A 230,686-nucleotide genomic window follows, 5' to 3' on the forward strand; every position below is an offset into this window, starting at 1 on the left:
GGGCTCGGTGACATTCGGCGCCATCTACACTGACTTCCATAAGATTTTGGATAACACGGAGGTCAGAGAAGTTTCCCCATAGGGTGTTAGGAACTAAAGCACACACACGCTCGGGATTAGCAATATAGCCCGTTTTTTCCCACGTGAAAGTAGCATTTTGTTCATGAGCTCCCGACGATCCCTGAGCCCAGGAGACGGTCCAATTTCCCTGATAGCCATAGTGAGGAGTTTGGGTAGTGTTATTAGTAGTTGGTGCGCTGACTGTTTGGCTAGACCCACCTGTAATAACTACTCTAGATTGTGACTGATTTTTTCCAAAAATGGGATACTCATAGCCATTGCCATCGGCATCGACTAAAGACAAAGAAGTTACAGAAGGTTGGGTGCTTGAATTCGATGCGCTACTTGCTGTGATACTAGCTTTGGAGGCACCCCCCCCCCCCCCAATGAGGCAATATTGATAGCTAAGTTAGGAAGAGACAGAACAGAATTTGAAGAACCAGAATCTGTAGCAATTAGAGTCGTACCAAGATCCATGATGGTTGTCGAAGTATTATCTGATTGGGTGATGCTTTTAGCTTGTAGAGTAACTCCGTCTTTGAGAATTAGGGTGCCTTTACTTAAAGTAACTGCTTGTCCTAAAGAAGATTTTAGGTTGTCAGCGACTTTAGCTTCTTCTGCTGAAAGTTTTTCTCCTGAGAATACAACAGATCCAGTGTGGGATGCATCATTGATTGTTACAGTTCCTGTCCCTGTCCCACTAATAGGATCATAGAAGTAAATACCATAACCTTCTTTAGATTTTAGAGTTACTGCTCCATTAGAAGTACTCAGATCAATGGCGTTTCTTTTTTTAGATGAGCTCGATCCTGTTTTAACTAAAGTATTCGCGTCAAATATGATGTCACCAGCCTGAGCATGTAGGGTACAAGTTCCATTTGTTCCAGTGATCGCAATAGCTCCTCCCGAACCTTCTGTGGTGTTTATTACGGTATTTCCAGTGAATAAAGTAGGGCCGTCGGCAATCAAATTGAGGCTATCAGTAGCAATAGCTCCGCCCTTCTCTTTAGCTATATTATTTGCAAAGGTTAATCCAGAATTGCCTGAAAAATTAAGAGTTTTTGAGGAAGTTATGCAGGATATCGCTCCTCCTTTTCCTGAAGTACCTTGAGAAGCATCATTATCAGAGAAAATCACATTTCCATTATTAGAAATAGTGATAGAGTCTGACGAATTTATTGCCCCACCGTTTCCACTGGTTTTTGCTATGTTATTAGCAAAAAGTATACTGTTGTTGTTGGAAATAGTCATGGCAGCAGTTGAGCTGATGGCTCCCCCATCTTGTTCAGCTTTATTATTTGCAAATACAACAGAATCTGAAGTATTTTTTAAGGTTAGTCCTGCACAGCATATTGCTCCACCACATTGCGAAGACGTTAAGCAACAGTTGTTCTGGAATTTAATGGCAGTGTTATTATTGAAAGTAGCCTGCCCAGAAACTTTAACGGCTCCATAACATTTATTAGTTGCTGTAGTAGGACAATACATGCAGACGAAATTAGAGAAGCCCGATACGGATAGGGGTTGGTTTGACCCACCTACTTCAATAGCAGCTGGTTTAGATGTATCGGCATTAGTAATGTACTCGAAGCACAAACAGCCTCCATTGCCAGTTAAAGTAAGCCCTGAAGAGGTTGTAGTAGGGCAAAAACAACTATTATTTGAAGAAGTTAACGATAGATTCGAGAAATGTATATCTCCACTGCAGTTATATTCATTGGCATTTAATGTTGTAAATGAACTGCTTCCACTACAACCATTTGATGGTCCTATGTTTTGCGCTTGTGCAAAGCATAGTTGACTCGTGGTAATTAATGTCGATGACATTAACAACCAGAGATTTAAACGTTTCATATATAGCTCTTGGTAAATTGAGATATCCTTAATGGATCAAAAAAATAATTAAAAATCAAGAAATAGAGCTGTTAAGAAAGGAAGCAGAAGAGTTCTGTTGTCATTGCGTTATATTTCTCTATTTATATAGCATAGAGGGATAATTCTGAAAAATTTAATGTGTAAAATTCTGCTGCTAACTTTTAGAGCACTGGGCACGAAGCTGTGTTTTGGAAAGTTGCTTGAGGTTAAAAATCTATGATCACAAGAACTAAAATCATTTGTACTATAGGACCAGCAACCAATAGTTCTGAAATGCTAGAAAATCTTTTAGATGCAGGGATGAATGTTGCACGATTGAATTTTAGTCATGGTACACATGAAAGCCATGGAGAGACTATCAAGCTTCTTAAAGCATTAAGAGAAAAGAAGCAAGTTCCTTTAGCTATTATGTTGGATACTAAGGGCCCAGAGGTTCGTTTAGGAAATATTCCACAGCCTATTAAAGTCTCTCGGGGTCAAAAAATCACGCTTACGGGAAAAGAGATAGATGGATCATTAGAAAGGGGGGTAACTCTCCATCCTCAATGTATTTTTCCTTACGTACGCGAGGGTGTGGATGTCTTAATAGACGATGGTTATATCCAAGCTGTCATTACTGGCGTAGGTGAGCAAGAATTAGAGATAGAATTTCTGAATTCAGGGGAGCTTAAGTCTTACAAATCCTTGAGCATACGCGATATTGATTTAGCCCTTCCCTTTATGACTGATAAAGATATTGCTGATTTGAGATTCGGTGTGGAGCAGGGTATAGACGTCATAGCAGCATCATTTGTCCGATATCCTGAAGATGTAGAGACCATACGTAAATGTCTTGAAAGTTATGGGCGCCCTGATTTGCCTATTATTGCGAAAATCGAAAATCGTTTAGGGGTTGAAAACTTTGCACAAATTGCTAAGGTTTCTGACGGAATTATGATTGCGCGTGGCGATTTAGGTATTGAATTATCTGTTGTTGAGGTCCCTAATTTACAAAAGATGATGGCTCAAGTTTCTCGGGAGACTGGCCGTTTTTGTATTACTGCCACACAAATGTTGGAGTCTATGATTCGTAATATGTTGCCAACCAGAGCCGAAGTTTCCGACATAGCTAATGCTATTTATGATGGTACATCCGCTGTGATGTTGTCTGGAGAAACAGCATCAGGTAGTTATCCCACAGGTGCAGTAAAAATTATGCGTTCAGTAATTCAAGAAACTGAGAAGCATATTAATTACCATAATTTTTTAAATTTTGATGATAGTAGTAGTGAAGTAAAAGTGTCACCTTACTTACAAGCTATAGGATTATCTGGAATTCAAATTGCTGAAAAAGCAGATGCTAAAGCTATCATTGTTTATACAGAATCTGGAGGATCTCCGATCTTTCTATCTAAGTATCGTCCTAAGTTACCCATTATTGCTGTCACTCCTAAGTTAGACATTTACTATCGATTAGCTTTAGAGTGGGGAGTTTATCCTATGCTAACACAGGATCCTGATCGTGTAGTTTGGAGACACGAAGCTTGTATCTATGGTATAGAAAAAGGCATTTTATCAAATTATGATAGAATCCTAGTCCTTAGTCGTGGTATTGGTATGAAAGAAACTAATAACCTTACCTTAACTACCGTTAATGAAGTTATTGCGACTAAGCTAGGATCTTAGTTTGTTGCCTTTCACGGTTTAATTAGGCATAACGTTGTTCTATGTGGTTTATTTTCAGGTTTTTGTTGTTTTAAAAAATTTGATATAAACTTTTCTTCTTGTTATTGTAATTCCTCTATTACTTTCTGATTCTCAATGACTACGGCTCTTTGGGGCTGTAGTTATTTTTTTGTAATTTTCAAGTTAGGTGGTTTTGATGTCATTTCCTATTGGCAGTAGTGATAGTACTTCTCGGATTTGCTTGATCAGTGATAATGCGGGAGGTGAAGGAGATATCTCTACTGCATCTGGGGTTGACAATGTTGGATATCAGTGTTGTGATGATGAGGGTGCCGCCGGAGATTCTAGAGGAGCATCTTCTGTTGCATTATCAGTTTTAGGTATTGACAATCCCGCATCTAATGGTGTGTGCAATCCGTGTATCTTAAGGCGTACCTTATCCAACACAAGTGTTTGGAGTCAAATACAGGCAGTATCAACTTGCTATGACGATTTAAGCATATGTCAAAGTCCTTGGAAGAGAAATTATCCAGACCTTTTTCGTCTATTCAATACTATTTGGGCACCTTTGAGTTTGTGTATTTCTAATTCCCGTGCTTTTTATACAAGAGATTTCGTTGCAACTTTATTAGGATCTAAGTCTTCAGAAGAAGATGAGGGTTTATTACAGTTATTTTGTCTCGTACAGGGTGGTAGTAATTCTGGGAAAGGAGTTGATCTAGGAATGGCTCCTGGGGTCCTGTCTACTTTGATTTATAACGCTAAGTACTCTCAGCCTGAGGATAACTCAGAATGTTGTGGTGGATCAGAGTGCTGTCTAGGGTTATTGAATAGGATTGCTAGTATTTTTAAGAGAAACCAAATTACCGATAATAGCGAGGATAGATTAAACTTTGAAAGTAATATAAACGGTTTAGAAACTCAATGGGGTAACTTAATACTTCTATTAGCATTAGAAATACTAGGTGTGAATATCGATTCGTTGCTAGCAGCAGAAAAAGTGGCCATTCCTAGTATTTCGAATATACAATTCGCGTGCCAGGATGTATCTAGGCTTTTGAGCAAAATATGTGATCTCTGCACATTAGATGTTTTCTGTGCGGCAGCAACATCAAGTAGATTTGTAGCGACGCATACCTTATGGAGAGAGTGTTTGTTAGAAGGTCTATCAAGTGTCAATGTAGAGGTATCTCCTCAGATGTTGACAGAGAAAGTATTTATGCGTGGAATTCCTGGACGTCTCAGTGCTGCATTAAATATGGAGATGGTCGCTGCTATTTTAGTCAATCTTTCTACTTGCATAGAAGATAAAAGGGGTTGCGCAAATCCTTTGGGTGTATCTTTAGTTTCTAGAGTTCTTTATGATTTGGGTGCCGTTTTGACTAAAGCAGTAGAGAAGAACCAAGAGATAGTTGTAGATTTTCGTACCTTGTTGGAACTACTAGTAATCATTCTATTTTGGCATGGATGTGATGTGACTTCTATGCGTTGTTTTGGTACTTCAAGTTTAGAAGAAAGAGAGGATATTTCTTCATTGATGGCCTGTATTTCTACGCAATTGGATAGCAACTTACAGACAGAGGATTCCCGTAGCATAGGGCCAAATAATCCTTTTGCAGAGATCGCTATGTCATTAATGGGTAGTACCGGATCTCGTGATTAAAATCTTTGCATAAAAGGATGTGGGTAGTTATGGATGTAGGAAAAGTATTTTATTCATGGGAGGTATCATGAAACGCATTCTTTCTGCGTTGTTGTTTTCTTATGTTACTTTGTTTTTGCCTGGTTGTACATTAATTCCAAACGAACATGTAGTTGAACAGAGAGCTAGTTGTGATTCTAACTAGATAATCTGTGATGATCTGTTATAATTACGATGATGGTGTTGGAAAATTAAGATAGTCTGTCTTCGTGATTATAGTAATACAAAGTTACTGTTCTTTAGTTTGTAGTCTGCACTTGTTTTTATTTTTTTCTTTGTTATAACGTAGCTGCAACAGTGGGTTTGCATTCTATCTAGGGAATTGTTTCTTGAAAAGAATGCTAGGTTCCTGGATGGTAATCTCTCTATAGGTAGAGGAAAACTACATAATAAAAATATAAGGACAGCGGTTATGCGAAAGTTATTTTTGTTGGCTTCTTGTGGATTTGTGTCTTTAAGTGCGCTGGTTCTTCCTGGCTGTTCTTTCTGCCCTGGGGGGAGTTATCATCCTAAATTATACACCTCTGGTAGCAAAGCAAAAGGGGTAGTGGCTATGTTGCCAGTTTTCTACCGCTCCGGAAAGTCCTTGGATGTGTTGCCTTGGAATTTACAAACCGAATTTACCGAAGAAATTAGTAAAAGATTGTATGCTTCTGATAAGGTATTCCTTATCAAACATAATGCTAGTCCCCAGATTATTTCCCAGTTTTATGCTCCTTCCGTAACACAGTTTTCTCCAGAGTCCATAACGTCTTTCCTACCTGCAGAGTTTATAGTTGCTACAGAGATTCTTGAGCAAAAGTCTTCGGGGGATGTGTTTGGTCATGATTCTATAACTGCTTCTGTACGTGTACGTGTATTCGATATTCGTCATAATAGGGTTTCTTTAATTTATCAGGAAATTATTGAGTCTACTCAGCCAATAGCGGCTGCCGCGAGCGATTACTATCGTTATGGATGGCCCACAAAACATTTCGATGCAACGCCTATGGGCCTAATGCATAATCGACTGTTTCGTGATATTGTGGGAAGAGTTGAAGGTTACATTTGCGCTAACTACTCATAAGGTATGTTACATTCTTGGCTATTTTTTTTAATATTGATTGTTTTAGCTCTTTGCGCGTCTAGGCGTTTTTTTGTTTGGCCTTGTCCTAATGATAAGACTCCTATTGAGTTGGTGCATGTATTGGCTGGAGCCTCTCTGTTTTTGTTTGCCAGTTTGGGGCTGTCTTTCATGCCTGCATACTCAGATATTACCTTGTGCTCTCTCCATGGGATATTTTTAGCAACAGCTTTTCTTTTTTACTTATTAGGTCTACCTATTAGTGTTACCCGTGGTGTACTTTATTCAGGAGAAAAGACACCAACGACAATTGTTAGATGTCTGTTTCCTGCAGTGCGTATGTGGATTATCGTTGTTGCTTTGACACAGATATTCGGAGCTATTTTAAATAAACTTGTTGGCGCCTTTGTATCTTCAGATTTACTGGAGGCACAACATCTAACTCAAGAAGTACAACAGGACTTGCCTGCAGCGTATAATGTAGCGTTTATTTTCAGCGTAGGTTTATTAATTCCTTTTGCAGAAGAGGTGTTTTTTAGAGGTTTTCTACAAACTTTTTTAAAAAACAAAATGCGGAGGAAATATGCCCTTCTATATACATCCGTTATCTTTGCTCTTTCTCATGTCGAGCGTTCATTAGGGAGCCTGGTTTTTGTTCCCTTGCTATTTATCTTCTCTTTGTGTGCAGGATTTCTATATGAAAAAGAGCGTCACATTGCAGCGCCACTGATCTTACATACCCTCTTTAACATGACAAATATTGGAATGTTATCATTGCAGACAGCATAGAAAAGTAAGCCGGAGAAGCACCCTTAGCAAAAGAGAACCCTGCTTAGGGCTGCTACCTTCCAGTCCTGACCCGGTTCACAGGTGCCTTTTCTTAAGAGGTCCCCAGCTTACCCTTAACTTGATAACACAATTTAGGTTTTACGACAACTAATGCAAGCTAGCCCTTATGGCGACAAAGAAAGGGGGCTATAGTTCTAGGGTCCCCGGATAGTGAAGCAGAGACTTTAATAGGAGCTTCAGAAAAAGGGCATGCGAATTTTATCAAATGCGAGTGAAGAAGAGGACGGAAAATATTTTTAGGTTGTTGTTTAGGACCATAATCTATATCACCAACAATTGGACAACCAAGCGTCTGCATATGTAAACGAATTTGGTGAGTCCGTCCTGTAATGGGAAGACATTTCATTAAAGTGTAACCCCTATAGGTGTCCAACACCGACCACTTCGTGATAGCAATTTTCCCAAGTTCTCTAGTCGTATTACCGAAAAGTACTGCGCCGCAACGACGCGATTTAGGAGCGGTATATGAAGTGATTATTCCTGAAGATTTTTTTGGATGGCCAAAGACTAAAGCTGTATACTGCTTATGTATTTTTCGCTTTTTGAATAGATGCATGAGGAGATCAGCAGATTGCATAGTCTTTGCAAATAGAATGCAGCCAGTTGTATCTCTATCTAATCTATGAACAATGTGTAAACGTACCATCTTCGCAAGATCCTCTGTGGATAAGTGCGAAGGTTTATCATAAATACAAAACTGAGAGGATTCGTAGAGAATCTTTGGTTTTGACCCCGTATGCAAGGATAGCGTGATATGATCTCCTCGATTTACTTTGTAAGACTCGAATCTCTCTATCGAACCATTTACTCGACAACCATGATAACGAATAGACGCAGCAATAGCCTGCTTACTAAGATCAGGGAGATGGGAACGAAGAAAAGATGATAACCTCATCTCACAATCCGCAATCCATGTAAACTCTTGCATATACCCTAAACAATATAAATACTACCTGTCCATCGGTGGATCGGTAAATTTTACGAGAATCCCTATGATAAAGATAGCTTTTTCTGAAAGATTAAAGGATTTTCCTTTGGAAGATTTAAAAAAATGGTTTGTTGAAAACAAACGTAGTTTCCCTTGGCGCGATAATCCTTCCCCCTACTATGTGTGGGTTTCAGAAGTTATGCTTCAACAAACTCGAGCTGAGGTTGTTGTAAAATATTTTCTTAATTGGATGGATTTATTCCCTACAATTGAAGCTCTTGCTAAGGCAAAAGAAGAAGAAGTCATTAAGACTTGGGAAGGATTAGGTTACTATACGCGTGCTCGCAATCTTCTTGAGGGAGCACGTTTGGTTATGGAAAACTTTGGAGGTAATCTTCCTAGTGATCCTGTAGAGTTAAAGAAAATCAAAGGACTTGGCCCTTATACTATCCATGCTATCTTAGCTTTTGCTTTTAAACAAAGAACAGCAGCTGTAGATGGCAATGTCTTAAGAGTAATGAGCCGAGTTTTTTTAATAGAAGCTTCTATTGATTTAGAGTCTACAAAAACTTGGATTTCGCGTATTGTCCAGATTATTTTGCCTAAAAAAGATCCTCAATTAGTTGCCGAAGCTTTAATAGAATTAGGAGCCTGCATATGTAAACGTGCTCCACTATGTGAAAAATGTCCACTGCGTAGTATTTGTGGCGCTTATCAGAAGGGTGAGCAGAGATCTTTGCCTATACGTCATGAAAGGAAAAAAATTATTACATTGTTCCGATGGGTTGCCGTGATTATCTACGGAGATAGTATTGTTCTTGAGCAAAGAAAACCTGAAGAAATCATGGCGGGGCTCTATGAATTTCCTTATATTGAAGTAAATACTTCTCAAGATCTACTTGATACCGAAGCCTTAATAGGACAAATGGAAAACCTTACTGGTGCCAGCTTAACTTTGTGTGGTGATTTTGCTGAACAAAAGCAGTCGTTCACTCATTATAGAGTCCGACTTGTTCCTAAGATTTTGAAAGCGCTATCCCTACCGAAATTGTGCTCTTTATATCCTATCAGTTCTATAGATTCTCTACCGTTTTCTTCAGGGCACAGGAAAATAAAAAATTTGATATTAGAGAATCTTCATAATTATGAAAGCCTTTTGATTTCCGAGGTGTGTAGTCATGACGCATGATGCTTTTGCTCCTTTAATTAATGTTGTTGAAAATATGATTGTTAGACGTATCTGCCCCTGGGCAGATACTCAAGATTTTCATAGCATTACAGAATATATCGTCAACGAATGCCGTGAATTTATTGAAGCTATTAATGAGGGTCAATCTCCTTTAGATATAGCTTCGGAGGCTGGGGATGTGTTGACAACAACATTAATGTTATGTTTTTTACTCGAACGCGAGGGTCTGTGTTCCGTGTCAACAGTTATAGAAGAAACCATAGCTAAGCTAGAACGTCGATCTCCTCATGTTTTTGACCCTAATAATTCGATATCCTTAGAAGAGGCAGAAGCTAGTTGGAAACTTGCCAAACTGCAAGAAAAACAAAACCGTAAGTCAATATGAATTTGAGCGGCGTATGCCGCTAAAGTCGTATAACTACCAGAAGTTTAACAGAAATTTATTCTAAATAGGTTCTTGAGTTTGTTCAACGGGATCGAAATAAGAAAAACCTATAGGTACCGGAGAAGTTTTAGGATGTACGTATTTGTATACAACGATCACAGCGATAGCTAGAGGTACTAGCGCAGCTAATCCAATAGCAGCTAGAGCAGGTATGGAAAAGGCTACAGCAGCACCAGCAGAGGCAGCAATTGTGATTGCAGTTAAAGCAATAGCCACAATTATTAAGACGCGTGCTAAACGTAGTTTTTGATTGTACTCAGCGCCAATTGGGTACTCTTTAGGATAAACTAACGGTCTATTGGTACTGGAGGAACCTTCAGATTCAGGTAAGGTCATAATTTTTAATAGCCTTCTAGTTGCATAATAGTTTCATAGTTTATTTTAAACGATTTCGGTCTTTTATCGTATGAAATTCAATAGTAATTTTGTTGTAGTAAAAATAAATTATCAATCTTAGTGAGATATTAAATTTTTTAATAAAAGGATTTTCTTGCTTACTGTGTCTTTAGGATAAGGGAGATGTGTACGGATTCTCAGCAAATAATTTCTTTAAATATAACTATTTTGTTATATCACATTAAAAAACAGTGTTCTGTGATTAGTGTACGCCCATAGGTTTGCACAGCAATTCATTCCCAAAGTTGTTAATTTGATTTCTATGCAAAAAACTGTAGAGCTTGAGTATTTTGGTCTAAGTGATATTGGCATGGTTCGTACGCGAAATGAAGATTTTTGGCAGGTAAACCTAGATTCTCGCGTTGTAGCAATTGCTGATGGTATGGGAGGTCGTCTAGGTGGAGAAGTAGCCTCTTATGAAGCTGTAGTTAGATTAATCGAAATGATTAACGCGTATCACGAGAATTTAGAAGATCTCGAAGATGAAAAGTATAAAGAAGCTTTACAAATGATTTTATCAAAAGTTAATGGCTTGATTTATGAGCATAGTCTTGTAGAAGCTCATCTAAGAGGAATGGGCACCACATTAAGTTTTATGCATTTCCTTCAGAACAAGGCCTGGCTTTTCCATATAGGTGACAGTAGAATATACCGGTTACGTAATGGGGTTCTGTCCTGTTTGACAGAAGATCACTCCTTAGAGAATCGGTTGAAAAATCGTTATAAACTTCCTAAACAATCAGATAAGATGTATTCTTACCGTCATATTCTGACTAATGTTTTGGGAAGCCGTCCGTATATTGTTCCAGATATTCGTGAAATCACTTACGAAAAAGAAGATCTATATGTGCTTTGTTCTGACGGTCTAACCAACATGGTTTCTGATGCAGATATTAGAGAGATTTTAACTCAGCCCTCCACATTAGAAGAAAGTAGTAACATTCTCATTTCTTTAGCTAACAGTCGTGGGGGATCTGATAACGTCACTGTGGTATTAGTCCGAGTACAATAGTATTTCCTAAGGGACTTTGTCATGATTTATTTGGATAATAATGCCATGGCTCCTCTAGCGCCAGGTCTTCTAGAGTTCTTGCACCAGCTTTTTTCTGATAGGCAGGTATTTGCTAACCCCTCAAGTGTTCATAGTCCTGGGAAATATTCTCGGCAGATTATTCGTGAGACTACGGAATTGATTCAAGAAGTGTTAGGATTTTCAGGTCAGGTTCTCTATACTTCTGGAGCTACTGAAAGTCTAAATTTGGCTATTACCAGTTTAAAGCCGGGTAGTCATGTCATTACTTCAAGTATGGAGCACCCAGCTATTATAGAGACTCTGAAACACGCGAATCTTTCTGTGACCTATCTGGATCCCGAAATTGGTCAGTGTGCCCTTACTCCTAAACAAATAGAAGACAAGATTACACCACAAACTTCTGCCATTGTTCTGGGATGGGCAAATAGCGAAATTGGTGCAAAAACTGATATAACTGCTATTGGAGAAATCGCTTGTAAGCATAACTTATGTTTTATAGTAGATGCTACAGCTATTGTAGGAAGAGAAAAAATAGTAATTCCTAAGAGTGTTACTATGACTATCTTTAGCGGACATAAGTTTCACGCAATGTCCGGAATAGGAGTTCTACTTATTACACCTAAAAATAAAATCACACCTATGTTGTGGGGAGGAGGTCAACAAAATGGACTCCGTTCCGGCACTGAAAATCTTTGGGGGATAGCGTCTCTTCTATATGTTTTTAATGTTTTAAAAGAAAAACAGGAAGAAATAGCAGAAAAGATAGCCAGTTATCGTGATCACTTTGAAAAAAGTGTTAAATCTCAAATTCCAGAAGTAATTATCCATTGTGAGGACAAAGTAAGAGTCAATAATGTATCGGCAATAGCATTTCCTCCTTTAGAGGGAGAAGTAATGCAAATTGCTTTAGATGTTGCTGGAGTTGCTTGTGGTTACGGTTCAGCATGTTCTTCCGGAGCTACCACAGCTTTTAAATCGTTAGTGGCAATGCAAGTAGAGCCCAATATCTCTTTATCAACGTTGCGCTTTTCGTTTAGCTATCTTCTGACTTTCGATGATATTAATCGGGCTGTAGACATTATTGTTAGGGTGTCTGATCAGCTGAAACATGCATGGTTATGATAGCAAATTCTTAATAGAAATACTCTTGATTCCGTATAGGGATATTTCCTTGATTTCTAATAGTAGATTATCTGTAATCACAGATGTTCCTATTTCTGGTGGTGTATCGAGTAGCTGCAAAACGAGCTGAGCTAGAGTATTTACCCCATACTGAGAGAGATGAATGCCTAATTCTTTTTCTATTTCCTTGAGCGGGGTATTTCCGGAGAAAGTTCTTTCAATTAAAGAGATAGTTTTAGGCTTTAGTTGTGCAATATTTGAAGTATTAAATAAGATTTTGAAAATCGCGTTAAGGCTTAGAATTCCCATAGGTTCTCCAGAGGAATTTAAGACTACAGCTACGCTAGAGCAGTTATCTCGAAACTCCTTGAGAATACGGATAAGCTTAGACTTTGCAGTAATAAACCATGGGGAATGTAAGTGGTGAATTAGAGAATCATCTGGGTCTTTGTTTACGAAGTCTTTGGGAAGGGCGATACCAATGATATTTTTTCTCACTTTATGATAGACGGGGACAAACTCAATATCAGTGTTCCTAATAATCTCACATAAATCTCTTACGTTAGCTGACGATGGCAGCATCACTACCTGGTTTAATGTTTGACATACTTGTTCTGCAGAAGTTGCACTCAAAGAAAAAATATTTGTAGCAATGACATTGAAATCTTGTTCCTCATGATGAGTTTCCAAAGCTTTTTGAAATTCATCTCGACTTAATGTAGAGTTCAGTTTTTCTTTTTTGATTTTAAGTAGGTAATACACGCCTTGGGTGAGACTTCCAATGAACTGTATTAGCGGGTAGAACAAATAATGTGAATAATAGAGAATAGGCGCTCCCCAGAGAGCGAGTTTTTCAGGGATTTTGCGTGATATTGTGAGCGGCAAAAGCTCGGCAAAGATCACGACAAGGAAGATCTGGGTGAACGGAGCATAATCTGGAGAAATTCCTAAAGCCTTATAACAATGTCGCGAGGATTCTGAGCCTACTTGCAAGGCAATATTGACACCAAGCATAACTGTGCCAAATAGCCGATAAGGGCGACGTATTAGGAAGTTAATATAACGGGCTTTCTTATGATTTTTGGTTAGGTAGTATTGTAAGCGTACTCGATTAAAGGAAACACAAGCCATTTCCATCATTGAGTAAAAACCTTGTAAGATGACACAGATCACGTTGATGGCAAGCCAGAAGAAAGGAGAATTAATCATGCATCTTCCTTATATATACTCGGCGAACACGATTAGGAGCAGCATCTAATATTTGGAAAACTAGATTATTCCAAGAGAGCTTAGTTCCTGTTGAAGGGATAGAACCTACTTGTTCTGTTAACCACCCTCCTAAAGTTGCGCTATTATTATTTGTAGGTAAATTAATGTTGAAGATCTCACTAAGATCACTTAGTTCCAACGTGCCTGTTGCAATGATAACGTTTTTTCCTGACATCGTATAAAGAACTTTTTCTTTACGCTGATCAATAATCTCTCCAGAAACTATTTCAAATAGATCTTCTTGGGTAATCAAACCTTCTATAGAACCATACTCATCAATAATCATACCTAAAGTCTCGTCTTCTGCAGCAAGGTGACAAAGAGCGGTTTTTGCAGAGATAGTCTCCGGCATGTAATAGGGCTTTTTAAGTAAAGGTAGTAGTTCGTCAGAAGATTGTAAAGGTCGACCGTAAAGAAGCAAGGTTTTTGCAGTACATATACCTAAAAGATTTTGAAGATTATTATTACAGACGGGAACACGAGAGCAGTGTTTTTCAGAAAACAAATTGTAAAGGTTATCAATAGGCATTTGTATGTCGTAAAACAAGACATTTTGTCGCGGTTTCATTCTTTCTTTCACGCTACAATCGCTTAAGGATAAGTAGCCGTATAAAAGACGGCTTTCTTCTTGGTTAACAACTCCAAAATCTTTACAACTTTGTAAAACTTCTTTGAGCTCTTGAGGCTGAATGATGTCTACTTGCTGGTTAGCAAGAAGTTTCTGAACAATATAATTAATCCCGCTTATGGCCCAATCTAGTAGAGGACGTAAGATTTTTGTAAAAATGAGGATTACAGGAGCTACGGAACCAGAAATTTGTGCATTATAAGGTAATGCAACAGCTTTGGGAAGAATCTCGCATAAGATAAGAGTTAAGGCTAAGGGGAAACCAACAGTGAGTAACCAAGAAGCATTATCACCAACTAAAATAGCAACGCAATTTTGGATGCCAATATTTAAGCCAATATCACAAAAAATTAATGTAATTAACAAATGGTGTGGGTGGGATAGGAGAGAAGCAACCAATTGCTGTTTTTTATATTTTGAACGCTTGTAATGTGAAATTAACGAGGTCGGTAAAGAAAATAACGCGATTTGCGATAGAGAGATAAATCCTGAACAGAGGGTGAATAAAATAATCAAGAAAGTCAGAATAGTAGAGATCATCTATGTGCCTGGATTCGTATCCTCGGGGGAAAAAAAAGATACTTTAGTATACCCTTTGGGGACTAAACCTAACCTTTGAATTAACGCTGCTTCTATAACTAAAGGGTCATCCCAATGTTGAATGTGAAGACGCAATTCTTTTTGTTTCTCCTCAGCGCGAAGAATTTGCCCTTGAATGTACGTAACCCGACTTTTTAGGCGCTGCTCTTCCTGATGCAAATTCCCAATCGCGCGATCATACACAAATCTACCGATAAGTATGCAAAGAATCAACCACCAAGAATTAACAATGATCTCTTCAAAACATCTTAGCCATAGTATCTTTCGCATATTATGACTTTAAACAAAAGGCACTGTAATCCCTTGCTGCTTTTGGTATTTACCTTTTCTTTCGGCATAAGAGACCTCACAAATCTCGTCAGCCTCAAAGAATAAGACCTGAGCAATACCCTCATTAGCATAAATTTTTGCAGGTAACGGAGTCGTATTAGAAATTTCTATTGTTACGTATCCCTCCCATTCCGGCTCGAAAGGAGTAACGTTTACAATGAGTCCACAACGTGCATACGTAGATTTCCCAATACACATTGTAAGAACATTTCTCGGAATGCGGAAATATTCTACGCTATGCGCTAGGGCAAAGGAGTTAGGAGGTATGACGCAAACATCATCGGTGATTGAAATGAAGGTATCCTCAGTGAAGTGTTTAGGATCTACAATGGAGTTATAAACATTTGTAAACACTTTAAACTCTCGAGATAAACGCAAATCATAGCCATAGCTGGACAAACCATAGCTAATCAATTTCTCTCCAGTTGTTTCGTTGATATTTACCTGGCAGTCAACAAAGGGCTCAATCATCCCATGTGCTAAAGCCATCCTACGGATCCATTTATCTTCTTTAATACTCATTCAGAAACCTTATTCATTAGATTGAATGAACGTTTGTTATTTGAGTCTACCACTACTATACTTAATAGAGGAATCTATAAAAACGAACTGATAGGTTATGCTCAATTCGTATCTTTTTCAAGATTAAAGAAATCAATAGTGATAAGTACTTATCTTTTTCAAGACCTAAGTCTCGATTCTTTCTATCTAAAAAATTTTCTTCTTAACAAGAAATAAGGAAACAACTCAGTTATATGCCGTCACAAAAGAGGAACCCTCGAAGAGGATTATGTAATTAGATCATTGGCACTTGCGTGATAGTAACACGCCTGTAAGCGTAACCTTATGGCGATCTTAGATAATACTATAGGAAAAAGGCAAATCTTATTTTTTTATGTGAGTATTTTTCTCTAGTAGATTCAAGGGGACAAGTATATTTTTTGTTTATAGATGAAAAATATGAGACTATTTGGATGATTTCTATGAATTTAGTAGAAGTACATCAAGAACCCCTTGACTTTAGGATTGATGGTATGTCAGAAAGTCTTTTTTCTTTCTTAATAGGCTCATAATGACACATCAAGTTTCTGTGTTGCACAATGATAAGAAGTTCGATATATCTTTGCGTCCTAAAGGATTACAAGAATTCTGTGGTCAAAAGCAATTAACGGATCGTCTGGATCTTTTTCTTCAAGCAGCCTTACAAAGAGGGGAGGTCCCTGGTCATTGCTTGTTTTTTGGCCCCCCAGGATTGGGGAAAACTTCATTAGCTCATATCGTATCCTATACGGTAGGCAGAGGTTTAGTTATTGCTTCTGGGCCGCAGCTTATTAAACCATCAGATCTTTTGGGATTGTTAACCAGTTTGCAAGAAGGGGATGTATTTTTTATCGATGAAATTCATCGAATGGGTAAGGTAGCTGAAGAATATTTGTACTCTGCCATGGAGGATTTCAAAATTGATATTACCATAGATTCTGGTCCAGGAGCTCGATCGGTGCGTGTTGATCTCGCTCCTTTCACGTTGGTCGGAGCGACAACACGCTCTGGTATGCTGAGTGAACCTTTGCGTACACGTTTTTCTTTTTGTGGTAGGGTTTCTTATTATTCCGATGATGATTTAACAAGTATTTTAATTCGTTCTTCTGGTTTATTAGGTATAGAGGCTGAAATGTCAGCGCTGCATGAGATTGCTAAGAGATCCCGAGGAACACCAAGATTAGCTAATAATCTTTTGCGTTGGGTTCGAGATTTTGCCCAAATGCGTGAGGGTAATTGTATCAATAGTGACGTGGCAAAAAAAGCTTTGGCTATGCTATTAATAGATGATTGGGGGTTAAATGAGATTGATATTAAACTCCTCACTACAATAATAGATTATTATCAGGGCGGTCCCGTTGGAGTGAAGACTTTGTCCGTTGCTGTGGGCGAGGATGTGAAGACTTTGGAAGATGTTTATGAGCCATTCCTTATACTTAAGGGATTAATTAAGAAAACTTCCAGAGGTAGAATGGTTACTAAGTTAGCCTATGATCATTTAAATAGGGATTCGAGTAATTTACGTATTCCAGGAGAAGAATAGTGAAAATGTTGAAGCACATACTTTTAGGTTTTGCCTGTAGTATGAGCGTGGTAGGATACACAGAAGTTAAAGTATCCGACACTTTCATAGAACAAACAGTAGTTTGCGAACCTAAGGTTCGTGTTCTTCTTCTTAATGAGAGTACTACTGCGTTGATTGAATCTAAGGGTGCTTACCGAGTATATGTTGATAATGCTTTAGTGTATACTTCTGCTCAAGGTATACGATGTGCGGCTCATGCGTTATATGATGGTATTCGTTGGGGACAAAATTTCTCAAAAGCACATTGTTTGAAAATCGAACCTGTTGATAGTGGTGCTTTGCTTTTCGTGAATGGGATACAATATCAGGGTGCCCTGTATATTCATAAGACCGACAGGAACTGTATTATCGTTACAAATGAGTTAACTGTTGAGGATTACCTAAAGTCTGTTCTCTCAATAAAGTATTTGAGGGAATTAGATAAAGAAGCTTTGTCTGCTTGTGTTATTTTAGAACGTACTGCGCTGTATGAAAGATTATTGGCTAGAAGCTCGCAGAATTTCTGGCATGTCACTGCTGAGGAAGATCACTATGCTGGGTATGGAGCCACGAAGCAATTCTATGGTGTAGAGGAGGCTGTTGAGTGGACGTCGCGCTTGATAGTTGATAATCCCGATGGCTTAATCATAGATGCTGAAGGTTTGATTAAGGCTAATGTAGATCGGCTTGCTGTTGAAGGATATAATGCACGCCAGATTTTAGAAAGGTTCTATAAAGACGCAGACTTTGTTGTTATAGAATCCTGGGAAGAAGAAAGAAGCGATCTGAGTTAAGTTCTAATAGCATCACTAATAGCAACTAGGATAGTTCTTGCTTCTAATTGTGTCATTTCTTCTAGATTTTCTTCGATGAATCCCTTGGATGTATCTGCTACTTTCTTATAGTTAGTGAATCCTGCCCTCGGTTTCGGTAGTTTGATGGTTATTTCCTCTTCTTGTGTAGAGATAGCTATATATATGCTGTGCTGTTCGTCTTTCAGTTCATAGGCTAAGAATTTACTGGGTTGCCATGAAATAGGATTTGCTTCTGAATCTAACCAAGTAATTGTTTCCGTAGTTAAAAAGCCTTTATTGAAAATAGTTTGATGAGCTTTTCTAAAATTCAAAAGCTCTTTTACGAACGAGAATAACGAAGAGCGTTCTTTTAATTTATCCCATAGAAAATAGTTGGCCTGGTTATCTAAACTCCACCGGTTGTTGTTCCCTTGCCCAGTATGGCCATATTCATCCCCTGATTGAATCATAGGAATGCCTTGAGATAGTATTAGAATTAGAAAGAAGTTTTTTACCTGTTGTTCTCTTGCCTGCAGTATTTTTGGATCATTAGTGGGACCTTCTATTCCAAAGTTATAGCTAAAGTTCGCATTTGTTCCATCTGAGTTTTTTTCGCCATTTGCTTCATTATGTTTTTCATTATAAGAAACAGTATCATAAAGAGTGAATCCATCATGTGCGGAGATATAGTTAACAGAGTTGCAGGGAGATCCTTTAGGATAATTATCTTGAGATCCAGAGATCTTGGAAGCAAATAAACCTATTAAGTTGGGGGAGCCATTCAGGAATGCTTTGACTGTATCGCGGTAAGAGCCATTCCATTCGCTCCATCGTGGAGATATTGTAGGAAACATACCTAATTGATATAGGCCTGCTGCATCCCAGGGTTCAGCAATAAGTTTCGTATTTGCTAGCAATGGGTCATAGGCAATATCTTTGAGTACTGGTGCGATAGGTAGGGGAGATCCAAAAGGATCACGAGATAGTGCGGATGCTAAATCAAATCGAAAGCCGTCTACATGCATTTCTTCAACCCAGTAGCGTAGTATGTCTAGGATCCATTGTTTTGTCGGAGTGTGATTAGCATTGATAGTATTTCCACAACCTGAGTAGTTTACGTGTCTTCCTTCAGAATCTAACATATAGTATGAAGAGAGATCAATCCATGGTAAAGGACATTCTGTTCCCTCAAGTCCTGTATGGTTAAATACAACATCTAAGATAACTTCTATTCCTGCTTTGTGTAACTCTTTTACTAGCGTTTTGAATTCTCTTTGGGGAGCACACGGGTCAGATGCGTATGCATAACGTCGGCAAGGACAAAAAAAATTTACTGGGGCATATCCCCAATAATTATAAAGTGGCAGAGAGGAAGAACTTTTAAAAGGATGTGCAGTTTCATCGAATTCAAAAATCGGTAGTAATTCAATGGCTGTAATACCGAGTTGTTTTAGATAGTCAATTTTTTCAATTATTCCTAAAAACGTTCCTGGGTGATTAACTTTAGAAGACGCATCATAGGTAAACGATCGTACATGCATTTCATAAATAACTGATATTTCCCTAGGTATATTTAGTGGGGCGTCTCCATCCCAAGAAAATTCTTCATTTTTTAAATAACTAAAGGCATAGTCTCCCTGTGTTTTTGATGCGCCAAAGGTTTGAGGCGTGTGGAGGTTTTTGGCATAGGGGTCGGCAATATATTTTTCAAAATTGAAAGATGCTCCGATTTGTCCTGGGCCATTAATCCGAAAAGCGTAAGACCATGTGTCTGCAATGCCTGTAATTTCAATATGCCAGATATTGCCAGTACGGTTTTTATCTGCGGATAAAGGTAGCTCGTATATTTGGCCTTGTTGATCTGCAAGGACTAAAACTACCTCCGTTGCTTGTGAGGAGTAAAGGGAAAAGCGAAATCGTGATGGAGAAAGCTGAGTCGCTCCTAAAGGTGAAGGAATACCTGGATAGAAGTTAATTTTGGCCATTACCAAGCGAATAACACAAACTCAAGAGAAACACAAGAAAGTTTTTGGTTTTAAGTCTCTGAAATCGTTTACGAACAAATCTACTATGTGTTAACTTGAAAAAATAAGAAAAAGGTTAATTATTACAAGGAGATTCCCGCATGTCTAGGCAAAATGCTGAGGAAAATCTAAAAAATTTTGCTAAGGAATTGAAACTTCCTGATGTGGCTTTTGATCAGAACAATACGTGCATTTTGTTTGTTGATGGTGAGTTTTCCTTACACCTAACTTATGAAGAGCATTCTGATCGGCTGTATGTTTATGCTCCATTACTTGATGGTTTGCCTGACAATCCACAGAGAAAGTTAGCCCTATATGAGAAGTTGTTAGAAGGCTCCATGTTGGGGGGACAGATGGCTGGAGGTGGAGTGGGTGTTGCCACTAAAGAGCAGCTTATCCTCATGCACTGCGTTCTCGATATGAAGTACGCAGAGACTAATTTATTAAAAGCTTTTGCACAGCTTTTTATTGAAACTGTTGTTAAGTGGCGAACTGTTTGTGCAGATATTTGTGCAGGTAGAGAGCCTTCAGTCGATACAATGCCGCAAATGCCACAGTCTAGTGGCGGTGGTATGCAGCCTCCTCCTACAGGAATTCGCGCATAGCTTTTAGTCTAATTAAGGGTAAGGCGGGCTGATTGCCTTCTGTTGTTTCTTAGACTTAAGGTGGCCTGCTTTCTTTATTTCTTAACACGAAGAAAAAATGTGGTTAGTTGTTAAGTATCTTGCTCTACATTTTTTCTCCGTGTATCATGCCTTGGTAGTCGGTAGTTCTTACTTTTTCCTTGCATCTAGAAACGCGGGGGGCACCTTTTGTCCTCTTTATGCTTGGGTAGGTCGCTACTTCTAAATAATTCTTATTAGGTGTTCTCATTATGATGTTCGGTTATTTTGTTGGTTTCTTGGGAGCGGATCCCGAAGAAAGAATGACAGCTAAAGGTAAGCGTGTCGTTGTCTTGCGCTTAGGAGTTAAGTCTCGTGTTGGAAACAAAGATGAAACAGTTTGGTGTAAGTGTAATCTTTGGCATAACCGCTATGATAAAATGTTACCTTATCTTAAGAAAGGATCAGGAATTATTGTAGCAGGAGATATTTCGATAGAAAGTTATATGAGTAAGGACGGGAGCCCTCAATCTTCCCTAGTTATTAGTGTTGACACATTAAAATTTAGTCCTTTTATTAGAGGTGAAAATCGTTCTTCTACTGTAGATAGTCAAACTGAGTCTATATCCATAGGATTTGATGGCGAAGCTTTAGACTCTGCAATTGTAGCAGATAAGGACATGTACGCTGGTAGTGGACAGGATCAGCAATATGTTTGTGAAGATGTCCCTTTCTAAATGGAAAATGCAGAATAATATATAGAGGTGGCCGTGGTTTTATTTGATTCTCAAGCATCTTGGAGTAAGCGCGTTAAGTCGGACGTTGTGGTTATTCCTTTTTGGAACTTACGGGATAGGATGCAGTGTGCTGCTTCTATTCCTCAGGAATATGATGCGCTGTTTTCTGTAACATCAGATGTTTTTTCTGGGAAAAAAGGAGAAACCGAGCTTCTTTACAGTCACGGTCAAAGTAAAGAAAGGCGTATTTTACTTGTAGGACTGGGGAAAAATGAGGAATTAACAGCATCGGAGGTATTGGAAATATATGCCAAAGTTGCGCGTGTACTTCGTAAAGCGAAGTGTTCTACTGTAAATATTGTTCTTCCAACAGTTTCAGAATTACGCTTGCCTCTTGAAGACTTTTTAATGAATCTTTCTGCAGGTATTCTTTCTTTGAATTATCAGTACCCCAAGTATACGAAGAACGATTCCGCAGCTGATACTGTGCTTACTCGTGTCTCTGTTATTGGTATCGTTCCGAAGATTGCAGAACGTATTTTTCAGAGGGAGGAGAATATCTTTGAGGGAGTCTATCTGACCAGAGATCTCGTTAACCGAAATGCTGATGAAATCACTCCAGATAGGTTAGCATCTATTGCTTTGGGCTTATCCAAAGAGTTCCCTAGTATTCAAGCTAAAGTTTTGAAAAAAGATGCAATCCTTAAGGAAAAGATGGGTTTACTCGCAGCTGTTTCTAGAGGTGCTTCGGTAGATCCTAGGTTTATAGTTCTCAGTTATGAGGGGAAACCCAAATCCAAAGATCGTACTGTCCTTATTGGCAAAGGCGTAACATTTGATTCTGGTGGACTAGATTTGAAACCAGGTAAGTCTATGCTTACTATGAAGGAAGATATGGCGGGTGCCGCCACTGTTTTGGGTATTTTTTCAGCTCTTGCGGCTTTGGAACTTCCAGTGAACGTTACTGGGTTGATTCCTGCTACTGAGAATTCGATTGATGCGGCATCGTATAAAATGGGAGATGTATATGTAGGAATGTCTGGTTTGTCCGTAGAAATTGGTAGTACGGATGCAGAAGGACGTCTTATTCTTGCTGATGCCATTACCTATGCGCTAAAATACTGTAAACCAACGAGAATTATTGATTTTGCGACGCTGACAGGTGCTATGGTAGTTTCCTTAGGTGACGATGTTGCAGGATTCTTTTCTAACAATGATGTATTGGCACAGGATCTTTTAGATTCTTCATTGGAAACAAGTGAAGCTTTGTGGAGAATGCCTCTTGTTGAAAAGTACGATAAAGCTTTGTGTTCGGATATCGCCGATATGAAAAATATTGGAAATAACCGTGCAGGATCAATTACAGCCGCACTTTTTTTAAGACGTTTTCTTGAAAACAAACCTGTTGCCTGGGCTCATTTAGACATTGCAGGAACGGCATATCGTGAAAAGGAAGAAGAACCATTTCCAAAATATGCTTCTGGATTTGGAGTGCGTTGTATAATTCATTATATAGAACATTTCTTGTCTAAGTAATTGTTTTATAGATGTTTTCGAGTTAATAATAGATTGAATTTTTTAAATTATTAAAAATAAATCGATTATTTTGCTAAAGTTTTCTAATTCCCTGCCGATAGATTTGGTAAGTAATTACCTGTCTAATTAGGGGAATGAAAATGTTAGGAGTACAAAAAAAGAGTAGCAGCAAGAAAACAGCTACTAAAGCTGTTCGTAAGCCTGCTAGAAAAGCTGCTTCTACACGTACTGTAAAGAAAGCTACAGCTAGAAAGACAGTTCGCAAGACAGCAGCTAAGAAAACAGTAACAGCCAAGAAAGCTGTGAGAAAGCCTGCTGTTCGTAAAGCGGCTGCCAAGAAAACAGCTGTCAGAAAAACTACAGCTAAGAAGACAGTCGCTAGAAAAGCTGCTTCTACACGTACTGTAAAGAAAGCTACAGCTAGAAAGACAGTTCGCAAGACAGCAGTTAAGAAAACAGCTACAGCCAAGAAAGCTGTTCGTAAAGCGGTTGCCAAGAAAACAGCTGTCAGAAAGACACCGGCTAAGAAGCCTGCTGCTAAAAAAGTGGCTCGCAAGAGCATAACAAGAAAAGTAGCATCCTCTTCTGCTGCTATGGCTTGTTGTCAAAAGCATCATAAACATACAGCAGCTTGTAAGCGTGTATGTGCGTCTTCTGCAAAAAGAAGGAGTGGTTCCAAGGGTCGAGTACGCACAGCTCATGGCTGGCGTCAGCAGTTAATGAAGCTTGTTGCTCGATAGACTCGAGTTTCTCCTTGAGTTTTCTGTTTGTATGCAAACGGTAAAGGTATGTGTGCCTTTACCGTTTTTTATTGCTAGATAGTCGCAATAATTCTTCAGCCGACCTGTACTATATACCTAATAAGCTAGTATAGTAATCTATTAGTTCTAGTGGCCAAGGCATCAGGTTATGCAAGAATATCTTACATGTTTCCAAGAGTTTTCCCAAATATATTTGGATAAGTCTCCCCCTCTTGTTTTAGTTGGCTCAGGGACTGAGGAAGATAGGGAGGTTATTCCTGAGCTTCTTATCTCGCAAACATATGCTAAATTTGATGGATCTGTCTTAACGATTCATGATCTCGCATTAAAAACAGAAAATTATGGCATATTTGGTAATCGAGAATATGTGGTTATTTTTCAGGTAGACAAACTATCCTCTTCTGTTAAAGATTTTCTTATTAGTTACTCTAAAAATCCTCATCCTCATGTAAAGATTCTTTTGTTTACGACGAAGTCTTCAGTGTTCCAATCTCTCGCTAAGCAATTAATGCGTGTACTTGCTCTTTCTTTATACGGAGAATGGTCATCTGATAGAGAGAAGCGCCTCTCTACTTTATTGTCTAGAAAGGCAGAATCTTTAGGAGTATTTTGTCCTTTATCTTTAGGGGCTGTATTTTTAAAAAAATTCCCCCAAGCAGCTATTCACGATATTCTTGGAGAGTTTCATAAGTTATTATGTCATATAGGAGGGAAACAAACTCTAGAATATGCAGATATAGAAAAGTTTACAGAAAAGAGAGAGCAGGTATCTCTATGGAAATTTCGAGATGCGTTGCTTAGGCGTGATTTGCTTGAGAGCCGTGATTGTTTACATGCTTTGATCCATGAACAAGGAGAAGATCCTCTTTCTCTAATAGCTTTCCTAAGAAGCCAGTGTCTTTTTGGCCTGCGTAGTCTAGAAGAAGGGCAGGAAGATAGAAAGTTTCGGAATTTTATTTCTTACGGTTCTGATAGATTGCATCAGGCACTTAGTAACCTTTTTTATGCTGAAAGTATCATTAAGAATAATCAACAAGATCCTATAATAGCTGTCGAAACACTGATCATTAGGATGACGCGATCATGACGTTGTATATTTTCCCAAACACTTTAGGCAATAGGAAGGTAGATATTCTCCCATCAGCCATTGCTGATGTGATACCTAAGATTCAAGGATTGATTGTTGAGAGTGACCGGGGAGGTAGGGCTTTCCTTAGCTTATGGAAAGTTCCTGAACCCCATAGATTTCCTCTTGCTGTTCTTAGTAAGAATGACCGATCTACGAAGGCTTGGGACTTTTATCTAGAACCTATCGTAAAAAAACAAGAAAACTGGGGATTAATTTCTGATGCTGGGCTGCCTTGTATCGCTGATCCTGGTTCCAGTTTAGTCCGACGAGCGCGTGTGTTAGGCATTCCCGTAAAAGCTTTTTCAGGTCCCTGTTCTATAACCTTAGCGTTGATGTTGTCTGGACTTCCAGGCCAAGAGTTCTCATTTTTAGGCTATTTACCGCAAAATCCAAAGGATAGGTCCAAATGTATTCGCTCATGTGTTGGTAAACACACAACCCAAATTTGTATAGAAACTCCCTATAGAAATGTTCATACTTTTCAGGCTCTACTTGATACATTGCCTAGTTTTGCTGAATTGTGTGTTGGTATAGACCTTGATGGTGATCACGAATTTATCTCTACGAGATCGGTGGCTTCTTGGCAGCATTCCTCAGATCTCTCTGAAATCCATAAAAAACTTACTAAGGTTCCTACGATTTTCTTATTCTACATTCCTAAGTAAGATTATCTCACAGTTGGGCAGTTTATTCGCTGCCCGTGTTATACAAAACGATCTTTATTTCTAGATTTCTTCGTTTTTATTTTATTTAATAAGCTTTTTATTCTATTTATTTTTATTAATTGATAGATAAACGTTTATAAAGAATTAGAATGAAAAAATTAATAAAATTAAATAAAAATAAATCTGCAGGTTATAAATTTCTTTCTGGTTGGTTTTTCTGGGATAAAAAGAAAGAAGGAAGTACGGAAGAAGTTGTCTCTTCTGATAATACGCCTAGTACTGAGAATAGCATTACGCCTTCTTCTTCATCTACTGGTGAAAATAGTAACCAATCTAATAGTAGTGCGACCTTTTCTAATCCGTCACATACAAATAGTATTGATGTGGACTCTAGAGCATCTATTCCAGAGGGGATGAATACTACGCATTCTGAAAATCCTTTTGAGCACATTACATCTTCAGATTTTAGTGATAAATCTGAAAATCCTAATAAAAATAGTTCATCCGATCATAGCTATGAAGCATCAAATAGCAATGAAAATACTGGAAATACGTCTGTTGAAGGCTCTGAGGAAAATAAAGAGCCAAATCTTTCTGATAGTGGTGTTGCAGTATCAAATGGTGTGGGGACCTCTGGAACTGAAGCTGGAGCCGGTAGTGATGGTGCTACGTCAGAGAGTGGAAGTACAGATGTAAGCACTAGTAATCCTAACTCAGGTGCTTCTGGGAGTGGTGCAGGAGGAGTTACTCCACCATCCGCAGCCAATAATGAGCCAGAGGTTTCCTTAGGTGAGAATAGCAAGTTTACGACTACATGGGATGTATCAGGACAAAGACTTACCAATTTACCACAATCCTCTGCAGATGGAGATATTGTTACTAAAGGTGAGTTGGTAAATTATCTCCCAAAAGGTTCTAAATCTATATCAGGAAAGTTTCTTAAGACATCCGGTGGATTAATGGTTGGTAATATTGACATGAATAACAGCCATACTATTACTGGGTTGCCAGCATCTTTTAATAATGCGTTCATAGGTGGAACAGATGGAGCTTCTGTTGGTTTAGTCAATGAACAAGTAGGGGGGCTTATTGAAAACCTCAACCATGCTATAGACACAATTAATTCGTTTGATGAAGGAGGGAGTAACACGAGGATAAGTGCAATTAGTACAAAGTTGGGCACTCCACAGAAAAACGGTACTAATGATGTAACAATTACCAAACCTAGTGAAGCTCAATTTTTATTGCGTGATGGTACGAATGCAATGAAGGGGGATTTAAGTTTCCAGAAGAAAGAAGGGAATATTATTTCTCCAGATCCAACGGTTACCAATATTCTTATCAATAAGAGCGGGACATCAGGTAGTACTTATGTAGGAACAGATAGTAAACCCTCATCACAAGTAGTTGGAGCAATCACTACTAAAACACCAAACTCTCAATGGCAGCAAGGAGTTGCCGTACAAGACGTTTTACAGACTATAGCTGGTATTAACTCTACTACACAGAATAAATATCCCAATTGGGCGGGCATGACTGTACCTTTTCTTATTTACATGAAACAACCAGGGACAGCACCTAGTAATCCTGCAGCCAAGATAATAAATACAAATAATACTCTATACAAATCAGATGATGCCGATCAATATTTTAGGTTGTCAGATGCGAGTAGAGTACATGCTAATGTAGTTTCTGTTCTTCACAGAGGAATATACTTATTTTCTTATGCTTATAGGAGCGTCATAGATTGTTGGCATTTTGTAATTCAGACGCAAAGGAAAAATTCGTTCATTAAGACAATGTGTTGGGGATCTTATGATTTTGTAGGTAATATGTATATGTGGGCTGAGGGTGGGGGGGCAGCTGTCGATATCGAGATTTTTGTAGATATTGCTGAGCAAACCCCTTATGAAGGGCTATTTGCGATATCTTATCTAGGAGCAGGTTATTAAGAGGCTAAGAAATCTTAGCCTTAAGTTGTCTGAGGTTTTATAGAGATATCTTTTGGTTGTTCATTGTTCTGCCCCTTTAGTGTTTTTATATCTGATGTAGGTAAAAGGGTGATATTCCAAGTTGCAAAGGATAAAGAAGCAATGGGTGTATTCATATTTGTTGGATATGTAACATTATTTTCTAGTTTCGCTTTGTTAAATGTTAGTTGTATTTCAGAATTCGCTTTAATTATAGGGATCTGACAAACAACTGATTGCCCGGAATAGACACCATACAGTTTGAACATCGTATTTTCAGAAGGATTAGTTTGTTTGCTATGAGCAGGTATAGTAGTTGGTTCAGATACAATCACATCAATTTCAAAATCAGGATCGGGTCTTTCTTGTCGGCGCCCAGTATTTGATCCAGCTAAGAATTCAATTTCTGGTATATTATTGGTATTTTCGGAATCATTTTCTAATGCAGGAGCAGGGGTGGTCTGTGCCTCAGTTTTACAAAATGTTGCCATAAGGATTACAAGACCTGGGAAGAGTACTTTTAATTTAGTTTTTTCTCCATTCCCATTTATTTTAAAGCATTTGTCTGCAGCATCTGTTTTTTTAATATTGTCTTGTACAGTTGTGTTGCTATTTGAACCATTCGTTCCTCCGCTTGTTCCGTTATCAGTTCCAGGACCCACTGAACCATCTGCGGAACCTCTAGGAACTGACGAAAGCTCGTCTATTTCTTTAGAATCTTCGTTCTCTATAGCGTCTGTAAGTGTTTTAGGAGAAGTTTTCTTAGAGGCAGGGAAACTAGATTGCATCCAGGGAAACATGCCACTATTTAGTGTAATATTCCCAGACATGGTATTCCCTAACATGCCTAGAGTAGGTAAACTGGATTGTGATTTCACAAAATTGACAGTAGCAGCTTGTGTTATATCTGCGACATTGGGGTTTTTTACATGTGTAATTTTTTTATAACCCATGCTTAAAGCACCAGACATTGTATCTCCTATCTTAAGAACAAATTTTGCGGTGTTTTCTTGGGTAGAGGTATCTGTGTTATCTTGGTTATTATCCGGATGCTGAATTCCTACTGCTAACTCAAGAACTTCAAGTTGATCCGTGATACCTTTGACCTTGTTTAATGCTGTTGTTATATTTTCCTTGTTGATTGCTCCTGTGGATGCCTTGTCCACATACTCGACTGTGACAGCTTGTGTAGGGTCTAAAGTTTTGCTATTACCTTCAATCGGTGTGCTTAGTTGGGTAACTGAACGTCCTCCCATATCAATTTTCCCAGACATATCACCGCCTGATAATTTAAGGTAGCCACTATTTTCATCGTTGACTGATATGTAGTTACTATTTAAGTATCCCAGATTAACCGCTTCACCATCTTGTAAAGGATCTGGTAGACCGGTTACTTTCTGGTTTCCCATGTCAATATTTTTATTAGATGATATCTGTTTATTGCCGACAGTAAATACACTAGATAAATCAGTAGCGGCTGCTAAGCGCATTTTATAAATACGTTTTGCCGATTGTGTAGAGTTTATTTCTTTATTCATAATACTTTTGAATTTTCTTATTAATTGAATATAATCTAATTGGTTTATTTTGCGAATGCATAGTACATATTATGTGTGATAAGATTCTTTCAATTTATCAGTGCATCACTATATGTCGTTTGACTTATCTTCGTGGGCATCAATACGAGTTGCCAAATCCATTTCACTACATTGATATTTTCTACGTACTGAGCTTTTGTAGTGCTAGATCCTGATGATGGGTCTACACCATGATATTTAATTCTTAGTCCACAAGGTCCACTAATGGGAATTTGTACTGAAAGAGTTTGTTTTTTAGGCATGTTTTTGAAGTCATAGAGAACAGTTTCTTGTTCACTTGTAGCTAATGTAGATGGCCCAGTTGTACTAGTCACAGATACTACCTGAACGCCTATTGGGCCTTGGAGTTTGTTAGGTGCATCGCTAGCTTCTGTCCAGTCTACAAGGAAGGAAAGAAACATAATACCAGGTTTAAGCACTTGAAGTGTTTTTTCCTCAGAAGTTAAAGTAAAGCATGTATTAGATATTGGATTTTGTCTAACATCGTTGTTGTTTGACATCCAAACAAAATAGTTTTCTTTCTCTTTTTTCTTGCCATTTAGATTACTAGCGAACCCTACTTGTGGTGTTGTAATTTTAGCTTGGACATATTCTACGTTTGCTACTGTCTGTGATTCATCGTTAGTAGGCGTTTCTAGGTTCAGCATAGATTGGGTGCCACTTAGATCTAAGTTCCCCGTCATGGTATCTCCGGCTACCTTGACAAACACAGGTTCTGGAGCTTCTTGAGTTGATGGTGGAGGTTGTTGGTTTTCGCTTCCAGGAGGAGGAGGAGGGGCAATACCAACCATTTGTTCTAGAGCAGCTATTCTTCCGCTGATACTAGACATAGCGCTTATGGCTTCTGATATTTGTGAATTGTTTTGGATCTCTGTTGCCTTTTGAATTACATAATCAACTGTTGCTAAGCAGTTCGGATCTATAGTGGTAGTCGTCTCACCAGATCTAGCACCTCCTTCCGGAGTTGGTGATGTAGTAGTAGCTAAGGAAACGTTGGTAATTTTATTGTTATTCATAACAATATTACCGGACATGGTACCACCAGTGGTGGGTAGGAATCCTGTAGCTTTAGCGCTAATATTGACAGACACACAATTAGTATTGAGATACTTTTTATTTACAGCATCTTTAGGATCAGTGGGGTCTTTTATATTAGTGATTTTATTTTTATTCATATTTACAGGCTTCATAGATGTAATGCTTTGTTCAGAAACCGTAAATATGGCTTGATTCCCGTCATTTGTATAGGGAGCAGTTGTTCTTGGAAACATCCAAGATTTTGGATTATTTGATGGAATATCTTTGTTTTTATTAGATTTATCTTTCATTATTTAGACAACAATTAATTGTTTCATTTTATATTGTCTAATAACAAAAAGCCTACCTTTTATTTAAGTTAAAAAGAAAAAGACATGATTTCTTCTGCAATGGTGTCGTGAAATAACCGACCCTGCTTAGTTAGGAAAATAGAAACCTCATTGTGATCAATAAGGCCTTGAAGTTTTTGTGACGAGAGGAGAGAACTTGTCAGATTATTAGGGAAATCCTTCAAATAAGCTCCTTGAGTAAGACGTAATCTTAGGGCTAGGGCTTCTTTTATTTTTTCTTGAGGTGGGAGTGATTCTACGAATTCTATAGGGCGTAGATTTTTACGAATTGCTCGTAGATAGTGGGAAATCTTAGAGAGATTTTTAGATCGTATTCCATGAAGATATTGCGATGCCGATACCCCTAAGCCTAGGAAGGGAAGATCTGTCCAATAATAAAGGTTATGTTGTGACATACATAGGGGTTTGGCATAGGAGGCTAGCTCATATCTGGAGAATCCATGAGATTCTAATATATCTTCTGCCGACAGGCTCATATTAGCTAAGATATTATCATCGGCTATTGAGGGAAGAACGATTTTCCTATGCTTATAGAAGGAGGTATGAGGATCTACTGTAAGATTATAAAGAGAAATATGTGAAATAGGAAGAGATAAAGCTCTATAAATGTCAGACAAAAAATTTTCTAGAGATTGGTTAGGTAAGCCGTAGATTAAATCTAGGGAAATATTATGAAATCCGTGATAGTAACAACTTTGAACGGCTTCTATTGAGCGAGAAGAAGAGTGGATCCTACCTAAAAGTTTAAGAAGAGGATCATCAAAAGTTTGTATACCTATGCTAATTCTATTTACAGAGGTATGCGAAAGTTCTCGAATATAATCCGTGGTAAGATCTTCCGGATTAGATTCCAATGTGATTTCTCTAGCTTCGGGAGCGAGGGTTGTAATGAGATCTTGAATATAATGAGGAGGAAGTAATGAGGGAGTCCCTCCGCCAAAAAATAAAGTATCAATGAAATATTCGTCTTTGAGAGAAGCAAGCTTCTGTTTTCCTTCCTCAAGGATAGCATCGCAGTATAATGCCAAAGAACTTGAGGTATAAGGAATTGTATAGAAGCTACAGTAGCGACACTTTTTCGTGCAAAAGGGAATATGAATGTAAAGAGCTAGTGGAGACCTACCATTCATTTGCATCGGGATCTATAATTCCACCTCGTCTCCAGCGGTTTCGGTCGCTAAATGGATCTTCATCGTCTTCAGAAGAATAATCGATTTCTGCTCCACCCTCTTCACGATCCTCATCGCTAAGATCTAGTTCTACAGTCTCACCTGGATCAATATCCAACTCTGTTTCTGTAGGCTCTACAAATTCTATATCCGACATGCTAGGGCCATCGGGATATACTGTCTTGGCAGGACTACGACGGGGAGTGACATATTCCTCAATTTCGCCGTTTTCTTTCAGAAGTTGAAGACGTTCCTTCTCTTCATGAATTTTCATCTCCAAGGTTCGCATTTCTTCTTTATGTCTATCAACTTCATTCTTGGGAACTAAACCTAGCTGCATCCACTGGTTCAAATCATTTAATTCCGATTCCAGTTTTTTTAGACGTTCACTTTTCATCTAATGGTTACCATCCTATATTCTAGAGAGCAGATGTACTGTATCCAGTGCTTTTTTGCAATAATAGAAAAAAGACAAAGAATATTTTTTTGAAAAACAAAAATTTGCTATGAAACGAAATTCAGATCGCATCTATTGAGAACAATCATCATATGAATTCTGAGTTTGCTGGACAAGTCCATTCTTCTGATATGGATTGGATTGAGTCTATGTTTCAGAGGTTTCTGAATCACGAAGCTTTAGATCCTTCATGGAAATATTTTTTTGAAGGGTATCAATTAGGCCAAGAAGGAGCAGATACTTCATCTTCTAATCACGGAGAGGCTAAAGAAGAACTGCAGAAAAGGAAAGCTCAGTTTCTACGCATGATATATCGCAATTATGGGTATCTACAGAGCCAAATCTCTCCGCTTTCTTCGTCACAGGAATCCTCATTTATACAAGAAAAAATCCGCAATATCGATTTGAATGAAGAAGTTCCTTCCCTAGGATTATTGCCTAAATCTAAGGTGTCAGTACGGGATTTAATACAAAAATTAAAAGAGCAGTACTGTCAAAATATAGCAGTAGAAACTCTAACGTGTCCTCCGGATTTACAAGATTATGTCTGGGAGCTCATGGAAACCCAATACGATATTCTTACTTCGCAAGATCTAATAAATGCTTATAAGGGAGTATGCAAAGCAACATTCTTTGAAGAGTTTCTTCAAGTTAAATTTACAGGACAAAAGCGGTTTTCTTTAGAAGGCGCTGAGTCTTTAGTTCCTATGTTAAACTATATGGTTGACTATGGGAAACATCAGAAGATTCATAATTACATTTTAGGTATGGCACATCGGGGAAGACTCAATGTTCTTACTAACGTTTTAAAGAAGCCCTATAGCCATATTTTCATGGAGTTTGAAGATGATCCTATAAAACGTGGGGTAGACCATGTCGGCGATGTGAAATATCATAAAGGTTACGTTTACAGGGAACATAAGGATAATGATGAGCAGTACATGGTAGTTATGCTACCAAATCCTAGTCATCTTGAAGCTGTGGATCCTGTGATTGAAGGAGTAGTTGCCGCTCTGCAGCAGGATGGCAAATCTGGAGAGGAGAAATCTTCCCTGGCTATCTTAGTCCACGGAGATGCAGCATTTTCTGGGCAAGGTATTGTGTATGAAACATTACAACTAAGTCGAATACCTGGATATTCAACCGAAGGTACTCTACATATTGTCGTGAATAACCAAATTGGTTTTACAGCTCATCCTAGGGAGTCACGATCCACACCATACTGCACAGATATCGCAAAGATGTTAGGGATACCTGTATTTCGTGTGAATAGTGAGGACGTATCGGCTTGCTTGCGTGCTATTAATTATGCTGTACAGGTGCGTCAGAGATTTGGATGTGATGTAATTATTGATTTATGCTGTTACAGGAAATACGGACATAATGAAAGTGACGATCCTTCAGTTACGGCTCCTATTTTGTACAAGGAGATCAAAGAAAAGACTACGGTCAGAGAAATATTTAAAAGCTATCTTTTAAAAAAATCTTCTCGTGAAATTTCTGAACAGAATCTCGAACAGATTGAAAATAGTGTTTACGAAACGCTAAATCGGGAGTTTTACTCTCTAAAAGAGGATATCCTTTTACCTAAAGGTGATTGCCGTCATTGTGATCGTATGGATCTTGGTGAGCTCCTTATGCACGAGATAGATGTTTCTTTAGATCAGTCTACGGTGTTTCATATTACATCCAAGTTGTGTGGAGTTCCAGATAACTTCACCCTTCATCCTAAGGTTAAATCCCTTTTGGATAAGAGAATGAAAATGGCACATGGCGAAATAGGTTATGATTGGGCCATGGCAGAAGAACTTGCTTTTGCCTCTTTGCTAATTGAGCAATTTTCTTTGAGACTGTCGGGTCAGGATTCTATTCGTGGAACTTTTAGCCAGAGACATTTACTGTGGAGTGACATAAAAACAGGAGATACATATTCGCCTCTTTATCATCTAGCTCCGGATCAAGGAGCTGTGGGATTGTATAATTCTCCGTTATCTGAATATGCTGTTTTAGGATTTGAGTACGGGTATGCTCAGCAAGCTAAAAATGCATTAGTAATTTGGGAAGCTCAGTTTGGAGACTTTTCGAATGGTGGACAAATCATTTTTGATCAATATATTTCATCAGCAATACAGAAATGGGATTTACATTCTGATTTGGTAATTTTATTACCTCATGGATATGAAGGTCAAGGTCCAGAACATTCCTCCGGTCGTATTGAAAGATATTTACAACTAGCTGCCAACTGGAACTTCCAAGTTGCTATTCCTTCAACTCCTGTGCAGTATTTTCGTCTGCTTAGGGAACATGCTAGACGTGATCTTTCCTTACCTTTAATTGTATTTACTCCCAAAATGTTATTACGGCTTCCCGAATGTACCAGTAATATTAGTGAGTTTTCAATTCCTGGTGGGTTTCGACCTGTCCTTGAAGATAGTGAGCCAAACTATGATGCTACCACCCTAGTTCTATGTTGTGGCAAGGTATATTATGATTACCAAAATGCTTTAAAGAAGGAATCTATTAAAGCACAATTTGCCTGCTTACGTATTGAAAACTTATATCCTCTATATCTTGAAGATATTCTGACGTTGATTGGTAAATATCCTAAGGTGAAACAATATGTATGGCTGCAAGAAGAACCTAGAAATATGGGTGCTTTCGATTACATATTTATGGCGACACAGGATATCTTTCCAAAGAAACTTCATTGTGTTAGCCGACCTAGAAGTAGTTCAACAGCTACGGGATCTGCACGTCTAAGTCAAAAAGAATTATTAATATTAATGGAAACTCTGTTTTCTTTAGGTAATGTATGATTACGGAAGTTCGCATCCCGAATATCGCAGAATCTATTAGTGAGGTGACAATATCTTCTTTATTGGTGCCTTCTGAAGGAACTGTTCAGGAGAATCAAGGAATATTAGAAATAGAAAGTGATAAAGTCAATCAGTTGATTTATGCCCCGATTGGGGGTAGGATCGTTTGGGAGGTTTCTGAAGGAGACACGGTCCCTGTTGGTCATATTGTAGGCAAAATCTACGATACTAATGTAGAAGGTTCTGAAACTCTGTCAGTTGTAGAAAAGGAGGAAATGCCGAATATATGTACTGACGCTGAAATCATCTCATTCCCAGGCAATCTTCCCGGGCATACACCTCCTAATACTGGTAAAACTTTTGTTCCTTTAAAGGATAAGTTATCCGCAATACCTTCTATAGAAGGACGAAATGAAGTTAGAGAAAAAATGTCTTCTATACGTAAGACGATTTCTCGCAGGTTAGTTTCTGCTCTTCATGAATCTGCAATGCTCACCACCTTCAACGAGATTCATATGACTCCTTTAATTAATCTGAGAAAGGAGAAACAAAATGAATTTTCTCAGCGTCATGGTGTCAAGCTTGGATTTATGTCATTTTTTGTAAAAGCCGTTGTTGCTGCGCTTAAGGAATATCCACGAGTTAATGCATATATCGATGGTAGTGACATTGTTTATCGTGAGTACTATGACATTTGTATTGCCGTGGGCACTGAACGTGGCTTAGTAGTCCCTGTTATTAGGAATTGTAATACTCTTTCCAGTGGGGATATAGAAAAACAGCTAACAGATTTAGCTAGTCGTGCCAGAGAAGGAGCTATTACAATTCCAGAATTAGAAGGGGGGAGTTTTACAATTACTAATGGAGGAGTATACGGCTCATTGTTATCTACGCCTATTATTAATCCACCTCAAGTGGGGATTTTGGGAATGCACAAAATAGAAAAACGACCTGTCGTCGTTGATAACTCGATCATAGCCGCAGACATGATGTACGTCGCTTTTAGTTATGACCATCGTATTATTGATGGTAAGGAGGCAGTAGGTTTCTTGGTCAAAATCAAAGACATGATCGAGCAGCCTGGCAGCTTGCTTGATATCTAATCCCTAGGTAAAAGGAGAACAGCTGTGACGTTGTTCTTCTTTTTCTTTGTGTTTCCAGTAATGATTGGATCTCTATTATGGTTGCGGTATCTAGAAGAGAAGAAAATGTCATGCTCAGTATAAGTGCAACGATCAGAAATGGTGAGTTTATTTTTCTGGATCCCCAAATCCAATAGCTGCTTGCGAGCAATAGCTCGAAAATCTATATGGTTTTTTTTGGGCATGAATTGGAAAAAACTTGGTGGAAAGAGTGTTTGGTAATCAGGATAAATAGCATAGTCAGGGCCTATAGAAGGACCGATTACAACAGTAAGGTCTCTAGGTTTTGAATCGTATACTTTTTTCAGAGTGGCAACGGTAACAGCGTAAATGTTCCCCACCAATCCGCGCCACCCACAATGGACATTAGCTACAATATGTTTCTCGGGATCATAAAAGATAGCTGGTTGGCAGTCAGAATGGCGAATATGCAAAGAAATATCAGGAATTTCAGTGTACAAACCATCAGAAGGACATCCTGAAGCCGTTGTGATAGAGATATGCTTTAAACTTGTGCCATGAACTTGCTGTAAATCGCAAAATTTTTTCCCGCCCATTGCTATACGTACTTGTTCGTTAGTTGGAGGATGATCTACCCCGAAGGCGTCTACTTGTTTAGGAAAAAGGCCGTGGACAAGAAAGGGGAATTCTTCAAGTTCTGGGAAAGTCAGTTTATGTAAGATAGTTGTAGACATTAGCGATACAGGTAATCAGTTATTCCGGGTCTTTCCATACGCCATAATCTTGTAAAAGTCGAATCAATTCGTCCTCTGCATCATCCATAGGAATATGCGCTTTAACACAAGTATGTTTCACATAGAGGTCTATCATTCCTGATTTTGATCCTACAAATCCAAAGTCAGCGTCAGCCATCTCTCCTGGACCATTAACAATACAACCCATAACGGCAATCTTTAAACCAGAAAGATGTTTTGTTTTTTCTTGAATGCGTTTTGTCACTGTGGGGAGATCGAATAATGTGCGTCCACAACCAGGGCAAGAAATGAATTCTGTTTTAACAAGTCTCACGCTAGCGCTTTGTAGGGTGCCGAAAGCAATTTCACGTACAATGTGAAGAGGAATATTAGGGAGATCTAAAACAACAGCATCCCCTAGACCATCTAACAAGAGAGCTCCAAAATCTATTGATGTGGATATTATGGCTTCCTCAATATCGTGGGAATGATTAGAAAATACTAATTTTATGGGTTGTTCAGGATTTTTTTTCTTCTGAAAAAAATAGCGTGTTGAGTGAATAAAAGGAGGGGTGGCGTGACAATGTACGAAAGTTGCTTTGCTTACTTCTTCTGAATTCCAAATGTCTTCATTATAGTCATATAGACAAGGCATTTCGTGATGGTGGAACACAAGAAAATACTTACTTAAAGCATTCACTATTGGAGTATTTAATAATGATTTAGGGACCACTACTCCATCGGGAGCTGTAAAATCTTTGGCTCCTGAAGTCGTGTTAATTCCTAGAGATTGTAGAAGACTGTCTTCAGACACATTATCAAGATGCTTTTCGATTAACTTGATGAAAACCCCGTATACTCTTCCCCAAGGCGTATCTTTTGTTAGCTTGGTGGGTGATCGAACAAAATCTTCTGAATCTTCTATAGCAAAAGGGTTCTCTTGTTTGGAAAGTGATTGGTATGTAGATATGTGCTTGAGCAGTTGTTTGCACACCGGAATTTCTTGTGTAGGACAGCCAGTCAGGGAACAGCGGATAGTATCTCCTAATCCTTCGGTGAGCAGAGTGCCAATCCCTACAGATGATTTAATCATGCCATCTATTCCCAAACCTGCTTCTGTCACTCCCAAATGCAAAGGATAGTGCCAACCCCGAGCATCCAAATCTCTGGCTAATTGGCGGTAAGCAGCAACCATAACTTTGGGATTACTAGATTTCATGGAGAAAATAACGTCATGATAATCTAATTTCTCACATATTTCTATATATTCTAATGCCGATGCTACCATCCCCTCGATTGTATCACCATAGCGTTGCATAATACGTTCGGAAAGGGAACCATGGTTTACGCCTATACGCATAGCTTTACCTAGGCGTTTACATTTTTCTACTAGGGGAGAAAACTTATCTTCTATACGAGCTAAGCTAGATACATATTGCTCTTCTGAAAATGTTTTTCCTATGAACATGTTGCGCTTATCGACGAAGTTACCAGGGTTAATGCGCACCTTGTCTACGAAATCAGTAACATGCATAGCTGCCTGGGGAAAGAAATGAATGTCGGCAATGATAGGAATATCTACACCTATACTCAGTAAACGTTCTTTGATATGTTCACATGCTTGAGCTTCTTTGATACCTTGAACAGTGACGCGCACAATATCACAACCACATTCTGCTAGAGAGCAGATTTGTTGCGTAGTTGCTTCAACATCTGCAGTGGGAGTCGTTGTCATAGATTGTATCTTAATAGTGTGCTCACTACCTACATAAAGATTCCCAATTCTCACGGAATGGGTATTACGTCTGAGTAACTGATTTACAACATAGGGTGATCCCATAAAAACCTAAATGTACGTTTGAAAATTACAATTTGGGAAAGGAAGTGTTGAAGTGCCTGTCAAATAGGAAACAAAAGAGCAACAAATTTTACACTATTCTTGACTAATCATCAAAAAAATTATCACATTTTGTAGTGAAGACGCGAGCATACCTTGAAACTTATTTGAATGTAGAATTCTTATGCATTGAGTTAAGACATCTTTACAACTTGCTATATATATACGCGGTTCTTAGATTATTAAATCTACAGAATCGCGTGTTCCAGAATTTAAGGTATTGGTATTGTTTTAAGTATTTATAAAGAAACAATACCAATTGTAATATCACGCATCGCCTGCTCTACATGACCCCATGGGTAGGAAGAATATACGGCAAGCATATAGCAGAACAATGCGCACAAGATTTTGTAGTTTATAGAGGTAGGCTACCTATGTTTGTAACAATAACAACAAGAGGATATAGAGGGTTCTTTTGTGCAAATTCTTGTAGAGCATCAACAAGGGCGGATCTTATTCCATTAATCCATAACTCACGCTTATTACGTCCTTGGGCATCTTTTTCGTGGATGTCAGGAGCAAAAATGCTAGCAGAAAGTAACGGTAGCTGAATGAGTTCGGAGCCATTTTTCTTTCCTTCTTCTAGGCAGTTACGATAAGCCTGTTTTACCAAACGATAGCATTGATTACAATCTGACCCTAGTTGTTCAGCAGTTGGGCCTAGCAATTGGGCAAGAAATTTAGGTTCTCCAGGAACATAAACGTGTGGTTTATTCGCAGGAGGGATTTTTCCTTTTGTTGTTTTAGGTGGTTTTGCAGGGATCCATAATCCAGATGTGCACTCTGCTATTTCAAGTTTATCTTTCCCTCCACGAGAATTTTTCCATGATTGAAAATTCACTGCTTTAGACAAAGCTAAATTAGTTCCACTTTTGCCGGAACTCATCTCTGCATTAGCTGCATTCACAATCATCGCGTTTCTACATTGGCTAGCGAAACGTAAGGAGGCAATATCTCCAGTGGTGGAAATCAAAAGCGTCTTAGTATTAGGAAGATGCCAAAATGAAGCTGGTGCATTAGGATCTTTTTGAGCTAAATGTGCTTCAGGGAGAGCTTCGGAAGGAGACAATAATGATAGCCAATGTGATCGTAGTGTCGAGTTGTAATCTGAAAATCCTTCTGCGTCCGTATTTATAAAAGATATAGAGACTCCAGGGGAGGAGATTGGGCGAGAAGATTTGGTTGCAGGTTGTTCTACATCAAGAGAGGTCTGTGTTTGACTTTTAGTCTCCTTTTTAGAGGGAAGTTGAGATGCAATATTTTCAGGAGAAAATTCTGGAGATGTGTGTGCTGGAGGAAGGATAGGTAGAGAACTCATTTTCTCCGTTGTAGTAGCTGGAAGAGAATTGCGTTTCTTTAAACATGCCATAGAAATTAAACAGGCAAGGCCTATAATCGACGCTACTGCGGTAGCTATAAATAACAATGGCATACCCATAGTTATAGCGGCTATACAGGAGCCTGCGGCTACCAAATAACCTAAAGTAGCAATAACCCCTAATGTAATCCGCTTTGCAGATACTGAGGCGTTTACTTTATTAGAGGGTAAGCTCTGTGTTTTTGGTAAAAAAACAGCAGATTCCCTAGAGTTTATAAGGGGTGGGTTTGATTTACTGCTCATATAATTCATTCATTTTGATTGAGTTTGCGTCTGCTTATATTCTACCGCATTCTAGCTCTCAGGTATATTAGCTTTTTCTCTTAACCTAAAGAGACAGAACGAGTAAGAAGTAAGAAATTTCTTTCAATCCCAAAGTAAATAACGAATACTCAGAAACTTAAGGAAGCAAAAAAAACAAAAGAATGTTCAAAGCAGAAAGAAGAAAAAATCGGAAGAAAAGAACTTTTAGAAGGTAATTTTTACGCAGCCACCTTTGATGCAGCACTGACAAGCCAAACGCTCATTCGAATCCTCTGGGTCACCCAGAAAATCTCTCTCCTCATCCGAGAACTCAGAAAGATTTTCTTTGCCTTCAAGAACCTCAACCACACAAGTCCCACAAACACCCTCTGTACAAGCAAAAGGAACTCCAGCTGACTCACAAGACTCCGCGATACTCTCGCCATCTTTTAAATCAAACTCTTGTAACTCGTCTTCGGATGAAATAACTAGTTTGGCCATGGCCTTCTACCAAATATCAAATTAAACACTAAAAGTATAACCTCGGAGTAGAGGGATTCGAACCCCCGACCTATTGCTCCCAAAGCAACCGCGCTAACCAGGCTGCGCTATACTCCGTGAAAAACGGGTAGTCAAGAAAAAATACTAGCACAGAAGACAATAGTCGACAAGATAAAGATTAAGAAATTCTAGGTCTGAATTGTTCAGAGGAGTTTTTCTTGAAGATATATGATTTGTAACCGTATTGGTGAAGTGTCGGGTGGCTCTTCATGGAGGAATGGCTTCGTGGCAAGCAAACATCAGCATATGTGGAGAGCAACCCTACTTCCTTTAGGGTTTCTTTCATTTTTACTAATTCCAGTTCCTTCTGTGTTGTTAGACATAGGATTATGTGCCAATTTTACTTTATCTCTTACGCTTGTTTTCTGGGTGTTTTCTTTGAAAAACACATATGCAGCAAAATTATTTCCTTCTTTATTCCTATATCTTTGTCTTTTCCGTGTGGGTCTAAATTTAGCCTCTACTCGTTGGATAATTTCCTCTGGTTGGGCATCTCCTATGATTTTTTCTATGGGAAAATTTTTCTCTCTAGGTAACTTAAGTGCAGGATTGGCAGCTTGTAGTTTGCTGTTGCTTGTCAATTTTATTGTCATTGCTAAAGGAGCAGAACGTGTTGCAGAAGTTAGGGCCCGTTTTATTTTGGAGGCAATGCCAGGAAAACAAATGGCATTGGATGCAGATTTAGCATCAGGAAGAATTTCTAAATTTGAGGGAGATATAAAGAAAAAAGATTTGTTTGAAGAAAGTGATTTTTTCTCTTCTATGGAAGGCGTCTTTCGTTTTGTGAAAGGCGATAGCATAGTCAGCTGCTTTTTGTTAGTAGTTAATTCTATAGGCGTGTTTTTCTTGCCCCAAGGCAGTGAGTTAGCTTGTCAAGATTTTTGGAGTAGTGTAATAGGAGATGCTTTAGTAAGCCAAATTCCAGCTCTACTTAGTTCTTGTGCAGCTGCAACATTGATATCTAAAGTAGGCCGTGAGGAAAGCCTTATTGAACATTTATGGGAGTTTTATCAAGAAATACGAAATTACTTTCTTATTGTTGCGTCGTGTTTGTGCCCTCTACTTCTTGTCCCAGGGATTTCTAAAGGCCCTCTATTTGTGTTTATAACCTCTCTTGTTATAGGACATAGACGTCCTAAGCTCACTAATGATCAGTTCCCATTGTTCAAGGAAGAGAGAGAAATTTGTTGGTTGGCACCCCGATATTACCAATTGGAGCAGCTGCAGAATCTCTATGCTACTGCACAAAAGACGATATTTAACGAGTTAGCTATTAGTTTGCCTGATGCGAGTATTCTGCGGGGTACGAAAGAGTTTTTAGTATTAAGATTAGGTAAGGAGGATTTTATCATTAATGAGTTCTCTATCAGTTATGTGCTGTCACTTCTCAGGAGTTTCGTTTGTGAGTATATAGACGGCAACTTAATCCGAGAACTTTTGGGAGAAGCGCAGAAAAACTTTTCTATTGTCATAGATGATGTGATTCCTAAAAAGATCTCAGAAAATTCTTTGGTATTTCTGATTAGGTCTCTGGTAAAGGAAAGAATATCGTTACGATTATTCCCAAAAATCTTAGAGGCTATTTCTTTATACGGAGTTCCCGGTGAGGATCATGATGCTTTGTCTAAAAAAATTAGGAAGTATCTTGGCAAGTCTATAGGTAAGAATCTCTGGAATCAAGAGGAAACGCTTCAAGTCATCACAATAGATGGGCATGTTGAGAAAATGATAGGGAGCTCTTATACAAAATCTAACCCCGTTATGTGTGATAAAATGATCAGAGAGGTGAAAGAGATCTTACAAAACACCAGTTATGAAGATTTTCGAGCAATTGTAACAGGATGTGAGCTACGTTCCGAAGTTAGGAAAATAATTGAACCCCACTTTCCTGATCTTTTAGTTTTATCTCACAATGAGCTTCCAGAAGAAATTCCTGTGACACTTCTAGGATCAGTCTCGGATGATGTTTTAATAGTTTGATTATTCCGTTTTTTATTGATGCTGATCGAATTTAATTATTATTGTTTAAAAATTATTTTTTATTTAGTCTTATAGATAATTAATTAAAGAAAAAATCCGTGAAAACACAAAATACTCAAAATATTTCTGAAGTTTGGGATCTCTATTGGGATACGCAGTCGGTTGAACATAGGGATACCTTAATCCATTTTTATTTACATTTGGTCAAATGTGTTGTTCACCGATTAATCGTTGGTATGCCTGCGCATATTACAACTGAAGATCTCTATGCTTCTGGAATCGAAGGGTTAGTGCGTGCTGTAGAGCGTTTTGATCCAGAAAAAAGTCGTAAGTTTGAGGGTTATGCTTTATTTATCATAAAGGCATCTATCATTGATGATTTGCGAAAGCAAGACTGGATTCCTAGGAGTGTTTATCAAAAAGCAAGCAAACTTTCAGAAGCTATAGAGTCTTTACGTCAGTCTTTGGGAAGAGAACCGACGGATGGCGATTTATGTGAGTATCTTAACTTGTCGCAAACAGAGCTGTCTGGATGGTTTGTGTCCGCAAGACCTGCATTGCTTATCTCTTTAAACGAAGACAACTCTTATTATGGAGGAGATAGCGAGCACGGAGTGGCGCTGCACGAACGTATTGCAGATGAACGTGCGGAAACAGGGTATGATATTGTTGATAAACAAGAATTTACTTCTTTTTTAGCCAATGCAATTGCTGGGCTGGATGAGAAAGAAAGACAAGTCATGGCCTTATATTATTACGAAGATTTTGTTCTCAAAGAAATTGGGAAAATTTTGGGAGTAAGTGAATCCCGGGTCTCTCAAATTCATTCAAAAGCTTTAATTAAATTGCGCTCAGCCTTGTCAGTATTTCTATAGTGCGTGTTATAGTTCATTGTTGATATACTTAATATGAGTTAAAATACCAAATTGTTTGTCTTGCTGAGAGGCTACGAGCTTCCCTGATTTTGTTTTATCACGTTTATTAGACGTAAGCGATAAGCTAACCTTGCATATAAGATGGGGGATAGATAAGATGTTGTCCTATTTACCTCTACTAGATTGATTTGCTATGCAGGGTTTCATCAAGTATTTACAGGATAGAGAAATACTCGAAAATTTTTCTGAAGGATTGGATTCTTTATCAGGAACAGTTTCTGCTTATCTTGGGTTTGATCCGACTGCTCCATCTTTGCATATCGGTCACTGGATTGGTATTTGTTTCCTTCATAGGTTGGCCAGTTATGGAATTACTCCTATAGCACTCGTAGGTGGAGCTACAGGAATGATAGGCGATCCCTCAGGGAAAAGTACAGAACGTGTATTATTACAGCCTGATGAGATTGTCTCTAATACAGATAAGATTGCTAGGTTATTATCGAAATATCTCCCCGGCATTGAGATTGTTAATAACTTAGATTGGTTGAATGATTATACGGTTATTAATTTTCTTCGAGATGTTGGTAAGTATTTCAGGCTAGGATCAATGCTTGGGAAAGATACTATCAAGCAGCGAGTATACTCTCAGGAGGGTATCAGTTATACTGAGTTTAGTTATTTGCTACTACAGTCGTATGATTTCGCTTATCTATATAAGAATCGTGGTGTTTCTTTACAGTGTGGTGGTAGTGATCAGTGGGGGAACATTACTTCGGGTATAGATTTTATCCGTAAGCAAGGATTAGGCCACGCCCACGGTCTAACTTACCCTTTGCTTACTAACAGTCAAGGGAAAAAAATAGGTAAGACCGAGTCTGGGACGTTGTGGTTAGACTCAAATATGACTTCTCCTTATGAGTTGTACCAATATTTTCTACGGCTACCAGATCAAGAAATGCCAAAAATTGCTCGCACTCTAACATTATTGGATAATGAGGCCATATTCGAATTAGATCGTGAGTTGTTATCTGATCCAGTAAGTGCCAAGAAGAAAATAGCTTCTGAAATTATCGCCGCAGTTCACGGGAATCAAGGACTGGAAGACGCTGTTTCTGTTACTGAGAGCATGCATACGGGTAAGTTGTCAGTACTCTCCGAAGGGGATTTCCAAGAACTTATTGGGAGAGGACAAGGTATTACTTTGAACAAACAATCTGTAATTGGCAAGCGTTGGATTGATATTGTTGTAGAAACTGGATTTTGTAAATCAAAGGGAGAGGTGCGTAGGTTGTTAGAGCAGAAGGGACTGTATGTAAATACTGCACCTTTATCTGATCTTCAGAGTGTTTTAACGGAAACACAAATTAATTACGGACACTATGTTTTGTTGTCCCAAGGTAAAAAGAAAAAACTCATTTTACACCTAATTTAATCATTGAGGAGGATAGGTGGCACACCAATCAGATATTGGCTTAATCGGTTTGGCTGTAATGGGGAAGAATCTTGTGTTAAATATGATTGACCATGGTTTTTCTGTATCTGTTTATAACCGCTCTTCGGAAAAGACCCAGACCTTTCTTCAGGAGAATATACGGCATTCACAGTTACAAGGATTTGAGACTATAGAAGATTTTGTCGGGTCCTTGTGTCGGCCAAGAAAAATCATGCTAATGATTAAGGCTGGCCCTGCCGTAGACGAAACTATATCTTCTCTTCTTCCTTACCTAGAGCCTGGAGATATTATCATTGACGGGGGTAATAGCTATTTTCGGGATTCGGAAAGAAGATGCACTGAACTTAAGGAAAAAGGCATCCTTTTCGTCGGTATGGGTATTTCTGGAGGCGAAGAGGGTGCCAGAAAAGGTCCTTCTATCATGCCGGGAGGTAATGTTGAAGCTTGGGAGTCGATTGCCCCTATTTTTCAAAACATTGCAGCACAAGTAAATAATGTCCCGTGTTGTGCTTGGGTCGGTCCTGGAGGGGCTGGTCATTATGTCAAAGCGGTGCACAATGGTATAGAATATGGTGACATACAGCTAATTTGTGAGGCCTATGGTTTATTGCGTAGTCGTTTAGATTTATCTGCTGAGGCCGTATCAGTGATTTTTTCTGAATGGAATTCTCGGGAACTAGATAGCTATTTAATGAGGATAGCTTCTGAAGTCCTTGCTCTAAAAGATTCTGAAGGTACTCCCGTAATAGATACAATACTTGATGTAGCAGGACAAAAAGGAACAGGACAGTGGGTTGCGTTAGACGCGATCCAGTCAGGAGTTCCTCTCTCTTTGATTATAGAATCTGTTCTGGCTCGTTATCTTTCTGTCTGGAAAGACGTCCGTGTCAGAGCTGCGGACGAATTGCCTGGAGTGCCTATTGTATTTGAAAAACCCATAGATCCTATGCTGTTCATAGAGGATGTTTTCCGAGCTTTATATGCGTCTAAGATCATCAGCTATGCTCAAGGGTTTATGCTCTTGCAAGAAGCTTCTCAAAAATATCAATGGGACTTAAAACTGGGAGAGATAGCTTTACTATGGCGAGGAGGATGCATTATCCAAAGTGTGTTCTTGGATACTATTTATCAGGGATTTTTACAACAACCTGATTCTCCTTCATTGATTTTACAAAACTATTTCAAATCAGCTTTGCAAAATTCTGAGGCTGGCTGGCGTAGGACAGTAGCAAATGCTGTAGCTTGTGGATGTCCAGTACCTTGTTTAGCAGCCGCTTTGACCTTTTTCGATGGTTATCGCACGGGAGATTCTTCAATAGCTCTTGTGCAGGCATTGAGAGACTATTTTGGTGCACATACCTATGAACGCAGGGATAGGCCTCGAGGTGAGTACTATCATACAGATTGGATAGGGACAAAAACTACTTCAAAAGTGGGATAAAAAAACTCCTCGCTTTGTTAAAACATAAGTGAGGAGGACGTTTATTCTTAGGATTGTTAAGGATGCTAATCCAAAAATTTAATCAATTTTTAATACTTCGATAAATGCTGTATTTGGGATGGATACTTTCCCAAACTCCTTCATGCGTTTCTTCCCTTTCTTTTGTTTTTCCCATAGCTTACGTTTCCGTGTAATATCGCCCCCATAACATTTAGCTGTGACATTCTTAGAAAGAGCACGAATTGTTTCTCTAGCAATAATTTTTTTATTAATAGCAGCTTGAATGGGGATTTTAAATAATTGTTGAGGAATAACATCAACTAATTTTTCACAAATACTTCGGCCTTTTGCCTCCGCTTTGTCTTTGTGTACCAAACAAGAAAAAGCATCTACAGGTTCGTCGTTGATAAGAATTTCTAGTTTGATGATGTCGCCTTTCCTATAGTCTCCAAGGCGATAATCAAAAGAACCGTATCCTTTAGTAATAGATTTGAGTCTGTCATTAAAGTCGGACACGATTTCATTAAGAGGCAAATCATAAGACAGAACTAAACGATGCTGATCTAACATTTCTGTTTTTAAACACACACCACGTTTATCTAAACATAAGTTCATAATGTTGCTTAGATACTCTTGCGGTGAGATAATGTTGACATGTACCCAGGGCTCTTCTAAGTGCTCTATAATCGCCGGATCTGGATATTCCGTAGGGTTATCAATAAATAGCGTTTTCCCATTTTTAAGCACGACCTTATAAATGACACTTGGAGCTGTCGCGATAATATCAAGACCAAATTCACGAATAATTCTCTCGAAAATAATTTCTAAGTGAAGAAGACCTAGAAAACCGCAGCGAAAACCAAAGCCCAAGGAATGACTACTTTCTTGTTCAATAGTTAGTGCAGAATCATTCAACTGTAAACGGCTTAATGCATCTTTTAAGGAGTCGAAATCAGAAGAGTCAATAGGATAAATACCAGCAAAAACAACAGGATTTATTTCTTTAAATCCTTCCAAAGGTTCTTTCGCAGGATGTTTAACTGCAGTAACAGTATCACCAATCTTAACATCTTTGACTTTTTTCAAATTAGCAATGAAGTATCCTACTTGACCAGCTTTTAGAGAACCCTCAATAAGTGTGGCTTCAGGAAGAAATGCGCCTACACCTAAAACCTCAAAAACAGAGCCTTTGGTTGCCATGAATGTAATGCGATCACCCTTTTTAAGCTCACCACTCATTACACGAACATATACCATAATGCCAACATAGGGATCGTAGTGAGAATCAAAAATCAAAGCTTTTAATTCTTTTTCTTTAGGAGGTTTAGGAGGAGGGATTAAATCGATAATAGCTTCAAGGATTTCAGGAATGCCTTGGCCAGTTTTTGCTGAACATGCTATCGCATTAGTTGTATCGAGACCTATATATTCTTCTATCTGCCTTCGAATTCGTTCAGGTTCTGCAGCAGGTAAATCAATCTTGTTTAGTACAGGAATAATTTCTAGATCACGTTCTAAGGCTAAATAAACATTTGCCAAGCTTTGGGCTTGTACTCCTTGAGCAGCGTCTACAATAAGCAACGCACCCTCACATGCGGCTAATGAACGAGATACTTCATAAGAAAAATCGACGTGACCAGGTGTATCTATAAGATTTAGTTGATATGTCTCTCCGTTATGCACATAAGTCATCGTAACAGGATGAGCTTTGATTGTAATGCCCCTTTCCCTTTCTAAGTCCATAGAGTCTAGAAGCTGTTCACGCATTTCCCTCTGCTCTACAGTACTAGTGCTTTCAAGCAAACGGTCTGCTATCGTAGATTTGCCGTGGTCAATATGCGCAATAATAGAGAAGTTGCGAATGTTTTCTAACTTATAGTCTTTCAAATTACAACGTATCTTTTATCGGTTTCATGGAAGCCTATGTTAGATAGGCAAACGTTAGTTGTCAATCTTCTGCAGTTCGAGTTTAAATTACATGCGTTATAAGGGGTTATCGTTTTCATTTTATTAACTATATTCACCAATAATACATTAGGTTTGATTTAAATAAACAATATGATTTTGTTAATTCACAATTTATTGTGTTCTCTAAAAAGCTCTAAATAGAATAAACTGGTTCAAAGATTTTTAAAAATTGTTGATTCAGTATAAAAAATTATAATTATGGCAACGTTACCCAGTTCAAGTATCACTTGTGTGACACATCAGAAGTGTATAGGCTCCCAGTACATAAGTCCTGAAGGAATAGCACAATCTCGTGGTAGAGCGATAGAAATTGTGATGGTCATATCTATGATTTTTTTGATGGGAGTAATTGCTTTGCTAGGGGGAATCTGTTCTGCAAGTATTGAGACTGGAGTTCTTATAGCTTCTATTGGAGCTGTTTTATCGGTAATTTCTTTTTCGATTGCAAGGCTTGCAATCGAAAAATCTAAAGAAAAAAAATTACTAATACCAGAAAAATTTTCTAATATTTTACAGGTGCATTACCCTGAAGTTTTTTCAGAGGTCATTAAAAATAACAAAGTTACTATAAAGGAAGTACGTGAGATTTTATCCTATGTAGATTCTATAAAAAATCATGGCAATATTTCGGAAATTCACAATTCTTCTTTAAGAAAAAAATTTCGTGATCCTCTTCTGCTTTTAGATAGAGTAAGGTCGTATAATAATGCTCAACCTTATGTGCATATTGATAATGTTATTTTGCAAAATTGTCCCTTGTATTGGCTCAGTAAATTTATTTCTTTAGGACGTCAAGATAGTTTGACTAGTCATGGTATCGTTCCTACACCTAAGACGATGTTACTTTACTGGACCTCTACATTGGGACTACCTATAAGGTGCAATCGCGATTACTTTGTTAGAGAAACTATTTTTAACACAACTATTTATGAGGTAGTGAAGAAATTAACATATGAGCAATTCAATATTTTAGAAAATTTTGTTCATAGAAATGCATGGAATGATTGCAAGGTAAACAATATTATTAACTCTTTATTGGGTGATGGAGATCAAGTTGATCTTAATAATCAAACTTTAAATGACCTTCAGTCTAAAGTAACATCTATGAAAAATTACAAAAATATTCTTCTTCTGACTATACTCCACGGCTTTTCTTGGAATCAACTTCAGATGATCAAAGCTCTAGACGTTGATAAATGGGATTTTTGGTGCTGGTTAGATCGTTCAGCAGATTATCGTGGAGGAGTTCAAATTTTCGGAAGATACTTCCTCAATCATTTCATGAATGAAGACTCCCCGCATTATAACCCAGGGGTATCTCTTACTACTTATGAAGAGTTATTATTGATTACTCGACAATCTAGAGAGCAGAAGACAGATAATCTTAGAGGAGTAAGAGACGTGTGCGTGCACTTACAGAAAAAAATAGATACATCTATGCCTGTCGAATCTAATTATGCCTACACTTCTCTTTTAGAAAGTTCATCTTTTCCTAGATATGTTGTTGATTTGAATACCGGTGCCCGTAGTTATTTGTTAAAATGAGTGAGTGTATTCTATCTATAATCAGCTAGGACTCTTATTTATCTCAAAAGAGTGAGAAAATCATTCTTCTACTAGGAATTATGGAGAAATAATCTCCTATATCAGTTTCTCTAGAGAATAGAAATGAATCTACTATTTTTATTTTCTAGAAATTAACAAATGTTCTCCCTAAAGGTTTCTTCTCGTTATGATTGTTTCTTTTAAAGTTATTTATGAAACAACATCATCTTTTTCAAGAAAATAACATTGCAGAAAAAGGAAAATCCAACATAAACTACGCTTTCTCAATAAAAGAAGGTTTTTGTTTATTTTCTAATGAGTAAATTGAAAGTATGCCAAATTCTTTCTTATAAAATTTGTTAAAGTAAGTGTCGATTAATTCGAAGATTCAGCAAGTTAAAAGGTGGGTTTCATGGCCGTAGAACAATCGAATATAAACGAAGAAATAGAAAGACTGATCTTGAAAGCTATTAAAAAGGTCTGCGGAAATAAAGAAAATGATCTCTGTCGCTATCTTCCAGGTCCAAGCGGTGGCTATATGCACCACTTTACACTCAAAAAAATGAAGACTTCGGCTCCTGATCAACTTTCTAAAATGTTAAGAACGTTCATATTGGAGTCTGATTCTCCTCGGTCTATCCATCCTAAACCTCGAGCTCCTAGAGGGTCTAAAAAACGTAGGGACTTTATTAACTTTACTAAGACTGATATCGAACGTGTTTTAGAATTAGCAAGACAGGTAGGGGACAAGGATCTTTTAGCTCGTTTTAGTCCTAAGAAGCCTCTTCCCTCGCTCAAAAGGGAACTTATTCGTTCAATTCGTCAGGGGATTGTTAGCGTAGATCTATGGAACGCCTATGTCGAAGCTGTTAAGGCTAATTCATCTAATCTCGAACCTTCTCAATCATTCGTTTAAATGTAAAATAATAATTTTACTTCGCGGCTAGTCCGTTTTAGCCGCTTGTATTAGGTTTTTGAGATTTTCAGAGGACTGAGAATCTTGCCTCCTGCTTTTTCCTTGTCAACGGTCAAAAGAATTGGTATGATATAAGCCTAAAACTTAAATTAATTCATTAATTAACAGTTCATTAATAATATAAACTAAGCTATTTCAGAGGGTAAAATATGACACAAACAGCGGAAAAACCTTTTGGGAAATGGCGCTCTTTCCTGTGGCCAATACATGCACACGAATTGAAGAAAGTTCTGCCAATGTTCCTAATGTTCTTCTGTATTGCGTTTAACTATACCGTATTACGCGATACTAAAGACACTCTAATTGTAACGGCCCCCGGATCTGGTGCAGAGGCTATTCCTTTCATCAAACTTTGGCTCGTTGTTCCTTGCGCTGTCGTCTTCATGCTTATTTACGCTAAATTAAGTAACATTTTAAGTAAGCAAGCCCTATTTTACGCAGTAATCTCTCCGTTCCTAATTTTCTTTGCTCTGTTCCCTACAGTGATCTATCCATTTCGTCACTTGTTGCATCCAACAGACTTTGCGGAGCGGCTTCAGGACTTCCTCCCTCAGGGGTTGATGGGATGTGTAGCAATGTTAAGAAACTGGACGTTCGCTTTATTCTACGTGCTCTCTGAGCTTTGGGGCAGCGTTATGCTTTCTCTAATGTTCTGGGGATTTGCTAATGAAATCACTAAGATCAGCGAAGCAAAGCGTTTTTATGCTTTATTCGGAGTTGGTGCTAACGTAGCTTTGTTGGCTTCTGGGCGCTCTATTATTTGGGCTTCCAAACTTAGAGCTAGTGCTGTAGAGGGAACTGATCCTTGGGGATTATCTCTCTACTTATTGATGTCCATGGTGCTTTTATCTGGTGCTGTAATTATGCTTTGCTACTGGTGGATGAACAGGTATGTTCTGACAGATGCAAGGTTCTACAATCCTGAAGAACTGAATAAAGCTAAAAAATCTAAGCCAAAGATGAGTATGAAAGAGAGTTTCATCTATCTTGCTAAATCTCCTTATATGCTTCTTTTAGCTATGTTGGTGATTTGTTACGGTATTTGCATTAATTTAGTTGAAGTAACTTGGAAAAGCCAATTGAAGTTACAGTATCCTAATGCTAATGAGTATAGTCAGTTCATGGGTAACTTTTCCTTCTGGACCGGCGTTGTATCTGTATTCGTAATGCTGTTCATTGGTGGTAACGTTATCCGTAAGTTTGGTTGGTTAACTGGAGCTCTTGTAACACCAGTCATGGTTCTGTTAACTGGGGTTCTTTTCTTTGCTCTGGTCATTTTCAGAGATCAAGCTTCAGGTATTGTTGCTATGCTAGGTACAACTCCGTTGATGCTGGCTGTTGTAGTTGGTGCTATTCAAAACATTTTATCTAAGTCCACGAAGTATGCTCTTTTTGATGCTACTAAGGAAATGGCTTACATACCACTGGATCAAGAACAGAAAGTCAAAGGTAAGGCTGCTATTGACGTAGTTGCTGCTCGTTTTGGTAAGTCTGGTGGATCCTTGATTCAACAAGGTTTGTTAGTGATATGTGGTAGTATTGGTGCTATGACCCCTTATTTGGCAGTTACATTATTTGTGATTATTGGGGTATGGCTTGTTTCTGCGACTAAACTCAATAAACTTTTCTTGATTCAATCTGCTCTTAGAGAACAAGAGTCTTTGGGAGGAGTGCCAGGAGGAGCAACGGCAGATTCCTCTAGTTCTTCTATTAAAGGAACTCCTGTAGTTGAAAATGCTTCTTCTTAGATTTGAACTATAGAAGTTGTGAATTTCATGCAAATCCTTGCCTAGACAACTAGGTAAGGATTTTTTTTTGAATCTTTGTCGTTCAAAAAATTAAGAGATTTTGCCAATTCTTGAGGTGTTGTTCTAAAAAGCAAGGTTGTAGTAGCCTATCTTTTGATGGTAATTTTTCCTTTCCTTACTTTACCAAAGTGATAAGTATGTCTTTTTTTCGAAAAGTTAAAATTTTGTTTTTTAGTGCTTGTCTTTTGAGTCTATGTGTAAGTTGCTCTCGTTCTGTCGGTAACAACAATAGATCAGATGGGTTGTACGTGCTGTCGATGAACCGTATGATTCATGATTGTGTGGTTAGAATAGTCGGAGATAAAATCCATACTCTTGTCCTGATCGATGGCTCTATTGATCCTCATGCCTATGAGATGGTAAAGGGAGATGAGGACAAAATGGTAATTAGCCAATTAATTTTTTGTAATGGTTTAGGCTTGGAACATAGCGCAAGTCTACGTAGGCATTTGGAGAACAATGATAAGGTTATCAATATTGGAGAAAACTTAATCAATAATGGCGCGTTTTCTCCATTACAAGAAGATGGTTGTTATGATCCGCATATTTGGACAGATATATCCATCTGGAGAGAGGGTGTTAGAGAAATAGCGGACGCATTGATTAAAAAGTTCCCTGAATGGGAAGACGAATTTGTTAGGAATAGAGATACTTTGTTAGATGAAATGTACCGTCTGGATCTTTGGGCTAAAAAGTGTCTCTCTAGCATCCCTGCGGAGAATAAGTATCTGGTTTCTGGGCATAACGCTTTTGGTTATTTTACTCGACGCTATTTGGCTGCCGAAGAAGAGATTGCGGATAATAGTTGGAAAAAGCGTTGTATTTCACCAGAAGGACTATCTCCTGAAGCCCAGATAAGCATTCGTGATATTATGCTAGTTGTTGATTACATACATAAAAACAATGTTCAGGTGATATTCCCAGAAGATACTCTTAATCAAGATGCATTGAAAAAAATTGCTGCTTGTTTAAAAAAAGGTCATTCTGTTCGTTTGTCTAAAAATCCTCTTTACAGTGATAACGTGAAACAGGATTATTTCAATACGTTTAAACATAACGTATCAATTATTACTGAAGAGTTGGGGGGGACGCTTTTTGATTAACTGTAACGAAATGATTTGGTCGGTGCACGATCTCTGTATGAATTATGATCACACCGATGCGCTGTGTCATATTTCTTTTAGTTTGCCTAAGGGAGGGACGCTTACCGCAATTCTCGGGCCTAATGGTGCAGGGAAGAGTACTCTTTTAAAAGCTTCTTTGGGGTTAATAAGACCTTCTTCAGGTCATAGTTTATTTTTTGGTAAAAAATTCAAAAAAGTTCATCAACATGTAGCCTACATGCCTCAACGCGCTACTATTGATTGGGAGTTTCCTATGACTGTTCTTGACTTAGTTCTTATGGGCACATATGGATATAAAGGTATGTGGGGAAGGATATCCTCAGAAGATCGTCGAGAAGCTTTTGAGATACTAGAACGTGTTGGTTTAGTATCTGTTGCTAATAGGCAGATTGGCAAGCTTTCTGGAGGTCAGCAACAGCGTGCTTTTCTTGCCAGAGCTTTAATGCAAAAGGCTGACTTGTATCTCATGGATGAATTATTTTCAGCTATTGATATGGCATCATATAAGACAGTAGTGGAAGTTCTCAAAGATCTTAAAAATGAGGGAAAATCTATTGTTGTAGTTCACCATGACCTCAGTCATGTACGTCAGTTATTTGATCACGTGATTCTATTGAATAAGCATTTAGTATGTTTTGGTCCTACGGATGAAGTGTTGACTGGAGAATCAATATTTCGAGCTTACGGCTGTGAACTCGATCTTTTGGACCATTCTTTGAAGCTATCAATTAGTCGACAGAAGGGCGTATACTAGAATGCTAAATTGTGTCTTTGTGGATGCCATATTTTTGTCCAGCTTTCTAACGGTTGTTCTCATTTGTATGACAGCAGCTTTGTGGGGTACTCTGTTACTTGTTGGGAAGCAACCTCTGCTTAGTGAGAGCCTATCACATGCATGTTATCCGGGTCTATTATTAGGAGCGCTTGTTGGATGTAAGTGCAGTGTATTCTCTAATACCCTTTTCCCTACTATAATTTTAGGGGTAATCGCATCCATATCAGGTTACAAGGCGATTATATTTTTGGAACGCAAATTTGGAGTGCATAGAGATTCAGCTTTGTGCTTTATTCTTGTCTCTTTCTTTGCCTGCGGAGTTCTGTTAGCGAGTTATGTCAAGGATTGTTGTCCAACTCTCTATAATCGTATTAATGCTTATTTGTATGGACAAGCGGCTACTTTAGGATATTCTGAGGCAAAAGTCGCTGCAGGAGTATTTCTTATATCTATATTTGTTTTGTGGTTATTCTATCGTCAGCTTGTGGTCTCTATTTTTGATAGAGAATTTGCTTCCACTTGTGGACTAAGGATGTGTTTTGCTGAAAATATCCTTCTCATATTCACTTCTTTAGTTATTGTTGGGGGAGTGCGTTCTGTAGGTATTATTCTTATTGCTGCAATGTTTGTTGCTCCAGCTTTAGCTGCTAGACAAATGTCTAATCGTTTAGGTACCATACTATTGTTGGCTTCGTTATTTGGAGGATTGTCTGGGGCATTAGGCTGCTATATTTCCGTAACTTTAAGTTGTCAAGTAATGACAGCAGAACATATCTCTACTATTTCTCTACCTACAGGCCCTTTAGTTGTCGTTATTTCGGGCATGTTTACTTTTTTGTGTCTTCTATTTTCTCCTAAGTCAGGATGGGTTGTCCGATGGATCCGGAGAAGATATTTTTCTTTCACAAAGAAGCAAGAACATTTACTGAAAGTATTTTGGTATCTCCTGGAGGAACATATTACTGCAGTAAAAGAACATACTTTTGTACAATCTTATAAATATCATGAATATTTCGGCTCTAAGTCATTCCCGAGATTAAGAATTTTTTTCCTACAGTTACGCGGATTACTAAAACGGACCGAGTGTTATTGGTCTTTGACGGAGAAAGGACGAAATGAGGCCAAAAGATTAGTCCGTGCTCATAGGTTGTGGGAATCTTATCTTGTTGAGTCCTTGGATTTCAAAAAAGGAAATGTGCATCAGTTTGCAGAAGAAATAGAACATGTTTTCACGGATGAACTAGAAGAAGCTATTGTAGCAAGACTCCAGGATCCTGATTATGACCCCCACAATCGTCTAATACCTAAAAGAAAACATCATCAGGAGGAATAATGATAGGGGCATTTTCTCCATACCATGGAGTTTCTTTTATTAACTTTTTTATAGTGTTTTTTTCTAGATTATTATCGGGCAAACTATTTACTAGTCAGTTGTTTATTGATGATATCCAAATTATCGTATTTCTAATGTTGGCTATCTCTGGAGCTTGTGTCGGAACGTTTTTAGTTCTGAAGAAAATGGCTATGTATGCAAATGCCGTTTCTCACACCGTCTTATTTGGTCTCGTGTGTATTTGTTTATTCACTCAGCAAATCAGTAGTCTAAGTCTAAGAGATCTAACTTTAGCTTCTATTTGTACAGCTCTCTTAACTGGCTTTATGATTTATTTTATTAGAAATCTTTTCCAGGTATCAGAAGAAGCTAGTACGGCTTTAGTATTTTCTTTGTTATTTTCTTTGAGCTTAGTTTTATTAGTGTTTTTAACTCGTAACGCTCATATAGGGACAGAACTTGTCCTCGGTAATGCTGATTCATTGGCAGTAGGAGACATTTTCCCTATGTTTGTTATACTCATCTGTAATCTAGTGCTTTCCCTCATCACATTTCGTAGTTTTATATGTGTTTCCTTCGACTCTGTATTTTCATCTTCTATAGGCATACCAGTTAAACTTGTCGATTATCTCATGATTCTTCAGCTTTCTGCGAATCTAGTTTGTGCTTTCAAAGCAATTGGGGTGCTTATGGCATTGGCATTTCTTTTGATACCTGGGTTAACCTCTAAATTATTTGTTACTTCAGTCAGGGAAATGCTATTTTGGTCCCTAGTTTTTGGTTTAGTTGCTGCTCTTCTCGCCCCCGCATTGTCTCGTGCTTTTCTAACTTATTTTAACATAGGTTTGTCTACAGCGGGGCTTTCTGTATTTATTTTGGCATCAATTTACTGCTTGGTTGCTTTGTATAATCATAAAAAAAAATGTTATAATAGATCTTCTAGTAAAGCCTGATTACACAATTGACAACTCAGTAAGTGACGGAGTATGATTTTACTTTATATTTCGTAGGGTCACTATTTGAAACGTTTAGCTATTTTAGGATCTACCGGAAGTGTGGGCAGGCAGGCATTACAAATTGTAAGAAACTTGCCAGATTCGTTTAGTGTGGTTTCTCTTGCAGCTCATGGAAATAACTCTCAGTTGCTGTGTGAGCAAATTCTAGAATTTTCTCCTAGGTATGTTTCTGTTTTCAGTCAGGATGTATACCAAAAGCTACGTGATTTGTTCCCAAATATTGAAGTAGCTCTAGGAGATGATGGCCTTATAGGAGCCACTACACACGAAGATGTTGATACTATCATTGCGGCCTCCTCTGGGGTGGTAGCTCTTCCTGCTATTATTGAAGGGATCAGATCTAGAAAAAATTTAGCTTTAGCGAATAAAGAAGTTCTTGTTTCTGCTGGTGAGATCATACAAGATATGACAAGAACCTATGGTGTTAAAATTCTTCCAATTGATAGTGAGCATAATGCCTTGTATCAATGCTTAGAAGGGCGTAGAAGAGAAGATATCAAGAAACTTATTTTGACAGCTTCAGGTGGTCCTTTACTAAACAAGTCAAAAGAGGAATTGAATTTTGTAACTATCCAAGAAGTCTTACAGCATCCTACGTGGAATATGGGGACTAAGATTACTGTTGATTCTTCTACTTTGGTTAACAAGGGATTGGAAATTATAGAGGCTTACTGGTTATTCGGGCTCGAAAACGTGGAAATTGATGCTATTATGCACCCTCAGAGTTTAGTGCATGGCATGGTGGAATTTCAAGACGGGACTATTATTTCAGCTATGAATCCTCCCAGTATGCTATTCCCGATACAGTATGCGTTAACTGCTCCTTATCGTTATTCTGCTCCGGCTGAGGGTATGAGTTTTCATACTAAGCAAGTATTAGAATTTTTCCCAATAGATACAGAGCTTTTCCCAAGTATTCTCTTAGCTAAAGAGGTCTTAAAGAGTAAAGGGTCTGCTGGAAGTTTTTTCAATGCGGCTAATGAGACATTGGTAGCAAGATTTTTGAAAGAGGAAATTACTTGGAGAGGTATACTGGATAAGCTTGTGCAGCTCATGGGGAACCATAGAGTGCATCCCTGTAATTCACTGGATGATATTTTTGCAGTTGATAAAGAAGCTAGAGCTCTTGCTCAGGAGATATAGGCCGGTACATTATGACGATCATTTATTTTATTCTTTCTGCCCTTGCTTTGGGAGTTTTGGTATTAATCCATGAATTGGGTCATTTACTTGCGGCTAAGGCGGTAGGCATGTTTGTTGAGAGCTTTAGTATAGGTTTCGGACCGTCTTTATTCAAAAAGAAAATAGGCAATACCGAATATCGTATAGGAGTTATTCTTTTTGGAGGATATGTCCGTATTAAAGGGATGGAAAGGAATAAGAAAAAGGATTCTCAAATTAGTGAAGAATCTGTTTATGATATTCCTCAAGGGTTTTTTAGTAAGTCTCCTTGGAAGCGAATTATTGTTTTGGCAGCAGGACCTTTGGCTAATATACTACTTGCATTTGTAGCTTTTGGAGCTCTATATCTTTCTGGAGGCAGGAATAAACCATATTCTGAACATTCACAGATCGTCGGTTGGGCAAATCCTATCTTAAAAGAAAAGGGTATTAAACTAGGTGATAGGATCCATACTTGTAACGGTAAGCCCTATTTAGGAGATAAGGATGCGTTTACTTCTGCTTTGCTTGATGGTCATCTCGCGTTGAATGGCGTGCACCCTGGTTACTTATACGGTGCGCCTAGCGAGTTCTCCGTTGATGTTTCGTTTGATCCTGAACGCGAAGGAGTCCCTTGCTTAGGTGCTAGCTATCTTTTGTTTTATGATAAAGCTCCCCTTTCTTCTCAATCTCCAATGATTAATGCGGGGTTGACGAAGGATGACCGTTTAGTGTGGATGGATGGGGAACTATTATTTTCAACAGCACAAGTTTCTAAGATTCTAAACGAAGGTTATGCCCTTGTTAAAGTTTTGCGTAGGGGGCAGGAATTCTTGACACGTCAACCTCGAGTTTTAGCAGGCACTCTTGGTATGTCGGCTTACATTAGAAACGAACTTATTGATAATCAGTATGAGGCAGGGATCAAAGGAAAATGGACGTCATTGTATGTTTTGCCTTATGCTATTAATAGCTACGGTTATGTTGAAAGTGAATTGGCCCCTATCGATCCCGAATCTCCTTTCCCTTATATTGAGGATAGATTAGAGCTAGGTGATCGTATCATTGCAATTGATAGTATGCCGGTTAGCAGCAGTATAGATATTTTGCGCTTAGTTCAGAATCATAAAGTAACTATTATTGTTCAGAAAATGCAACCTGATCAACTTGTTGAAGTTGATACATCTGTAGCGGATACTCGTTTTATAGAGTCTTATGACTCTAGAGATCTTTTAAAAATTATTAATTCTCTTGGTTCTTCAGAAGAAGTAAAAACAGCGGGACAATATCGTCTTTTAGCCCCTATTCAGCCCAAACCCTGGATCTCCATTTATTCTGAGGAACGTTTGAATCCTCAGAGGGAATTAGCAAAGAAAATCAAAAATCAGGATAAGCAACGTTATTATCTAGAAAAAATAGAGGAAGAGAAGCACAAACTATCCTTAGGTATACCTCTCCAAGACGCTATTGTTAGGTATAATCCTTCTCCGACGTATTTGGTAGGTTATGTTATTCGTGAAAGTCTAAGAACGATGCGAGCTTTAGTTACTGGACAGATTAATCACCAATGGTTATCTGGGCCCGTTGGTATTGTAAAAATACTTCATACTGGATGGTCATTAGGTTTAGGCGAAGCACTGTTTTGGATAGGTTTAATTAGCGTAAATTTAGCTGTGCTAAATTTCTTGCCGATACCGGTTTTAGATGGCGGTTATATAGTACTTTGTCTTTGGGAAATAATTACTCGCCGTCGTTTAAATATGCGTGTTATCGAAAGGGTGCTCGTAGTTTTTCTTATACTTTTAATTATCTTCTTTATTTTTCTGACTTGCCAAGATCTCTTGAGATCTTTTGTTGGCTAGGCTTCCAGGTTTTTGGAAAACCATAAAGATTATAAGGATGAGAGCCAAAACAGTGGATTACGTAGATGTCCTTGTTTTGGCTTGGGTTTAATCTCGAGCTTTTCTGCTTATTTTCTTTCACCTTTTGTTCTAAATCTTCGGGGACTTGTTCAATTACAGGAGTTGTTTTTCCATGTTTTAAAAATTCTCTCATTAGAAAGAGAGACTTTCGATCTGTAATTATATAAGTATGATTCGTATTAATTACATATCCCTTATGGGGAGTATCTAACTGTGTTTCTACGGTGCAGACTTTACCGTCATTTTCTCCATTTAATCGGAACGGAATAAATCTACTTCTTTTGTTTCCACTGAGGATTAGTACATCTACTGTGGGCGGGATTTTTGCAATATTGAGCATTCTATTAGGGGAGTAGGTTAACAACTGTCTTCCCAATTTTCCTCCAAATATGAATTGTACAACTGCTAAGGATCGATATCGTCTTGCTAATGTAGAACCCGCATTAGGGGGAGCCATAAGAATAGCTCTTCCTTTTTTCGCCTCCTCCGGACAATCTGAGCGAGCTAGAGCTACACGTACAATCACTCCTCCAACTGAATGAGTAACAAAGTTAATCGGAACACCAGGCTTTAATTCAGCTATTCGTTTTAACAGTTTGTTTAGGTGTTCAGCATGCCTTTCTAAAGTAAATTTCCTAGTTTCATAGTTCCAGATAAACACATCATAATTGTCCTTTTCCAAAACATGACCTATAGGCTTAAGAGATCTGTAGGATCTCAAAAAAGCATGAACACATACAACAGATTCCTTTTGTTGCGAAGTTTCCTTCATCCCATCTATTCCAGAAGGAAGAGTTTGAATGATAGATGTTTCTGCAAGTAAAGGGGCTCCTATTATTAGGAGTAGTATTGTTAATAAAAAATTCTTCATTTTCCCACCGATATAATTATTTTAAAAAAGTTTTTAATAAAAAACGATTACGTTTAATTTGTTTGAACTTTTAAAAACAATTAAATGGCTTATTTATAAAAGAATAAATATTTCGGTTTATTTATTAGGAAACAACTTCTGACAATAAACTTGGTTGAGATTGATCGATTAAAAAAGACCTACTTTCCGTTGGAAGATAGGAAGGAGGATTCGTAGAAGTAATTATCGTTTGTTGCAGGAAGGGATAGAGGTTCAAAAGATTAGATACTCGTTGAGAATCTAATCCAGCGTGAATGTCATCCATACAAAATAGGGGACATATTGAATGAATCTCTTTGAGATAAAGGCACTCAGCAAGTCTTAAAAGTGCCAAAAGGCTATGTTTTTGTCCTTCACTGGAAAATTGTGAAACGGATAACTCATTGAGCATAAGAGAAAAGTCTTCGCGATGCGGACCGACAGTTGTATTGCCTAGATCTAAATCCCGCTGCAGAGAGGACTCGAGTTGTTTATGGAGTTCTTCTGCAACAGAAGATTCAGATAACGAGTTCTGTTTGATACAAGAGCTTTTAAATTTAATTAGGAGATTTTCTCCTAAAGAATTATTCCACAGACTTTTAAGTAGGAGGTTTATTTTCTGACAACAAATATAACGCTTAACTGTAAGAGTAGCTCCGAGAGTTGCTAATTGTTCATTCCAGACTGATAAAGTATCCAAATGCTTAGTTTTTAGTAAGGCGTTTCTCTGGTTTAAAGCACGCTGATAATATGTAAGTTTTTGAGAATACTCGTGATCAGATTGAGAGAGCAGCAAATTTAAAAATAACCTACGATCCGAAGGTGTTCCAGAGATTAGTAACTGATCCCGGGACGAGGATAACACGGTGGGAATAATCCCTAGAAGTTGCGAAAGAGTTTTAATAGGAATATCATCGTACAAAACTTTTTTTCCAATTTTGTCAACATATATTGACAAAGTGTGAGGGATAGATTCTCTCACAAAGTGCATTTTCAAAAAAAAATAGTCATGACCAAAAGCGATAGCTTCGCTCAAACGTTGTGTACGAAAAGACCGCCCTAGAGAAAGGACGTAGAGTGCCTCCAAGATATTCGTTTTACCTTGAGCATTATTCCCGAAAATATAATTCATCCTAGGAGCAAACCGAATCGTTGTATCTTTATGATTTCTAAAGTCTTTAAGATACAAAGAAACAATATTCATCACGTTATAAAAGAAGAACTACTAAGCGAATATTCCATTAATCATCGTGCAAGCGCATTGGCATTATTACAAATAAACTTCTTGTAGAATCAGTAATAATTCCAGGATTATAAGAATCTGAAATGCCCAAACTCACTAACTCATCCTTACTATGCTTCAAGATATCCAGGAAGAAGAAAGGATTAAAAGCAATCTCCAATAAATCTCCAGCGTAATTAACCGCCATACTTACTTTGCCTTCTCCTACCTTAGTGCAATTAGCTGTAAGGGTTAATTCTCCAGGAGTGAAAGTAAACTTAACTGAATGGGAAGACTCATTAGTAAATAAGGCAACTTGCTTGAGCAAAGTCATGAGTTCTTCTCTGTGCAGGTCTAATTTAACATTACTTTGTGTAGAGATAACTGGAGAAAAATCAGGAAATTCTCCGGATAATAGTTTGGTAATTAAAAGAGTGTTATCGCATTCTACTGCGATCTTAGCTTGGTCTAAGAAAATAGTGGCCTGTGCATCGTCAGAGCACATTTTAATAATTTCTTCAACGGCCTTTATCGGGATGATGTATTCTCCAAGAAAACTTTTATCTAAAGTAACTTCTAAGTCTGTTTTAGCTAGGCGTTTACCATCTGTCCCCACAACGGTAACGATGCCATTTGCAATAGTCAGCAAAACACCCGTGAGAACATAGCGGCTTTCCTCTCGAGAAACAGCGAAAGAGGTTCTTTGGAACATCTCTTTTAGTTGATCAGCAGGTAACGTGAAACGCACAGAATTTTGCATATCAGGAAGCATGGGAAAATCTTCCTTACCCATACTCAATAACCGAAAACAGGAGGAGCCGGAGGTAATTGTTGCCATTTCACTACTGCTAGCAGAAATTTCAAGATTTGCCTCTGTTAACTCCTTGACTAACTGAAAAAATCTCTTAGAAGGGATAGAGACTGCCCCAGATTCATAAACTCGTGCCTTGGTGACGCAACGCGTGCTCACCGTTAAATCTGTTGCAGTGAAGATCAACTCATCATTACAAGTCTCTATGAGAACGTGCGTCAACACCGGAATAGGAGTATTTTGAGGAACAACGCTCTGAATTTTTTTAATCAGATTTCCTAATTCATTTCTTGAAACAACGAATTTCATATTCTTCTATAACTCGTGAATCTAACAATTTTTATTCTCTACATTAACCTAGAAGAAACTCTAGAAACTAATTCCGTTAGGTCCGAACCACTTTTGGTTTTCAGGATGGAACGACACTTTATAGGAGCAATGTATGCTGAATATGCAAAATTTTCTACATAAAAGAAATTATAAACAGAAACAACAGGGAGCTCCCCAAATTAAAACGAGAATCACATCAAGAAGGCCAGAGCTTTAATCTAATCATGCAGGCATAAGGCATGATATTACTAAAAAGAGATTTTCCGGTCTCCTAGATATTTTTATCTAAACATAGATGAGTATATCTTGAAAGCAACAAAATTAATTCTTTTTGCTATACTCCTTGATCATCTCATACCGACAGAAATAATAGGAAATTTTATGGCTGGTAAGGAAATAGTTTCTAATCGTAAAGCTTTGTATAACTACGAAGTATTGGACACTTTAGAAGCAGGTATTGTGCTTACTGGTACAGAAATTAAGTCTCTTCGTGATCATGGAGGGAATCTAGCCGATGCTTATGTTTTAATTTCCGAAGGAGAAGCTTGGTTAGTCAACTCTAGTATTTCTCCTTATCGTTTCGGGAATATTAATAACCATGAGGAACGCCGTAAACGCAAGTTACTTCTTCATAAATATGAGATTCGTAAACTAGCTGGTAAAACTGCTCAAAAGGGCATTACGCTGATTCCTTTAGGTATGTTTTTGTCAAAAGGATATGTAAAAGTTCGTGTAGGATGTTGCCGTGGTAAAAAAGCCCACGATAAGCGTCAATCAATTATAGAAAAAGAAAAGAAACGGGAAATTGCAGCTGCTATGAAGCAGAAGTACCGTTAATATAAGCAAGAATTTTATTTTTTTTTGCCCATTCTCTGGCTTCTTCTGGGCTACTAAACGTCATTAAGACTGTCGCCATAGCATCAGCAAAAGCGCAAGAAGGATCTATCACAGAAACAGAGGAAATAGTTTGTTCGTTAGCTTCTAGAGGAATTCCAGAGCTTGGGTCAATGATATGTGTATAAATTTTCCCGGCTACTCGCCATTGTTGGTAGTAATTTCCACTAGTGGCTATTGCGGTATCACTCAACTCTAGAATGTTTTGAGTAGCAGAAGAGGCTACTCTCCAGGGTCTTCCAGATGGATGGCATCCCGATGTTTTGATTTCTCCGCCCCATTCAACATAATTATCTTTAGAAACTTGTTTACAAGTTTCCAGAATGCAATCAACTGCGTACCCCTTGATTGTCCCACAGAGATCAATTTGCACTAAAGAATTTTTTTTGGTTATTGTTTGATTTGCAAAATCAATACTAATATTTCCCCATGTGATGGCATTACGATAAGATTCTAGTAATTCTGGGGGAGGAAGTAAGTTTTGTTTTAGGTAAAGTAACCACACAGTTTTCAGTGTTCCCATTGTAGGGTCAAAACGTCCTCCAGATATAGAGTATAGCTGATTAACAGAAGCAAGAAACATTACTAATTCATTAGAAATAGGAATAGGAATTCCAGAAGGGGCTCGGTTAATTTTCGAAATTTCTGAATTTATGTTCCAATTATTATAGGTGGTATCTATTAGTCTAAAGACAGCATTAACTTCTTCTTCTAGTTTTGAATGTTCTTGCGAAGACAAAGCTTTACCAATGATAATCCGAAATGGAATTGTCATGCGCTCACCTTCTATGCATGTCATTTTTGATGAGCAGCCTGCAAATAATAAAGTAACGCTGATCAGGAGAAGAATTTTTGACAACTTTCCCATGTATTTCTCATGAGCATAGCAACTGTCATAGGTCCTATGCCTCCTGGAACAGGAGTAATTGCTTTGCATTTAGTAACTACATTATTAAAATCCACGTCACCAACTAGAGCATATCCTTTAGAGTTTTCTGCAGGGACTCTTGACGTGCCTACGTCAATTACTACCGCATCCGAAGACACCATGTTTTCCTTGATAAACAATGGAACACCAACTGCAGCAACGATAATATCAGCTGATCTAAGGATTTCGGGGATATTTTCTGATTGGCTGTGTAGTAGGGTGACAGAAGAATTTGTTAAAGGATGCTTTTGCATTAACATTGCAGCTAGCGGTTTGCCAACAATATTACTCCTCCCTATTATTACAACGTGTCGGCCTAAAAGAGGGATTTCGTAGTGATTTAGAAGTTCAATAATACCAGAGGGGGTGCAGGGTGCAAAACCATCAACTTGCCCTAATAATAGTTTGCCGGCATTGATAGGATGAATTCCATCAACATCTTTATATGGAGAGATAGCTTCGATAATTGTATTAGTATCTAAGTGTTTGGGAAGAGGTAGCTGAACTAAAATACCATGGACTGTAGGATCTGCGTTCAACTTATTTATTAATTTTATGATGTCAGAGAGAGTCGAATCAGAAGGAAGTTTATGTGCCTTAGAGATCATACCTAGTTCAGTAGCTTTTTTGACCTTCATGTTCACATATACTTCTGAAGCAGGATTATTTCCCACAAGTACAACAGCAAGTCCAGGACGAACAAAACTGTTAGCTATGCTATTTTTTAGTTGGGTTAAAATTCGCTCTGCAACAGGCGTGCCTTGTAGTAACATTATTGCTCCTTAGAAAATCTCTATCCTACTAACCATGAATTTACAGATTGTGCGCAAAGATAATCCGGTGAAGAATTAGGGTATAGAAGCATTATGAGAACCTTCCCTATATAAATGCTAGTACGATTTTGTTCCAGCAGCATTTACAAAACTACCCTCTATCATACGACTTCTGCAACCTTAGTTTGGTGAGAAATTTCGAGGTAATTATCCATATACTATGTGGCAAGACATAAATTACTAGACTATACATGGAATTCACGAATATAAGCCTGCGTATGATGGATGCAAAAGATGAACAAGTCCAGTTCATTGTATAGTTGAAAAAAAGCAAAGTAGGGTAGGAAATACAGTAAAAAGTTAGCGAAAACAGGACATTGATAATAAGCAAAGATAACCACTTATCCTTCAGGAATATTTTTTGCGTTCTGTAAAGTATAAGAGAGGTTATCACATATAGGAAGGCATGCATACCGAATAAATGTGAGGAACTTATATCTGAGAATAGCCCTAGGAAAAACGCGTACATTACAACTTTAATTTTGGAAGATCGGTAAAAATTTCCAACTAAGTATGGAGAGAAAAATAGTGGGCATAGCGATGGCAGATATTGGGGGAATATGCAAAAGCTTAGAAACGAGAAGCATAGACACTGTCTATTAATCCAATTTCTCATGTACTCTACCCGATCTTAAGTTTCCATTACAATGTAAGGATTTATCTTCTTACTTATCAACTCTAATAATAATATTTAAAGATATCTTATTCTTTATAATTTTTTCTCATTACGCATTAATTATTTTGTTTTAATTACGAGTTTTAAATTAAACTTGAACTAAGGGATTTCTATTTATTTGATTTTATTTATGGCGAAGGCGAGAAAAAAGAGAGACGATAGGGCTCTAGCAAAGGTAATTGAGAGGAAATCTAAGGAGTTGCTACGTAAGTCTAGAAAAATTAAGAAGTCTAAGTTTCGTCTTTCCAAGGAAGAAACCCAACTCAGATCGCGCGCTGAGCAGTATGATAGGATAGTGCATTCCATATTAGATAAAAATACTAGTAATCCCGATAAGATTTTGATTTTTAGTTATAAAGATGGATTTATTTTTACTGATATTTGCGACTTTGGGAAATATTCAGTAAAACTTTAAAAAACTTGCAGAACGGGACAAACCCGTAGACAAGTAGAGGGGGACTGGGTTATTTATGATCCCTAGGTAACGCCGCAATATTAAGATCTCCAAAATCTTAATATTGTTTGGCAGTTTGAACGATTAAGTTTGTCCTAGGAATAAGGCGTATGCACTTTAAGTTGCATCTACCCTCCTAGCTTTTTTACTATGTCTTTAGGTTTTTTACGCAAGATCTCTCGGGATCTTGCGTTTTTTTTAATTACTGTTTTCTGTCTTTGATTTGTTCTAAGTTCTTTTTTTTTAATTAATTGTTTTTTGTTTTAAAATTTAGTTATCTAGTTTGAAAAAAAATGCATAGAATATCATGTCTATCTCTGGAAACAATAATATAGGACCATCCAACCTGAACAATTGGGACCCAGCGATTGTCGAGAAGCAGGCTTCTGCGTTATCAGACTCTAGAAAGACAGAATTCGTAGAAACAAGTAGCACATCCGTGAAAAAACACGAGGCTGTTGCTGAGTCATCTTCGGGCCTTTTAGCTAATTATGAGTCGGATTTGGCAATCAATAAAGGAAAATATGATAGAGCACAAGCATCTACATCTGCTAGATCTAAATTTAGAGGCGCATTTTGCAAAATTAGAGCAAGTTTACAAGGTTTTCTTTCCGGATTTGGCACAAGGGCATCTAGGGTCTCAGCAAGAAGAGCTATGGACAATGGAGAAGGGATGTCTATGCTACCTAGTACCATGGATATGGTCAAAAAAAAGGGAAATCGTATATCTCCGGAGATGCAGGGATTTTATTTGGATGCCTCAGGTTTTGGAGGTAGTTCCTCAAGCATTGCACATGTAAAATTAGAAAATTTATCTTCTACTAGTTTTTCTCGACATCAGGATACAGCCCTTGCACCTATAACTTCTTCACAACTGTCTTCTATTGTTGCATTTTCAGGACAACGTAAGGATATAAGCCCAATTACAGATGCCACTGTAACTGCATGGACTATAGAGAGATTAGGAGGGGAAATGGTGCCAACTTTACTCGATCCAAATGCAGAAACTTCGTCTTTATTGCGTAGAGCATCAGGGATAGAAAACGAAGGTATGGTTGATTTATCCGATTTGGAACATGAACACTCTAGCACTGATATGAGTGTCTCTAGATTAAAGGGTGTTAAGTCATCAGAATCTAAAGATGCAAATAAAGAAGAAGCTATTCATGAAGGATCTGGTATTTTAGAGGAGTCCGCCAGAGAAGCTGAGAAAAAAGAAAGTCGGGACGATCTTCTGAAAGATCAAATGGCAATAGCTAAAATGATGGAGAGTATAGTTTCCTCAAATACTTACGGAACTATTTATTTAGGTTCTGGTCAGAGTATATGGTCTGGAGGTTCTGTTACACAATTTCCAGCTCCTAAAATTTCGGGAACTATTATCCAATCTGTTCCTAAAAAAACTCATAAAGCAGTTGGTATAGAAAGCAGTGATCCAAGTACGGTGTTTTCTCCAAATTACAATGAAGATATAAAGAGGGTCAATTATTCAGTAGGTAGTGAACGAACAGAGAATGAGTATAGATTCCCTAAGGAAATAGGAACGGATGTATTTACAAATACTAAACAAATCCAATCTTCTACACAGTTTCGTTCACGTGAAAATATAAGCCAAAATTTTTCTTTAGTTCCGGAAAAGAGTCCGTTACCAAAGTATGATGCGTCAGCGATTTCGGCGGGATCAGATACCATTAGTTCATCATACATGTTTTTATCTCACCAAGGGGTGTCTCTTTTAGCTCCTCTCCCTAAATCTAATGAGGAATACAAAATAGATTTACAAAAGCATAAGGGACCAGGAGCTCCTCCAGATCCTCTTATCTACCAATATCGTAACGTAGCCATAGATCCTCCTCTAATATTCAATCCGCCTAAAGTTTTTGCTTCGTCTTCGAGATTAGGAATTCAAGGAAAACCCGGTGCTGCTGACGTACATAATGACGCAGGAAGTAATTCTGGGAGTGGTGATAACTTTTTTGGTGGCCAGAATCCTAATAAAAAAGGAGGAAAGTCATTTATTCAGGAAGATAAGGAAGGAAAATCTAAGGATCTAAATTAGGAGGAACGGGTATGCGTATACTACCTTTTGATGCCTACGGTTCCGTAGTTGCTCAAGGAGTTGCTCAAGATCCTAAGGAGCGCAACTTGTCTCTATTGGATAAGGTATCCGAAGAGATTGCTAGGAACGAGGCTATGCGTTTGGCATTGATAGCCATAGCTGATAGAGAACAAGAAAAAAAGAAAAAACAACATCGATATAAGATCTTGAATCGTAAACAAGCTAGTGTTCTTCTTTCACAACTTAAAAATTTAGAAATTGATTTTGATCTATTACAAAAAACATATCCCATAGATTTCGATGATCAAAGAAAAAAAAGAGAGATTAAGCTTAAAGATAGTAATACCAAGCGTTTGATTAGAATAAAATCCTCCGCAGCTCAGGCTATTGCTGATGCTGCAGAGGCTTGGGTTATTGCAAGAAATAAGGGGATACTAGATATGGCCTCGATACTGTTTTGCAATAGGGACAGTGATTAAGCTGCCTCTTTTCTAGGTATTATCATTTCAAACGGCGTTTTATTATTATCGGGTTTCAATTCTGTAGTCTGTTTTACTATGTCTTCCCAGATTTTATGAAGAGTCTTTCTTTGTTTTTTAGTCAAATTATCGAGGATTAGCAAATCTTCGTCATTGATATGAAGACCTCGTTCTGACCAATTAACAGATCCCATGATTAACGTGCTATCATCAATAATTGCGAATTTATGATGTAATCGATATTTGGTAGTTTTATATTTAATAACCATTTTCGGGTTTTCTAGACGAGATAGTTGTTTAAGAGTTAAGTCAGTATAATCTTTATCTATACACACTTGCACGCTAACATTACGTTTTTTAGCCTCTTCTAATTCTTTAATAATTGGAAAATAGGTTAGAGCAAACATAGCTACTTTTATTGATGTTTTTGCAGACCGAATTCTATGCTTTAATGCATTGATCGCCGCTAGACTATCTTTAGGTAGTGAGAAATATTCAGCACGCTGGTTATTTACAGTAAATGTTCCTGATGATTCTTCTTTGATGTGACGGCATAATTCACTGCTTTTAACCCCAATGATCATATTTACGTCTTGATTTAAAGATGCAGATGTATAATTTGCTGATCCTAAAAATCCGTACTTCTTATCAATAGATAACACTTTGTGGTGCATAGTGTTAGTTTTTGAGTTTTTGTAATGGACAAGATGAACATCTTCTAAGGAGGATAAGGATTCAATTGGTGATATTTTTTCGTAGTGAATAGATAATTTCTTTTGATTTTTTGCTTGATTAGCTAAATGGTCAACAATTCTAGGAGTAGTAAGGCGATATATGCGTAAGAATATTTCTTGATCAGCAGAATCTATAGCGTTACAAATAACGGAAGTAAGGTCATCATTGCATTGATTAGAAAAGATGATGGGCTCTTCTGAACATAAAAAATCCTGGAATGTGTTTCCCGAAGGGTTATGGGTAAAAATCCCAAATAAAATTATTGTTCCTAAAATAAGAAACAATCTGTTTTTTAATTTAAAATTGTTCACCGTTTTTTTCATTTTAAAAAATCTTATTAATTCTAACTTTTATTTGATGGAATGTTTTTAATCAAATCTTTGTTAGATAATTTCTCCCAGATGTTTTCTATTTTTTTTAATTGTTCTTGTCTTAGATCTTCTATGATTATCAAATTTTCACTATTTCTAGTAAGCCCACGTGTTGTCCAATTTACAGATCCAAAAATGAATATACTTGCGTCGATTAAAGCAAATTTATGATGCATGCATTTGTTAGATTTATGGGACATAACATTTAAGTACGAACTATTTGCAATTTTACTCAGCGCATCATTCGCTTCCTTGATTTTAGAATGATCTATAACAATTTTTACTTCTAATCCTTCTGAACATTTAGAAGTTAGCGTAGACAATATCGCCCTATGGGATAAATTAAACATGGCGATTTTTATTGATTTTCTTGCAGAATTTATACAATGAATAATTTTATTAATTCCGTTATCACTGTGTTTAGGTAAAGGGAAGTATGTTAAACTTTGGTGATTTATAATTATGGATGCGTAGGTCTTTTGACTAATGGCATTATAGAATTGCTCACTATATATTGTGACAATGAGGTTTAGGCTTTCCTCCAAGGAAGTCCTTGAAAAGTTTGCAGATCCCACAAATACTAGTTTGCGATCGATTCCCATCCATTTTTCATGCATGATGGAGTGTTTCCGTTCTTCTGTATGGACAAGAAGAACGTTTTTTCTATTTTTAATTCCCTCAAAATGTCCTATATGCTCGCAATATATTGTTGTGTCTAAAGATTTTTGGCATTGTTCATTGATGGCTGAAATAATTTTAGGACAACTGAGACAAAAAACCCTCAGGAATAACTTATTTTGAGCTTTGCTTATGCTATCGCACAAAATTTCTGTTATATTTTCTTGGCTAGTATCAAAGAAATTAGAGATTGTTTCTTTCTCGGGAGAGCTTAATGGACTGGAAGAATTCCATGGTAATGAAACAACAGCAGACACAGTTGAGCCTTTTTAATGAGTGAGATTTGTTATGGAATAATCGTTCACTTATTCTTAAAATATTCCGACCACCTGGAAGATACTTTTTTAACGGTATCCGGATCTGGCTCTACTGTTTTAGGATAGCTGGGCTTCATTAAGGAGTTGAGGATAATAGGGAATCTATAATGTGGTCGATGCTGTGTAAATTCGGAAAATAGAACGTGAAGATCTGTAGCTGGTGCGGATCTAGTAAATACACGCCATAGAAAATCTTTATCGCTGGCTAATGTCTCTTTTAAGTTATCTGTGAGTATAACAAGAGGCCATTTGGTGAGAGATGGTTGAGTCAGGAGATCATGGGTATTTAATTTTTTCAGGCTTGTTTCTAAAACTAAACAGCCCTTGCAATACATTTCTATGTCAGAAATGCCAGGAAGATGCCCTCCTATATATCTGTGAGGCAGGGTGCGAATTTGTTTCCCTACTCCCATAAGAATTGCTTTAGAACCTTTATTTAGAGAGGTTCCTGTATAATCAAGAGTATCCTGTGACGTATCTGAAAAGATGATTAAATCACGACTAGGTTGCATACGAGATAAAATTGTCTCTAAAACATCAGAAATCTTATTTAAGTCTACTGCTTGATCTGTGATCAGAAGATATTTAGTCAGAGACAGTTGTCCTGCTCCTAAAATTGCTAACGCTGTCGTTAGTGATTCTTTCCAATATCGTTCTTTAACAACGGCTGAGGCGAGTGCATGGAACCCGGTCTCACCATAGCTTTTTAAATCCAAAACCCCAGGAAGCACAATTGGAAATAAAGGAGCAAGATACTCCTGTAACTTTTGTCCTAGGTAAAAATCTTCTTGATAAGGCTTTCCCACAACAGTAGCAGGATAAATTGCGTCTTTTTTATAATAGATTTTTTTACATTTAAATATCGGAAAGTCGTGTTGTAAACTATAATATCCAAAATGATCTCCGAATGGGCCTTCTGGTTTACGTTGTTGTGATAGAGTCTCTCCTGTAAGGATAAATTCAGCGTCATACAGGAGGGGATGAAAGGTGTGGGGATCTTTTCTATATTTCAGTTTGTGACCTTGTAGAAAAGAACAAAAAAGCATTTCTGAAATATTTTCAGGCAGTGGAGCTATAGCAGATAGTATCAAAAAAGGATTCCCCGAAAGAGAAACTGTCACAGGGAGGTTTTGAGAGGATTGTTCTGCTTCGTAGAGATGCATACCTCCGCCTTTATGGATTTGGAAATGTAATCCCAGAGTTTCATTATCAAACCTTTGCATGCGATACATGCCAAGGTTAGGAGAATGCGTATTTGGAGATTCTGTGTACACTAAAGGAAGGGTCAAGAATGCTCCTCCATCTTCTGGCCAACTCGTAAGCATGGGAAGACGGTTTAGATCAACAGTTTCCATAGATTGAAAAGGAAAAGAAGAAAACCGAGATCTTTTCAATCCCAAAGATAAGCTCCTACGTAGGATATCTCGATTTTTCCAGAACAGAGACGGCTTGGGAGGGGAATTTAATATTTCGACAACGCGCTGTATTAAATTATTGGGAGCCTGAGCAAATAAAAAATCAATACGCTTCTTTGTTCCAAAAAGATTTGTAATAACTGGAAAAGGGGACCCTAGAACGTTATGAAACAACAAAGCCGGACCACCACCATCGATTACTCGACGATGAACCTCTGCCAATTCTAAATGAGGATCAACAGGAGCATAGATATCAATAAGATCTTTTTGAGAACGAAAAAGGGAAATAAAACGTCTCAGATAGGACATAGATATTCCCCTTTCTAAGATTAATTAGAGGCCTTTGCTTTTTGCTTGCGCTACAACCTTCTCTAAACCGAGTTTATCAATAAGGCGTAGGGCTGAAGCGGAAATCTTAAGCTTGAGGAATCGCTTCTCTTCTGAAGACCACAATCTTTTAGTGATCATATTAGGAAGAAAACGTCTTTTAGTTTTTCCTGTGACTTTCAAGCCAATCCCTTTCTTCTTCTTTGCAATACCTCGGATTGTATAGCTATAGCCACGACGAGGCCTTTTTCCAGTAAGTGCACACTTTCTTGACATGATTTTCCTACATTAATTTCGTCGTTATTACGAAAAATAAGACAATAACAGTTGAAAACACCCCATAGTAGACCTTTTCTGATATATGGGGAAGAACTTTTCTTAAAAAAACATGTAAACTTTAATAAAAATTAAGAGATTAATCGAGCATTGCTATGATAATATTTAGGGGGAATTAGCTATTGGAAAGAATATAATTAATATATGTGTTAAGAGCCTCATGTTTTGCCATTTCCTTTAAAGAGGGCTTTACTCTATATACCCAATTATTTTTTGATACCTTTCCTGGTAAATTAATTCTTTCATATTTGAGATCCTTAGAGACTAAGTCTGGGCACATGGCTAAGTAATCGTTTAATAAGTTAATATGAAATATTGAAGAAGAATGGTGCGAACACTGGAGAATATAGGCTTGATGTTCTGCAGACAGCGTATGGGAGAATGGTATATCTAAAAATTTTGCAAAAAGCCGAGCCTCAGAGGGAGAATGACGCCACCATAGAGATAGAGTATCAGAATCATGCGTGGATAGAGCAGTAACAGATAGGGGAGAATATTGGTCCATTGGAATAAAGCCACCGTCTTCAGACCATCTACGTTCCCATCTAGGGATGCGTGTCCCGCATACCGCTAGTTGCTCTAAATTTTTTTTAATATCATCAGGAATACTACCTAAATCTTCCCCTATAGGAAGCATTCTTGAAGAACGAAGCAACTGTGATAGCAGATCTATACCCTGTGGTAGGTAATCCTTGGGATGTTCTGGATCAAATCTGCCGTTACCTTTCTTATCCCATATCCAAAGACGAAATAACCCTACAATATGATCAATCCGGTATAAAGAATAAAAGTTTTCAGCATATCTTAGTCTAGATTTCCACCATTTATAACTATCTTTCGCTAGGTTATCTCTGTTATACACAGGTAGGTGCCAATTTTGTCCTGCATGGTTGTATAAGTCCGGAGGTGCTCCTACAGAGTTAGAAGAACAAAAAAAACTTCTGTGATACCATACGTCACAACTATCTTTACTAATTAAGATAGGTAAGTCACCCATCAGCAATATTTTTTCTGAATCTGCACATTTTCTTACCTGAATCATTTGTTCGAAGCACAGGTACTGTAAATATGCAAAAAATGTGGTATCTTCAGAGAATCGTTCTTGCAACTGCGCGAAATTATTTATATCTGTAAAGTGTGTGGGCCAAGTGTTAATTGGGGCTCCGTGGAGACGAGCTTTGATAGTTCGAAAAAGGCAATAAGGTGCTAGCCAATATCTCTCTTTTTCTTTAAAAATTTCAAACTGTTCATAATTTAATTTTCGTGCTTTTGCCAAGCGATAGTAACTACGCAGGAAATCCCATTTCGCTGTTTTAACTGCATGATAATGTACATAGGGCAGACTACATAGCTGTTGCATGCGCTTAAGTTTAATATTCGCATAAGACACATCTTGAACATAAGGAAGAGCAGTTAGCGATAAATGCATGGGGTTTAAAGCTACAGAGGATATGCTATTATATGGGCTAGTATCTTCTCCAGTATCGTTTAGGGGGAGCAACTGGATAATCTGGAACTTGTGTTGTTTACACCATTCGATTAGTGGAATAAGGTCTAAAAATTCCCCAATTCCACAACTGTTTTCTGTATGGAGTGAAAATAAGGGAACGCATATTCCATGTTTTGGAAGAATACCCACTGTTTGCCAAGCGTGTCTAGCTGGTGAATCTTGAATATAACGTAAAGCCTTAGATAGAGAGGTCATATGGTGCCCTAATACTAGGTTGAAAGGCTATACTGTAAAGATCACCTAGAGGTGGTACATTCCCAAGACATGTAAATCTGGAAGATTGCCAGTTTCTAAAGCTTGCATCCAAATTTTTGCATGTAGTGAAAATAAAGTAAGATACTGGAATAACTTATCTCCATCGAGATAATTCATATCAAGAATGTCTGATAAGAACAGTTGTTGTGATATCTCCCCATAACCTAGTATACCTTTAATATTTGACTGAGGGGAAGCATTCACGGATAAAGCAGCCTTAAATATCCTTTCTCTAAATACGTTATCAGGAAGAAGGCCTAAGATCGTTCCAACAGCCAGGTTCCCAGTACTACCATCTTCTTCCAATTGTACGGGCACTTGAGAATCACTAAAACGAATTAGGCAAGCATGATTCTTATCTGGAGATAACGAAGTATGTAATAAAGAGCCTAACGATTCCAGAAGTTGTTCGAATTGATTTTGCATAGGGCTGTTTATGACCAAGGATATGGTTTAGGGAAATCCGTAGCTTTCGGATAATCCTCATTGTTAATGTTAACTGAGTCAAGAGCATTAGCAAACATAGTTCCTAACTGCTGACGCTTATCTGCTGAGCCGAATAATCGTGATGAGGTGCCTCGTAAAGCTCTAAAGAATAAATTAAGAACCGAGGTTAAAGAATCGACATCATCACCAATAAGTTCTCTACAGGTGCGCTCTATCTTTGAAGCAGTTGGAAACTTGTCATTTATAATCTTATGAAATGTATCAGCAACCTTGTCAAACTTTAACTCTTCTGGATAAGCAGCACCTTCAGATTTTAAGGAACTTATCATATGAGGTAGTTGATCTTCAAAGAAATGGTATGAGGAAATAACAGCTTGCAGGTTCCTTGTTTCGGACATCATAACTTGTAGTTTAGGTGCCGGAACAGAACTACCTTCAGACTTTAGATCGGCAGCCATACCTTTCAGTAGAAATGATGAGATTGTACTCATTTCTGAAAAAGTATAGCTGGTCTGCAACATGTTTAGTAATTGTTCACAGGAATGGAAATCTGAAGTAACGTTGAGATAAAGTTCTCTAAGTCCTGGAGCAGAAATATTTAAAGCTTCAGCATATTCCTGAGAAGCAAACAGAATATTGCGTCCTCCTACTACAGCTTGTCGATTCTGTGTAGTATGCTGTTCTCTAGCCTGTATTAAAGCATCTTTAAGAGCTCCTTGAGAAGACGGCGTAGTTTGAACCAAATAGTCAAGAGCAATACTTTGTAAAGTAGGATCTGAAAACTTTGACTGTACGAGATCCAATATATCATCACTGGACGAATCGTCTCTCAGAGAATCACGAAGGCTGCGTAAATCTTGCGCAGAAATTTCCGCATTATTTTCTGTATATTTGTCAGCAAGATCTGCGTCTTGCTTATCTCCAGTAGTTTCTGTTTTTTTATCAGATTTCGATGTTGCAGATTTTTTACGAGACTCTAATGTTTTAAACTTATCTTCTTTTTTTCTAGTTCTTGTAGCTGCAGCTGGATTTGCTAAATCCTGGGAATCTTTAATCATACTGATATCAGATTGCTCTTGGCTTGCGACTACTTCTTGGGCATCTGCTTTCGCTGCAGCTGCTTGAACTTGGGCAACATTGACGGACTGCGCCCCACCTAAGCCACCAGCTCCACCAGATGCAGACATATACCCTCTCTAAAAGAAATAAAGAACCTCTAGAAAATTTGAATTCTTCCTAATGGCTGGATTCGAATTTCCGGAAGTATTTCCTGATAAGAAATCACAGCGATGTCAGGGAACTCAGTTTCTATCAATTTCCTTACATATCGTCTTACGTCAATTGCTGTCAATAAGACTGGAGGTTGTCCTCCAGGAGGTGTTGGCGTAATTGTATTTCTCATAGATTTTAAGATTAGATTTACGGAATCGGGATCTAATGCAAGATAGGAGCCAGCAGAAGTTTGTTTAATAGCACCCCGAATCATCTCCTCAATTTCTGGATCTAATAAATAAACAGAAATGGCAGATTGTCCCTGTGAAAATTTAAAGCTAATATATAACTTCAAGGAGGAACGCACATACTCTGTTAATAGGACAGTATCTTTTTCAGTTTGTGCCCATTCGCTAAGAGATTCTAGGATTGTTCTCAAATCTTTGATAGAAATTTGCTCTTGAACTAAGCGTTTGAAAATTTCTGTTAGTTTTTGTAGCGGGATCAGACGTGTAACTTCTTTCACCAAATCAGGGAAGGACCGTTCCATAAATTCTATCATAGAGCGAACTTCTTGAATTCCTAGGAACTCTTGAGAATTTCTATGGAAGAAGTAAGATAAGTGTAAGATAATTACTTCTAAAGGGGTCCAGTATTTGATGGCAGCTTTTTCCAAAATAGTTTTAGCATCATCACTGACCCAAGCTGAGGGCAGACCAGCAGCGTTTTTATAAGTAATGAAGGGCAAGTTATATCTTGCAAGATTATCTTCTACCTCATTAGTAAGGACGTGATGTGGAGGAATTTTACCACGTACATACGGAACTTCATTTAGAAGAATCATATAATCATATCCTTCTAGTGAAGGAGAATCAGTGCGCACATGAATACCCGGATAGCGAATGCCTATGTCTTGGTAGAGAGCTTGACGCATTTTAGGGATCATATCATCAATAAAGCTTTGACCAGATTTTGTGCGTATCTGGATTAGCTTAGATAGATCTTTCCCTAGCTCTAAAATAACTGGGAGTGTCAAGGAGTAGTCATCAGGATTATCTCCAGCCATAGCAGCACTATCTCCAGCTGCGCCAACAGTTGTTGATGCTGATGCTCCTTGTTTGCTACCACTATTCTTCTTAGCTAAAAGGATAAGGCCTAGAGTGGCGAATAGAACAGCTAGGATAGCAAATGACCATAAAGGGAATCCTTTGAAGAAACCCACGCCTAAAGTTGCTGCTGCTGCTAGTAGTAAGGCCCTAGGTTCTTTAACTAACTGCGAAGTAATTTCTTTACCCAGATTGGTATTCTTATCGCTTGATACACGTGTTGTGACGATACCAGCAGTTAATGAGATTAGTAGTGACGGGATTTGAGATACTAAACCGTCTCCAATGGATAATAGGGTGTAAACGTGGGCAGCTTGTGCTAAGTCCATGCCATGCATGGCTACTCCAATTGTGAGCCCGCCTACAATATTGATCAAAGAAATCACAATCCCTGCGATAACGTCCCCTTTAATGAACTTCATAGCACCGTCCATGGCTCCATAAAGTTCACTTTCCTTTTGGATCATTGCGCGTTTGTCACGAGCTTGTTGAGCATCAATCATTCCCGCACGTAAATCTGCGTCGATTGCCATTTGCTTACCAGGCATAGCATCTAACCGGAAACGCGCAGCAACTTCGGCGACACGCTCAGCACCTTTGGTAACCACGATAAACTGAATGATAGTAATGATCAAAAAGATGATGAATCCGACCACATAGTTACCTCCAACTACGAAGTCTCCAAATGCTTGGATGACATGGCCTGCGTATGCTTTGAGTAAGATTTGCCTCGAAGAGGAAATATTAATACCCAACCGGAACATTGTTGTGATTAGCAACAATGAAGGGAAAACCGATAATTGTAACGCACTAGGGATGTATAAGGCTACCATTAGCAGGAAGACAGATACTGCTAAGTTAATAGTAATCATTAAGTCAACAATAGCAGGGGGAAGAGGCAAAATGATCATCAAGACCACGCCAATCATCCACAAAGCTAGGAGGAGATCACTTGATCTATTGATCATGTTTAGAGCTGCATCTCCTCCAAAGGTTCTACTAACGAAATTAAGTAGCTTGTTCATTATAGAGTATCGGGTTGGTTAATATTTTTATTGTCAGGATTTTGCGCGTTCAGGGAAGTGATGTAGAGAAGGATTTCTCCAATAGCTTCATACGTTGATTCTGGAATAAACTTCAACTCTTTTCCTTCATCCCAAAGTTGATGAGCTAAAGGAACATTCCTCATAATCGGAATACCATATCTTTCAGCTTCTTGTAAGATCCGTTTTGCTCTTAAATTAATTCCCATCGCAATAATCCAAGGAGCTTTATATTTCTCAGGCATGTAGCCGATAGCTACTGCAATATCTTTTGGGTTCGAAACGACAGCACTCGCGTGTTTGATTTGAGAAGAGGGGTCTTCATAAGCAATTTCTTGAGCAATCTGACGCCGACGTCCTTTAATTTCTGGGTTACCTTCTGTATCTTTGAATTCTTGTTTAACCTCAAACTTTTCCATTTTTAATTCTTTAGCAAAGTTGTGTCTTTGATACACTAGGTCTAGAACAGCAACAACTAAGAAAAAAATGCCTATAGATGTTACTGCTTTATAAAGTACCTGCTTAAAGATAATGGCAGTAGTTAGAGGAGATGCTCCGGCTGTTTCTATAATGAGAGGAACTCGATTTTTTATCGTAATATACAAGATGAGCGCGGCACCAAAAATTTTGAATACTGACTTCAGAAGTTCAATGAGTGTTTTAATTTTAAATTTTTGTTTTAGATTATCAATAGGGTTAAATTTCTTTAAATCCGGCTTAAAAACCTCTGTAGAAAATGTTGGGCCAACTACTAGAAAACCAACAATAATCCCTACAAATCCTACGGCGCCTAGCAAAGGAAGAGACGTAGTTAAGATTAAAATTAAACAGTTATGAAGGTAATATAGAGTAACCCTAGGATCATGATTTAGGGGGGCCTCCTTAAAAATAGACACCAAAAAACTTCCTAAATGCTTAAAAAAAAACGAGGATAGAGAAAACGCCATAAACATCGATACGATGAAAGTAACGGCAGAGGGAAAATCTTGGGATTTTGCTACCTGGCCTTTTTTTCTAGCGTCTCTTAGACGTTTAGGCGTTGCCTTTTCTGTTTTTTCACCCATCGTTTGGCCAAAGTAAATAGCATTAAACCGGAATAAACTGGAAATTACTCCATAAAGGTGTTTTTCTCAAGAGAGAAGCCTAGACTATTGATAATGAAGTATGATAAAACTGAGAACTCAGTAATTGCAGAGATAGTTTACTTTCCAGGTATCTGTTCAATTTTGCGATTAAAAAAATTGCTAGACAAGAAAACTAGGTGGCCATAGACTCTCTCGTGATCACACTGAAGTCACTGGGAGCTTTCAGACTGTTCCTGGGGTTTTCTGGTACTGCAACTCCCGTGGGCGCGAATTAAAAAGGTTCGTGCTTGCGGGAGCCTAATTTTGAAAATCTGAGAGTAAAAGAAATTAGTTAGTGACAAGGGATGTATGGCACATACGGAGTGTGGGATTGTAGGGCTGCCTAATGTAGGCAAGTCTGGGTTGTTTAATGCGCTTACAGGAGCTCAAGTTGCGTCTTGTAATTATCCTTTTTGCACTATTGATCCTAACATCGGGATTGTTCCTGTTATAGACGACCGTTTAGATACATTAGCTAAGATTAGCCATAGTCAGAAAGTCATCTATGCTGATATGAAGTTCGTCGATATTGCTGGTTTGGTCAAAGGAGCATCGGATGGAGCAGGGCTAGGCAATCGTTTTCTATCGCATATTCGAGAAACGCATGCTATTGCTCACGTAGTTCGTTGTTTTGAAAATGATGACATTACGCATGTATCTGGTAAGATAGATCCTGAAGAGGATATCAATGTGATAAATCTTGAGTTGATTTTCTCTGATTTTTCCTCAGCGACAAGTATTTACAGTAAGTTATCAAAATTATCAAAAGGTAAGAAGGAAGAAGGACAAGTTCTGCTTACTTTGGATAAGGTAATAGCTCACTTAGAAAAAGAGCAGCCAGTACGTACATTAAATTTATCTCTTGAAGAAAAGACTCTTCTAAAACCTTATCCTTTACTAACATCAAAGCCTATGCTGTATGTAGCAAATATCAGCGAAAGTTCCATAGGAAGTGATGATAATGCTTATGTATCTATAGTTCGTCGAATAGCAGAAAAGGAAAGAGCTCAAGTAGTTCCTATATGCGTACAAATAGAGGAAGAAATCATGTCTTTACCAGAAGACGAAAGACATGATTTTCTTATTAGTCTAGGTTTAGAAGAATCAGGACTGAATAGATTGGTTTGTTCTGCTTATAATACTTTAGGATTGATTTCCTACTTTACTACTGGGCCTCAAGAAACTAGAGCGTGGACTATTCCTACAGGTTCTACAGCAGCAGAAGCTGCAGGTCAAATTCATTCTGATATACAGAAGGGATTTATTCGAGCTGAAGTTATTACTCTTGAGGATATGATAGCTCATCAGGGACGATTAGGAGTCCGCGAGGCAGGGAAGTTGCGGTCAGAAGGTAGGGATTACATCGTTCAAGATGGCGATATCATACTGTTTTTACATAACTAGGAGAGTTAAAGAACGATTTTGCTACTTTAGTATCTTTGAGCATAGCCTGTTTTAGAGATTCTTTTGAGGCGAAAGTTTGTTCTGCTCTTATAAATTTCCTTGGAATAACGGTGACTCTTTCTCCGTATAAATTGCCAGAAAATTCAAATAAGTGGGCTTCTAGAACTAATCCTTCCCGTTGTACGGTCGGCGCTAATCCCAGGTTCATTATACCTTGATAGTATGTTGCTTTGTGGACAACTTCACAAGCATATACCCCATGAGGCAAGAGAGCTGATTGTTGCTGAATATTAATAGTAGGAACTCCTAAGCACCTTCCTATACGTTTCCCTTGTATTACCTCTCCTGAATATTGATAAGGGTAGCCTAAGAAAGCATTAGCCTTCACTAGATCTCCTCGGGACAGAAATTCTCTAATTTTCTTACTAGAAACGATTTCACCGTCTACATAATATGGGGGGATTTTCATTAATTCTATATTTAATATCGTCGCTAGGGGGCATAGGCTTGTTATATTGCCTAAACCATCTTTGCCAAAACGCGAGTCATATCCTAGTATTAGGCGTTTACAACGCAGTGTATTATGTATTAACGAAAGGAATTCTTCAGCCGATTGATTAGCAAATTCTCTAGTGAAAGGGAGAACAAACGTATGATCAACAGACAAATTTGCAAAAATAGCAAGTTTCTCTTTGATTGTGGTAATTAACATAGGGGAAGAAGAGGATAGTAATGTTTGGGGATGAATATCAAAAGTGATAACCCCGCTTTTCCCTTCATAAGACGAAAGACGAGACAGCAGGCGCCTATGTCCTAAATGACAGCCGTCAAAAAAACCTATAGTTACCGAGTCAATTACATAATTAGGGGACGATAAGCTATAGGATATTTCCATTTGCATCTCGGAGGTGAGGAGATATATCAAAATCCGGTCGGTCCAACAGACACCCACTTATACATTGATCTATACAAAAAGTTCCACTACGTAAACGACGTAGCTCTTCTAAATAGGCTCCACAACCCAACATATTACCTAATTCATGGGCAATGCTACGAATATAAGTACCTTTACTACATTGCACAGAAAAATGAAGGAGAGGATATTGATAATTAGTAATTTGTAAACTGACTTGAACAGTAGAACAACGTCGTTCTATAGTGAGTCCTTGACGAGCATACTCATATAATTTCTTGCCATGAACTTTTTTTGCTGAAAACATGGGAGGAACTTGCTGAATCTCTCCTTGAAAATACTCTGCAGCTTTCAAGATTTCGTCAAGAGTAGGAATCTTTTTAGATCTTCCTACAATCTTCCCATCACAATCATATGAATCTGTCGTAGTGCCGAGATGAGCTACTGCTGCGTACTCTTTATCTTCAAACAACAAAACATCAGATAATCGAGTAAATTTTCTACCAATCAACATGACCATGACACCCGTAGCAAAGGGGTCTAGAGTACCCGCATGACCAATCTTTTTAACACGAATAAGACGTGTTAACGCACGAATGAGACTAAAAGACGTCCTTCCTTGCGGCTTATCTACAAGAAGAATGCCTTCTTTAAGTTCTGTTGCAACTTCCATAGTGATATCATTGATATTCAACTTTAAGAAGAACCTAGACTATATCAGTTCTTATCTTGTTCACGAATCTTCAAAAGTAAGCTTTCTATATGGTCTTGAGGAGAAAAAATATCTTCCAAATAAAAAACAAGCTCAGGGAAGTACTTCAAAACTACCCCCTTAGACGCTTTGCAAGCGATATATCCAGACGAAGCTTTTAAAGCATCTAAAGTTTCCTCTTGACTGTTCTCATGAGGCATAATGGAGACATATACACGTGCTAAATGTAAATCTTTGGACAAAACCACTCTAGTCACGGTGATCCAGCGGTTAGAAATCTTAGGATGCTTGACATCTTTTAAGATGACGTCCGCAATGGCTTCACGAAGCAGGGAGTTAACTTTCTTTATGCGTCTGTTTTCTGTCATAATACTTTAAAGTTTTTGTGGATGATAAATTACCTCATAGCATTGCAAAATATCACCTACTTGACCTTGATGATACCCTTCCAACAATATACCGCATTCCAAGCCCTTCTTCACTTCTCTCACGTCTTCTTTGATACGTTTTAGAGAGGATAGGTTACCTTTCCAAACAACTTCTTTATTACGTATAACCCGTACTTTTTGATTTCTGGTCATAGAGCCTTCGATTACTAAGCAACCATAGATTACTCCTAACTGAGAAGATTTAAATGTTTCTTTAATCTCAGCACTTCCAAGATTTCTTTCCTCAGCAATAGGATCTAATAGGGAAGTCATCATCTCCTTAATGGCATCTACTGCATGATAGATGATATTAAATAGCTCAACTTTAACTCCCAAATTTTTAATCAAAGATTCTGCATGGCTCTCAATTCCAGTATGAAAACCAATGACCACTGCTTTTGAGGCAGCCGCCAAACGTATATCTGATTCAGATATTTCTCCCACTCCACTGGAAAGAACCTCAGCACTTACCTTCGTTGAAACTATATTGAGAATAGAACTTGCCAAAGCTTCAATAGAACCCTGAACGTCGGCTTTGATGATGAGCTTTAGGGTTTTCTTATTTTGGAGCATTGCATCGAAGTTAGGACGTTTCTTCTGTAGCAAAGCAAAACGTTGCTGACCAGCCACCCTAGCTTCAATAATTTCTTTCGCGGTTTTCTCGTTTTTGACAACGACAAAGGAATCGCCAGCCTTCGGGATACTTGATAGTCCAGTGATTAATACAGGAGTTGAGGGAGCTGCTTCTTGCATTAATTGGTTATGCTCATTATGCATAGTTTTTACTTTACCATAACAGTCATTAAAGACTAAAGCTTCTCCAAGATGTAGGGTTCCGTTTTGAACCAAAATGGTAGCAACAGCGCCCAGCCCTTTATGTAGTTCTGACTCAATAACTAGACCGCGAGCGCGAGCTGAAGGGTCAGCTTTAAGTTCTAGAACTTCAGCTTGTAACGCTAGCATTTCTAGAAGTTCGGGTAACCCTTCTCCAGTTTTTGCTGAAGTATTGATGGTCACTGTAGTGCCACCCCAAGCTTCCGGTAAAAGATTAATTTCTGAAAGCTGTCGATAGATTGTCTCAACGTTAAAATTGGGTTTATCAGACTTATTAATCGCAACTACAATCGTAATATTTGCAGAACGAGCGTGTTCAACAGCTTCTATGGTTTGTTCTTTTATACCCTCATCACCAGCTACAACTAAAACTACAATATCGCAAACTTCTGCTCCCCTCGCCCTCATTGCAGAAAATGCTTCGTGACCAGGAGTGTCTAGAATAGTAATGTCTCCGACTGGAGTAGAGCAACAAAATGCCCCCATATGTTGTGTAATTGCACCAGCCTCTGTAGCTGCTGTATTACTCTTTCTTAGAGCATCAATAAGTGTAGTCTTTCCATGGTCAACGTGTCCCATGAAGGCAACAATAGGGGATCGAGTGACTAGTTTATCAGGATCCGTGGCCTGTATTTCTTCTTTGACAGTATTGCTTTCAATGCAAAGTTTATCTTGTTCAGAAGAGTCGATATCAATCGTACAACCGAACTCAAGACCAATAAATTGAACGATTGTCTCATTATCCAGAATATCGTTGACTACGTATGTCATGCCATGAATGAACATTTTCTGTATCAACTCAGATGCCTTCAACTTCATCTCAGCGGCAAGATCTTTCACCGTGATTGGCAAAGGAACTTTAATGTGGGTAGGGCGTTGAATGGTGTGTTCATCATAGTGTTTCTTTACTTTTTGGACACGTTTCTTGCGCCATTTCTCATCTTCGTTACCATCATTCAGACCGTAGCGATCTCTCCCAGTAAAAGCTCTAAGATTTTCTTCAGATTTTTTAGAACGATCTCGAAAATCAGAACCAGATTTTTTTGAAGAATCTTTACGATGAAAGACAGGAGAGGATGGACGATTATTGCTATTAGGAGAGTGTTGTTTATGCCCGACGCTTTCTGCTGATCCCTGAGAGTTTGCTGGCTTATTGGGAGAGGAGGGTTGACGTTCCTTAGCAACACTTTTTTCTTGCTTATCAGGAGCCTTGAAGGTTTTTGCTAGCAAATGATTAATGTGTTTACCAGTAGGCCCAAACTTTGATTTAATCGACACAACAGATCTAGGCTCTTTAGGTTTTTCAGGGAGAGGCGGCGGCGGAGGTACAGCTGGCTGCGAAATCGTCTGAGATTCTGGTTCTAAATCTAATACGATTTCGTCATCCACAAGCGCGGACGCTGTATTTTCAACAGAGTCATTAGTGCTTTCTTTTAATTCGAGACTTTCACTTTCTTCTGCAGAAGGAGAGATTGATCCCGATTCTAGCTCAGGAGTGGGAGTGATTAAAGTGGAAGACTCCTGCTCCTCAGACACGAAAGAAGAGCGGTTTTTCGCCCTAATCCTACGAAGAGATGAATCCGTAGAAACAGGTTCACTAGGAGCAACTGCACTAGTCGAAACAACTGCCTTTTTTACAGCTTTCTCTTTTGCTGGAGCTTTAGCAGAAGGCTTTTCTGAGGAACTTTTCGTTTCTGAAGATCCTGCTTGAGCTAACTTTTGTTTAAGCTTATCTAAACCAGCAGCTTTTGTTAATTGAGCGTTCTTAATCTTCAATTTTAGGTTTTTCGTCAATTTTGCCTTCTCCATATTTGCTGACTTGCTCGAGGATCTTGTAAGCAAGCTCTAAACTGATTCCAGGAACAGCAGCCAGATCGTTGGCGCTAGCTAACAACACTTTTCTGATAGTGTCGTATCCTGCGTGCTCAAGGTTTTGAATCACTAACTTGCTGATGCCTTCTACATCTAGAGGCTGATCCAACCTTGGATTATCAAATTCTGCTAATTGTAATCGCTGGATCTCCAACAATTTATTGTACTCACTCATACGCTGAACTTCGAGTTCATATTCCAAAATTTGGCTGATGAGACGAGCGTTGATTCCACGCTTACCAATAACCGTAGCGTAGTCTGTGTCATGAACAACTATAGCTATAACCTTGTCATCCTCTAAGATCGCAATTTTTTGGATTTCTATAGGATAAAGAAGGTTCTGCAACAACTCTGTCACAGAAGGAGAGTAGTTGACAATGTCTATTTTTTCATCATTTAATTCCCGAATAATATTCTTAACTCGAGAACCTCTCATTCCTACAAAGGCGCCAACAGGATCTATCTTAGGATCAGACGAAGTAACAGCCACCTTTGTTCTATAACCCGCCTCTCGTGCAATTTTAACAATTTCCACCGAACCTTCTTCTAATTCCGGAACTTCTTGGAAAAATAATTGCTTGACGAACTCAGGGTGACTTCGACTAAGAATAACCTCTGCACCTCCCGTCTCAGTCTCCTGAACTTCATACAGAAGTGCGTAGATTTTATCACCAATTTTATGCTTTTCAGTCTTAGGATAAAACCTTGCAGGAAGTAGAGCTTCGACTTTCCCTAAATCAACAATCAGATTAGAGCCCTTAGAAAAGCGTTTAATCACTCCAGAGATGATCTCGTTTAACCTATAGCGGTATTCTTCGTAGATAACATCTCGCTCTGCATGCCGCAGCTTCTGTCCAATAATTTGTCTGGCAGCATGAGCCGCAATTCTCCCAAAATGTTCAGAAACAAAGGGTACATCCATATATTGTCCAACTTGACAATCGGGATCATATTCTCTTGCCTTGTCTAGAGGGATTTCCTTACTTGGGTTATGACACTCTTCTACAATTTCCTTCTCACAAAAGACCTCAATGTCTCCAGTTTTGGAATTAACATTCACCGAAACGTTAGCATCGTCTCGCAACGTTTTTTTAGCCGCAATTTTTAAGGCGGATTCAATGGCGCCTACAATTGTAGCACGCTGAATGCCTTTTTCTTTCTCCATGTAGTCAAAAATAGCTACAAGATCTTTATTCATATACTCCTCTTGTAAATAAGGAAACGGACAGAGTGTTGAGTGAGATTGGGCTTACGTTGAAAAACAAAAGCCCAACCGACAATCGCTTTTATTGTTAATATTACTTTCCTTTCTTCCTGCTGTCTGAATTCATGATGCCTTCAAAATCTAGATCACCCAAAGTTGGTTCCTTATACTCGGAAGTATGACCTTCGTTCATGCATTCCTTAACAGAAAGGGAGACTTTTTTATGTTCAGGATCTAATTTAATCACCTTTGCCGAAACCGTGTCTCCTATGGAGATAATATCTTCAATTTTGGCAAACGGCTTATCAGAGAGTTCTGACACGTGAATTAAGCCTTCAATCCCGTTTTGCAGCTCTACAAAAGCGCCAAACGCAGTGATTTTAGTTACGACCCCAGAAATGATGCTGCCTGCTGGGAACATCGCTTCGATTTCGTCCCAAGGATTAGAACTCAATTGTTTAACACCTAGGGTAATTTTTTTGCTCTCTTTATCTACAGAAAGAATTACTGCTTCAACTGTGCTGCCTTTTTTGAATAATTCAGAAGGGTGAGAAACCTTTTTTATCCAACTCATATCAGAAATATGTATCAGCCCTTCAATTCCCGGTTCAAGCTCTACAAAAGCACCATAGTTGGTTAAATTTTTAATCTCAGCGTGAACATGCAATCCAATAGGATATTTTTCTTCAATATTGTCCCAAGGATTTCGTTCTGTTTGTTTTAAGCCCAAAGAAATCTTGCCTTCGTCTTTCTGGATTGACAAAACGATAGCTTCGACCTCATCACCTTTGTTTACAACTTCACTAGGGTCAACAACATTTTTAACCCAAGACATCTCAGAAACGTGAATTAAGCCTTCTATACCTTCTTCAATCTCGATAAATGCTCCGTAAGGAAGCAGTTTTACAATTTTGCCTGTTACGCGTTTCCCTGGAGGGTATTTTTTCTCAATATCTTCCCAAGGGTTGTGTTCTTTCTGTTTCAGACCCAGAGCTACCCGACCTTTCTCTTTGTCAACACTTAGAATAATAACTTCAAGTTCTTGATTAAGTTCTACCATTTCAGAAGGGTGGCGAATTCTTTTCCATGTCATATCTGTGATATGAAGAAGACCGTCAATACCGTCGAGATCTAAGAACACACCGAAGTCTGTAATATTTTTAACAATACCTTTACGATATTCGCCGATAGAAATTTGCTCGATCAATTCAGCTTTTTTCGAGATTCGTTCTGCTTCCAACAACTCTCTTCTCGAAACAACAACGTTACGCCGCTCAGTATTAATTTTTAGAATCTTAAATTCACAAACTTTTCCGACGTAATCATCAAGATTTTTGATTTTTTTATTGTCAATTTGAGAGCCAGGAAGGAAAGCCTCCATCCCAATATCAACAATAAGTCCACCTTTGACTTTGCGTGTAATTTGACCTTTAACGATCGACCCTTCTTCACAATGGGCTAAAATATATTCCCACTGTCTCTGGCGAGTAGCCTTTTCTCTGGATAAAACAACTTTGCCTTCTTCGTCCTCAGTTTGATCTAAGTAAACCTCTACCTCAGCACCAAGAACTAAACCCTCGGAAGAGTCAATAAACTCTGACATAGGTATAACCCCTTCAGATTTCAGACCAACATCAACGACCACAAAGTCATTATTGATATCAACTACAGTACCTTTTAGGATGGCGCCAGGTTGTATCTCACTAGTAGGTTCCTCATCGCTTGAAGTAATTCCATGAGCTGAATAGAGAAGATCTTTGAACTCAGCTACGTCTTCCGAGAGGCAATCTATATTATCAAGAATTTTTTTGGATCCCCAAGTGTATTCAGATTGTTTTGGCATTTATTGTTATTCTCCTAAAAACTACAAAGTCAAAAAAGACAGTGTAAATATAAACCTTAAAAAAGGCAAGATCTCCCTTGCGGCAGATTTTTCGTTCTATTTGTTGCTTAAAATTTTTTTATTTGCTTTAGATTTTATCGTAAAAATCATCAAAACAAGGTAAGGATAAATGACTCACTCTAAAGTGGTAATTATCGGCTCTGGCCCTGCAGGTTATACTGCTGCGATTTATGCTGCAAGAGCACTTTTACATCCCGTTCTATTTGAGGGTTTTTTTTCTGGAATTGCCGGAGGACAATTGATGACTACTACTGAGGTAGAGAATTTTCCTGGGTTTTCTCAAGGAATCTTTGGCCAAGAATTAATGGAAAACATGAAATCTCAGGCCGTCCGTTTCGGAACGCATGTGATTCCCAAAGATATTACTTCGGTTGATTTTGGTGTACACCCTTTTGTACTTATATCTAACGAAGAAAAATATACCTGTGATGCTTGCATTATTGCTACAGGAGCTTCTGCCAAACGTTTAACAATTCCTGGATCTGGGGACGATGAATTTTGGCAAAAAGGTGTTACTGCCTGCGCTGTCTGTGATGGAGCTTCTCCCATTTTCAGAAATAAAGAGCTCTATGTGATTGGAGGGGGTGATTCCGCATTGGAGGAGGCAATATTTTTAACGAGATATGCTAGCCGAGTCTACGTTGTCCATAGACGGGATGTCTTAAGAGCTTCCAAAGTTATGATTAAAAAAGCCCAGTCTAATGAGAAGATTTCCTTCTTGTGGAACAGTGAGATTATAAAAATTTCAGGAGATAATTTGGTGCGTTCTGTTGATATCGTTAACAATCTGACAAATGAGGTGGAAACTCGAGAAGCTGCAGGAGTATTTTTTGCTATTGGTCACCAACCAAATGTTAGTTTTTTAGGTGGACAGTTAGAACTAGATTCTCATGGGTATATCGTTACGGAAAAGGGGAGTACAAAAACTTCAATTCCCGGAGTATTTGCTGCAGGAGACGTGCAGGATAAGTATTACAGACAAGCAATCACAGCAGCGGCTAGTGGGTGCATGGCAGCTCTAGACGCTGAACGTTTCTTGGGCTAAGACTATAGCCACTGCAGTCGCGTATTCTCTGCTATGGCTAAAGGAAAGCAAGACTTTCTTTACCTGAAGTTCTTCTCTTATTTTTTTGTTAAGAAGAACTTCGGGTTGTCCATTTGTTCTAATAATTTCAATATCCTTCCATCCAATCTTTTTCCCTATGCCAGTCCCTAGTGCTTTGGAAACAGCTTCTTTGGCTGCATATCTAGCAGCTAAAGAAGGATAGGGATTCGTAGACTGAAAACAGTAGTCTTGTTCTTGCGTAGTAAACAGACGGTTTAACATTCTGACCCCATGTCTTTCTATGGCCGCACGGATTCTACTAATCTCTATAATGTCAATTCCGGTATGCAATATTTCCATAACTATAGTTGAAGAGAAGAGAGGATTTTTTGAGATTCTTTTAGGTAGGCGATGGCAGTTTGGATTAATGCACATGCGATTGTAGACTGTATGAGAAACATTACACTAGTCGAGTGGATATAATTTTTTAGAACAATTGAGAAACTCATCATTAGTATTAAAATCGCCCACCGTTTAGATAGGAAAGATTTCATTATGTATTCAGAAAGTGAGAGTTTTTTTTGTGCCAACTTTTCGGACAGTATTTTTTGTGCATGCACTGACCGACTTAAAAAATAGCGATACTTTATTGTAGAGAGAAACCAGGCTCCCATGGTCAGGGGAATGAATAGAAGGATGGGAAATGTTGGGTCAATGATGGTATACGTGCTTTTGAACAACAATTTGAACCCTGGAATGAACCAGAGAATTGCAGGTAGTTGAATAAAAAATTTCTGTTTTTTCATTGCTTCTGGTCTTATTTTGGTGTAACCATTATAGCCGGAGTTTATTTTTTTTCTATTTTTGGATTTATGTAATGTGCTTTCTGTTATCCGTGATACGTTGGGACTACTCAAAAATTTTATACTCATCAGATAAGTGGCATGTTAATATATCTTGGTACGGTGTTTGTTTTGCAGTCGGTGTTTTGATGGCTTACGCTTTTGGTTTGCGTCTTGCCTCTAATGTTTATGAAGAATCTAAGAACTATTGTTGTACTAAGGCAAGGTTTCTAGAAATCTTGGAAAACTATGGTCTTTATTCCCTTCTTTTTATCATCCCTGGAGCAAGGATTGCCTATGTACTTTTTTATGGTGGTAAATTTTATTTTGATCACCCCTGGGAAATTATTAAAATTTGGCACGGTGGGTTGTCCAGTCATGGTGGAATAGCTGGGTTGCTTTTATGGACAATAATATTCAGCTATGCGTATGCAAAAAGAATTCCGATCCTCACATTTTTCTTCTTAACAGATTTGTGTGCATCTGTGTTTGGGTATACAGCTTTTTTGATTCGTATAGGGAATTTTATTAATCAAGAGATTGTTGGGACTCCTACATCGCTGCCTTGGGGGATAATTTTCTCCAATCCAATGCAGGGAATTATAGGGGTGCCTGTTCATCCTGTACAGTTATACGAAGGTGTGGCGTATTTTATATTATCAACGGTTCTGTATGTCTTAAGTTATAATTGCATATTTCGTCTTGGTTCTGGGTTCGCTACATCTATTGCTTGTATGGGAGTTGCTATAATTCGTTTTTTTGCAGAATTTTTGAAAACGCATCAGGGCAATGTGGTAAGCGAGTTTAGTTTCTTAACTATCGGTCAATTGCTTTCCATCCCTTTATTTCTTTTTGGGCTGTGTTTGGGCATATTCTGCCTGCTTTTTAACAGGAATAGATGTTCTTGAGGTTCAAAATATCTTTTTCAGAATACCTTATGAGAAGAATTTTTCTTTTGTTGCCATAGTCTCTGCCTCCTCCCATCGTTATTGCCCTACTATTACTAAGAATAGTTTTCATGTGTTTATATAGAATGAGATGGTTAGAATAAGGTTTTTAGCTGCTCTATTTAGTAACATATACATTTACAATCTCCTATGGGAGATAAATAGGTAGTATGGTATTTTAGCTTTTCTAGTTTAATTTTTCAGAGTTTATCAAATGAATAAACGTTCATTGTTGTTTGTTTCGTTGGTTGGTGTAGCTTTCATGGGATGCCAATTGTTATTCGGTTATCGTGACTACAGTGCTTGTAAACAATTGTCAGAAAAACAGAAAACAATATCAGCTCAAATTCTTTCTTCTGTTGAGTCTATGGGATTGAGCGTAGCTCCTTGGAAAAAATGTTCTGACGAGCAGTATGATAAAAATCATTATGCTATTCGTTTTGGAAATAGTTTACTTCTCTTAAGTAGAGATAAGGCGGAGAATACAGTTCATTTTTGTAACCAAGCTTGGAGTTTGATTGAAGAAACGACAACTTTTGGTAATATTCGTGTCGCTTTGTATGGCGATGAAGTATCTAGTTTGCCAGAATCTGGAAAAATATTTCTTCCAAATACTCAAGAAGGACTACCGGTGTTGGCTGTTGAATTTCGTAATAATCAAGAGCCTATTGTTTTCTTCGGAGAATATAAACAGGGTAGGCTATACAATAAGGATGGTGCAATCTATAGTACCTCTTTAGTCTTTTGGCGTTCTGGAAATGAGTATGTGCCGTTGGGGATTTATGATGCCCGAGAAGAACGTTTAGAATCATTAGATTTGCCTATTACTAAAGTTGCTATGTTTGGAGCAGAGCAACTAACGACAGGACAAAATCAATACTTTGTTTTGTCCAATGATTATATGCAGCTAGTAATTTCTCAGGAAAGCGGTTCTATAGAAGGTATTAATTTACCTTTTGTTACTACGAGTGAAAAGAGTATTGTTAATCAGATAGGCTTCGATAAAGAACTTGTTGAACAAGCTCCTAGTGAAGCGACATTCCCTGGGGTTTCTGGAGAATTGCCTGGAAATAAGCCTACTTCTAATGTAATTGGTGGCTACTACCCCTTGCTGCGTAGAGGGATTTTATCAAATCATGAGAAAGAAGTTTCTTCCTGTTATCACGCGTTGAACATAGTTTCTGGTCGTGAATTGACATCCCTGGTTTCTTCTGGCTATAGAGTTATTAGTTTTGACAATCAAGTTCTTCGCTTAGAAAGCTTAGATGGTTCGATCATTAAGACTTATAATCTATTAAATTCACAACCATATGCTTTTGAGCTGGAAGTAAATCTAACGAATCAATCTGATGATTTATGGATTACTTCTGGGGTGCCTGAAGTGGAGATTATGTCTAATGCTTTTGTTCCGTCGATGAAGTATTATCTTACTCAAAACAACAAAGGTCGACTAGATAAGGCAAAATTACCTAAAGCAAAAGACCCCTTGTATGTCCGTAATAACGTTTATCCACATTGGGTTCTCAACTCTAATGGCTATTTTGGTGTTATTTTAACACCTCTTTCTGAAATTCCATCCGGCTATGCAACCTCTTATATTTCTGGGGCTTCTGTTCCTACTCGTTTGTCTTTGATCGCACCTAGAAATCAAGCTTATCCAGCTATTAAGTATCCAGGATATGAAATGCTTTTGCCGTTACAAAAAGGTGTAGCAAAACATAAGTTCCTTATCTATGCAGGTCCCTTAGCTGAGCCTACTTTACGTCTACTTGATAAGGCGTATACAACTTCTGAAGGCAATAGCCCTGGTTACTTAGAGTGTATTACATTTAGAGGCTTTTTTACTTTTATTACTGAGCCATTTGCAGCCTTGCTATTCATCATTATGAAATTTTTTAAAGCAATTTCCGGCTCATGGGGGATTTCTATTATTCTCCTGACTGTGTTTTTGAAGTTTCTTTTGTATCCCCTTAATGCTTGGTCCATTCGTTCTATGAGACGTATGCAAATATTGTCCCCATATATCCAAGAGATACAACAGAAATATAAAAAAGAGCCTAAGCGTGCGCAAATGGAAATTATGTCTTTATATAAGACCAATAAAGTCAATCCAATTACTGGTTGCCTGCCCTTAATTATACAATTACCATTTCTTATCGCGATGTTTGATCTATTAAAGTCCTCATTTTTACTTCGAGGAGCCTCTTTCATTCCAGGATGGATAGATAATCTGACAGCTCCTGATGTTCTTTTTTCTTGGAGTACTCCGATTTGGCTGATTGGTAAAGAGTTCCATTTATTGCCAATTCTTTTAGGGTTAGTAATGTTTGCTCAGCAAAAGATGAGTTCCGCAAAGAAAAAGAATATAGTAACTGATCAGCAACGTCAGCAGGAAGCTATGGGGACGATGATGGCTGTTTTGTTTACTGTTATGTTTTATAACTTTCCTTCGGGATTAAATATTTATTGGTTATCTTCAATGCTATTAGGTTTAATCCAGCAATGGGTCACTAATAAAGTTTTAGATCGAAAACACGTTAAAGATGAAGTGATTCTGAATAAAAGAAGATAGATATTTTCACGGAAAAATCTGTTTTATATTAAAAAAGAATTAAGGAAAACTATTTACATGAGATAGTTTTATGCGAGCTTGGGAAGAGTTTCTTTTGCTACAAGAGAAAGAGATAGGGACAAACACTGTCGATAAATGGCTTAGGTCGTTGAAAGTTGTTTGTTTTGATGCATGTAACTTATATCTTGAAGCAAAGGATTCTTTCCAAGTGACTTGGTTCGAAGAGCATATTCGATACAAGGTGAAATCTAGTCTGGTTAATAACAACGGGAAGTTGATTCGAGTTCATATAACTTCTTTAGATAAAACTATTCCTTTTTATCAGGAGAAACACATACAACAAGAAAAAAGTGCATACTTCACCATGAATTATGGGGAAGTTAATCCAGAGATGGGATTTTCGAGTTTCTTAGTGACTCCAGAAAATGATCTTCCTTTCCGTATTCTGCAGGAATTTACGCAACCTGGAGATAATGGTGCGGGTTTTCCTTTCAATCCTATTTATATTTTTGGCCCAGAAGGGGCTGGAAAAACGCATCTTATTCAATCAGCAGTTTCTCTGCTAAGAGGTATTGGGGGCAAGATACTGTATGTTACTTCTGAGCTATTTACTGAACATTTAGTTTCGGCAATACGTTCTGGAGAAATGCAGCGATTTCGTTCCTTTTATAGAAATGTCGATGCCCTATTCATAGAAGATATTGAGGTGTTTTGTGGTAAAGGAGCTACCCAGGAAGAGTTTTTCCATACCTTTAATTCTCTCCATATGGAAGGTAAACTGATCGTTATTTCTTCCGCACACGCGCCTAGGGATCTTAAGGCTATGGAGGAACGCCTGATTAGTCGTTTTGAATGGGGAGTGACTGTTCCGATACATCCTTTGACAAAAGAGGGATTGCGCAGCTTCCTATCAAGACAGGCAGAGCAACTTTGTGTGCGTATCGAAGATACTGCCCTAGATTTTCTTATTCGTTCTTTGTTTTCCAATATGAAGACTCTTCTTCATGCTATGAAGTTGCTATCTAAACGTGTGGCTATTAAGAAGTTGTCTCAACAACTGCTATATGAAAACGATCTTCGTAATTTATTGCGTGATGTACTAGAAGCGGCTGATAATGTGCGATTAACACATACCGGTATTATCAGAGCTGTTGCTCAATACTATAATGTCTCTCCTGAAAGTATATTAGGGCGGTCACAATCAAGAGAGTATGTCTTACCTAGGCAAGTTGCTATGTACCTATGTCGCGAAAAGTTGTCTTTGTCTTACGTAAGAATTGGTGACATCTTTTCTAGAGATCATTCAACAGTAATTTCTTCAATACGTCTAGTATCGCAAAAAATAGAAAATAGAAATTCTGCTATAAGCATTGCCATTCAAGATTTAATGAAACAACTTACATCTTCCTATAAAAGTCTTGAATTTCTTCCGGAAGAGGAAATTCCCTGTTAGTTTATTGATTGTAAATTTTCTGTGTTTGTTTTTCATAACACTTTAATAACTGTTGTTTCAAATATAGCGCTAATTGGCTTATAGATATAGCTGCCACAACTGCCTGTACAACTAAAATAGCTATAATCCCTCCAGAAATAGCTACTTGACTATTCGTAAGTACTATAATACTAAAGATGGATGAGAAAACTAAGAATATCAATAGTGTAATTCCATGGTTGTATTGGATTTGATGTCTATAACGTTTTGTTTCAACATTTCTTGAGAAATGGCTGCGATGTGAACTATTGAAGTAGGAGGTGGAGGATGGGGTAGAAGAATTAATATCGTTTAACGTAAAAACGTTCTTGTTTGGTCTATTAGAAAACTTGCCAAATTCGTGAGCTTTCATAATCACTTCCTTTGTTTTTCTGCGAACTGTACTCTTTGGGTGGCAATTAAGATGGGGAGAATTTTGTATATTTTAAATGCCAATCGCTCATTGCAGCTCGATGATTGCAACATACGTTGTGCAAAAAATATATTAAATTTCTTTTTATTTTTAAGTATTTCGTCTTCTGGATCTGATTCAGGGAGTCCTGAAAGTCTTTCTTTTTTTTCTTTTTTGTCATATGGAAACGTAGAAACCATCCTCATACTAGTTTTATAGGCATAAAATGGCTTTTGATAAGAATTTAGTAAATGTAGAAAGTATGAAACAAGCGATATTAGATCGCTTATATTTTGGTGTTGTGCAATCTCCAGAATCTGCTTCTCCTAGAGATATATTTACTGCTGTTTCAAAAACAGTAATGGAATGGTTAGCTAAAGGATGGTTAAGAACACAGAACAGTTATTATAAAAATGATGTTAAACGTGTTTATTACATATCCATGGAGTTTCTACTTGGAAGAAGTTTAAAAAGTAATCTTTTAAATTTAGGAATACTAGATCTAGTAAAACAAGCTTTAGCAAGCTTGAATTATGATTTTGATAGTTTAGTTAATATGGAATCTGATGCTGGATTAGGGAATGGAGGATTAGGAAGACTTGCTGCATGCTATTTAGATTCCATGGCAACTTTAGGCATTCCAGCCTATGGTTATGGGATCAGATATGATTATGGTATTTTTGACCAAAAGATTGTAAATGGGTATCAAGTTGAAGCACCAGATGAATGGTTGCGTTATGGTAATCCATGGGAAATATGCCGTGGAGAGTATTTATACCCTATAAGGTTTTATGGACGAGTCATTCATTATACAGATGCTAGAGGGAAAGAAATTGCGGAGCTTGTCGATACTAAAGAAGTACTCGCAATGGCTTATGATATTCCTATTCCAGGTTATGAAAATAACACGGTAAACTCTCTTAGACTGTGGCAAGCACAATCTCCGCATGGTTTTGATTTCACTTATTTTAACCATGGTAATTATATCCGTGCCATTGAAGACATTGCACTAGTAGAAAATATTTCTCGAGTTCTGTATCCAAATGATACCATTTCTGAGGGCCAGGAATTACGTTTAAAGCAGGAATACTTTCTTGTTTCAGCAACTATTCAGGATATTCTGCGGAGGTATACCAAAACTCACATTTCTTTAGAACACCTACCCGATAAGGTTTCTGTACAGTTGAATGATACGCATCCAGCTCTTGGGATTGCGGAAATGATGCATATTCTTGTAGATCGCGAAGAGTTGCCTTGGGATATAGCTTGGGGCATGACTACCAAGATCTTTAATTATACTAATCATACTATTCTTCCGGAAGCATTGGAACGCTGGCCTATTAGTTTATTTGCAAAATTATTACCCAGACATCTGGAAATTATATACGAAATTAATTCCAGATGGTTAGATCAAGTCTCTCTACGCTACCCTGATAATCATGATAAGCGCAGATCTCTATCGATTATAGAAGATGGTAGTGAAAAACATGTTAATATGGCTAATCTAGCTATTGTGGGTTCTAATAAAGTGAACGGGGTTTCATACTTTCATTCCCAGCTAATTAAGGAAACTCTTTTTAAAGGGTTTACTGAATTCTTCCCTGAGAAATTTATTAACGTTACTAACGGTGTTACTCCAAGACGTTGGCTAGCATTATGTAATCCAAGATTAAATAAATTACTGAACCGTGTTATTGGAAGCAAACATCTTATTGATCTATCTCAACTCTCTGAAATTAAAAAGTTCACAGACGATTCTTCTTTTCGTGATTCTTGGAGACAAGTGAAATTAAAAAATAAAGAAGATTTAGCTAGAACAATTGTAAAAATAGTTGGGGAGCCTATTGATCCTTCATCTATGTTTGACTGTCATGTTAAACGTATTCATGAGTACAAAAGACAATTAATGAATGTTCTCCGCGTTATTCATCAGTATAATCAGATAAAAAATGGTACGATATCTAGGGATCTTCTTGTGCCAACCACTGTTATATTTTCTGGTAAAGCGGCTCCTGGTTATGCAATGGCTAAGTTGATTATCAAACTTATAAATAGTGTCAGTGATGTTATAAATAAAGATGCAAATGTTAAAGAGTTTTTAAAGATTATTTTCTTGCCAAATTATAGAGTGAGCTTGGCTGAAATGATTATTCCTGCTTCTGATTTATCTGAGCAAATATCAACAGCAGGTTTCGAAGCATCTGGTACTGGGAACATGAAATTTGCTCTCAATGGAGCTCTAACAATAGGCACTATGGACGGAGCTAATATAGAGATGCTTGATTATATTGGAAGAGAAAATATGTTCATTTTTGGGCTGTTGGAAGAAGAAATATCGCAGCTACGTAGAGAATATTATCCTCAGTCAATCTGTAATAGAAACCCAGAAATTGCCCAAATTATCAACATGATTGATCAAGGATATTTCAATTCTTCAGATAAGGATTTATTCAAACCAATAGTACACAGATTATTGCGTGAAGGAGATCCTTTCTTCATATTAGCTGATCTAGAGTCTTACATTCAAGCACATGAGAACGCACAAAAATTATTTACGCTACCAGAAGAATGGACGAAAAAATCAATTTATAATGTGGCAGGGATAGGCTACTTCTCAAGTGATCGTGCAATAGCTGACTATGCTAGGGATATATGGAATATCCCTATACAAAACCGTTAATTTAACAGCAACACAGCGGGTGATTCTAGAATTTTTTGCAAACGTTTCATAAACATAGCTGCCGGATATCCATCAATAACTCGATGGTCAATGGATAAAGTAAGAACGCAAGTAGATCCCACAGTGATTTCATTGTCAATGACAATGGGCTCTTGCTGGACACTTCCTACAGCAAGAATGGCAGCTTGAGGAGGATTAATAATTGCGGTAAATTCAGTAATTCCTGTCATTCCTAGGTTAGATATACAGAAAGACCCGCCTTTATATTCTTCCTCAGACAAGGTTTGATTTTTCGCTTTTGTAGCTAAACTCTTAATTTCTGCTGAAATAGTACCGATATTTTTACGATCTGCACAACGAACTATTGGTGTAATTACGCCATCAGGAATTGCAACTGCTATCGAGATGTCGATAGTTTCAAATCGAACAATTTTATTATCAATACTATTAAATCCTGAATTAATTTCTGGAAATTCCTTAAGAGCAAGGGCACATGCACGTACAATACAATCGTTAATAGACAATTTAATTTTTTGTGCCTGCAACTCTTTTAGTAAATTTAAAAGAGGAGTTGCGTAGACCTGTTGACGCACGTAAAAATGTGGAATAAATGTCTTGGCTGCTTGTAGCCTTTGGGAAATAATCTCTCGGATTGGAGAGAGGTTTTCTTCGTGATAAGAACCTGGAGGGACATGAGGAGCTTCGGGGTAGCCAAAGCCTGCTATCCCTCTTGTAGGGGCTTTATCCAAGTCTTTTTTTACAATCCTTCCTCCAGGGCCACTACCTTGAATTCCTGAGACGTCAAGATTTTTTTCTTTAGCTAACTGTCTTGCTAACGGGGACATGGTGTTAGATGTCCCAAAAACTTTTATAGACAAAGGCTGTGTGAGCGGAGGTTCTGGTTTAAATCCAACTGTAACCATTGTGGTCTGATTCTTAGAATTCGAATCCATAGCTTCATTAGATTCGCTACTATTCGTATTATCCGTGTTATATGTTGGAGAGACTGGAGCAGTGGGGAGTATTTTCTCCAAATCATACGCCTCATCTTTATCTGTTGAGATGATTGCGATTGCTTTGCCTATCGGAATTTTATCTCCTTCATTAACCAAAATTTCTCTAAACCAACCATCTTCGGAAGCAGCATGTTCCAAGACAGCTTTATCAGTAGATATTTCTACAAGAACATCGCCGAAATGTATTTCATCACCTATTTGTTTATGCCACTTAACTATTGTTCCTAATTCCATAGTAGGGGATAGCTTTGGCATCTTTAATAAGGAAATCACAAACTTACCTCACGATTTTTTCGATGGTATCTAAAATACGGTTAATATTAGGAAGAGTTGCTTGCTCTAAAGTTTTATTGTAAGGCATAGGGGTTTCTTTTTGACACACTCTCAGTGGAGGATGATCTAAATAATCAAAACCATGTTCAACAATTGTTGCTATAATCTCAGCAGATATACCAGAAAAATAATGCCCTTCCTCTACAATTATGCAATTACCAGTTTTTTTAACGGAAGAAAGTATGCCAGAGATGTCTAAAGGTTTTATCGTGCGTAAATCGAGTATCTCAATTGAGAGTCCCCAACGCTGTTTCGCTACTTGTACAGCACTTTTAACTACTGATACCATACGACTATAGGTAATGATAGTTAGATCTTCTCCTTCTTGCACAATACGTGATTTGCCAATCGGAACTAAATATTCTTCTACTGGAATCTCGCCTTTCAGATTATACTCTAGCTCGTTTTCTAAGAACAAAACAGGATTATTATTGCGAATCGCAGACTTTAATAGTCCCTTAGCGTCATAAGGATTTGATGGAGCGATAATAATCAGACCAGGAATATTGGCGTATAAAGCCTCAACACAATGAGAATGTTGACAAGAAACTTGGGCTGCTGCTCCGTTAGCGCCGCGAAATACGATAGGAACAGAAAAGGCACCCCCAGTCATATAATGCATTTTTGCTGCATGAGAAATGATCTGGTCTGCGGCGACAAATGAAAAGTTCCAACTCATAAACTCTATAATAGGTCGTAGCCCTGTTAAAGCAGCCCCAACTCCTATTCCGGAGAAAGCTGCTTCACTAATCGGAGTGTCAATCACTCGTTTAGGCCCCCATTTGTCTAAAAGTCCTTTTGTAACTTTATAAGCCCCGTTATATTCAGCAACTTCTTCTCCTAATATACAAACATTAGGATCACGAGCCATCTCTTCATCAATTGCTTCTCTTAGAGCTTCTCGAATTTCTAAAGTAACATATTTAGGCATATACACCTTCTTCAAGTGAGAGAATAGATGGTTCCGGGTCAGATTTGGCTTCAGAGAATGCTTGCAATACGTAATCCCTACATTCCTGACGCATTTGTTTGAAATTATCTTCCGACAATATTCCCATTTTCACTAACCAATCCTTAGCAAAAATGATAGGATCCTTTTTGAGAATACATTGCATTTCTTCTTTAGTTCTATATAGATTTGGATCGGAAATCGAATGACCTCTAAATCTAGAGCATAAACATTCTACAATGATGGGACGACCGGTTTCTAGAATATGTTTGCAAGCTTTCTGAAATCCTAAAAGAGCGTTGAACAAATCGAAACCATTTATTGTGACCGAGGGGATTCCATAAGACGTCGCTTGGGATTCTCCTAAAGGTTGCTTAGCAATTGCACGATGAAGAGCTGTTCCCATTCCCCAGCCATTATTTTCAATAACCAACATAAGAGGAAGATCGTGGAGAGAAGCAAAATTCATAGTTTCGTGAAATACGCCTTGAGCAACGGCTCCATCCCCAATAAAGCTTAAAGATATCTTGTTTTCATTGCGGTACTTAATAGCAAAAGCAGCTCCAGCTGCAAGAGGAATCTGTCCGCCTACGATACCAAAGCCTCCTGGGAAGTTAGGACCGCACATATGCATAGAGCCACCTCGTCCCAAAGCACATCCTGTTTCTTTTCCTAACAGCTCAGCCGCCAAAGATTTCAGAGGAATACCTAGTAAAATAGCAACCGCATGACAACGATATGAAGCAAAAAACCAGTGATCTTTCCCTGTATTGGCAAGGGCAGCTGTTGCTACAGCTTCTTGTCCGCTGTAAGAATGGTAAAAACCACCAACAAGACCCTCAAGATACGCTTCCTCACCGCGAACCTCGAATTCACGGATAAGCATCATTTGTTTAAGAAAATTCACGCAATTATCGACGCCATACCCATCGATAATTTCTCGGAGAATAGCCTCGTCAGTAGTTTGAGAGGCCATGTTATACAAAGAAGTATTACACATAACCGGTGTAGGAATCACGTAAAGGATTAAGTTCAGCCCATTATAAAGTTATGGATTTGAAAATACAAGGGCAAAAAAGTAATTAAGTTTTTTAAAAAATATAAAAAACTTTAACATCTTTTGAGTTTAAAAGTTTCGTCGAAAGAATGGGGGGCTATGGGGGAATGGACATTTTTGGCAGATTAAACCGTCGTAGTCAGTTTTACGTGGACAAAATAGATCAGGTTATACGAGATCCTTCTAATAATCTTTACGGAGATGAAAATAAAGGTGATGTATTAGAAAAAAAATTACTAGATATAACCAAACGTATAGTTACATCTGCTCGTGAATTTCAAAGTGGTGGGAAAAAGACGAGCGATTATCTAAAAAAGACCAGGTGGTTATCTTATAAAAATGAAAAACTGGAAGAAGCTAGAGAACTTTTTTTAATGTTATCTTCTGTTGATCAGAGGATATCACAACTGTTCTTTTATGCGCCTCCTTGTGGAATGTATTGGGAAGACTTTGTTTGTTGTGTCCAAGATATTATTAGAGAAGATTATGGCTTAGGAGGGATTATATTTGATTGCGGTCCTTTTGAAAAACAATGCCGTTACGTACGTTCTCTAAATCAAGGTCAATCTGTTCCATTTTTGTTAGTATCTTCCATACCCCATAGTTTAGAGTACTATCTATCTCATCGAGAACTCTCATTGATGGAGTGTGATGATCTTTATAGGTTAGGAAAGGAAATAGGGGATTTACTTAAGATTAATGGCGTTACTATTTCGTTAATTTTTAACGAGATTATGTATATGGATCCTCTAAAATATTCAGATTTTATTAGTGGCTTAAAACGTAGTGGGAACATACAAGGAAAATTGTATCGCTGCGACTTTTCTAGAATTTCATCTTCTTCTAATAATCCCATTGCCTTGCGTTATAGTTTAGCGAATACTATTCGGGGATTATCAGTAGACGTAGATTTCTCAAGTTTAAAATTCATGTCATGCTCCATGCTTTCAAATACAGAGAATGCAATAAAAGCATTAAATTATGGTGGAGAGTGCTTTACTTTTTCTACTCTGAAGGATTTTAAAAAAGGAGTGAGGATAGTGGCTCAACTCATTTCCTCAGGAAAAATAAGCTCACAAATAATAAACAAGACTATAATGAAGATACTAACTTTAAAGAGGCAGTTAAATCCAAGCCTCACGTACGATGGTTAGCTCTTAGTTGTAGCGGATTTACAGTATTATGAAGTTGATGAAATAGCTTCTTCCGAATCTTGAACATCGAGTTCTTTAATTCTCTTTTCTAAATTAGCAACTCTTTCTTCTAGCTTAGGTAGAGTACGAATTTTTGCTACTTGACGATGGATTTCTTGATATGGGCGTGCAGGAGCACCTCCATAAATTCCCGGAGAAGAAATCGTTTTGGTTACTCCAGTTTGAGCCATCATAATCACATGATCAACAATAGAAATATGGCCGGTGATGCCCGTTTGTCCACCAACAATTACATGATTTCCCAACTTAGTCGAGCCAGCGATACCTGCCTGAGCAACGATCAAGCCGCATCTACCCACTTCAACATGGTGTGCTATTTGGACTTGGTTGTCAATTTTAGTGCCTTCCCGGATTATTGTTGGTTTAAAACGACCTCTATCTATAGTCGTATTAGCACCAATTTCAACATCATCCTCAATAATAACTCGTCCTAAGTGTTTCAAATGTTTGTGCTGACCAAAAGCATTCGTGATATAGCCAAAACCACACGAACCGATAATTGCTCCAGGCTGTATAATAACGCGTTTACCTATGCTTACTTTCTCTCGAACAACTACACGAGGATGAATAAATGAACCATCTCCTATAGTGGTATACGCGCCAATAGAACTACCAGAACCAATATGGCAATTATCTCCGATACACGTGTGTTGACCAATTACTACATGTGGTTCTATGCAAATATTATGTCCCAGTTTAACTGTAGGATGAATAACTGCAGTAGGATGGATGCCAGAAAATCCAGAATCTACAGAAGGAATAAAAAGCTCTACACATTTTTGGAATGCTTGTGAAGGCGATTCGGATACTACTAAAAAGTTTTTATTTAATTCCGAATACTTCTTAGCTTGAGCTTTAGATATAATAATCGCACCAGCTTCCGTAGTTTTTAGATAACGAGAATATTTCTCATTATCTAAAAACGTAATATGGTGAAGACGCGCTTCACTGATTTCCTCAATACCAGAAATAGGAGTTTCTGTATTGCCTAGCACTTCGGCTTGCAGTATGTCTGCCAATTGCTGCAGGGTATAGATAGTTTCTTCGGTCATACAAAACTCCTTTGGTACTAAGGCTTCCTAACTATTTTTAAAAGAATCATCAAGAATCTTAATTATCTCGCTGGTTTTATCGGAATCTGGAGCAATAGATAAAACAATTTCTTCATTTAAAATAGCTTGTAAGCCTTCTTTTTCTCTAACAACTTCTGCGGCTTTTTTAACCTCTTGAATAAGCTTTTGGAGACGCTTCATGTTGCTCTGATTCATCGTTTGGTAATATTGCGATTGTAAAGCTTGGTATTCTGCAGAGAGTTCCTCAAATTTCTTACGAAGCTCTTCTGATGCTGATGAAGACAGGCTCTCCATATAATCTTCGTCTTGAAGCTTATTATACAGAGAAGAGAGCTCTTCCTCCATTTTCTCTACATTCTTGGAGAATTCGCGTTTCATAACTTCCAGCTCTTCCATTTCTTTTTTGCCCATCTGGGACTCTTCAAGGCATTTTTTTAGATTGACTACCCCCAAAGTCCCACGATTATTGGAAGCAGCTCCCAGAACTGTTGCTGGAATAGTTAAAGAGAACAAGCCCAAACAGACGGAATAAAGTGATTTTTTCATAGTAACCTTTATAAGCTAAAAGACAATAAGAAGGACATTAACAAAAGCATTCTTTTCTGCAATGAGAATAAATAGTCAACCCCTTTTTCATCCATAATAGTTAGAATACTCCTCCTAAAGCAAAGAAGAAACGTTGCGATACGTCTATCTTCTCTCCATTGAACATCTCTGTTGGTCGGAACGGCCAACCAAATCCTAACATTACAGGTACATTATTCATTACATCAAATCGCAATCCAAATCCAGCACTTCCACAAAGATCTTTCAGTGAGATAGTATATTCTTTTAAGCCAACAAATCCGGAATCAAGAAAAACAAAAGCGCTAACATTTGGTTGGGAGATTAGAGGGTATTGGAACTCTTCCGTTAGTAATAGCGAAGAAAGTCCTCCTTGAGGCTCTGTTGGGGAAAACTTTGGACCAATGATGAATGGCTTATATCCACGAACTGTAGTTTCTCCGCCTAAGAAGAACCTTTCACTGATGGGAATTCCTTCTATTGTAGTATCACCAAATGGCTTTAGGAATTGTGCTTCTCCCTTGATTTTCAAAACTCCTTTGCGGGTGAGTTTCCTATAAATTGAGCTGTTGATGGTTAATTTAGTGAAATGATAGGAGCCACCTAAGCCAGAGACTTCGAAATTCAGGCCACCACGTATTCCCGCAGTGGGATTTCTAGGATTATTAACTGAATCATAGTTTAAATTAATGCCGGCAGCAGAAACGAATCCCTTATTGCTATCAAGATCTGGCCCAGCTTTCACTCTAGACTTTTTTTGTAGACTAGTCTGGCTGCCACGATAGTAAATACCATACTTCAATCTTTCATTGAGAATGTAAGTTGTACTGACATTCCCACCATACGTTTCTACGGAGTAGTCTTTAGAAAGTGCTCGGTTAATAGATTTATCTAATTCAACACCCAAAATCCAAGGGGTATTTAAAAAATGAGGTTTAGTCCACTTCAGAGTATAGTCCGTAACTTTATCTCCGAAGTTCGCTTTCAAGAATAAATACTCTCCACCACCTCTTAAAGCTTTAAAACCTTTAGAAAACAAGTGTCTTGAGCCCAGAAGATCAAAATTACTTTCTGAAAGCTCAACACCCCCAAAGAGGTTATCCAAAGAACTGAATCCTAGAAATAGTCCTAAGTTTCCAGTAGTTGTTTCTTTTACTTCTACAAAAATATCTCGATACTGATCAGCGTTATCTAACGGATCTAATTGTGTCCGCACAGTATACACGCTAACGCTCTGAAAATAACCGGTATTTCTCAAACGTTGTTCGGTTTCTTCAAGTTTTAATCTGTTAAATGTATCTCCTGGAAAAAGAGAAATTTCATGGAGAATAACATCATGCTTAGTATGAGTATTGCCTGTGATCTTAATTAAACCGACTTTATATGGAGAACCTTCGGTAACTTCGTAAGTGACGTCATAAACTGGCCTAGAAGAATGAGGAGAAAAGACGACGTCAACATTCGTATTAATGTATCCATATCTTGCGAAAGTATTTTTGATTCTTTGTGCGCCATCCCAAATTTGTTCTGGACAATATATGTCATTAGGGGAGACTGACAACTGTTTTTCTACTAATCGCTTAGGAAGGATTTTTTGCCCATCCACGTGTACGTGGCCTAAAGTGTATAAAGGGCCTTTTTCTACGTTAATGGAAAGAACGATGTTTCCACAATTATCTACTTGATAGCTTGGGGTCGCAACAGCATCAGCATATCCTAAATTATGTAGATAATTCGCAATCGTAAAAGAGTCTTGTTCAACTATATCAGGGTGATACAATCCAGCTCCAGTAAACCAGCTCGTTGTTCTAGAGTACTCTTTAGTTAAAATAAGCTCTTTGATTTCCGATCTTTCTGATCTAGTGACTCCATTAATTTTTAGTAGTTTAATCTTTCCACAAGGACCTTCCTGAATTCGAATAGTGATATCTATATAACCTTGATGCTCATTGTGGTTGAGGTCATAAGTCAATTCTGATTCGAAGTAACCACGTTTTAGATAATAGATTTTTAAGTCATCAAAATTCTTTAAAAATTTTTCTCTGTCAAATAAATCGTTTTCATATAGCTGGAGAGTTTTAAGAACTTTATGAGTGGGGATTGCATTATTTCCTACAACTTGTATTCTGCGGATGCAGGGCTTAGCTACTAGAGAGAGAGAAATATTTGTCTTTCCGTTAGCAAATTCCACTTTAGGTTCTACTTTATCGTACTCTTTTGCTAGTGTTCGCAAATCTTCGTCAAAATCAGACTGTGAGAAGATAGTCCCACTTCTGGTCTTCAATTTGGGGAGAGCATGTTTGTTGGATGTGTTTTCCCCTTCTGTTACCACAGTGATTGATTCAACGATGGTATACCCTTCCTTAATCGATTCTTTTGCCGAGAGAACTAAGGGAGCCTGGATTAGAGCTAGGATGGTAAACCGTAGAACAATTTTATTTTGTATTGCAAACATTACAGAGAAATTCCCCTAAAACAGAAAAGCTTGTTTTTTCAAGTAAGCACAAAAATAAGCGGTGGGATGTTTTTTAACAAGAGCTTACTCTATTCCTATTAGTAGTATATTCTAGATATCACGACACAACCTATAAGACATATTGTTATCAGTAGGGGCTTCTTCCTGTAAAAGCTCTAGATAAAGTGCCGGAGTCTATGTAGTCAAAAGATAATCCTACAGGTAATCCTAGGGCTAATCTAGAAATAGAACTTGAAAATTCAGATAGTTCTTGTTTTAAGAATAAGGCAGTCGCATCTCCTTCGAGAGTGGCGTCTAAGGCTATAATAATTTCTTTAGGTCTTAAAGTTCTTACCCGATCCTTTAATAGATGCAATCGATCTTCTTCAATATGTTTTCCGGAAATGGGGGATAGTAAATTACCTAAAACGTAATAGTGCCCTTTGAAAACTCTAGATCTCTCTAAGGAAAAAACATCTTTCGAAGTGGCAACGATACAAAGAACGGATGAATCTCTAGACGGGTTACAGAAATAACAATCAGATTCAAAATTCTCTTTGAGACAAAAACATGTCTTACAGTAGCTCCGATTGATAGATATTTCTGAAAATGCTTTCGCGACTGATTGTAGTTTTTCGGCATCCCATTCTAGTAGTTCAAAAGCTAATTTTTCGGCGGTTTTAAAACCTATGCCAGGCAGCTTCCTAAGGAGAGAAATTAGCGTTGATAAGTATTCAGGGTATCGCAACATTTGTACAGATAATCTAATATTCGTAAATATTTTTCACCAATCCATGATGGGTATGGTGGTGTATGAAATAAAAGTTAGGGTATAAACTCTTTGAATAGTATACTAGCATTTTTCTTTATTTATGGTTGTCTGTGAAAAAAGTAAGAAAAGCATCTATTTGGTCTACGGGTTCCTATTTGCCTCAGAAGATTTTGTCGAATTCTGATTTAGAACAAATGGTTGACACTTCGGATGAGTGGATAGTCACTCGTACTGGGATTAGAGAGAGACGTATAGCTTCTGATGATGAATACACTTCAGTGATGGGAGGCAAAGCTGCAGAAAGAGCAATTGCTGCTGCGGGGATAGATAAGAGTGAGGTGGATTGCATTATCTTTGCAACTTCTGCACCGGATTATATATTTCCTTCGAGTGCTGCTCTGGCTCAAGCCTATTTGGGAATAAAAGAGGTCCCTGCTTTTGATTGTATGGCCGCGTGCACAGGGTTTCTTTATGGCCTGTCTTTGGCCAAAGCATATGTTGAGTCTGGTACATATAAAACCATTCTTTTAATCGCTGCAGATAAGCTGTCATCTTTTGTAAATTATCAGGATCGCAATACCTGCGTCTTGTTCGGAGATGGTGCCGCATCTTGTGTTGTTGGGGAGAGTCGCCCAGGAGCTCTTGAGATCACCCATGTGAATCTAGGTGCCGATGGTGGTTTGGCGGAGCTGCTGAGTTTGCCAGCAGGTGGTAGTCGTTTGCCAGCTTCTCTAGAGACAATTTCTAAGGGCAAGCATTATATTTCTATGGAAGGAAAGGAAGTATTCAAGCACGCTGTAAGAAGAATGGAATTCGCTGCAAAGTCTTGTATTTCTGCAGCAGGCATAGAAGAGAGTGATATCGATTGGCTGGTCCCTCATCAGGCAAATGAGAGGATTATAGATGCTATTGCCAAACGTTTTGATGTTGAGGATTCTAAAGTGTTCAAGACTCTTTCGAAATATGGAAATACTGCTGCGTCTTCTGTGGGAATTGCTTTGGATGAATTGTTGCGTACGCATACAATTAGCTCGGATGAATATTTACTTCTAGTTGCTTTTGGCGGAGGACTATCCTGGGGTGCTGTAGTACTCCAAAAGATTTAGAGGAACAATAGAATGAAGTTTGGTTTATTATTTCCGGGGCAGGGAAGTCAGTACGTTGGCATGGGTAAGGATTTAGCTGATGCATATCCTGAGGCAAGGGAGTTATTTGAACAGGCGGATGATTTTCTTGGCTTTTCTCTGTCGTCCGTCATGTTTTCTGGTCCCGAAGAACGGCTTTTAGAAACTGCATATAGTCAACTTGCCATTTATCTGCATAGTTTATGTGTGCTTCGTGTGCTCTCATCTCGTTCCTCTATAACTCCTTCTGTCGTTAGTGGGTTGAGCTTGGGAGAATATACGGCTTTATGTGCTTCAGATCGTATATCTTTTGTAGAAGGGCTGGATATAATTGATAAACGTGCTCGGTTTATGAATGATGCTTGCAGACAGTCTCCAGGGAGTATGGCAGCTATTTTAGGTTTGTCGGCTGATATCATAGAGCAAAATCTGAAGAGTTTGGGTAATGGTATTTGGGTGGCAAACTATAATGCACCTAAGCAGATAGTTGTTGCAGGTATTCTAGAAAAGGTTGAGCAGGCTGTATCTTTATTCCAGGAGCTAGGAGCGAAGAGAGCCGTTATGTTAAAAGTTTTTGGTGCATTTCATTCTCCTTTAATGGAAGTGGCGCAAGATCTTCTTGCTCCCTATTTGTATGATTTAAATATTAAATCCTCTTCTATACCTTTGATTTCCAATGTGTTGTCCAAGCCTATTTTAGATGCTGAAGAAATTCGTCAGTGTTTAGTGAAACAGATGACATCTCCTACTTTGTGGTATCAAAGTTGTCAACAAATGGATCCCATGGTCGATCGTTTTCTAGAAGTAGGCCCGGGAAGAGTTTTGTGTGGTTTACATAGGTCTATTGGTCTCAGTAAGCCGATTAATGCTTTAGGTACAGCCGAAAATATTGAGAAATTTTTAGCGGAGTTATGAATCTATGGATAAGTTATTGCTTGGGAAAAAAGCGATTATTACAGGGGGATCTCGTGGTATAGGCTTTGGCATAGCTAAGTTATTTGTTGAGCATGGCGCTACTGTTGAAATTTGGGGGATAAATGCTGCAAAGGGCAAGGATGCTGCTCGAGAGTTATCTCTAGGAGGTCTAGAGGTTGCTTACGGTAATGTTGATGTGAGTAGTTTCGAATCGGTTAAAGAGGCGTCCGATAAGTTTTTATCAGTTCACGGTGGGATTGATATTTTAGTGAATAATGCAGGTATTACTCGTGATAATTTACTTATGCGAATGACGCATGAAGAGTGGTCGTCTGTTATTAATACTAACTTAAACTCTATCTACTACACTTGTTCTTCTGTAATCCGTTCCATGATTAAAGCTCGTTCCGGTTCGATCGTGAATATCACTTCTATTGTGGGATTGATGGGTTCCCCTGGGCAAACTAACTATGCTGCCGCGAAGGCTGGCATTATTGGGTTTAGTAGGGCGCTTTCTAAAGAGGTAGCAGCTCGTAACATTCGCGTAAATTGTATAGCTCCGGGGTTTATCGATACGGATATGACTCGGGTTCTGGATGATAAGTTAAAAACTGATTGGATTAAAGGTGTCCCTATGGGCAGAATGGGTATGCCTGAAGACGTTGCCAGTGCAGCACTGTTTCTAGCTTCCCCTATGTCCTCTTATGTTACAGGACAAGTATTGAGTGTAGATGGTGGGGTTACTTTTTAGGCTATTTTGAAAAATAGAATTCAAGATATTTGTCTCCTGGGTATGAAAGATAATGATGACAGCTTCCTTGTAAGTTTAGTGTTATTTAAGGATAAGGGATGGTCTAAGTTTTCCTGAGTTGGGAGAAGTGTGGCTTTGGAATGTCTTTTTTAGATACTGATTTATTTATCTTTCCTAGGATTTTTTGGATAATTGTGTAGAAAAACATAAGGATATAGCAATGAGTTTAGAAGACGATGTAAAGGCAATTATTGTTGAGCAGTTGGGTGTAGATCCAAGTGAAGTAACTGAAACAGCTTCATTTATCGAAGATCTTAACGCAGATAGCTTAGATTTGACAGAATTGATTATGACTTTGGAAGAGAAATTCAAGTTTGAGATTACAGAAGAAGAAGCTGAGACACTACGCACTGTTGGTGACGTAATTCATTACATTAAGCAACGTCAAGGTTAGTTATACCTTTTTCTAGCTATTTTCTTATTCTTATTGGTGCGTGCCGTTGCTGAGAACTAGTCTCGAAAGGGATTTCTTGAGCTTGGTAGGCACCTTTTCTGTCTCTTTTCTTAGATTTTTTAAGCTTGCACAGAACGGAAAGTAATTTGTTTGGTGTACAGTTCTAAAAGTGCTAATGCAACAGAGGGGCATTCTTCAATGATGCTAAAAAATTGTCCTTTACTCAGGATGAGCAAGCGTACTTGTGTAATCGCTTCAGCGTCATATTCTCGAGGTTTATTATTGAATAAACTTTCTTCACCAAAGCAATCTTCCGATTTTAGCGTTACATTTGAGTAAGGATCTTCTTGAGAAATCTTTACGTATCCTTCCGCAATAATGTACAAGCTAAACCCTGACTGTCGTTTAGAAAAAATTTTGGATCCAGGCTTAAAAACCATAATTTCTGTTTTATCGGAAATAGCCAAGAGTAGGTCCATATCCAAAGAATTGAAAATCATAGTTTTTTTTAATAAGAAGGCTCTATCGATTAAGTTCATCGTTTCTTAAATACCTAGCTTGATTTATATGGTGAAAAAGGGAATTAAAGCATCAGAATCTTCATCGAGAAGATACGACTCATCATTATCAATGTTAGAAAGTAGAGAACTGGGTTGGAAATCGGGATCACACCTACCAAGTTCTTCTCTTAGCTGACGAGAAGTTAACTTGCTTAGCAGTGATGGAGAATTTTCCATCATGTTCAATAATTCTTTTAAGGTTAAAGGGATGACCCCACATTTGAAATAGTATTTTTCAGTTTTGTGAGATTTTTGATGTATGAAGGGATCTAAGAGGTTAAATAAATAGTGGTCGCAATTCTTTTCTAAAGATTCTAATGCTTGGGCTTTTGCCTTTTGATTCTTTCCTGTCAATGCGCGTACTAGCACATCAGAGTGTTCAACAGAACCTAAAATTCCTAAAATTTCTAACATAAATTTTACTTCTGCTTGATAATTGGACTCTAAGGTGTTTACAAGTAAATTAAGATTATATTGAGGATTATGAGATTGAATATAGTTTTTATGATAGTCGTAAAACAATGCTTTGGAAGCTTTTGATTTTACAACCTTATAGGCATGCTTTTTTAATAGTTTATTATCGATTTTACATAGAGCTTTTGCAGCAAATATCCGGCAACAATTGTGCATACTGTCATCGCACAATATTTTAAGAAAGGTAGTGGCTGTTTCTTTGGGAAGATGTTCTAAAATAGCTTCGGCATGTTTTCTGGAACCACTTTTTAGAGACGCCGTTGCTATCATAAATTCCTTGACTACAGTTGAGTCTAACAAGACTCCTATTGTTTTCAACAAATAGTAACAGACTTTATCGTGATAAGTATTGTGTTTTAAGGTATGGATCAGCTTTTTTGTATAAGTTTTGTGAGATGTTCTAACTGAGGCACACAGTGCTTTACATGTTTGTAGTAAAATCTTTTCGTCAGAAGTATCTAGAAAATGAATTAATTTATCAAAATTATCAGGATTTTTCTCTAGCATAAGAATTCCTAATCCCATGGAAACAATGGTAGAATCCGAAGAAGAGAGTAGTTCATTTAGGCGATCATTCGCAAAATCTCGATATCTTCCGGATATTTCTTGTCTGCGTACTGTTAAAATAGCTGCAAAAAGTTTATTTCCTGGTTTGCAGTATAGGTCTTCTACAACGTCAGATATTTTCAGTAAATCGTGTTCTGCAAAGTAGAGGTGAATAGAGGAAGCAATAGCAGGATGAGGAGAGATTATAGACCAACGTTTTAAAAGCTCGAGGGTGAGGAAATCTTTAGCCCATAAGCTATTCTTTAACATATCAAGAGCTTTTAATTTGCTGGGGAGGCTTAACTTATTGATATGAGCCAGTAGACTAGGTAAGACGCTCCTGCTACCTAAATTAAGTAAATGTTGAAAAGCAAAAGTTTGGTGGCGTTCATTTTCATGTTTAAGATGTGATAATAGGAGCAATTCGATCTGCCGTTTCTGTTTTAATGGCATGGTTTTGATCCAATCAACCATTGTTCTTTTAAGATATACTGCCTGTGAAGATAAGTTTCTAAGGATTGCTTTAGCATAATACGAACGTAACAGGAGTACGAGAATAAACGCTGCTATAGATATAATTAGGCAAAGAGTATATTGCTTCGAGATGGCAAAACATACAATTGCCCAAACAAACATTCCGACTGGCTCTATAAACGATTCGATAGCTATCCGGATTTGGTTCCTTATTTTATTAGGGACTCCGTAGATAAGAAGCTGTAGGTTGTTATCGTCCAAGGCATAAGTAATTCCCTCTCTCGCGATCATGCCTATTGTAGCAATGTTGACTGATGTTTTAAATGTCCAACAAAGGAAGAGTTGTATGAAACATAGAGGGGCAAATAATATAATATTATTAATTCCTAGATTCTTAACGATCCTACTGTAAGCAAAAAAAGCAAAACACATATTTCCTAAAGAGATCCAGGAAGACCATTTAGTAATATGCTCTGTTAATTGAAAACGATCTTTTGTTGAGAAGTGATCTTCAAATATCTTTAAGTAATTAAATTCAGTTGCAATTGCTAGAAGTTGCATTAAGAAATAGAAGAGCAACAAATAAAAAGTATATTTGTCTTTAATGCACAGACGTAATGCTTTCGAGATCGAGGGGGGGTGTCCTGTGTCTAGGAAATGATCGTGATCTTCTGAGAGTTCTTTTAAAGAATGGGATACGTAGTGGATGATTGGGTAAGTACAAAGTAGTAAGCCAATGAATAGTAATATAATTTTTTCAATACCAATGTATTGAATTTGGTTAACGATACCAGAGCCTATAGCATCTGCAAGGAAAACTACAGCGTTAAATATGCAAAAATGACGTTTTGCATCTTGGAGATTAAAAAATTGGTCTACAAATCCCCAAAAATTTGTATACGCAAGAATAGTAAGGCTCCACATAAGTATACGGTAGAAAAAAAGAGGACGCTGCGGGAGGGGGCCAGAACTAGCAGATATATGAAAGAATAAGTAGATATTACAGACAATAGCGCCGGTTATAGGAATTAAAAAAAGCGTTTTTTGGGAAACTTTTTTTTGAATAAGTTGTAAAGTATTAAAGAGGAGAATAAGCAAAGAAGAGAGGAAGACCATAGGTAAGTCGTCGGTAAAGCGGAAGCGCCAACTTCCTCTAAAAAAAGCCCCTCTGCAAGCGCCCAGGATCCATAGCATCCTATTCCCCATACAAGCCCAAGAAAGAGGAAGAAAAAAGCACGTTTTTCTTCTCCATGATGCAAGTTCAGTAGAAAACGAAGGGCTTTTTGCATAATAAACCCACCTAAAAAAGTAATATACTAATCGATTAATTTAATTAATTTCAAGGTGGGTTTTAGAGAACAAAATAACTGTTATTCTAAGTCAGTAAATTTTTAACTTGATTGAACAGGAGTCTCATTGGTCGGTTTATTATGCTTAATCAGAGTTATAGAAAGAACACTAATCAAACAAATAATCGTAATTATAGACGCGCTAACTATTGACCAAATGCAGTTCGCTGTATTTACCAATAAGACCTGCACTTGAGGAAGCAATCCAGCGAGGCCCAAAGAAGCTAGGGTAATAATAATAATCGCTACGAAGGAGACAGCCAAAAGAAAAGCCGCTAGAGCCATGGGGCCATTACATATACTTGCGGGGGACGAGATACGATGAAGCTTGCTTCGTAATTCTGCTAATTCGTTTCGTAACCCAGAAAAACTAGATGCTGTTGTTTGCATGTGATGCTGCAGAGCTCTGGATATGTGAATAGTAGAAGAACCGGCATCTGGTGAAGGAAATACGGACGACTGTGCCGGGAGAGCCCAGGGAGAAATGTGCTGCTGTTGTAAATTGGCTAAGGAATGCTGCAATGCGGATAATCTGGATAAAATTTCTGTATTCCCGTCAGATCCAGAACCTCGGGGATGGATCATACTTAAATCATGAACATTGGACGTGCCAGAAAGGGTCATGTGTTCTTTCTCCTAAAATTATCGAAGTAGATTAAGAAGACTGCAAGGAATTCTCCAACACGAGTACTAGCGGAGAAGATTTTAGTAAAGAACTAATGCTTAGCATTGACAAGAACAGTATTGCTGCGGATACAGATGAAATAATTGGCAACGCTATACAAGCACCGACTGTATACACATTAAGAAAAGATAAAAATAGAGGGAAACCTCCACAAGCAGTAACCACGCAAACGACTAAAAGAGATATAGCTATAAGAGCTACCAAAGTTAGCGTTGTTGCTAACAGTTTAGAACAAACTGTAGGAGGCGAATGCTCGATGATCATAGAAGAGGGGCGTTGAGGAGATCCTTGTGAGCTTGGCAGAACATCGCTGTTTTGTCTCAAAGAGTGAACACAAGCCGCAATTACCGCTTTCAGGTCTTCAACTTCGGCAACTAAGCTAGCTAGAGCACTTTCTGATTGAGCTACCGTAACGGAAGTAGTAGATAATCTAGAATCAAGATAACTAACCTCTCGTTTTATCTTTTCTATAGCATGTTGTAATACTTCAGGAGATAAGTTCTGCTCCAGACTAGAGCAAGTAGACGTAATTGTCATGTGTCCTCCTAATTCCCAAGAAAAAACTAATCGCAGCAAAGTCTATCTAATAAAATTGTTTGAATCAAGAAGTAAAAAAACTTTCTATTAAAACGTTCCTTATAGAAATTTTAAATCATGTTAAACCCTTAAATACTTAAGGGTTATTTCTAGAAAATCTTTTGTAAATCCTATCATTTAATGCTTTTAAAACAATAATTCCCAACATCCACTGAAATAATAAACTTGATAGTGTATAGGTAGAACAAGGATTCCACCAAACATTGTTCTCTGGAAAAAGACCTTCATAGAAGAACCACATGAGTAGGGCAATACCTTCAAAAGGCAACAAATATTTAATCACACGGTAAAAAGTTGATTCAAAATATAATTTTTCATGTGCAGCGACTATCACCTTGTTTTTGAGTAAAGATAACCCATATTTTTTTGCTGCAAAAATGAGAATGAGCCCATTAACAATTAAAGCTACGCCCCACACCGTATCTTGGTTAATGAAAAAGGATAGGCTGAGAGATGATGGAATACCTAGAAGAAACGCAGAAAGGGTTGCTAATACTTCCGCATGATGTTTTTTCAACCCCAGTTCAGAAAGAGTTTGGGATAGAAGGAAGAGCATGGAAATCATGGAAGATAGTGCTGCAGTAGCAAAAGCTAAGAAAAAAAGAGCACTGAACAAGGTGGGAGTATATTGTGGCCCAGGCAATTTAGTAAACAGTTCTGGAAGATATACAAAGGCAATACCAATACTAGAGGCGCCTACTCCATCTTGCAATTGTGAAGTACCTAAAATATCCAAGGAGGCGCATGTAGAAAAAATAATTACTCCCATGATTAGGGAGACTAGATTATTCGCTATGGCAGTCATGGCTCCATTTGCTACAACCCCTGTTTCTTTGGCAGTAAATCCGGAATACACTAATAATAATCCCCAGCCTGCTCCAGTATCCCAAGCATTTTGTGTTAAAGCCTCGACCCACACTTTGTAATTTGATAGCCCATGAGCATTGAAGAAGAACAATTGCTTAATTCCTTTGAGAGAATCGGGGAGAGTAATAGCTCGTGCGAGAAGAATAAACGTGCAAACAAAGAAAGCTGGGATAAGGATTTTATTGCATCTTTCTATGCCTTTGACAATACCCTTTCTGATTATAAAATATGCTAAGAAGAGAGATATACTATGAAAAATTAGAGGATACCAACTAGTATAGTGGTTTTCCCATAGTTCTGAAAAATTATTCCCGAAATATATCTTGCCAGATATGGAGTAGTAGAAATATCCGAGTCCCCACCCAACTATGTTTGAGTAGTAGCCAAGGATACACGTAGTCACTAACGTAATAAATGCACCTAGCCAAGCATATTTACGCCCCGCTGTTTGAATTAATGTGCCAATAGGGGATTTTTTTGTGAGTTTCCCTAAACATAGCTCAACTATAATCATGGGTATAGACCATGAGAATAAAAACACAAGCCAAAGAATGATAAAAGTCCCACCATCATTTTGGGCTGCAATTCTAGGAAATCTCCAGATATTCCCAGCCCCAACAGCGATACCCATCATAGATAGAATAAAGCCTAGTCTAGAAGAAAAATGAGAAGACCTATTACTCATTATAGTTTTCCTTGGGCAACTTGTTTTGAGAGACTACTATTAGTAAGGCTGGCAACACAGCAATCTGACCAGACATTTAGAGATGTCTCGATCATATCTAACATGGTATAAAAAGGTAGGATAAATCCTAAAATATGTAGGGGGATGCCAGCTGAGGTTAATAATGACGAGGTCAAAAAATAACATCCCATAGGGACCCCAGCATTTCCTACAGCAGCTAATGTTGCTAAGAAAACCCACCCGATCATCGAAAGCAGAGAGAATTGGACGCCGTTAGAGACACTTACGAACAGCACGGTGATAAGAATAAATGCAGCACACCCATTCATATTGATAACGGAACATAAGGGGAACGTAAACCTTGATAGTGACGGAGATAATTTAAGTTCTTCTTCGGCAATTTCCATAGTAAGTGGAAGAGTAGAAGCTGAAGATTTAGAAAAAAAAGCCGTAATAAGGGCTGGGGACATGGCTTTGGCAATTTTTATGGGGGACAAGCGATTAGCCTTAAGCAGCCAAGGTAAGACGACAAATCCTTGAAGTAGATTGGCTCCTACGATACATAAAAGGTATTTACTGAAAATAAATAAATTTTCTTGGTTATGAGAGACCTCTTTATAGAACAGGATTGAAAAAGAGAGAGTCGCTAAACTTAGGAATTTAAGAACACCTTTGGCGATGTTTAGTAGAAGAGAAAAGAAGGTTGAAAATAGATTTTCAACGAGTATTTTTTCCTTATCCTTTAGAAATAGAGAAGATATCCCTAATAGAGTGGCTAAGAATGTAGCTGAGATAACATTATTTTCTATAAAAGGCTCTAAAATGTTGGTAGGAACTGTTTTTGATAAAATAGCGAGATATCCAGAGGAGTTAATCTGGGAGGAAATTTGTATACCGTTTTGCACTGACATATTAGGGCGGATCAATAAGAATAATATAAGGCCGATAGACGCAGAAATTATCGTAGTCAAAAGAGTATAGAATAAGACCTTTTTTCCTAGTGAAACCATCGTATTAAAGTTTTTAATTGATGTAATTGTCGATCCAATACCGAAAAATACTAAAGGTAGGCTAAGTAGTTTTAAGAGCTTTAAGAAGAAATTTGAAAATAATTCAGCTCCTTTGAAGATCCAAGGAATATTTAGCACGCCAAGTCCTAAACCAATTATCATGCTTATCAGCAGAAGGAAATTGTAATTCGATCTGAGAGATTTTTTCATAACGGGAACTAAAAATTTTTAATAAAAGAGAGGCAGGAGTATAATCATTTGAGAATTTCTTTTCTTTGAAATTGAAATCAAATAGTTTTTAAGAGCATGTCTTGTTTTAACCTCCCGATTGTTAATCATCAGTTGCGTCCTATCGATGAGAGTTGTTTCCCTTCTAGTGATAATTGGAAGCGTATTCTTAACAATGAGTTGCATACTATGTTGTATGCATACGATATGCTTCCTCGATATGACGTGGATCTGCGTGCGCGTGTGATTGCTCTCAGTTTAGTCGTGGTTTTAGGTCTCGTTCTATTTTCTAGTATGGCTGCCGCTCTATCTGTGCAGGGTGTTGTGCTTTCTTTCGGTTCAATCATTCCAGCACTACTAGTTCCTGCGGTGCTTATAGGCGGGGGTATTTACATTCTCTATACAATTAGCAGGAAGGTAGATGTTCTCTCTGGCTCATTAATTTGTCCTTTCGGTCCCAGGAAGTGGGTGCCTTTGCCTTTATGGCACCAGACTACAAGAGGAAAACATCGTGATGGTCATATAGTTAAAGATTGTTTTATTGATTTGTCAACTCTGGATGAATCTAAGTCCGGAGTTGCATTGGCTTATATGTACCCTTCTGATGCTGCGTTACGATTGCCAATGGCAGTCTTCCCTATACTAGCTCTCCCACTACTTGCTATCGTGAAAATGGTGTATAATTTGATCCGATTTTTTGTGGTTCCGTTTTATATTATTTTCCAAATGATAACTCAATATTTTTCTAAAATCGAAGTAAATGTTAATGAACGATTTGCGCTTAAGGATATAGCCAGGGAAATGGGGCGTTCTTTAGCTAATTTTATGCGCGCGCCATTTTATGCCTCAGCCTACATGATCACGGTTTTTTATGGTTTGTTGGACCCTTTGTCAGGTCGCGTCGCTACGTCTTGTTTAGAGAGAGATTGGAATAATGATGTAATTCGTTCTCGAGGAATATGGCTTTGCATTCCTCAACGCAATTATAAGTTTGAAGGTGGAGGAACACGCCTAGGATTAGGCCAGTTTAGTCATTATTTAATGGGATGTTTTCAACCTTGTGCAGCATTTCTATTTAAGAACGGAGAGATCATTTCTGGTGCGAATCCATCTGTTCAATACTACCGTGAGGAGGAGCTCTTTCGTTTCCCCGGCATTCGGTCAAACATTGAATTTGTTTAATTAGTCTCCTTTGAATTTAAAACCTGCTTGTGCTCAAGTTATTTATTTTAAGATCTTTCTCATGGAAATTTTTTCTTTCTAAGATTAAATTATTTTTTACAAGAATTCTTATGTTTGTGCTGATTGTTTGTTTAGGTTGAGAGTGTTGTCAACTTCAGTGCTGTGCCTTTGAGTTCTAATAGCAGATTGGCTCTTGTTGTCTATCTATACAGATTAGTGCAAGTGTAATAAAGGTAAACGATAAATTCTCATAGGAGCTTAGAAAAACTTCGCAATGCAGGCAAAAATACCGTTTTTCTCTTCCAAAGCATTTTTGACGCCTAATAAAGAAAAAGAGGAACAAACCTCTTGTATGGCTGATTTTCTACTTGCTGAGTTGATTCTTCTAAAAGAAAAAAAGGAAACAGAGTTTTCCTCAGGGTTCCTCTCTATCGCTGAAACCTTACTACTGCTTACTGATTTCTCAACAAGTATTTTAAAAAAAATTGTCTTTCATGGTACTACGTTTGGTTTGAGTAAGAGAAGTTCTGCTGTTCTATCGGATACTCTTGCTTATGCGGATATTCTGTTTAAGAAATTGGATATAAGTTCTTCGGATCGCATATCTCTATTATCTGCGAAAGCTGCCATTTGTTTTGAGTTATTCAATATAACACAAAATTATACATTTCTTTCTCTTGTTTCGGATGTGTTTATTGTTTTCAATGAGTTGCTTAGAAATAATTCTCACCTTGAGAACAAACTGGGATGGTCGCATCTAGAACAGGATAATAAAAGAGCGGAAATTAGTGAATTAGCTAGCGCCAGGGTATACCATACTTTTGGTAAAGCTTTCTTCTTGATCTTCTCTTCGAGTCATGAAATTCATGACTTGTTCGTTAGTCAAAAGTGCTTTATGAAGGCTCTGAAATTCAGACCTCATCACCCGAGATTACTCGCAGACTATGCGGATACTTTAAGTATGTTGGGGATGAAAACTGGCAAATCCGCATATATAGAAAACGCTTTACATTTTCTATCAAGAGCGATTTTCCTTAGCTTTAATCGAGATGCTCATAATCAGGAATATCAAGATTATCGTTGTCGCTATGCGTATACCGCTATTAATTTATATAACGTTACATGTAGACCTGATCATTTGAATCAGGCTAGTAGAATTTTGTATGAATGTGTCCAGGCATTTCCTAATCTTTCATCTTTATGGTCTGCTTGGGGCGGTTTGCTTATTTTTGCTGGTTGGCTTAATGGGGAGCCGAAATATTTAGAAGCAGGACTAGATAAATTATCTTTTGCTCAGAAGGGGGATAGCGATCCTTTACAGATTGCTACCTATTTATCTTCCGGGATAGCTTATTTAGGTCTTCATTTAGAAGAACCTAGTTTATTTCGAGAAGGTTATTATAAATTAGTGGAAATTATGAAATCGTGTCCTGGGTATCTTCCTTTAGTAGGTGCTTTAGGCTCGGTACAGCTATGCTCTGCTTTATATTTCAAAGATGCTGGGTTATTTTCTTTTGCTATCTCTTGTTTTCAATCTTATCTACAATTTGACGGCAACAATGTTGACAACCTTCATAAATTATTCATGGCCTATTTCTACTGGGGTGAATCTAGACTTAGTTTAAGATTGTTCTATAAAGCTTTAAATATTGTTAAGACACTGTGTGATTTACGTCCTGAAATTGCATTATTTTGGAAATATAGAGGGACTACTCTGCGACGTTTAGCAGAAATTACTTCTGATCCTGTTTATAAAGAACTATATCTTGAAGAATCAATTTGGTATTATCGTAGAGCATGGGAGCTTGATCAAAAATTAGTAATTCTTGAACTATGGGCAGAGTCCTACTGTCTGCTTGGTAGGATTCAACATAATCTTGCCTGTTACGAACAGTGCTATGAACTATTTACGCTAGTTGAGGAAGAATTACTTTCTTCCAAAGCAAAGCTCTTGATTGGCATCTCATTATTGGGGAAAGGGATAATACTGGAGGATGGGAATTTAGTTCAGCGCGCTATTTTTATTTTTGATGATTTATTGGGAGAGAGCAAAGAGGACAGCAATTTAATGATGTTATTAGGCGATGCCTGGCTATTTTTGTTTTCTAAAACTCGTTTCTTTAAATGTTATCAAAAATCTAGAAGATATTTGTATCAAGCTGTTGCGTTAGGGTGTACGGAAGCTTATTATAGCTTGAGTAAGCTCTATACAGCCAATGGAAATGTGGATCAAGCAAATGCTATGTTGCTACGTGCGGAGAGTTTCGGTTCAACTTTTGCTAGTGCTAGTTTTGCTATAGGAAAGTTTTATGTGCCGAAATTCTAATGTTTGGGGCAGCACTTAATTTATATCGAGTTGTAGTCATTTTGTTTATGACTAATTAGAAGGGTTAGCTATGGTGGGCGAACAACATAGAAATGAGGATAAGACAGACATAGCTTTTAGTTCTGGGAACTTGATGGATTCCAAAACTAGTCATCTAGATGATGAATTGAGCTTTAAGTTAGAGAAAGCTTTTGTATGTCTTTCCACAGATATGCATTCTCATGATCTTTCTAAGATTGTAAGCGAATATAATCCTATTGATCTAGCGTATGCTGTTTCCTGCTTGCCTCCCGATTCTCGGGCTGTTCTTTATAAAAATCTTTCGTGCATTTCGTCTAAAGTTGCGTTTATCATTAATACTGATTCTGCATCTCGTTGGGCAATTTTCCGTCGTCTTTCGGATCTTGAGGTGTGTGCTTTGATTGAGCAAATGCCTCCAGATGAGGCGATATGGGTTTTGGATGATATTCCTGATAGACGGTATCGTAGGATATTAGAACTTATTGATTCTAAAAAGTCTTTGAAGATTCGTGATTTACAAAAACATGGGCGTAATACAGCTGGACGTTTAATGACCAACGAGTTCTTTGCGTTTTTAATGGAAACCACAGTTAGAGAAGTGGCTGCTTGTATCCGTAATAATCCAGGTATTGATCTTACTCGGTTAGTCTTTGTTTTGGATTTTAAAGGCGAACTTCAAGGTGTTGTTACCGATAGGAGTTTAATAATTAATCCCCCTGATATGCCTTTAAAGCAGATCATGAATCAGGTAGAGCATAAGGTATTGCCAGATGCCACACGGGAAGAAGTAGTTGATCTTGTTGAGCGGTATAAAATTGCAGCACTCCCTGTAGTGGATGAAGAAAATTTTCTTATAGGTGCTATTACTTATGAGGATGTTGTTGAAACAATAGAGGATATTGCAGACGAGACTATTGCTAGAATGGCAGGAACGACTGAAGATGTTGGATACCATAGTTGTCATGTGGTTCAAAGATTTTTATTGCGTGCGCCTTGGTTATTAGTCACGCTATGTGCAGGGCTTGTTAGTGCTTCAGTTATGGCATACTTTCAAAAGATTGCCCCTTCTTTGTTGGCTTTAGTTATTTTTTTCATACCGTTAATTAACGGCATGTCTGGAAATGTAGGAGTTCAGTGCAGCACGATATTGGTCCGTAGTATGGCTACGGGAACACTATCTTGTGGTCGTCGTCGTGAAACTATTTTTAAAGAGATCAGTATCGGACTATTGACGGGGGTTGCGTTAGGCATTCTTTGCGGTTTGGTTGTTTATTTTATGGGGTTCTTAGGAATGAATTTGTTCTCTGGTGGAGGCTTGCAGTTGGGTGTTACTGTGGCAACAGGAGTGCTTGGAGCGTCCTTAACAGCTACTACACTAGGAGTTCTTTCACCATTTTTCTTTGCTAAGCTAGGCGTAGATCCTGCTTTGGCTTCAGGCCCGATTGTTACTGCTCTAAATGATATTATGTCTATGGTTATATTCTTTTTAATAACCGGAGGATTGAATTACTTCTTCTTTAGTTAATTTTTAAAGATTGCAGGGTTCTTATTTCAGCGACTATGAGTTTATGTAGTCACGTGTCTGTTGTGAGAAATACTATAAATTCTGCTGATTATAGGCAGTGTACTTCAGGAGACATGGTGACAATTACAATTTTTTTTTCGATTATTGCCACCTTGTCCCTTATTGCTATAATTCTTGTCGGGTGTCAGGTTGTATCGTCAATCGTTGCTTTTTCTATGTGCGCATCTTTTGGCGTCGCCCTTTCTTTATTAGCATTGTCGGTTTTATTTTCTATAAACTCAGATAAGAGAAGCTTTCAAAAAATAGCCCTCCGTCATCATCCGTATCTTTCTTCTGATCAATGTGTATTTTTGCAAAGATTGTCCTCTCTTGCTTTGTCTCCAGAGATTAGTAGTGTTGATAGTGATAAAAGAGAGCGTTTTTTTACTCAAATCACCCCAAGCAGGATTTTCTCAGATTTTACTAGTAATGTTTCTGCGAGATTACAGAAATTTAGCACTGAGTTAGAATATCAGGTAGCTAATTTAGTCAGTTCTATAATACACTACCAGAGCGCGTCTACGGGATTGATTCAGGCAATTTTCTTAGAAATTAAAGAGTTATTCTTGCCTTCTTGGCTTTCTGCTAAACGGGAATATTCTCTGTGCTCTTCTTTACGTTCTTTGAGTGATTTATTTATAAAGTACTCATTTACAGATTTGTTGATTTTATTTTTAACTGATCCAAAAATCAGTCTTTTATTTATGAATCATCTCTTGTTAATGTGTTCTACTTGGTATTCTATTACCCCAGATAAATCGTGTATAGAAAAGGCTTTACGTTCAATTAATTTGTGGCTAAATGGCTTCTTCCATTCTGAGGGGAGCCTTTCTGTTATAGATAGTTATGATGCTAATTTACTTTCTCCTAGCATGCGTTTAGCTCTGATAAATGGTAACTTTATACAAGTTATTTTAGATCCTTTAGAACAAGGCGTTAAAGATCAATTCTATTATTTTGTCCCCGAGACTTCTCTAGAAAAGATTGCAGCAAGCAATGCTCAAATGTACTGTCAGTCTATGAATTCTGAAGAGTACATCACGGAATCAATTTCGCTAAGACAGTTTTTTTCTAAATTAAAAGAACATATGGCTTTCTCTAAGAAATTATTGCCTCCATCATCTCCATTTTTCTTAGGATCATTAGGATATTATAAAGCGAACATTTCAGATTTGTGTACTTTCGTATGTAATAATTATGAAAAACTGTTAGGTAATCCTTTCTTACTAGTTGAGCTACTACATAGTGATAGGGATTATCAAGTTTTTGTAAGAGAATTATTGAAGAAGGCTATGCCAATTAAAAATTGGCTAGTGATCTTGCGGCCAATTATTTTAGGATTGTTTAGTGCTAGTATAGCAACAAGGAGAGAGATAGAGATGTTGGCCAATCGTTTGTCAATTTCTTCTAGCAACCTGGAGCAAGCCATATCGTCTGATGAATTTCTCTCTACTCTATTTCCTACTTTATGTGCGGAAAATCTTTCTAGTTAGTGCGGTCAGCAGCTTCCTGGAGAAAGCTGCTGATGGGATTATTTCACAAATTTCTTGTGTGCAGAATAAATTCCAAAAGGAATCAAACAATTAATGCTGAACACACATAACAAAGCTGCAGTATAGGCGAGCTTATGTGTGCTAGTTAGTTGTGTGAGTTCTTGAGGGGGAAGGAAGCTGATGCACAAAGCAAAAAGACATGAAATAATACCCAAGGTTGATAAACAGCATATGCCAAATAATTTTCCTGGCACAGAGTATAACCGTTCGGCTTTTGGTTCTTTAATTCTTAAAATAGGACCAGAAATAAATAGACATATATACATGGCTAGATACATCTGAATACTCAAAGCACTAAGAATCCAATAAGCTAGATCTGCAGAATCTAGGCATAGAAATAGCAGGGTAAACAACGTAACAACAATTGCTTGAAATAGCATTAAATTTACGGGTACGTTCTTAGAATTGACTTTCTTGAACTTTCTAGGAAGGCAATCATTTTGCGTAGATACGAACAATCCTTTAGTGCCAGCAAACATCCAAGCATTAAGCTCTCCTAGAGATCCTGCTATTGTCATGACTACAATGATATTTGTTAACCAGGATAGATTATATTTATCGAAGAACAAGGCAAATGCTTTTATTAATCCCGATACTAAACTGATTTCTTCTTTTGGTATGACAATGGCTATTGACAAAGAGCCTAAGACAAGAATAGCTAGTGTTAATGTTGCTCCGATAAATACGGCTTTAGGATAATTTTTTCTTGGGTTGATCATGTCAGAGGCTAAATTAGCATTGGCTTCCAATCCACATAATGCAAGCAACATTCCAGCTAGTAATACAAGAGATGACATATTGCTGAAGTCGGGTAAAAGATCACCCCAAGAAAAAGAAATAGCAATGGGATTTCCAGAAAAAATCCACAGAAGAGCTAGAGATACTAATATAAGCCCAGGAATTAATGTGCCAAGAATTACGCAAACAGAACTAAATAAAGCAGATGTACTGATGCCTAGGAAATTGAAAAAAGTTAGCCCCCAAAACCCAGCAAGAATTACCGTTGCAAGATAAACCTTGTTATGAGCCAACTCTGGGTTCATCTTATAAACTAAAGTACTAGCTATAAAAGCTAACATAGCGGGATACCAAGTCATATTGTGGAACCACTGCATCCATATTGAGAAGAATCCCCACCATTTTCCTAATGCATCGCGAGTCCACACGTAGATTCCTTGGGGTTTAAAAGATGCTAGCTCCGCTGCAATTAAGGAGTATGGAATCATAAAACACATGACTGCAAGAGCATAAAAAAATAGAGTTGATAAGCCATGTTTGGCTGTTAGAGGGAGATTTCTTAAGCTGATGACAACAGCAAGAGATAACATCCCCACAGTAAAAGTACCTAGGGGTTTTGAGGGTTTCGAATGAGTGTGCATAAATGCCTTCTTGGTTACGCTATTGTAATTTCGGGATCTAAATAAACGTCCTGAATTAAATTTAATAACTGAACGCCTTCAGCAAATGGTCTTTGAAAAGCTTTTCTTCCTAAGATAAGTCCCATTCCCCCAGCTCGTTTATTAATTACTGCAGTCCTTACTGCTTCGGCAAAATCGTTTTTTCCTGAAGGTCCTCCAGAATTAATGAGCCCTACTTTACCGCAGTAGCTGTTGAGTACTTGATAACGACATAAATCTATGGGGTGATCTGAAGACAAATTAGAGTATACTCTGTCATCAGTTTTACTAAACTTAATAGTTTTAAATCCGCCTTGGCATGTAGGTAATTTTTGTTTTACAATGTCAGCACCTAGTGATGCTCCTAGATGATCTGCTTGACCCGTGAGGTCTGCAGAGGTGTGGTAATCTACCCCATTGTACACAAAATTAGGGTTTCTTAAATAGCACCACAATACTGTAGCCATTCCGAATTCACGAGCTTTTTCAAAAGCTCTGGATACTGCTATAATTTCTTGCGATGAGGTTTCAGAACCGAAATAGATTGTCGCTCCTACAGCAACAGCCCCCATGTTATGGGCACTTTCAACTTGACTAAAGAAGATTTGATGATACTTAGTGGGATAAGAAAGAAGTTCATTATGATTTAGCTTAAGAATAAACGGAATTTTATGAGCATATTTTCTAGATACTAAACTTAACACTCCATAGGAGGAGGCTACAGCAGAGCACCCAGCTTCTATGGCCAGACGCACGATATTTTCGGGATTAAAATATAGGGGATTTGCTGCAAAAGAAGCCCCGGCTGTGTGTTCTATACCTTGATCTACTGGAAGGATAGATAAATAACCTGTATTTGCTAAGCGACCATGAGAAAATAGAGTTTGCAGGGATCTCAATACGCGATTATTTCGGTCAGATTGACCAAACACATCATCAACAAATGTAGTTGAAGGCAGGGTCAGACTTTCCTTTTTGATATGTGTGCATACATAAGTTAGCAAATTATCAGTATCTTCTTTTAGAAAATCGTAAACTTTTGTCAACATCAGAAAACCCTTCTTTAAATAGCAGTACTGTTTAGTTTTGCTTTAATTTTAGAGTTTTGTCAAGAATCTTTAATAATCATAAAGAATCGTGAAAGTATTCTTAATTTATTCGTGAAAATACTAAAATGGAAATAATTGGTATTTTTTTGGTTAAAATAATTTCATGTCAGATTCTATTAACTCTAGAGGAGAAACAAGTATATTTTCGCCTTCAGTTCATAATGCGGAGGATATTTCTGTTGCTCTAGTTAAGAATGCACAGAGATCGCGGTTATGCGGGTTGATTTCCTCAGTAGTTGGTGCTGTCATACTATTGATGATTGTCATTTTACAAATAGTTCCAGGAGCGCCTATAGCGTGTTCAATAGTCCTCGGAGTAGCTCTTTTAGCAAATGTAGTTTTATCAGCAGGTTTTCTTATCAACTACGTCAAAAATGTTAGAAAGATTTTAAATGAAATTTCTGAAGTCTCTACTGAGTTAACTAGTACTTTGTCTAATCTTTCCATGGATATGTTAAGTCGTATAAAGACCCTTAATTTAGGCAAAGTAAAGAAGTATAGTAAAAAATCTTTTGTTCACAAAAGTTCATTAGTAGAAAATCGATCGCGTTCTGTTCGTGAAAAAGCATTAGAAGGAGATACTTCGATCGTTTCGAGTACACCACGTGATGTTTCTAATGCAGAAACTTCAGATAATGATGCCTTGTCTGATTTAGCTAATACGATAGAAGCTCTCACTGCTCCGGAAGTCGATGATAATAGTCATTATCACGACTCTATCCAAAGTAAAATAGAAAAAGATGACCATGAAGCCGCTCTTGTTGCTGTAATAAATGTGGATAATAGTGATGAATCAGACTTTAGCAGTGATGAAAACATAGACCCCGCTCTCAATAATTTCCTTAACAACAAATTAAATTGCTGCGCTATTTATGCAGAGAAACAAGATGGGAAGAAATCGTCCATATTTGAGAGTAAGAACTATAAAAGTAAGCATAAGGATGTGTTGTCAGCAATTTCTTCTTTTTGTAAAGGAGTGACAAACTTAATAGAAAAGAAAAATGCAGGGCTTCCTTTAGTTTCTGGTACGGATGTCGCGAAACTATTCGTTCCCTTTGTTTCAAAATCCAGCCACCCAATCTTATCCCTTACTAGCAGTGGATCTCAAATCTTCAAAGTTGCAGATGGTGGGGGATATTGGTTGGCAGATATTTTACGTGATCCTCTAGCTAACCTACCCCCATTTGTTCATTTAATCAATCATATTAGGAATGTTATCCCCGACAATGTGAAGGGAGTACACAAAAGCGCGTATACTGCTGTTTTAATTTGTATAAACATGTTTTTATCTGGATGGTGTTTATCAAATCCTGATTTACGTAAGTCTATTGTCGCAGTAATTGCGCAAATGCCTGTTTCGGAGGCTGACAAAAGAACTGCTATGCTTATGTTAGATACGGGTAATGTTCTGTCTGCAATTATTACCCTGGTTCATCATGTATATCCAGAAGTTAATTCGTTACTAGAAGCCTCTCACACAGGCAAGCATAGGAAGAAAAATATATTGCAGTACGAAGCAATAGATCCGGAGAGGCTCCGTAGTTTCTCAGGCGCTGTTAGCAGCCAAGAAGCTTCACTAGAAGAAGACAATACTTTTGAGGAGGCTAGTCGCGTATTTAGTGAGCTTTCCAAGCAGGTGTCTAGTTCATTTTTAGGCGTTGTCACGTCTTTAGTTGGTGCATCTCGCAACCAAGATTCTCCAGCACGAAGCGCTGTAAAAGGTGTTAGAGATTTTTTAAAAGCACATCCTCCTGTAACAACAAGACGTATTTTAGATATGCTGAAAATTCTACATGATCAACAGGAACTACAAAAAGCAGTAAGCTCTAACTGTCCATCCAGCATGCGAGGAGATGTTCGAGATAGTTTATCGGGTATAATATCGAATATTATTTTAGGCGCATATCTTAGAGGATTGTTTACTCATGATCAAATCCGAGATTTGTCCACCACTTTAGGGGTTACTCCAGAAATTATCCAAGAAAAAGTTGAACGTAGAGAATTAGTTAAGATGTTGCTCCCTCATTTTTTCTAAAATGACGATATAAACAAGGCTTTCCTCGTTTTTTTCACCGATATTCTGTATAGTCTAGTTCCCGTTTGTGTCAATGGGGTGTTTTCCTCGTATATTGCTGAACCCTTTGGTGTTATATTTGTGTTTCAGAAAGAAAATAGTGTAATTTTCACACAAAATTTAACAAGAGAAGTAGGTGGCCATCTACTTCTAGATGGTGTTTCTTTTTCTTTGTGTCGTGGAGACATTTTAGGTGTCGTAGGTCATAGCGGTTCTGGTAAAAGTACTTTAGTTCGTTGCCTAGATTTTTTGGAATTCCCTACTTCTGGTTGTTTTAGGATAGACGAATTTCAATATCCCATAACACCACCACGATTCTCTCGTTCAAGCTTTGCTAAGAAAATAGCTTATATTTCTCAGAACTATGGTCTTTTCTCAGCGAAGACAGTTTTTGATAATATTGCTTACCCTTTAAGGATTCACTATCCAAAGATGGCATCTTTAGCTGTAAGTTGTCGTGTTATGGAGGTTTTAGAATCTTTAGATATGGAACACAAAAAGTATGCCTATCCTGGTAGTCTTAGTGGTGGGCAAAAACAGAAGGTGGCTATAGCTAGAGCTTTAGTTCTACAACCTTCTATTTTGTTGTGTGATGAGGTTACTTCTGCTCTTGATCCAAAATCAACAGAGGACATTATTTATAGGCTGAAGTCCTTGAATCAAGAAATGCAAGTGACACAGATAATTATTTCACACGAGATGGATGTAATTAGAGAGTTATGTTCCAAGGTTCTTGTTCTCAGCTCAGGGAAAAATATTGCATTTGGAGATACTAGTAAGGTCCTTTCCTCATTTTCTCAACATAGACAACGTGATTTTACTTGTGAAAATCTGACTCATCAATGAGGAGGAAATATGAATATACAAACTGCACATCTTGTCGCAAGAGAAGCACTAACGACTTTGTATATGGTCAGCTGTTCTTTTCTTTTTTCTAGTTTAATTGGGTGTGGACTGGGCTCGTTGTTATTTTACACGGCCCCTAATAGTTTGCGCCCTATGAAGTCTTTGCATAACTTTTTGGGCCTAATCTTAAGCGGGGTGACTTCCATTCCTTTTGCAATTTTGGTTGTTGTTTTATTTCCTATTACTCGTTGGGTTGTAGGGACTTCTTTAGGAGCAACAGCGTCAATAATTCCCTTAACTATAGGTGCTGTTCCCATAGTAACTGCTACAGTTCTAGAATCTTTGCGTTTAGCATCTTTAACTTGCTTAGATCCCGCAATATCTTTAGGAATTTCTGATTTTAAAATTATAAAGGATATTTTATTCCCCGAGATTGCTCCGAAATTAGTGTTCTCACTGCAAACCCTTGTAGCCCATCTCATTAGTTGTTCTACTTTGTCTGGCTTTGTTGGAGGAGGAGGACTGGGACAGGTTCTTTTACAGTACGGATATTATCGTTTTGATTTATCTATCACATTATCTGTGCTCGGAGTTACCCTAATTTTTATCGAGGCTTGTCGTTGTGTGAGTAATTTTTATGGCCGCAGAATTTTAAAAAACAGAGGTATTTTATGAGAAAAAAATTTTTTTCGATTTTTTTCTCTTTGTTAATACTTCTCACACAAGGGTGTCGAGATCAGTCAAATGTTATTACCATTGTAGCTAGCCCTAATCCACATGCCGAGCTTTTGTATGCCTTAACAAGAGAGGCAGATGAGTTAGGTTTAAAGTTGCGAATTATTCCTATAGATGATTACAGAGTACCTAACAGAATGCTGCTTGATAAGCAGATAGACGCGAATTATTTTCAACATCAAGAGTTTTTACAGGATGAAATTTCTCGTTACAAATGTTCTGAGGATGTGTCTGTATTGTTGGGTATTCATTTAGAACCCATGGGGCTATATTCTAGTAAATATTCTTCTCTTACAGATCTCCAGAATAGAGACCAGTTGATTATCGCAGTTCCTATTGACAGAACGAATGAAAAGCGTGCTTTAGATCTCCTAGTTACATCGCAACTTGTTTCTTATACAAAGTTGAGAGGAATAGACGTGACAGCTAAGGATGTTAAGGGATTTGAGGGGAAGAATGTAAAAATCGTAGAAATAGCCGCCCCACTACTTGTATCTTCTATGCCAGATGTTGATGCGGTCGTTATTCCTGGCAATTTTGCTATTTCTGCAGGCCTTTCTCCTAAAAATAATAGCTTAATGCTAGAGGATGTAGAAGGATCTTGTTATACGAACGTTGTAGTTGTTCGTAAGGAAGATATTGATAAAGAAAAAATCATAAAACTTAAAAAGTTGCTATCATCCAAGTTAGTAAGAGAGTTTTTTGAAGCGAATTACGGGGGAGATATCCTGGTCTCAAAAGGAGAAAATTTATATTTGAGATAACCTAAGTTTTTCTCCGAAAACTATTCCAAACGTGTGTTTGCTTTTTCGGTGTGTCTCTTATTATCATGTTCTAAACAATTATCAAAGGCTCGTTGACTTTTTTAGTTTCTACAGATATAAGGGCATCTTTCAATGCGAAGTTATAGTGACGACTTTCTTCGCATTTCTACTGGGAGATATATGTTTCGGCCTTTTCATCGGGGAGCATTTCTTAAGAAGCAAATTTGTAAGAAAACAGACTCTACAATTAAACATGCCAATCATTATCTTCCACAATATTTAAAATACATCAAGCGCATACTTTCGACTAAGCCTAAAGAAGTAATAGAAGCCTGGAACGAAATAATGGGAAGAGAGTATAATGGCATGTTTCGAGTTCTTGGTTTCAAGGATCGAGTTTTGCTAGTAAAAGTTTATAATTCTTCTCTATATGCTGTTTGGAAACAAACACCGCAAAGTAGCTTAATTGCTCGTTTGAACGAGATAGTTCCTCAAACTGAGGTTAAGGAAATACAGTTTTTGTTAGGATAATTTATGGACGCAAAAGAAAAAAATTACGATGCCTCAGCTATCACTGTTTTGGAAGGTCTTCAAGCAGTTCGTGAGCGTCCTGGAATGTATATTGGCGATACTGGTATTACTGGGCTTCATCATCTGGTTTATGAGGTCGTCGATAATAGTATTGACGAGGCAATGGCTGGGTTCTGTTCCGAAGTTCGTGTCAGAGTTTTAGAAGACGGAGGCATTACGATATCGGATAATGGGCGTGGAATCCCTATTCAGGTTCATCAGAAAGAGTCTTCTAAGCAGGGGAGAGACGTTTCGGCTTTGGAGGTGGTTCTCACTGTTTTACATGCCGGGGGTAAGTTCGACAAAGACAGTTACAAAGTGTCTGGAGGTCTCCATGGAGTAGGTGTCTCTTGTGTGAATGCTTTGTCGGAGAAATTGATTGCCAAGGTGTTTAAGGATAATCAAGCATATAGCATGGAATTTTCTCGTGGGGTTCCTCAAACTTCCCTAGAGAAGTTAGGTGTTACTGATAAACAAGGAACAGAGATTACCTTTTATCCTGATCCTAAAATCTTTTCTGTCTGTGTTTTTGATCGCACCATTCTCATAAAAAGATTACGGGAGTTGGCCTTCTTAAATCGCGGAATTACTATCGTTTTTGAAGATGACCGTGATGTTGGATTTGATAAAGTAGTCTTTTTCTATGAAGGGGGCATCCAATCATTCGTCAGTTATCTCAATCAGAACAAAGAAAGTTTATTTCCCGACCCAATTTACATTACAGGCGTAAGGCCAGGAGATGACGGAGATATTGAATTTGAAGCTGCTTTACAGTGGAATTCTGGATATTCTGAGTTAATCTATTCCTATGCGAATAATATTCCTACCAGACAAGGTGGAGCCCACCTCACAGGTTTTTCTACAGCATTAACACGCGTCTTAAACTCTTACATTAAAGCACATAATTTAGCTAAAAATGACAAACTTTCTCTAACAGGGGAAGATATTAGAGAGGGTTTAACAGCAGTTGTGTCAGTCAAAGTGCCTAATCCTCAGTTCGAGGGGCAAACCAAACAAAAACTCGGTAATAGTGACGTAGGATCCGTCGCTCAGCAAATTACAGGGGAGGTCTTAAGTACTTTTTTTGATGAAAATCCCCAAATAGCCAAGATGATTGTTGAGAAGGTTTTTGTTGCCGCTCAGGCTAGGGAAGCAGCGAAAAAAGCTAGAGAGTTAACCTTAAGAAAAAGCGCTTTAGATAGTGCACGACTACCAGGCAAGCTGATTGATTGTTTAGAAAAAGACCCAGAGAAATGCGAAATGTATATCGTTGAAGGAGATTCCGCTGGGGGGTCGGCTAAACAAGGTAGAGATCGTCGATTTCAAGCTATTCTTCCTATTCGTGGTAAGATTTTGAATGTTGAGAAGGCTCGTTTGCAGAAAATTTTTCAAAATCAAGAAATAGGCACGATTATAGCTGCATTAGGTTGTGGAATAGGAACTGATAATTTTAATTTAAGTAAGTTGCGTTATAAGCGTATAATTATCATGACAGATGCTGATGTTGACGGTTCTCATATTCGTACTCTTCTTCTTACTTTCTTTTATCGCCATATGACAGCTTTGATAGAAAATGAGTGTGTTTATATAGCGCAACCCCCTCTATACAAAGTAAGTAAAAGAAAGGATTTTCGTTATATTCTTTCTGAAAAGGAAATGGACCATTATCTCCTTACTTTGGGAATAGCAGAAAGCAAGGTTACTTTTGCTGCAACATGTCGAGAACTAGTTGGAGAAGCACTACAGAGTTTGATTGATTTGATTCTTGAAATAGAAAGCTTTATTATTGCTTTAGAAAACAAAGCTATACCTTTTTCTGAGTTTCTTGACATGTATGACTCAGTAAAAGGTTATCCTTTATATTACTGTATGCCTGAAAGCGGCAAACAAGGTGGGCGTTACCTTTACTCTTTAGAGGAAAAGGAGTCGGTTCTTTTAGAGGAGGCTAATGCTTCCAATCGTATTGTTGAACTATACAAAACTAACGTGTTTTCTGAGATTCAAAAACAACTTGAAGATTATGGATTAGATATTCGCAATTATCTTATTCCAAAAGGAGATGAAATTATTCTATCTAGTGAAGATTCTAAAACGCTTCCTTGCATTTGTTATACATTAAGAGAGGTGATTGATCAGCTTAAATCTTTAGGGAGAAAAGGGATAGAAATTCAAAGATATAAAGGGCTTGGAGAAATGAATGCTGATCAGCTTTGGGATACTACAATGAATCCAGAGCAAAGAACTCTGGTGCGCGTTTCCTTAAAAGATGCTGTCGAAGCTGATCATATATTTACAATGTTAATGGGTGAGGAAGTGCCTCCAAGAAGAGAGTTCATTGAAAGTCACGCTCTTTCTGTTAGGATGAATAATTTAGATATTTAGGAGACTAGAATTATTATGTTAAATAAAGAAGAAGTCATTGTCCCTAAAAATCTTGAAGAGGAAATGAAGGAAAGTTACCTTCGTTATTCCATGTCCGTCATTATTTCTAGGGCACTCCCAGATGTTCGCGATGGATTGAAGCCTTCTCAAAGACGTATTCTTTTTGCGATGAAGCAGTTAAATTTAACTCCGGGGGCTAAGCATCGTAAATGTGCTAAAATATGTGGTGATACTTCTGGAGATTACCATCCACATGGCGAAAGTGTTATTTATCCTACTCTAGTACGTATGGCTCAAAATTGGGCTATGCGTTACCCGCTAGTAGAAGGGCAAGGGAATTTTGGATCTATTGATGGTGATCCTGCAGCTGCTATGCGTTATACGGAAGCTCGTTTGACATATAGTGCTATTGCGTTGATGGAGGATTTGGATAAGGATACTGTGGACATGGTCTCCAACTATGACGAGACCAAACAAGAGCCAACTGTTTTCCCTTCTAAATTCCCTAACCTTCTTTGTAATGGGTCTTCAGGTATTGCTGTAGGAATGGCAACTAATATTCCTCCTCATAATCTTGGAGAACTTATAGAAGCAACTTTACTAGTCTTAGGCAATCCCTCTGTTTCCATAGAGGAGATAATGGAAGTAATGCCTGGGCCAGATTTCCCTACTGGTGGAATTATTTGTGGCTATGAAGGCATTCGTTCTACTTATCATACAGGTAGGGGAAAAATAAAAGTTCGAGCTCGCATGCACGTCGAAGAAAATGCAGACAAGCATCGTGAGAATATTATTATTACTGAAATGCCTTACAATGTGAATAAATCTCGGTTAATTGAGCAAATCGCAGATTTAGTAAATGATAAGACCTTGGCCGGGATTTCTGATGTCCGTGACGAATCTGATAAAGATGGGATTCGTGTTGTTTTAGAGTTGAAAAAAGGTGAATCCTCGGAGATTGTTATCAACCGTCTCTATAAGTTCACTGATGTTCAGGTTACTTTCGGAGCTAATATGTTGGCTCTGGATAAAAATCTTCCCAGAACGATGAGTATTCATAGAATGATTTCTGCTTGGATACGTCATCGTATGGATGTGATTCGTAGACGCACAAGATATGAGCTTAACAAAGCAGAGGCCAGAGCTCATATTTTAGAAGGCTTTTTAAAAGCTTTATCTTGTTTAGATGATGTCGTTAGAGTAATTCGTGGTAGCGAGAGTAAGGAGCATGCTAAACATCAGTTAGTAGAACTTTTCGGGTTTAGTGAATTTCAGGCTGTAGCTATTCTAGACTTACGTTTGTATCAATTAACTGGTCTTGAAGCTGAAAAGATTCAGAAAGAATATGAAGAATTGATTGCCAAAATTGCTTATTATAAACAAGTGTTGGCGGACGAGGGATTGGTAAAAAATATTATTCGTTCAGAACTTATCGATCTTCAAAAACATCACAAAACCCCACGAAGAACTACCATAGAGTTTGATGCTGAGGACATTCGAGATATAGAAGATATCATCAATGATGAATCAGTAATCATCACTATATCTGGAGATGATTACGTAAAGAGAATGCCTATAAAAGTGTTTAGAGAGCAGAGACGTGGTGGTCAGGGAGTGACTGGTTTCGACATGAAGAAAGGATCGGACTTCTTAAAGGCGGTTTATTCTGCATCTACTAAAGATTATTTGCTTATCTTTACGAATTTTGGCCAATGTTATTGGTTAAAGGTTTGGCAGCTCCCTGAAGGGGAACGACGAGCTAAAGGTAAACCGGTAATTAACTTTTTAGAAGGTATTCGTCCCGGAGAACAACTGGCTGCAGTCCTGAATGTAAAGAGTTTCGAGTCGGGTTTCCTGTTTTTAGCCACCAAAAAAGGAATTGTTAAGAAGGTTCCTTTAACAGCATTTAGTAACCCTAGAAAAAAGGGGATTCGTGCTCTAGAAATTGACAATGGAGACGAATTAATAGCAGCTTGCCGCATTACTAGTGATCAAGAAAGGGTCATGCTGTTTACAAAATTAGGCATGGCAGTACGTTTTGTTCATGATAAGGTTCGTCCTATGGGGAGGACTGCTCGTGGAGTTAGGGGGGTCTCATTAAAGAATGAGCACGACTGTGTAGTAAGTTGCCAGATAGTTACTGAGGACCAGTCAGTATTGGTGGTATGTGACAAAGGATTCGGGAAACGTTCTCAAGTCGAAGATTTTAGAGAAACTAATCGTGGTGGTGTCGGGGTGCGCTCTATTTTAATTAACGAGAGAAATGGAGACGTACTTGGAGCTGTTCCTGTTGTTGATCATGATAGTATCTTGTTGATGTCTGCTCAAGGCCAAGCAATTCGTATTAATATGCAAGACGTTCGGATTATGGGACGCTCTACACAAGGTGTACGATTAGTACACTTAAAGGATAGTGATGTTCTTGTGGCTATGGAAAAATTGTCTGGGGCCAATGATAATGATGATCAGATTACCAAAGAAATTACAGAGGAAAATGTAGCACCTTCCCGGTGATGTTTGGGAAATAGAGGAAAATTACATGCTTTAAACCTCTATTTTCCTCTAAGATGATATGTGTGTTAAATAGTAGAAAATAACATGTTTATAGTGATAGAAGGAGGAGAGGGGGCTGGGAAGAGTTCTTTAGCCTTGGCTTTAGAATCGAGATTGTCCATTGAAGGTAAAGAGGTAGTTTGGACAAGAGAACCCGGCGGGACTCCTTTCGGTGAGAGTCTCCGATCTTTAATACTCTCCTCGTCTATATCTACGTATACAGAGTTGTTTTTATTTTTAGCATCCCGTTCCCAACATATTCATGAAAAGATTGCTCCTGCTGTAGCTTCTGGAAAGATTGTGATATGTGAGCGATTCCATGATTCGACTATCGTTTATCAAGGCTTAGCTAGTGGGCTAGGGGTCGAGTATGTTGCTAATTTCTGTTATCAAGTGGTCGGTGTTCACCCCTTTCTCCCGGATCTGACTATTCTTTTAGATCTTCCTCCTGAAGAAGGGTTATTGAGAAAATGTAAACAGAAATCACTAGATAGGTTCGAAGAACGTTCGTTAGAATATCATCGGAGGATTCGTGAAGGTTTTTTATCTCTTGCGCTTCGTGATCCTGAGCGGCACTTAGTTCTCGATGCTACTAGGCCTTTGGAGAAATCCATATCTGAAGTTATGGCGCGTATATCAGCATTATGCAACTAAATGACTTTTGTCTGTCAGATCCCTGGGACGCTATTGTTTCCTTAGTAAATACGGGAAAAATTCCTTCTGCTATCCTTTTACAAGGAGGCTCTTTAACTTTATTGCAGGATAGAGCTTATGGGCTGGCGTCTTCTATTATTTTACTCGATTCACCAGAAAGTGAGTATAAAGTTAGGCATAAAATTCATCCCGATATTTATGAATATTTTCCCTCTGGCAAAGGTAAACTTCATTCTATAGATGTTCCGAGAGAAATTAGGAGAAAAATTTGGATTCAACCTTATGAAAGCAATTATAAGGTTTATCTGATTCACGAAGCAGATAGAATGACTTTATCAGCAATGTCTGCTTTCTTGAAAACTCTTGAAGATCCCCCTAATCATGGTGTGATCATTATGACCTCTAATAATTCGAAACGTCTTCCAGCTACAATAAGATCAAGAGTATTTGCAATAACGCTTCAGGAAAAAGATAATATAGAGATATCCAAGCAAGATATTGAGTACCTTTTTTCTTTAATTTCGGGTGCTCTTACGCCAGTTCAATCTGGACAAATCGTAAAAGGAAATTCAGAGTCCGACAAGCAACTATTGCGTGAAAAAGCAAAGTCACTTATCGAGTCTCTTGTCTATTTACTGCGCGATCGCTTTATACTTTCTTTAAACTCAACAGAACTCTCGTTGTATTATCCGGATTATAAGCACCTCATCATGGATCTCCCCATCATTCCTTTAGAAAAGATAGTCATGATAGCGAGTCACGCAAATCAAGCCTTAGAGAACTCCTCTTCAGCTTCTGGTTGCATAGAGTGGGTTACTCTTCAAGTTATGTCATTAAAAAATCAAACACCTTAACCCTAATCTTTTTTAAACCATATAGGAACTTTTTTACACATTTTCTGTGTCATTTGGAGAGGGATCTCATGTCCTCCAATAAAAGGAACAAATTCTCCGCATAACTGAGAACTCAATAATGTAAAAAGTGAATCTCCAAGGTAATAAGGGAGGATTTGATCTTGATGTCCGTGGCTTTGTATGAAAGGAGTTTGAGCGCAATTCTGTACTAAGGTGTCCCAGTATTTTTTTAAGATAAGGGCACCAGAGCAAATAATTGCCCCACAGTAAGCTGATGGAGATGATAAAATTAAATGCGTGGTTATCATAGCACCTTGACTAAAGCCCCCAATAATGATTTCGGATTTATTTCGACCTAAATCAGAGATCATATTTTCTAAAGCCTCTCTTGGTCTGTTGAAATCAACATCAAATAATTCTTGATACTGCTGACGAGTTCGCTCATTAATTTGCGAAGTATTGATTAATTCGTGGAATAAAGGCACATTCAGTGGGAACCATGCATAACCTGATCCTAAATCGCTAGGAAGTTTTTCAATGCCTTGTGGAAATATCCAAGTTGGGCGTAGCCCTGAAAAGTTACATGTATTTGGGAAAAAAGTGAGATTATCAGCACTAGATCCATAGCCGTGGCAGAAAATAATAATCGGGGCATCAGAATCTCCAGGGCATTCGATAACATCAACACCTGAATAGTTTTTATGAAAAAAAGAATATTCCATGTAGAAAGCTCAACATTTTATAAGTAATAACAAAAGCTACATTTATCTTTATTAGATATCAACTCTTTGTTGTGCAACTGATTAAGGGGATTAAATTTTTGAAAGACTAGGAATTCTATTCTGTGTAGACTGGTTGCCTGTGTTATAGAACAGTTATTATGTATATAGATCTGAGAAAGGCAATAAATTATTTGAATTCAGGAAAAATTGCAGCTTTCCCTACTGAAACAGTCTATGGACTTGGAATTTCTATTCGTTTTTCAGAGTTTCAAGATCAACTGTATGCCATTAAATCACGAGAAAAAACGAAGCAATTAGTCATATATGTAAACTCTATACAAGAAATGCAGGACATTGCTTGTTCCGAGTTGTCTCCTAAATCTATCAAATTAGCAGATACATTTCTCCCAGGTCCTTTAACTTTAGTTATTCAGCATAACAATCCTAATTTTATTGAAAAAACTATAGGATTTCGTATTTCTTCCCACCCTGTTGTAAGGGAGCTAATTAATAATGTGGGCCCTTTATTAGGAACATCGGCGAATATTTCTAATTTCCCTCCGGCCATTACTTATGCAGAAGTACAACAAGATTTCCTCGATAAAGATATAGCTATTCTTTCTGGTACATGTGACTTTGGACTAGAAACGACAGTTGTTGATCCTGAAAATTTAAAAATTTATCGAGAAGGCTTGGTACCTTGTTCACAATTAGAAAATATTTTCGGGGCATCGTTTAAAATAGAGCAAACTAGTACTAAAAAACCGTGGCAGATTTATTCTTTCAAAACTCTAAAGTTATTACATCAGTTTGTAGAACAATATTCTTTTCCCTACGGATTGATTGTTGAGAATCCTAGCCCATCCAATTTTTATCCCTCTTTGAGAAAAGTTATGTCTACCAAAGAGAAGACAGTCTTATTTGTTTATGATCCGATAACTTCTCTTTATCCGGAGATGGCTCCTTATCTTGTCCCATATCTCGTTAATATATAGTGGAATATATGATTATAGACTTGCATTGCGACATGTTATCTCACAAAACATTTTCTGATCATGACAATGCTGTACGCTGTTCTCCTAGGCAATTGATAAAAGGAGGAGTTCGCAAGCAGGTATGTGCGATATTTTCTGAAAATAGCGAATCTTTGGCAGATGCAAGAAAACAGAATTCTCTTTTTCTTTCATTGCCCACAATAAATCCACGAATAAAACACATAACTGTGGATAATTCTAATTACGATGAAGATAGTTTATATATTATTCGCGGCATTGAAAATGCTTCAGGATTAGGAAATGATTCGGCTCCTTTAAAAATTTTATTAGAGGAGTTAGCAAATCTGATGAAATCAGGACCCATTGCTTATTTAGGATTGGTATGGAATGGAAGAAACCGTTTTGGGGGAGGAGTTTTCGAACCTTATCGGTTGACATCAGACGGCAAAATTCTTTTAGAAGTGATGTCAGAATTTGGTATACCTGTAGATTTGAGTCATTGTTGTGATAAATTAGCTGATGATATTTTAGATTATACTTTGGACAAGTTGCCAAATATGCCTATTCTCGCCAGTCATTCTAATTTTCGTAGCGTACAAAATATTCCTAGGAATCTTCCTGATGCTCATGCTGTAGAAATAGCGAGGAGAGGAGGGGTTATAGGAATAAACATAGTTAACTATTTTGTCGGAGAAAAACTAGAAGACTTGCATTTGCATCTTGAATCAGCAGAAAGGATGGGTATTCTCCCCAATATCGTTTTGGGGACGGATTTTTTTTATACTAAAGAAAATAAATTTTTCCCTAATTGTCAGTCTGCTGAAAACTATCCTAATATCCTGGATGTGTTATGTAGCTACCTAGAAAAGGCGGAGAGAATCGATGCAGTACTATTTCGGACTGCTGAAAATTACTTAGATCAAGTTTTGTCGTTACAAAAAATAAGTGAAAAATCATTTAAGGAATATAGTTCTTAGGTGAATAAATAGATCAAGATTCTTTTTGATTGCTAGTGTCTTCTTGATTTGATTTCTCTGGGCGTGTATTGCTTAACAAGTTCCTAATTTTCTCAGACCAACCCCTGCTACTCACTGGAGTTGAAGGATTGTCATTTTGTTCTTTTCCGGAAGGAGTACTGGAGGTGTTGGCACTAGCCTTTTGTAATTCCACATTCTGTTGATAACCGGACGACTTATTTAGTTGAGAAGAGGGAAGGGCTCTACTTCCTGTATCTTCGTGTGAGGACGGGATTTCTGCCGGTTGCTCTTCTACTTGTTGCCTAGCTTCTTTTAATGCACTGAAAAGTTGAGCTCTTTCTCTTTCATAATCACTCGCTAATTCAGAAAGTTGTTCAGAATATCTAAGAGCACTTTGGACAACACGGTGCTGTAAAGAAAGGTTTTCTGATTCTAATGATTTTACCTTGTTTTGTAACTCCCCGACTTGTTGATTTAATACTTCAGCTTGTGAAAGGGATAACTCTTTTTCTCTTAATAGTTCTTCAATTTTAGATTTTGTATTTGCAAGTTCGTCCTCTGAAGTTTGTATTTTTACATTTAGTTCGGATATTTTAGATTCGGCTTGAGTTAGATCGGTTTGTAAATTTGTTAATTCCTCACCTTTACTTTCTATAGCAGAACGTAATGCCAAAGTATTGGAAGCAAGATGCGATAGATCTTTGGTTTCACCCCGCATTCCACGAAATATACAAATAGAAGCGCCAAAAGACAATAAACTGGTCCCGAGTACTAGTGAGATAGTTCCTAGACTCATTGAAATTACCAAAGGTAACCCCAGCCCACTTAGTGTGAGTAGCAAAATTCCAGACACAGTCAGGATCACGCCAATAGTTATTAGGGTAATAGTAGCAGCTCTGTGATCAACATAAGAACTAGTACATAACTTGTTTAAGTAAGACAATTTAGCTGCGGCATCCGTATCCGGTGTGCTTGGTATACTTTGCGTCATATTAAAAGCATTGATTCGAGATTTGTTTTCTTTTTATAATAATTTACTATTTAAAATATTAAAAAAATAGTAAAAGAAAATAAGCGTCTCACGATTGTAAAAATGATTTAACAATTCAATGCGCATTAAGTTTTAAATATACTTTCTAACCCCATGATGTTGAGTGCTTTTAAAGCTTAAAAAGACTTCTTAACACACCTCTTTATACAAGAGATAAAAATTGCGACTACCCACAAAGCTTCACTGTTGGGTATCAGTCTTGGGTAGGATCATTTAAAATATAGGGCCGTGGTGGCCCATGGTTTATGTGGATTATTGATTCGACGTGCCGCCTGTACTCTCGTCGTCTTCGATGAAAGGATTGTCTACTGCAAGGGCCGTGCTATCAGAGAGCGCGTTTAATATGCTTGAGGAAAGTTGCGATATTTGTGCTTGAATTTTTGACAATAGGGATGGAACCCCTTCTTGTTGTCGTTCGTCTAAACATTTTTCTAAAGCGGCTGTTTTAGCAAGTTCAGCACGGTATTTCATCTGTAGTGAAGAAAGAGCATCCGAAGATGAATGCAGATCGGTTGACAAGTTAATGGCTCGTTTCTCTAAATGTCTGATTTTTCTTAGTTTGTCTTCTTCTTTTTTGTCTGTCATTAATTGTTCATGTTGTCTTACGTATTCTCTTAATACACCTCTGGCATTTAGATTGTAGATTTTAAGGCCGGAGATGCCCAAAGTAAACAAGCCGGTTCCTAGCATAGTGAGGGTAATGCTTAATCCGGGAATAGGAATGGATAGATTTAGAAATTCAGTAGTAATCCCCACAATTATGCAGCTTATCCCTAAAATAATCCTGGCAACAGAAGATAGTATCTTAGAGTAATTGATACTTTCTTCATCTTTACATGCAGGTAAGATAGTTTCGTATAATGTGGAAGTTGCATTAGAAGGAGAGAAATTTTGATTGAGATCTTTGGTCTGAAGTTTTCCTAAGCTTCTTTTGGCTTCTAAACAATTTTCTCTCCATAGATTTGCTTGTCGGCACATAATTAACAGTGAGTAAGTAATAGCAGAAAACCCAATAACAAATGCTAGGGTAGCACAAGAAAAAACTGTTATAGTATTTAGTCCTATAGGGAGAGTAGCAAGCGCTATGCCAGACACTAGAACCAATATGCCAGATACCGTGCCAGAAATTGCAGCACAAAAAATTCTCTTTTCGTTGCTCAGAAAATCAGTATTTTTCGTGAACTTGCAAGGGAATTGCTCATTACTATTTAATTTCATTAGTGAAGGTGAGAACATGTGATTCTATAATTTTTTATACTATTCACAAGAAATTCTATTCTTATTTTGATAATAGTAAAGAATTTATTGATTTTTCCAGGCCCGTTTTTCCCGATAGGAACGCTTCTTTGATTTCTCTGTGGTTGATTCCTAAAAGTATTTTCGTTCAGCATATTGAATAAAAATTTGCAAGATGGTAGCACACTTACTTAAATTTTTTTGTTGCAAGTTTAGATAGGCAATGTATGCGGATAAGTCATTTAAATCAGCTGTTCGGTATTAAATACTTAGCTTTTTCTTTAATTTTTTTGTTGGCTTCCACAATCTTCGCACTATCTTTCTCCGAGATATCAGGTAAGCTGTCAATCTCGAGAATATGTTTCATAACATCATTTGGAATTTGTGCATTTTTTTGTGCTAGAAGTTTGGGAATTATTATTAATCAAGTAATTGATATTAATTTTGATAAGAAGAATCCTAGAACGTCATCTAGAGTTTTACCAATGCAACTAGTGTCTATAAGATTTGCTAAAATTACGGCCCTAGCTTCTAGCGTACTATTTTTAGTGTTTGGCTGTTTATTGAGTACTAGTTGCGGAATTATTGCCGCGATTTCTATTTTTGTAATGTTCGTCTATCCTTACACGAAACGCTACTCATATGTTTCTCACTGGATTTTAGGATTGGTCTATTATCTAGCAATAATCATGAATTTTTCTGCTTTAAGTACGGAACAATTATCATTTAGATTATTTTTGGTCGCATCCTTATGGGGGATTACATCAGCTTTGATTATAGCTGCCAATGATATTATTTATGCTATTGACGATATAAATTTCGATGTTCAAGAAGGACTTTATAGTATTCCAGCAAGATTTGGGAAAAACATAGCTATTACCGTTGCTACAGTTTCTTTGTCCTTATCATTGATTTCTTACCTAAGTATAGGCTGGCTAGCGTGTTTAGGCATCCCGTTTTATCTATCTAGCATATTTCCTATTTTTTCTATTTTTTCTACTATTCATAAGTATCATAGTGTTCGCAAGGAAGATGCCTACTCTTGTTTTTTTTGGAGTAATATTCGAATTGCGTTATCTTTTCTTAGTAGCATGATTATAATAGCTGCTTCTAATTATTTTTTTTGATCACTATGAAACGCTATGTAGTTGGAATATCGGGAGCTTCAGGAGTTGTTTTAGCTGTTAAGTTAGTCAAACATCTTGCAGTTTTGGGACACCATGTCGATGTTATCATATCACCTGCAGCTATGAAGACTCTGTACTATGAAATGGGAGAGTCTTCATTTATATCTTTAATTCCTAAAGAGTCTCACAAACATGTCGTTACACATAGTATCAAGGCCATAGAAAGCCCACTGGCTTCTGGCTCTTATCATGTAGAAGGAACCATAATTGTTCCTTGTAGCATGGCCACCGTGGCCGCACTATCTATAGGCCTTGGTGATAATCTTTTACGTCGAGTGGCTGATGTTGCTTTGAAAGAACGTAGGAAGCTTATTTTAGTCCCTAGGGAGGCTCCCTTACATTCTATACACCTAGAAAATCTACTCAAGCTTAGTCAAAATGGAGCAATTATATTTCCGCCTATGCCTATGTGGTACTTTACTCCAAAAACAGTGGAAGAGGTTACCGATCAGCTAGTAGGTAAAATGCTCTCTTTATTAGGAATAGATAATACTTTAGCAAAAGTATGGCAACTGCCTAGTTAGTGCGTCGCCCATTAATCACTTCGTGAAGATTTTCAATAGCAATAAATGCATTGGGATCTTCTCTGTGAACGATTTCTTTTAATTGGGACAACTGTAAACGTTCCACTACGATGTACAACATATTACGTTGCTCCCCGGAGTATCCTCCCTCAGCATGGATGTAAGTTAACCCTACGCCAAGGCTATCCATAAGCATATGACCCAGCTTTCTAGGAGAAGACGTAATAATAGTGACGGACTTAGTATCTTCAAGGCCGAGAATTACCATATCCATTACCTTGGTTGCAATGCCATAGGTTAGAAATGACACGAAAGCTGTGTGCCAATTTCTATAAACGATGCCTGCTAGAGCAAAGATAAAAAAGTTAACAAAAAGGATAACCTGGCCAACAGTGTAACCTTTCTTTTTGTTAATGATGATGCCTAAAATTTCAGTGCCATCGGTAGACCCCCCGTGGCGAATAATTAAGCCGCAACCGACGCCGATAATTGCTCCACCTAAAATCACGGTTTCCATCTCTGAGCCCTTGAAGACGAAAGGACTAAATCCGAGCCAGCTTGGAAGTATATCTATCAGCCAAAGAGCACAAGAAAAAATAATCACAGCCGTCATCATTTGGATGACGAAATATTTTCCAATTTGCTTGAAGGCAAGAATAACAAACGGCAAATTGAAAAAAACCAGACAGAACGGAAGGTACTTGTGACCCAAAAAATGAGAGGCTACGATAGATAAACCAACAATTCCTCCATCAATTAACTCATTTGGGACTAGGACCATTTGGACTCCACAAGCAGCGAGAAAGCCACCCAAAATGAACCAGCTCAAAGTTTTGGAGAAATACAGAGGGAAACTAAACTTCGTTAAACGAGTGCCATGAGACATGCGCGATAGACCTCTGGATGAAAGTTCGCGAGAGACGGGGCTTGAACCCGCAACTTCCGCCTTGACAGGGCGGTGCTCTAACCAATTGAACTACTCCCGCAGGATGGACGCGACAGGATTTGAACCTATGACCCCCTGTGTGTAAGACAGGTGCTCTAACCGCTGAGCTACGCATCCAAACAAGACTAGGAAAGAGAACTTACCAGAAGAAATAGTTTAATTACAACTATTTTCATTCGACATATCTTGATTTTTAGAGTTTTCCTAGAAGGACATAAGAAATTTTCTGTTGAGATAAGTTTTTAGGACTAGTTTTCTCGGTATTTATGGCTTCACAGGCCCAGTCAAACAGGGGAGAATTATACATCCGATAATTCAGAATCTTTCTCAGCATTGAAAAATTCGCTAAAGGCAACCCGTGCTTCCTGAAAATCAGATTCTCCCATAACAGCTAATGGAGAATTTCTAACGAATAGCGGGGCTACACTAATATAATTGTCTAGTAAAGAGAGGTATTCTTCAGACGGTTGGCCATCTACTCTAGTCCTACAATCGTGAAGAGAAAAGAACTGTTTCTTTCCTTCTGTGCTTACTAATCGTGGAAAACTTGTGGCAAATTCGTTTCCGGTTGCTACCAAGCGTAATCCTTTCCAAGGTTCTTCCCTATTGCTAGCTGGGAAATTAACATTTAAACCAATAACGCATGGGAAAGGAGAAGAAGTTATATAGAGAGATAAGGATTTCAGTATTTCGGGAGCAGCTGTTTCTTGAAAAAAAGAGATGTGTTGGTCTTGAGACAGAGCGAGAGCAGGAATTCCAAACAAGATGGCCTCTGTAGCAGCTCCGACAGTACCTGAATAAAAAATATTTCTTCCAGCATTAGTGCCATGATTAATGCCGGAAATGACTAAGTCAGGCAAATCACTGTTAAACAAATTTCCTAAAGCCAGCTTCATACAATCTACAGGAGAGCCTGAAACCACCCATGCACCATGCACTTTTTGATGATAGTGATACGGCTCTATTGAAACAGGATGAGAATAAGAAAACGACATGCTCGTTCCTGACTGTTGGCTACTTGGGGCAACGATGTAAATATCAGCAAAATCTGCTTGTAAAAGCGAGGAGACCAAAAGATCCATACCCTTTGCAGCAATTCCATCATCGTTCGTTAATAGCAATTTCAGTCTTCTGTTCATTTCATCTTCCTGTAAATAAAACTACACAATAACTAAATTTATTAGATAAATCTACATTTTAATCTAACTAGTTTTAACTCTATTAGATTTTGAAGACCCATGCTGTTCAACAGCCAAAGCAATATTATGTCTAGCTTGGGGAAAAATCTCCTCTAAGGTTTTTAAAGCTTCTTCTGTTTTCGTTCTTAGTGAAACTACTGGGCAACGACATGTAACTCGTGCAAACCCACTCTCTTTAGCAAATTTGCGAATTAGAAATTCTGGAGTAAATATAAGAGGGCGTAAGATAGTAGTGTTAAAGTATACCATTTCAACAACCGGTAACATTCCTGCAAATTCTGCTTTGTGCAGCAGGTTCATTAAAGTTGTTTGAATTAGATCATCTCGATGATGACCAAAAGCAATTGCAGACGCTCCGATTTCTTGTGCTGCTTTAAATAGAAGCCGCCTTCTAACTTGAGAACACGAATAGCATTCGGGAGTTTCTGGATTATAGGGAGATGGGACGGATGTAAAGGGGACACGAATTTTATTGCAGATGTTTTGAAGATATTGCTGGCTGATTTCTGCTCCACATGAATATTTTCCTCCAATGTTGATTGCGTGCAAGTCTAACTCTGGGAAACCCCGTCCTGATATTGCCTTCAGCATGAGCAGTAAGGTAAGACTATCCTTCCCACCACTAAGAGCAATCACGATCTTGTTATGTTTGTCTAACATATGGTGGGTATACAGTGCTTTTCGAATCAAGCTCTCGATTCTCTTCCCAGATTTAGTCCAGGGAGGTTGTAAATGCAGTGTAGACATGAAGAAATACTGAGTAATTAAAGTTAGGCGCAGCTTGTCTTACAACTTCAAGATTGACATAGTTGGTGAGTGCAAAGTTGTAATTGGTTTTTATTTTCCTGTTATTTAAAGTTTATTTCAACAGCTTTGTTTTTAGAAGGTTGGCATGTCTAAAAAGATAAATAGAAACGATCCTTGTCCATGTGGTTCAAACAAAAAGTATAAGCAGTGTTGTTTAAAAAAAGAGTCTGCATTAGCGCGTTATACTCCGGAAGGTAAATTTAAATTTTCTGCGGAAGTATTGTCTCCCGACACCATCGGGAAGGCAGGTGGTGGTTGTGTAAAATTATTTCAGCGTCTTTCAGATTCTTTGGCAACGGAACAAAAGCAAGCTGTTAATCGTCATCATGTAACTAAAACGAAAGAACCTATTGGGAAGAAAGCTTTGCGTAAAGCGCAAGCTAAGGAAGACCGGATAGTTTCAGAGAAATTGAATCAACACAACTTTCAATTTCTGGATACCGATCTCACTAAACTTCCCGAACAATCTAGTGTAGAAGGTGCTGATGAGACGGATTTTGTTCCTGAAACGTTTGTACTTACTGAAAAAGATTATCGTGTTTCAGAAAAAGAAGATTCTCACTTGGAAGAAAATAACTAATCACGTATAAGTGAATGTCTTATCGGGAACGGTTTCTTGTTTATAGAAGCGAAGTAGTTCTTGTTTTGCTGGAGTAGCTCAATTGGCAGAGCATTCGATTTGTAATCGAACGGTTGAGGGTTCAAGTCCTTTCTCCAGCATTTTTCTTTTTGGGGGTGTCGCATAGCGGTCAATTGCATCGGACTGTAAATCCGACTCCTTACGGATACGTTGGTTCAAATCCAGCCACCCCCAAAATTTTTTCTCTATGCACTTCCTTTTGTAATTTGTTTTTGGTTGTTAGTTAATTTATTGCCATTAATCTATTTTTAAATTTTATTAAAAATAAAAAAATAGATTAACAAGTAATGTCTAGTTCTAGTTCTAATAATACAAATAATAACGATTGTTATTTTGAAATTAATTCTCATGTTGAAGGAGATCTTGTAGTTGGCAACGTCTTAACTAATGATATTTCCGGCAGTACCATTAGTAGTGCAAATAGTTTTAGAGTAAATAGTAATGTGACTGCTAGTGATCAAAATAGAGGAAAAATCACGGTGGAGGGAGAAACAGCAGCCACAAGTTACGCCATAGATACTACATCAACTACTGCATCTGTCGGAATTAATTTTAATAACAATCGTTTGAGCAATGTTGCTCAACCTAAAGATGACTGCAATCCAGTCCCTGCAAACTACATTCGTTCTCCAGAATATTTCTTTTGTTCTCTAAATGGGAATGAAAGTATGAACATACAAGCAGGACAGCCAATTCCTATTTTAGGTCCTGGACGTTTGACATATCAATCACAAAACGCTCTTTCGTGTTTTAGGTTTGTTGATATGTTTATCAGTGGAAGCAATAGCAGTAAAACTACCAATGTGAGCTATCCAGGGAATAATGCTGTTCAGCTTCTTCGCCCAGGAATCTACATGATTGATTATGGTATTACCAAAAGATGGGGATGGAATAACGGCTGGGGAGGAGAGGTTATTTTAAGAGATGGTAGGGATACATGTTATGCCAAGAACACTATTTATAGTGGTGGGGGTTATGCTACTCAAGGTTGTGTAAATACAGCAGTTACTATTGATCAAGCTCCAACAACATTGTTTGGAGATCTCGCGACCGATAACGACAAAAAATGTGTCTTTCAAGCTGTCTTATATAATAATGACGCTGGCCTGTCTTCTTTTTATTTCGGAATAATTTTTTACCCCCAAGACAAGGTAGCAACACATGCAGAATGATAATCAAATTTCTCCCCAATTTAATAACAATAATGATCCATCAGAAATGACTTCTGGTGTAAAAGATCAAAATTTTTATCTAAAAAACTCAACTCTAGAAGTTAGTGAAGACTTAATAATAGGAGATTTATTAAAAGCTGATAATTTGACTGTTACCAATGATGTAACTGTTAACCCCGACCTTTTTGTTGGTGGAAATGTGTCTGGTGGAACAACGACTTTGCATAATTTGACTCTGAATGGTGATTTTTCTATCACCAGTGCTGCTAATGGTGCTATATCTGAAATAAATAATATATCCGATCCTCAATCTCCTAGAGACGCTTTAACTTTTGGATACTATAAGAAAACTTCCCTACAAGCGTACAATTGTATGTTAGGTTATGCTGCACAACAGTGGTTTGCAGAGAAAAGTGATTTAACATTTAAAACGTTTTCTTCTAAAGATGATGAAACTTTCACGCCGTTGTACCAGAACTGCTTTACGGTTGAATCTACTAGAATAATCTTAAAAAGACCTGGGATTTATCAGGTTGCTTATCAGGTTACTAGAAATTGGGGAGGTCATTATGGAGACAATTTGCCCAGTTTATATTTAAGGCTAAATTCTATGGGGTCGCCGACAGTATTGTGTTCCACAGATACTCGTGGACAATATGCTGGAGATTATACGAGCGTATCTTTGTATGCCATCTTTTCTCTGCCTATAACCACTACAAATAACCCCTATCTCACAGTAAATACAACATATGAGATTACAAGGATTTTATCGAATATCAGTGTAATTTGGTTCCCTTTTAGTAACGTGTATTCGGAGATGGATTAGTTATGGAAGAACTAACAGAAAAAAATATAGAAACCTCTGCGGAAGAAAATTCTAAAACTAATGTTTCTTTCCCTACTTTTGTGAGATTTAATCTCGAATCTCAAGGATTAAGTGAAGAAAATAAAAAGAAGGCTATTTCAGTAACGGGCAGTATTTCTTCTGAAAATACTGTAGTAACAAATTTAACGATAAGTGCGGGTGGGCTTAAATGTAATCAAGATTTGATGGTTGGAGGATCTATCACTTCCAAGTGTAGTATAGGGGATACCAATAATTTTTATGGCCGGGTCAATTTATCAAATCATACCGTAACCTATTCTAAAACGACTGCTAATGCTCCTTATAACATTAAAGTTAACAAAAATGTTAACTACACAGAAATTACTACAAAACAAAATCAACAGTATGTTCCTTACGGATATTATAAGTTAGCATCTCCTAAAACATCCATGTATTCAGCATTATCGGGAGGAGATGTGGGTAGTGGTGATGCCGGGGGAAGGGATTGGTGGTTTCCTTGGGACCGGTTTGGCTGCCAAACAGCACAAAATATTAATGTTAGCAGTTGTGGGGGAGTTAACTTAAATCCGAATAATTGTGTTAATATAACTGGCCAATGGAAAAATCAACTAGCATTTACAGCTTCTTCAACAGAACCTAAACTATTTCGGGTAGGCCTGTGTTTGGAGAAGCATGGTGGGTGGTTGGATAACGGAACTGGGGGCGAGTGCGTCTTGTATGCCAAAACAAATAGTGGAGTAGTAAAGCGTTTGCAGGGGACAACTTGTGCGGGAACTAGTTACTACAGATCTCGTCCTATGCAATTATTAGCAAGCACTTATTACGCGACTGAAAGTGGGTTCTTTTATTTTGCTAGTTTACAATACTCGTTTCGAGTGGCTTCTTTTGCTTGGAATGTAGTCCAGCTTCCTTTTTGTGATTTTTAATTTCACAAACAATCTTTCGCCTAGTTAGAATTATCTTCTGGGCGAATTTGTCTTCTTGTTTTTCTAAAAGTTGTTTGTCATCTGTTTTGTATTGTATTTTGAATTTCAAATTTATGTTATGTAAATCAAAATCGTTTTTTAAAAATGAACTAGAAGGGAAGCTTCTTTATTTTTTCATGTGATGTATTAATCAAATAGTCCTAACTTTCCTTGATTCTTTTTGAAAATAAATATAACATTGTGACCTGTTTATCATTTCTTCATAAGGATTCGTTCATGGCTAGCAAGAATCGTGAGATCATTAAGTTGAAAAGCACTGAAAGCTCTGATATGTATTGGACCGTGAAAAACAAGAGAAAAACAACCGGTCGACTAGAACTTAAAAAGTATGATAGAAAGTTGCGTAGGCATGTAATATTTAAGGAAGCAAAGTAAGCTGCGTACGCTGACCTGCTTGCTTCTTTTTTTAAGTTGTTTGAGTGGGTTATGAGGTTAGAATTTCTAGTAGCCTGTAAGTACTTGATACCTAGGAAAGACAGGCTGTCTTCTACGATAGTTTCCTTGTTTTCTGTTTGTATCGTTTCTCTTGTTGTCTGGTTGTCGATAGTTTTCATTTCGGTAATCCATGGTTTGGAACAACGTTGGATTCGTGACCTCGCCCAGCTTCACTCCCCTGTGAAGGTTGTCCCCTCTGACGAATATTATAGTTCTTACTATTATCAGATAGATCGTCACGCTGACTCTTCTCACTATAGTTTGAAAACTATAGGAGAAAAGTTGGTTTCTTCTGTTGTGGATCCGTATGATCCTGAAGTTGATTATTCCCTGCCTGATAACTTTCCTATTCCCGATAGGGATCAAAGTGGTATGTTAAGGGACCCAGTAAAGGTTGCCGTACATGCTCTTAATCCTTTATTTGAACAGAAACAAATAGAGATGTTAGAGTTTGAAGAAGGGTTCGGATATATTAAGATGGATCGTGTAGTTAGTGCACGCAAGGCAGAACCTAGGTCACTTTCGCAATTCATAGCATATACTTCTGATGTTATTTACGAAAATCGGGTTCTTCCTTATGAGAAGACAGATTATTCCTCAGACATTTTAAATCCTTTTAATGCTTCGAAAGAAGGTTGGAAACAGGATTTTACGTATTTACAGAACCATTATAGAGGAGCTTCAGTAATTCTTCCGATGGTTTATCGAGATCAAGGTTATCGGGTGGGGGATTCTGGCAGTATTAGTATTTTTTCTCCCGAACGTCAGGAGGAGGTCAAATATCCTATCTATGTGATTGGTTTTTATAATCCAGGATTATCTCCTTTAGGAGGTAAGACAATATTTATTGATATGGACTTAGCTTCTATTATTCGTGCTGAATCCAGTGGATTGGGTATGAATAATGGGTTCCATGTTTTGTTTTCTGATACCAAACAAATCACAAAAATTAAGCAACAAATTGACAGTGCCCTAGATGCTTTAAATATCCATAAGTACTGGGAAGTATCTTCTTTATATGATTCAGAGAGTTTTAGGCCCATACTGGACCAATTACGTAGTGACCAAGTTTTGTTCTTACTGATATCGGGAATCATTTTGTGCGTGGCATGTTCAAACATTGTTACCATGTCAGTTCTGTTAGTCAATAATAAGAAAAAGGAAATAGGTATTCTCAAGGCGATGGGCGCATCTTCCACAAGTTTAAAAATAATTTTTGGATTGTGCGGGGCAGTTTCCGGTGCCTTAGGTGTGGTTATAGGAAGTTTATTCGCAGTTATTACTTTAAAAAATCTTCCAGTAATTATTAAGACATTGAATTATTTGCAAGGAAGAGAAGCGTTTCATGCTAGTTTTTTCGGCCAAACTCTTCCACAAGATCTTCATATTCCGACTTTAATTACTTTAGGAATAGGAACATTAGCTTTATCTGCTATCTCTGGAATGTTGCCAGCTAGACAAGTGTCTAAGATGCATGTTTCTCAAATTCTAAAATCGGAGTAGGCATGCCGCCTTTAATAGAAGCTATAAACATATCGAAAAATGTTTCCCATTTAGGTAGAGAATTAGAAATACTTAAAAGTATAAGTATTAATCTATATCCGGGAGAAACAGTTGCAATTACAGGAGCTTCTGGCAACGGGAAGAGTACCTTGCTTCATCTTCTAGGATTGCTGGATGCCCCATCTTCTGGCAAACTGAATTTTCTAGGTAAACCTAGGGAATGCTATGATCTTGCAAGATTTAGGAACGAACACATTGGTTTCATCTTTCAGAATTTTTACTTACTGGATGATGATTCGGTGTTACACAATGTACTCATGCCTGCAAGTATTGCAAGAAAAGATACCCGCAAGGGATCATATGCATACGAAAGAGCTGAATATTTGATAAATCTTGTCGGACTGTCTCATAAAATTTATTCTCGTTGTAGTTATCTTTCAGGTGGCGAGAAACAAAGAACAGCAATTGCTAGGGCTTTAGTGAATAGCCCATCAATTTTGCTTGCAGATGAACCTTCAGGGAACCTTGATTTTGAAACATCTGAGTATATCCATAACCTACTGATTTCCCAAGCAAGTGATACATGCGGTGTCTTAATAGTTACTCATAATAAACAGCTAGCAAAACAATGTAGTCGCGAAGCCATATTACAAAACGGGTCACTGGTTTTCTAAAGCCTGCGATGTATATGTTTCCTTATAATATGGCTTAGAGTGCACTAAGAAATATTAGAGATCTTCTTCATTAGAGAGTATATTTATCTTATCATGGTACCTAGCGTACTTTTCAAGATACCGTGCTATCCTCTTTTCAGGATTTCTCACATTCTGTTTTAGCAAATTTTCTAAGCTGACCCCAGAAGAAAAAAGATCATCCCAGGTAGCTAAAGTAATTAAAGGTTCATATAAATAATGCTGTTCATCAGTGATTTCTCCAAGATATTGGACAGCAAATCTACGGATTCTTTGATTACCCCCGTCCAACAAATTCAGCCACCCCCAGTTTTTATCGTCAAGCATATGTATTAATGACAGTTGTGCCCATGATAATCCGTGTGCAAGCATTTCAGTTAGCGCTTGAGAACAGGCGTTTCTGATTTTCTCTGGAGTGGAAAAATGATCCGAAGAAGAAAAAGTATGACACTGTTTTTGACAGACATCTAGAATACGCTCCTTGACCGCATCAATTTCTGAATTCTCTAGTTTTTCAGAAGAATAATACGACTGTAGAATTGTAAAATCATCAGAAGTAATACTTTTAGCTAAGATTTTGTTTTCTAAACGAAATACGCTTGGGGTAATGCTTCTTGAAGCTGCACCCCCTAGACAATATGCTGTTACTTCTTTTCGCATACCAATAGGAGAGCTAAGACCTGTAATTTTCGGAGCAGATTCGACAAACTGTTTTAACCAGTAGATAGGACAAGATTTTAGTAAAATTGTATTCAAATCTTCTAAACATTCTCTGTCAAGTTTATCTAATAAGTTTTTAATGCCATAAGTTGACAGCTTTAACTTAATATCCTCAGAAAGGCGGCCTAGAGAACGATTAAACGCGGTTTCGCTGCGGTAATAGATATCCTCATTTCTCAACTCAATTTCGTTATTTAACAAAGGCAGAATCAAACGCAATTCTTCGACCGAAAGTTTGGCTTTCTCGATTAAATCTATGATGATTCTTGGGTAATGTTTTTTTAATATTTCTTTCAAATTTTGCGGAATATGAGTGCGAAGTAGATGAGGAATTCGTGACAGTAAAAAAAACATACAGCTAACAGAAAGCAATGCTCCTCCAAGTATCAATCCTGCATAGGAAGATAAAAGTATTGCGGGAATGATAGAGAGTAAGGAAGTAATGATAGCTAATATTAAGAAAATTAAAGCGCTATTTGCGCGATCTTTTAGACGTTTTTCAAAGGAATATAGTGGATGACAAGAGCAATCATTCTTAAAAAGAGAGTGAATAATGGTGATAGACATGAAAACCATGGTTAATGGGGGGATAGTATTACAAAGAGAGAAATTTCTTACCTAGATATAGCCTAGAAAGCAGAGGGTGTATGTTAAGTGGAAATGTTAACAATCTAAAGGCTTCTTAGTAAAAACTTTTTAACACCCCAAACATTGATGGGGATTACAAGTAATTGACTGGCAGTTTTATAATGTTATATTAGATTTTGCTAAGATATTGTGACAGCCCTGTTAGTATCGTTAGAGCGTCTTCTTGGATCTAGTAATTATCTTTTGAAATTGGTAATCCCAACTACTTCTGAAGCTTTTTATTTGGAAAAAAAATTGCACAAAATTATAATCCCTCTTCTGATAAGGCGGTTATATTATTATGGAAAAAAGAAAAGACACGAAAACAACCCTAGCTAAAGCTTCTGAAGTTAAAGATAAGTCTTGGTATGTTATTGATGCTGCGGGGAAGACTTTAGGCAGACTTTCTTCAGAGGTTGCGAAAATTTTAAGGGGTAAGCATAAAGTTACCTATACTCCTTATGTTCCCATGGGGGATGGGGTAGTCATAATTAATGCCGACAAGGTCCGTTTAACCGGAGCAAAAAAAGGGCAAAAAGTATACCGTTATTATACGGGGTACATTTCAGGAATGCGTGAAATTCCTTTTGAGAACATGATGGCTAGAAAGCCTACTTATATTATCGAACATGCGATTAAAGGCATGATGCCTAGGACGCGTTTAGGTAGACATCAGCTGAAGTCCTTAAGAATTTTAAAGGGTAATTCTTATAAGGAGTACGAATCTCAAAAGCCAATTTTGTTAGATATTTAAGATTGGAGTGAACTGTGGCGAAAAATACAGTGCAAGAGTCAGTGGCTACTGGAAGAAGAAAACAAGCGGTGTCTAGCGTACGTCTTCGTCCTGGAAGCGGAAAAATTGACGTTAATGGGAGGTCTTTTGAGGATTATTTTCCTTTAGAGATCCAAAGACTTACTATTTTATCTCCTTTAAAACTTATTGGCGATTTGAAAGACTATGATCTTATCATTCGAGTAAGTGGCGGGGGGATTCAGGGACAAGCTATTGCCACCCAGTTAGGGCTAGCTAGAGCGTTGTTAAAAGAGAATGTCGATTCTAAGCAAGAGTTGAAGAGTCGTGGCTTTTTGACGCGAGATCCAAGGAAGAAGGAACGTAAAAAATATGGACACAAGAAAGCTCGAAAGAGTTTCCAGTTCTCCAAACGTTAATTCTCGACACAAGAAGCCTTCTTTTAAAAGAAGGCTCTTCTTTTTTTAGGCACCCCATAACTGGCTATGTTCCATTTATTACCAAAATAGAACATATTTCCTGCGAATTCGCAATCAGCACCTATAATACTTTTAACTACGCGGCCTAGGCTCTGAACGGCGTGAACTATGCTCTTGCTTGATTGTTTGAGCATGACATGAGAAATTTGATCAGAGGTTCGGCTTTTCAGAAAGACAAGTCCTCCTAAGGGCAAATCATTGAAATTATCCATGAATAAGCAATCATGGTACTGATCTCTTGCGTTGCGGGGAATATTCATACCATGTGCTTGAAATAAAATATTAATAAATCCTGAACAATCTGTCCCGAGGTTTAAATTATCGTGAATACAACGGCCTCCCCATAGATAAGGTATCCCTAAAAATTTCTCGCTTGTTTTAATTAAGGAATGAAGGGAATTTTTTTGAGATGACAAGAAAGAATAGTGTCTGGGGTCGCAAAATGATTTTTTGTTGGAATTAGTGGGGAAAAGAGCAAGCATCTCTCGCGGTAAGGACACATGTCCTTGTTTATCGATAGTTAGCGGGGTGCCATAAGGAAGAGGTATTCCCCAAGGTTCCAAAATAGCATTAAAGGAATGGACAACAGCGTTTGGAATAAGAGGAGAAGATAAAATAGAAAAGGAAGAGTTTTCAGGAAATATATCAATGGGATAGGGCTGCCAAGTACCCCGGTTATAAGTCAGCTGAGAATATGCAAAGCATTTAGAAGTGCTACAAATTAAACGTTCTCCAAACAGTAATTGCGTCTCCAATTCCCCAGCAATAGAACGTAAGTCAACTACTGAAGAACTAAGATAATAGTAGGTCATTTCCCCTCGACGATATACATCTGCCTATCTGCGAAACTAAAACCTACATCTTGATACAATCTAAAATTTTTTGAAAGACTTCATCTACAGGGCCTGATGATGCAACCTTACATAGCTTATGATGCTGATCATAATAATCAATCACTGGCTCAGTTGATAATTTATAGATCTTAAGCCGCTCTCGAACGACTTCAGGATGATCATCAGAGCGCCGTACAAGTTTAACATTACATTGAGGACAATAAGACAGCCCTTGAGCTTCGCTGTATACGCGATTACAAGATGGGCAAACAAATCTTGAGCAGATTCTATGGAGAACCTCTTCTTCAGAAATTTCCAGTAAAATTGCAAGATAATTGGGAAACTTTGAAATCAAAAAACCATCTAGCAAAATAGCTTGATTCACAGTTCTAGGAAAACCGTCTAAAATGCAACCATTTAAGCAAGTTGGCTGGCTTAGTTTTTCCCTAACTAGTTCCCAGATGAGATTATCTGAAACAAAGGCTCCTTGGCTGACTAAGGACTCAACTTCCAATCCCAAAGGGGTCTTTTTTTGTACAGCCTCCCTTAGAATATCCCCAGAGCTTATATGGGGAATCCCACATTTTTTCGCCAATTTTTGTGATTGTGTTCCTTTCCCAGATCCTGGTGCACCAATGATAATGTAAAAATTTGGTCGTTTTCCCATAGTAAACTCGTTGAAAAGAGCAAGGATAAGTCAAACTAGATTTTTTTTGTATCTAATGATTAATAATAAAGGTGGAAAGAATTCATTTTGAGTAGAGTAATTGAAAAAAACATGCAATTTTGATAGCTTCTAAGATTTTATTTACAAAATTCTAAGATTTATGTCTTATCCAATAGTTAGCGAATCGAATAGCCAGATTTTTGCTTCTTTAAACTCACTTACTAGTGAGTGTAATACGATTTCTTTTGGCATTGTCAGAGTACCTCGAGGGATTTTGTCTAGACCGCTTGAGCGTATGGGGACTTCTGGTGGAGACATCTTTAGTCTGGTAGTTCTTGCAAACTCAGATAGGATAACTTTAGAAAGTGGTTTACGCAACAGCGAGGTAAAATCTGTATTAATGTGTCACGATATCTCCTGTTGTCGACCCATAAGTAATTCTATACAATGGCTAGATTCTCATAGAAGAGGTCTTTTATCTAATCTTGTTTACAGCATTGTAAGTATTTTAAATGCCACTCTAGGTAGAATGCTTGATGGAGCCATAACCGCCGCGTTACTTTTTTTTAAGTGGGTGAGTTTGTCTTGTAAAGAAGCTGCTACCATTCGCGAAACACGCACGCATCCTAATTTGACATCAACAATTTCTGATGCCTTGATTAGCTCGGCTTCAGCATGTTATCATGCTAAAAAAGCTTGCTGTACCCTGATAGTTACAAAAATTATTACTTTTGTAGCAGGATTATTTGCTACGTTATGTACATATTACCTGGCTTTTGATATTCACGCCTTATCTCATTGTCTCTGTACATTTGGTATTAATGGATTATTTGGAGCATATTTAGGCAACTTAATACTTAGTATTGTCCTGTTTTTATTTTATATACGCTGGGTACAGCATATGCGTGAAATAATAGATGAAAAAAGAGAGTCCGCAGCGCTATCCATACACCGTTCATTGCTTTCTCTTTCCATTAGTAGAATGTTTGAAATGTCGGGGGAGAATACTGTTGAAAGAACTAGCTCTATGGTTCATAGATCCTATTTATCTCCTTACGGTTCTCTTATTCAATCAGCAGGTGTAAGGAGTTCACCCCCGTCTTGTTTACCTAGTTTCGAGGATAATTCTCTTCCACCATCTTATGAGGAAGCTACGCGACATTCTCCTACTTATAATAATGACCCACCTCCTCCATATTCTGAACTCCCTTAGTAAAGATCTTTTCAATTAGTATTCTAATTGTAATTAAGCTGTTTTTTCTTAAGGGGATAAGATTTTATTTATAGAGCGTGTTATTTTATTTATTTATGTTAATTTAATCTTTTGTTAAAATTTCTTTTCTTTATATGTTTTTATTTGTAGGAATATGACAAAGTTTATTTCGGATTTTTCTCCTGTTGGGGAGACACGTTCGTGTTTAAGGGATCTCACTCTTACTGAGATGTCGGACGGTTTTATTGTTTTCTCAAAGGAATCGGGGATTCCCTCCTTTCTTCGAGGATCTCCGGTAACCGTATCTCAAATTGCCTCTTTAGCCATGTCTACGCGTCCCGATGTTTTGACCTCGTCTTCAGGGAGTGCAGAGCCCCAGCTATTGGCGGCATCTCTTGAAGGGGTTACGCGTTGTTCTGAGGTTTTGTCTTGGAGTCATTGTATTCTTCGTTTATCTGGCGTATTGAAAGATCGTGACGAGTCTGCTTTTGCCAGTGTTGTATTGGGGATGTTATCCGGCTTTGCCGCTTTAATTTTAGGAACAACTGTAGGATATTCTATTTTCTCTGCTTGTAAGATTCACAAAGCTTCACGAAAAATTGCGTCATTAAATTCCTTGATATCAGATATTTCTGGAAAAATTATGCAGACGGAGGGTAAAGATCGAGAGTCTTTGGCAACTAAACTTTACTTAACTTTCGCAATGGACGCAGCTCGTAATACGATATCTGCTTATCAGAAGTATCGAGCGTCATATATATACATGTTTGCTGTGAATATTTTGGCAACTTTAGCTCTGTTTACCCTTGTTGCTGGTATTGTTTTGGCTGTTGTTGCTTCCCCGCTTCTCACTATACCGATGATATGTTGTCTGGGCATTGGTAGTGGAGTTTTGTGTGTTTCTATCGTTGGTATCATGCTAAGTTCAGTTCGAGAAGCACAACAGAAAAGGCTATGTGCTTTTGACGTACAGAGGTCCACGTTAAGTCTAATGTTGAGTGAATGGTTTAATAGGAGATCGGGTAGTTCTGAGATTATTAGGTGTAAAGAACTTTCCGAAGTATCAAGATCGATTCTCTATGGGTACGGAGACTTCTTTTCTAGAGAGGAGAAGAACGCTCTATTAAGTTTTATTGACTCCTTTTCTGATCATCCTGGTGTTTTTTCCCCACCACCTCCTTCTGGTCAACCCACCATTCCTACCGCGCCACCTTTAGTAGAGGTAAACTCTACGTTTTCGGGTTACCCTCCTCCACCTCCCTATACTCCTTAGCAACGCAGAGCATTTTGCTCTGCCGAGAAAATAAGGAATGAAGCTTCGGTTTTGCTTGGGGGGACTACGGTTATTTGGATGCTAGATGGTTGTTTAGTTAAGTTTCGTACCTATATTACGTCTAGCTTATGTATGGAGGGGATTTTATCAAAATCTTCACTATTGTAAGTGTCCGGAGCTAGTATCCAAAAAAGAGGACTTGCCTGAGTACCTAACAGTTCAATGGGGTATAGCTCCCTAGTTTTATCCAAAGCCAAGAACAATGCTTTAACAATCTCTCTTTTGTTTTCTCCTTTTAAGTAAACAACACGGTGCTTACTTCGAGCAACTATAGGAAGAGTAAGCGTCATTCTTTCCACGCCCAATTGGAGAACAGGATTCATTACTACCCAGGATATCTCCTCTTTGAGAGCAGGTGTATTAGGAAATAAAGACAAGGTATGACCGTCTTCTCCTACTCCTAACATAATCATGTCAAAAGAGGCATCGGGGACCACGTTTTTTATCGTATCTTGATAATCTGTTGCTCCAAAAGGTATTTCTGTTTTCATTCTAAAAATATTCTCTTCAGGGATCTGAAGATCTTTTAAAATGGCCATCGCTAGTCCATAATTACTGTCCGTAGAAGTAACAGGAACACTTCTCTCATCACCCCAAAATAAGAAAATTTTCTTAGCATCAATGATAGTATCTTGACGAGCAACAATCCGCCTAAATATTTCGAGGGGAGTACTTCCTCCAGATAATGCTACATAAAAACCATCATGATCCCTGATTGCTTTATTGGCAGTAGCAATCCAATCCTTGACAGCTACATCAAAAAATAAATCAGACGATTTTGTTAAAAGAAGCTTGTTACTTGAATTAAAGTTAATAAGTGTAGCCATGACTAAATCAATAAGTTACAATGGTCGCCAGACCCTGCCGTCTTGTGCTAGAAGTTGATTTGCAAGTTCAGGACCGGATGACCCAGCAGCATAATTAGGAAAATTTACCTTCTCAAAATCATGGGCCCATTCTTCTAAGATAGTAGTGAATAGTTTCCAAGAGGCCATGACTTCGTCATTGGAAGTGAATAAAATTCTATCTCCTAAAATGCAGTCACATAATAGCCTTTCATAAGCCTCTGGAGTTGTCGTTTTAAAATAATCGTCGTAACGAAAATCCATTTTTACTGGACGCACAATTTTGTTGGTGCCGGGAACCTTACAATTAAACTGGAGAGCGACTCCCTCATCAGGCTGAATTCGGATAATCAATAAATCATTCTCCATTGGACACATGCGGCAAACTTCTGAAGCAAATAGATTATAATAAGGCTTCTTAAAGATAATAGAAATGTCAGTTGAACGTTTCGCTAGACGTTTACCAGCTCTCAAATAAAAGGGAACTCCTAGCCATCTAGGATTGTCTATAAACATCCTAAGAGCTGCGTATGTCTCTGTATTAGAAGTTGGAGAAACATTTTCTTCTTCACGATATCCAAGAACAGATACTCCTTGAACCTCTCCTGGGCCATATTGTCCACGTACCACATCTTTATTTGTAAAAGGACGAATCTTGTTCAAAATTTTAATTTTTTCTTTTTTAATTTCCTCTGAATTAAATGCAGCCGGGGGTTCCATAGTTAATAAGCACAACAGCTGCATCATATGGTTTTGCACCATATCCCTAAGTGTTCCAGATTTCTCGAAAAAATTTCCTCTACTTCCAATACCGATAGATTCGCTTACACTAATTTGAACATGGTCTATATATTGAGAATTCCAACAAGATTCAAACAAAGTATTAGCAAAACGGATCGTCAATATATTTTGGACGGTCTCTTTTCCTAGATAGTGATCAATACGATAAACAGATTCCTCATCTAGGTTATCATCAATGTATTTTTGTAAGTTTTTAGCAGTTTGTAAATCAACGCCAAACGGTTTTTCAATAATCACCCGCGACCAAGGTCTTCCTTCGCCTTGATTATGGTAGAAAAGCCCATATCTATTGAGATTTTGAATTATTTCTGGAAAATAATCTGGTGGAGTAGACAAATAAAAAAGCCGATTACCTTTAGTGCCATATTCCTTATCAATTTGCTCCAGGTGTGCCTTTAAGGATATATAACCATCGGCAGAAGAGAAATTCGATTGATGATAAAAAATCCTACTTTCAAAATCTTCCCAGACACGGATATCTAATTCTTGGCTGTGTGAGAATGTCTTCACAGCTTGTTTCATTTCGTCACGAAACTGCTGATTACTTTTATCTCGGCGCGCAAAGCCCACACAGACAAACTCTTTAGAAAGGCGTCCTTCTTTTGTAAGATGGTACAGAGCAGGCAGTAACTTGCGTGCTGTTAGATCACCAGTAGCTCCAAAAATCACGATCGCACAGGGAGGACAAGAAACCGAAGATGATACTGAAGGACCATCATGTGTACAATTTGTCGTTCTCATCATAAAATTAGACCTTGGGATTTTTATAACCCTCGCTATTAAGTAGAACTCTTAACTATGGAAGACTCAACTGCATTCATATGGAGTCATCTAAGTCTGCATAAACTGGATAGAATATAGCTACTAACGAATTTTCTGTCGCTAAGTTATAAAAACTCTTAGTGAGAAAAATAGACTTTTAAGAAGAACAACAAAAAATTATTATTGAGACAAGCTTTCTAAGAAGCTCGTAAGTATCAAAGTAGCGGCTAAAGAATCAGTCTTTCCTTTTCGTTTTTTTCTGTTCAACTCACAATCATTTTTTAACATTCGTTCTGCCTGTGCTGATGATAGTCGTTCATCCCATAAAATAATTTCGACTCCCGAAATCTCTCTGATTAAAGAGGCAAGCATAACAATTTCTTCTTGCAAGGGAGATAGATAACCTTTTCTCATAGGAAGGGGATTTCCAAGAACTACACATGTAATACATCTATCTCGAACCACTTTACAAATACTTTTAGCAGTATCAACTAACTCTTTATGACTTTCAATAGTCCCTATGGGCAGGCTAATTAGAAGAGGGGAGGATGCATAGGCCAAGCCTATGCGTTTTTTTCCATAATCCACGGCAAGATAGGATTTAAACATAGGCTCGCTTCCTAGAGTGTTCCAAAGCAGCCTCTATAAATTTTATAAATAGTGGATGAGGGGCAATAAGTTTTGAAAGAAATTCAGGGTGAAATTGCACTCCTATCATCCAAGGATGATCCTTAATTTCAACTATTTCGCAAAGATCACGGTTAGGGGAAGTTCCGACAATGCATAACCCATGTTTCCTAAGATCCTCTAAATAATTAGAATTCACTTCGTAACGATGTCTGTGACGCTCAGAAATTTTCTCCTGTTTATAGGCTTGAAACACTTTGCTATCTGGATCTAATTCACATACGTATGTTCCTAGGCGCATCGTTCCTCCAGTTGCCACTAAAGAATCTTGACCTTCCATAGTCCAAACCAAGGGGAAAGGGGTGTCTGGATCCATTTCTGTAGAATTAGCTGTTGGTAAACGCAATACATGGCGTGCGTATTCAACAACCATAACTTGCATACCTAAACAAATTCCGAAATAAGGTAACTGCGTCTCTCGACAGAATTGTGCTGCTGTAATTTTGCCCTCCCAACCACGAGAGCCAAAGCCACCAGGAACCAGGCAACCGTCGCATTGTTCTAACGCTGTAGAGAGATTTGGATCTTCAGAATCTATCGGCAAAATATCTACATCACAATGTAAGCTAAGCCCTGCATGTGTAATCGCTTCAAATATGGATTTGTATGCATCCTTATGCTGTATATATTTACCAACTAAACCTATGCGCACCTTATTTTTCATAGGTGACTGGAATCGTGCGACTAACTCTTCCCAATCATTTAGATCAGCAACCTGCGTTGAAAGATTTAGTTTTTTTGCAATAAAGGAGGATATATTTTCTTTGGCAAGTACCAAAGGCATTTCATAGATTGAGTGTTTGAGATCGATAATGTTAAAGACAGCTTCACAAGGTACGTGACAAAAAAGACTAATCTTTTTCTTTATGTCATCTCCTAATGGGGTTTCGGACCGGCAAATCACTGCATCTGGTATAATGCCAATACTACGGAGACATTGAACAGAATGCTGTGTCGGTTTTGTTTTAACTTCACCTGCTGCCTTTAGGTAAGGAACGTACGTAATATGGATATTCAGACAATCATTAGGATGTTCGTATCTGAATTGCCTGATAGCTTCTAGGAAAGGTAAAGATTCAATATCTCCAACGGTACCACCAATTTCAACCACAATCACATCAGGCTGACTATCCTGAGCACATTCTAAGATCACCTGAATGATCTCGTTAGTAATATGAGGAACGACTTGAACAGTGCTACCTAGGTAAAATCCATCCCGCTCTTTCTTTATTACCCGGGCATAAATTTGCCCCGATGTTGCGGTGGAATACTTAGACAGTTTAGCTGAAGAAAATCTATGGTAATGTCCGAGATCTAAATCAGTTTCTACACCATCATCGGTGACGTAAACTTCACCATGTTCAAAAGGATTCATGGTCCCAGGATCTATATTAAGATATGGGTCCAATTTTAGCATGGCAACCTTAAGACCTTGACGCTCCAATAACAAAGCTAGAGAAGCTGCAGTTAATCCTTTGCCTAAAGAGGAGACAACCCCTCCTGTTAGAAAGATGCATTTGAAAAGCATGTCAAATATTCTTCCACTTTATTTATATCTTCAGGGTAATCTACCGAAGGACTTTTTTCATTCACAAGACATACATGAATGGAGCCTCCATGCTCTAATATACGCAACTGCTCTAGGTCCTCGGCTTGACTTAAGTTCGTGGGAACGCTCTCAATATAGTTGAAAAGAGCATTTCTTCTAAATGCATAAACGCCGATATGGAGATAAAAAGGGCTCTCTTTTTTTAAAACATAAGGGATAGGACTACGACTAAAGTACAATGCTTTGCCCTGCCGATCAAAAACACACTTGACTTTTTTTTCTGTTAAGATTTCTTGAGGATCTGTTGTAACCGCAATAGGGGTGGCTATTTGAACATAGGGATCACTATCTAGTTTATTTAAGAGGGTTTCTATTACTATGGGTGATAAGCAAGGTTCATCCCCTTGAACATTTACAATTACCTCAGCTTCTGGGAAATAACGAGAAATTGTTTCTCCTACACGTTCTGAACCATTTAAGCAGTTTGGGTCCGTCATAACACAAACTCCCCCGAAACCTTCTACATGTTCTAATATGCGTTCGTCTTCTGTTGCGACAACAACTAAGTCTAAAGAAGATGCGCGTCTGGCATTCTCGTAAGATCTCTGTATCAAAGATTTACCTAAAATTTTTGCCAAAGGTTTGCCTGGGAAACGTGAGCTATTCCAGCGAGCTGGTAGAACTGCCACTCTTTTATGTTTAAATCTTTGTGTCGACATTAGTTGTAGCCTTTACTACTAGAATAACATTTTCCTAGCAGCGGATTATCAACAAGAATTTTATATAAAGACAAGAGTTTTATTGTTTTTGCCCTCAGAAAGCTTTTTTTGTTTATAATAAAAATACCGAAGAAAGATATTATTAAATTAATAAATATGATTTGTTTTTGTTTTTGTTATGCTTTCAAGAATAAGTAAGCTCTTATTAACCGCTTTAATATCTCTTCAATTTTTCACAGGAGATTTGAGCGCAGAAGAAACTGGGACAGGGTTCTTTTCTAAGGTTAGGAACTGGTTTGGGAAGAAAGAGGGCAAGGAAGAAGAGCTAGTTATCTCTAAGATAAAGGATAGCCTGAACTGGAAACGTTACGACTATACTCAGACTTGCGGATTTTCTGCTGCATTTCCGGGTGACCCAGACCACTCTGGACAAATTATAGAGGTGCCACAATCTGAGCTTACTATACGCTATGATACATACATTACAGAGACCCCACACGATAGTACTGTATATGTAGTCTCTGTATGGGAGTATCCTGAAAAGGTAGACATTAGTCGACCAGAACTAAATCTACAAGAAGGATTTTCTGGAATGTTACAAGCATTACCTGAGTCTCAGGTCTTATTCATGCAAGCGACAGAAAAACAGGGGCACAAAGCGTTAGAATTTTGGATAGCTTGCGACGATATCTATTTTCGAGGCATGCTGATATCAGTAAACCACACTTTGTACCAAGTGTTTATGGTCTATAAGAATAAAGATCCTAAGGCACTGAATAAAGAATATGAAACGTTTACAGACTCTTTTAAGGTTACCAAGGTCAGAGAGTCCAGGATGATAGATCTAAAAAAAAGAGTCAATCTGTAACTAACATCTGTATTTGACCACGTCTTCCCTTATCATCTAGTACTTATAACATGTTCTTAGATAAGCTCTTTTAATCGGCTGATAGGAACAGAAAATCTTAATATTCTGAAATCTTTAGTTGTAGATAAATCTATCCCTAAGTAAGATAACAGCTTCTTTCTCTTTTGAAGGAGTTGCAGACGGGGACTTAGCTTAGTTGGTAGAGCGTCTGATTTGCATTCAGAAGGTCAGGAGTTCGAATCTCCTAGTCTCCATTTGTTTTCTGCGGTTATAGCTCAGTTGGTTAGAGCGCGACACTGATAATGTCGAGGTCCCAAGTTCAAGTCTTGGTAACCGCAAGTCGTACTCTGCTTTTTTTCTTTCAGAAGCAGGTTTCTTTTATGTTAGAAGTATCCTCTCTGTTTTATTCCTATTCCGGTCAGGAAGTTTTTGTTCGGTCCTCTATTTGTGCTTATCCTGGAGAAATTACGGTGCTTTTAGGGCCTTCTGGGGTCGGTAAAACCACTTTGTTTCGTTTGATTTGTGGATTTATCTTTCCTGATAAGGGTAAAATAACATGGCAGGGGCATCCAGTCTCTCCTTTAAATGTTGCTTATATGAGTCAAAAAGACTCTCTTTTGCCTTGGCGGACTGTTTGGAAAAATTTGTTGCTTAGTACAGAGTTGGGGGATAAATTTTCTAAAATGAAAACTACAGACCCACGTTTAGAACATGTGGTCAGTAGTTTTCAATTAACCAATCTTCTGGAACGTTATCCTGATGAAATTTCTGAAGGTCAAAGACAGCGAGTGTCTTTAGCTATCCAATGTCTTTCCACTAAGCCTATACTACTACTCGACGAACCTTTTTCTTCATTAGACGTAATGACAAAAGAGCTGCTGTATAGCGATATTCTTCTACTAGCAAAGAGAGAGAAGAAAACTGTTATGCTTGTGACTCATGATTTTCGTGATGTTGCTTTTTTAGGGGATAGGTTCTATGTGATTAAAAATCGAAATATTATACCGTTGGAAATTACAAGTTCACTGCGTGAAGCCGATAATTCATCTGCCTTAATTGCTTATTTAAAAGACTATTTTTCTCATGACTTTGCCCATTCTTAATTCTGGCATTTCCAATTTAGCAAAAGATAGTATATTAACATCTCAGGATAAAGTGTCGTTATACCTCTCTATCTCTTCTCATCATTGGTATGGAGTGCCTTTAGCAATAATTTCTTTTCTTTTGTTCTTAATTTCTTTAGTAGGATTGATTACAGGGTTTGCTTATATAAATTTAGCACCTCAACATGTTTGCCTTTTTTATGAAGCTATCTTGCCATTCATACTCCCATCTGTATGTGCTGTTATTTTTCTTGTTATCCCTATGGGCATTTGCTCAGCTCGTCACAATACTCAAATTATTGAGAAACACAAAAAGTTAGCTCGAGACAACTATCTGGCAATCCGTCGTTTTTGTGAGACTAATTCTCATAAAATAAGTAAACATTCTGTAGTAAAGTTTATTGAGGATTTTGTTTTACTGAAGGAATATCCTAAGTTATTTTCTCAATCAACACTATCCCATACTCGGAAAGCAATTCCTAAGAAACAATCTCCTGAGTCGTTTATTCATGATTCTTTGATTAGAGAAGCAATTGAATCTGCCTTTGATCGAGTATTTATGAGTGACCGAGAAAGAAGAGAAGAGGATCAAAAAGAAAGTTTAGCAAGTAAAAAAACTGGCACACCCAGTGCTTATTCCGGTTCTGCCGATAATTTATTACTTAGATAACCTATTTTTTTTGCGGAGAAATTTTTCCTATCGACAGGAAGACCAAAGCAATGCCCGTAAATATCGTCGGTATTAGCATGGGAGCGTGTAGAGGGAGGTGAAAGACGACAGGGGACAGCAGTATCGCAATAGAAAAAATTAAACACAACCACCGAAAATGTCTTAAGCTTTCGGCAAATGAAATTATTGATAAAACAATAATAAACCAACCGCATATATTGATATAACTTCTAGCCCCATTGCTAAGAGCCATACCATAATTCATCTTTACAAATGTAAACGTGAGAACGATAGCCGCTAAACGATGTAGGGGAAATGAAATACCTCGAAATGCTTGTTGACAAGCTTTACCAAACGGTAAGACTGTACGTTCTTCCCAAAATAGGGAATCCCTATAATACTCCGAACCCAGTAAAGCGGTTTTTAGAAGATTCTTTTTGTCTTTAGAAAATTGCGCTAAATACTTACTAGTCGCCAATATTTCGTCGTATGCAAATACCACAGCAAATGCTGGTTCCACTGCTAAACATAAACAGATCCAGCAATCAAAGCGTATGTCACCTTGGATGATTGACCATAACGAGGATATAACCACTACAATTAGGGCGCAAGCCGTAGCTAGCACGATTTTGGGTCTAGTATGCCAACGACGTTCTCCGCCAGATAACGCTAATACAACTAGTATTGAATAGGTAATCATCATCACTGTGTAAATCTGATTATCACAATCAAATTTTTCGGAAGATATCCCTAATAAAGAGGCTGTAAGATATCGAGATTGCAACCATCCTAGTAAGCTTAGAAATAAAACAGCAGCACGCCTTCCGCCAGCAGAGGGATTATAGGCTATTCCTTCTGGCAACGTAGGCCCTACTTCTAGAGCATCAGGTCGAGTTGGTGGTATGCAAACAAGAGCAAGAATTGCAAAACCTAATAAAGTGTCGTTAGCGAAAACTAGAGATGATCTTTCGGGATAACAAGCAAACCAAGTAACCCATATACCTATAAAAACCCCAACCCACAATACAGCGCGAACTCTAAAAGAAAGTATTGCTAAAAATATAAGTAAGCTTCCGCAGATGCGCTCTGATAGAATAACTTGAGTATCTTGATAATCTAATGTTATAGGAGTGAATATTAATAGCAATCCTAGAAAGGCAGGAAGAATACTCAGTTTAAAAAAACGGTAACGAAAATGTTTATAGATATTCTCTACAGTCTCCTTATCCATGAAGAATTATAACCTTCCCGTAAACCTAGTTTTGATAAAACTATCAATAATAGAATAAAAAGAATTTTACCATTATTTTAGGTAGTTTCTTTTCTAAGGATTAGGAACAAAAATGTGTGTCAAGGACTTAAAAAATAGTTTTTATTTTTATTCTTTTGTTTTATTTCATAGTGTGAAGTGTCTTAAGATAAAGAGAAGCCGAATTGAATAAAAAAATCCTTGTTGTTGTTACGGCACTGTTTTTCTTGTCTTGCTTTGGATTTATGTGTTATCGAAAGAGAACTAGCTTACCTTCCAAAGCGCATATACCTGTGAACGCTAAGAATTTTCCTACTATAGGTAATCCTTATGCTCCCATCAATATAACTGTATTTGAAGAGCCTTCTTGCTTGGCTTGTGCAGAATTTTCTACTGAAGTATTCCCAAAGTTAAAAGAACGTTATGTGGATACTGGAGAAGTGTCTTTCACATTGATCCCTGTTTGTTTTATCCGTGGTTCTATGCCTGCAGCACAAGCGCTTCTATGTGTCTATTATCATAATCCCAAGCAAGTCGATGCAAATGCTTATATAGAATATTTTCATAGAATTTTGACATATCCCAAACAGAAAGGGGCGAGATGGGCTACAAATGATGTTTTGGTAAAACTTACAGAAGGTTTAACCACAAATTCTGGAAGGAGTATAAATCCGAAAGGATTAGTGCAGTGCATTGCCTCAAATATTTATGCTGAGCAAATTAAGAAAAATAATGTTTATGGATCTCAAGTTATGGGAGGACAATTAGCTACTCCAACAGCTGTAGTCGGAGACTACTTAATAGAAGACCCTACCTTCGATGAGCTTGAACGCGTCATTAAACAACTTCAATACTTACAAGCTATAGAGGAAAAAAATGATTAGGTTTCTAAGAAATTATGCACTCTATTTTGCTTGGTTAATATCTTGCATGGGCACATTGATCAGTGTTTATTATAGCTATTTTCTAAACATAGAGCCTTGTGTTTTATGTCATTACCAGAGAATATGTTTGTTCCCAATGACTATAATTTTAGGGATAGCAGCTTATCTTCAGCAAGATTCCATAAAAATTTATGTTCTCCCTCTCTCCATTATGGGAATGTTAATAGCTACTTATCAAGTGTGTATTCAGGAGATAGCTGGGCTAAGTATTGATATTTGTGGTAAAGTATCTTGTACAGCGAAGTTATTCATTTTTAGCTTTGTGACCATTCCCATGGCGTCAGCCGTAGCATTTTGTGCTATCTCTTCTTTATTGATTCTTTCTAGAGAGATAAAAAGCTGTTAATAATATTTGGAAGGTCTTGCTCTTACTAAGATATTAGAAGGTATGCTTATGAAGATAGTGTAGAATAAGCTATAAACCACTTTCAGTGCCACAACAATAAGCCCCAAGCCTATTGTCTCTAAGACTCCAGATATTGTATGCATGACAACGTCAAAAATATGATCTTCAGGATCCTTAGTGGACCACACACTTTGCAATTTAATAATTCCTAAGATATTGCCTATAACAGGTAAACAACGTAAACAGTCATTTAATCCGCGGCGATCTGAAAATATGTTCCAATCTTCGTGAGCAGAAAAAAGCGTATATTCGTTTCTAACATATCCCAAAAGATGAGGATGTGTTATCCCACGTTCTGCTAAATTGTTTGCAAATTCTTGATTGCTTGAATAGATGTTAATAGAGCACATTTCCGAATCTCCGACTACTTGACCTGTTGATTTATTCAGATCTTGTCTTCTAAAATTTTTTGCCTTAAATCTTGCATAAACTGCTGCATATAATGGAGATTATGAATAGACGCCCAAATTACAGCATTAGGTTCGGATGCTTTGAACAAATGCCGTAAATAAGCTCTAGATATTTTAGAAGAGCAAGTTAGACACGTGCAAGAGTTATCTATTGGACTTAAATCATTGGCATATATGCGGTTTTCTATTTTAATTGGCCCTTGAGAGGATAATATTAGCCCATGCCGAGCTGCTTTTGTAGGATAGGAACTGTCAAAGGAATCGATACCAAAACTTATGGTAGAACGAATAGAGGGAAGATCACCAATTCCCAGAAGATGTACAGGACGTTCCCAAGTAAGGTGTGATGTCGTGACATTAACCACATCTATTAATTCTTTAATATTTCTTCCCAGACTGCCTCCAATAGCAAACCCATCAAAAGGATTATCCTCTACAAATTGACAACCTATTTTCCTTTGTTCAGGATCTATGCCACCGTGAATTACCCCGTACATTGATTGGTACCCAGGATTTCGTTTATGGTAATCGAGGGACCGCTTTTCCCAAATATAAGTTCTAGAACAAGAATCTAAAAAATATTTTTTTTCCGTATGAAATGGTAATAATTCATCAAGAGGGATGATAATATCGGCACCTAAATTCTTTTGTGCTTCAATAGAAACCTCAGGAGATAGAAATAACTTCCTACCGTCGCGATAGGACTTAAACCAGACTCCGTCATCAGTGATTTTTAAAATAGATGATGTTCCTTTTTTTTCCCCTGACTCTTGATTTCTTCGACTACAGATCCATAAGCAAGGCTAAAAATCTGAAACCCACCTGAATCTGTGATAATAGGAGCATTGCGATTGATAAACTTATGTATCCCGCCTAGTTGTGCAATTGCCTCTGTACCTGGGTGTATAATTAGGTGATAAGTATTGCAAAATATTAAAGGAATCTTTGCATGATCAATCACACCTTTTAATGCACCGTTGGTCGCTACGGGGACAAACGCTGGGGTATCAATAACCCCATGTGCTGTTTCTATTTGTCCAACACGAGCACGAGAAATTTTGGACTTATGAATAACGCGAAATTTTAATGACACAAAAATCTCAAATTATTTTTTCAGAAAATGATAACAAAGAAAAGATTTTAGCAACAGATATAAAACAACTTAGCTCCCGATTAAGAAAATAATATAAACTAACCTAGTTGTTAATAACTTTATATTGTTGTTTTAGAAATCTAACAACAAACATTGTGGGAATAGAAATAATTATAATTGCAATTTTAGTTATTAAAGAAAAGATAATTACATCAGACAAGCAAGAAGCTATACCATACAAGCCAAGAAACGAAAATAATAGTGTATCAATTACTTGAGAGACTATCATTGATATTGCAGAACGCACACCGAACGCCCTATTTTTAAAGAATTTTTTAAGATAAACAAAAAAGGCAAGGTCAATTAGTTGTACTAGAGCAATAGTTACTAAAGAGGCTAAAACTAACCGTAGAGTTGGAGAAAACAGAGATAAAAAATGTACTTGCGTACAGTCATTAAAAGAAGGGGATAGAGCAAGATGCAAATATGTAAGTAAAAGGAACCCTAAATTGATAAACCAAGAGCCCATAATTGCATCATTGACTAGTTTTTTTCCGTAAATTTCTCTAGCATAGTTCAAACAGGTTAGCATGCCTATCATATAAACATCACCTGAAGTCACTTCAAAATTGAATAGATGTATTTGTTTCAAAACAAAAACATTCATAACTACAGTTAGCAGCCCAAGCCAACCGGTTAGCCACCCTATACCCCTAATAGCACTAACTAATCCTAAACTAATTACAATTATAGCTTGCGAGACAAAGATAAGTTCATTTTGCCACATATCGTTTACTCATACACATAATCCAATCACGGTTATACCATTTTACAAATGAATTACTATCAAGCAAGAGAACTCTGAGATTAGTTCATTATATAAAATTAGGTTCTTAAGTATCGTCAAAATTTAAACGATTACTATGTGAGTAGAGAAACACAACATTGTAAAACTAAGGAGCAGGCCAAATAAGTCATTAGGTATATCAGTTGATTCAGAAAATAATACAAAATTTTAGCCAATAAGATAATAGCTCCAAAACCTAATAGTTCGCCCAAACCGATTATAGTATGGTAGGTAACAAGTAGCCTGGTATCTAAAAACATCCTATGAGAATGCACACTTTTTAATCTTAAATAACCGCATATATTGCCTAGAAACGGTAGAGCAGCTAGTACACTTTGTGTTATTGAGAGTTCTAAGTCCATATCCTGACTTATAGATCGCAAAGATGTATCGTACCTTGCTTGTGTATGGTCATCTAAAAATGACCAACAGGTATCTTTAATGGACGACATGATTTTTTCCTTTTTTTAATTAAGCTACGCTCAAAGGTAAGTTATTTAATTTTGTTTATTTCCTAAATTCTCAAAAAACCTTTAAGATTTGATAAGAACAAACCCACCATAGGCTCCAATAAATATCAGGAGTTAATTATCTTAAGAAAGCAGGCGGGATCATACCTAAAGATATATTTGATATTAAAAAAATATTTTGACACAATCGTTCCCGATCAAAAAGTTGGGGAATGAATATGTCTGCGCATACAAATCCTGTACAACGTTCTTTGTCTGTACATAATTCCTCACTGTCCTTGCTAACTGGTTGTCAAGCTCTGGAAAGCTCTGGAAAAAATTTTTACAAGTTATTTTTACATACGATAACTATTGTGTTGGGGATAGCTACCATAATTTCTATTTTTACTGTTCTGTTCTTTTTAAATGGACTATGTATGCTAGACACGACTAGTATAATGCTTTCATCCATCCTTATAGTACTAGGAGTAGTTTTCGTAAGCCTTGGCACAGTTTCTCTGGTTAAAACGGTAGATCAAGGACTATCTGGCACATTAAAAAAACATCTCCTGGAAAAAAATAAAGAGATATCTAGATTGCAAAAGTTAATCGATAGTCGAAACACACAAGAAATTGGAAAAAATTCCAGAAGCAAAGCAGTGTTGTCTAAAAAGTGTTATAAGCGTTGAACAATATTTAAGGATTATCCATATCAACCAACACAGATCCTGTTAAAAAAGTATCCTCATTCGTATCCATCACACTATTTTTATAAAGTCGGCTTGCTCTGGTTCTAGGGGAAGTGGTATCACCTAAAAATGAACGTGCTCGACTACAAAAAGCATTGTATAATTGTCTCCAGTAATTTTCAGGAGTTCCTGGAGTATAAAACTTTGCAGCCATAGCCTCTTTTTCACTACTGCTAATATCATCATATATCAAGTAGGAGAATCTTACGTGTTGATATAAAGAAGGTAAAAAATACAACAGTTGGCTTTGCTCGATCATTTCCTCTAAATGATGTGATACCTTTTGCTCTGAGGTATTTGCTGCTTCTAAAGAATTAAACTTATGCTCTGCAATAGCAAAATTAATTTGCATACATTCTGTAACTAATCGTTCGTATCGCATAACATTTCTAGGCATCAGAATTGTCGATGGGTTATCAGAGCCCCCAGTTAACACACTCATTCCTTTAATTCGTTTCTCTCTTAACTCTAGTAATCGCTTTACAGCCTCAGAAAGGCCATCTTCTTCTCTAATTATCTTCTTAAGATCAGACACGTCTCTATTTGGTACAGCTTCTTCCTCTAACATTGCATTCACAGAAGATAGTATTTTGGACATAAAATCATTTTCTGAGCTAAGAACATTTCCCGCCATTTCTTGAACATTTGTCTCTTCAAAATTAGATGCTTGATTTAAATGCCCTGGAAGTTCACCTTCTGTTTCAACCAGATTGTTAAGATTGGACACTGTTCTGTTTGATGCAGTTTTTTCCTCTATCATGATTTTTTTTGGCTGATTTCCTCGATAGCACATTACTATTCCTGTTAACACTATTCCCAAAAGAAATATAGAGATACCTGTATATAGAAGTGGTACACTTGCAATACCTAATACCCCCATTCCTCCCAGTGTAGCAAGAATAACCCCAGTGATTAGCAGAGTAGCTATTAAAGCTATTTTCACAGCGCTCAAACGATGAGAGCAGACCGAGGCACCGTTTCTTTTGAGCGGAAAAACTTCTCCATCATTGTTTACATACAAAGAAGAGGGGGATCGGGGTGTTGTATTAGACATAACGAACCTAATTATTAAGTTAAAAATAAGAAAAGATCCAAATACGAGTTTCCCCAGTCAGTTTAGGGAAATAAGAGCCTTAGAAATGACTGTGATTAACTGAAACACATTTAGTTGAGTTATTCTTCTTTTTTTGGCGTTTTCTATCAAAAACGGAAGAATAACCTATAACTGGTACAATATATGAACGTTAAAAAGAACAGGGAACAGGATAGTTAAACAGAAGTGCCTAAATCTTTTTGATGAACAAACGTATGAGGTGCAGGAGAAGAGGGAGTAGAAGACTGGCAATGCAAAACACACAATCTAACCAAAGTCGAGACAAGAAGAGCCAGGCCTAATGCACCACATACCGCTACTCCTATATATCCAATGGAAATAAGGACTGGAGCACTAACAGCAAATCCTACTAAACCCAAAACTACAAAAGTCATAGTTGCAATTGCAGTAATAATACCCGAAACAATCAGTGTACGTTCGAAAACACCCAAATTTTTAAACCAACCTTTCTGAGAAGACTTAGCCTCTAAGCTTTTTGGTTGAACTTGATCTGAGCTATTTAATTTATCCAATACCATGGAAACAGCCATTTGTAAGAAAATCCGATATATTAAATAACATTTCCGTTTATACGTCAAACTTCTAATAACTCGACTGAAAGTATTGATTGGCTGGTTATCAAAAAAATTTAATAATAATTGCATTGGAACACAATTAACTACCTCCTTCCCCAGTCAATTATTACACGATCTTTTGTGTAAAGAACCTTACCTTTAGATAAGACTCCTTGCGCCTCTAATTCTTGAATAATTGCCGGCCCCATTAAGTTAACACATTCGTAGTCAGCGTAGTCAAAAAATAATAGTTTCCCCCAAAGAAATGTTTCTGAATCTAGAGGGATTGTGGTAGTAAAACGTCCAGAATCGTTCTTCTGAGATGCAAATATGATATAAGCTGTGAATAAGCGCGCTAACTTCAATTTCCCCTTATTACTTACATAATCTCCTGATTCATCCTCAATTATTGCCTTGCAAAGACTTGAAAAATTGATCGACATTTCAGAAATCGGAGAACAGCTTTGTTTTGCCACTTTGACTAATTTACTAATAGGGAGGGTAATATGATCCAGATTGATATTCTGAAATAGTTTAGAGTAATCAATCCAAAAAACGGCGGTGGGGGTAGCAGAAGGGTTAATATCGAGACGGCAACAAGAGAAAGGAAGAGCTGTATAAACGGGGGGTAAATGTCGGATATTCTGTAAACTTTGTGGGTTTTCTATCAATACAGGAATGTCGTTTTTTGAGATTAAATCATTAATGACTACTATTGTGTATTGAGACTTCCAACTTGTTATCAATAGAGAGCGCAGCACCCATATTAAGATGGTAATGGGAAATAGAAGCACGCACAGGATACTTTTGATAATTGTTGTGGCTGTGAATCTTTCTTTCAAACATGGGGGTAGGGACAGGCATAGAACCCTATTATCAGAATCTTTAGATAACGCTAGTAGACCTGAAGATTTTTCTAAAGACAGTAGGGAGTCTAGGTATGTAATACAAGATTCGATAAAACTAGGAGTTAACGTTGTGTGAAAACTGAAAAATTCCATCTTCTTACGTAGCCTACCCCTAAACTTCTCAATAAAGCCTTACTTACTATTGACCACTGGAAAAACTAATATATACTACTCTGCCAGACGCTACCCTTAGACGAGTAGATACTGCTAGGTGATTCTTTAAGTTCTAATCGCGCTCTGGTTAGCTTGATCGCAATAGAACTCAATGTTGACAACAGAAGAGCAACGGACAGCACGACAGATACGCAGACAGGTAGCCCTACTAATCCTAACACACCCAAAGGAATCAAAGTACAGATGACTGCAACACCGAGCAGGGTTATAAGCGAGGTAACCGCAATCACTGCTGTACGCTGTGTTCCTCTAATAATCGAAGGACAGACACGTACATCTTTTTCATCTAGGTGGCTTATAGAAGATGCGGGCCTGATTGCAAAATCTCCGAATCGGGTAGTATATCCAACATGGTATAAGTTCTTTAATGTTTTTCTTACATCATAATATCTATCCAGCAATTCTTGAGTTTCTTTTAAACCATAACCCCAATTACCGAAGTTTCTCGCCACTTTCCATGCATCAGCTTCGATACTTAAAATCTCATCTTCTAGCCACGATGGCAAAGAGGGAGTGATAGAATCAGATATAGATCTTAATTTTTTAATATCTTTTATAATCTTCTCGCAACTTTCAGGTGTAGCTGTATATTCTCTAGGACGCTCATTTCCACCCAAGAACAACAATGGATTTTCAGAGCTAGTGTCACAAGATTCAGACTCGAGACAACCTAAGGCAGCTATAGAGCAAAGGGCTCCAATAGTTCCTGCGGCAAGAAGATCTCTATTTGTTTGAATACTCATTTTCACCAAAAGAATAGAATTAAAATTTATACTATTATAAATAAAACAGGGAAATTAAAACATATAAATTTAAATCTTTTAAAAAGTGTAAAGTTTTATATACATAGTCTTAAAGGCTGTCGCCCTACTCAGCTTCCCGATAATGCAAAAAGAAGCGTGTTAAGTTTTTAACATAAATCTAGGATTAATTTTCAATTAATACTATAAGAATGAACATGATAGAGAAAAAAAGCACATGAAAGCGAATTTAGCGTATTTTTACTTCTACTAACTCTTAGTTTACAGAGATAGATTTATGTTGCTTAGCAAGCCAATAGTATTCAGTGAGTTTTCCATTCAGAATATTAATATTAGGAGAATGGACAGGGGTTTATTTTTAGAAAAATTATGCGAAATTTGTGACCGTTGTTTGCATTTTGGAGGAGAGGTATACGAGATTACTTCGGTAAATCCAAGAATTGGGCTTACATACGTAGATTCTAAAAAAACATACTCAGCAGGAGAGAAGTGTATTAAGATACTATCCTGTTTATTAATTGTGCCCATTGTCATTGCAGTAGTATGTAAGATTATCTTAAGATATCTACTTTGTCGCAGGTATCCTGAACAACAACGAGAGGTTGTATTATCGGATTCTGAATTCCACAAACTTTTTATCTGTCGTGATTTATCAAATGATGAACAAAAGCTTTTAAAAGATAGTATCAATTTAATGTTTGCAGATAATGTCAGTGATACGATTCTACAGAAAAATGGAATTAGATTATTTAACCCAATTAGTTATTTAGAGCTGGGATCCAAGTTAACTTTGGCATTTGAATTAGTAGCTATTCCAGACGCCCGTTTCTATTATTTACCCACACAGTACAGATCTTATGAAAATATGTACATTGCTCAAAAGACATCTACTTCACTGGCAATGGAGGCAGTAACTGAATCGCGGTTTCGCTTATTTCTTGATAAGCCCAGAGGTAAAATTACTTCTGATATAGCAAAATCCTATAGGAATAGTATTATAAACTGGCTAGCTAATACTATGAAAACAGATTTCCGAGCTGAATCTGCAGGTGTTTCACGTTACATCGAAATTAAATCAAAGCGCGGCCTTATAGGTTTGGTTATGAAGCAAAAATATCAATCAAATGCAACATAATAGACATTATCAGACGTTAGTTATAAATACTTCAACACTATAATGACAGCATTTTCCATTTCCATCTTATGAAAGTGACAGACGTGAACATCTTTTTTTTGGATGCACAGATCGAGACCAATTCGTCCATCTTAGCTCTGCTACAGAATCCGATCCTGGTTGAAGAGTAAGTACACACTCTCCTGACTCTAAGTCATATTTTCTTACTTGCTTCTCCTCTTTATAAGACACAGGATCTGCAATAACAATTGGACAGCCGCATATCTCACTAAGATAACTAGAAAACTCTATATCGTTTTTATTAATTCCGTGGGTGCTTAATTCTGACCATGTAAGCAATAATAGTTCTTGAGAAAAGTTATTGAACGCATCAAACGGCAAACATATAGCATGCGGAAGATCTGGGTTATAGAATAAACCTCCAAGGGATTTCATCCATTTTGATAATCTATTCCCTCCTGCTCCTATTGTCAAATCTTGCAAAGTTAGAAGTTGATCTAAAGTAAGAGACCGCAAAAGACGTATCCCAGGCAAAGAAAACCCGTGCTTCATAAATAAAAGTAGATACTTTGAAAAAAGACTTTCATCAATATCCAGAGCACTAAATTCTGGACTTCTGGAAATATACTGACGATAACGAACCAGTAGCTCGCTGATAATACCCCTAACTTGCTCCCAAGAGTCTGTGCTTGAAAAATAAGCGAGCATTTTGTACTCATTATCTGTTAATGCTTCGGCAAGTATCCAGAAAACAGGGGAAAAAATAGTGATATTCTCGTCTGAAAAACCTAAGCGAGAAACCCAATACGAACAGAGGGACGCTCTAGATTTCCAAGCTTCTCTAGGAACAGGAGATATCGCAAAACTATTGCTTCCCACAGCACTCCTATCACAAAAGTTTGATAACCACATAAATGGACAATGGGATAACAAAACATCTTTAAGCTTCCTTTGATACATAGAAAGAGATTCTGTACTTTCAGCTGCCAGAAACCTAGAAATTCTTGTTATACCAAACTTTCTCAACTTCTCCTTAAGAGAAGAAGAAGGTAGGACACTTAGTGAGCCAGAAAGTTTAATACGGATAAGCATGTCCATAAACTCCTGGAACTCTTCAAAATTAAGATTTTGCTCTATTAGCAAATCTCCTATAACTTTCGGGAAGTTATCTAGAAAAATTGCTAATAGATCTTGAGAAATAACCGTAAATCCCCCTCCTGTATCCCCTTCTTGTATGTTACTTAACATTGTTTGAGTAGCTATTTGGTGGACTTTATCATCGCCTTTGTCCTGTTGTCGAAGCTGATACTTTCTAAATAATAGGATATGAGAAATAAGTTTAATAACCAAAGCTACAATTACAGGAATAACCAGAAGATATCCGGGTATCTTCATACAACTTTTCACGCAAGAAAACTCTGAATTAACTACTTTGCAATATAACTCCCCTTTCTCAGACTGATCTACTACTTGAATTTTAGCACCACGAATACTAAGAAAATCGTCAACACATCCCACTATTTTCTCTAAAAGCACTGACCGGCCTAAAGATACTTTTCTCTCTAAATATGCAGGAGAAAACGATATTGATTTGGAAAAATAGAGGTCTACTGCTTTACACGTCATAAGATCTTTCCCCCAAAAAAATAGAATTATCTAAACAAAATCCTTTTCCATTAACACTCCAACATGTTCTCCTAAAGAAAACATAGTTTGATGGATAGAAAAGGTTTCTACACCGACAATCCCTAAGATCGGATTTGTTTTGCTTTCTTCCTTGATAAGATTTTCCACCTCTTCTTGAGTCGCACCATTTCTAACCGGTATACCCATTAAAAAATTAACAGTAGCATCTAATCTAGTCCGGCATACATCACAAGTTCTAGTTGATGATGAAATGATGTCTTGATCACCGCTATCCCATATATGTAAACGACCAGGGTAATGGATGAAACTGCATCCAGGAATGCCTGTTAATCTAAATTCAATAGGTTGGGTGCTATTTTTTTTAGGCAAATCCTTAATAAGGATTCCTCTATTTGCATACTCCTCCTGACTAGCACAACCTCGCGAACACAAAAGTTCAGTAGATGTAATCAATAGGGAACGCTGTTCTTGAGATAATCTAGGAAGCGTAAGAAACTTCTCCAAGATTTCCGTCCGAGTTAAGGGAACCGGGATGCAGGGTTCTATCCTAGGAACAACAGGAGCTATTATTTCTTGAGTCTTTCCTGAATATTTTAGATAGAGATACACCCTGACAATGATTTTTAATATTAAGGCAATAATCACTGGGACGATAAGAACAACTAAAAGTGCTTTTAGACATAGAGAAGTTATTGATTCAACTTTTTTGAATCTTTCATACGATAACTCTCCGTCTTTCCCTAAAGATTTTATTTCTACACCCTGTGAACTTTGAATAAGTAAATTATCCACATGCCCGGATAATCTCTCTAAACAAGTAGGTTTTTTGGATTGTGTCATTTCATTTAAACACTGTCGAGAAAACCGTAGTGGGGTAAAGAAATTCACACTCATAAAAACCTCTAAACCTCTTATTTACAATAAATAATATGGAAAGATTCTAATCTATCCCAAGTTTTTCAACTATACTTTTCCAAAAGCGTATTTTAATAAAAATCTTAACAAAAGTAAGATTGTTGAAAATAAGAGGTTTTTCAATAATTAAAACACTTTGGTTGATTGATCATCAGTCACTACTTCGGCGACTATGTAAATGTTCTTGCTGTTGTATTGAGAGTCGTCTACTTTTTGGATAAGCACAGTGACATCTTTTTTGAAAGTACATAGCATTTCACCCGGAGTCTGATTGATAACGACATCGCTACTGATCCTGTGCAGTCCTGTCACCCTGTAATGTACAGCATACCCGGATCGTTCTTGTGGCTTAGCAAACATAGCTCCTTGAGATGTTATCAGAGACATTGTTGTAGAGTTTGCTGGTAAAGATAACTTTGTACCAGTTGTTACATGGCCTATGACCCATGTGGAGGAAACTTGAGAATAATAGCCAACGGCATATTCTAACATGCTTGCAGGAATTTCCCATTTCTGTTCCTTATCACAAAAATGGGTAGCTTCTTTTAATAAATAATTGTCATATATCCTAGATCTAACAGATTTTTTAAATCTATCTCGCAAATCCCACAAACCAACGTCGACCAATGAATGATGCTTTCCACCTTTCATAAAATCATAATGAACAACCTGATCACTATTTGAATTTACTCCAACTTCTATTGAGATAATAGCCGCGCTAGAAGAAATTCTTCGCATCCATTTTTCATAATCAAATCGTAGGCGTTGTACAGAAGGACCAGAAAATGTTGTTCCAGACAAGGAGATAGTCTCACGATTTGCAATAGTGAGTATGTCTCTTCCTGTCACTATTACTTTCTGAAACTCTCGCCACTTACACTTGTATTCAGGAAATTTCACTAGAAGAGCCTCTGTTCCAGTGTCCCCAAATAATGTTACTCGAGTTAAGTATAAGTCTCCGGACTCAGGATCTAGGTAATAAGAAGCACCTCGTATAGTTAATCCAGGAAGTTCATATTTTTTCATAGAGGAATCTATTGGCAACCAACGCAAATCACTTTGGGTACTATAAGTAACATTAGGATTGACCGTGTAAGCAAATATATTACTATTAGGGAACCGAGGACCACCTGCAGGAAACTCTAATCGGTATTTGACGTTGTTATGATGTTCTAAGTTAGTTACATGACGGACTGCTGAGAATTCGCTTGCGAAAAGTGCTAAATTAAATGTTTCTGACCCTAATTTTAGGTTTAAATGATCTCGATACCGCTCATTAATTAATAAATTTTGCTCATCTATATTTTGAGATGAGTCCTTATTGTTCTCTCCAGATTCGCTAAAGAAATCTCTAAATCTAAGATCAATGCTACCTATTCCATCTCCTCCTCGCACGTAGAAGAACCTTAAAATAAAATCTCGTGCATCTACTCTTACTAAATTCTGAGCATACATCAACTGTCTAGTAAGCTCTACTCTTTCATTACTGACACGATAACGATTGAAATCTCCCAGTTGTAGAGAAGTAAAGTAAACGTCTATCCGGCTACAAGATTTCCATTGATTTCGTGATATTAGAATTGTCGGTTGTTGCTTTGCTTCAATGACAGAAGGAGCAATCTTACTATAGAAGACTATGTTTTTCCCAGACTTTTCCCCTCCTTGGAAGGACAAATATTTAATATTACGCGCAGGAACAGTCACGTTAAATACTTTGGAAGGCCTTGTAGTAACCCATCTTAAATTTTCCATGCTTCCTATAAAAGTTCCTGATTGTAAGCTTCCAGAAACTTGTAAATCCGCATCTTCTTTATTTTCTAAGCCTAAAATTTGGATAGGGTTATCACCTTGATCATCCTCGGCATTAAGTAGAGTAATAGCATCATCTAAACTCCTTACGCTTTCTATTCTGTCAGCAACTAACATACTCCGTCTGTAAAGAGATTGCTTGGTTCCCCGGTTTTTGATCAGCAAGTCGTACCATTTTCCTAGATTACCATGAACTCCATCGGTAACTTCTATCAATGTTCCTCTAGGCACTTCTCCTGACCATTCCAAAATCAGAGGAATGTGATATCTAGGAGACGAAATAGTTAGCTCTATACTATTATTTGAATTTGAAGGAATTCTGCCTTCTATAGAACTAATAACGAGAGAATATAAATCAAGAATTGCCGAAACTGCTCTACTGTCCGGCAATAGAATTGTGATGTTTTTTGACATAATATTCGGAAGAGATTTGATGAGATAAGTACATCCTTCTTCTCCTTGTACCACTACGTCATATTGAGAACTGGTGCGAACTGAAACATCTGCATATGGGTGAGGGTAATAGGTAAAGGCCTGTTTTATAAAACTAAATACTACTGAACTATCCTTACGCACTAAGGTAAATGTATCACCAAAAGGTAACCCCAATTTTTTCAGTGACTCTAAGATGTTCTCTGGATACCCAGGTTCTTCTGGGTGTTGTTTTTGCCATGTCGCATGATCACAGCTAACGATTACAAAAATCAGAAAATTTTGTTGACGTTTTGTTGCTTCAAGCTGAACTCCATCTAATAAAAACAATTTAATTTTACCAATCCATTGTTCATAATTGTCCCTTGAACTACCCAACCTGTAACCCACATATAATCCAGATCTTGGGTCATCTGTCTGCTTTTTAGGCAGTAAACCTAAAAGTGTTACCATAGGAATATACTCATTTAATTCCAGCATGGGCACAACCTCATTAGAGTAATGTTGGAGGCTGAATTCGTGACGCGTAGAATTTTCTTCTAAAAAAACCATTATATTTTTTGAAAGATCTTGTACATCGTACTCGCAGATTCCTGAACCGGAATAAATAACCCCACCAGAAGGACTTAAAAAGAATTTTGTATCATGATTTCCATGTAAATTATCGTAACCCGATGCAGAGCCAATAATAGTATTGAAACCTGTTTGACGAATTTTGAGAATATCATAAGCTACAACAGTGCTTCCATCATTCTTAAATAAATTGGCAGTTTGTTCCTTTTGGCTAAGGTCAAAACTAACAAAGTATGGATCCGGTATGGCACGGAATGAGATAACATTATTCGCTTTCGGATCCCCTTTTAAATCATAAAATCCAGCACCACCAATTTGAACTACTAATCCTCCAGCTCCTCCTTCGACAATAATTTTATACTTCTTGTAAGACTTAGCTTGTTCCATACGTGCTTGCAACGTTTCCTTAGAATCTCCGTCCAATAGGCGTACTGGTAGAACAGTTAGTGGAGCATTTCCTGCTATGATTTTTGTTTGTTCCGATACAGGAGTTAAAGGAGGCTGATAATATCGCGAATCTTGTTCCATGACAGCTTCCCGCCAAACAATCCAATTGGAAAGGTAAATAACTTCAGTAACAGCTTTATACTGAATACCGTATCCCAAAATGACTGTAGTATAGGTTCCTTTAGGTATGGAAGGAATCTGTCTAGGCCAATAGCTATTAGCGTGTCCTAGTGCTAATGCTCGCGTTGGGCTAATACTATAGGCATAACTCAACATATCACGAATTTGCCAATCTGTCAGTTCCGGGTGATGACCAAACCATCGATTAGCGTTGTATGACCGATCTCCTTTAAAAATCGGTGGATTTTTCCGTAAGTCTAAAAAGACATTTCCTAAAACCTGATTCCCCGAAAGATCGAGTATTCCTCTTTCAGGCAAACTAACGACAATATTTTCGCTGCCTTTTTCTAAAAACTCCTTATATCTTAGCCATGTTTCGTGACGCGATTCATGATAAGCCACGTTACGTGCAATCGATGCCGCTCCCATACCGATAGCTGCAATAGGACCTGCGGCCAACATTAGAGATGGAGCAGCAACAGCGGATAACGTAAGAGCGAGAGAAATAGCATCAAAAGCCACCTGAACTCGTGCTGCCATCTGTTCGCTATGAGACGTTTCTTCCATAAGAATGCTAACGCTATTATAAAGATTCCAAACACCAGCGACAGTTTCTAAAACAGGAAGTTCTAAAACCCTAGCTGCACTCGATAAAGCCCTTCCTGTGCTTCCTCCAACCTTTTGGGCTACTGTTTGCAATTTAGATGCTAAGGCACTCTCTAATCTAAAAGTATTCACCCCTGACTCTGTAATAAATTTCTTACCCATTACTTGAATGACGGATCCCAGTGTCAATTCTGACATTGCTTTAACATCCATCACTAAGTTAAATTCTGCTAACGCATCGGTAGATTTTCCTTGTTCTACCATCCGGGCATATTGAACAAGAGAAACTACAGACATACCCAAATCTAAATCCATAACCCCGGTGCTAGATAATTCATTAAGCATTCTGCCAAAACGTCTAAACGAAACAGCCATCACCTCCCCATCAAACGTAATAGTTTTAGATTGTTTATCAATGGTTTCTAATTCTATCTTTATAAGATCTTGCTCATCAATATTTACATTTTTGATCTTTGCTTTATCAATATCAGTAATGGATGCCGATTTAAGTTTCTTAGAAATAATACGAAGCATCGCTTTCAAAGAAGATTGAATCTTTGCAATCCTGTTCTTTGATGTCTTTATGAGAGAGGCAACTTCATTAGGGGTGTCTATAATTGCTCTTCCTCGCACCCTTTTAGTGCCAGGTTCCAGGCCATAAGTTTTTAGGACAGTTTGAAGCAAAACGGAAGTATCTGAATCTAGTACATTTCTGGAGAGATAATCGCTCAAAACATCCCCATCTATCTTCAAGCGATCCAAATCTTCTGTTGTTGTGGTTTCTGATATTCTTGTATGGTCAACGGTCCCACCGATTTCGTATAGGGTACGCCATGATGTTTCGATCTGACCAATTGACACACCTCCTCTTGCAATCATTTTCTCTAAGGTCGTGGATTGGTGTTTAGAAGTTAATCCTAAATCGGCGCTAGCAAACAATGTGTTATCAAATAAATGAGCATTTGGAACATATACCTTTATCTGATTTTGAACAGGCATATAATCCGAGAATCCGTAACGCCGTTTTATCTCATAAGATTCCTCCATTATTCCGCATACAAAATAAAAAGCCTGATTAACAGCTGGAAAGTCTACGTGTCCAAAATTAGGATCCGTAAGCCTATATATATCTTCACCTAGCTTCTGTAGGGTCAAACTATGAGTTGGTGTAGTGATTAAAACACTTTTTAATGATGTTTTCTCAAACTTATCTTTTAATGTAAGAATACTCCAGGGTATAGAAGAAAAAGCATCTGAAGACTTCAGGTATTTGTTCCCTTGAAATTGTAACCAATCGATTAGTGAAGTACTTCTATCTAACAACTTCTGATCTGTTTCCGTTAATGACAGTCCTTTTATCTCTTTTTCCTGATATAAAGATGAAACCGTCATAAGATTATCCTGAATAAGGCTGTAAGACGTTACATCTTTTGCTAACAAGTATAGCATTGACAGGCCTACACAGCGACCCTCGACTCGATATAAAAAAGTCTGGGGATGAATATCTATTGATTTACTCCCCAAACGATTTGCCAAATCTGACCATCTTTCTGAGTGTACATTGAAAAACTCAGACCAAGACGATGCTGTGTATTTTGCCCCTTCTACAACAGCACGTATTGAAGGTACATCATGAGGAGCCGACAACAAATCCTTGCTTAATCCTACACCGCGATAATCATAGGGATTTACCACTGGAGAAGATGTTATAGCTGTCAGCAACGGGCGTCCTAAATTCTTATCACTATTAAGAATTGGGCTGATTCCAGGAAGAGCTCCAGCAATTAAATTCTTTGTTGCTTCTGCTAAAAAATACTGCCCACTTAATATCCTGTGAACTTCCGTTAAGGAGCAGTAGTACATACTGTCCGAGTATTTAACTAGTGACTCAAGACCTTGATCACTTATAAAACAATCAGCTCTTTTATCTTGAAGAATAGATTGAGCTTTTTCCTTAGTCAAAGTTCCTGCATGAACTTCTTTATGTATTTCATAAAGAGCTTCTAAATAAAGATCCATAGTATAACCAGAAGGATTAAATATCCCGGCAGCAAGGTTCACAATGGTTTGTTCTGATTCTCTTCCATACTCGATCCCATAACGCCTACCTAATGCTGTCACACTACTGTCAGTAGGTGGGGCTAATAGATCTGAAGGAGAGTATCTTGATAATTTCTCTCCTAAATCTCCTAATCCCTCTTGGTTTATACGTTGCAAAATTTGATTAACTGCTTCACTATTCTTATCTGCAGCTAGGAGGTCATATACAAGAGGCATTGCTCTACTACTAATCTCATCATAGTTATCCCCTACCACTGATTTCATAGAATCAACTAACAGCTTTGAAGGCGCTGGGAATGAACTTTCAGATAACAAAATACCCGAAACGCCAGAGTTTGCTAGTATTAGTCGGGCAACGTTTTGGAAATCCTTAAAGGCGTATCCATCTTTTTGAATCCTGTCAAACAAAGGGTGCTCTGATAAATATCTATCCATGTCCATCACAACAACGCGTTCATTTTTTTCAAACTTCTTCGCAAACTCTGTTATACGAGACGAGGATTCAGTAACACGTTGTTTGTATATTTGATTACAAATATCCGTGTACCAATTATTTCTAGTTTTTTGTTCGTCTTTACTTAAACTACCGTCTGATGATATGTCCTGAGCAAAAGCTAGAATAGCTTTCTTTAACTCCTTCTCAGGTAAATTCAACCAAGAAGATAAGTGTGTTTTATAACTGCTATATAGATGCCCTGAAGAAACTAGAAATTCGATATCAGCAACTTTATTTCGCAATCTTTCGTTTTCTGAAATTCTATTTGTGAGCTCTAAAAAATCTTCAAGCTCTACATTAGATAAAAGATCCAGGCTTTCTTTTGCCTTAAGTTCACCATATTGCGTTAAAAGGGTAATCTCAGTGCCAGACGGAGGAGTTTCATCTACGGAATCAATAAAATTAGATATAGCTAACAATCTTTCAGATATGGAAATCATATCTTTGAGGAATAAGACTCGATCATTTAGAGAGCTCTTCCAAAGAACAACTTTTGTTTGTGGATCAGCATTTAGGTATAGCTTAACTGCTTTTTCTAGATCCGCCTCAAAATTACTATACCCATCTGGGAAGAAATTCACCTGATTGGATACCGGGAATTTTACAGATCTCACAAGTTCAGCCAACTGTAATTGTAAAGAGAATACCCCTTCCCTAGCTATCCTATCCCCAGATAGATCTTGCATTGCAAGAGTGAGATCCCTGTCTAACTCAGACACTTCACCAATATCTAATGACGGGTCAGAGATAACTTTGTTAAAACGTTGTAATAATTCTTCAGAACACACAACTTTTGAATTATCAGACCATAGTTTGGTAAATTCTTTCACATCAATCGTGGTCCTAGATATGCCTTTTAATGGCTTATCACTTAATTTTGAAGGATAAGAAAATAATAAATCATTAGGGTCTCGATTTTTAATTCCACACCAGGTACTGTCGTCTGCAGGAGTCACGTCATTGGCTCCAATAGTTATGGGATTGAGCCAATCAAATCCAATAGTATCCCCTGGTATTCTATTATAAGCCCCTAAAAAAGCCTGTTTCCCTAATTTTCTTCCTTGATTTTCAAGAAAATCCTGCCCTATAGGACCTTGTGAACGAAAATATTTTTTCATTTCTTTCATAATTAAATCAGGCCCAGAAATACCTAGAGTACTAACTGCACCAGGAATGATCGAGTCCTGACGAAAATCAAAAAATAAAGATTTCTCAAGGTAATCTTTAACTAATGCTCCTCCCACTACTGACATATGATCTAATTGTGAAAGATCTTGTAAACCATTAAAAAATTGACCACTTAAAACATTTTGTCTCAAATTTTTTAGTTCTTCATAAGCTTGCCTCTGAGCCTTAATAACAGACTCGACCATACCACTTCCCTTATGGGACATCATTAAGCCATTTAATCCTCTAACGTTCCATCCTGTTATCCTCTTATGGTATCGCTGCAAAATTGGCATAAAATCACGAACAACATCTGAGGACATTCTTGCAAACAAAGCCTTCTTCTTATGTGATGTCAAAAATGTTTTCAGTTCATCAATTAATTTAGAAAGTTTTGTTTTATCTTCTGATGATATCTTGGATATATCTACATCTGTAGCAATCTGACCTAGAGAAATTTCCTTAGAGCTATCGCTGACGAGCTTTAGAACAATATAAGATATAGCGCGTCTAGTTTGAAGATCTTCGAAAAATGCATTCCCCCCGACATCATAGATTATCTGATTAACCTCTGCAGAATAAGCTGGCATCATGTCCAAGTCTGTATAAATCCCTCCAATCTCTCCAAGCATGTACATTCTGACTTGATCTGTTGCAGCCGCGTAATTCCATCGTAAAAACATCTCCGTATCATAGTTATAACGATTAATAGGATTACTCATAGATTTTAGTTCTTTAATATCCTTGATAAAAACCTTATCCTTCCCTAAATCCTTATTAACTTTAGCAACTATGTCTTGGATTTTTTTCTTATTTTTCTCTATAAGCTTTTTGTAGTCTTCTACCTCGTCTGTTGAAAGCCCCAGTTCCTTCTCGAGATAATCTATACGTGTTTGATCAGAAATAGAGTCCACTCCCTTGAGAGTACAAAAATTGAAAAAATTATCTTGTTGTATTACCGTCTGTTGGAGAAGAAAAGCATTAAAAGCGTCCTGAATATTCTTATGTAATCCAACATAAGCCTCTCTCATAGATTGTATATCTTTAAGATATTGATCTTGGAGTTTAGGATTTTTTGTAGCGCCATATTTCTTTCTTAATTCATCATATTTCTTAATAAATGCTTGATCGGATTCAGGTATGCTTTCTCTTAATTTCTTAATCGCTGAGTCAAAGGCTATTTTCTTCATAATGGAGGTAAACTTAGCAGCCCCATATGCTTTTTCATCTACCCAAAGATAGAACGAAAAATCATCGTATGCTTCCAAGAATGTCCTGATATACTCATCTGTACCATCTGGAGGTGAACCAGCAACCCAAATCCCATGGAGAAACTTATCCACTTTTACTCGGTGAGATTTGTACTCGTTTTTGATGATTTCCATTACTTTAAAAGTAGGATGATCTTGAGATAATTTGAGTCTCTTTTGAATTTCTTCCAAAAACTCTGCTTGCTTAACTAATAAACTTTGACCTGCTCTGGAGTTTTTTTCACGAAGACTTTGGTAACGATTTGTTGCCTTTCTGAGATTATTAATAGTTTTCTGACAGGTCTTTTGCTGCTCATCAGTTAGTTGAAGACGGGCAACAATATTTTTATCAGTAAGATCATACTTTGGTACTGGTCCCCCATTTGAATCTACCACTGCACGCTTCTTCCTAGATACCCGGTGTTCCGATGTTTTATTATCCTGAGGAAGATGCGTTTTTATCTTTCTAGTAATCGGACTCGGAGAGGTAGAAAAAGATACACCACTTGTTTGGAGGGGGGCCGACTTTTTGGCAGAGGACATTGGTGTTGTCTTCTGCAGATGATCTGACCGGGGTAGGACTGTAGGACGGATAATTTTAGCCGGTTGTATTGTCGTGGAAAATAAATGTGCAAGAAGCCGAGACGTATTATATAAAAGCGAGGTTTTCCAGTTGCCTGTATGATGCGAAGGAGTTACCCCCCTTTTTTTTTCAAAGCATGGTGAATGCTGTTCTGAATCAGTCCACCAATTTTAACAACATCTTCTGTAGTATTATTCTGGTTTATTAAAGCGTTATAAAGGGTTATGTCGTTATCACTATTAAATGATGTTGAAACATTCTGAAAAGTTTTATTATGAAGATGATAAGAAGAGTTATTATTATGATTTTGAGAAGAATTCGGTGAACTAATTTTTTCCGGCAGACTCATAAAGTATTTAACTCATTTTGGGAAGCCAAGGATTATATATTTTTCACAAAAAGCTCCCAACAAGTTCTTTGTTTCTCATTTGTCATTTATTTATAAAGCTTTGCGATTCATCGAGTTTCAGTCTAAAAAAATTTATATATTTTACACACACATTATCTCAGAATCTTCTTATGTACGTTAAGGATAAGTGCAAGCCCATGAGAATAACGGGAAATTATTTTAAAAATCTTAATAATTACTTTTTTTAAAAAGTTGATAATAAATTTTGATAAATTATTGATTTGGTAAAATATATCTAATTTAATTATTTAAAGTTGTGGAGGAAGTTTAATGGTCGGAAAAGCTTTAGGCATAATTGGTGCAATATCTGGCATAGCAGCCTTAGCCTGCGTTTTAAACGATGAACTAGATGCTTCCGAAGCAAATGAAAGAAGTAAACCCCAAAGACCTGTTGAGTACACCGTTTCATCGCCAAATGATGCTGAGTTTTTACTGCGAGATATAGAAAAGTTAAAGGAGACCCTTCGATCTCTCCATTTCTCTTTGCCTAGTTGGCTAACTAATGATATTGAAGATGTCGAAAGTGGAGCAGAACACGTATTAGAAGTAGCAAAAAACAGCGATAACAAAGCTGGATTAGGCATTCTACAAGGATTATTTGACCACTACTATCAAATAAGAAATTACCTTAATCGTGTGTGTAAAATCGGTGATGGAACAAAATATGGCATAACTCTGGGAAATGTAAAATACTATGGATCAAAAACAGAAATTCCTCACTTCACCATATACCACCCCATCCAAGTAAAACTCCCGTCTCCCCTACAAGGAAAATCCAGAATCATGACTATCTCTATCATAGCCATTTTATCCATACTATCTCTAGTTTCTTTGGTAGCCTTAGGAACCTTGGGAGGACTATCCATAGTTGCTGCTCCTATTAGTATCGGAGTTTCAGCAGCTATTATCTTAGGATTTGCTATAACCGTGATCGTCCTTATAGGTCGCTTGAAGTCTAGAATAGTTACCGAATATGAAAAAGAAAGTGTTCCTGTGAGCTGCTATCAACGCCCCATAAACTGGGATAAACACTCTTTCTATTAAAAAAACTCTAGATCTATCTAGGGTTACAAGTGTAACTAACTCTTCTTATATTATCTGAGCCATTTGTCCACTGACATAAACTCTAACTGATTATCTTCAAAGATATAAGTTTTGTCACAGAAGGAGTGAGGATGGTAATCCAACATAGTGACGCTATCAATGAGAACGAGGTATAAGAAAGTAATAACAGACCTCAGGCAAACAATAAATATTATGAAATTGAACCCCACAATAAAGGAATTAACACTACCTATTAATAGGTAGTTCTAGTAATCAAAAAATAGAATTTAAAATTTAATACTTTTTCCTCTACACAAACAAACTACTTGCTAATGCATTACTATCTCCCACCCCTCTCTCAGATAACTCCAAGCAGAGGGAAGAAAGATAAAAAAATTAAAAACGTGGATTGTTTGAACTTAGTCTATAGAGCATTGATTTTAAGAACTGCAACGGGAAAGCGTGAAGCCCATTCCATCAATGGCACATAAATTTTAGCAATGTAAGGCTATATAGCATCACATATTATCTCGAAATTTCTCTAAGATATCTTTTAAATTCCTCACTGTTCTTGCTCATCCCATGAACACATAAATCTTCCCAAGTAATTAATAGAGCACTGTTTAAAGATTCCAAGGATGGCCGACATAGAATTCCTAAGGATTCCCAGTCCAATAGTTTTCTATTCTCAGTTAACGTTTGGAATGTCAAAACTTGCTGCAAAGTAAGATTTTTTAGCAAACAAATACCTTTGAAGGAGAAACCACAGTTTAATACGTAACGCAGCCTTATTCTGGTTAGTTGGTTAGAATAATTTTTATAATCTGGATTACTGATAATGTACTGCTCATATCTCTCTTGGATAGCAGAGACGATAGATATACTATCCCCTTGATTACCCCAGGCACCGCGGTTTATGTGATTTACCAGACTATTAAACTCCTCTTCCTTCACTACTTCTGCAAATATTTTCCAAACAGGGGAAAGAATAACGGTCCCCTTTATAGAAAGAGATATCCAATATGAGAGCCTTGTTGCATCATCATCGCTATTAGAAAAACAAAATTTCGATAACCAGAAAAAAGGACAATAAGAAAGTAAAATATCTTTAAACTTTCTCTTGTATAACTCAGCTGTTTCAGAATCTATATTTTCGATTCTATCCAGACCAAAGTTCATAATCTTAGTTTTTAGCACAGGGAAAACATCAAGAGCCGCAACTAAAGAATCTTGTGATAAAATAACATTAATATACTTAAAAAATAAACCTACCTCTTCGGGAGAAAAGTTCTGATCCCTAAAAAGAGTAGGAATAAAAACCGGAAAATTATTTTCTAATAAATTAAGAAAACTGTCAGAAAGATTTGGTCTCTCTCTTCTGATTAACATTGAATCATGTTCTGACAGATTAATCTCTCTAGACGATACGAGTGTACTGTTTACGGAGCTATTATGTGAAGAAAGAAGGTTTTCCCTACTATTAGAGTGGCTAGTAGGACTGGAGTAATAATTAGGACGCAATCGGTATTTACAAAGCAGTATAGTACGAGCAATAATTTTTATTACTAAGGCCACTACAATAGGAATAATAAGAAGGTATGCTATAATTTTTATCACATTTTTTGCATAGGAACAGTCTTCTGAAACCATTTGGTAAGATAAAATATTGGAGGTAGGTAACGAATAAACTTCTGCTACACTTCCTCTAAAATGAAAAAAACTATCTGCATACTTTACACATTTTTCGAGAAGTACGGATTGATTCAAGTTTTTACGATCTTCGAGATAACGTGAAGAAAAAGAAATTGGGTTAAAAAATGTAACACCCATAAAAATACGACTATTTTTAAATAATGACGGAAAATTTTATGATTTCTGTTTATATAAAACAAGATTTAAATCTTTAAAAATTATAATCTTAATATTTTATAAACAAAAAAACCATTGAATATATAACTAATAATCCAGAGAATCGGTTTCCATTTGCGTAGGTTGAAAATAGCGTATATGTCAGATAATGCCATACACAATAACAGCATGCCAAATGCTTTAAACTACGTCTCAATACCTTATGACACTTTCGATTTGAGATTAGACTCACAGGCACTCTTAGAAGAGTTCTCGTCCATTGTATCCTCTCCCTTCCCTATAGATGCAGAAAACGACTTAGAAATGTTTATAAATAATTTACAAGCTCATGATTTCTCTAGTGCAACCTCTGATATAAATACCTCTTCATCTGAATACCAACTATACTGCAAAGGAACTCACGAAAAAGGAACATTTTATGAAATTATAGAACCAAAAATCCTAGGCTGTGTTGCCTCGTGCATTGTAGACTCTGTACTCTCAGGACACCCTTACCCAGATACCCTTCTCGAAGAAATCAAATCATCTTTGCTTCTTAGCAGCCAAAATGGGGTGCAATTTCTAATTACACGAGAAGACAACCTTTTACAGAATACTCCGTTAATCCAATCAGATTCTTATGAATTAGTGCGGAATGTATCTTTTCTAGGGAGAGCTCTCGATATCGTCACTTTGGACCCTGTAAATATTCTGAATAGCTTACGGAATATAAACATCCTGGATTATTCTTTCACAGAAGAAACAGCAATCCCTAGTTCTGACGCGCATCTAGGAATCCCTCCTGGCACTAAACTATTTCCTAAACCCTCTCTGGATGTCTCAGTAAGCACATCGATATTCGAAGAGAAAACATCATTTTCAAAAGAATTTTCTACTACAGTAACCATTAATGTCCCCTACTTCTTGCCTAACATCTCGCTTAGTTTAGGAAGCTCTAATTTGCCCAACACGAGTTTTGGAGATGCTCAAACTGAAATCTTTGTAACAAAAAAACAATTATTTCCAAGCTATTCCCCTAAACTTTTAGACATTATTAAGAAATATAAAAGGGATGCTAAAATACTTATTAACAAAATAACTTTTAAAAACTTATGGAGAAATCAAGCCAAAAGTCAAATTTTAACACAAGGAGATGTCCGACTTGATCTACAGGGGATGGATAGCACAAATTTCAACTACCAAATTCAAGTGGGTAGTCACACCATATCTGCTGTTTTAATTAGCAAACAGGTATCCGAAATTCGCTCTTCCTCAGAACAAACTTATGCTATTAGAAAAATCAAATCCGGATTTCAAAAAAGCTTAGATGACTGTCACATTTATCAAATCAGTCTAAAAAAGCCTCCCCATCTTTCAGACACACCTCTTAGCTTAGGATCTGTTAATGATGACGAAGAAGAACATAGCCTAGCAGAGGATGCAGCTTTTTCTGCTAGTTTTACTTATAGTTTTGTAAAGCAAAATACACAACATTCTAAGAATACTGTAACATGCACAACAGCCTCACATTCTCTATACACTTTGCAGCAAGACCGGGCCTCAGATCCTGCAAATTTGAAAATAGATAAAGAATTTCAACAAATTATAGAAACTCTTAATACAAAAGACCCTAAACATATAGAAGCTTTTATTTCAAACGTCGGCACTCACTATACTACTTCTGTGACATACGGTGGAGTAGGATTTCAAGTATTAAAAATTAGTTTTGAACAAATTGAGAAGCTAGAACAAGAAAAAATTTCAATATCTACAGCTGCAGCTAGCTCTCTTTTGAAAGGCTCTGTCACAAATAAAACAGAATCAGGATACTCTTCCTTAATCTTGACTAGCTCGGCGCAAACCGTGTTTTTAGGTGGAACTGTTTTACCAACAATGCAAGAAGATCATTTGGATTTTAAAGATTGGTCTGAAAGTGTACCTTTAGACCCTATTCCTATACAAATTGCCGTTTCTCCTATAACTGATATTCTTATCCCTCAGCATTTCCCAACAATTGAGGTAGCTTCTTTAGAAGAAAAAAAACAGGCTATTCAGACAGCTGTTAATGCGTATCTGAGAAAACACAAACCAGGACTAGCAAAATTATATGAAGAATTTACTTCGGGTATTGCCCTACGTTCTTCTCAGTTCATTTTGCGATCAGGAAATTCCTCTTCTATAGTGAGCGCACCTTATCTCGGCTACTGGTCTACCCTACCTTACCTTTTCCCCACGATAGAAGAAGAATCTGCTGCTGTTCCTTTAGTTTTTTATTTCCAAGTTGAAAATGATCGAATACAGCAAAAAATAGTTCATAATACTTTTTGTAATATAGGAGTAGTTGACGTTAGAAAAGGTTTGTACAGATCAAATTTTGTTGACTATGCTTTTATCGCTTTTTATGGCAGTTGGCAGGAAGCTTACCTTGACACTTCATACTATACAGATAGATGCGGGTTTGAAATAGAGAAAGTTAATAGGAGTAAAGACAATATCATCCGAGCTGGAGACGAAGTGCGCCTCAAACATACAGCAAGCAATAAATATTTATCGAATATTAGCATGCGCGATGGTCATAATACTTTAACCAGAACGGATAGTCCAAACGACGCTATTTTTATCTTAGAAAAACCTAAACATTAATTTTATATTTTCTTGCTACATGCCGTAACTTATTTCAGGTTACGGCATGTTTCCATTTCAATACCAAGATCCGTTGTTTACAAAAAAATTAAAAACTGGATTAATCACCCCATGTCGTTAATTGGCAAGCTTTTTTAACTTGTCGAGATAGCTCTCGATATACCGGGCTGACCTTTTTGACATATTTCATACTGTGATCTAATGAGGTTATTGTGGCGAATACTAAGCACTATCTAACAACTCCTTTAAGCTCTTTTGATTCTAGATTGGATATCAACGAAATTCCCTCAGGAATGCCTATTGCTCCTGGTCGGATGAGTGAAGAAATTGCATTGTTCGATTATATTGATAGTCTAACAGCTAATGATTTCCTAAACGCTAGCTCATCAATAAATAAAGATCGCAAGGATAATGATGGGTTCCAATTTATTGTCTCTCAATCTTCAGAAGGCGTACGTTATCAAGTAATTTCTAACTTCCTATTTAACTGTGTAGCTTCTTCTATAGTAGGAACGGGTGAAAATCCAAATAGTTGGAATGCAGATTTATTAGCCGAAGTGAAATCTGCCCTGGAACAAAGTAGTCAAACGGGTATTTCTTATCTTATCACAGAAGACGTTCCAGAAACTGTCTCTTCCAAGCCTGTTCTATTAGCTTCTAATCTCGAGTTGGTCAAAAATATTTCCTTTTTGGGAAGAGTTGTTGATATTGTTAAGTTAGATCCTTTGAATATTCTTAATACCATCAGCAATATATCTGCTATAGATTTTTCTTTTTCTGAAGCTACAGCTATTCCCAGTTCCGATGGACGTTATGGGATTCCTCCAGCAACTAAATTACTACCAAAGCCTTCTTTAGATGTTTCTGTCGACACATCTGTATTTGAAGAAAGGACATCATTTTCTGAAAGTTTCTCTTCAACCCTTACTATCAATGTCCCTGTTCCCCCTGCCATTGGATTGCCAACCGTCTTAGGTTTTACAGAAAATGAAACAGTTAACGATAGAAATGCTCCTCAACGAGAAATTGTAGTTACACGTAAACCTCTATTTTCTAGCTATACACCTAAGCTAGAAGATATTGTTAGAAGATATAAGAGGGATGCCAAAATACTTATCAACAAAATAACATTTTTAAATCTCTGGAGAACACAACCTAAAAGTCAAATATTGACTGAAGGTGAAGTTCGTTTAGACTTACAAGGCTTGGATAACAAAAACTTCAATTATCAAATTCAAGTGGGTGGCCATACTATATCTACAGCATTAATCGAAAGAGGAATTGCAGATATTTCAAGACAGTCTGAGCAAGTATACGCCATTAGAAAAATTAAGTCGGCATTCCAACAGAGTTTAGATGATAGCCATATTTATCAAGTGAGTTTTAGATCTGGGTTCGGGGCTAATTTATTAACTCTGTCCTCAGAGGATGAAACACCAGCAGTTTTAGGATCCTTCGACTTCTTAGATAAAGACGCAGATCATCCACATTTTGATGACGCCTCTCTAGCTTCTGGATCCGCATTCTCTTTGAGTGCCACCTTCTCATTTGTTACCCGTAATACTAGAGAGCTAAAAAATACTGTAACATGTTCTACAGCATCTCATTCATTATATCTTCTGCAAATAGATAAAACTGCTACTCCAAAACAGCTAAAATTAGACCCTGAATTTATTCAGTGGGTAGAAAAAATAGATCCCGATAAACCAGATAGTATTGATGCGTTTATCTTCCAAGTGGGTACGCACTACACTACTGGGGTCACTTATGGTGGTTTAGGATTTCAAGTATTAAAAATGACATCAGATCAAGTCGAACAACTAAAAGAAGATGGGGTTACCGTTTCTGCTGCAGCTTCTGACTCATTACTACAAGGGTCTGTGACCAACAAAACAGAATCAGGATACTCATCCTACACAGGAAAGAGTTCGTCGAAAACAGTATTCCTAGGAGGCACTGTACTACCTAGTATGCATGACAATAAGTTAGACTTTAAAGAATGGTCCGAAAGTGTCCCTAAAGAACCCATTCCTCTACAAGTTTCTGTGTCATTGCTTTCAGAGTTAATGATTCCTGACTTCTTCCCCAACATAGATAGCAATTTGCTAAGTAGAAAAAGGAGTATGGTAGAGGAATTCACTAAATTATACTTATATGGTCATCAATCCCCTGTCCCGGCTCCAGGTGCTGAATTCACTTCCGGTGTATATTCCCGTTCATCCTACTTCATGTTACAAGTCGCTGATGCTCCTTTAATAGTCAGCAACCCTTATGTAGGTCAAAGAGGATTTATGCCTTACTTATTCCCTACTTTAAAGGAACAGTCTAACCCACCACTAGTACTTTACTTCCGTATTGGGGACAACGACAATGTTCAAAAAATGTTAAATAACACTTTCTGTTCTATATGTTCATTATTTACAAACAGGGGTGCTTTCGGTGCACAGTTCATGGATTATGATACTATTTCCTTCTATAGTGGCTTCCCTCAAGCTTATCTAGATGATGGTTCTAACTTAGATGATTGCGGATTTGAAATCGAAAAGCTAAGTGCGGATGACCCAGTAATTCGTGATGGAGACCGAGTTCGCTTTAAGCATACGAGTAGTGACCAATACCTAGCTACGTTTAGTAACAAGGACGGAAGACAAACGCTCACAAGAACTCCAGAAAAAAATAGTTCTGTTTTCATCATCAAGCGAGTCAGCGTGAACTAACCTTGTTCGGCGCACTCCAACTCTTCCTTAGAAAATCCTCTAAGGAAGAGTTAGCTCTTCTATTCTACTTCCGAAATGATGAGGATATATTCTCCCATCTCTTCTGACCTACATCTACAAGGTCGTGGGGGCTGTACTTTTGGTCCACGCTTGCTCAACAATTTTAGTTTTTGCAAAGTTATTAATTCTTCTAAATTAAGGCGTATAAGTTCCTCCGCAGATTCTCCTTCTAAACTATCAAGTCTCTCTCTGCAAACGCTTGTAAATTGCAAGTTTGGAAATCCTGAGACACGAAATACGATCTCGTCTGTTGCACATAATACGTTTTCACCACTCCTCTCGCAAGGGTATACCTTGTATCCGAACGAGTATAATTCAGATCGCGTCTTTCTAGAACGTATGGTATTATGAATATCTCGTAGACGAACTAAATCCTGATTCTTTAAGGGTGGCATACAAAAATCCGCTGCCTCAACTTCTGCTTCAGAATACATACTATTGACATTAGATCGACGTTGAGAAAAAGATCTCCATACCGAATCATAAAAATTATCAGCTCCTGATTGTAGTCCTGTGTATTTCAAATACAAAGCTATTCTAGTTATTACCTTTATAATTAAGAGAACTATAAAAGGAATCACTAGCAACTTCAGAATCAAATTAACGAATTGTTCGCGACTAGATTTTTTAAATTTGACCCTCTCATAAAGCAAATAGCCTTCCGAATTGATTTGATCAATCAAAAGACAATTATTCACACAACAACAATCTACAGAAGAGTCTATAACGTTGATAATACTTTCTAATACAGGAGTCTTGTTATATGAAGTTTTGAGATTCTGAAGAAAAGATTGTGAAAAAACTATACGTTGAAAAAATGATACTGCCATAAATCCTACCTTTTATAGCCACCAATTTTCAAAACATATTAATTGAAATCTCTCAAACCTAATAACTACAAAGAAATATCAAAATAATTTATCGAAAAAAAAGTAACGCTAGGCGACTAAATAATTTTTAAACTATTTAAAGAAATTCAATAAAGATTGAACTCTTCACTATTTATAGACGTCTACTAAAAAAATCGCCCTTTTATACCACATTATTGCAAGAAAATTTTTCAAAAACAGACGAGATGGATAGACAGGTCCAAAGTTCCCCGAAAACCAAAGTATTTTATCTGAAAAGAAATATTAAAAACAGTGGAATAATCTATAATTGAAAGATTTCGGACACTTATTACATCGATTTTTTACAAACAGAATAGGGATAGTAATCAGTTGCTCTGAATAGTTATGTATGCTTGGTGAATATCACGTATGCTTTGCCCATTTGCTAGAAATGTCGTGTTAAGATAATCCTCTGCAAAATCTTTATAACCAACAATACCATCCCAAACCATTTGATAGTAAGATCTTAATGGTAAGATATCCCTAGATAAAGCATCAAATGCTACCCATGCAAAGGCCGTATACTGCTTTGTTCCCACTGGATAGGGTGAGATATTGACAGGAACAAGCCAATAAATTTTTTCTCTTTGACGACAGGCAACAAAATCATCCTCATTAATAAACAAAAGAACAGAATTACATCTACTACCTATAGATGGCCTGATATTGAGAACCGCGCTCTCAGGAAAATCACATTTTTGGAAAAAGATCGCGTAATCTAAATTAAAGACTCTTTGATAATCATGTACCCAAACATAATCAACGATTATATAGTCGCTTATTGTTTTCTTAGCCGATTCAAGATTCATCAAACTCCCATAAGCTATCATAGGAATATAAGAAGATTCTGGGTTTAAATGAGACTGAATTTCTTTCCAAATAGCCCTTGATTCCTTTTCAGTCTTAGATACAATAATCGGGTTTTCGCACTCTTTTGACATAATCTGTGATACAGTATATGCAGGAGGGTAAGGTGCAAGATTATATCGAGAAACAAAAATAGGATAGCAATCTTCAGAACTCTGGGAGAGCTCTATACTGTTCGAAAACAAAACAGAGAGAAATGGAGAAACTATAAGCAGAAACAAGACTGTAACTGAACGAAGTAAGAAGCTGGGCATATGCTTAACTTAAGCTAATTTACCAACCCCCCACTCCAAATTAAAAGATCAATCAATAGCTCTTAAAATAAAGAGTTTCCTTCTGACAACAACTGATCAACATAATTTATGTCATAATCAGAATTTACAAATTTAGGATTGTCTAACATGAATTGATGAAAAGGAATCGTTGAATGTACGCCGCCAATATGAAATTCTTTTAAAGCTCGTTTCATAATAGCGATGGCTTCGTTACGATCTCTTCCTTTAGTAATTACCTTAGCGATCATGGAGTCATAATACGGAGAGATGTTATATCCACTATAACAAGCTCCATCTACACGTACAGCAGGGCCTGCCGGAGGTAAATAATAATCCAGTTGCCCTGGAGAAGGAGCAAAATTATTACTAGGATCTTCAGCATTGATTCGACATTGTATTACGTGTCCCGTGAAAGTAATACTCTTTTGTTTCCATGGCAATTTATTACCCATCGCTACACGGATTTGCTCTTTGACTAGATCAATACCCGTGACCTCTTCAGTAATCGTATGCTCGACCTGAATACGAGTATTCATCTCCATAAAGTAAAATTTCTTATCTTTATCAAGGAGAAATTCCACAGTCCCTGCAGAATAATAGCCAGCACTTTTTGCTAAATCAACAGCTACCTTACCAACCCGAGAACGAAGTTCTGGAGTTAAAATAGGACTAGGTGTCTCTTCAATTAGCTTCTGACGACGGCGTTGAACAGTGCAATCACGTTCACCAAGATGAACATAATTTCCATGTTTATCACCTAAAATTTGCACCTCCAAGTGACGAGGATTTTCTATAAGCTTCTCGATATAGACACTTGGGTTATTGAATCCAGCCTCTGCTTCAGATCTTGCTGCAGAAAACGCTCGATAGAACTCATCCTTCTCTCGAACGATACGAATACCACGGCCTCCACCACCAGCAACAGCTTTAATAACAACAGGGAAACCTATTTTTTCAGCAATTTTAAGACCTTCAGCTTCGTCCTGTACGACACCATCAGATCCAGGAATAACTGGGCATTTGACTCTCCTTGCTAATTGCTTAGCAGCAACTTTATCTCCCATAGTTGCGATAGAATCAGAACTTGGGCCTATAAAAGTTAGGCCACAACTTTCGCATATCGATGCGAAGTTTGCATTTTCACTTAAAAAACCATAACCAGGATGGACCGCATCAGCACCTGTAATCTCACAAGCAGCCAAAATATTTGCTATTTTTAAGTAGGACTTAGCTGCATGCGGCTCACCAATACAAACAGCTTCATCAGCCAATAAAACATGTAGTGCTTCTTGATCAGCTAGGGAATAGACCGCAACAGTAGACAAGCCTAGATCATGACACGCACGTATGATACGTACTGCAATTTCCCCTCGATTAGCAATTAATACTTTCTTCATTACTCAGACTTGACAATACGGAATAGTTTAGAACCAAATTGTACAGGATCACCATTAGTAATTAATACTTCGACGACTCGCCCTGACATTCCAGCTTTCACCTCATTCATCACTTTCATTGCTTCTACGATACATACGATGCTATCTTCAGAAACCATGTCCCCAGGTTTAACAAAAGGAGGGGAATCTGGAGATGGTGCACTATAAAAAGTGCCTACCAAAGGTGAGCTAATGAAATCACCGGAATGCTGTTTCACTTCAACTTCTGGAACTTCAGAAACACAATCCTTCGGTGATACTTTATGTGGATCTGTCGGGATTGGACGCTCCTGAGAAAATCCAGCAAAAAGCCTACTATCATAGAAGAGAGGATCTTGGCTACTCCTTTCTCCTGTCTCTCTCTCCAATTCAAGCTCTAAACCTTCTCGTTTTATAGCGAAACGCTTCATGCTATTACGTCCCATAGCAATCATTAGCTTTTCGATTTGTTTTAAATCCATACCTACTATTCTCTTGGTTCTCTACCCCAGATTAGTTAAACACGCTGAATATATTCACACGTACGCGTATCAATTTTTATAACATCACCGATTTCCACAAACGGTGGGACCATAACTTCCACTCCTGTTTCCAATAACGCCTTCTTCGAACCCGACGCCAGGCAAAGAGAATCCCCAGGAAAATCCGTCTTAGATACCATAAGTTCTAAAAAATGTGGCAATTCCACGGAAAACACCACATCTTCATGAACCATAGCAGAAACCGTAACCCCCGCTTTCAGGAAAAGAAAATTATCTTTCATAATTTCTTTGGAAATGTACATCTTTTCATAATTTCCTAAATCCAGAAAAAGATAACTTTCACCTTCGGGATATAAGTATTCTAGGTTTCTAGCTTCAAATTGAGCCTCTTTGATCTCCTGGCCTATTTTGAAATTTCTTTCAACAATAACATCAGAATCCGTGGCCTTAAGAGAGGCCTTAATAAAAGAATCTCCTTTGTTCCCTGTTACCTTAGATACAGAAACAACCTTATATAGACCGTCCTTTGTAGAAATAAACATCCCCACAGAGAGCTGGCTACTCAACACCATGATCTTCTCCTTTAAGTAGCGCGACTTTTTCTTGCATGCTAATTATATCGTTCCGAAAGAAATACGAACCCGCAACAACAATATCCGCACCGGCTTTTCGACATAAATTAGCCGTGCTATCATCTATCCCCCCATCAACTTCTATCAAACAACTCCCTTCCAACCCCAAAGTAGTTCTTGCTTGCTTTACAAAACGGACCTTATCAAGGGTATTTTCCAGAAATGCCTGCCCACAGAAACCCGGGTTAACAGACATTAATAAAACAACATCACAATAAGGTAAGAAAGAGGGTATAAACTCCATAGAAGTTTCCGGAGAAAAAGCTAGACCAGCCTCAACCCCACACTTTTTGATATACAACAAGAGATCCTTAAGATTTTCTTCAGCTTCAAAGTGAACTATAATCCTGTCCGCGCCAGACTGTACAAAAGATTCCACAAAACCAAAGGGGTTATACATCATAGCATGAACTTCTAAAAAAAGATCCGTAGACCGATTAATAGCTGCTATGATTCCCGGACCAAAAGTAAGATTAGGAACAAAATGGCCATCCATCACATCAATATGAACGAAGTCAGCACCCGACTCCTCTATCCTTTTTGCTTCCAACCCTATACGAGTAAGGTCCGCCCCCATAATAGAAGGAGCGACCTGCAGAAAACGCTGTTTAACCACCTATGCCAATCCCAAAATTCTCTTTAACACTAGCATGCCACCTAAACAATACAAACACGAGTGGTAGCAAATAAGCCTTTGAAAGAAACCTGTCCCGCCTAAAACGAGATTAGAAAGCTCAGGCATCTCTGCACTATGAGTCCCAAGAGCTCAGAAAACCCTCTATCATAAAAACCAACTAAGAGTTTATATCAAGAGGTCTTCCCTATAACTTAAGAACCGACTTCGTCCTCGCACTGTTCTATCCCAAACATGAGAGGTGAAACCAAAGCATAGCGTCATTTAGGTGATAACTACAAGAAAAACTTGAGACTAATTTCTTCATAAACAAGCAATAACTTTCCTAATCTTTTTAATAACGGGCTAACCAAGCTATTCATAAAGGCGATTTTTCTGGTCTCCTCCTATACGTATCTACATAGCAACGCGACAATTTCTTAGAAAAGTTAACGTATATGTACCCAGCATAAAATAAATTATTGAAATCTATTAATGAATATAATCTTAACAATCTTGGGTATCAAACATCTTGATTTATAAGACAATGAGTAGATAATCTTCTCGACTTTTCAAAAAAAAATTCATGGACTAATAATGTCATCGCCTTTGAATAACTCAACTATACCATCCTTGTCTTTCCAAAATACGTCATGCCATCATGCGGGAGATAAATCCTGTCCGTATGCAGTGCCTTCCAGTGTTCATAATGCAGAAATGAAACTCTCGACGTTAGAAAAAGTTTTACGAGTTGCTCAAATCACAGCGCTATTGACACTACTTGGATTAGGGATATTAGCTATAGGGTGCGCTTGCTCTTGCGTAGCTTTACCAATTGGAGCTGCTGTAACAATGATCAGTATTATGTTATTATCATTCGTTATCGTATTACTTGCTTTGGGTAGCAGTAGTTCAGCAGCAATTTATAGAAAAATGCAAACTGGGTTACAAGTGCTGCACCGTGAGAATGTCCGTTTAAACACGGAAATAAGTAGTTTGCAAAATACAAATAACGAACTTAAATCCCAACTAGACCAATTAAAACTTCTACACAGTACTTTAGAATCATTTGGAAATAAATTAGAAACTCATACTGGAGACTTTGGGGATCTTGTCCGAAACTTCCAAGAAGAAGTAGAACGTTTTAAAACCATCGGGGATAAAGTAGACGACACCTTACAACCATTTTTACGATTAGCAGAGTCTATGAGAGCTACGTTCTCGCAAGAAAGTGTTACTGCACTCACCAATACAGTAGCCGAACTACGTGGCCAGCTATCACTTCTTACAACAGTGCTTAACAATATGCGAGAACAAGCTGAACAGCAAAGAAAAGAGTTAGATTTTTTATCAATTAAAAAACTAGAGCTAGAAGAGTCAGTAAAAGATCTAAAAGGCACAATAACTTCCTTAAAAAAAGTAGAAGCCAGCCTAATAGCTCATGCTGCTAACCTCGAGTCTATGTCATTGCATTCTACAAACCCAGAGTCTACCGCATCCCCAAACAACACAACTAGCTCGACATCACAAGTAAACACCCACTGGTTTATCCCATAAAGTATAAAATACTATGTTAATTTGTTTCGGTTTCTTACAGAAGATCTGTAGGAAACCATTTATCGACTAGATACTTGCTACATATCCCCGTGTACAGTGTTTCTCTTGTGCTTTTTCCTATCACTAAGGTAAATTACTCTGTATGCCAAAAAAATATCCCATAAAAAATAAGAAATTCCCACCATATGATCAGAAAACTCAAGATACTTCTTGGGAATCTGTTGCTAATGATTACCATAAAACCGTTAAAGAAGACGGGCATTACTATCATAAAAAAGTGATTCTTCCTAATCTTCTCCCCTTACTTTCTCTAACTCCTGATTCCTCTGTTTTAGACATCGGGTGTGGGCAAGGAATTTTAGAAAGAGCGATTCCGCAAGCTTGTGACTATCTGGGCATTGATCTGTCTTCAAGTTTATTAAAAATAGCAAAAAAACTTAGTTGTGTTCATAAACATCAATTTCTTCTTCATGATCTAACGCTTCCTTTGAAGAAGGAGCTAGGACGACAGTTTTCTCATGCTATAGCAATATTGTCTTTGCAAAACATGCAAAACCCTGAACTAGCTATTGCAAATACTGCTAGTTTATTAAAAGATGGTGCCAAATTTTTCTTAGTCCTTAATCATCCCTGTTTTCGTATTCCTAGAGTATCATCTTGGGGATACGATGAATCTAAAAAACTAATATTCCGAAGGCTTGATCGCTATCTCTCTCCTTTGAAAGTTCCCATTGTTGCCCATCCAAGCAAAAGTGATTCTGCAACAACAGTTTCTTTTCATTTTCCTTTAGCTTATTGGGCCCAGAGTTTGTTTAAACACAATTTTGTAATAAACAATATCCAAGAATGGACTTCACCAAAAATATCAGCAGGAAAACGGGCAAAAGCAGAAAACTTTAGTAGAAAAGAATTTCCGTTATTTCTTTTGATTGCATGTACTAAATTAACATAAACAAAAGTCACAACTCTTAGAATTAAAAGTTAGATTTTATTAAAATAAGAAAAAGTCTAATTTTTTTAATTTGTATATGTTTCGAAAACTCCTTTTATTTACAAAAAAGAAAAAAAATCTCCAGGGAGACTTCGCAACCATTATATTCTTAAATCTTTATTATTATCTCCTAACCTACTTATGTGCAATGAAACTTCGAAAGAAGCTTGCGTTATAAGTTATTATGGATTGTTTAGTTGCATCCCTATATTGATGTTTTTTCTTAGACTATCTCAACACCTGTTTTCCAATTTAGACTTCAAAGAATGGTTACTTCTTAAATTCCCAGATTATAAAGAACCTATTCTAGCTATAGTAGATACAGCTTATCACTCAACAGCAAGTAGCATAGGTCTTGTGCTGCTTGGTAGTTTTTTTGTATTTTGCTGGGCAGGCATCCTTATGCTTCTGTCTCTAGAAGATGGGCTAAATAAAATATTTCGCGTAGGACACACTTCAATATCTATTCAACGTTTAATCGCTTATCTAGTGATTACATTAATTAGTCCTATGGTATTCATTATTTTCTGTGGTTCATGGATTTATATCACACAAATAATGCCAACCCAGTACTCACGCATATTTTCACTAAACTATTCGATGACAATTCTATATGTAATCTCTCAAATGCTTCCGTATTTTCTAATCTATCTAACATTATTTTGTTGTTATGCGTTTTTACCTAGGGTATCTGTACAAAAAAAGTTTGCCCTAATCTCAGCATTAATTATTGGCAGCGTGTGGGTGGTTTTTCAAAGATTATTTTTTATTCTTCAGTTTCACCTATTCAACTATAGTTTTACCTATGGAGCACTGGTAGCTCTACCCTCTTTTCTCTTGCTTCTTTATTGTTATGCCATCATTTATCTCTTCGGTGGAGCCTTTACATTTCTGATGCAAAATCAAGGCTTCCATTTTGAATATGCCGGGAAAAAACCTCTGCCAGATTCGTACTTTAAAGCAACCATTTGCATTTATTTACTCTCCGTTATTTTGAAAAATTTTGACAAAGCTCTACCTTCTCCAACAGAACAGAGCTTGGCAAAAGATTCCAAAATTCCAATAGGTGAAATCTCCCAATCTTTAAATATTTTAGAAAAAGAAGGTTTAATTATTACCCATAATAATAATCTTAAACCTGCCTTCAATATCTCTAACCTTACCATTCAACAAGTGTTAGATAAATTATTCAATTTATCAGAGTTATTACATGCAGATCACAATGCTACGATTAGAAATATTCAGGAAAGATTAAAACATGTTTTTCATGAAGGAACTCAAAGTTCTTATAATATGACACTTTCGGAGCTTTCTAAGAAACTAAAATGAAGCGCATATCCTGGTACAAATCTTTCATAATCTTCTTCGGTATTGGTTTTCTGATATCTTTTTTAAGCCTTGTTCCTACGATATTATCTAAAGGATCAGGGAAATACTTATTCCTTACTCTGCTAAACAAGGAAACTGGCCTAACCTGTCATGTTGATGAACTTAGTTTATCTTGGTTTGGTCCACAATCTGCTAAAAAAATTAAAATTTTTGGGAAAAATAAAGAGGCAGAAACATTTATAGCAGAAAAAATAGACATACAAGGTTCTTTGGTACGTCTTCTTTTATACAGACAACCTAAGGGAATCCATGTATCTGGCTGGCATTTAGAAGTTGACGAAACCCTATCTATTGATAATCCCTCCGTTGAAAATCTGGACCCAGGTGCTTGTGCCTCCTACTTAAAAAATAGTTCCGTATTACTAGAACATGGATCTATTACAATGCACACCATACGAGGAACGACTCTTACTTTATCGGGATTTTATTTTGAGAAGACTCCTCATAAACTTATCATTAAAGGTTTGATTAAAGAAAGAGAAACAACAGGAAGAATCTTAGTAGAAAGTTCGTTTGCGCCTAAAGTGGACATTTTAGCCCAACTAGATAATGTCCCCTTATCATTTTTTAAGCTCTTTATAACTTCGTCATTTTTTGACCGCATCCTTTCAGAAGAAGAAGCTATTAATCTACAAGCTACTGCAGAACAAGACAATGGACAAATTTTAATGACAGTGAAAGCAGAGGGAAGCGAAACAAAAGCGAATCTCAAAGGATATATTCACAACTCATCTTTTCATATCATTGAGGGCAGCGGTTCTTTTATAGAACTTCAGCCTAAAATTTCTTCTTTTTGGTGCTCAGAGTTCCTCTCATTACCTGGCAGAGCACGAAGCGACCGCGCCTATATCCGAATAGAAAAAGCAAACATACCTCTGGATATCGCAAGATGGAAGCACTCTGAACTATCAGCAAATATGATTTTGCCTGAGATATACTTAGATACACCCGACCCTAATCTTTCGATACAGATGAATGACATTGAAGTAGGGATTAAAAAAACATCCAGATTCTTAAATGTGCGAGGAGCCAGTACACTAGCACTAGGGGGATCCTCTCAATCTCACGTCCGTGGCTTCCTATCTATGGATAGTAAAAAAAAGAAAACAACATTCTACCTGCATCAAGATATTTTGCCACACACATATATAAGGGCTTTATTCCCTGCCCCATTATCCATAAATCTGCCTTTAGAAGTCTCTTACTATTCATTGGAAATGCAGGGAGAAAATAAAAATGGGCATATCCTTATGGACGTGCTCCTGAATAATCCTTTGTTAAAAATGAGTTGTTCTTTCTCAGGAACATGGCCGTCATTACTATTTCAAGGACAAGGGTCCTATTACTTAACCGAGAACTTAAAAAAGAAATTTTCTCAAAATTTTTCTCATGTAGAAACTATATTTTCTGGGAAAATGCAAATCCTTCAACATTTATATTTCCCAAAACTTTCAGGGAAAATCTCTGCAGGAGAAAATGAACTCTTCTTTCATGCAAAATTAGGCAAACCAAATGAACCTATAACCAGGACAACATGTTCCTCACTTATTCATGGAAAAATTTTTCTATTTCCACTACGAGTAATTTCATCTAAACTAGCCCCGCTACAAATGACCAAGGGGACTTTCTCTCTACATACAGATGGGAGTAAGTCATTAGCAAAAGGAAATCTACAGATCTTAATAGAAGATCCAGAAAATCCTACCTTAACTCCATCAAGAATTCTGCTCCCCAATTTATTGATCTCCTGTGCGGATTCTTCCAAGGATATTGCGGGAAATAATATCGCGTTACAAGCTTCTGGTGAAGTCATCGACTTTCCTATTGATCGTCTATTAAAACTTCAAAATAAAGAAGCAAAATTATCCACTTATGTAGGAGTAACTGGCGATATGTCGTTCTCCATCCACTATAATACGAAAGATGAGGACCGTTTAGTATTGTTGTCCTCGTTCAAAACAGAGGCCTTAAAAGGTGATGTGAAATTGGTAATGGATGAAGATATGTTATTGTCATCCAAAACAGAAGGAACATTAGAATGGGAAGTATCTCCCGAACGGTATCAATCTTTCTTTTCTAATGCATCATGCTTACCCTCTTGCCTACTGCATAGAACAGCGACAACCCGTCTTGAGATATCTAAAATATCCTGTGCTGATCAAAAAACAGGATTATCATGTCTTTCTTTATTAACCGAAGGTGGGTTTTCTGGATATTTGACATCTAGTCCTTTGATTTTCTATGACCATACTTCAAAAGATACTTTCATTATTAATAATTTTTCTGGATCTTTGAAATCCAATAACTTGGATACAAAAATAGAGTACGATTTAAAAGGTACCTGCCTATCTGCAACACAGGATCATAAACTACCAGCAGAATTATCGATTCAAGGTTCTTTTGAACACCTATTAACACCTTCACAAAGGATATTTTTACAAAATGCAGAATGGCAAAACATCCCCTCCTCTTTTATTACGGGTATTTTCCCTATTTCTCGCGCTGTAAAAACAAAAATATCCTCACTAGCTGGCCCCAGAATACATGTTTTCATTAAAAATGAAATTTCTCAAGGCACAGGACCAGTCACCATTAAAGTAGATTCTGCTAATTTACAAGCTTATATTCCCCTAGTGTTGACCGAAAAAGCCATCCTCCTTAATGACAATCTTACAGCAACTCTGCAGATTAATGAGGAAATTAATAAAGCGTTTTTACAAGAATTTAACCCCTTAATTTCAGGCAGCGCGTATTCACAATACCCTGTACTATTGCACGTAAGTAAAGAAAACTTTTATCTTCCAATACGCCCCTACTCTTTCGAAGAGTTCAGAATACAATCTGCATTTTTGGATTTTGGAAAAATTTCGATTGCAAATTCGGGCACTATGTACGATTTATTCCAATTTCTAGACATAGAAGAAAATAAACAATTCGTCGAGTCTTGGTTCACACCTATATTCTTTTCAGTACAAAAAGGAAGTATTATCTGTAAAAGATTCGATGCTTTAATTGATAACAGGATCCGCTTAGCCCTCTGGGGAAAGACCGACATTATCAGAGATCAGATTCACATGACTTTGGGAATCGACCCAGAAGTTATAAAAAAGTACTTCCATAACACATCATTAAAAACGAAAAATTTCTTTCTAATTAAAATACGCGGATCTATCGCATCACCAGAATTTGACTGGTCATCGGCTTATGCACGCATCGCACTACTCAAAAGTTACACAATAGCAGGCCCATTCAATAGCTTGGCTGACAAGTTATTCTCGTCTCTAGGCGACTCTACTCCCCCACAAACTGTATCACCCTTACCTTGGGAAGAAGAGAAGGAAAATGAAAAAGCAAAATATAATCATTAGCTTTTTTTAAATATTTGGAGTGCACTTATCAAAGTATGCATACAAGGGATGATCGCGTTCTAATTCACCGTTTTCTGAATCATAGCTACCAATAATAGACCCGTTCTCTACAAGATAAACCTTGTCTAAACAACGTTTTATAAAATACATATCGTGAGTAGATATTGCTAATGTGAGTTTTCGTTCTTTTAAAGATTCTAAAAGCTTCTCAAATGCAGAAGTAGAAAAAGGATCTAATGCAGAAGTCGGTTCATCAAAAAGAATTGTACGTTTATTTAAACACAGAGCTCTCGCAATAGCAACACGTTGTTTCTGCCCTCCAGATAATTCATGTGGATAACGATCGAATAAACTTTCGATTTCTAGCATCTGCAATAGAGTATGGGTTTGATCCAATGCTTCTTCTTTACTTTTCCCTTGCACTATCATCTGCGGATGAACACAATTCCCAAGCACGGTCATGTGTGGAAATAACTCTGGTTGTTGAAACACTAATGCAGGAGATTCCCCCTTAATAATGATTTCTCCATAACTAGGCTTAATAAGCCCGGCTAAGCTCCTAAATATAGTTGTTTTTCCAGAACCACTTTTTCCTAAAAAAAATGTTATTCTTCCCTCTTCTAAAATAAAAGATATATCTGATAACACTTCCCTATCTTTTATAGAATAAGTAAGATGCTCTACTCTAACTGTCATACTTCTTTTTCCTCTCAGCAAATCTAGCAATATAAGCGAATGCGGAAGTCATAAGTAAATACAACCCAGCCGTAATTGTATACATCTCCATAGGATTCAATTCTCTAGCAACGATATCACGAGAAACCTTAGTCAGCTCCGGCACCCCAACAACCATTAAAATACTGCTTTCTTTAATCAAAGTAATAAATTCATTAGTTAAAGAGGGAAGGATATTTCTAAGAACTTGAGGATATATTATGTAGATAAAAATCTGATGCCTTTTATATCCCAAAACTTTAGCAGATTCCCATTGTCCTAAAGATAAAGCATTAATTCCTCCACGAACACTCTCTCCGAGGTAGGCAGCAGAATTAATACTCAAAGCAATTAGTCCGGCAACTAAAGGAGAAGGATCTAGTTTACTTATTGAAGGAAGACCAAAATATATAATTAAAATCTGAATAAATAAGGGGGTGCCACGAATAATATTCACATAGGCATTACCTATACAACGAAGAGTACGAGACGAGCAATAGCGAGAAGTTACCGTACCTATAGATAAGCCCAATATGAACCCGAATACTATAGAAACACTGCTGATAAACAAAGTATACGCACATCCACGCAGAATGAGTCTTTCTATAAACAAAGGAACACCATAGGATGCATATTTATTAGAATAAATTCATAATTATGCGGTCAAGACAAGAAAATACGCAAGAAGTTTCCGATTTCTTTGGATAATATGGCGATTTTATCCTCTTGGATCGGGGATACGAAGATAGTATCATCCCCCGCAAGGGTTCCTAGAATTTTTTTAGAAAATTCTTTGTCAATTAGTCCCGCAATCCAAGAAGCAGAACCAGGAGCAGTGCGGACCACAATTAAAGAATTATTATGATGCACTGCGAAAACTAACTTATGAAATCGAAGATCATCTTGAGAGTGGGGTAGAGAATAATAGGCCCCATGTTCTGTGGACTTCCTAATTGCACCCACCTTACGCAACCAACGAGATATGGAAGATTGGGTGATGTCTATACCAAGAGAGCCAAGTTTAATACAAATTTCTTCTTGCGTTGCAGCTCCCTCTTGCATTAGAATTTCTTTTAGCCTTTCTCCTACGTCCGTTTTCTTTTCCATCTAGTTTCCTCCAACTTTTCCTTGCCGATATTCTGATCTCCCCTCTACTATTGTTCGGGTAAGTTATGTCTGCTTTTTTGGTTGTTTATGCTCACATTAGGCTTAGAAAGCTCTTGCGACGAGACTTCTTGCTCTCTGATTTCTTCCCATAAAGATATACTAGCAAATGTTATAGCATCTCAAGACATTCATGCCACTTATGGAGGAGTCGTTCCAGAGCTAGCCTCTAGGGCTCATCTTCATGCATTCCCTCAGGTAGTTTCTCACGCTCTGAAAACAGCCGGGGTTTCGTTAAGTGATGTCGAGCTTATATCTGTCACACACACACCTGGTCTCATCGGTTCTCTTGCTATTGGAGTAAACTTCGCCAAAGGGTTAGCAACAGGATGCCAAAAACCACTTATTGGTGTAAATCACGTAGAAGCTCATCTTTATGCAGCTTATATGACTTCAGACCAAATAGAATTTCCTGCAATAGGGTTAGTTGTGTCAGGGGCTCACACTTCAGTATTCCTTATGGAGAACCCGATTACTTACAAGTTAATCGGGAAAACTCGAGATGATGCTATTGGGGAAACGTTTGACAAGGTAGCAAGATTCTTAGGCCTACCCTATCCCGGAGGTCAGTTAATTGAATCCTTTGCAACACGAGGTTCTGAGAACACCTACAAATTTTCTCCCAGCAAATTGCCAGGATACGATTTTTCCTTTAGTGGTTTGAAAACTGCTGTACTCTATGCTATTAAAGGCAACAATAGTAATCAGCGTACCCCTATTCCAAAACTATCAGAACAAGAAAAATATGACCTTGCAGCTTCATTTCAAAAAGCTGCTTGCACAACGATTGCGCAAAAACTTTCGTCTATTGTAAAAGAATTTTCTTGTAGATCCGTCTTAATAGGAGGCGGTGTTGCGAATAATAGATATCTTCGCAATTTACTACAGAAAGCTACGGATTTACCAATATTCGCTCCCCCCCCATCGTTATGTACAGATAACGCCGCAATGATTGCTGGTTTAGGAAGAGAGCTTTTTCTGTCAAATCATTTACCTTCGAGAATAACTCCATGCGCAAGATATCACTGGGAATCTGTTTCAGAATCTGGATCTCCTCAGCTTTCTTGCTAACTAGTTGCAGTGCCACCCGATCTTCATCCGGAGAATTAGTGGTAAATATGAAAGATGATCCTAGATCTTTGGACCCAAGAGAAGTTCGCCTGCTTTCTGATATTAATCTGATTAAACATCTCTATGAGGGGCTTGTTCAGGAGATCCCTGGAACGGAAATTCTAGAACCCGCATTAGCAAAAAGTTATGAAATTTCCCAAGATAGAAAAACATATACCTTCAAACTAAGGGAAGCTTTCTGGAGTAATGGGGATAGGATTCAAGCTCAGGATTTCGTTGATTCATGGAAACAAATTATTACTGAGGAAATCTCTAGCATCTATACTTTCGCGTTATCTCCTATAAAAAACGTAAATAATATTCAGAAAGGTTTAGCCGAGTTAGATAGTGTTGGATTTTATGCTAAAGATGACACTACTATAATTATTGAATTAGAAGAAGCTACTGCGCATTTTTTACAACTTCTTGCTTTGCCAATTTTCTTCCCAGTACATAAAACACAAAGGCAACGTTCTCCTAATTTACCAATAACAACTAGTGCGTTCTATCCTAAAAAAATCAAACAAAAACAGTGGCTTAAACTTGCTAAAAATCCGCACTATTACAATAAGGACAAGGTTAGCACCCAGAGAATTACTATTCATTTCATCCCAGACCCCAATACCGCAGCGCTTATGTTTAATCAGGGTAAACTCCACTGGCAAGGGCCTCCTTGGGGGCAACCGATCCCTAAAGAAACCCTAGCCCATCTGCAATCTAAAGGGCACTTACATTCTTTTGACGTACTAGGTACCTCGTGGCTTACTTTTAATGTAAATACTCCTCCTCTCAACCATATTAAGTTACGTAAAGCTTTGTCATTAGCTATAGATAAGAACGCTCTAGTGTCAACGATTTTTTTGGATAAAGCAAAACCTACGGACCATCTCTTACCCAGAAATTTGCACACCTATCCTGCGAGCAATATTATGAGCCAACAAGAAAGGGTCCGGTTAGCAAAACAACTATTTCAAGAAGCTTTACAAGAACTTGGAATATGCTCAAAAGACCTAGAAAATTTGTCTATCATCTTCCCCTCAACTTCACCTACTAATGCCCTACTAGTTCAAATGATTCGAGAGCAATGGAAAGAAACTCTAGGATTCGTTATTCCAATTTTCGGAAAAGAATTTTCAGTTCTTCAGTCAGATCTATCTTCGGGAAACTTTTTCCTAGCTACAGGAGGCTGGTTCGCAGATTTTCCTGATCCAATGGCTTTTCTTACTATTTTTGCGGACCCGTTCGGAATTGCTCCATATGTCATTCATCAAAAAGAATTCCAAAATCTCATACACACAATTCAAAAAGAAACAGATCCCCAAAAGCGTGCAATTATGATATCTGAAGCCGCGCTATATCTAGAGAAATTTCATATAATCGAACCAATATATCATGATGCTATACAATGCGCTTTCCATAGAAAATTGAATAATTTAGGTTTTTCCTCAACAGGAGTAGTTGATTTTCGCTATATTAGAGAACCCTGATTCCTTTTTTCAACCCCAAAAAATACCTTTTATTAAAAAGATCAAATACGTAACCTCTATTTCCCTGCAGTGCTCTGATTGCGGTTAATGAGTTGGAATCGGTTTGTTTTATGATGTCTAGGAAATGCTAGATTGAATTCAAGGGATGTGGGCATGGGCCTGCCCCCAGCGATTAGGCTGATGCTTTCCATTAATAAAACCACATGAGTATTTTTTCTCTATGATTCGTAAGTCTTGGCTTGCTTTTGTTTCTCTTCTTCTTCCCCTAAGTAGCTGCCAGTCCGATACTCTGAAGCAATCACAGTCTTTGATCATCGCCATCCATGACGACCCCTCTTCTCTATCTCCTGCAGAAGCCAAGCGCGCTTTGGACTTATCCGTAGCTAAAATGACTTTCGATAGTTTAACAAGAGAGAATACTCTTAGGCCTGATTGCATTGAAATGGCATTAGCTAGTCATTATACTGTATCCGAAGACCTTTTAGAATATACTTTTTTTATTCGTGAGAATGCTCGCTGGAGCAATGGTGCACAAATCACAGCTAAAGATGTTATCGAATCTTGGAGCCATGCTCGATCTTATTCTCCGCATAGTGAACTATTTTCTGGTATCGACTTCTATGAAAGCTCGCCTTTATCAGTTACTATTACTCTAAAAAACCCAAATCCAAAACTACTTCATTTATTAGCATTCCCTGCTTTTTCCATATTTAACCCTCACAATTTGAACCTCTATACAGGCCCATTTCGGGTAATTTCATATACCCCTGGTCACTGTATGCTGCTTAAAAAAAACCCTTACTACTATGACAAAGAAAAATTAAATATTAGCAATATCAGTCTTTTAGTTATTCCTGATATTCATACCGCATTTTTGCTACTCAATAAGAAAAAAATACATTGGCTAGGTCAGCCTTGGCATCAGGGTCTTCCAAAAGAATTAAAAAATGCTCCCCATCTCCACTATGTTGAATATCCAATAGAGGGGACATTTTGGCTCGTGTTAAATACGAAGCATCCAAAACTCAAAGAACTTCAGAATCGCTATAGATTCGCTGCAGCGATTAATAAACAAGCTCTTGTTGATTACGCTTTGCAAGGCAACCAGTTGCCTGCATTCGGAATATCAAGGAATTCTTCTGTACAAATTAACTACCAGATACAGACAAAAATTACTCCGCCAGAAAAGCTTACCCTAACTTATCCTGCAAATATCTTAAGATGTCAGAGAATCGCAGAAATATTGAAAGAGCAATGCAAATCTGTGGGGATAGATTTATTTTTAGAAGGTGTTGAGTACCATGTGTTTAACAACCGAAGAAATATTCACGATTTTACAATTGCTACAGCAACGGGGATCTCCTGCTATCACGGTGCGCCTATTCTTCCTCATGAAGAAAAACTCCTGAAAAATCTAGAGATCATTCCTTTGTATCATATGAGTTACGACTATCTTAGCTCAAAAATTATGGATAATGTAATTTATAATGCTTCCGGTTCCGTTGATTTAAAATATACGTCTCTGAGTAATTAGCGGGAACAAAATTATTTTTATCAACTTCTCCTGAAAAGAGTTGTTTCTGTATATTCTTGGGGGCACAGTTCATATGTGTCGGATTTATGACATATTACACCTTGAGATAAAACAGCTTATGTCTATTAAAACTCTCCGAAAATTTTCCTTTTTGTGCTTCTTATTCATTCCACTAGCTTCAGGATGTCACCAGTTTAAACTTGCTACTTTGCAAAAAGAGTTGCGGATTGGGATGTCCTACGATCCAGTATCTCTCGATCCACGAGCTACCTACTTAAAAAAAGATATTTCTATAGCCAAAGTATTATACGAGGGTATCTCGCGTGAAAAATTAAGCAGCGGAGAAGTTATTTTAGGCATAGCTGATAGCTATACTCTAGATGAGTCAGAATGTACCTACACTTTCCGCCTGAAAAATACTTTTTGGTCAAATGGCGATCCTCTAACAGCCCATGATTTTGAAGCATCTATAAAACAGATTTATTCTAAAGAATTATCTATATCTCAACACAATCTTCTCCATACCATAAAGAACTCGAAAAGAGTACTAGAAGGAGAACCTATAGAGATTCTTGGAGTAAGAGCTATTGAGGATTATATATTAGAAATTCAGTTAGAAAATCCTATAGATAATTTCCTAGAAATTCTCTCCCACCCGCTTTTTTTCCCTGTACATAAATCTTTAAGAGAGCGGTATTGCAATTCTGAAAAGCAAACTATCTACATATCTAATGGCCCTTTTATTATAAGAGAATACCTCCCTCAAAAGCATCTTATTGTCGAAAAAAATCCCTACTATCATTCTGAAGAGAAAGTCAAACTTCAATCAATTATTTTTAAAATTGTCTCAGACCCCCATACTGCAGTAAAATTATTTAAGAATAATCTTATTGATATTCTCGGCAACCCATGGATTTCTACAATCCCTAAAGAAATTTTTCTTCACGCCTCTGAAAAAGAGAGACATATCTACCCTGTATGCGCTACATCACTATTAATTTATAATTTACATACCAGTGCCCTTGCTAATAAAGCACTAAGAAAAGCTATCAGTTACTCCATAGATAAGGAAGCTCTTATTTCCCTTGTTAATGTAGGTAGAATTGCAAGATCGTTCATTCCACCAGAGCTCTCTAAATTAACTCCTAATCATCTAACTATGACACAACAAGAAAGAGAACATAAAGCCCGACAATATTTCAAAGAAGCGATGACTACTCTATCGCCAGAACAAATTTCCGAACTGGTGATCATCTACCCCTTTGAGTCAACTGCAGTTTCTTTAGTAGTTCAGGAAATACAACAACAAATAAAGCGCGTTTTAGGAATTCATATCCCCATACAAGGAACAGAGTACTTTTGTTTTTTAGAAAAAAGAAAACAAGGGGATTTTTATATTTCGATGGGCGGGTGGATTGCAGAGTATCTAGATGCGAAAAATTTCTTGTCAACCATAGGGAGCCCAACTGTTTCTGAGGGTTACAGACTCTCTAAATGGGAACACCCTGTTTATAATGATTTAATAAAAAAATATAGCAGTAATTCTTTCTCTGTAGAGGATCAAATTTATGCTGAAGAGTTAATACAAGAAGAGAGCCCAATATTCCCACTATATCATTACAACTATGCATATATTGCTAGGCCAGGGATTACGAATATTTACGCTTCTCCTTTGGGCCACATAGATCTCCGAGGAGTTGAAATAGTTAATTAACTTTGAAACATGAACATAATCTTCTTACATGAAGCAGATTATATAAAACATAGCAAGTATTTTTATTGAAGACCGATAAACATCAGCGTATACTTTATTCCTCATAACGACTACTCGTTGTCATAAAAGAGTCGTGATAAATGATCGTTCTTCAAGGACAGTAATCCCTCCAAAATGGGCATGAGAGACATAATCACAAAAACTACAGCACTCGCGTTCAAATTTTTGTTATCTGCAGGTGTGTTTCTATGTACTGGATGCCATAATCGTATCTCTACTCAAGGAAACAATACCTTAAGAATAGCCATGAGCCATGATCCCATATCTTTGGATCCTCGTTCCGCTTCTTTAAGCAAGGATTTATCTCTTGCCTATGCCCTATACGAAGGATTACTAAGAGATAATGCCGGTGAATTAGTTAATGGGATAGCTGAGAAGTATACAGTTTCACAGGACGGGACAACCTACCTTTTCTTCTTAAAACAAGTTCAGTGGAGTAACGGGGATGAAATTACCGCTTATGATTTCGAAGAATCCATAAAGCAAATCTATCAAAAAGAAGTAGTTTGTTCATCATCAACTCTTCCTTTAATGATCAAAAATGCTCAAGAAGTCATGAATCATCAGCTACCAATAGATTCTTTAGGCATTCGAGCCATCGATAATCATACTTTAGAAATTATTTTAGAAAAACCTCAATCCTGCTTTCTAAATACAGTCGCGCATCCCGTGTTCTTCCCTGTACACAAAACTCTAAGAGATTATTATACGACTGGTAAATCTATAACACTGCCCATAACAAATGGTCCTTTCATTATTAGTAATTACCAACCACAAAATCAGCTGATTTTAAAAAAAATCCTTTGTATCACGACAGAGATAATGTTTCTCTAAATACGATCGTATTTCAAATCGTTCCCGATTCATATACAGCAACACAAATGCTACAAAAAGACCTCATTGACTGGATAGGCTCGCCATGGAGCTCACCAATTTCTAAAGAGGACCAGATGCATATATCTGAAGAGAAATTTCATAGCTACCCTGTCTTAGGGACTATGGCGCTTATATGCAACCTGAACACAAGCCCTTTGTATAATCTCGCATTACGAAGAGCTCTTAGCTACGCTATCGATAAGGCATCCCTCTTACAATTCATAAATAATTGCGAAGTAGCCGAAAGTTTCCTTCCCTGTAATCTTTCTCGATACAATGACTATCCTAAACTGACCACCGAAGAGCGGCGTAAAAAAGCTCAGTTTTACTTTAAGGAAGCTGAAAAAACACTTTCATCCAAGCAAATCTCCGAATTGTCTATTATCTATCCTTTAGAGTCAGGAGCTTTAAACGCTATTATTCAAGAGATACAGCAACAAATAAAGAATGTATTAGGAATACATATCAATATCCAAGGCATGGAATATCACTGCTTTGTAGAAAAAAGAAATCGCGGGGATTTTTCTCTAGCAACAGGAAAATGGATGGCCGATTATCCACAGCCCAGTTCATTTCTCGCAATTTTAGGGAACCTAAAGCAAGATCAACCAACACAATCTCTGACAAAATGGGACAATCCCGAATACAATAACCTTTTATGCAAACTATATTTTTCAAGAGGGGATGAAAATGATCAGCGTAATGCTGAGCATCTTATAGCCGAAGATCTTCCAATTATCCCCCTATATCATTTTAAGTACAGCTACGCTATCAATCCTAAAATCAATAACCTCTATGAGTCTGCTCTGGGGTATATCGATATTAAAAGACTTGAAATTGTTAGGGAGTAAATCTCTAATCTTATTTTTAATTTGCAGTAAAATGTGTTGCTAATTTCATATATCCCATAGTCACTATTGAGATATACTCATTTGGTTCTGGAGTGAAACTCTGCTAACTGTTAGTAAGGAAAACTCATATCCAAGTAGAAATTATTTTATATTGAAGATGAGTTAAGACAAAGATATACTGTCTGGGGGAGTACGGCCTGATCTCATCAGTAAGACTAGCATCAGAAGTACATTAGGGTTGGTCAATTATGTTTCACTATATAAAGAAGCGTCTAGCATTTAACTTGCTTTCTTTATGGGTTGTTCTGACCTTGACTTTCCTAGTAATGAAAAGCATTCCCGGTGACCCTTTTAATGATGAGAATAGCAACACATTATCAGAACACACACTCCAGATTCTAAAGGCCCGGTACGGTTTAGATAAACCCTTACATTATCAGTACATGCAATACGTGAAGTCGCTATTTACTTTAAATTTCGGCAATTCATTAGTTTATAAGGATCGTTCCGTAACTAGCATTATTTCAACAGCTTTCCCTGCTTCAGCTATTCTTGGTCTTGAAAGTTTAGCTCTTTCTCTTATAGGTGGTATCTCACTAGGAACTCTAGCTGCCCTTAGGAGAAAAGGAAAAGGCCGCTATATTATACTCTCATCGATTTTTCAAATCTCCATACCTACTTTTGTTCTAGCTACGATGCTACAATATCTGTTTGCTGTAAAACTTCCTATTTTTCCTATTGCTTGCTGGGGAAATTTTAATCATACAATTCTTCCTGCGATTTCTTTAGCTATTACTCCCATGGCATTCATCACTCAGCTTACTTTTTCCTCTGTATCCTCAGCTTTGAACAAGGATTATGTATTGTTAGCTTATGCTAAAGGTTTATCCCCTATTAAAGTTGTCCTGAAACACATCTTGCCTTATGCAGTATTTCCAACTATTTCTTATGCCGCTTTTTTAGTTACAACCGTGATGACAGGAACTTTTGCTATAGAAAATATTTTTTGCATACCTGGACTAGGCAAATGGTTCATTTGCAGTATAAAACAAAGAGATTATCCTGTGACGTTAGGTTTATCTGTGTTTTATGGAGCCTTCTTTATGTTAGCTTCATTACTATCTGACTTACTTCAAGCAATGATAGATCCGCAGCTTAGATATTCCTATACAAAGAAGCATAATAAAATTGGACATATGGACACTCATCTTACTGCAGATAAGTCTGAATCGTAAGTAAATTACTCATTGTGTTCAGAAAGAAAATTATAAATTGCAACATAATCACGAGCATTCTATGGATATTTCCTTACAACTAACATCACAGACTTTTTGGAAACGTGTAAGGAAAAACACCATGTTTATGTCTGGGGTGTCTTTGCTTGGTGTTCTCGTGTGCTCTGCTATCATCTTGCCTTGGATCTATCCAAACTACGAACAGACCTCTTTAGAACATATACTGCAGCCTCCTGGAAAAGCTTTCCCATTTGGCACAGATTCTCTGGGACGTTGCATGCTGGCACGCACCATTCGAGGAATATGTTTGTCTTTACTTATTGCGATAACCGCAACTCTTATTGATGTGTTTATTGGTTTATTATGGTCGACAATAGCTTTATCTTCTGGAAAAAGGTTTGCCTTTTTTATGATGCGTATTACAGAAATACTATTTTCTATTCCGCGAATTCCTGTAATTATTCTCCTACTGGTAATTTTTAATCACGGTATGCTCCCTTTAATTTTTGCTATGACATTAACAGGATGGATTCCTATTGCAAGAATCATTTACGGACAATTTCTACTCTTGGAAAATAAAGCTTTCGTATTATCCGCTAAATCTATGAATGCCTCCTCTCTTCATATTCTTAGAAAACATCTTCTTCCAAATACTTTCACTCACATTATCTCAACTCTCATCTTTACTATTCCAGGAGCAATATATACTGAAGCGTTTATCAGTTTCTTAGGATTAGGTATACAACCACCCCAAGCCAGCTTAGGGACATTAGTTAAGGAAGGGATAAACGCTATAGATTACTATCCATGGTTATTCTTTATTCCCTCATTCTTTATGATCATTTTATCAGTAAGCTTCAATCTTATTGGTGAAGGGGCTAAAGCTTTGTTTTTAGAGGAAAATACTCATGTCTAAACCAATATTGAACATAGAAAATCTTACTATATCCTCTACAAACCCTTCTAAACTACTAGTCCATAAACTAAACTTAAAAATAGGGAAACATACCAGTCTCGCTTTGGTAGGAGAAAACGGTTCAGGAAAAACAACCATTACCAAAGCTGTCTTAGGATTTCTTCCAGATAATTGTGAAATTCTAGAAGGGGATATTTATTTCAAAAATTACAACCTTGCACAATTTTCCCAAAAAGAGTTCCGTAAGATTCGAGGAAAAGGAATAGCCACTATATTACAAAATGCGATGGGCTCGCTAACCCCTTCAATGCGTGTTGGAGCACAAATTATTGAAACTTTACGACAACATGAAGATCTTTCTAAAAGAGAAGCTCATGCAAAAGCTTTAGATTTACTTTCTAATGTGCATATAGCCAACCCAGAGCATTGTCTCTCCTTGTATCCGTTTGAGCTAAGTGGCGGCATGCGACAAAGGGTTGTTATCGCTATTTCTCTAGCCAGCAATCCAGATCTCATTCTTGCAGACGAACCTACAACAGCATTGGATTCTGTATCACAATCTCAAGTTCTACGTATTCTTCATAAAATACACAAAGACAAGAAAACTACGATGCTTTTGGTAACACATAACCTCGCATTAGTTTCAGAGTTATGTGATGATATTGCTATTATCAAAGGTGGAGAAATTGTTGAAACTGGTTCGGTAAAAGAGGTGTTTTCAAATCCGAAACATCCTTATACATTACGTCTTCTCAATGCTGTATCAAAAATTCCAATACATTCTTCTGGTTCCTCTATCTCTAGTAGAGCTATCACAGAAAATAATGCGTATCAGAGCAAGGGTGATTTATGACCTACCTACTGACTATTCATGACCTATCAATTTCAATACACAAACAACCTATTCTTAGGAATATTAGTTTAAAACTAAAAAAAGGGGAATGTCTTACAGTCGTAGGTGCTAGTGGATCAGGAAAATCTTCATTAGCCCTCTCTATTCTTGGGCTTATTAAAGCGGATAAAGGTGAGATTAATTTCCATGTACATGCAACTCCCAAAGCAAAGGCTATTCAAATCGTATGGCAAGATGTGTGTTCCAGCTTAAATCCCACCATGTCTGTCAGAGATCTAATTTCTGAACCTCTGAACATTTTAGGAATACGCTCCAAGGAAACACAAGAAAAAGAGATTTATAAAGTTTTACAACTTGTTAATCTCCCTATATCAATTTTAAAACTAAAACCACATAAGCTAAGTGGCGGACAAAAACAACGTGTAGCAATTGCAAAGGCTTTGGTATGCCGACCAAGTTTACTTATTTGTGATGAACCTATTTCAGCTCTAGACACTCTAAACCAGGCATTAATTCTTGAACTATTTCAAACAATTAAAGAAAAACACCAGATTACTTTATTGTTTATCACACATGATATGTCTGCAGCTTACTATATGGCTGATAGTATTGCCGTTTTAGACAAGGGGCAACTGGTTGAATATGGGGATAAAGAAAAGATTTTTTCTTCTCCGGAACATCCAAAAACTCAAGATCTTCTAGACGCTATTCCCCTATTTTCCATCAAAAGAGAAAAGTATCTTGATGGGGGCATATTGCAAGAAAAGCTGCTAGTTTGATTAACAAAAGTCTCCATAAGAAACGGTTATGACCTAAAGTTCTTTGTAGTATGTAACCTGTTATGTATACTGCAAGGCGCACCGCTCTAGTTTGGTATGATTTTACTATAAATTCTAAATATAGTGATAATACGGGGCTCTGTCTCAAATTTTAGTGATCTCATTCCAAAAAAGGAATAAGGAGGAATAAATCTCCTTACTTCCGAAAGCATTGACAGAAGAACTTAGCCGTGCTACGACTCATTTAGAATATCCTTTGAAGTGGAGCATCATTGACGATGGAAATTTCCCATATCTTGGAAGACCTTGCGTATGACGAAGGAATTCTTCCCAGAGAAGCTATAGAAGCTGCTATCGTCAAACATTCACAGATTACACCCTACTTACTTCAAATTCTACAAGACGCTACAGAACGAGTTCCTGAAATTATTAACGATGGCAGCTACCAAGGTCATCTTTATGCTATGTATCTTTTAGCACAGTTTCGGGAAACTCGAGCCCTGCCTCTGATTATCAAACTATTTGCTTTTACTGATGAAACGCCTCACGCTATTGCTGGCGATGTTTTGACTGAAGATTTAGGAAGAATATTGGCCAGTACTTGTGATGATGAAACATTGATAAAAGAACTTATTGAAACTCCTGATATTAATCCTTATGTAAAAGCAGCAGCCATTTCCGGATTAGTAAATTTAGTAGGAGTTGGTAAACTCTCCAGAGATACAATTATTCGCTATTTTGGAGAACTACTGAACTATAGATTAGAAAAAGTACCCTCTTTTGCTTGGGATACTCTAATAGCATCCGTCTGTTCTTTACATCCTGGAGAATTGTTTTATCCTATCAGTAAGGCATTTAATGCTGGTTTAGTAGACGCCACCTTCATCAGTATGGAGGACGTGATAAATATCATAAATGAAGAAACTGTTGAGTCCTGTTTTCAAGAACTTTTAGATTCCACAGAACTCATCAACGACACCTTAGAAGAAATGGAAAAATGGTTGGAAGACTTTCCTATAGAACCATAAATCTTCTAAGCTTTTTAAAGTAAAGGGGTTCCATGTGAATAAACAAAAACGTTTCCTGTCTCTTTTATTTCTTACCTTAGTTTTGTTAGGTATTTGGTTTTGTCCTCACCCCCCCGCTATAAATCCTAATGCGTGGCATCTTTTTGCCATATTCACTACGACCATCCTAGGTATTATTTTGCAGCCAGTTCCTATGGGAGCTATCGTAATCATAGGCATTTCAACACTACTATTGACACAAACACTCACTCTAGAGCAAGGTCTTTCCGGTTTTCATAATCCTGTTGCTTGGTTAGTTTTCTTATCCTTTTCTATTGCGAAAGGGATCATAAAAACAGGTCTGGGAGAACGAGTCGCTTACTTTTTTGTAAGTATCTTAGGAAAGAATCCTTTGGGACTAAGCTATGGCCTCGTAATCACAGATTGTTTATTAGCTCCAGCAATTCCTAGTGTTACAGCACGATCTGGGGGCATTTTATATCCAGTGGTCATGGGACTATCAGAATCCTTTGGAAGCTCGCCAGAAAAGGGAACTGAAAGTCTGATAGGCTCATTCTTGATCAAAGTTGCATATCAAAGTTCCGTAATTACTAGTGCTATGTTCTTAACGGCAATGGCTGGTAATCCTCTCGTAGCGGCTTTAGCAAGTAATATTGGTGTTTCTTTAACCTGGGCTACCTGGGCTAAAGCAGCTTTCATTCCCGGAATAATTAGCTTAACGCTCATGCCCATAGTCCTCTATAAACTGTATCCTCCTACCATTACTTCCTGTGAAGAGGCAATTCGCACAGCAAAACTACGTTTGAAAGAAATGGGCCCTTTAAAAAAAGGTGAAAAAGTCATACTTTCAATTTTTATTCTTTTGGTTGTCCTTTGGACATTTGGTGATGTACTTAGGATATCTGCCACTACAGCAGCATTGATCGGATTATCTCTGTTGATTCTTACGAATATTTTAGATTGGCAAAAAGACGTCATTGCTAATACAACAGCATGGGAAACTTTTATCTGGTTCGGTGCGTTGATTATGATGGCCTCGTTCCTTAACCAATTAGGGTTTATTCCTCTTATTGGGG

At 37.5% G+C, this 230,686-nt stretch carries 190 protein-coding genes, 7 tRNA genes, 1 other RNA gene and 4 pseudogenes (1 of these 202 cut by a window edge); 105 read left to right on the forward strand and 97 right to left on the reverse strand.

What is annotated here, in order from left to right:
- Together H359_RS04985 and H359_RS04990 are read right to left on the reverse strand one after the other, a co-directional pair.
- The coding region (locus H359_RS04985; protein WP_021119583.1) for a polymorphic outer membrane protein middle domain-containing protein at window positions 1–364 on the reverse strand (364 nt) is incomplete at its 3' end.
- 5 nt (window positions 365–369) lie between these two features.
- On the reverse strand, window positions 370–1,914 hold the full coding sequence (locus H359_RS04990; RefSeq protein ID WP_021119587.1) for a polymorphic outer membrane protein: 1,545 nt from the start codon (window positions 1,912–1,914) through the stop codon (window positions 370–372).
- A 237-nt stretch (window positions 1,915–2,151) separates the two neighbouring features.
- On the opposite strand from H359_RS04990, the gene pyk reads away from it, so the two are divergent.
- The 4 genes from pyk (at window position 2,152) to H359_RS02095 (ending at window position 7,154) form a co-directional block, all read left to right on the forward strand.
- Window positions 2,152–3,600, forward strand: coding sequence for a pyruvate kinase (gene pyk, locus H359_RS02080; RefSeq protein WP_020370006.1), 1,449 nt, complete (start codon window positions 2,152–2,154; stop codon window positions 3,598–3,600).
- A 196-nt stretch (window positions 3,601–3,796) separates the two neighbouring features.
- A complete protein-coding gene (locus H359_RS02085) occupies window positions 3,797–5,263 on the forward strand; it encodes a hypothetical protein (RefSeq protein WP_020370007.1) in 1,467 nt (488 codons plus the stop codon).
- Window positions 5,264–5,714: 451 nt separating this feature from the next.
- A complete protein-coding gene (locus tag H359_RS02090) occupies window positions 5,715–6,368 on the forward strand; it encodes a CT253 family lipoprotein (RefSeq protein WP_020370009.1) in 654 nt (217 codons plus the stop codon).
- Between the two features lie 3 nt (window positions 6,369–6,371).
- The gene (locus H359_RS02095; protein WP_020370010.1) at window positions 6,372–7,154 is read left to right on the forward strand and encodes a CPBP family intramembrane glutamic endopeptidase; all 783 of its coding nucleotides are present in this window, start codon (window positions 6,372–6,374) and stop codon (window positions 7,152–7,154) included.
- Window positions 7,155–7,162: 8 nt separating this feature from the next.
- Here the strand turns inward: H359_RS02095 and ffs are convergent.
- Window positions 7,163–7,259: signal recognition particle sRNA small type (ffs, locus tag H359_RS05085), an RNA gene on the reverse strand.
- Window positions 7,260–7,311: 52 nt separating this feature from the next.
- Window positions 7,312–8,142 (reverse strand): RluA family pseudouridine synthase, encoded by an 831-nt coding sequence (locus H359_RS02100; RefSeq protein ID WP_020370011.1) that lies wholly within the window; start codon window positions 8,140–8,142, stop codon window positions 7,312–7,314.
- 64 nt (window positions 8,143–8,206) lie between these two features.
- Here H359_RS02100 and mutY point away from each other — a divergent pair, with 64 nt between their 5' ends.
- Together mutY and H359_RS02110 are read left to right on the forward strand one after the other, a co-directional pair.
- Entirely contained in the window at window positions 8,207–9,331 is a 1,125-nt protein-coding gene (mutY, locus tag H359_RS02105; protein ID WP_020370012.1) for an A/G-specific adenine glycosylase, read from the forward strand.
- Window positions 9,321–9,716, forward strand: coding sequence for a MazG nucleotide pyrophosphohydrolase domain-containing protein (locus tag H359_RS02110; RefSeq protein WP_020370013.1), 396 nt, complete (start codon window positions 9,321–9,323; stop codon window positions 9,714–9,716). Before mutY ends, H359_RS02110 begins: the two co-directional genes overlap by 11 nt.
- Window positions 9,717–9,776: 60 nt before the next feature.
- On the opposite strand, the gene H359_RS02115 is transcribed toward H359_RS02110, so the two are convergent.
- On the reverse strand, window positions 9,777–10,112 hold the full coding sequence (locus tag H359_RS02115) for a hypothetical protein (protein ID WP_020370014.1): 336 nt from the start codon (window positions 10,110–10,112) through the stop codon (window positions 9,777–9,779).
- A gap of 322 nt (window positions 10,113–10,434) precedes the next feature.
- Here H359_RS02115 and H359_RS02120 point away from each other — a divergent pair, with 322 nt between their 5' ends.
- Together H359_RS02120 and H359_RS02125 are read left to right on the forward strand one after the other, a co-directional pair.
- Window positions 10,435–11,184 (forward strand): PP2C family protein-serine/threonine phosphatase, encoded by a 750-nt coding sequence (locus H359_RS02120; RefSeq protein ID WP_020370015.1) that lies wholly within the window; start codon window positions 10,435–10,437, stop codon window positions 11,182–11,184.
- Window positions 11,185–11,205: 21 nt separating this feature from the next.
- A complete protein-coding gene (locus tag H359_RS02125; protein ID WP_020370016.1) occupies window positions 11,206–12,327 on the forward strand; it encodes a cysteine desulfurase family protein in 1,122 nt (373 codons plus the stop codon).
- Here H359_RS02125 and H359_RS02130 read toward each other — a convergent pair.
- From H359_RS02130 to dcd, 4 genes are read right to left on the reverse strand one after another with little or no spacing between them, the layout of a single operon-like run.
- Window positions 12,322–13,536 (reverse strand): CNNM domain-containing protein, encoded by a 1,215-nt coding sequence (locus H359_RS02130; protein WP_035391962.1) that lies wholly within the window; start codon window positions 13,534–13,536, stop codon window positions 12,322–12,324. The two genes, H359_RS02125 and H359_RS02130, sit on opposite strands and share 6 nt — an antisense overlap.
- Window positions 13,529–14,764 carry a hemolysin family protein gene (locus H359_RS02135; protein WP_020370018.1) on the reverse strand — a complete coding sequence of 412 codons (1,236 nt, stop codon included), beginning with the start codon at window positions 14,762–14,764 and terminating at the stop codon, window positions 13,529–13,531. The genes H359_RS02130 and H359_RS02135 overlap by 8 nt, the downstream gene beginning before the upstream one ends.
- Window positions 14,765–15,094: a hypothetical protein gene (locus H359_RS02140; RefSeq protein ID WP_020370019.1), complete on the reverse strand. Its 330-nt coding sequence runs from the start codon at window positions 15,092–15,094 to the stop codon at window positions 14,765–14,767.
- 9 nt (window positions 15,095–15,103) lie between these two features.
- Window positions 15,104–15,676: a dCTP deaminase gene (gene dcd / locus H359_RS02145; RefSeq protein ID WP_020370020.1), complete on the reverse strand. Its 573-nt coding sequence runs from the start codon at window positions 15,674–15,676 to the stop codon at window positions 15,104–15,106.
- 550 nt (window positions 15,677–16,226) lie between these two features.
- Between dcd and ruvB the strand changes: the two genes are divergently transcribed.
- Window positions 16,227–17,237: a Holliday junction branch migration DNA helicase RuvB gene (gene ruvB, locus H359_RS02150; protein ID WP_020370022.1), complete on the forward strand. Its 1,011-nt coding sequence runs from the start codon at window positions 16,227–16,229 to the stop codon at window positions 17,235–17,237.
- Between the two features lie 41 nt (window positions 17,238–17,278).
- Window positions 17,279–18,052, forward strand: coding sequence for a SpoIID/LytB domain-containing protein (locus H359_RS02155; protein ID WP_202897953.1), 774 nt, complete (start codon window positions 17,279–17,281; stop codon window positions 18,050–18,052).
- Here the strand turns inward: H359_RS02155 and H359_RS02160 are convergent.
- A complete protein-coding gene (locus H359_RS02160; RefSeq protein WP_020370024.1) occupies window positions 18,049–20,037 on the reverse strand; it encodes a glycogen debranching protein in 1,989 nt (662 codons plus the stop codon). The two genes, H359_RS02155 and H359_RS02160, sit on opposite strands and share 4 nt — an antisense overlap.
- 140 nt (window positions 20,038–20,177) lie before the next feature.
- Between H359_RS02160 and H359_RS02165 the strand changes: the two genes are divergently transcribed.
- From H359_RS02165 to H359_RS02195, 8 genes are all read left to right on the forward strand, one after another.
- Window positions 20,178–20,681 carry a type III secretion chaperone Slc1 gene (locus tag H359_RS02165; protein ID WP_020370025.1) on the forward strand — a complete coding sequence of 168 codons (504 nt, stop codon included), beginning with the start codon at window positions 20,178–20,180 and terminating at the stop codon, window positions 20,679–20,681.
- Between the two features lie 97 nt (window positions 20,682–20,778).
- Window positions 20,779–20,925 carry a hypothetical protein gene (locus H359_RS05195; RefSeq protein WP_020370026.1) on the forward strand — a complete coding sequence of 49 codons (147 nt, stop codon included), beginning with the start codon at window positions 20,779–20,781 and terminating at the stop codon, window positions 20,923–20,925.
- 25 nt (window positions 20,926–20,950) lie between these two features.
- The gene (locus H359_RS02170) at window positions 20,951–21,415 is read left to right on the forward strand and encodes a single-stranded DNA-binding protein (protein WP_020370027.1); all 465 of its coding nucleotides are present in this window, start codon (window positions 20,951–20,953) and stop codon (window positions 21,413–21,415) included.
- 33 nt (window positions 21,416–21,448) lie between these two features.
- A complete protein-coding gene (locus tag H359_RS02175; RefSeq protein WP_020370028.1) occupies window positions 21,449–22,951 on the forward strand; it encodes a leucyl aminopeptidase in 1,503 nt (500 codons plus the stop codon).
- 140 nt (window positions 22,952–23,091) lie between these two features.
- A complete protein-coding gene (gene hctB, locus H359_RS02180) occupies window positions 23,092–23,691 on the forward strand; it encodes a histone H1-like DNA-binding protein Hc2 (protein WP_020370029.1) in 600 nt (199 codons plus the stop codon).
- A gap of 169 nt (window positions 23,692–23,860) precedes the next feature.
- Window positions 23,861–24,799 (forward strand): hypothetical protein, encoded by a 939-nt coding sequence (locus H359_RS02185; protein WP_020370030.1) that lies wholly within the window; start codon window positions 23,861–23,863, stop codon window positions 24,797–24,799.
- A complete protein-coding gene (locus tag H359_RS02190) occupies window positions 24,796–25,506 on the forward strand; it encodes an SAM-dependent methyltransferase (protein WP_020370031.1) in 711 nt (236 codons plus the stop codon). The genes H359_RS02185 and H359_RS02190 overlap by 4 nt, the downstream gene beginning before the upstream one ends.
- Before the next feature lie 149 nt (window positions 25,507–25,655).
- On the forward strand, window positions 25,656–27,458 hold the full coding sequence (locus tag H359_RS02195) for a protein kinase family protein (RefSeq protein ID WP_020370032.1): 1,803 nt from the start codon (window positions 25,656–25,658) through the stop codon (window positions 27,456–27,458).
- A 20-nt stretch (window positions 27,459–27,478) separates the two neighbouring features.
- On the opposite strand, the gene H359_RS02200 is transcribed toward H359_RS02195, so the two are convergent.
- From H359_RS02200 to H359_RS02215, 4 genes are all read right to left on the reverse strand, one after another.
- Window positions 27,479–29,014, reverse strand: a complete 1,536-nt coding sequence (locus tag H359_RS02200) for a hypothetical protein (protein ID WP_020370033.1) — start codon at window positions 29,012–29,014, stop codon at window positions 27,479–27,481.
- An 89-nt stretch (window positions 29,015–29,103) separates the two neighbouring features.
- On the reverse strand, window positions 29,104–30,402 hold the full coding sequence (locus H359_RS02205) for a hypothetical protein (RefSeq protein WP_020370034.1): 1,299 nt from the start codon (window positions 30,400–30,402) through the stop codon (window positions 29,104–29,106).
- Window positions 30,403–30,470: 68 nt separating this feature from the next.
- Entirely contained in the window at window positions 30,471–31,592 is a 1,122-nt protein-coding gene (hemW, locus tag H359_RS02210; RefSeq protein ID WP_020370035.1) for a radical SAM family heme chaperone HemW, read from the reverse strand.
- Window positions 31,582–32,028 carry a hypothetical protein gene (locus tag H359_RS02215; RefSeq protein ID WP_020370036.1) on the reverse strand — a complete coding sequence of 149 codons (447 nt, stop codon included), beginning with the start codon at window positions 32,026–32,028 and terminating at the stop codon, window positions 31,582–31,584. Before H359_RS02215 ends, hemW begins: the two co-directional genes overlap by 11 nt.
- A gap of 152 nt (window positions 32,029–32,180) precedes the next feature.
- Between H359_RS02215 and H359_RS02220 the strand changes: the two genes are divergently transcribed.
- Both H359_RS02220 and sucB read left to right on the forward strand, forming a co-directional pair.
- Window positions 32,181–34,904 carry a 2-oxoglutarate dehydrogenase E1 component gene (locus H359_RS02220; protein ID WP_020370037.1) on the forward strand — a complete coding sequence of 908 codons (2,724 nt, stop codon included), beginning with the start codon at window positions 32,181–32,183 and terminating at the stop codon, window positions 34,902–34,904.
- Complete coding sequence (gene sucB, locus H359_RS02225) at window positions 34,901–36,007, forward strand: dihydrolipoyllysine-residue succinyltransferase (RefSeq protein ID WP_020370038.1); 1,107 nt, start codon at window positions 34,901–34,903, stop codon at window positions 36,005–36,007. Before H359_RS02220 ends, sucB begins: the two co-directional genes overlap by 4 nt.
- Here sucB and pgeF read toward each other — a convergent pair.
- From pgeF to H359_RS02250, 5 genes are all read right to left on the reverse strand, one after another.
- A complete protein-coding gene (gene pgeF, locus H359_RS02230) occupies window positions 36,004–36,741 on the reverse strand; it encodes a peptidoglycan editing factor PgeF (RefSeq protein WP_020370039.1) in 738 nt (245 codons plus the stop codon). The genes sucB and pgeF overlap by 4 nt on opposite strands.
- A gap of 19 nt (window positions 36,742–36,760) precedes the next feature.
- On the reverse strand, window positions 36,761–38,581 hold the full coding sequence (locus tag H359_RS02235) for a 4-hydroxy-3-methylbut-2-en-1-yl diphosphate synthase (protein ID WP_035391966.1): 1,821 nt from the start codon (window positions 38,579–38,581) through the stop codon (window positions 36,761–36,763).
- Window positions 38,582–38,993: 412 nt separating this feature from the next.
- Complete coding sequence (locus tag H359_RS05000) at window positions 38,994–40,259, reverse strand: macro domain-containing protein (RefSeq protein ID WP_020370041.1); 1,266 nt, start codon at window positions 40,257–40,259, stop codon at window positions 38,994–38,996.
- Window positions 40,260–40,484: 225 nt separating this feature from the next.
- The gene (locus H359_RS02245) at window positions 40,485–40,760 is read right to left on the reverse strand and encodes a 2Fe-2S iron-sulfur cluster-binding protein (RefSeq protein ID WP_020370042.1); all 276 of its coding nucleotides are present in this window, start codon (window positions 40,758–40,760) and stop codon (window positions 40,485–40,487) included.
- Between the two features lie 42 nt (window positions 40,761–40,802).
- A tRNA-Pro gene (locus tag H359_RS02250) sits at window positions 40,803–40,877 on the reverse strand.
- Between the two features lie 111 nt (window positions 40,878–40,988).
- Between H359_RS02250 and H359_RS02255 the strand changes: the two genes are divergently transcribed.
- From H359_RS02255 to gnd, 4 genes are all read left to right on the forward strand, one after another.
- Window positions 40,989–42,800: an FHIPEP family type III secretion protein gene (locus H359_RS02255; protein ID WP_081031105.1), complete on the forward strand. Its 1,812-nt coding sequence runs from the start codon at window positions 40,989–40,991 to the stop codon at window positions 42,798–42,800.
- A gap of 98 nt (window positions 42,801–42,898) precedes the next feature.
- Window positions 42,899–43,675 carry a FliA/WhiG family RNA polymerase sigma factor gene (locus H359_RS02260; RefSeq protein WP_020370044.1) on the forward strand — a complete coding sequence of 259 codons (777 nt, stop codon included), beginning with the start codon at window positions 42,899–42,901 and terminating at the stop codon, window positions 43,673–43,675.
- Between the two features lie 193 nt (window positions 43,676–43,868).
- Window positions 43,869–45,107 carry a tyrosine--tRNA ligase gene (tyrS, locus tag H359_RS02265; RefSeq protein WP_020370045.1) on the forward strand — a complete coding sequence of 413 codons (1,239 nt, stop codon included), beginning with the start codon at window positions 43,869–43,871 and terminating at the stop codon, window positions 45,105–45,107.
- A 16-nt stretch (window positions 45,108–45,123) separates the two neighbouring features.
- The gene (gene gnd / locus H359_RS02270) at window positions 45,124–46,569 is read left to right on the forward strand and encodes a decarboxylating NADP(+)-dependent phosphogluconate dehydrogenase (protein ID WP_020370046.1); all 1,446 of its coding nucleotides are present in this window, start codon (window positions 45,124–45,126) and stop codon (window positions 46,567–46,569) included.
- A 78-nt stretch (window positions 46,570–46,647) separates the two neighbouring features.
- On the opposite strand, the gene lepA is transcribed toward gnd, so the two are convergent.
- Window positions 46,648–48,456: a translation elongation factor 4 gene (gene lepA / locus H359_RS02275; protein WP_020370047.1), complete on the reverse strand. Its 1,809-nt coding sequence runs from the start codon at window positions 48,454–48,456 to the stop codon at window positions 46,648–46,650.
- A gap of 279 nt (window positions 48,457–48,735) precedes the next feature.
- Between lepA and H359_RS02280 the strand changes: the two genes are divergently transcribed.
- The 9 genes from H359_RS02280 to H359_RS02320 all read left to right on the forward strand — a co-directional run bounded on the left by H359_RS02280 (window position 48,736) and on the right by H359_RS02320 (window position 60,137).
- A complete protein-coding gene (locus tag H359_RS02280) occupies window positions 48,736–50,082 on the forward strand; it encodes a DUF1389 domain-containing protein (RefSeq protein ID WP_035391970.1) in 1,347 nt (448 codons plus the stop codon).
- 412 nt (window positions 50,083–50,494) lie between these two features.
- On the forward strand, window positions 50,495–50,998 hold the full coding sequence (gene ddbA, locus H359_RS02285; protein WP_020370050.1) for a DNA binding protein DdbA: 504 nt from the start codon (window positions 50,495–50,497) through the stop codon (window positions 50,996–50,998).
- A 209-nt stretch (window positions 50,999–51,207) separates the two neighbouring features.
- A complete protein-coding gene (gene npt1, locus H359_RS02290) occupies window positions 51,208–52,806 on the forward strand; it encodes an NTP/NDP exchange transporter Npt1 (protein WP_020370051.1) in 1,599 nt (532 codons plus the stop codon).
- 197 nt (window positions 52,807–53,003) lie between these two features.
- Window positions 53,004–53,969 (forward strand): metal ABC transporter solute-binding protein, Zn/Mn family, encoded by a 966-nt coding sequence (locus H359_RS02295; protein WP_035391973.1) that lies wholly within the window; start codon window positions 53,004–53,006, stop codon window positions 53,967–53,969.
- Between the two features lie 10 nt (window positions 53,970–53,979).
- A complete protein-coding gene (locus H359_RS02300) occupies window positions 53,980–54,744 on the forward strand; it encodes a metal ABC transporter ATP-binding protein (protein WP_035391976.1) in 765 nt (254 codons plus the stop codon).
- A gap of 1 nt (window position 54,745) precedes the next feature.
- The gene (locus tag H359_RS02305; RefSeq protein ID WP_035391979.1) at window positions 54,746–56,098 is read left to right on the forward strand and encodes a metal ABC transporter permease; all 1,353 of its coding nucleotides are present in this window, start codon (window positions 54,746–54,748) and stop codon (window positions 56,096–56,098) included.
- The gene (locus tag H359_RS02310) at window positions 56,098–57,051 is read left to right on the forward strand and encodes a metal ABC transporter permease (protein WP_020370055.1); all 954 of its coding nucleotides are present in this window, start codon (window positions 56,098–56,100) and stop codon (window positions 57,049–57,051) included. Before H359_RS02305 ends, H359_RS02310 begins: the two co-directional genes overlap by 1 nt.
- A gap of 66 nt (window positions 57,052–57,117) precedes the next feature.
- A complete protein-coding gene (dxr, locus tag H359_RS02315; RefSeq protein ID WP_020370056.1) occupies window positions 57,118–58,257 on the forward strand; it encodes a 1-deoxy-D-xylulose-5-phosphate reductoisomerase in 1,140 nt (379 codons plus the stop codon).
- 11 nt (window positions 58,258–58,268) lie between these two features.
- Window positions 58,269–60,137 (forward strand): site-2 protease family protein, encoded by a 1,869-nt coding sequence (locus H359_RS02320; RefSeq protein ID WP_020370057.1) that lies wholly within the window; start codon window positions 58,269–58,271, stop codon window positions 60,135–60,137.
- Here H359_RS02320 and H359_RS02325 read toward each other — a convergent pair.
- The 3 genes from H359_RS02325 to dnaN all read right to left on the reverse strand — a co-directional run bounded on the left by H359_RS02325 (window position 60,091) and on the right by dnaN (window position 63,428).
- Entirely contained in the window at window positions 60,091–61,068 is a 978-nt protein-coding gene (locus tag H359_RS02325) for an esterase/lipase family protein (protein ID WP_020370058.1), read from the reverse strand. The two genes, H359_RS02320 and H359_RS02325, sit on opposite strands and share 47 nt — an antisense overlap.
- Before the next feature lie 124 nt (window positions 61,069–61,192).
- Window positions 61,193–62,290: a DNA replication/repair protein RecF gene (gene recF, locus H359_RS02330; protein ID WP_020370059.1), complete on the reverse strand. Its 1,098-nt coding sequence runs from the start codon at window positions 62,288–62,290 to the stop codon at window positions 61,193–61,195.
- 37 nt (window positions 62,291–62,327) lie between these two features.
- Window positions 62,328–63,428, reverse strand: a complete 1,101-nt coding sequence (dnaN, locus tag H359_RS02335) for a DNA polymerase III subunit beta (RefSeq protein ID WP_020370060.1) — start codon at window positions 63,426–63,428, stop codon at window positions 62,328–62,330.
- Window positions 63,429–63,830: 402 nt separating this feature from the next.
- On the opposite strand from dnaN, the gene smpB reads away from it, so the two are divergent.
- Window positions 63,831–64,286 carry an SsrA-binding protein SmpB gene (smpB, locus tag H359_RS02340; protein WP_020370062.1) on the forward strand — a complete coding sequence of 152 codons (456 nt, stop codon included), beginning with the start codon at window positions 63,831–63,833 and terminating at the stop codon, window positions 64,284–64,286.
- On the opposite strand, the gene H359_RS02345 is transcribed toward smpB, so the two are convergent.
- The 3 genes from H359_RS02345 to mreD form a co-directional block, all read right to left on the reverse strand.
- On the reverse strand, window positions 64,264–65,211 hold the full coding sequence (locus H359_RS02345) for an FAD:protein FMN transferase (RefSeq protein WP_035391983.1): 948 nt from the start codon (window positions 65,209–65,211) through the stop codon (window positions 64,264–64,266). The two genes, smpB and H359_RS02345, sit on opposite strands and share 23 nt — an antisense overlap.
- Entirely contained in the window at window positions 65,181–66,044 is an 864-nt protein-coding gene (gene folD, locus H359_RS02350) for a bifunctional methylenetetrahydrofolate dehydrogenase/methenyltetrahydrofolate cyclohydrolase FolD (RefSeq protein ID WP_020370064.1), read from the reverse strand. The genes H359_RS02345 and folD overlap by 31 nt, the downstream gene beginning before the upstream one ends.
- Window positions 66,045–66,195: 151 nt before the next feature.
- Window positions 66,196–66,720: a rod shape-determining protein MreD gene (mreD, locus tag H359_RS05090; RefSeq protein WP_122974533.1), complete on the reverse strand. Its 525-nt coding sequence runs from the start codon at window positions 66,718–66,720 to the stop codon at window positions 66,196–66,198.
- A 190-nt stretch (window positions 66,721–66,910) separates the two neighbouring features.
- On the opposite strand from mreD, the gene ltuB reads away from it, so the two are divergent.
- The 3 genes from ltuB (at window position 66,911) to H359_RS02365 (ending at window position 69,772) form a co-directional block, all read left to right on the forward strand.
- Complete coding sequence (ltuB, locus tag H359_RS02355; RefSeq protein ID WP_035391986.1) at window positions 66,911–67,195, forward strand: late transcription unit protein LtuB; 285 nt, start codon at window positions 66,911–66,913, stop codon at window positions 67,193–67,195.
- 346 nt (window positions 67,196–67,541) lie between these two features.
- Window positions 67,542–69,293 (forward strand): hypothetical protein, encoded by a 1,752-nt coding sequence (locus H359_RS02360; protein WP_020370068.1) that lies wholly within the window; start codon window positions 67,542–67,544, stop codon window positions 69,291–69,293.
- Between the two features lie 11 nt (window positions 69,294–69,304).
- On the forward strand, window positions 69,305–69,772 hold the full coding sequence (locus H359_RS02365; protein ID WP_020370069.1) for a hypothetical protein: 468 nt from the start codon (window positions 69,305–69,307) through the stop codon (window positions 69,770–69,772).
- On the opposite strand, the gene H359_RS02370 is transcribed toward H359_RS02365, so the two are convergent.
- The 9 genes from H359_RS02370 to sctU form a co-directional block, all read right to left on the reverse strand.
- On the reverse strand, window positions 69,769–70,830 hold the full coding sequence (locus H359_RS02370; RefSeq protein WP_020370070.1) for a phospholipase D-like domain-containing protein: 1,062 nt from the start codon (window positions 70,828–70,830) through the stop codon (window positions 69,769–69,771). The two genes, H359_RS02365 and H359_RS02370, sit on opposite strands and share 4 nt — an antisense overlap.
- A 20-nt stretch (window positions 70,831–70,850) precedes the next feature.
- Window positions 70,851–71,813: a phospholipase D-like domain-containing protein gene (locus H359_RS02375; protein WP_035391987.1), complete on the reverse strand. Its 963-nt coding sequence runs from the start codon at window positions 71,811–71,813 to the stop codon at window positions 70,851–70,853.
- Between the two features lie 44 nt (window positions 71,814–71,857).
- Window positions 71,858–73,597, reverse strand: a complete 1,740-nt coding sequence (locus tag H359_RS02380) for a menaquinone biosynthesis decarboxylase (RefSeq protein ID WP_020370073.1) — start codon at window positions 73,595–73,597, stop codon at window positions 71,858–71,860.
- A 24-nt stretch (window positions 73,598–73,621) separates the two neighbouring features.
- Window positions 73,622–73,891 carry a 50S ribosomal protein L28 gene (gene rpmB, locus H359_RS02385; RefSeq protein ID WP_020370074.1) on the reverse strand — a complete coding sequence of 90 codons (270 nt, stop codon included), beginning with the start codon at window positions 73,889–73,891 and terminating at the stop codon, window positions 73,622–73,624.
- Between the two features lie 175 nt (window positions 73,892–74,066).
- On the reverse strand, window positions 74,067–75,656 hold the full coding sequence (locus H359_RS02390) for a 4-alpha-glucanotransferase (protein ID WP_020370075.1): 1,590 nt from the start codon (window positions 75,654–75,656) through the stop codon (window positions 74,067–74,069).
- 45 nt (window positions 75,657–75,701) lie between these two features.
- Window positions 75,702–76,142: a CesT family type III secretion system chaperone gene (locus H359_RS02395; RefSeq protein ID WP_020370076.1), complete on the reverse strand. Its 441-nt coding sequence runs from the start codon at window positions 76,140–76,142 to the stop codon at window positions 75,702–75,704.
- Between the two features lie 8 nt (window positions 76,143–76,150).
- A complete protein-coding gene (sctW, locus tag H359_RS02400) occupies window positions 76,151–77,350 on the reverse strand; it encodes a type III secretion system gatekeeper subunit SctW (protein WP_020370077.1) in 1,200 nt (399 codons plus the stop codon).
- Window positions 77,351–77,379: 29 nt separating this feature from the next.
- On the reverse strand, window positions 77,380–79,506 hold the full coding sequence (gene sctV, locus H359_RS02405; protein ID WP_035391991.1) for a type III secretion system export apparatus subunit SctV: 2,127 nt from the start codon (window positions 79,504–79,506) through the stop codon (window positions 77,380–77,382).
- The gene (sctU, locus tag H359_RS02410; protein ID WP_020370079.1) at window positions 79,506–80,588 is read right to left on the reverse strand and encodes a type III secretion system export apparatus subunit SctU; all 1,083 of its coding nucleotides are present in this window, start codon (window positions 80,586–80,588) and stop codon (window positions 79,506–79,508) included. Before sctU ends, sctV begins: the two co-directional genes overlap by 1 nt.
- A gap of 369 nt (window positions 80,589–80,957) precedes the next feature.
- Here sctU and ychF point away from each other — a divergent pair, with 369 nt between their 5' ends.
- Window positions 80,958–82,052 carry a redox-regulated ATPase YchF gene (ychF, locus tag H359_RS02415; protein ID WP_020370081.1) on the forward strand — a complete coding sequence of 365 codons (1,095 nt, stop codon included), beginning with the start codon at window positions 80,958–80,960 and terminating at the stop codon, window positions 82,050–82,052.
- Here ychF and H359_RS02420 read toward each other — a convergent pair.
- From H359_RS02420 to rpsA, 6 genes are all read right to left on the reverse strand, one after another.
- Complete coding sequence (locus tag H359_RS02420) at window positions 82,030–82,947, reverse strand: bifunctional riboflavin kinase/FAD synthetase (protein ID WP_020370082.1); 918 nt, start codon at window positions 82,945–82,947, stop codon at window positions 82,030–82,032. The genes ychF and H359_RS02420 overlap by 23 nt on opposite strands.
- On the reverse strand, window positions 82,931–83,638 hold the full coding sequence (truB, locus tag H359_RS02425; RefSeq protein ID WP_020370083.1) for a tRNA pseudouridine(55) synthase TruB: 708 nt from the start codon (window positions 83,636–83,638) through the stop codon (window positions 82,931–82,933). Before truB ends, H359_RS02420 begins: the two co-directional genes overlap by 17 nt.
- Before the next feature lie 44 nt (window positions 83,639–83,682).
- The gene (gene rbfA, locus H359_RS02430; RefSeq protein ID WP_035391994.1) at window positions 83,683–84,045 is read right to left on the reverse strand and encodes a 30S ribosome-binding factor RbfA; all 363 of its coding nucleotides are present in this window, start codon (window positions 84,043–84,045) and stop codon (window positions 83,683–83,685) included.
- 6 nt (window positions 84,046–84,051) lie between these two features.
- The gene (infB, locus tag H359_RS02435; protein WP_081031106.1) at window positions 84,052–86,748 is read right to left on the reverse strand and encodes a translation initiation factor IF-2; all 2,697 of its coding nucleotides are present in this window, start codon (window positions 86,746–86,748) and stop codon (window positions 84,052–84,054) included.
- A complete protein-coding gene (nusA, locus tag H359_RS02440; RefSeq protein WP_020370086.1) occupies window positions 86,705–88,009 on the reverse strand; it encodes a transcription termination factor NusA in 1,305 nt (434 codons plus the stop codon). The genes infB and nusA overlap by 44 nt, the downstream gene beginning before the upstream one ends.
- A 100-nt stretch (window positions 88,010–88,109) precedes the next feature.
- Window positions 88,110–89,858 carry a 30S ribosomal protein S1 gene (gene rpsA / locus H359_RS02445; protein ID WP_020370087.1) on the reverse strand — a complete coding sequence of 583 codons (1,749 nt, stop codon included), beginning with the start codon at window positions 89,856–89,858 and terminating at the stop codon, window positions 88,110–88,112.
- 169 nt (window positions 89,859–90,027) lie between these two features.
- Between rpsA and trxB the strand changes: the two genes are divergently transcribed.
- Entirely contained in the window at window positions 90,028–90,963 is a 936-nt protein-coding gene (gene trxB, locus H359_RS02450; protein WP_020370089.1) for a thioredoxin-disulfide reductase, read from the forward strand.
- Here trxB and acpS read toward each other — a convergent pair.
- Window positions 90,937–91,323, reverse strand: coding sequence for a holo-ACP synthase (acpS, locus tag H359_RS02455; RefSeq protein ID WP_035391996.1), 387 nt, complete (start codon window positions 91,321–91,323; stop codon window positions 90,937–90,939). The two genes, trxB and acpS, sit on opposite strands and share 27 nt — an antisense overlap.
- Before the next feature lie 517 nt (window positions 91,324–91,840).
- Between acpS and H359_RS02465 the strand changes: the two genes are divergently transcribed.
- The 3 genes from H359_RS02465 to dnaA all read left to right on the forward strand — a co-directional run bounded on the left by H359_RS02465 (window position 91,841) and on the right by dnaA (window position 96,777).
- A complete protein-coding gene (locus H359_RS02465) occupies window positions 91,841–92,713 on the forward strand; it encodes a prolipoprotein diacylglyceryl transferase (protein ID WP_020370092.1) in 873 nt (290 codons plus the stop codon).
- A 253-nt stretch (window positions 92,714–92,966) separates the two neighbouring features.
- Complete coding sequence (gene yidC, locus H359_RS02470) at window positions 92,967–95,324, forward strand: membrane protein insertase YidC (RefSeq protein WP_020370093.1); 2,358 nt, start codon at window positions 92,967–92,969, stop codon at window positions 95,322–95,324.
- Between the two features lie 70 nt (window positions 95,325–95,394).
- Complete coding sequence (gene dnaA, locus H359_RS02475) at window positions 95,395–96,777, forward strand: chromosomal replication initiator protein DnaA (protein WP_020370094.1); 1,383 nt, start codon at window positions 95,395–95,397, stop codon at window positions 96,775–96,777.
- Window position 96,778: 1 nt separating this feature from the next.
- Here dnaA and H359_RS02480 read toward each other — a convergent pair whose 3' ends face one another.
- Window positions 96,779–97,168: a hypothetical protein gene (locus tag H359_RS02480; protein ID WP_020370095.1), complete on the reverse strand. Its 390-nt coding sequence runs from the start codon at window positions 97,166–97,168 to the stop codon at window positions 96,779–96,781.
- 265 nt (window positions 97,169–97,433) lie between these two features.
- Between H359_RS02480 and H359_RS02490 the strand changes: the two genes are divergently transcribed.
- Window positions 97,434–99,887 (forward strand): glycogen/starch/alpha-glucan phosphorylase, encoded by a 2,454-nt coding sequence (locus H359_RS02490; RefSeq protein ID WP_020370097.1) that lies wholly within the window; start codon window positions 97,434–97,436, stop codon window positions 99,885–99,887.
- Here the strand turns inward: H359_RS02490 and H359_RS02495 are convergent.
- Genes H359_RS02495 through pdhA form a run of 3 tightly spaced genes read right to left on the reverse strand, consistent with a single transcriptional unit; the run spans window position 99,884 to window position 103,185 of the window.
- A complete protein-coding gene (locus tag H359_RS02495; protein ID WP_020370098.1) occupies window positions 99,884–101,176 on the reverse strand; it encodes a pyruvate dehydrogenase complex dihydrolipoamide acetyltransferase in 1,293 nt (430 codons plus the stop codon). The genes H359_RS02490 and H359_RS02495 overlap by 4 nt on opposite strands.
- Window positions 101,177–101,180: 4 nt before the next feature.
- Window positions 101,181–102,167, reverse strand: a complete 987-nt coding sequence (locus tag H359_RS02500; RefSeq protein WP_020370099.1) for an alpha-ketoacid dehydrogenase subunit beta — start codon at window positions 102,165–102,167, stop codon at window positions 101,181–101,183.
- Window positions 102,160–103,185 (reverse strand): pyruvate dehydrogenase (acetyl-transferring) E1 component subunit alpha, encoded by a 1,026-nt coding sequence (gene pdhA, locus H359_RS02505; protein ID WP_020370100.1) that lies wholly within the window; start codon window positions 103,183–103,185, stop codon window positions 102,160–102,162. Before pdhA ends, H359_RS02500 begins: the two co-directional genes overlap by 8 nt.
- Before the next feature lie 164 nt (window positions 103,186–103,349).
- On the opposite strand from pdhA, the gene H359_RS02510 reads away from it, so the two are divergent.
- A complete protein-coding gene (locus tag H359_RS02510) occupies window positions 103,350–104,396 on the forward strand; it encodes a hypothetical protein (protein ID WP_035392089.1) in 1,047 nt (348 codons plus the stop codon).
- Window positions 104,397–104,422: 26 nt separating this feature from the next.
- On the opposite strand, the gene lpxD is transcribed toward H359_RS02510, so the two are convergent.
- The 4 genes from lpxD to recR all read right to left on the reverse strand — a co-directional run bounded on the left by lpxD (window position 104,423) and on the right by recR (window position 109,299).
- Entirely contained in the window at window positions 104,423–105,508 is a 1,086-nt protein-coding gene (lpxD, locus tag H359_RS02515; RefSeq protein ID WP_020370102.1) for a UDP-3-O-(3-hydroxymyristoyl)glucosamine N-acyltransferase, read from the reverse strand.
- A gap of 27 nt (window positions 105,509–105,535) precedes the next feature.
- Window positions 105,536–106,075 (reverse strand): OmpH family outer membrane protein, encoded by a 540-nt coding sequence (locus tag H359_RS02520; RefSeq protein WP_020370103.1) that lies wholly within the window; start codon window positions 106,073–106,075, stop codon window positions 105,536–105,538.
- Between the two features lie 100 nt (window positions 106,076–106,175).
- Complete coding sequence (bamA, locus tag H359_RS02525; RefSeq protein ID WP_020370104.1) at window positions 106,176–108,548, reverse strand: outer membrane protein assembly factor BamA; 2,373 nt, start codon at window positions 108,546–108,548, stop codon at window positions 106,176–106,178.
- 148 nt (window positions 108,549–108,696) lie between these two features.
- Window positions 108,697–109,299 (reverse strand): recombination mediator RecR, encoded by a 603-nt coding sequence (gene recR, locus H359_RS02530; protein WP_020370105.1) that lies wholly within the window; start codon window positions 109,297–109,299, stop codon window positions 108,697–108,699.
- Between the two features lie 131 nt (window positions 109,300–109,430).
- Between recR and fabH the strand changes: the two genes are divergently transcribed.
- The 4 genes from fabH (at window position 109,431) to acpP (ending at window position 112,564) form a co-directional block, all read left to right on the forward strand.
- Entirely contained in the window at window positions 109,431–110,426 is a 996-nt protein-coding gene (gene fabH / locus H359_RS02535; RefSeq protein WP_020370106.1) for a ketoacyl-ACP synthase III, read from the forward strand.
- 12 nt (window positions 110,427–110,438) lie between these two features.
- Window positions 110,439–111,359: an ACP S-malonyltransferase gene (gene fabD / locus H359_RS02540; protein WP_020370107.1), complete on the forward strand. Its 921-nt coding sequence runs from the start codon at window positions 110,439–110,441 to the stop codon at window positions 111,357–111,359.
- A 4-nt stretch (window positions 111,360–111,363) separates the two neighbouring features.
- Window positions 111,364–112,110 (forward strand): 3-oxoacyl-ACP reductase FabG, encoded by a 747-nt coding sequence (gene fabG, locus H359_RS02545; RefSeq protein WP_020370108.1) that lies wholly within the window; start codon window positions 111,364–111,366, stop codon window positions 112,108–112,110.
- Window positions 112,111–112,330: 220 nt separating this feature from the next.
- On the forward strand, window positions 112,331–112,564 hold the full coding sequence (acpP, locus tag H359_RS02550) for an acyl carrier protein (protein WP_020370109.1): 234 nt from the start codon (window positions 112,331–112,333) through the stop codon (window positions 112,562–112,564).
- A gap of 119 nt (window positions 112,565–112,683) precedes the next feature.
- On the opposite strand, the gene H359_RS02555 is transcribed toward acpP, so the two are convergent.
- From H359_RS02555 to H359_RS02580, 6 genes and pseudogenes are all read right to left on the reverse strand, one after another.
- Window positions 112,684–113,103 (reverse strand): cyclic nucleotide-binding domain-containing protein, encoded by a 420-nt coding sequence (locus H359_RS02555; RefSeq protein WP_020370110.1) that lies wholly within the window; start codon window positions 113,101–113,103, stop codon window positions 112,684–112,686.
- Between the two features lie 24 nt (window positions 113,104–113,127).
- A pseudogene (locus tag H359_RS02560) lies at window positions 113,128–115,907 on the reverse strand (hypothetical protein).
- 102 nt (window positions 115,908–116,009) lie between these two features.
- Window positions 116,010–116,591: a hypothetical protein gene (locus H359_RS02565; protein WP_020370114.1), complete on the reverse strand. Its 582-nt coding sequence runs from the start codon at window positions 116,589–116,591 to the stop codon at window positions 116,010–116,012.
- 31 nt (window positions 116,592–116,622) lie between these two features.
- Window positions 116,623–117,189 (reverse strand): inclusion membrane protein IncB, encoded by a 567-nt coding sequence (gene incB / locus H359_RS05200; protein ID WP_020370115.1) that lies wholly within the window; start codon window positions 117,187–117,189, stop codon window positions 116,623–116,625.
- Window positions 117,190–117,325: 136 nt separating this feature from the next.
- Window positions 117,326–118,801, reverse strand: a complete 1,476-nt coding sequence (locus H359_RS02575; RefSeq protein WP_020370116.1) for a sodium-dependent transporter — start codon at window positions 118,799–118,801, stop codon at window positions 117,326–117,328.
- Entirely contained in the window at window positions 118,801–120,021 is a 1,221-nt protein-coding gene (locus H359_RS02580; RefSeq protein WP_035392007.1) for a dicarboxylate/amino acid:cation symporter, read from the reverse strand. The genes H359_RS02575 and H359_RS02580 overlap by 1 nt, the downstream gene beginning before the upstream one ends.
- Before the next feature lie 96 nt (window positions 120,022–120,117).
- Between H359_RS02580 and H359_RS02585 the strand changes: the two genes are divergently transcribed.
- The 4 genes from H359_RS02585 to H359_RS02600 all read left to right on the forward strand — a co-directional run bounded on the left by H359_RS02585 (window position 120,118) and on the right by H359_RS02600 (window position 126,625).
- Entirely contained in the window at window positions 120,118–121,221 is a 1,104-nt protein-coding gene (locus tag H359_RS02585) for a hypothetical protein (protein ID WP_020370118.1), read from the forward strand.
- Window positions 121,222–121,495: 274 nt separating this feature from the next.
- Complete coding sequence (locus H359_RS02590; RefSeq protein WP_020370119.1) at window positions 121,496–123,547, forward strand: tetratricopeptide repeat protein; 2,052 nt, start codon at window positions 121,496–121,498, stop codon at window positions 123,545–123,547.
- Between the two features lie 133 nt (window positions 123,548–123,680).
- Window positions 123,681–125,093 (forward strand): magnesium transporter, encoded by a 1,413-nt coding sequence (mgtE, locus tag H359_RS02595; RefSeq protein ID WP_020370120.1) that lies wholly within the window; start codon window positions 123,681–123,683, stop codon window positions 125,091–125,093.
- 35 nt (window positions 125,094–125,128) lie between these two features.
- On the forward strand, window positions 125,129–126,625 hold the full coding sequence (locus H359_RS02600; RefSeq protein ID WP_021119575.1) for a CT214 family putative inclusion membrane protein: 1,497 nt from the start codon (window positions 125,129–125,131) through the stop codon (window positions 126,623–126,625).
- A gap of 38 nt (window positions 126,626–126,663) precedes the next feature.
- Here the strand turns inward: H359_RS02600 and H359_RS02605 are convergent, their stop codons facing one another.
- Window positions 126,664–128,064 (reverse strand): amino acid permease, encoded by a 1,401-nt coding sequence (locus H359_RS02605; protein ID WP_021119594.1) that lies wholly within the window; start codon window positions 128,062–128,064, stop codon window positions 126,664–126,666.
- Between the two features lie 14 nt (window positions 128,065–128,078).
- Window positions 128,079–129,131 carry a class I fructose-bisphosphate aldolase gene (locus H359_RS02610; protein ID WP_407918993.1) on the reverse strand — a complete coding sequence of 351 codons (1,053 nt, stop codon included), beginning with the start codon at window positions 129,129–129,131 and terminating at the stop codon, window positions 128,079–128,081.
- 163 nt (window positions 129,132–129,294) lie between these two features.
- Between H359_RS02610 and H359_RS02615 the strand changes: the two genes are divergently transcribed.
- From H359_RS02615 to H359_RS02655, 9 genes are all read left to right on the forward strand, one after another.
- Entirely contained in the window at window positions 129,295–131,226 is a 1,932-nt protein-coding gene (locus tag H359_RS02615; RefSeq protein WP_021119570.1) for a CT214 family putative inclusion membrane protein, read from the forward strand.
- A gap of 120 nt (window positions 131,227–131,346) precedes the next feature.
- Window positions 131,347–132,111, forward strand: coding sequence for an ATP-binding cassette domain-containing protein (locus H359_RS02620; RefSeq protein WP_020370126.1), 765 nt, complete (start codon window positions 131,347–131,349; stop codon window positions 132,109–132,111).
- 9 nt (window positions 132,112–132,120) lie between these two features.
- Window positions 132,121–132,786: an ABC transporter permease subunit gene (locus tag H359_RS02625; RefSeq protein ID WP_020370127.1), complete on the forward strand. Its 666-nt coding sequence runs from the start codon at window positions 132,121–132,123 to the stop codon at window positions 132,784–132,786.
- Window positions 132,783–133,610 (forward strand): MetQ/NlpA family ABC transporter substrate-binding protein, encoded by an 828-nt coding sequence (locus H359_RS02630; protein ID WP_020370128.1) that lies wholly within the window; start codon window positions 132,783–132,785, stop codon window positions 133,608–133,610. Before H359_RS02625 ends, H359_RS02630 begins: the two co-directional genes overlap by 4 nt.
- A 180-nt stretch (window positions 133,611–133,790) precedes the next feature.
- Window positions 133,791–134,141, forward strand: a complete 351-nt coding sequence (locus tag H359_RS02635; protein WP_020370129.1) for a DUF721 domain-containing protein — start codon at window positions 133,791–133,793, stop codon at window positions 134,139–134,141.
- A 3-nt stretch (window positions 134,142–134,144) separates the two neighbouring features.
- On the forward strand, window positions 134,145–136,562 hold the full coding sequence (gene gyrB, locus H359_RS02640) for a DNA topoisomerase (ATP-hydrolyzing) subunit B (protein WP_020370130.1): 2,418 nt from the start codon (window positions 134,145–134,147) through the stop codon (window positions 136,560–136,562).
- Window positions 136,563–136,577: 15 nt separating this feature from the next.
- Window positions 136,578–139,076 carry a DNA topoisomerase (ATP-hydrolyzing) subunit A gene (gyrA, locus tag H359_RS02645; protein ID WP_020370131.1) on the forward strand — a complete coding sequence of 833 codons (2,499 nt, stop codon included), beginning with the start codon at window positions 136,578–136,580 and terminating at the stop codon, window positions 139,074–139,076.
- 84 nt (window positions 139,077–139,160) lie between these two features.
- Entirely contained in the window at window positions 139,161–139,769 is a 609-nt protein-coding gene (gene tmk, locus H359_RS02650; RefSeq protein WP_020370132.1) for a dTMP kinase, read from the forward strand.
- Window positions 139,760–140,623, forward strand: a complete 864-nt coding sequence (locus H359_RS02655) for a DNA polymerase III, delta subunit (protein ID WP_020370133.1) — start codon at window positions 139,760–139,762, stop codon at window positions 140,621–140,623. Before tmk ends, H359_RS02655 begins: the two co-directional genes overlap by 10 nt.
- 2 nt (window positions 140,624–140,625) lie before the next feature.
- Here the strand turns inward: H359_RS02655 and H359_RS02660 are convergent, their stop codons facing one another.
- A complete protein-coding gene (locus H359_RS02660) occupies window positions 140,626–141,345 on the reverse strand; it encodes an alpha/beta hydrolase family protein (RefSeq protein ID WP_020370134.1) in 720 nt (239 codons plus the stop codon).
- A gap of 158 nt (window positions 141,346–141,503) precedes the next feature.
- Between H359_RS02660 and H359_RS02665 the strand changes: the two genes are divergently transcribed.
- Both H359_RS02665 and H359_RS02670 read left to right on the forward strand, forming a co-directional pair.
- Entirely contained in the window at window positions 141,504–142,340 is an 837-nt protein-coding gene (locus H359_RS02665; RefSeq protein ID WP_035392017.1) for an L-threonylcarbamoyladenylate synthase, read from the forward strand.
- Window positions 142,341–142,348: 8 nt separating this feature from the next.
- Window positions 142,349–143,317, forward strand: a complete 969-nt coding sequence (locus H359_RS02670) for a dipeptidase (RefSeq protein WP_020370136.1) — start codon at window positions 142,349–142,351, stop codon at window positions 143,315–143,317.
- Between the two features lie 13 nt (window positions 143,318–143,330).
- Here H359_RS02670 and H359_RS02675 read toward each other — a convergent pair whose 3' ends face one another.
- Both H359_RS02675 and H359_RS02680 read right to left on the reverse strand, forming a co-directional pair.
- The gene (locus H359_RS02675; RefSeq protein ID WP_020370137.1) at window positions 143,331–144,308 is read right to left on the reverse strand and encodes an IncA family protein; all 978 of its coding nucleotides are present in this window, start codon (window positions 144,306–144,308) and stop codon (window positions 143,331–143,333) included.
- Window positions 144,309–144,620: 312 nt separating this feature from the next.
- Window positions 144,621–145,604 (reverse strand): hypothetical protein, encoded by a 984-nt coding sequence (locus H359_RS02680; protein WP_020370138.1) that lies wholly within the window; start codon window positions 145,602–145,604, stop codon window positions 144,621–144,623.
- 227 nt (window positions 145,605–145,831) lie between these two features.
- On the opposite strand from H359_RS02680, the gene H359_RS02690 reads away from it, so the two are divergent.
- Window positions 145,832–146,731 (forward strand): UbiA-like polyprenyltransferase, encoded by a 900-nt coding sequence (locus H359_RS02690; protein WP_035392024.1) that lies wholly within the window; start codon window positions 145,832–145,834, stop codon window positions 146,729–146,731.
- A gap of 5 nt (window positions 146,732–146,736) precedes the next feature.
- Complete coding sequence (locus tag H359_RS02695) at window positions 146,737–147,315, forward strand: flavin prenyltransferase UbiX (RefSeq protein WP_020370141.1); 579 nt, start codon at window positions 146,737–146,739, stop codon at window positions 147,313–147,315.
- Here H359_RS02695 and H359_RS02700 read toward each other — a convergent pair.
- From H359_RS02700 to H359_RS02720, 5 genes are all read right to left on the reverse strand, one after another.
- Window positions 147,308–148,201 (reverse strand): YitT family protein, encoded by an 894-nt coding sequence (locus H359_RS02700; protein WP_020370142.1) that lies wholly within the window; start codon window positions 148,199–148,201, stop codon window positions 147,308–147,310. The two genes, H359_RS02695 and H359_RS02700, sit on opposite strands and share 8 nt — an antisense overlap.
- A 26-nt stretch (window positions 148,202–148,227) precedes the next feature.
- Window positions 148,228–148,301, reverse strand: a tRNA-Asp gene (locus tag H359_RS02705).
- Window positions 148,302–148,305: 4 nt separating this feature from the next.
- Window positions 148,306–148,378, reverse strand: a tRNA-Val gene (locus H359_RS02710).
- 182 nt (window positions 148,379–148,560) lie between these two features.
- Window positions 148,561–149,400 (reverse strand): 5'/3'-nucleotidase SurE, encoded by an 840-nt coding sequence (gene surE, locus H359_RS02715; RefSeq protein WP_020370144.1) that lies wholly within the window; start codon window positions 149,398–149,400, stop codon window positions 148,561–148,563.
- 63 nt (window positions 149,401–149,463) lie between these two features.
- Window positions 149,464–150,207, reverse strand: a complete 744-nt coding sequence (locus tag H359_RS02720) for a tRNA 2-thiocytidine biosynthesis TtcA family protein (protein ID WP_020370145.1) — start codon at window positions 150,205–150,207, stop codon at window positions 149,464–149,466.
- A gap of 145 nt (window positions 150,208–150,352) precedes the next feature.
- On the opposite strand from H359_RS02720, the gene H359_RS02725 reads away from it, so the two are divergent.
- The 9 genes from H359_RS02725 to H359_RS02765 all read left to right on the forward strand — a co-directional run bounded on the left by H359_RS02725 (window position 150,353) and on the right by H359_RS02765 (window position 156,524).
- Window positions 150,353–150,847 carry an SEC-C metal-binding domain-containing protein gene (locus H359_RS02725; RefSeq protein ID WP_020370146.1) on the forward strand — a complete coding sequence of 165 codons (495 nt, stop codon included), beginning with the start codon at window positions 150,353–150,355 and terminating at the stop codon, window positions 150,845–150,847.
- A gap of 67 nt (window positions 150,848–150,914) precedes the next feature.
- A tRNA-Thr gene (locus tag H359_RS02730) sits at window positions 150,915–150,987 on the forward strand.
- 11 nt (window positions 150,988–150,998) lie between these two features.
- Window positions 150,999–151,081, forward strand: a tRNA-Tyr gene (locus H359_RS02735).
- A 113-nt stretch (window positions 151,082–151,194) separates the two neighbouring features.
- Window positions 151,195–152,079 carry a hypothetical protein gene (locus tag H359_RS02740; protein WP_020370147.1) on the forward strand — a complete coding sequence of 295 codons (885 nt, stop codon included), beginning with the start codon at window positions 151,195–151,197 and terminating at the stop codon, window positions 152,077–152,079.
- Complete coding sequence (locus H359_RS02745) at window positions 152,069–152,905, forward strand: hypothetical protein (protein WP_020370148.1); 837 nt, start codon at window positions 152,069–152,071, stop codon at window positions 152,903–152,905. Before H359_RS02740 ends, H359_RS02745 begins: the two co-directional genes overlap by 11 nt.
- A 2-nt stretch (window positions 152,906–152,907) precedes the next feature.
- The gene (locus tag H359_RS02750; RefSeq protein WP_020370149.1) at window positions 152,908–153,852 is read left to right on the forward strand and encodes a hypothetical protein; all 945 of its coding nucleotides are present in this window, start codon (window positions 152,908–152,910) and stop codon (window positions 153,850–153,852) included.
- 276 nt (window positions 153,853–154,128) lie between these two features.
- Entirely contained in the window at window positions 154,129–154,287 is a 159-nt protein-coding gene (gene rpmG / locus H359_RS02755; RefSeq protein WP_020370150.1) for a 50S ribosomal protein L33, read from the forward strand.
- Window positions 154,288–154,338: 51 nt separating this feature from the next.
- Window positions 154,339–155,850, forward strand: a complete 1,512-nt coding sequence (locus H359_RS02760) for an ABC transporter permease (protein ID WP_020370151.1) — start codon at window positions 154,339–154,341, stop codon at window positions 155,848–155,850.
- A gap of 2 nt (window positions 155,851–155,852) precedes the next feature.
- The gene (locus H359_RS02765) at window positions 155,853–156,524 is read left to right on the forward strand and encodes an ABC transporter ATP-binding protein (protein ID WP_021119552.1); all 672 of its coding nucleotides are present in this window, start codon (window positions 155,853–155,855) and stop codon (window positions 156,522–156,524) included.
- A 54-nt stretch (window positions 156,525–156,578) separates the two neighbouring features.
- Here H359_RS02765 and H359_RS02770 read toward each other — a convergent pair whose 3' ends face one another.
- Window positions 156,579–157,829 carry a DUF1389 domain-containing protein gene (locus tag H359_RS02770; protein WP_020370154.1) on the reverse strand — a complete coding sequence of 417 codons (1,251 nt, stop codon included), beginning with the start codon at window positions 157,827–157,829 and terminating at the stop codon, window positions 156,579–156,581.
- A 361-nt stretch (window positions 157,830–158,190) separates the two neighbouring features.
- Here H359_RS02770 and rplM point away from each other — a divergent pair, with 361 nt between their 5' ends.
- Together rplM and rpsI are read left to right on the forward strand one after the other, a co-directional pair.
- Window positions 158,191–158,643: a 50S ribosomal protein L13 gene (gene rplM / locus H359_RS02775; protein ID WP_020370155.1), complete on the forward strand. Its 453-nt coding sequence runs from the start codon at window positions 158,191–158,193 to the stop codon at window positions 158,641–158,643.
- 14 nt (window positions 158,644–158,657) lie between these two features.
- On the forward strand, window positions 158,658–159,059 hold the full coding sequence (rpsI, locus tag H359_RS02780) for a 30S ribosomal protein S9 (RefSeq protein WP_020370156.1): 402 nt from the start codon (window positions 158,658–158,660) through the stop codon (window positions 159,057–159,059).
- A gap of 23 nt (window positions 159,060–159,082) precedes the next feature.
- On the opposite strand, the gene H359_RS02785 is transcribed toward rpsI, so the two are convergent.
- On the reverse strand, window positions 159,083–159,931 hold the full coding sequence (locus tag H359_RS02785) for a C40 family peptidase (RefSeq protein ID WP_020370157.1): 849 nt from the start codon (window positions 159,929–159,931) through the stop codon (window positions 159,083–159,085).
- A gap of 43 nt (window positions 159,932–159,974) precedes the next feature.
- A complete protein-coding gene (locus tag H359_RS02790) occupies window positions 159,975–160,619 on the reverse strand; it encodes an adenylate kinase (protein WP_020370158.1) in 645 nt (214 codons plus the stop codon).
- A gap of 160 nt (window positions 160,620–160,779) precedes the next feature.
- On the opposite strand from H359_RS02790, the gene garD (H359_RS02795) reads away from it, so the two are divergent.
- Window positions 160,780–161,832: an inclusion membrane protein GarD gene (gene garD / locus H359_RS02795; protein ID WP_021119572.1), complete on the forward strand. Its 1,053-nt coding sequence runs from the start codon at window positions 160,780–160,782 to the stop codon at window positions 161,830–161,832.
- A gap of 154 nt (window positions 161,833–161,986) precedes the next feature.
- Window positions 161,987–163,105 (forward strand): inclusion membrane protein GarD, encoded by a 1,119-nt coding sequence (gene garD, locus H359_RS02800; protein ID WP_020370161.1) that lies wholly within the window; start codon window positions 161,987–161,989, stop codon window positions 163,103–163,105.
- A 110-nt stretch (window positions 163,106–163,215) separates the two neighbouring features.
- Here garD (H359_RS02800) and pgl read toward each other — a convergent pair whose 3' ends face one another.
- The 5 genes from pgl to kdsB all read right to left on the reverse strand — a co-directional run bounded on the left by pgl (window position 163,216) and on the right by kdsB (window position 168,528).
- Entirely contained in the window at window positions 163,216–163,992 is a 777-nt protein-coding gene (gene pgl / locus H359_RS02805) for a 6-phosphogluconolactonase (protein ID WP_020370162.1), read from the reverse strand.
- Between the two features lie 15 nt (window positions 163,993–164,007).
- Window positions 164,008–165,552 carry a glucose-6-phosphate dehydrogenase gene (gene zwf, locus H359_RS02810; RefSeq protein WP_020370163.1) on the reverse strand — a complete coding sequence of 515 codons (1,545 nt, stop codon included), beginning with the start codon at window positions 165,550–165,552 and terminating at the stop codon, window positions 164,008–164,010.
- A 201-nt stretch (window positions 165,553–165,753) separates the two neighbouring features.
- Window positions 165,754–166,182 (reverse strand): Holliday junction resolvase RuvX, encoded by a 429-nt coding sequence (gene ruvX, locus H359_RS02815; RefSeq protein ID WP_020370164.1) that lies wholly within the window; start codon window positions 166,180–166,182, stop codon window positions 165,754–165,756.
- The gene (locus H359_RS02820) at window positions 166,175–167,788 is read right to left on the reverse strand and encodes a CTP synthase (RefSeq protein WP_020370165.1); all 1,614 of its coding nucleotides are present in this window, start codon (window positions 167,786–167,788) and stop codon (window positions 166,175–166,177) included. The genes ruvX and H359_RS02820 overlap by 8 nt, the downstream gene beginning before the upstream one ends.
- Window positions 167,764–168,528: a 3-deoxy-manno-octulosonate cytidylyltransferase gene (gene kdsB, locus H359_RS02825; RefSeq protein ID WP_020370166.1), complete on the reverse strand. Its 765-nt coding sequence runs from the start codon at window positions 168,526–168,528 to the stop codon at window positions 167,764–167,766. Before kdsB ends, H359_RS02820 begins: the two co-directional genes overlap by 25 nt.
- Before the next feature lie 178 nt (window positions 168,529–168,706).
- Between kdsB and H359_RS02830 the strand changes: the two genes are divergently transcribed.
- The 5 genes from H359_RS02830 to H359_RS02850 all read left to right on the forward strand — a co-directional run bounded on the left by H359_RS02830 (window position 168,707) and on the right by H359_RS02850 (window position 171,169).
- Window positions 168,707–169,396: a hypothetical protein gene (locus H359_RS02830; RefSeq protein WP_021119550.1), complete on the forward strand. Its 690-nt coding sequence runs from the start codon at window positions 168,707–168,709 to the stop codon at window positions 169,394–169,396.
- Between the two features lie 181 nt (window positions 169,397–169,577).
- A tRNA-Ala gene (locus H359_RS02835) sits at window positions 169,578–169,650 on the forward strand.
- Window positions 169,651–169,660: 10 nt separating this feature from the next.
- Window positions 169,661–169,734, forward strand: a tRNA-Ile gene (locus tag H359_RS02840).
- A gap of 42 nt (window positions 169,735–169,776) precedes the next feature.
- Complete coding sequence (locus H359_RS02845; protein WP_020370168.1) at window positions 169,777–170,499, forward strand: ABC transporter ATP-binding protein; 723 nt, start codon at window positions 169,777–169,779, stop codon at window positions 170,497–170,499.
- Complete coding sequence (locus H359_RS02850) at window positions 170,480–171,169, forward strand: hypothetical protein (protein WP_020370169.1); 690 nt, start codon at window positions 170,480–170,482, stop codon at window positions 171,167–171,169. The genes H359_RS02845 and H359_RS02850 overlap by 20 nt, the downstream gene beginning before the upstream one ends.
- 1 nt (window position 171,170) lies before the next feature.
- Here the strand turns inward: H359_RS02850 and H359_RS02855 are convergent, their stop codons facing one another.
- A complete protein-coding gene (locus tag H359_RS02855) occupies window positions 171,171–172,400 on the reverse strand; it encodes a membrane protein (RefSeq protein ID WP_020370170.1) in 1,230 nt (409 codons plus the stop codon).
- 263 nt (window positions 172,401–172,663) lie between these two features.
- Between H359_RS02855 and H359_RS02860 the strand changes: the two genes are divergently transcribed.
- Both H359_RS02860 and H359_RS02865 read left to right on the forward strand, forming a co-directional pair.
- A complete protein-coding gene (locus H359_RS02860) occupies window positions 172,664–173,302 on the forward strand; it encodes a thioredoxin domain-containing protein (RefSeq protein WP_202897956.1) in 639 nt (212 codons plus the stop codon).
- On the forward strand, window positions 173,295–173,708 hold the full coding sequence (locus H359_RS02865; RefSeq protein WP_020370172.1) for a disulfide bond formation protein B: 414 nt from the start codon (window positions 173,295–173,297) through the stop codon (window positions 173,706–173,708). The genes H359_RS02860 and H359_RS02865 overlap by 8 nt, the downstream gene beginning before the upstream one ends.
- On the opposite strand, the gene H359_RS02870 is transcribed toward H359_RS02865, so the two are convergent.
- From H359_RS02870 to H359_RS05005, 4 genes and pseudogenes are all read right to left on the reverse strand, one after another.
- The gene (locus H359_RS02870) at window positions 173,705–174,118 is read right to left on the reverse strand and encodes a hypothetical protein (protein WP_020370173.1); all 414 of its coding nucleotides are present in this window, start codon (window positions 174,116–174,118) and stop codon (window positions 173,705–173,707) included. The genes H359_RS02865 and H359_RS02870 overlap by 4 nt on opposite strands.
- A 35-nt stretch (window positions 174,119–174,153) precedes the next feature.
- Window positions 174,154–175,271, reverse strand: a pseudogene (gene tgt / locus H359_RS02875) (tRNA guanosine(34) transglycosylase Tgt).
- Window positions 175,272–175,374: 103 nt separating this feature from the next.
- Complete coding sequence (locus H359_RS02880) at window positions 175,375–176,058, reverse strand: queuosine precursor transporter (RefSeq protein ID WP_020370175.1); 684 nt, start codon at window positions 176,056–176,058, stop codon at window positions 175,375–175,377.
- Between the two features lie 134 nt (window positions 176,059–176,192).
- Window positions 176,193–176,570 carry a hypothetical protein gene (locus tag H359_RS05005; protein ID WP_020370176.1) on the reverse strand — a complete coding sequence of 126 codons (378 nt, stop codon included), beginning with the start codon at window positions 176,568–176,570 and terminating at the stop codon, window positions 176,193–176,195.
- 236 nt (window positions 176,571–176,806) lie between these two features.
- On the opposite strand from H359_RS05005, the gene H359_RS02890 reads away from it, so the two are divergent.
- On the forward strand, window positions 176,807–177,256 hold the full coding sequence (locus tag H359_RS02890) for a hypothetical protein (RefSeq protein ID WP_020370177.1): 450 nt from the start codon (window positions 176,807–176,809) through the stop codon (window positions 177,254–177,256).
- A 7-nt stretch (window positions 177,257–177,263) separates the two neighbouring features.
- Here H359_RS02890 and H359_RS02895 read toward each other — a convergent pair whose 3' ends face one another.
- The 4 genes from H359_RS02895 to H359_RS02910 all read right to left on the reverse strand — a co-directional run bounded on the left by H359_RS02895 (window position 177,264) and on the right by H359_RS02910 (window position 180,809).
- Entirely contained in the window at window positions 177,264–178,370 is a 1,107-nt protein-coding gene (locus H359_RS02895) for a hypothetical protein (RefSeq protein WP_020370178.1), read from the reverse strand.
- 215 nt (window positions 178,371–178,585) lie between these two features.
- Entirely contained in the window at window positions 178,586–178,960 is a 375-nt protein-coding gene (locus tag H359_RS02900) for a hypothetical protein (protein ID WP_020370179.1), read from the reverse strand.
- 128 nt (window positions 178,961–179,088) lie between these two features.
- On the reverse strand, window positions 179,089–179,985 hold the full coding sequence (locus H359_RS02905) for a hypothetical protein (RefSeq protein WP_020370180.1): 897 nt from the start codon (window positions 179,983–179,985) through the stop codon (window positions 179,089–179,091).
- 65 nt (window positions 179,986–180,050) lie between these two features.
- Window positions 180,051–180,809 carry a hypothetical protein gene (locus H359_RS02910; protein WP_020370181.1) on the reverse strand — a complete coding sequence of 253 codons (759 nt, stop codon included), beginning with the start codon at window positions 180,807–180,809 and terminating at the stop codon, window positions 180,051–180,053.
- A 358-nt stretch (window positions 180,810–181,167) separates the two neighbouring features.
- Here H359_RS02910 and H359_RS02915 point away from each other — a divergent pair, with 358 nt between their 5' ends.
- A complete protein-coding gene (locus tag H359_RS02915; RefSeq protein WP_035392040.1) occupies window positions 181,168–181,962 on the forward strand; it encodes a DUF648 domain-containing protein in 795 nt (264 codons plus the stop codon).
- Between the two features lie 66 nt (window positions 181,963–182,028).
- Here H359_RS02915 and H359_RS02920 read toward each other — a convergent pair whose 3' ends face one another.
- The 4 genes and pseudogenes from H359_RS02920 to H359_RS05205 form a co-directional block, all read right to left on the reverse strand.
- Window positions 182,029–183,588: a DUF1389 domain-containing protein gene (locus tag H359_RS02920; RefSeq protein WP_020370183.1), complete on the reverse strand. Its 1,560-nt coding sequence runs from the start codon at window positions 183,586–183,588 to the stop codon at window positions 182,029–182,031.
- Between the two features lie 30 nt (window positions 183,589–183,618).
- Window positions 183,619–184,503 carry a hypothetical protein gene (locus H359_RS02925; protein ID WP_021119574.1) on the reverse strand — a complete coding sequence of 295 codons (885 nt, stop codon included), beginning with the start codon at window positions 184,501–184,503 and terminating at the stop codon, window positions 183,619–183,621.
- A 147-nt stretch (window positions 184,504–184,650) separates the two neighbouring features.
- A pseudogene (locus H359_RS02930) lies at window positions 184,651–194,133 on the reverse strand (LifA/Efa1-related large cytotoxin); the annotation flags it as partial.
- Between the two features lie 47 nt (window positions 194,134–194,180).
- A complete protein-coding gene (locus H359_RS05205) occupies window positions 194,181–194,417 on the reverse strand; it encodes a hypothetical protein (protein WP_021119579.1) in 237 nt (78 codons plus the stop codon).
- Between the two features lie 330 nt (window positions 194,418–194,747).
- On the opposite strand from H359_RS05205, the gene H359_RS02940 reads away from it, so the two are divergent.
- Window positions 194,748–195,521, forward strand: coding sequence for a hypothetical protein (locus H359_RS02940; RefSeq protein ID WP_020370186.1), 774 nt, complete (start codon window positions 194,748–194,750; stop codon window positions 195,519–195,521).
- A gap of 525 nt (window positions 195,522–196,046) precedes the next feature.
- Here the strand turns inward: H359_RS02940 and H359_RS02945 are convergent.
- On the reverse strand, window positions 196,047–197,351 hold the full coding sequence (locus H359_RS02945) for a DUF1389 domain-containing protein (RefSeq protein ID WP_020370187.1): 1,305 nt from the start codon (window positions 197,349–197,351) through the stop codon (window positions 196,047–196,049).
- Window positions 197,352–197,528: 177 nt separating this feature from the next.
- Between H359_RS02945 and H359_RS02950 the strand changes: the two genes are divergently transcribed.
- Together H359_RS02950 and H359_RS02955 are read left to right on the forward strand one after the other, a co-directional pair.
- Window positions 197,529–200,012: an MAC/perforin domain-containing protein gene (locus H359_RS02950; protein ID WP_020370188.1), complete on the forward strand. Its 2,484-nt coding sequence runs from the start codon at window positions 197,529–197,531 to the stop codon at window positions 200,010–200,012.
- 212 nt (window positions 200,013–200,224) lie between these two features.
- Window positions 200,225–202,729, forward strand: a complete 2,505-nt coding sequence (locus H359_RS02955; protein WP_020370189.1) for an MAC/perforin domain-containing protein — start codon at window positions 200,225–200,227, stop codon at window positions 202,727–202,729.
- A gap of 59 nt (window positions 202,730–202,788) precedes the next feature.
- Here H359_RS02955 and H359_RS05010 read toward each other — a convergent pair whose 3' ends face one another.
- The 6 genes from H359_RS05010 to rpe form a co-directional block, all read right to left on the reverse strand.
- The gene (locus H359_RS05010; protein WP_020370190.1) at window positions 202,789–203,619 is read right to left on the reverse strand and encodes a hypothetical protein; all 831 of its coding nucleotides are present in this window, start codon (window positions 203,617–203,619) and stop codon (window positions 202,789–202,791) included.
- A gap of 386 nt (window positions 203,620–204,005) precedes the next feature.
- Window positions 204,006–204,800 carry a gamma-glutamylcyclotransferase family protein gene (locus H359_RS02965; RefSeq protein WP_021119569.1) on the reverse strand — a complete coding sequence of 265 codons (795 nt, stop codon included), beginning with the start codon at window positions 204,798–204,800 and terminating at the stop codon, window positions 204,006–204,008.
- Between the two features lie 62 nt (window positions 204,801–204,862).
- Entirely contained in the window at window positions 204,863–206,218 is a 1,356-nt protein-coding gene (accC, locus tag H359_RS02970) for an acetyl-CoA carboxylase biotin carboxylase subunit (RefSeq protein WP_020370192.1), read from the reverse strand.
- On the reverse strand, window positions 206,218–206,718 hold the full coding sequence (gene accB / locus H359_RS02975; RefSeq protein WP_020370193.1) for an acetyl-CoA carboxylase biotin carboxyl carrier protein: 501 nt from the start codon (window positions 206,716–206,718) through the stop codon (window positions 206,218–206,220). Before accB ends, accC begins: the two co-directional genes overlap by 1 nt.
- A 35-nt stretch (window positions 206,719–206,753) precedes the next feature.
- Window positions 206,754–207,311 carry an elongation factor P gene (locus H359_RS02980; RefSeq protein ID WP_021119553.1) on the reverse strand — a complete coding sequence of 186 codons (558 nt, stop codon included), beginning with the start codon at window positions 207,309–207,311 and terminating at the stop codon, window positions 206,754–206,756.
- Window positions 207,298–207,987 carry a ribulose-phosphate 3-epimerase gene (rpe, locus tag H359_RS02985; protein ID WP_020370195.1) on the reverse strand — a complete coding sequence of 230 codons (690 nt, stop codon included), beginning with the start codon at window positions 207,985–207,987 and terminating at the stop codon, window positions 207,298–207,300. Before rpe ends, H359_RS02980 begins: the two co-directional genes overlap by 14 nt.
- Window positions 207,988–208,581: 594 nt before the next feature.
- On the opposite strand from rpe, the gene H359_RS02990 reads away from it, so the two are divergent.
- The 4 genes from H359_RS02990 to H359_RS03005 all read left to right on the forward strand — a co-directional run bounded on the left by H359_RS02990 (window position 208,582) and on the right by H359_RS03005 (window position 215,289).
- On the forward strand, window positions 208,582–209,541 hold the full coding sequence (locus H359_RS02990; protein ID WP_020370197.1) for a coiled-coil domain-containing protein: 960 nt from the start codon (window positions 208,582–208,584) through the stop codon (window positions 209,539–209,541).
- 142 nt (window positions 209,542–209,683) lie between these two features.
- Complete coding sequence (locus H359_RS02995; RefSeq protein ID WP_021119597.1) at window positions 209,684–210,493, forward strand: class I SAM-dependent methyltransferase; 810 nt, start codon at window positions 209,684–209,686, stop codon at window positions 210,491–210,493.
- Window positions 210,494–210,706: 213 nt separating this feature from the next.
- Window positions 210,707–211,861, forward strand: coding sequence for a YihY/virulence factor BrkB family protein (locus tag H359_RS03000; RefSeq protein WP_407918994.1), 1,155 nt, complete (start codon window positions 210,707–210,709; stop codon window positions 211,859–211,861).
- Entirely contained in the window at window positions 211,858–215,289 is a 3,432-nt protein-coding gene (locus H359_RS03005; protein WP_020370201.1) for a hypothetical protein, read from the forward strand. Before H359_RS03000 ends, H359_RS03005 begins: the two co-directional genes overlap by 4 nt.
- Window positions 215,290–215,295: 6 nt before the next feature.
- Here H359_RS03005 and H359_RS03010 read toward each other — a convergent pair whose 3' ends face one another.
- Genes H359_RS03010 through argR form a run of 3 tightly spaced genes read right to left on the reverse strand, consistent with a single transcriptional unit; the run spans window position 215,296 to window position 217,110 of the window.
- Complete coding sequence (locus tag H359_RS03010) at window positions 215,296–215,985, reverse strand: ATP-binding cassette domain-containing protein (protein ID WP_020370202.1); 690 nt, start codon at window positions 215,983–215,985, stop codon at window positions 215,296–215,298.
- Complete coding sequence (locus H359_RS03015) at window positions 215,975–216,616, reverse strand: amino acid ABC transporter permease (RefSeq protein ID WP_021119578.1); 642 nt, start codon at window positions 216,614–216,616, stop codon at window positions 215,975–215,977. Before H359_RS03015 ends, H359_RS03010 begins: the two co-directional genes overlap by 11 nt.
- Window positions 216,617–216,666: 50 nt before the next feature.
- On the reverse strand, window positions 216,667–217,110 hold the full coding sequence (argR, locus tag H359_RS03020; protein ID WP_020370204.1) for an arginine repressor: 444 nt from the start codon (window positions 217,108–217,110) through the stop codon (window positions 216,667–216,669).
- A gap of 87 nt (window positions 217,111–217,197) precedes the next feature.
- On the opposite strand from argR, the gene tsaD reads away from it, so the two are divergent.
- The 11 genes and pseudogenes from tsaD to H359_RS03075 all read left to right on the forward strand — a co-directional run.
- A complete protein-coding gene (gene tsaD, locus H359_RS03025; protein WP_020370205.1) occupies window positions 217,198–218,238 on the forward strand; it encodes a tRNA (adenosine(37)-N6)-threonylcarbamoyltransferase complex transferase subunit TsaD in 1,041 nt (346 codons plus the stop codon).
- A complete protein-coding gene (locus H359_RS03030) occupies window positions 218,178–219,764 on the forward strand; it encodes a peptide ABC transporter substrate-binding protein (RefSeq protein WP_035392045.1) in 1,587 nt (528 codons plus the stop codon). Before tsaD ends, H359_RS03030 begins: the two co-directional genes overlap by 61 nt.
- Window positions 219,765–219,987: 223 nt before the next feature.
- Complete coding sequence (locus H359_RS03035) at window positions 219,988–221,298, forward strand: ABC transporter substrate-binding protein (RefSeq protein ID WP_407918995.1); 1,311 nt, start codon at window positions 219,988–219,990, stop codon at window positions 221,296–221,298.
- A gap of 118 nt (window positions 221,299–221,416) precedes the next feature.
- The gene (locus tag H359_RS03040) at window positions 221,417–223,012 is read left to right on the forward strand and encodes a peptide ABC transporter substrate-binding protein (RefSeq protein WP_020370208.1); all 1,596 of its coding nucleotides are present in this window, start codon (window positions 221,417–221,419) and stop codon (window positions 223,010–223,012) included.
- 306 nt (window positions 223,013–223,318) lie between these two features.
- Window positions 223,319–224,799 (forward strand): annotated as a pseudogene (locus tag H359_RS03045) (peptide ABC transporter substrate-binding protein).
- Window positions 224,800–225,047: 248 nt separating this feature from the next.
- Window positions 225,048–226,034 (forward strand): ABC transporter permease, encoded by a 987-nt coding sequence (locus tag H359_RS03050; RefSeq protein WP_020370210.1) that lies wholly within the window; start codon window positions 225,048–225,050, stop codon window positions 226,032–226,034.
- A gap of 61 nt (window positions 226,035–226,095) precedes the next feature.
- Complete coding sequence (locus H359_RS03055; protein WP_020370211.1) at window positions 226,096–226,950, forward strand: ABC transporter permease; 855 nt, start codon at window positions 226,096–226,098, stop codon at window positions 226,948–226,950.
- A complete protein-coding gene (locus H359_RS03060; RefSeq protein WP_020370212.1) occupies window positions 226,943–227,803 on the forward strand; it encodes an ABC transporter ATP-binding protein in 861 nt (286 codons plus the stop codon). Before H359_RS03055 ends, H359_RS03060 begins: the two co-directional genes overlap by 8 nt.
- Window positions 227,800–228,582: an ABC transporter ATP-binding protein gene (locus H359_RS03065; RefSeq protein WP_020370213.1), complete on the forward strand. Its 783-nt coding sequence runs from the start codon at window positions 227,800–227,802 to the stop codon at window positions 228,580–228,582. Before H359_RS03060 ends, H359_RS03065 begins: the two co-directional genes overlap by 4 nt.
- A 272-nt stretch (window positions 228,583–228,854) precedes the next feature.
- On the forward strand, window positions 228,855–229,610 hold the full coding sequence (locus H359_RS03070; RefSeq protein WP_122974534.1) for a DUF1186 domain-containing protein: 756 nt from the start codon (window positions 228,855–228,857) through the stop codon (window positions 229,608–229,610).
- Between the two features lie 34 nt (window positions 229,611–229,644).
- Window positions 229,645–230,686 carry the 5' portion of an anion permease gene (locus tag H359_RS03075; RefSeq protein WP_020370215.1) on the forward strand. 371 nt of this gene lie beyond the right edge of the window, so the window shows 1,042 of its 1,413 coding nt (coding positions 1–1,042); it begins with the start codon at window positions 229,645–229,647; the stop codon falls past the right edge of the window.

The organism is Chlamydia ibidis 10-1398/6 (genome assembly GCF_000454725.1).
GTDB classification, from domain to species: Bacteria; Chlamydiota; Chlamydiia; order Chlamydiales; family Chlamydiaceae; genus Chlamydia; species Chlamydia ibidis.

Bases quoted from the DNA above. Each gene is read 5' to 3' on its own strand.
- H359_RS04990 (WP_021119587.1), bottom strand. From the start codon at position 1,914: ATGAAACGTTTAAATCTCTGGTTGTTAATGTCATCGACATTAATTACC.
- pyk (WP_020370006.1), top strand. From the start codon at position 2,152: ATGATCACAAGAACTAAAATCATTTGTACTATAGGACCAGCAACCAAT.
- H359_RS02085 (WP_020370007.1), top strand. From the start codon at position 3,797: ATGTCATTTCCTATTGGCAGTAGTGATAGTACTTCTCGGATTTGCTTG.
- H359_RS02090 (WP_020370009.1), top strand. From the start codon at position 5,715: ATGCGAAAGTTATTTTTGTTGGCTTCTTGTGGATTTGTGTCTTTAAGT.
- H359_RS02095 (WP_020370010.1), top strand. From the start codon at position 6,372: ATGTTACATTCTTGGCTATTTTTTTTAATATTGATTGTTTTAGCTCTT.
- H359_RS02100 (WP_020370011.1), bottom strand. From the start codon at position 8,142: ATGCAAGAGTTTACATGGATTGCGGATTGTGAGATGAGGTTATCATCT.
- mutY (WP_020370012.1), top strand. From the start codon at position 8,207: ATGATAAAGATAGCTTTTTCTGAAAGATTAAAGGATTTTCCTTTGGAA.
- H359_RS02110 (WP_020370013.1), top strand. From the start codon at position 9,321: ATGACGCATGATGCTTTTGCTCCTTTAATTAATGTTGTTGAAAATATG.
- H359_RS02115 (WP_020370014.1), bottom strand. From the start codon at position 10,112: ATGACCTTACCTGAATCTGAAGGTTCCTCCAGTACCAATAGACCGTTA.
- H359_RS02120 (WP_020370015.1), top strand. From the start codon at position 10,435: ATGCAAAAAACTGTAGAGCTTGAGTATTTTGGTCTAAGTGATATTGGC.
- H359_RS02125 (WP_020370016.1), top strand. From the start codon at position 11,206: ATGATTTATTTGGATAATAATGCCATGGCTCCTCTAGCGCCAGGTCTT.
- H359_RS02130 (WP_035391962.1), bottom strand. From the start codon at position 13,536: ATGATTAATTCTCCTTTCTTCTGGCTTGCCATCAACGTGATCTGTGTC.
- H359_RS02135 (WP_020370018.1), bottom strand. From the start codon at position 14,764: ATGATCTCTACTATTCTGACTTTCTTGATTATTTTATTCACCCTCTGT.
- H359_RS02140 (WP_020370019.1), bottom strand. From the start codon at position 15,094: ATGCGAAAGATACTATGGCTAAGATGTTTTGAAGAGATCATTGTTAAT.
- dcd (WP_020370020.1), bottom strand. From the start codon at position 15,676: ATGAGTATTAAAGAAGATAAATGGATCCGTAGGATGGCTTTAGCACAT.
- ruvB (WP_020370022.1), top strand. From the start codon at position 16,227: ATGACACATCAAGTTTCTGTGTTGCACAATGATAAGAAGTTCGATATA.
- H359_RS02155 (WP_202897953.1), top strand. From the start codon at position 17,279: ATGAGCGTGGTAGGATACACAGAAGTTAAAGTATCCGACACTTTCATA.
- H359_RS02160 (WP_020370024.1), bottom strand. From the start codon at position 20,037: ATGGCCAAAATTAACTTCTATCCAGGTATTCCTTCACCTTTAGGAGCG.
- H359_RS02165 (WP_020370025.1), top strand. From the start codon at position 20,178: ATGTCTAGGCAAAATGCTGAGGAAAATCTAAAAAATTTTGCTAAGGAA.
- H359_RS05195 (WP_020370026.1), top strand. From the start codon at position 20,779: ATGTGGTTAGTTGTTAAGTATCTTGCTCTACATTTTTTCTCCGTGTAT.
- H359_RS02170 (WP_020370027.1), top strand. From the start codon at position 20,951: ATGATGTTCGGTTATTTTGTTGGTTTCTTGGGAGCGGATCCCGAAGAA.
- hctB (WP_020370029.1), top strand. From the start codon at position 23,092: ATGTTAGGAGTACAAAAAAAGAGTAGCAGCAAGAAAACAGCTACTAAA.
- H359_RS02185 (WP_020370030.1), top strand. From the start codon at position 23,861: ATGCAAGAATATCTTACATGTTTCCAAGAGTTTTCCCAAATATATTTG.
- H359_RS02190 (WP_020370031.1), top strand. From the start codon at position 24,796: ATGACGTTGTATATTTTCCCAAACACTTTAGGCAATAGGAAGGTAGAT.
- H359_RS02195 (WP_020370032.1), top strand. From the start codon at position 25,656: ATGAAAAAATTAATAAAATTAAATAAAAATAAATCTGCAGGTTATAAA.
- H359_RS02200 (WP_020370033.1), bottom strand. From the start codon at position 29,014: ATGAATAAAGAAATAAACTCTACACAATCGGCAAAACGTATTTATAAA.
- H359_RS02205 (WP_020370034.1), bottom strand. From the start codon at position 30,402: ATGAAAGATAAATCTAATAAAAACAAAGATATTCCATCAAATAATCCA.
- hemW (WP_020370035.1), bottom strand. From the start codon at position 31,592: ATGAATGGTAGGTCTCCACTAGCTCTTTACATTCATATTCCCTTTTGC.
- H359_RS02215 (WP_020370036.1), bottom strand. From the start codon at position 32,028: ATGAAAAGTGAACGTCTAAAAAAACTGGAATCGGAATTAAATGATTTG.
- H359_RS02220 (WP_020370037.1), top strand. From the start codon at position 32,181: ATGAATTCTGAGTTTGCTGGACAAGTCCATTCTTCTGATATGGATTGG.
- sucB (WP_020370038.1), top strand. From the start codon at position 34,901: ATGATTACGGAAGTTCGCATCCCGAATATCGCAGAATCTATTAGTGAG.
- pgeF (WP_020370039.1), bottom strand. From the start codon at position 36,741: ATGTCTACAACTATCTTACATAAACTGACTTTCCCAGAACTTGAAGAA.
- H359_RS02235 (WP_035391966.1), bottom strand. From the start codon at position 38,581: ATGGGATCACCCTATGTTGTAAATCAGTTACTCAGACGTAATACCCAT.
- H359_RS05000 (WP_020370041.1), bottom strand. From the start codon at position 40,259: ATGAGCAGTAAATCAAACCCACCCCTTATAAACTCTAGGGAATCTGCT.
- H359_RS02245 (WP_020370042.1), bottom strand. From the start codon at position 40,760: ATGGCCAAACTAGTTATTTCATCCGAAGACGAGTTACAAGAGTTTGAT.
- H359_RS02255 (WP_081031105.1), top strand. From the start codon at position 40,989: ATGATTTGTAACCGTATTGGTGAAGTGTCGGGTGGCTCTTCATGGAGG.
- tyrS (WP_020370045.1), top strand. From the start codon at position 43,869: ATGCAGGGTTTCATCAAGTATTTACAGGATAGAGAAATACTCGAAAAT.
- H359_RS02280 (WP_035391970.1), top strand. From the start codon at position 48,736: ATGGCAACGTTACCCAGTTCAAGTATCACTTGTGTGACACATCAGAAG.
- ddbA (WP_020370050.1), top strand. From the start codon at position 50,495: ATGGCCGTAGAACAATCGAATATAAACGAAGAAATAGAAAGACTGATC.
- npt1 (WP_020370051.1), top strand. From the start codon at position 51,208: ATGACACAAACAGCGGAAAAACCTTTTGGGAAATGGCGCTCTTTCCTG.
- H359_RS02295 (WP_035391973.1), top strand. From the start codon at position 53,004: ATGTCTTTTTTTCGAAAAGTTAAAATTTTGTTTTTTAGTGCTTGTCTT.
- H359_RS02300 (WP_035391976.1), top strand. From the start codon at position 53,980: ATGATTTGGTCGGTGCACGATCTCTGTATGAATTATGATCACACCGAT.
- H359_RS02305 (WP_035391979.1), top strand. From the start codon at position 54,746: ATGCTAAATTGTGTCTTTGTGGATGCCATATTTTTGTCCAGCTTTCTA.
- H359_RS02310 (WP_020370055.1), top strand. From the start codon at position 56,098: ATGATAGGGGCATTTTCTCCATACCATGGAGTTTCTTTTATTAACTTT.
- H359_RS02320 (WP_020370057.1), top strand. From the start codon at position 58,269: ATGACGATCATTTATTTTATTCTTTCTGCCCTTGCTTTGGGAGTTTTG.
- H359_RS02325 (WP_020370058.1), bottom strand. From the start codon at position 61,068: ATGAAGAATTTTTTATTAACAATACTACTCCTAATAATAGGAGCCCCT.
- recF (WP_020370059.1), bottom strand. From the start codon at position 62,290: ATGAATATTGTTTCTTTGTATCTTAAAGACTTTAGAAATCATAAAGAT.
- dnaN (WP_020370060.1), bottom strand. From the start codon at position 63,428: ATGAAATTCGTTGTTTCAAGAAATGAATTAGGAAATCTGATTAAAAAA.
- smpB (WP_020370062.1), top strand. From the start codon at position 63,831: ATGGCTGGTAAGGAAATAGTTTCTAATCGTAAAGCTTTGTATAACTAC.
- H359_RS02345 (WP_035391983.1), bottom strand. From the start codon at position 65,211: ATGGGAAAGTTGTCAAAAATTCTTCTCCTGATCAGCGTTACTTTATTA.
- folD (WP_020370064.1), bottom strand. From the start codon at position 66,044: ATGTTACTACAAGGCACGCCTGTTGCAGAGCGAATTTTAACCCAACTA.
- mreD (WP_122974533.1), bottom strand. From the start codon at position 66,720: ATGAGAAATTGGATTAATAGACAGTGTCTATGCTTCTCGTTTCTAAGC.
- ltuB (WP_035391986.1), top strand. From the start codon at position 66,911: ATGGCGAAGGCGAGAAAAAAGAGAGACGATAGGGCTCTAGCAAAGGTA.
- H359_RS02360 (WP_020370068.1), top strand. From the start codon at position 67,542: ATGTCTATCTCTGGAAACAATAATATAGGACCATCCAACCTGAACAAT.
- H359_RS02365 (WP_020370069.1), top strand. From the start codon at position 69,305: ATGCGTATACTACCTTTTGATGCCTACGGTTCCGTAGTTGCTCAAGGA.
- H359_RS02370 (WP_020370070.1), bottom strand. From the start codon at position 70,830: ATGAAAAAAACGGTGAACAATTTTAAATTAAAAAACAGATTGTTTCTT.
- H359_RS02380 (WP_020370073.1), bottom strand. From the start codon at position 73,597: ATGTCCTATCTGAGACGTTTTATTTCCCTTTTTCGTTCTCAAAAAGAT.
- rpmB (WP_020370074.1), bottom strand. From the start codon at position 73,891: ATGTCAAGAAAGTGTGCACTTACTGGAAAAAGGCCTCGTCGTGGCTAT.
- H359_RS02390 (WP_020370075.1), bottom strand. From the start codon at position 75,656: ATGACCTCTCTATCTAAGGCTTTACGTTATATTCAAGATTCACCAGCT.
- H359_RS02395 (WP_020370076.1), bottom strand. From the start codon at position 76,142: ATGCAAAATCAATTCGAACAACTTCTGGAATCGTTAGGCTCTTTATTA.
- sctW (WP_020370077.1), bottom strand. From the start codon at position 77,350: ATGTCTGCATCTGGTGGAGCTGGTGGCTTAGGTGGGGCGCAGTCCGTC.
- sctV (WP_035391991.1), bottom strand. From the start codon at position 79,506: ATGAACAAGCTACTTAATTTCGTTAGTAGAACCTTTGGAGGAGATGCA.
- sctU (WP_020370079.1), bottom strand. From the start codon at position 80,588: ATGGGTGAAAAAACAGAAAAGGCAACGCCTAAACGTCTAAGAGACGCT.
- ychF (WP_020370081.1), top strand. From the start codon at position 80,958: ATGGCACATACGGAGTGTGGGATTGTAGGGCTGCCTAATGTAGGCAAG.
- H359_RS02420 (WP_020370082.1), bottom strand. From the start codon at position 82,947: ATGGAAATATCCTATAGCTTATCGTCCCCTAATTATGTAATTGACTCG.
- truB (WP_020370083.1), bottom strand. From the start codon at position 83,638: ATGGAAGTTGCAACAGAACTTAAAGAAGGCATTCTTCTTGTAGATAAG.
- rbfA (WP_035391994.1), bottom strand. From the start codon at position 84,045: ATGACAGAAAACAGACGCATAAAGAAAGTTAACTCCCTGCTTCGTGAA.
- infB (WP_081031106.1), bottom strand. From the start codon at position 86,748: ATGGAGAAGGCAAAATTGACGAAAAACCTAAAATTGAAGATTAAGAAC.
- nusA (WP_020370086.1), bottom strand. From the start codon at position 88,009: ATGAATAAAGATCTTGTAGCTATTTTTGACTACATGGAGAAAGAAAAA.
- rpsA (WP_020370087.1), bottom strand. From the start codon at position 89,858: ATGCCAAAACAATCTGAATACACTTGGGGATCCAAAAAAATTCTTGAT.
- trxB (WP_020370089.1), top strand. From the start codon at position 90,028: ATGACTCACTCTAAAGTGGTAATTATCGGCTCTGGCCCTGCAGGTTAT.
- acpS (WP_035391996.1), bottom strand. From the start codon at position 91,323: ATGGAAATATTGCATACCGGAATTGACATTATAGAGATTAGTAGAATC.
- H359_RS02465 (WP_020370092.1), top strand. From the start codon at position 91,841: ATGTGCTTTCTGTTATCCGTGATACGTTGGGACTACTCAAAAATTTTA.
- yidC (WP_020370093.1), top strand. From the start codon at position 92,967: ATGAATAAACGTTCATTGTTGTTTGTTTCGTTGGTTGGTGTAGCTTTC.
- dnaA (WP_020370094.1), top strand. From the start codon at position 95,395: ATGCGAGCTTGGGAAGAGTTTCTTTTGCTACAAGAGAAAGAGATAGGG.
- H359_RS02480 (WP_020370095.1), bottom strand. From the start codon at position 97,168: ATGAAAGCTCACGAATTTGGCAAGTTTTCTAATAGACCAAACAAGAAC.
- H359_RS02490 (WP_020370097.1), top strand. From the start codon at position 97,434: ATGGCTTTTGATAAGAATTTAGTAAATGTAGAAAGTATGAAACAAGCG.
- H359_RS02500 (WP_020370099.1), bottom strand. From the start codon at position 102,167: ATGCCTAAATATGTTACTTTAGAAATTCGAGAAGCTCTAAGAGAAGCA.
- pdhA (WP_020370100.1), bottom strand. From the start codon at position 103,185: ATGTGTAATACTTCTTTGTATAACATGGCCTCTCAAACTACTGACGAG.
- H359_RS02510 (WP_035392089.1), top strand. From the start codon at position 103,350: ATGGACATTTTTGGCAGATTAAACCGTCGTAGTCAGTTTTACGTGGAC.
- lpxD (WP_020370102.1), bottom strand. From the start codon at position 105,508: ATGACCGAAGAAACTATCTATACCCTGCAGCAATTGGCAGACATACTG.
- H359_RS02520 (WP_020370103.1), bottom strand. From the start codon at position 106,075: ATGAAAAAATCACTTTATTCCGTCTGTTTGGGCTTGTTCTCTTTAACT.
- bamA (WP_020370104.1), bottom strand. From the start codon at position 108,548: ATGTTTGCAATACAAAATAAAATTGTTCTACGGTTTACCATCCTAGCT.
- recR (WP_020370105.1), bottom strand. From the start codon at position 109,299: ATGTTGCGATACCCTGAATACTTATCAACGCTAATTTCTCTCCTTAGG.
- fabD (WP_020370107.1), top strand. From the start codon at position 110,439: ATGAAGTTTGGTTTATTATTTCCGGGGCAGGGAAGTCAGTACGTTGGC.
- fabG (WP_020370108.1), top strand. From the start codon at position 111,364: ATGGATAAGTTATTGCTTGGGAAAAAAGCGATTATTACAGGGGGATCT.
- acpP (WP_020370109.1), top strand. From the start codon at position 112,331: ATGAGTTTAGAAGACGATGTAAAGGCAATTATTGTTGAGCAGTTGGGT.
- H359_RS02555 (WP_020370110.1), bottom strand. From the start codon at position 113,103: ATGAACTTAATCGATAGAGCCTTCTTATTAAAAAAAACTATGATTTTC.
- H359_RS02565 (WP_020370114.1), bottom strand. From the start codon at position 116,591: ATGACCCTTTCTGGCACGTCCAATGTTCATGATTTAAGTATGATCCAT.
- incB (WP_020370115.1), bottom strand. From the start codon at position 117,189: ATGACAATTACGTCTACTTGCTCTAGTCTGGAGCAGAACTTATCTCCT.
- H359_RS02575 (WP_020370116.1), bottom strand. From the start codon at position 118,801: ATGAGTAATAGGTCTTCTCATTTTTCTTCTAGACTAGGCTTTATTCTA.
- H359_RS02580 (WP_035392007.1), bottom strand. From the start codon at position 120,021: ATGAAAAAATCTCTCAGATCGAATTACAATTTCCTTCTGCTGATAAGC.
- H359_RS02585 (WP_020370118.1), top strand. From the start codon at position 120,118: ATGTCTTGTTTTAACCTCCCGATTGTTAATCATCAGTTGCGTCCTATC.
- H359_RS02590 (WP_020370119.1), top strand. From the start codon at position 121,496: ATGCAGGCAAAAATACCGTTTTTCTCTTCCAAAGCATTTTTGACGCCT.
- mgtE (WP_020370120.1), top strand. From the start codon at position 123,681: ATGGATTCCAAAACTAGTCATCTAGATGATGAATTGAGCTTTAAGTTA.
- H359_RS02600 (WP_021119575.1), top strand. From the start codon at position 125,129: ATGAGTTTATGTAGTCACGTGTCTGTTGTGAGAAATACTATAAATTCT.
- H359_RS02605 (WP_021119594.1), bottom strand. From the start codon at position 128,064: ATGCACACTCATTCGAAACCCTCAAAACCCCTAGGTACTTTTACTGTG.
- H359_RS02610 (WP_407918993.1), bottom strand. From the start codon at position 129,131: ATGTTGACAAAAGTTTACGATTTTCTAAAAGAAGATACTGATAATTTG.
- H359_RS02615 (WP_021119570.1), top strand. From the start codon at position 129,295: ATGTCAGATTCTATTAACTCTAGAGGAGAAACAAGTATATTTTCGCCT.
- H359_RS02625 (WP_020370127.1), top strand. From the start codon at position 132,121: ATGAATATACAAACTGCACATCTTGTCGCAAGAGAAGCACTAACGACT.
- H359_RS02630 (WP_020370128.1), top strand. From the start codon at position 132,783: ATGAGAAAAAAATTTTTTTCGATTTTTTTCTCTTTGTTAATACTTCTC.
- H359_RS02635 (WP_020370129.1), top strand. From the start codon at position 133,791: ATGTTTCGGCCTTTTCATCGGGGAGCATTTCTTAAGAAGCAAATTTGT.
- gyrB (WP_020370130.1), top strand. From the start codon at position 134,145: ATGGACGCAAAAGAAAAAAATTACGATGCCTCAGCTATCACTGTTTTG.
- gyrA (WP_020370131.1), top strand. From the start codon at position 136,578: ATGTTAAATAAAGAAGAAGTCATTGTCCCTAAAAATCTTGAAGAGGAA.
- tmk (WP_020370132.1), top strand. From the start codon at position 139,161: ATGTTTATAGTGATAGAAGGAGGAGAGGGGGCTGGGAAGAGTTCTTTA.
- H359_RS02655 (WP_020370133.1), top strand. From the start codon at position 139,760: ATGCAACTAAATGACTTTTGTCTGTCAGATCCCTGGGACGCTATTGTT.
- H359_RS02660 (WP_020370134.1), bottom strand. From the start codon at position 141,345: ATGGAATATTCTTTTTTTCATAAAAACTATTCAGGTGTTGATGTTATC.
- H359_RS02665 (WP_035392017.1), top strand. From the start codon at position 141,504: ATGTATATAGATCTGAGAAAGGCAATAAATTATTTGAATTCAGGAAAA.
- H359_RS02670 (WP_020370136.1), top strand. From the start codon at position 142,349: ATGATTATAGACTTGCATTGCGACATGTTATCTCACAAAACATTTTCT.
- H359_RS02675 (WP_020370137.1), bottom strand. From the start codon at position 144,308: ATGACGCAAAGTATACCAAGCACACCGGATACGGATGCCGCAGCTAAA.
- H359_RS02680 (WP_020370138.1), bottom strand. From the start codon at position 145,604: ATGTTCTCACCTTCACTAATGAAATTAAATAGTAATGAGCAATTCCCT.
- H359_RS02690 (WP_035392024.1), top strand. From the start codon at position 145,832: ATGCGGATAAGTCATTTAAATCAGCTGTTCGGTATTAAATACTTAGCT.
- H359_RS02695 (WP_020370141.1), top strand. From the start codon at position 146,737: ATGAAACGCTATGTAGTTGGAATATCGGGAGCTTCAGGAGTTGTTTTA.
- H359_RS02700 (WP_020370142.1), bottom strand. From the start codon at position 148,201: ATGTCTCATGGCACTCGTTTAACGAAGTTTAGTTTCCCTCTGTATTTC.
- surE (WP_020370144.1), bottom strand. From the start codon at position 149,400: ATGAACAGAAGACTGAAATTGCTATTAACGAACGATGATGGAATTGCT.
- H359_RS02720 (WP_020370145.1), bottom strand. From the start codon at position 150,207: ATGTCTACACTGCATTTACAACCTCCCTGGACTAAATCTGGGAAGAGA.
- H359_RS02725 (WP_020370146.1), top strand. From the start codon at position 150,353: ATGTCTAAAAAGATAAATAGAAACGATCCTTGTCCATGTGGTTCAAAC.
- H359_RS02740 (WP_020370147.1), top strand. From the start codon at position 151,195: ATGTCTAGTTCTAGTTCTAATAATACAAATAATAACGATTGTTATTTT.
- H359_RS02745 (WP_020370148.1), top strand. From the start codon at position 152,069: ATGCAGAATGATAATCAAATTTCTCCCCAATTTAATAACAATAATGAT.
- H359_RS02750 (WP_020370149.1), top strand. From the start codon at position 152,908: ATGGAAGAACTAACAGAAAAAAATATAGAAACCTCTGCGGAAGAAAAT.
- rpmG (WP_020370150.1), top strand. From the start codon at position 154,129: ATGGCTAGCAAGAATCGTGAGATCATTAAGTTGAAAAGCACTGAAAGC.
- H359_RS02760 (WP_020370151.1), top strand. From the start codon at position 154,339: ATGAGGTTAGAATTTCTAGTAGCCTGTAAGTACTTGATACCTAGGAAA.
- H359_RS02765 (WP_021119552.1), top strand. From the start codon at position 155,853: ATGCCGCCTTTAATAGAAGCTATAAACATATCGAAAAATGTTTCCCAT.
- H359_RS02770 (WP_020370154.1), bottom strand. From the start codon at position 157,829: ATGTCTATCACCATTATTCACTCTCTTTTTAAGAATGATTGCTCTTGT.
- rplM (WP_020370155.1), top strand. From the start codon at position 158,191: ATGGAAAAAAGAAAAGACACGAAAACAACCCTAGCTAAAGCTTCTGAA.
- H359_RS02785 (WP_020370157.1), bottom strand. From the start codon at position 159,931: ATGACCTACTATTATCTTAGTTCTTCAGTAGTTGACTTACGTTCTATT.
- H359_RS02790 (WP_020370158.1), bottom strand. From the start codon at position 160,619: ATGGGAAAACGACCAAATTTTTACATTATCATTGGTGCACCAGGATCT.
- garD (WP_021119572.1), top strand. From the start codon at position 160,780: ATGTCTTATCCAATAGTTAGCGAATCGAATAGCCAGATTTTTGCTTCT.
- garD (WP_020370161.1), top strand. From the start codon at position 161,987: ATGACAAAGTTTATTTCGGATTTTTCTCCTGTTGGGGAGACACGTTCG.
- pgl (WP_020370162.1), bottom strand. From the start codon at position 163,992: ATGGCTACACTTATTAACTTTAATTCAAGTAACAAGCTTCTTTTAACA.
- zwf (WP_020370163.1), bottom strand. From the start codon at position 165,552: ATGAGAACGACAAATTGTACACATGATGGTCCTTCAGTATCATCTTCG.
- ruvX (WP_020370164.1), bottom strand. From the start codon at position 166,182: ATGTTTAAATCCTATCTTGCCGTGGATTATGGAAAAAAACGCATAGGC.
- H359_RS02820 (WP_020370165.1), bottom strand. From the start codon at position 167,788: ATGCTTTTCAAATGCATCTTTCTAACAGGAGGGGTTGTCTCCTCTTTA.
- kdsB (WP_020370166.1), bottom strand. From the start codon at position 168,528: ATGTCGACACAAAGATTTAAACATAAAAGAGTGGCAGTTCTACCAGCT.
- H359_RS02830 (WP_021119550.1), top strand. From the start codon at position 168,707: ATGCTTTCAAGAATAAGTAAGCTCTTATTAACCGCTTTAATATCTCTT.
- H359_RS02845 (WP_020370168.1), top strand. From the start codon at position 169,777: ATGTTAGAAGTATCCTCTCTGTTTTATTCCTATTCCGGTCAGGAAGTT.
- H359_RS02850 (WP_020370169.1), top strand. From the start codon at position 170,480: ATGACTTTGCCCATTCTTAATTCTGGCATTTCCAATTTAGCAAAAGAT.
- H359_RS02855 (WP_020370170.1), bottom strand. From the start codon at position 172,400: ATGGATAAGGAGACTGTAGAGAATATCTATAAACATTTTCGTTACCGT.
- H359_RS02860 (WP_202897956.1), top strand. From the start codon at position 172,664: ATGTGTTATCGAAAGAGAACTAGCTTACCTTCCAAAGCGCATATACCT.
- H359_RS02865 (WP_020370172.1), top strand. From the start codon at position 173,295: ATGATTAGGTTTCTAAGAAATTATGCACTCTATTTTGCTTGGTTAATA.
- H359_RS02870 (WP_020370173.1), bottom strand. From the start codon at position 174,118: ATGTGCTCTATTAACATCTATTCAAGCAATCAAGAATTTGCAAACAAT.
- H359_RS02880 (WP_020370175.1), bottom strand. From the start codon at position 176,058: ATGTGGCAAAATGAACTTATCTTTGTCTCGCAAGCTATAATTGTAATT.
- H359_RS05005 (WP_020370176.1), bottom strand. From the start codon at position 176,570: ATGTCGTCCATTAAAGATACCTGTTGGTCATTTTTAGATGACCATACA.
- H359_RS02890 (WP_020370177.1), top strand. From the start codon at position 176,807: ATGTCTGCGCATACAAATCCTGTACAACGTTCTTTGTCTGTACATAAT.
- H359_RS02895 (WP_020370178.1), bottom strand. From the start codon at position 178,370: ATGTCTAATACAACACCCCGATCCCCCTCTTCTTTGTATGTAAACAAT.
- H359_RS02900 (WP_020370179.1), bottom strand. From the start codon at position 178,960: ATGGCTGTTTCCATGGTATTGGATAAATTAAATAGCTCAGATCAAGTT.
- H359_RS02905 (WP_020370180.1), bottom strand. From the start codon at position 179,985: ATGGAATTTTTCAGTTTTCACACAACGTTAACTCCTAGTTTTATCGAA.
- H359_RS02910 (WP_020370181.1), bottom strand. From the start codon at position 180,809: ATGAGTATTCAAACAAATAGAGATCTTCTTGCCGCAGGAACTATTGGA.
- H359_RS02915 (WP_035392040.1), top strand. From the start codon at position 181,168: ATGGACAGGGGTTTATTTTTAGAAAAATTATGCGAAATTTGTGACCGT.
- H359_RS02920 (WP_020370183.1), bottom strand. From the start codon at position 183,588: ATGACGTGTAAAGCAGTAGACCTCTATTTTTCCAAATCAATATCGTTT.
- H359_RS02925 (WP_021119574.1), bottom strand. From the start codon at position 184,503: ATGAGTGTGAATTTCTTTACCCCACTACGGTTTTCTCGACAGTGTTTA.
- H359_RS05205 (WP_021119579.1), bottom strand. From the start codon at position 194,417: ATGAGTCTGCCGGAAAAAATTAGTTCACCGAATTCTTCTCAAAATCAT.
- H359_RS02940 (WP_020370186.1), top strand. From the start codon at position 194,748: ATGGTCGGAAAAGCTTTAGGCATAATTGGTGCAATATCTGGCATAGCA.
- H359_RS02945 (WP_020370187.1), bottom strand. From the start codon at position 197,351: ATGGGTGTTACATTTTTTAACCCAATTTCTTTTTCTTCACGTTATCTC.
- H359_RS02950 (WP_020370188.1), top strand. From the start codon at position 197,529: ATGTCAGATAATGCCATACACAATAACAGCATGCCAAATGCTTTAAAC.
- H359_RS05010 (WP_020370190.1), bottom strand. From the start codon at position 203,619: ATGGCAGTATCATTTTTTCAACGTATAGTTTTTTCACAATCTTTTCTT.
- H359_RS02965 (WP_021119569.1), bottom strand. From the start codon at position 204,800: ATGCCCAGCTTCTTACTTCGTTCAGTTACAGTCTTGTTTCTGCTTATA.
- accC (WP_020370192.1), bottom strand. From the start codon at position 206,218: ATGAAGAAAGTATTAATTGCTAATCGAGGGGAAATTGCAGTACGTATC.
- accB (WP_020370193.1), bottom strand. From the start codon at position 206,718: ATGGATTTAAAACAAATCGAAAAGCTAATGATTGCTATGGGACGTAAT.
- H359_RS02980 (WP_021119553.1), bottom strand. From the start codon at position 207,311: ATGGTGTTGAGTAGCCAGCTCTCTGTGGGGATGTTTATTTCTACAAAG.
- H359_RS02990 (WP_020370197.1), top strand. From the start codon at position 208,582: ATGTCATCGCCTTTGAATAACTCAACTATACCATCCTTGTCTTTCCAA.
- H359_RS02995 (WP_021119597.1), top strand. From the start codon at position 209,684: ATGCCAAAAAAATATCCCATAAAAAATAAGAAATTCCCACCATATGAT.
- H359_RS03005 (WP_020370201.1), top strand. From the start codon at position 211,858: ATGAAGCGCATATCCTGGTACAAATCTTTCATAATCTTCTTCGGTATT.
- H359_RS03010 (WP_020370202.1), bottom strand. From the start codon at position 215,985: ATGACAGTTAGAGTAGAGCATCTTACTTATTCTATAAAAGATAGGGAA.
- argR (WP_020370204.1), bottom strand. From the start codon at position 217,110: ATGGAAAAGAAAACGGACGTAGGAGAAAGGCTAAAAGAAATTCTAATG.
- tsaD (WP_020370205.1), top strand. From the start codon at position 217,198: ATGCTCACATTAGGCTTAGAAAGCTCTTGCGACGAGACTTCTTGCTCT.
- H359_RS03030 (WP_035392045.1), top strand. From the start codon at position 218,178: ATGCGCAAGATATCACTGGGAATCTGTTTCAGAATCTGGATCTCCTCA.
- H359_RS03040 (WP_020370208.1), top strand. From the start codon at position 221,417: ATGTCTATTAAAACTCTCCGAAAATTTTCCTTTTTGTGCTTCTTATTC.
- H359_RS03050 (WP_020370210.1), top strand. From the start codon at position 225,048: ATGTTTCACTATATAAAGAAGCGTCTAGCATTTAACTTGCTTTCTTTA.
- H359_RS03055 (WP_020370211.1), top strand. From the start codon at position 226,096: ATGGATATTTCCTTACAACTAACATCACAGACTTTTTGGAAACGTGTA.
- H359_RS03060 (WP_020370212.1), top strand. From the start codon at position 226,943: ATGTCTAAACCAATATTGAACATAGAAAATCTTACTATATCCTCTACA.
- H359_RS03065 (WP_020370213.1), top strand. From the start codon at position 227,800: ATGACCTACCTACTGACTATTCATGACCTATCAATTTCAATACACAAA.